This is a genomic window from Cytobacillus spongiae (genome assembly GCF_021390075.1).
Window position 1 is genome coordinate 519,042 of the sequence record NZ_CP089998.1, and the last position, 170,837, is coordinate 689,878.

The 170,837-nt window shown below is 40.7% G+C and carries 191 protein-coding genes, 3 pseudogenes, 3 riboswitches and 3 other annotated features (1 of these 200 only partly in view); of the genes and pseudogenes, 55 read left to right on the top strand and 139 right to left on the bottom strand.

Features of this window, described 5'->3' with window-relative positions; translation table 11 throughout:
- The 11 genes from proC to LS684_RS23190 form a co-directional block, all read right to left on the bottom strand.
- On the bottom strand, positions 1–17 hold the start of the coding sequence (gene proC / locus LS684_RS23140) for a pyrroline-5-carboxylate reductase (protein WP_169215057.1). The gene continues 829 nt to the left of window position 1, outside the view; only the first 17 of its 846 coding nucleotides appear in the window; it begins with the start codon at positions 15–17; its stop codon lies off the left edge, out of view.
- Positions 18–507: 490 nt separating this feature from the next.
- Entirely contained in the window at positions 508–1,446 is a 939-nt protein-coding gene (locus LS684_RS23145; protein WP_169215058.1) for an LCP family protein, read from the bottom strand.
- 169 nt (positions 1,447–1,615) lie between these two features.
- The gene (locus tag LS684_RS23150; RefSeq protein WP_169215059.1) at positions 1,616–2,338 is read right to left on the bottom strand and encodes an ATP-binding protein; all 723 of its coding nucleotides are present in this window, start codon (positions 2,336–2,338) and stop codon (positions 1,616–1,618) included.
- Complete coding sequence (locus LS684_RS23155; protein WP_169215060.1) at positions 2,335–2,820, bottom strand: ECF transporter S component; 486 nt, start codon at positions 2,818–2,820, stop codon at positions 2,335–2,337. Before LS684_RS23155 ends, LS684_RS23150 begins: the two co-directional genes overlap by 4 nt.
- A complete protein-coding gene (locus tag LS684_RS23160; protein ID WP_233812018.1) occupies positions 2,810–3,400 on the bottom strand; it encodes a cob(I)yrinic acid a,c-diamide adenosyltransferase in 591 nt (196 codons plus the stop codon). Before LS684_RS23160 ends, LS684_RS23155 begins: the two co-directional genes overlap by 11 nt.
- Before the next feature lie 14 nt (positions 3,401–3,414).
- Positions 3,415–3,852, bottom strand: a complete 438-nt coding sequence (locus LS684_RS23165) for a bifunctional adenosylcobinamide kinase/adenosylcobinamide-phosphate guanylyltransferase (RefSeq protein ID WP_225003320.1) — start codon at positions 3,850–3,852, stop codon at positions 3,415–3,417.
- Positions 3,853–3,961: 109 nt separating this feature from the next.
- A complete protein-coding gene (locus LS684_RS23170; protein ID WP_169215063.1) occupies positions 3,962–4,750 on the bottom strand; it encodes an adenosylcobinamide-GDP ribazoletransferase in 789 nt (262 codons plus the stop codon).
- Entirely contained in the window at positions 4,741–5,313 is a 573-nt protein-coding gene (locus LS684_RS23175) for a bifunctional adenosylcobinamide kinase/adenosylcobinamide-phosphate guanylyltransferase (protein ID WP_233812019.1), read from the bottom strand. Before LS684_RS23175 ends, LS684_RS23170 begins: the two co-directional genes overlap by 10 nt.
- A gap of 18 nt (positions 5,314–5,331) precedes the next feature.
- Positions 5,332–6,801, bottom strand: coding sequence for an adenosylcobinamide amidohydrolase (locus LS684_RS23180; RefSeq protein ID WP_233812020.1), 1,470 nt, complete (start codon positions 6,799–6,801; stop codon positions 5,332–5,334).
- The gene (locus LS684_RS23185; RefSeq protein WP_233812021.1) at positions 6,798–7,856 is read right to left on the bottom strand and encodes a FecCD family ABC transporter permease; all 1,059 of its coding nucleotides are present in this window, start codon (positions 7,854–7,856) and stop codon (positions 6,798–6,800) included. Before LS684_RS23185 ends, LS684_RS23180 begins: the two co-directional genes overlap by 4 nt.
- Complete coding sequence (locus LS684_RS23190) at positions 7,819–8,784, bottom strand: ABC transporter substrate-binding protein (RefSeq protein WP_169215067.1); 966 nt, start codon at positions 8,782–8,784, stop codon at positions 7,819–7,821. The genes LS684_RS23185 and LS684_RS23190 overlap by 38 nt, the downstream gene beginning before the upstream one ends.
- A gap of 136 nt (positions 8,785–8,920) precedes the next feature.
- Positions 8,921–9,119: riboswitch (cobalamin riboswitch) on the bottom strand.
- Between the two features lie 395 nt (positions 9,120–9,514).
- Between LS684_RS23190 and msrA the strand changes: the two genes are divergently transcribed.
- Both msrA and LS684_RS23200 read left to right on the top strand, forming a co-directional pair.
- A complete protein-coding gene (msrA, locus tag LS684_RS23195) occupies positions 9,515–10,030 on the top strand; it encodes a peptide-methionine (S)-S-oxide reductase MsrA (RefSeq protein ID WP_233812151.1) in 516 nt (171 codons plus the stop codon).
- A gap of 97 nt (positions 10,031–10,127) precedes the next feature.
- Complete coding sequence (locus tag LS684_RS23200; RefSeq protein WP_169215068.1) at positions 10,128–10,280, top strand: hypothetical protein; 153 nt, start codon at positions 10,128–10,130, stop codon at positions 10,278–10,280.
- A 47-nt stretch (positions 10,281–10,327) separates the two neighbouring features.
- On the opposite strand, the gene LS684_RS23205 is transcribed toward LS684_RS23200, so the two are convergent.
- On the bottom strand, positions 10,328–11,833 hold the full coding sequence (locus tag LS684_RS23205; RefSeq protein ID WP_233812022.1) for a phytoene desaturase family protein: 1,506 nt from the start codon (positions 11,831–11,833) through the stop codon (positions 10,328–10,330).
- Positions 11,834–12,054: 221 nt separating this feature from the next.
- Here LS684_RS23205 and LS684_RS23210 point away from each other — a divergent pair, with 221 nt between their 5' ends.
- On the top strand, positions 12,055–13,170 hold the full coding sequence (locus tag LS684_RS23210; protein WP_233812023.1) for a glycosyltransferase family 2 protein: 1,116 nt from the start codon (positions 12,055–12,057) through the stop codon (positions 13,168–13,170).
- Positions 13,171–13,391: 221 nt separating this feature from the next.
- Entirely contained in the window at positions 13,392–13,667 is a 276-nt protein-coding gene (locus tag LS684_RS24375) for a glycosyl-4,4'-diaponeurosporenoate acyltransferase CrtO family protein (protein WP_432418853.1), read from the top strand.
- 115 nt (positions 13,668–13,782) lie between these two features.
- Here the strand turns inward: LS684_RS24375 and LS684_RS23215 are convergent, their stop codons facing one another.
- Positions 13,783–14,829 carry a C45 family autoproteolytic acyltransferase/hydrolase gene (locus tag LS684_RS23215; protein ID WP_233812024.1) on the bottom strand — a complete coding sequence of 349 codons (1,047 nt, stop codon included), beginning with the start codon at positions 14,827–14,829 and terminating at the stop codon, positions 13,783–13,785.
- 240 nt (positions 14,830–15,069) lie between these two features.
- Here LS684_RS23215 and LS684_RS23220 point away from each other — a divergent pair, with 240 nt between their 5' ends.
- Positions 15,070–16,275: an MFS transporter gene (locus LS684_RS23220; protein WP_233812025.1), complete on the top strand. Its 1,206-nt coding sequence runs from the start codon at positions 15,070–15,072 to the stop codon at positions 16,273–16,275.
- 74 nt (positions 16,276–16,349) lie between these two features.
- Here LS684_RS23220 and LS684_RS23225 read toward each other — a convergent pair whose 3' ends face one another.
- Positions 16,350–17,207, bottom strand: coding sequence for a CvfB family protein (locus tag LS684_RS23225; RefSeq protein WP_169215073.1), 858 nt, complete (start codon positions 17,205–17,207; stop codon positions 16,350–16,352).
- A gap of 213 nt (positions 17,208–17,420) precedes the next feature.
- A riboswitch (purine riboswitch) is annotated at positions 17,421–17,521 on the top strand.
- A 74-nt stretch (positions 17,522–17,595) separates the two neighbouring features.
- On the opposite strand from LS684_RS23225, the gene LS684_RS23230 reads away from it, so the two are divergent.
- Positions 17,596–18,888, top strand: a complete 1,293-nt coding sequence (locus LS684_RS23230) for an NCS2 family permease (RefSeq protein ID WP_233812026.1) — start codon at positions 17,596–17,598, stop codon at positions 18,886–18,888.
- Between the two features lie 149 nt (positions 18,889–19,037).
- Here LS684_RS23230 and LS684_RS23235 read toward each other — a convergent pair whose 3' ends face one another.
- From LS684_RS23235 to LS684_RS23250, 4 genes are all read right to left on the bottom strand, one after another.
- A complete protein-coding gene (locus LS684_RS23235; RefSeq protein ID WP_169215075.1) occupies positions 19,038–19,571 on the bottom strand; it encodes a YhcN/YlaJ family sporulation lipoprotein in 534 nt (177 codons plus the stop codon).
- Positions 19,572–20,109: 538 nt separating this feature from the next.
- Complete coding sequence (locus LS684_RS23240) at positions 20,110–22,041, bottom strand: endonuclease MutS2 (protein WP_233812027.1); 1,932 nt, start codon at positions 22,039–22,041, stop codon at positions 20,110–20,112.
- A gap of 414 nt (positions 22,042–22,455) precedes the next feature.
- The gene (locus tag LS684_RS23245) at positions 22,456–22,884 is read right to left on the bottom strand and encodes a DUF4395 domain-containing protein (RefSeq protein ID WP_233812028.1); all 429 of its coding nucleotides are present in this window, start codon (positions 22,882–22,884) and stop codon (positions 22,456–22,458) included.
- A gap of 116 nt (positions 22,885–23,000) precedes the next feature.
- A complete protein-coding gene (locus tag LS684_RS23250) occupies positions 23,001–23,189 on the bottom strand; it encodes a YkvA family protein (protein ID WP_432418845.1) in 189 nt (62 codons plus the stop codon).
- A 268-nt stretch (positions 23,190–23,457) separates the two neighbouring features.
- On the opposite strand from LS684_RS23250, the gene LS684_RS23255 reads away from it, so the two are divergent.
- Positions 23,458–25,059 (top strand): ABC-F family ATP-binding cassette domain-containing protein, encoded by a 1,602-nt coding sequence (locus LS684_RS23255; protein ID WP_225003334.1) that lies wholly within the window; start codon positions 23,458–23,460, stop codon positions 25,057–25,059.
- Between the two features lie 63 nt (positions 25,060–25,122).
- On the opposite strand, the gene recQ is transcribed toward LS684_RS23255, so the two are convergent.
- From recQ to LS684_RS23270, 4 genes are all read right to left on the bottom strand, one after another.
- Positions 25,123–27,249: a DNA helicase RecQ gene (gene recQ / locus LS684_RS23260; RefSeq protein WP_233812030.1), complete on the bottom strand. Its 2,127-nt coding sequence runs from the start codon at positions 27,247–27,249 to the stop codon at positions 25,123–25,125.
- Positions 27,250–27,476: 227 nt separating this feature from the next.
- A complete protein-coding gene (locus tag LS684_RS24185) occupies positions 27,477–27,608 on the bottom strand; it encodes a hypothetical protein (protein ID WP_267930451.1) in 132 nt (43 codons plus the stop codon).
- Positions 27,609–27,740: 132 nt separating this feature from the next.
- Positions 27,741–27,956, bottom strand: coding sequence for a cold-inducible protein YdjO-related protein (locus tag LS684_RS23265; protein ID WP_034758928.1), 216 nt, complete (start codon positions 27,954–27,956; stop codon positions 27,741–27,743).
- Positions 27,957–28,177: 221 nt separating this feature from the next.
- Positions 28,178–28,309 (bottom strand): YuzL family protein, encoded by a 132-nt coding sequence (locus tag LS684_RS23270; RefSeq protein ID WP_169215081.1) that lies wholly within the window; start codon positions 28,307–28,309, stop codon positions 28,178–28,180.
- 156 nt (positions 28,310–28,465) lie between these two features.
- Between LS684_RS23270 and LS684_RS23275 the strand changes: the two genes are divergently transcribed.
- From LS684_RS23275 to LS684_RS23285, 3 genes are read left to right on the top strand one after another with little or no spacing between them, the layout of a single operon-like run.
- Positions 28,466–29,980: a spore germination protein gene (locus tag LS684_RS23275; protein ID WP_233812031.1), complete on the top strand. Its 1,515-nt coding sequence runs from the start codon at positions 28,466–28,468 to the stop codon at positions 29,978–29,980.
- 11 nt (positions 29,981–29,991) lie between these two features.
- Positions 29,992–31,095: a GerAB/ArcD/ProY family transporter gene (locus tag LS684_RS23280; protein ID WP_169215082.1), complete on the top strand. Its 1,104-nt coding sequence runs from the start codon at positions 29,992–29,994 to the stop codon at positions 31,093–31,095.
- 4 nt (positions 31,096–31,099) lie between these two features.
- A complete protein-coding gene (locus tag LS684_RS23285) occupies positions 31,100–32,233 on the top strand; it encodes a Ger(x)C family spore germination protein (RefSeq protein ID WP_225003339.1) in 1,134 nt (377 codons plus the stop codon).
- Between the two features lie 34 nt (positions 32,234–32,267).
- On the opposite strand, the gene LS684_RS23290 is transcribed toward LS684_RS23285, so the two are convergent.
- Positions 32,268–32,615, bottom strand: coding sequence for a DUF1033 family protein (locus LS684_RS23290; protein WP_233812032.1), 348 nt, complete (start codon positions 32,613–32,615; stop codon positions 32,268–32,270).
- Between the two features lie 171 nt (positions 32,616–32,786).
- Between LS684_RS23290 and LS684_RS23295 the strand changes: the two genes are divergently transcribed.
- Positions 32,787–33,242 carry a cupredoxin domain-containing protein gene (locus LS684_RS23295; protein WP_233812033.1) on the top strand — a complete coding sequence of 152 codons (456 nt, stop codon included), beginning with the start codon at positions 32,787–32,789 and terminating at the stop codon, positions 33,240–33,242.
- Between the two features lie 79 nt (positions 33,243–33,321).
- Here LS684_RS23295 and LS684_RS23300 read toward each other — a convergent pair whose 3' ends face one another.
- Complete coding sequence (locus LS684_RS23300; RefSeq protein WP_233812034.1) at positions 33,322–33,684, bottom strand: fluoride efflux transporter FluC; 363 nt, start codon at positions 33,682–33,684, stop codon at positions 33,322–33,324.
- Positions 33,674–34,051: a fluoride efflux transporter FluC gene (locus LS684_RS23305; protein ID WP_233812035.1), complete on the bottom strand. Its 378-nt coding sequence runs from the start codon at positions 34,049–34,051 to the stop codon at positions 33,674–33,676. Before LS684_RS23305 ends, LS684_RS23300 begins: the two co-directional genes overlap by 11 nt.
- 462 nt (positions 34,052–34,513) lie before the next feature.
- On the opposite strand from LS684_RS23305, the gene LS684_RS24250 reads away from it, so the two are divergent.
- The 3 genes and pseudogenes from LS684_RS24250 (at position 34,514) to LS684_RS24260 (ending at position 35,275) form a co-directional block, all read left to right on the top strand.
- Positions 34,514–34,807, top strand: a complete 294-nt coding sequence (locus LS684_RS24250) for a YidC/Oxa1 family membrane protein insertase (protein ID WP_349293153.1) — start codon at positions 34,514–34,516, stop codon at positions 34,805–34,807.
- Positions 34,808–34,857: 50 nt separating this feature from the next.
- Positions 34,858–34,920 (top strand): annotated as a pseudogene (locus LS684_RS24255) (hypothetical protein); the annotation flags it as partial.
- 67 nt (positions 34,921–34,987) lie between these two features.
- A complete protein-coding gene (locus tag LS684_RS24260; protein WP_349293154.1) occupies positions 34,988–35,275 on the top strand; it encodes a YidC/Oxa1 family membrane protein insertase in 288 nt (95 codons plus the stop codon).
- 29 nt (positions 35,276–35,304) lie between these two features.
- Here the strand turns inward: LS684_RS24260 and LS684_RS23315 are convergent, their stop codons facing one another.
- Entirely contained in the window at positions 35,305–36,483 is a 1,179-nt protein-coding gene (locus LS684_RS23315; protein ID WP_233812036.1) for a D-alanyl-D-alanine carboxypeptidase family protein, read from the bottom strand.
- A 253-nt stretch (positions 36,484–36,736) separates the two neighbouring features.
- On the opposite strand from LS684_RS23315, the gene LS684_RS23320 reads away from it, so the two are divergent.
- On the top strand, positions 36,737–37,366 hold the full coding sequence (locus LS684_RS23320) for a 5-bromo-4-chloroindolyl phosphate hydrolysis family protein (RefSeq protein ID WP_225003347.1): 630 nt from the start codon (positions 36,737–36,739) through the stop codon (positions 37,364–37,366).
- Between the two features lie 12 nt (positions 37,367–37,378).
- Positions 37,379–38,524: a toxic anion resistance protein gene (locus LS684_RS23325; protein WP_225003348.1), complete on the top strand. Its 1,146-nt coding sequence runs from the start codon at positions 37,379–37,381 to the stop codon at positions 38,522–38,524.
- A gap of 371 nt (positions 38,525–38,895) precedes the next feature.
- Here LS684_RS23325 and LS684_RS24190 read toward each other — a convergent pair whose 3' ends face one another.
- From LS684_RS24190 to LS684_RS23350, 6 genes are all read right to left on the bottom strand, one after another.
- Positions 38,896–39,030: a hypothetical protein gene (locus LS684_RS24190; protein WP_263627428.1), complete on the bottom strand. Its 135-nt coding sequence runs from the start codon at positions 39,028–39,030 to the stop codon at positions 38,896–38,898.
- Between the two features lie 163 nt (positions 39,031–39,193).
- Positions 39,194–41,113: a vWA domain-containing protein gene (locus tag LS684_RS23330; RefSeq protein ID WP_233812037.1), complete on the bottom strand. Its 1,920-nt coding sequence runs from the start codon at positions 41,111–41,113 to the stop codon at positions 39,194–39,196.
- A gap of 10 nt (positions 41,114–41,123) precedes the next feature.
- Positions 41,124–42,005 carry an ATP-binding protein gene (locus tag LS684_RS23335; protein ID WP_233812038.1) on the bottom strand — a complete coding sequence of 294 codons (882 nt, stop codon included), beginning with the start codon at positions 42,003–42,005 and terminating at the stop codon, positions 41,124–41,126.
- A 169-nt stretch (positions 42,006–42,174) separates the two neighbouring features.
- Positions 42,175–42,660 (bottom strand): GNAT family N-acetyltransferase, encoded by a 486-nt coding sequence (locus LS684_RS23340; protein WP_267930453.1) that lies wholly within the window; start codon positions 42,658–42,660, stop codon positions 42,175–42,177.
- Positions 42,661–42,696: 36 nt separating this feature from the next.
- Complete coding sequence (locus tag LS684_RS23345) at positions 42,697–43,080, bottom strand: hypothetical protein (RefSeq protein ID WP_233812040.1); 384 nt, start codon at positions 43,078–43,080, stop codon at positions 42,697–42,699.
- 91 nt (positions 43,081–43,171) lie between these two features.
- Positions 43,172–43,375, bottom strand: coding sequence for a DUF6501 family protein (locus tag LS684_RS23350; protein ID WP_233812041.1), 204 nt, complete (start codon positions 43,373–43,375; stop codon positions 43,172–43,174).
- 240 nt (positions 43,376–43,615) lie between these two features.
- Between LS684_RS23350 and LS684_RS23355 the strand changes: the two genes are divergently transcribed.
- Complete coding sequence (locus LS684_RS23355; RefSeq protein WP_225003353.1) at positions 43,616–43,954, top strand: hypothetical protein; 339 nt, start codon at positions 43,616–43,618, stop codon at positions 43,952–43,954.
- Between the two features lie 30 nt (positions 43,955–43,984).
- On the opposite strand, the gene LS684_RS23360 is transcribed toward LS684_RS23355, so the two are convergent.
- From LS684_RS23360 to LS684_RS23375, 4 genes and pseudogenes are all read right to left on the bottom strand, one after another.
- On the bottom strand, positions 43,985–44,611 hold the full coding sequence (locus tag LS684_RS23360; RefSeq protein WP_225003354.1) for a DedA family protein: 627 nt from the start codon (positions 44,609–44,611) through the stop codon (positions 43,985–43,987).
- A 151-nt stretch (positions 44,612–44,762) separates the two neighbouring features.
- Positions 44,763–45,587 (bottom strand): GNAT family N-acetyltransferase, encoded by an 825-nt coding sequence (locus LS684_RS23365; protein WP_169215099.1) that lies wholly within the window; start codon positions 45,585–45,587, stop codon positions 44,763–44,765.
- Positions 45,588–46,466: a gamma-glutamylcyclotransferase family protein gene (locus LS684_RS23370; RefSeq protein WP_233812042.1), complete on the bottom strand. Its 879-nt coding sequence runs from the start codon at positions 46,464–46,466 to the stop codon at positions 45,588–45,590.
- A 192-nt stretch (positions 46,467–46,658) separates the two neighbouring features.
- Positions 46,659–48,297 (bottom strand): annotated as a pseudogene (locus tag LS684_RS23375) (AMP-binding protein).
- A gap of 503 nt (positions 48,298–48,800) precedes the next feature.
- On the opposite strand from LS684_RS23375, the gene sda reads away from it, so the two are divergent.
- Positions 48,801–48,935 carry a sporulation histidine kinase inhibitor Sda gene (sda, locus tag LS684_RS23380; protein ID WP_044336757.1) on the top strand — a complete coding sequence of 45 codons (135 nt, stop codon included), beginning with the start codon at positions 48,801–48,803 and terminating at the stop codon, positions 48,933–48,935.
- Positions 48,936–49,042: 107 nt separating this feature from the next.
- On the opposite strand, the gene LS684_RS23385 is transcribed toward sda, so the two are convergent.
- The 3 genes from LS684_RS23385 to LS684_RS23395 form a co-directional block, all read right to left on the bottom strand.
- A complete protein-coding gene (locus tag LS684_RS23385; protein ID WP_169215101.1) occupies positions 49,043–49,180 on the bottom strand; it encodes a hypothetical protein in 138 nt (45 codons plus the stop codon).
- Positions 49,181–49,351: 171 nt separating this feature from the next.
- Positions 49,352–50,587, bottom strand: coding sequence for a 2-oxoglutarate dehydrogenase complex dihydrolipoyllysine-residue succinyltransferase (odhB, locus tag LS684_RS23390; protein ID WP_169215102.1), 1,236 nt, complete (start codon positions 50,585–50,587; stop codon positions 49,352–49,354).
- Between the two features lie 19 nt (positions 50,588–50,606).
- Entirely contained in the window at positions 50,607–53,453 is a 2,847-nt protein-coding gene (locus LS684_RS23395) for a 2-oxoglutarate dehydrogenase E1 component (protein ID WP_233812043.1), read from the bottom strand.
- A 573-nt stretch (positions 53,454–54,026) separates the two neighbouring features.
- On the opposite strand from LS684_RS23395, the gene LS684_RS23400 reads away from it, so the two are divergent.
- Entirely contained in the window at positions 54,027–54,539 is a 513-nt protein-coding gene (locus tag LS684_RS23400) for an Hsp20/alpha crystallin family protein (RefSeq protein WP_169215104.1), read from the top strand.
- 29 nt (positions 54,540–54,568) lie between these two features.
- Here LS684_RS23400 and LS684_RS23405 read toward each other — a convergent pair whose 3' ends face one another.
- Positions 54,569–55,975 carry a sensor histidine kinase gene (locus LS684_RS23405; protein WP_233812044.1) on the bottom strand — a complete coding sequence of 469 codons (1,407 nt, stop codon included), beginning with the start codon at positions 55,973–55,975 and terminating at the stop codon, positions 54,569–54,571.
- Positions 55,972–56,646, bottom strand: a complete 675-nt coding sequence (locus LS684_RS23410) for a response regulator transcription factor (protein ID WP_169215105.1) — start codon at positions 56,644–56,646, stop codon at positions 55,972–55,974. Before LS684_RS23410 ends, LS684_RS23405 begins: the two co-directional genes overlap by 4 nt.
- 334 nt (positions 56,647–56,980) lie before the next feature.
- Here LS684_RS23410 and LS684_RS23415 point away from each other — a divergent pair, with 334 nt between their 5' ends.
- From LS684_RS23415 to LS684_RS23440, 6 genes are all read left to right on the top strand, one after another.
- Positions 56,981–58,204, top strand: a complete 1,224-nt coding sequence (locus LS684_RS23415; RefSeq protein WP_233812045.1) for an MFS transporter — start codon at positions 56,981–56,983, stop codon at positions 58,202–58,204.
- Positions 58,205–58,376: 172 nt separating this feature from the next.
- Complete coding sequence (locus LS684_RS23420; RefSeq protein ID WP_233812046.1) at positions 58,377–58,562, top strand: hypothetical protein; 186 nt, start codon at positions 58,377–58,379, stop codon at positions 58,560–58,562.
- A gap of 329 nt (positions 58,563–58,891) precedes the next feature.
- Entirely contained in the window at positions 58,892–59,620 is a 729-nt protein-coding gene (locus tag LS684_RS23425; protein ID WP_233812047.1) for a LamB/YcsF family protein, read from the top strand.
- Between the two features lie 79 nt (positions 59,621–59,699).
- Complete coding sequence (locus tag LS684_RS23430; RefSeq protein ID WP_225003362.1) at positions 59,700–60,002, top strand: hypothetical protein; 303 nt, start codon at positions 59,700–59,702, stop codon at positions 60,000–60,002.
- 5 nt (positions 60,003–60,007) lie between these two features.
- Positions 60,008–60,517 carry a 2'-5' RNA ligase family protein gene (locus LS684_RS23435; RefSeq protein WP_225003363.1) on the top strand — a complete coding sequence of 170 codons (510 nt, stop codon included), beginning with the start codon at positions 60,008–60,010 and terminating at the stop codon, positions 60,515–60,517.
- Positions 60,518–60,603: 86 nt separating this feature from the next.
- Positions 60,604–61,011, top strand: a complete 408-nt coding sequence (locus LS684_RS23440) for a secondary thiamine-phosphate synthase enzyme YjbQ (protein ID WP_233812048.1) — start codon at positions 60,604–60,606, stop codon at positions 61,009–61,011.
- Between the two features lie 44 nt (positions 61,012–61,055).
- On the opposite strand, the gene LS684_RS23445 is transcribed toward LS684_RS23440, so the two are convergent.
- Both LS684_RS23445 and LS684_RS23450 read right to left on the bottom strand, forming a co-directional pair.
- Complete coding sequence (locus LS684_RS23445; protein WP_349293155.1) at positions 61,056–61,451, bottom strand: thiol-disulfide oxidoreductase DCC family protein; 396 nt, start codon at positions 61,449–61,451, stop codon at positions 61,056–61,058.
- Between the two features lie 59 nt (positions 61,452–61,510).
- The gene (locus LS684_RS23450) at positions 61,511–62,089 is read right to left on the bottom strand and encodes a histidine phosphatase family protein (protein ID WP_233812049.1); all 579 of its coding nucleotides are present in this window, start codon (positions 62,087–62,089) and stop codon (positions 61,511–61,513) included.
- A 154-nt stretch (positions 62,090–62,243) separates the two neighbouring features.
- Here LS684_RS23450 and LS684_RS23455 point away from each other — a divergent pair, with 154 nt between their 5' ends.
- Positions 62,244–63,098 (top strand): STAS domain-containing protein, encoded by an 855-nt coding sequence (locus LS684_RS23455; RefSeq protein WP_225003366.1) that lies wholly within the window; start codon positions 62,244–62,246, stop codon positions 63,096–63,098.
- A gap of 44 nt (positions 63,099–63,142) precedes the next feature.
- Here LS684_RS23455 and LS684_RS23460 read toward each other — a convergent pair whose 3' ends face one another.
- A complete protein-coding gene (locus LS684_RS23460; protein ID WP_169215113.1) occupies positions 63,143–63,631 on the bottom strand; it encodes a hypothetical protein in 489 nt (162 codons plus the stop codon).
- The gene (locus tag LS684_RS23465; protein WP_233812050.1) at positions 63,615–64,100 is read right to left on the bottom strand and encodes a hypothetical protein; all 486 of its coding nucleotides are present in this window, start codon (positions 64,098–64,100) and stop codon (positions 63,615–63,617) included. Before LS684_RS23465 ends, LS684_RS23460 begins: the two co-directional genes overlap by 17 nt.
- A gap of 139 nt (positions 64,101–64,239) precedes the next feature.
- On the opposite strand from LS684_RS23465, the gene LS684_RS23470 reads away from it, so the two are divergent.
- Together LS684_RS23470 and LS684_RS23475 are read left to right on the top strand one after the other, a co-directional pair.
- The gene (locus tag LS684_RS23470; RefSeq protein ID WP_225003368.1) at positions 64,240–64,437 is read left to right on the top strand and encodes a hypothetical protein; all 198 of its coding nucleotides are present in this window, start codon (positions 64,240–64,242) and stop codon (positions 64,435–64,437) included.
- A gap of 593 nt (positions 64,438–65,030) precedes the next feature.
- Complete coding sequence (locus LS684_RS23475; protein ID WP_233812051.1) at positions 65,031–65,225, top strand: hypothetical protein; 195 nt, start codon at positions 65,031–65,033, stop codon at positions 65,223–65,225.
- A 111-nt stretch (positions 65,226–65,336) separates the two neighbouring features.
- On the opposite strand, the gene LS684_RS23480 is transcribed toward LS684_RS23475, so the two are convergent.
- The 5 genes from LS684_RS23480 to LS684_RS23500 are packed head-to-tail and all read right to left on the bottom strand — an operon-like array spanning position 65,337 to position 67,506.
- Complete coding sequence (locus LS684_RS23480) at positions 65,337–65,834, bottom strand: ribonuclease FAU-1 family protein (RefSeq protein ID WP_233812052.1); 498 nt, start codon at positions 65,832–65,834, stop codon at positions 65,337–65,339.
- Positions 65,835–65,872: 38 nt separating this feature from the next.
- Positions 65,873–66,346: an NUDIX hydrolase gene (locus tag LS684_RS23485; RefSeq protein ID WP_233812053.1), complete on the bottom strand. Its 474-nt coding sequence runs from the start codon at positions 66,344–66,346 to the stop codon at positions 65,873–65,875.
- 50 nt (positions 66,347–66,396) lie between these two features.
- Positions 66,397–66,741 carry a VOC family protein gene (locus LS684_RS23490; RefSeq protein ID WP_233812054.1) on the bottom strand — a complete coding sequence of 115 codons (345 nt, stop codon included), beginning with the start codon at positions 66,739–66,741 and terminating at the stop codon, positions 66,397–66,399.
- A 19-nt stretch (positions 66,742–66,760) separates the two neighbouring features.
- Positions 66,761–67,126, bottom strand: a complete 366-nt coding sequence (locus LS684_RS23495) for an aminoacyl-tRNA hydrolase (protein WP_233812055.1) — start codon at positions 67,124–67,126, stop codon at positions 66,761–66,763.
- Between the two features lie 50 nt (positions 67,127–67,176).
- Positions 67,177–67,506 (bottom strand): hypothetical protein, encoded by a 330-nt coding sequence (locus LS684_RS23500; RefSeq protein ID WP_233812056.1) that lies wholly within the window; start codon positions 67,504–67,506, stop codon positions 67,177–67,179.
- Between the two features lie 172 nt (positions 67,507–67,678).
- On the opposite strand from LS684_RS23500, the gene LS684_RS23505 reads away from it, so the two are divergent.
- The 3 genes from LS684_RS23505 to LS684_RS23515 are packed head-to-tail and all read left to right on the top strand — an operon-like array spanning position 67,679 to position 68,938.
- A complete protein-coding gene (locus LS684_RS23505) occupies positions 67,679–68,275 on the top strand; it encodes a TetR/AcrR family transcriptional regulator (protein ID WP_233812057.1) in 597 nt (198 codons plus the stop codon).
- A 4-nt stretch (positions 68,276–68,279) separates the two neighbouring features.
- Positions 68,280–68,624, top strand: a complete 345-nt coding sequence (locus tag LS684_RS23510; protein WP_169215123.1) for a DMT family transporter — start codon at positions 68,280–68,282, stop codon at positions 68,622–68,624.
- The gene (locus LS684_RS23515) at positions 68,624–68,938 is read left to right on the top strand and encodes a DMT family transporter (RefSeq protein ID WP_225003376.1); all 315 of its coding nucleotides are present in this window, start codon (positions 68,624–68,626) and stop codon (positions 68,936–68,938) included. The genes LS684_RS23510 and LS684_RS23515 overlap by 1 nt, the downstream gene beginning before the upstream one ends.
- A 97-nt stretch (positions 68,939–69,035) precedes the next feature.
- Here the strand turns inward: LS684_RS23515 and LS684_RS23520 are convergent, their stop codons facing one another.
- Positions 69,036–69,818, bottom strand: coding sequence for a nucleotidyltransferase domain-containing protein (locus LS684_RS23520; protein WP_169215125.1), 783 nt, complete (start codon positions 69,816–69,818; stop codon positions 69,036–69,038).
- Between the two features lie 98 nt (positions 69,819–69,916).
- Here LS684_RS23520 and LS684_RS23525 point away from each other — a divergent pair, with 98 nt between their 5' ends.
- A complete protein-coding gene (locus LS684_RS23525) occupies positions 69,917–71,011 on the top strand; it encodes an AI-2E family transporter (RefSeq protein WP_233812058.1) in 1,095 nt (364 codons plus the stop codon).
- 103 nt (positions 71,012–71,114) lie between these two features.
- On the opposite strand, the gene LS684_RS23530 is transcribed toward LS684_RS23525, so the two are convergent.
- The 4 genes from LS684_RS23530 to LS684_RS23545 form a co-directional block, all read right to left on the bottom strand.
- The gene (locus LS684_RS23530; RefSeq protein ID WP_233812059.1) at positions 71,115–71,561 is read right to left on the bottom strand and encodes a GNAT family N-acetyltransferase; all 447 of its coding nucleotides are present in this window, start codon (positions 71,559–71,561) and stop codon (positions 71,115–71,117) included.
- 107 nt (positions 71,562–71,668) lie between these two features.
- Positions 71,669–71,938: a hypothetical protein gene (locus tag LS684_RS23535; protein ID WP_169215128.1), complete on the bottom strand. Its 270-nt coding sequence runs from the start codon at positions 71,936–71,938 to the stop codon at positions 71,669–71,671.
- A gap of 84 nt (positions 71,939–72,022) precedes the next feature.
- Positions 72,023–72,718, bottom strand: coding sequence for a Type 1 glutamine amidotransferase-like domain-containing protein (locus tag LS684_RS23540; protein WP_233812060.1), 696 nt, complete (start codon positions 72,716–72,718; stop codon positions 72,023–72,025).
- Positions 72,719–72,960: 242 nt separating this feature from the next.
- Positions 72,961–74,469: a glycine betaine uptake BCCT transporter gene (locus tag LS684_RS23545; protein ID WP_432418846.1), complete on the bottom strand. Its 1,509-nt coding sequence runs from the start codon at positions 74,467–74,469 to the stop codon at positions 72,961–72,963.
- A 269-nt stretch (positions 74,470–74,738) separates the two neighbouring features.
- Here LS684_RS23545 and LS684_RS24195 point away from each other — a divergent pair, with 269 nt between their 5' ends.
- Positions 74,739–74,867 carry a hypothetical protein gene (locus tag LS684_RS24195; protein ID WP_267930456.1) on the top strand — a complete coding sequence of 43 codons (129 nt, stop codon included), beginning with the start codon at positions 74,739–74,741 and terminating at the stop codon, positions 74,865–74,867.
- Between the two features lie 433 nt (positions 74,868–75,300).
- On the opposite strand, the gene cspD is transcribed toward LS684_RS24195, so the two are convergent.
- The 3 genes from cspD to mscL form a co-directional block, all read right to left on the bottom strand.
- Complete coding sequence (gene cspD / locus LS684_RS23550) at positions 75,301–75,498, bottom strand: cold-shock protein CspD (protein WP_032088076.1); 198 nt, start codon at positions 75,496–75,498, stop codon at positions 75,301–75,303.
- A gap of 184 nt (positions 75,499–75,682) precedes the next feature.
- On the bottom strand, positions 75,683–76,237 hold the full coding sequence (locus tag LS684_RS23555) for a DinB family protein (protein ID WP_233812061.1): 555 nt from the start codon (positions 76,235–76,237) through the stop codon (positions 75,683–75,685).
- Positions 76,238–76,316: 79 nt separating this feature from the next.
- Entirely contained in the window at positions 76,317–76,700 is a 384-nt protein-coding gene (gene mscL, locus LS684_RS23560) for a large conductance mechanosensitive channel protein MscL (protein ID WP_169215130.1), read from the bottom strand.
- A gap of 221 nt (positions 76,701–76,921) precedes the next feature.
- On the opposite strand from mscL, the gene LS684_RS23565 reads away from it, so the two are divergent.
- Together LS684_RS23565 and LS684_RS23570 are read left to right on the top strand one after the other, a co-directional pair.
- Entirely contained in the window at positions 76,922–77,524 is a 603-nt protein-coding gene (locus tag LS684_RS23565) for a hypothetical protein (protein ID WP_233812062.1), read from the top strand.
- Entirely contained in the window at positions 77,481–77,729 is a 249-nt protein-coding gene (locus LS684_RS23570) for a DUF2164 domain-containing protein (RefSeq protein ID WP_169215132.1), read from the top strand. The genes LS684_RS23565 and LS684_RS23570 overlap by 44 nt, the downstream gene beginning before the upstream one ends.
- A gap of 36 nt (positions 77,730–77,765) precedes the next feature.
- On the opposite strand, the gene LS684_RS23575 is transcribed toward LS684_RS23570, so the two are convergent.
- From LS684_RS23575 to LS684_RS23585, 3 genes are all read right to left on the bottom strand, one after another.
- Positions 77,766–78,215, bottom strand: a complete 450-nt coding sequence (locus LS684_RS23575; RefSeq protein ID WP_169215133.1) for a hypothetical protein — start codon at positions 78,213–78,215, stop codon at positions 77,766–77,768.
- 904 nt (positions 78,216–79,119) lie between these two features.
- Positions 79,120–79,737, bottom strand: coding sequence for an NUDIX hydrolase (locus tag LS684_RS23580; protein ID WP_169215134.1), 618 nt, complete (start codon positions 79,735–79,737; stop codon positions 79,120–79,122).
- Positions 79,738–79,915: 178 nt separating this feature from the next.
- Complete coding sequence (locus tag LS684_RS23585; RefSeq protein WP_267930459.1) at positions 79,916–80,896, bottom strand: cation diffusion facilitator family transporter; 981 nt, start codon at positions 80,894–80,896, stop codon at positions 79,916–79,918.
- A 157-nt stretch (positions 80,897–81,053) separates the two neighbouring features.
- On the opposite strand from LS684_RS23585, the gene LS684_RS23590 reads away from it, so the two are divergent.
- Together LS684_RS23590 and LS684_RS23595 are read left to right on the top strand one after the other, a co-directional pair.
- The gene (locus LS684_RS23590; RefSeq protein WP_233812063.1) at positions 81,054–82,115 is read left to right on the top strand and encodes a DUF3900 domain-containing protein; all 1,062 of its coding nucleotides are present in this window, start codon (positions 81,054–81,056) and stop codon (positions 82,113–82,115) included.
- 153 nt (positions 82,116–82,268) lie between these two features.
- Entirely contained in the window at positions 82,269–83,093 is an 825-nt protein-coding gene (locus tag LS684_RS23595; RefSeq protein WP_233812064.1) for a GNAT family N-acetyltransferase, read from the top strand.
- A 48-nt stretch (positions 83,094–83,141) separates the two neighbouring features.
- Here LS684_RS23595 and LS684_RS23600 read toward each other — a convergent pair whose 3' ends face one another.
- The gene (locus LS684_RS23600; RefSeq protein ID WP_169215137.1) at positions 83,142–83,630 is read right to left on the bottom strand and encodes a metallophosphoesterase family protein; all 489 of its coding nucleotides are present in this window, start codon (positions 83,628–83,630) and stop codon (positions 83,142–83,144) included.
- A gap of 19 nt (positions 83,631–83,649) precedes the next feature.
- On the bottom strand, positions 83,650–85,284 hold the full coding sequence (gene metG, locus LS684_RS23605; RefSeq protein WP_233812065.1) for a methionine--tRNA ligase: 1,635 nt from the start codon (positions 85,282–85,284) through the stop codon (positions 83,650–83,652).
- Between the two features lie 56 nt (positions 85,285–85,340).
- Positions 85,341–85,604: a binding site (T-box leader), on the bottom strand.
- A gap of 132 nt (positions 85,605–85,736) precedes the next feature.
- On the opposite strand from metG, the gene LS684_RS23610 reads away from it, so the two are divergent.
- Positions 85,737–86,333, top strand: a complete 597-nt coding sequence (locus LS684_RS23610) for a class I SAM-dependent DNA methyltransferase (protein ID WP_233812066.1) — start codon at positions 85,737–85,739, stop codon at positions 86,331–86,333.
- A gap of 65 nt (positions 86,334–86,398) precedes the next feature.
- Here LS684_RS23610 and LS684_RS23615 read toward each other — a convergent pair whose 3' ends face one another.
- The 14 genes from LS684_RS23615 to LS684_RS23680 all read right to left on the bottom strand — a co-directional run bounded on the left by LS684_RS23615 (position 86,399) and on the right by LS684_RS23680 (position 99,497).
- Positions 86,399–86,764 (bottom strand): VOC family protein, encoded by a 366-nt coding sequence (locus LS684_RS23615; protein ID WP_233812067.1) that lies wholly within the window; start codon positions 86,762–86,764, stop codon positions 86,399–86,401.
- 12 nt (positions 86,765–86,776) lie between these two features.
- Positions 86,777–87,781, bottom strand: coding sequence for a S66 family peptidase (locus LS684_RS23620; RefSeq protein WP_233812068.1), 1,005 nt, complete (start codon positions 87,779–87,781; stop codon positions 86,777–86,779).
- A 135-nt stretch (positions 87,782–87,916) separates the two neighbouring features.
- Positions 87,917–88,054: a hypothetical protein gene (locus tag LS684_RS23625; RefSeq protein ID WP_169215142.1), complete on the bottom strand. Its 138-nt coding sequence runs from the start codon at positions 88,052–88,054 to the stop codon at positions 87,917–87,919.
- Positions 88,055–88,196: 142 nt separating this feature from the next.
- A complete protein-coding gene (gene trpA / locus LS684_RS23630) occupies positions 88,197–88,988 on the bottom strand; it encodes a tryptophan synthase subunit alpha (protein ID WP_233812069.1) in 792 nt (263 codons plus the stop codon).
- Positions 88,981–90,183: a tryptophan synthase subunit beta gene (gene trpB / locus LS684_RS23635; protein WP_225003389.1), complete on the bottom strand. Its 1,203-nt coding sequence runs from the start codon at positions 90,181–90,183 to the stop codon at positions 88,981–88,983. The genes trpA and trpB overlap by 8 nt, the downstream gene beginning before the upstream one ends.
- Before the next feature lie 31 nt (positions 90,184–90,214).
- A complete protein-coding gene (locus LS684_RS23640) occupies positions 90,215–90,820 on the bottom strand; it encodes a phosphoribosylanthranilate isomerase (protein ID WP_233812070.1) in 606 nt (201 codons plus the stop codon).
- Positions 90,817–91,605 (bottom strand): indole-3-glycerol phosphate synthase TrpC, encoded by a 789-nt coding sequence (gene trpC, locus LS684_RS23645; RefSeq protein WP_169215146.1) that lies wholly within the window; start codon positions 91,603–91,605, stop codon positions 90,817–90,819. The genes LS684_RS23640 and trpC overlap by 4 nt, the downstream gene beginning before the upstream one ends.
- Positions 91,606–92,631: an anthranilate phosphoribosyltransferase gene (gene trpD / locus LS684_RS23650; RefSeq protein ID WP_233812071.1), complete on the bottom strand. Its 1,026-nt coding sequence runs from the start codon at positions 92,629–92,631 to the stop codon at positions 91,606–91,608.
- Positions 92,603–93,214 carry an anthranilate synthase component II gene (locus LS684_RS23655; RefSeq protein WP_169215148.1) on the bottom strand — a complete coding sequence of 204 codons (612 nt, stop codon included), beginning with the start codon at positions 93,212–93,214 and terminating at the stop codon, positions 92,603–92,605. Before LS684_RS23655 ends, trpD begins: the two co-directional genes overlap by 29 nt.
- A complete protein-coding gene (gene trpE / locus LS684_RS23660; protein ID WP_225003393.1) occupies positions 93,211–94,605 on the bottom strand; it encodes an anthranilate synthase component I in 1,395 nt (464 codons plus the stop codon). Before trpE ends, LS684_RS23655 begins: the two co-directional genes overlap by 4 nt.
- Positions 94,606–94,680: 75 nt before the next feature.
- Positions 94,681–94,930: a binding site (T-box leader), on the bottom strand.
- A 47-nt stretch (positions 94,931–94,977) separates the two neighbouring features.
- Positions 94,978–95,222, bottom strand: a binding site (T-box leader).
- Between the two features lie 91 nt (positions 95,223–95,313).
- Positions 95,314–96,192: a GNAT family N-acetyltransferase gene (locus LS684_RS23665; RefSeq protein ID WP_233812072.1), complete on the bottom strand. Its 879-nt coding sequence runs from the start codon at positions 96,190–96,192 to the stop codon at positions 95,314–95,316.
- A gap of 26 nt (positions 96,193–96,218) precedes the next feature.
- Positions 96,219–97,715, bottom strand: a complete 1,497-nt coding sequence (locus LS684_RS23670; protein WP_233812073.1) for a phytoene desaturase family protein — start codon at positions 97,713–97,715, stop codon at positions 96,219–96,221.
- Positions 97,716–97,789: 74 nt separating this feature from the next.
- On the bottom strand, positions 97,790–99,232 hold the full coding sequence (gene panF / locus LS684_RS23675) for a sodium/pantothenate symporter (RefSeq protein ID WP_233812074.1): 1,443 nt from the start codon (positions 99,230–99,232) through the stop codon (positions 97,790–97,792).
- The gene (locus LS684_RS23680) at positions 99,225–99,497 is read right to left on the bottom strand and encodes a YhdT family protein (protein ID WP_233812075.1); all 273 of its coding nucleotides are present in this window, start codon (positions 99,495–99,497) and stop codon (positions 99,225–99,227) included. Before LS684_RS23680 ends, panF begins: the two co-directional genes overlap by 8 nt.
- A 355-nt stretch (positions 99,498–99,852) precedes the next feature.
- On the opposite strand from LS684_RS23680, the gene LS684_RS23685 reads away from it, so the two are divergent.
- The gene (locus tag LS684_RS23685) at positions 99,853–100,431 is read left to right on the top strand and encodes a hypothetical protein (RefSeq protein ID WP_233812076.1); all 579 of its coding nucleotides are present in this window, start codon (positions 99,853–99,855) and stop codon (positions 100,429–100,431) included.
- Between the two features lie 72 nt (positions 100,432–100,503).
- Here LS684_RS23685 and LS684_RS23690 read toward each other — a convergent pair whose 3' ends face one another.
- From LS684_RS23690 to LS684_RS23710, 7 genes and pseudogenes are all read right to left on the bottom strand, one after another.
- Positions 100,504–100,755: a hypothetical protein gene (locus LS684_RS23690; protein WP_169215155.1), complete on the bottom strand. Its 252-nt coding sequence runs from the start codon at positions 100,753–100,755 to the stop codon at positions 100,504–100,506.
- A 21-nt stretch (positions 100,756–100,776) separates the two neighbouring features.
- Entirely contained in the window at positions 100,777–101,175 is a 399-nt protein-coding gene (locus LS684_RS23695; protein ID WP_233812077.1) for a YxiF family protein, read from the bottom strand.
- The gene (locus tag LS684_RS23700; protein WP_233812078.1) at positions 101,141–101,560 is read right to left on the bottom strand and encodes an HNH/endonuclease VII fold putative polymorphic toxin; all 420 of its coding nucleotides are present in this window, start codon (positions 101,558–101,560) and stop codon (positions 101,141–101,143) included. Before LS684_RS23700 ends, LS684_RS23695 begins: the two co-directional genes overlap by 35 nt.
- Positions 101,523–102,179 carry an RHS repeat-associated core domain-containing protein gene (locus LS684_RS24380; RefSeq protein WP_489886022.1) on the bottom strand — a complete coding sequence of 219 codons (657 nt, stop codon included), beginning with the start codon at positions 102,177–102,179 and terminating at the stop codon, positions 101,523–101,525. Before LS684_RS24380 ends, LS684_RS23700 begins: the two co-directional genes overlap by 38 nt.
- Positions 102,180–102,435: 256 nt before the next feature.
- Positions 102,436–102,573, bottom strand: a pseudogene (locus LS684_RS24385) (YxiF family protein); the annotation flags it as partial.
- A gap of 20 nt (positions 102,574–102,593) precedes the next feature.
- A complete protein-coding gene (locus tag LS684_RS23705) occupies positions 102,594–102,983 on the bottom strand; it encodes an SMI1/KNR4 family protein (RefSeq protein ID WP_233812079.1) in 390 nt (129 codons plus the stop codon).
- Between the two features lie 320 nt (positions 102,984–103,303).
- Positions 103,304–103,924: a hypothetical protein gene (locus LS684_RS23710; protein WP_233812080.1), complete on the bottom strand. Its 621-nt coding sequence runs from the start codon at positions 103,922–103,924 to the stop codon at positions 103,304–103,306.
- Between the two features lie 187 nt (positions 103,925–104,111).
- Here LS684_RS23710 and LS684_RS23715 point away from each other — a divergent pair, with 187 nt between their 5' ends.
- A complete protein-coding gene (locus LS684_RS23715; protein WP_233812081.1) occupies positions 104,112–104,678 on the top strand; it encodes a TetR/AcrR family transcriptional regulator in 567 nt (188 codons plus the stop codon).
- 11 nt (positions 104,679–104,689) lie between these two features.
- Entirely contained in the window at positions 104,690–105,760 is a 1,071-nt protein-coding gene (locus LS684_RS23720) for a DUF418 domain-containing protein (protein ID WP_233812082.1), read from the top strand.
- Between the two features lie 153 nt (positions 105,761–105,913).
- Here LS684_RS23720 and LS684_RS23725 read toward each other — a convergent pair whose 3' ends face one another.
- Entirely contained in the window at positions 105,914–106,981 is a 1,068-nt protein-coding gene (locus LS684_RS23725) for a cysteine peptidase family C39 domain-containing protein (protein WP_233812083.1), read from the bottom strand.
- Positions 106,982–107,472: 491 nt separating this feature from the next.
- Here LS684_RS23725 and LS684_RS23730 point away from each other — a divergent pair, with 491 nt between their 5' ends.
- Positions 107,473–107,952 carry a hypothetical protein gene (locus LS684_RS23730; RefSeq protein WP_233812084.1) on the top strand — a complete coding sequence of 160 codons (480 nt, stop codon included), beginning with the start codon at positions 107,473–107,475 and terminating at the stop codon, positions 107,950–107,952.
- 117 nt (positions 107,953–108,069) lie between these two features.
- On the top strand, positions 108,070–108,441 hold the full coding sequence (locus LS684_RS23735) for a hypothetical protein (RefSeq protein ID WP_233812085.1): 372 nt from the start codon (positions 108,070–108,072) through the stop codon (positions 108,439–108,441).
- Positions 108,442–108,551: 110 nt separating this feature from the next.
- Here the strand turns inward: LS684_RS23735 and LS684_RS23740 are convergent, their stop codons facing one another.
- Positions 108,552–109,202: a phosphatase PAP2 family protein gene (locus LS684_RS23740; RefSeq protein WP_233812086.1), complete on the bottom strand. Its 651-nt coding sequence runs from the start codon at positions 109,200–109,202 to the stop codon at positions 108,552–108,554.
- A 33-nt stretch (positions 109,203–109,235) separates the two neighbouring features.
- Positions 109,236–110,063, bottom strand: coding sequence for a non-homologous end joining protein Ku (gene ku, locus LS684_RS23745; RefSeq protein WP_169215165.1), 828 nt, complete (start codon positions 110,061–110,063; stop codon positions 109,236–109,238).
- Between the two features lie 135 nt (positions 110,064–110,198).
- On the opposite strand from ku, the gene LS684_RS23750 reads away from it, so the two are divergent.
- Positions 110,199–112,058: a DNA ligase D gene (locus LS684_RS23750; protein WP_233812087.1), complete on the top strand. Its 1,860-nt coding sequence runs from the start codon at positions 110,199–110,201 to the stop codon at positions 112,056–112,058.
- Positions 112,059–112,088: 30 nt separating this feature from the next.
- Here LS684_RS23750 and dapF read toward each other — a convergent pair whose 3' ends face one another.
- The gene (gene dapF, locus LS684_RS23755) at positions 112,089–113,084 is read right to left on the bottom strand and encodes a diaminopimelate epimerase (RefSeq protein WP_233812088.1); all 996 of its coding nucleotides are present in this window, start codon (positions 113,082–113,084) and stop codon (positions 112,089–112,091) included.
- Positions 113,085–113,269: 185 nt separating this feature from the next.
- On the opposite strand from dapF, the gene LS684_RS23760 reads away from it, so the two are divergent.
- The gene (locus tag LS684_RS23760; RefSeq protein ID WP_169215168.1) at positions 113,270–113,566 is read left to right on the top strand and encodes a hypothetical protein; all 297 of its coding nucleotides are present in this window, start codon (positions 113,270–113,272) and stop codon (positions 113,564–113,566) included.
- On the opposite strand, the gene LS684_RS23765 is transcribed toward LS684_RS23760, so the two are convergent.
- The 13 genes from LS684_RS23765 to LS684_RS23825 form a co-directional block, all read right to left on the bottom strand.
- Positions 113,567–114,814: an EAL and HDOD domain-containing protein gene (locus tag LS684_RS23765; protein ID WP_233812089.1), complete on the bottom strand. Its 1,248-nt coding sequence runs from the start codon at positions 114,812–114,814 to the stop codon at positions 113,567–113,569. It lies immediately after the preceding gene.
- 180 nt (positions 114,815–114,994) lie between these two features.
- Positions 114,995–116,284, bottom strand: a complete 1,290-nt coding sequence (locus LS684_RS23770) for an NCS2 family permease (RefSeq protein ID WP_233812090.1) — start codon at positions 116,282–116,284, stop codon at positions 114,995–114,997.
- Between the two features lie 171 nt (positions 116,285–116,455).
- The gene (ribH, locus tag LS684_RS23775) at positions 116,456–116,926 is read right to left on the bottom strand and encodes a 6,7-dimethyl-8-ribityllumazine synthase (RefSeq protein WP_169215171.1); all 471 of its coding nucleotides are present in this window, start codon (positions 116,924–116,926) and stop codon (positions 116,456–116,458) included.
- A gap of 26 nt (positions 116,927–116,952) precedes the next feature.
- On the bottom strand, positions 116,953–118,146 hold the full coding sequence (locus tag LS684_RS23780) for a bifunctional 3,4-dihydroxy-2-butanone-4-phosphate synthase/GTP cyclohydrolase II (protein ID WP_233812091.1): 1,194 nt from the start codon (positions 118,144–118,146) through the stop codon (positions 116,953–116,955).
- 17 nt (positions 118,147–118,163) lie between these two features.
- Positions 118,164–118,820: a riboflavin synthase gene (ribE, locus tag LS684_RS23785; protein ID WP_233812092.1), complete on the bottom strand. Its 657-nt coding sequence runs from the start codon at positions 118,818–118,820 to the stop codon at positions 118,164–118,166.
- A gap of 14 nt (positions 118,821–118,834) precedes the next feature.
- Positions 118,835–119,926 carry a bifunctional diaminohydroxyphosphoribosylaminopyrimidine deaminase/5-amino-6-(5-phosphoribosylamino)uracil reductase RibD gene (gene ribD / locus LS684_RS23790; RefSeq protein WP_432418855.1) on the bottom strand — a complete coding sequence of 364 codons (1,092 nt, stop codon included), beginning with the start codon at positions 119,924–119,926 and terminating at the stop codon, positions 118,835–118,837.
- 168 nt (positions 119,927–120,094) lie between these two features.
- Positions 120,095–120,238: riboswitch (FMN riboswitch) on the bottom strand.
- Positions 120,239–120,370: 132 nt separating this feature from the next.
- The gene (locus LS684_RS23795) at positions 120,371–120,730 is read right to left on the bottom strand and encodes a four-helix bundle copper-binding protein (protein ID WP_349293156.1); all 360 of its coding nucleotides are present in this window, start codon (positions 120,728–120,730) and stop codon (positions 120,371–120,373) included.
- Between the two features lie 17 nt (positions 120,731–120,747).
- Complete coding sequence (locus LS684_RS23800; protein WP_233812094.1) at positions 120,748–121,443, bottom strand: hypothetical protein; 696 nt, start codon at positions 121,441–121,443, stop codon at positions 120,748–120,750.
- A gap of 110 nt (positions 121,444–121,553) precedes the next feature.
- Positions 121,554–122,423: a patatin-like phospholipase family protein gene (locus LS684_RS23805; protein WP_233812154.1), complete on the bottom strand. Its 870-nt coding sequence runs from the start codon at positions 122,421–122,423 to the stop codon at positions 121,554–121,556.
- 294 nt (positions 122,424–122,717) lie between these two features.
- Complete coding sequence (locus LS684_RS23810) at positions 122,718–123,494, bottom strand: ABC transporter permease (protein WP_233812095.1); 777 nt, start codon at positions 123,492–123,494, stop codon at positions 122,718–122,720.
- Positions 123,491–124,393 (bottom strand): ABC transporter ATP-binding protein, encoded by a 903-nt coding sequence (locus tag LS684_RS23815; protein WP_233812096.1) that lies wholly within the window; start codon positions 124,391–124,393, stop codon positions 123,491–123,493. The genes LS684_RS23810 and LS684_RS23815 overlap by 4 nt, the downstream gene beginning before the upstream one ends.
- A complete protein-coding gene (locus LS684_RS23820) occupies positions 124,390–124,605 on the bottom strand; it encodes a PLD nuclease N-terminal domain-containing protein (RefSeq protein ID WP_169215177.1) in 216 nt (71 codons plus the stop codon). Before LS684_RS23820 ends, LS684_RS23815 begins: the two co-directional genes overlap by 4 nt.
- A gap of 368 nt (positions 124,606–124,973) precedes the next feature.
- Complete coding sequence (locus LS684_RS23825) at positions 124,974–125,297, bottom strand: DUF4870 domain-containing protein (RefSeq protein WP_169215178.1); 324 nt, start codon at positions 125,295–125,297, stop codon at positions 124,974–124,976.
- 238 nt (positions 125,298–125,535) lie between these two features.
- On the opposite strand from LS684_RS23825, the gene LS684_RS23830 reads away from it, so the two are divergent.
- The 4 genes from LS684_RS23830 to LS684_RS23845 all read left to right on the top strand — a co-directional run bounded on the left by LS684_RS23830 (position 125,536) and on the right by LS684_RS23845 (position 128,958).
- On the top strand, positions 125,536–126,315 hold the full coding sequence (locus LS684_RS23830; RefSeq protein WP_233812097.1) for an undecaprenyl-diphosphate phosphatase: 780 nt from the start codon (positions 125,536–125,538) through the stop codon (positions 126,313–126,315).
- 10 nt (positions 126,316–126,325) lie between these two features.
- The gene (gene uptA / locus LS684_RS23835; protein WP_169215179.1) at positions 126,326–126,925 is read left to right on the top strand and encodes an undecaprenyl phosphate transporter UptA; all 600 of its coding nucleotides are present in this window, start codon (positions 126,326–126,328) and stop codon (positions 126,923–126,925) included.
- A gap of 63 nt (positions 126,926–126,988) precedes the next feature.
- A complete protein-coding gene (locus LS684_RS23840) occupies positions 126,989–128,119 on the top strand; it encodes an amidohydrolase (protein WP_233812098.1) in 1,131 nt (376 codons plus the stop codon).
- Positions 128,120–128,400: 281 nt separating this feature from the next.
- On the top strand, positions 128,401–128,958 hold the full coding sequence (locus LS684_RS23845; RefSeq protein ID WP_169215181.1) for a GNAT family N-acetyltransferase: 558 nt from the start codon (positions 128,401–128,403) through the stop codon (positions 128,956–128,958).
- A gap of 108 nt (positions 128,959–129,066) precedes the next feature.
- Here LS684_RS23845 and LS684_RS23850 read toward each other — a convergent pair whose 3' ends face one another.
- The 6 genes from LS684_RS23850 to LS684_RS23875 form a co-directional block, all read right to left on the bottom strand.
- Complete coding sequence (locus LS684_RS23850) at positions 129,067–129,237, bottom strand: YflJ family protein (protein WP_349293157.1); 171 nt, start codon at positions 129,235–129,237, stop codon at positions 129,067–129,069.
- A gap of 38 nt (positions 129,238–129,275) precedes the next feature.
- Positions 129,276–130,346, bottom strand: coding sequence for an undecaprenyldiphospho-muramoylpentapeptide beta-N-acetylglucosaminyltransferase (gene murG, locus LS684_RS23855; RefSeq protein WP_233812099.1), 1,071 nt, complete (start codon positions 130,344–130,346; stop codon positions 129,276–129,278).
- A gap of 113 nt (positions 130,347–130,459) precedes the next feature.
- On the bottom strand, positions 130,460–131,935 hold the full coding sequence (locus LS684_RS23860) for a phytoene desaturase family protein (protein ID WP_233812100.1): 1,476 nt from the start codon (positions 131,933–131,935) through the stop codon (positions 130,460–130,462).
- Positions 131,932–133,026, bottom strand: coding sequence for a glycosyltransferase family 2 protein (locus LS684_RS23865; RefSeq protein ID WP_233812101.1), 1,095 nt, complete (start codon positions 133,024–133,026; stop codon positions 131,932–131,934). The genes LS684_RS23860 and LS684_RS23865 overlap by 4 nt, the downstream gene beginning before the upstream one ends.
- A 7-nt stretch (positions 133,027–133,033) precedes the next feature.
- A complete protein-coding gene (locus LS684_RS23870) occupies positions 133,034–133,756 on the bottom strand; it encodes a lysophospholipid acyltransferase family protein (RefSeq protein WP_233812102.1) in 723 nt (240 codons plus the stop codon).
- The gene (locus LS684_RS23875) at positions 133,753–134,520 is read right to left on the bottom strand and encodes a carotenoid biosynthesis protein (RefSeq protein ID WP_233812103.1); all 768 of its coding nucleotides are present in this window, start codon (positions 134,518–134,520) and stop codon (positions 133,753–133,755) included. Before LS684_RS23875 ends, LS684_RS23870 begins: the two co-directional genes overlap by 4 nt.
- A gap of 142 nt (positions 134,521–134,662) precedes the next feature.
- Between LS684_RS23875 and LS684_RS23880 the strand changes: the two genes are divergently transcribed.
- The gene (locus LS684_RS23880; protein ID WP_225003423.1) at positions 134,663–136,030 is read left to right on the top strand and encodes an MATE family efflux transporter; all 1,368 of its coding nucleotides are present in this window, start codon (positions 134,663–134,665) and stop codon (positions 136,028–136,030) included.
- Positions 136,031–136,087: 57 nt separating this feature from the next.
- On the opposite strand, the gene LS684_RS23885 is transcribed toward LS684_RS23880, so the two are convergent.
- The 4 genes from LS684_RS23885 to LS684_RS23900 all read right to left on the bottom strand — a co-directional run bounded on the left by LS684_RS23885 (position 136,088) and on the right by LS684_RS23900 (position 139,167).
- Positions 136,088–136,861 carry an SDR family oxidoreductase gene (locus LS684_RS23885; protein WP_169215189.1) on the bottom strand — a complete coding sequence of 258 codons (774 nt, stop codon included), beginning with the start codon at positions 136,859–136,861 and terminating at the stop codon, positions 136,088–136,090.
- Positions 136,862–137,216: 355 nt separating this feature from the next.
- Positions 137,217–138,035, bottom strand: coding sequence for a CAP domain-containing protein (locus tag LS684_RS23890; RefSeq protein ID WP_233812104.1), 819 nt, complete (start codon positions 138,033–138,035; stop codon positions 137,217–137,219).
- 319 nt (positions 138,036–138,354) lie between these two features.
- Positions 138,355–138,714: a rhodanese-like domain-containing protein gene (locus LS684_RS23895; RefSeq protein WP_225003426.1), complete on the bottom strand. Its 360-nt coding sequence runs from the start codon at positions 138,712–138,714 to the stop codon at positions 138,355–138,357.
- A gap of 177 nt (positions 138,715–138,891) precedes the next feature.
- Positions 138,892–139,167 (bottom strand): hypothetical protein, encoded by a 276-nt coding sequence (locus LS684_RS23900; protein ID WP_169215195.1) that lies wholly within the window; start codon positions 139,165–139,167, stop codon positions 138,892–138,894.
- Positions 139,168–139,237: 70 nt separating this feature from the next.
- Between LS684_RS23900 and LS684_RS23905 the strand changes: the two genes are divergently transcribed.
- Positions 139,238–139,486, top strand: a complete 249-nt coding sequence (locus LS684_RS23905) for a DNA alkylation repair protein (protein ID WP_169215196.1) — start codon at positions 139,238–139,240, stop codon at positions 139,484–139,486.
- A 73-nt stretch (positions 139,487–139,559) separates the two neighbouring features.
- Here the strand turns inward: LS684_RS23905 and LS684_RS23910 are convergent, their stop codons facing one another.
- The 4 genes from LS684_RS23910 to LS684_RS23925 all read right to left on the bottom strand — a co-directional run bounded on the left by LS684_RS23910 (position 139,560) and on the right by LS684_RS23925 (position 143,412).
- Positions 139,560–141,179: an MDR family MFS transporter gene (locus LS684_RS23910; protein ID WP_233812105.1), complete on the bottom strand. Its 1,620-nt coding sequence runs from the start codon at positions 141,177–141,179 to the stop codon at positions 139,560–139,562.
- 113 nt (positions 141,180–141,292) lie between these two features.
- Complete coding sequence (locus LS684_RS23915) at positions 141,293–141,718, bottom strand: MarR family winged helix-turn-helix transcriptional regulator (RefSeq protein ID WP_233812106.1); 426 nt, start codon at positions 141,716–141,718, stop codon at positions 141,293–141,295.
- A gap of 85 nt (positions 141,719–141,803) precedes the next feature.
- Positions 141,804–142,160, bottom strand: coding sequence for a DUF2085 domain-containing protein (locus LS684_RS23920; protein ID WP_169215199.1), 357 nt, complete (start codon positions 142,158–142,160; stop codon positions 141,804–141,806).
- Positions 142,161–142,491: 331 nt separating this feature from the next.
- The gene (locus LS684_RS23925) at positions 142,492–143,412 is read right to left on the bottom strand and encodes a CobW family GTP-binding protein (protein ID WP_233812107.1); all 921 of its coding nucleotides are present in this window, start codon (positions 143,410–143,412) and stop codon (positions 142,492–142,494) included.
- A gap of 275 nt (positions 143,413–143,687) precedes the next feature.
- Between LS684_RS23925 and LS684_RS23930 the strand changes: the two genes are divergently transcribed.
- Positions 143,688–144,413: an AlbA family DNA-binding domain-containing protein gene (locus tag LS684_RS23930; protein ID WP_169215201.1), complete on the top strand. Its 726-nt coding sequence runs from the start codon at positions 143,688–143,690 to the stop codon at positions 144,411–144,413.
- Position 144,414: 1 nt separating this feature from the next.
- Here the strand turns inward: LS684_RS23930 and LS684_RS23935 are convergent, their stop codons facing one another.
- The 10 genes from LS684_RS23935 to deoD form a co-directional block, all read right to left on the bottom strand.
- Positions 144,415–145,350 carry an LCP family protein gene (locus LS684_RS23935; protein ID WP_233812108.1) on the bottom strand — a complete coding sequence of 312 codons (936 nt, stop codon included), beginning with the start codon at positions 145,348–145,350 and terminating at the stop codon, positions 144,415–144,417.
- A 115-nt stretch (positions 145,351–145,465) separates the two neighbouring features.
- Positions 145,466–146,926 carry a lmo1851 family serine protease gene (locus tag LS684_RS23940; protein ID WP_489886023.1) on the bottom strand — a complete coding sequence of 487 codons (1,461 nt, stop codon included), beginning with the start codon at positions 146,924–146,926 and terminating at the stop codon, positions 145,466–145,468.
- A gap of 108 nt (positions 146,927–147,034) precedes the next feature.
- Complete coding sequence (locus tag LS684_RS23945) at positions 147,035–147,622, bottom strand: YitT family protein (RefSeq protein ID WP_233812109.1); 588 nt, start codon at positions 147,620–147,622, stop codon at positions 147,035–147,037.
- 78 nt (positions 147,623–147,700) lie between these two features.
- Entirely contained in the window at positions 147,701–148,807 is a 1,107-nt protein-coding gene (locus LS684_RS23950; RefSeq protein WP_233812110.1) for a GerAB/ArcD/ProY family transporter, read from the bottom strand.
- Positions 148,808–148,840: 33 nt separating this feature from the next.
- Positions 148,841–149,950, bottom strand: coding sequence for a GerAB/ArcD/ProY family transporter (locus LS684_RS23955; RefSeq protein ID WP_233812111.1), 1,110 nt, complete (start codon positions 149,948–149,950; stop codon positions 148,841–148,843).
- 12 nt (positions 149,951–149,962) lie between these two features.
- A complete protein-coding gene (locus LS684_RS23960; RefSeq protein WP_169215206.1) occupies positions 149,963–150,190 on the bottom strand; it encodes a hypothetical protein in 228 nt (75 codons plus the stop codon).
- Between the two features lie 12 nt (positions 150,191–150,202).
- A complete protein-coding gene (locus LS684_RS23965) occupies positions 150,203–151,396 on the bottom strand; it encodes a Ger(x)C family spore germination protein (protein WP_233812112.1) in 1,194 nt (397 codons plus the stop codon).
- 23 nt (positions 151,397–151,419) lie between these two features.
- Entirely contained in the window at positions 151,420–153,015 is a 1,596-nt protein-coding gene (locus tag LS684_RS23970; protein ID WP_233812113.1) for a spore germination protein, read from the bottom strand.
- 154 nt (positions 153,016–153,169) lie between these two features.
- Entirely contained in the window at positions 153,170–154,036 is an 867-nt protein-coding gene (locus LS684_RS23975) for a M15 family metallopeptidase (protein WP_233812114.1), read from the bottom strand.
- 147 nt (positions 154,037–154,183) lie between these two features.
- Positions 154,184–154,888, bottom strand: coding sequence for a purine-nucleoside phosphorylase (gene deoD / locus LS684_RS23980; protein WP_169215210.1), 705 nt, complete (start codon positions 154,886–154,888; stop codon positions 154,184–154,186).
- A gap of 270 nt (positions 154,889–155,158) precedes the next feature.
- Between deoD and LS684_RS23985 the strand changes: the two genes are divergently transcribed.
- The gene (locus LS684_RS23985; RefSeq protein ID WP_169215211.1) at positions 155,159–155,302 is read left to right on the top strand and encodes a hypothetical protein; all 144 of its coding nucleotides are present in this window, start codon (positions 155,159–155,161) and stop codon (positions 155,300–155,302) included.
- Between the two features lie 62 nt (positions 155,303–155,364).
- Here LS684_RS23985 and LS684_RS23990 read toward each other — a convergent pair whose 3' ends face one another.
- The 3 genes from LS684_RS23990 to LS684_RS24000 all read right to left on the bottom strand — a co-directional run bounded on the left by LS684_RS23990 (position 155,365) and on the right by LS684_RS24000 (position 157,373).
- Positions 155,365–155,685, bottom strand: a complete 321-nt coding sequence (locus tag LS684_RS23990) for a YodL domain-containing protein (protein WP_233812115.1) — start codon at positions 155,683–155,685, stop codon at positions 155,365–155,367.
- Positions 155,686–155,781: 96 nt separating this feature from the next.
- On the bottom strand, positions 155,782–156,552 hold the full coding sequence (locus LS684_RS23995; protein ID WP_225003819.1) for a sporulation protein: 771 nt from the start codon (positions 156,550–156,552) through the stop codon (positions 155,782–155,784).
- 17 nt (positions 156,553–156,569) lie between these two features.
- Entirely contained in the window at positions 156,570–157,373 is an 804-nt protein-coding gene (locus LS684_RS24000; protein ID WP_225003433.1) for a serine/threonine protein kinase, read from the bottom strand.
- Positions 157,374–157,663: 290 nt separating this feature from the next.
- Here LS684_RS24000 and LS684_RS24005 point away from each other — a divergent pair, with 290 nt between their 5' ends.
- Positions 157,664–158,752 (top strand): DUF2515 family protein, encoded by a 1,089-nt coding sequence (locus LS684_RS24005; RefSeq protein WP_233812116.1) that lies wholly within the window; start codon positions 157,664–157,666, stop codon positions 158,750–158,752.
- A gap of 104 nt (positions 158,753–158,856) precedes the next feature.
- Here LS684_RS24005 and LS684_RS24010 read toward each other — a convergent pair whose 3' ends face one another.
- From LS684_RS24010 to LS684_RS24055, 10 genes are all read right to left on the bottom strand, one after another.
- On the bottom strand, positions 158,857–159,033 hold the full coding sequence (locus tag LS684_RS24010; protein WP_169215216.1) for a YozD family protein: 177 nt from the start codon (positions 159,031–159,033) through the stop codon (positions 158,857–158,859).
- A 278-nt stretch (positions 159,034–159,311) separates the two neighbouring features.
- Positions 159,312–159,971 (bottom strand): hypothetical protein, encoded by a 660-nt coding sequence (locus tag LS684_RS24015; RefSeq protein WP_169215218.1) that lies wholly within the window; start codon positions 159,969–159,971, stop codon positions 159,312–159,314.
- A 146-nt stretch (positions 159,972–160,117) separates the two neighbouring features.
- On the bottom strand, positions 160,118–160,342 hold the full coding sequence (locus LS684_RS24020) for a YozE family protein (RefSeq protein WP_169215219.1): 225 nt from the start codon (positions 160,340–160,342) through the stop codon (positions 160,118–160,120).
- Positions 160,343–160,450: 108 nt separating this feature from the next.
- Positions 160,451–160,741 carry a YokU family protein gene (locus LS684_RS24025; RefSeq protein WP_233812117.1) on the bottom strand — a complete coding sequence of 97 codons (291 nt, stop codon included), beginning with the start codon at positions 160,739–160,741 and terminating at the stop codon, positions 160,451–160,453.
- Positions 160,734–162,161, bottom strand: coding sequence for a lysine 2,3-aminomutase (kamA, locus tag LS684_RS24030; protein ID WP_233812118.1), 1,428 nt, complete (start codon positions 162,159–162,161; stop codon positions 160,734–160,736). The genes LS684_RS24025 and kamA overlap by 8 nt, the downstream gene beginning before the upstream one ends.
- 154 nt (positions 162,162–162,315) lie before the next feature.
- Complete coding sequence (gene ablB / locus LS684_RS24035) at positions 162,316–163,149, bottom strand: putative beta-lysine N-acetyltransferase (protein ID WP_169215222.1); 834 nt, start codon at positions 163,147–163,149, stop codon at positions 162,316–162,318.
- A 179-nt stretch (positions 163,150–163,328) separates the two neighbouring features.
- Positions 163,329–164,594, bottom strand: a complete 1,266-nt coding sequence (locus LS684_RS24040) for a peptidase (protein WP_169215223.1) — start codon at positions 164,592–164,594, stop codon at positions 163,329–163,331.
- 11 nt (positions 164,595–164,605) lie between these two features.
- The gene (locus tag LS684_RS24045) at positions 164,606–165,268 is read right to left on the bottom strand and encodes a 3-oxoacid CoA-transferase subunit B (RefSeq protein WP_169215224.1); all 663 of its coding nucleotides are present in this window, start codon (positions 165,266–165,268) and stop codon (positions 164,606–164,608) included.
- Positions 165,247–165,945 (bottom strand): 3-oxoacid CoA-transferase subunit A, encoded by a 699-nt coding sequence (locus LS684_RS24050; RefSeq protein WP_169215225.1) that lies wholly within the window; start codon positions 165,943–165,945, stop codon positions 165,247–165,249. The genes LS684_RS24045 and LS684_RS24050 overlap by 22 nt, the downstream gene beginning before the upstream one ends.
- Positions 165,946–165,947: 2 nt before the next feature.
- A complete protein-coding gene (locus tag LS684_RS24055; RefSeq protein ID WP_169215226.1) occupies positions 165,948–167,255 on the bottom strand; it encodes an aspartate aminotransferase family protein in 1,308 nt (435 codons plus the stop codon).
- Positions 167,256–167,602: 347 nt separating this feature from the next.
- Here LS684_RS24055 and LS684_RS24060 point away from each other — a divergent pair, with 347 nt between their 5' ends.
- Positions 167,603–169,387: a methyl-accepting chemotaxis protein gene (locus LS684_RS24060; protein ID WP_233812119.1), complete on the top strand. Its 1,785-nt coding sequence runs from the start codon at positions 167,603–167,605 to the stop codon at positions 169,385–169,387.
- Positions 169,388–169,445: 58 nt separating this feature from the next.
- On the opposite strand, the gene LS684_RS24065 is transcribed toward LS684_RS24060, so the two are convergent.
- Positions 169,446–170,773, bottom strand: a protein-coding gene (locus tag LS684_RS24065; RefSeq protein ID WP_233812120.1) for an IS3 family transposase whose coding sequence is annotated in 2 segments (ribosomal slippage) — positions 169,446–170,401 and positions 170,401–170,773 — 1,329 coding nt in all. Because the reading frame shifts where the segments join, the coding sequence is not laid out codon by codon here.
- Positions 170,774–170,837 lie beyond the last annotated feature (64 nt).

The window sequence follows — 170,837 nt, forward strand, 5'->3', positions numbered from 1 at the left end:
GTTTTATCTTTTAACAATCAAATCCACTCCCAATCCATCTAGATAATCTTATGAACATCACTTTTACCTTTTTGTTTTTAATCGTTCATTCATTAATAAGTTTCATATTTTTCATATTAATATAAAGGGTTTAACTACATGTGTGTCGATCTTTAATCCTGTGTCAAAAACCTTTGTTTGACATGCGTTTTGTTCACAACGCTTATAATCGTAACATGCTGGTAAATGATATCAAGGGCAATAAAGGAAGTAGTAAGGAATCAGGCGAAATAGATAGTGGAAGCGCTATCATTGCTATTTATGTTATTCAGATTCCTTCTTAAGGCTCTAGATTGGCTGAGAAAGCCTATAATCAGAATTTTTACATTTGAACCACGGATGTCCCCACACCGGATATCTTTCAGAAATCCAGTGTCACTAAGGGGGAACAGTTGCCCATGTTCCATCATAAAAAAAGTCCGACAAGCATTCGCTGCTTGTCGGACTCTTACTCTTTATGCAATGAAATCATTCGGAACTCTTACCATTCAGAAAATCGTTTAAAACCTGGATGTTTTCCTCAAAGTCAATCTCAAGGACGGAACCCACTCCGCTGTAGCTGTTAAATCCGTATGACCCTTCCACCGGGACAGTGAGCTTGTCCATATCACTGCTATTACTCAACAGGATATCTTTCGCAAGGGATATTTGATCAAACTTACTCATGTTGGTCTGGATATAGGGTTGAATGGAGCCCGCCATTTTAGGAAGCTTCGTGACTCCTCCAATGGATAATACTTCATCTTTAAGAGCATTTATGACCTTTTGCTGTCTTTCAACACGTCCAAAGTCTCCCTGAGCGTCAGCACGGAAGCGTGCATAACCTAACAGCTCCTTACCATTTAAGTTTTGAACACCAGGCTGAAGGGAAACACCGATGTTTTCTGACATGGCCTTCTCCACATCCATCTCTATCCCTTCAGGTGCAAGAACATCTACGGATTGTTCAAAGCCTTTGAAATCCACAACCATAAAATATTGAATATCTATATCAAAGTTTTGTTTGATTGTCTTTCTAAGCAGTTCGGGTCCACCAAGATAAAAAGCTGTATTAAGCTTATAATTTTGATATCCAGGTATCTCTACATATATATCTCTCATAAAAGAAACAAGTTTGGTTTCATTTGTTTTAGGATCTATTTGTGCAAGCATCATCGTGTCTGTTCTGGATTTCTCCTCGCCTCTGCTATCGACACCCAGTAATAATACGTTGACCTTTCCATTTTTATCCTTCACACCGTTGAATGTATATTCTTGTTGAAGCTGGTCGTCTCCAGCCATTTTATATCCGCTATAAAATTGATACGCAGAATATCCAAGCAAACTTAAAATGAGTAACAATAATACCAAAATCACTTTTTTTCCGCGTTTTTTCTTTTTCGCTTTGCGATTTATACGTGAATCCATTCTTTCACCTTCTTTTATGACATTCATGAATCAATGATGATAGCGAAATGGTACTCTATCCGAATAAAATTGACAATCACAGAATCTTGGATATACTGACACATTTCTCCATCCTATTTGAACATTCATTTTATCACAATTATCCATAAAAGTATTGATTTGTTCTTATTTAATATGGCAAATGAAGTGGATGGAAAAATGGGATGGCGAACTTTTTCACATCTATCTCATCTTCTTTGTTGTACGAAATGATAAAGGAAGTAGCCGGGCCGCCGGATTTGTCTAAATTAAGCGAGGAAGTGATGTCCTCCCTCCTTACAGGTTTCTCTATTAATAGAGAAAGCTCTCGAAAAACTCCCTTAGAGCCAACAGGAAGAATATCTATGACGGAAGAGTGATGAACACACCTCATAAATAAGGAAAGTGGAGCAACTGACGTATGTTGCATTATTACCTCATCTCCTACAAGAGGTGTTCCGATCAGTGCATATGCCAGATCTGCTGCCGTTGGGAAGGAATGCCGAAGCTTTTTTCTCTTTCCGATACATGTAATGCCAATAGCTGATTGATGAAGGATCATATTCGACTCTGAGCTCCCGGTAATAGGGATGCCATCCAAGCCCAATTCCATCAAGCCTTTTTTCACACCTCTCGTATACTCTTCCCAAGCATCCTCACTAGTAAAGTTCAATAGTTGAACAGCCTGCAACTGTGCGCCCACAGACAGACATTCCATGACAGCCACCCGGAAGCAATAATATCCTACAGTTTCAGGATCGGCAGTGACACCATCTGCCTCTTTCATACCAATCCCACCACTGCAGTCAGACGCGAGAATCAACTCTTCTTCGTCTGAGATCGAGAGAGGAATGACATCGCGATGCTGAATCATATGCTGGCCTCTGTTGGAACCCTCTTCACAAGAGGGGGATATAGAAAATGGGCGAGGGTCAGGTTAATAAAGGATGCTACTAATAAAGATGGGACGATTGTATAATAAAATGATGGGCTCAGTATAAAGACGAAAGGAATCCCTGCCACTACACCATTCCCTATTAAAAACAGTGTGGCAGCAAGTATTCGTCTCCCGGTTGAAAAAACAATACCAAATAGCCAGACAAATATTCCTATTTCAATCCCTATCAACAGATGAAAGGGCCCCAATGGGAAACCAGCATATAAGCTTGACAGAAGGTGTCCCCCCACTGCTACGATTGCCCCCCATCTTCCATTGTATAGGGAGGCAATCAATAGTGCAGGCATACTATCCAGAGCGACCGTACCGATCACAGCTGGGAACTTCACCATTCCACCAATTGCGGAAAACGCCATGAACAACGAAAGCAGCAGTAGAATCTTAAGGTTACTCTTCATTCTTCTTCTGCACTTTACGTGATGTAAAGACGGCACCGCTTCGAATGTATTCCACGTCCTTTACATGACTGCGATGATTGATCACACGTGCCAACGCAAAAAAGTAATCGGATAGTCTATTGATATATTGTAATGTCACAACCGGAAATTCCCCGTCCATTTTTGCAAGAGTAACCATTTTTCTCTCTGCCCTTCTTGTAATCGTCCTTGCTATGTGAATACTAGATGAAGCTTTCACACCTCCAGGTAGGATGAACCTTTCAAGGGGTGGCGCTTCATTCGTAAAACGATCAATTTTCTCTTCCAATACCTGGACCGATCGGGATTGTAATTTAAGTTGTCTGTGTTTAGAAATGTTAGATAGATCCCCACCACAGTCGAATAACTCATGCTGTATCGACTCCAGATCCTCTACAATATCCTGAAAGTGCTCTTCACCCAGTTCTGACATAGCCTGCCCGACAAATGCATTGACTTCATCCAATGTTCCATATGCTTCAACCCGTATATCATCTTTGTCTACTCTTCCACCGATTAAACTCGTTTGACCTTTATCACCAGTTCTTGTGTAAAGCTGCATAGTAACCTTCTCCTTTATCCTTTAAGTGGTGTTGCCAGGCCGTACCAAACCGCCCATACCTGTTGACACATCGCCGCAAGGTCTTGATATACCCACCCTGTCATATCTCTCCAACCCCTGGAGAACTTATCCATGGGAACGATTCCTTTCCCGATTTCAGAACCTATCCAGATTATTTTCCTCTCATAATGTTCTTCTTCCCATCGACTTAATGAATCCAGCATCATTGAAAAAGATTGTCTAAAGTCTGGCTCGTTCATTAACAGCGATGACCGAACACCATATTCAAGCCCCTCAATCACTATGAAAGGTTTGGATACATTCCATTCATTCAATTGATGAATGTTTCCCTCAAACAAAGAGAGCCAGGTTGTATCCGCTTTCGAAAGATTGAAATGCGTTTTCACCCACCTGCTCTTTCCATTAAATGAGCCTCCTGTAACAAAGTACACATTTGATTCCTCCAATCCCTATCTGTCCTCTGTACCAATTCATACCATCCATCGAGCTCAAGCTCCCATTTCCTCCAAAAGTTCTGTGAACACCCTTGGGAGCCAAGGATTAATAAGCAGAGAATGCATGAAACCAGAGAATCATCCATAAAACCGATTCCACTCCCTCTACGCTTCCTCCGATTGTATCCCCGTTCATCCCCCCAAACCATTTGAGAGACTTAGTGTAGGATAGCCAGAATACTACTAGAGTCACAACAGTGAATAATGCATAATAATAGACAGCTCCTAACAAAAAGCTGCCAATCCCAGCCAGCACCAAGGCACCAATCACCCAGCTTAAATCCATCACCTTCAAGTTCTTGCTGAAATGATACCCCATCCCTGCATTCCGGGCCGGGGGGATCAAAACAAGAATCGCAGCCATCATTATGCGGCTAAAGAATGGGATCAATACCAGGATGATACTAAAGGTTAAAGCAGAATCGGTATGGAGGACAGTTTCATATATAAATAAGAATCGTGAGGAAAGCAGCACCACCACTGACAAAACACCAAAAGCTCCCACACGGGGATCCTTCATGATGTCCAAACGCTTCTCCCTGTCACGATAGGAAAAAAGAGCATCACTCGCATCCATATAACCATCAAGATGGATACCTCCAGTTAATACGATTGGCAGGACCCATATGAAAAAAGATAATCCCAACGTGGTCATCTGTGTATAGGAATGGAGTATGCTATATCCTCCCAAGAGAATGACACCTACAAATAATCCTAAAAGGGGAAACGTCCGCACCATCCACTTGTACTCCCTATTCCCCATTCTCATTTCTCTTCGGATCGGTACAATCGTGAAAAATTGAAGGTTCAAGAAAAAACTTTTCATCAACAGCATGGGATGCCCACCCCCTCACTTGAAGTGACCTTCTTCACAACAGGAATCCCTGAGGTCATTTCAATTGCAACAGATGCATTGCACACCAACCTTCTATGTAAAGAACCAAGGTGTTTCTGAAATAATAGAGTGCTCGAATCCATGGGAAGATCATAAACTAATTCGTTACTGACAAGAAGCAAGACATCGACTCTATTTTGTAAATGAAGGATAGATTGATAGATTTTATCTTCAATCTCCTGTTCCGTTTGATTCCCATTGACATAAATCTCATTTGTCAGAAGGGTCGTGAGGCAGTCGAGGAGGACAACAGATTGTCGCGGGATTAGAGCTATGATATTCTCAATGGATTCTGGGCATTCGATCGTCATCCATTCTCCACCGGACTCTTTCCTATCCTGTTGGTGTTTGATGATCCTTTGTTTCATCTCGGGATCTGTGTTCACCCCACACGCAAGGTAAATCAATGAACGTCTTTTCTTTTTCTGCTTGATCGCCCAATTTTCAGCAAATGAGCTTTTACCGCTTCTGACCCCTCCGGAAATAAAATAAAGGGTCCCCATCTTCATTCCCCCTCTCCATCATTCCCTCATGTGATCCCAATACCGTTTGACGGCTTTTTTCGTTACCTCATACACCCCACGTCCTATTAACTTCCCTATTGGTGTAATCGACCCGGCAAATGGTTCAAGCTCCCCATTTTGACTGGAAGCTATCAGGATGCTATCAGTGGGAGTGCCTGTTGCTAACTGTCCAGTCCTTCTGTCCTTCACGTTCATATCATGAAGTGCCCTCACTTTAGCTTCTGTTGAGGTTACAAGGGCTTCTATATAAGCTTCATCTGACAGGTTGCCGTTGATAAACACCCATGTATTGATCGTGCCCGGTTTAAAACCGGTCTCATACCGATAACTTGTTGACACATCAATGGCATTCCCCACACCTGCCGTGACGACGACGAAAACAGATTTCCCGTTCCCTTCAAATTGGTCGAATACCACATGATGTAATGGAAGGGCGGTCATCATTCCAATACAGAAAGAAGGGTCAAGGCCTTCATTCGAAATGAACCTTTTCATGTCCTTTTGATAATCTGAGCAATCATAATCCCCGGGGACTCTTCGATTAATGAAGTTCTTGTACCAGCCAATTCCAGCCCCGATGATTCCAGAAGACATACATTTGAGAGGTAGGGGAGAAGCAAAATGAATATACTCTTCACTCACTTCGAGAAGACTCTCATTTAACGTAAGGGCTCCTACATCTCTATCTCCTTTTTCCGGGACAATGACCATTTGAGGTTTTGCAACCAGTGGATGAGCCTGCTTTTGGACCTTGGTATGATACACTCCTTCAATATGTTCCTCCTTCAGGACCTCTTCGGGGTGATGGAGAAGTCTTGTTTTTCCTTTCTCTAGGAGAAGCAGTCGATCACAGTAAAGACTAGCTAGATTTAAATCATGAAAGATAGCAATGACAGTCAGTTTTTCTTCTACCGTTTGTTGTTTGATCAAATCCAGCAGGGATTTCTGATAGGCAAGATCCAGGTGATTTGTAGGTTCATCTAGCAACAGGACCTGAGGTTCCTGAGCAAGGGCCTGGGCAAGGAATACCCGCTGCCGTTCCCCTCCAGACAGCTCATGGAGGTACCTGTGCTGAAAAGAAGCAATGCCAGTTTGCTCCATCACCTTCTCAACGATTTCGGTATCCCTTTCAGTCATCCCCTTTAAAAACCCTTTCTGGTGTGCATAACGCCCCAGCATCACAGTCTCCCTCACTTCATATGAGAAGGTTTCCGTCGAAATCTGGGGAAGTACCGCAACATGTGTGGCTAATTCTCTTGAAGAGTAATGATGAAGTTGTTTTCCTTTTAACGTGATGTTTCCTTCCAATAAGGGTAGAAGTCCTGTCATCGCTTTTAACAGTGTGGTCTTTCCACTCCCGTTAGGACCGAGGATTCCAAAGAATTCTCCCTTGTCTATGTGAAAGTTCATGTCCTCTACAATTTTCTTTTCGCTGTATCCTACTGAGACACCTTTGACATCCATCATGATGTAAGACCTCTTTTCTTTAATAGGATATAGGCAAACATAGGAGCGCCAATCAAAGATGTTATCACGCCGATAGGAAGTTCTGTCGGCGCAATAATGGTTCTTGAGATAAGATCTGCCAGCACCAGAAACCCACCTCCTATAATGATCGACAAGGGAAGTAAATGCCGATGATCATGACCTGCGATTCTTCTAAGAAAATGAGGGATCACAAGACCCACGAATCCAATGGTCCCTGAAACGGCAACCGCAGCTCCGGTCAGGATGCTTCCAGCGATCAATATGATGAGCTTCCTCTTATGTACAGATATCCCGATATGGTGTGCCTGTTCTTCTCCGAAGCTCATGCCATTCAATTCTTTACCGTTAAAGATCAATAAGATTACTCCCATGATGAAAAAGGGGAATATAATCGCTATATAGTCCCACCCTCTCATCGAAACGCTTCCGAGCAGCCAGCCGATGATTTGCCTTAACTCTTCTCCTGTCAGGGCGATCATTAAGGAAATGAGGGATCCTAAGAATGAACTGAATATGATTCCCGTCAAGATGATGGTTTCGACTTTCATGGTCCTCTCCACTTTTTGTGCAAACCATAAAACAATAAACACAGTGATAATTGAACAGACAATACTGAAAAAGGGAAGTGTAAACTTCCCAATGAACGGAATGCTCCAATTAAAGAACAATGTAATAACAGCCCCTACAGATGCTCCTGAAGATACTCCCAATGTATATGGATCTGCCAATGGATTTCGCAAAAGGCCTTGGAAAGAGGCACCGGCGATGGCCAGTGAACTTCCAACCAGTAGTGCGAGTATCACCCGGGGCAATCTGATAGAATATACAATGTTTGTATACATTGGATCGATTTCATCAGGTAATCTGAAACCGATCCATTTTGCTCCAAGGATCAACAATATATCCTTGGCAGGTACAGAAATAGTACCTATGGATATACCAGCAAGGATTGCCATCAATAAGAACACTATAGCCAGTCCGTATGTTATCCATATTTTATTCTGCAAATAACTCCGGATAGATCGACTTTGCAACTTCCTCTACTCCTTCAACCAATCTCGGACCAGTACGTGTGACCAGGTCTGAATGTACGTCACGTACTTCATCATTCTTAACTGCATTCACATCTTTCCATCCTTCCCGGTTCATCACTTGTTCTTTAGGGTTTTCGCTATAATATCCGTAGGTTGTGATAATGGTGTCCGGATTAGATGCAATGACTGCTTCCTGATTCACCTGTACCCATCCTTCCTGGTCACTCATTACATTTTCAGCATTCACAAGTGTAAGCATTTGATCAATGAATGTATTCTTTCCAGTCGAATAGATGTCCGGTGCAGGGGAAACTTCCACATACACACGTTTCTTTTCCGTTACTTTACTTGTCTCATCCTTTATGGATTCAAGGTCCGTTTGCATGCGGGAAATGATGGATTCTGCTTCCTCTTTCTTCCCAACGAGAACCCCAATGTTTTCCATCGTGGTATATACTTCCTCAAAGCTAGTGGCATCTTGGACAATATATACTGTCACACCGGCATTTCGGAGCTGATCTAACCCCTCTTCTGCCGAGATAGCGGTGGATTCATGAGCAAGAACCAAGTCCGGATCTAGACTGATGATTTTTTCCACATTAAACTCCATCCCACCGATTTTCTCTTTATCAGCTGCTTCCTCGGGATAATTATCGAAATCCGATACTCCTACAATTTCCTCGTTTAAACCGAGCTCGAATAGTATTTCTGTATTACTCGGGATCAATGACACAATATGCTTAGGTTGCTCCTCAAGCGTCACTTTATTATCAAGGGCGTCATTTAGTGAAATGGGAAAATCAGATTGTTCCTTACTGACCTCTTCATTCTCTTTTTCTTTTTTTACATTTTCACTTTCGGCTCCGCAACCTGATAGGATCCCAAAAGTAAGTAAGAGTGCGAATATGACTTTGATCGAGTGTTTCATGCTTTTTCTCCTCCTGTGACGATACGTTTAGTCAGACAAAAAACATCTCCAGCGGGGCCAGAGATGTTGTGTAAGATGCATAGATATGATTCATTTTGTCAAACATGCACATTACACCTTTCTATCCGCGTAGATTTGGTGCGAAAGACATTAGGCAGGTCTCCTGGCTCATGGTCATTGTTTGCTGCACCTTCCCATACCCTTTGGTACAGTGGCATTCACACAGCTCACTTCCATTTACAGTGGCGGGACCGCGTTGGAATTACACCAACTTCCCTTTTAAGAAGCTAAAACTTTCTTTGAACTTCAGCTTCACCTAATCTCATATCGTATGTAATTGTTCCGTTCACATGAATTATACACAAGTTCGGTTGGTTAGTGAATTCCTTTTTTGAAAAATTTGTTGAATGATAGGTAGGTTTGAGCCTGCATGCTTAATATATCAATTGTGTGTAAAAAATAGTGAACGGCAATGAGATGGTACCGAGTTATCCCCCTTGAAAGTACGACCTTCCCCTAAGCTGAGGGGGCTTGTTCGAATTCAATGCACATTCTAGTGGACAAAGAAATGGAGACACTTTGTTTAAAACAGCATGATATAACATAATGGTTATAAGAGCCGAACTAAAAGATTGTCGCCTCTTCACTTTCATGATAGAATCTTTCTCATGCTATTGCTTTACTACTTTAGAGCGACATATGATGGGGGTTTTTGTAAATGAGTGATAAGATTGAGATCGCCACTTTTGCCGGAGGTTGTTTTTGGTGTATGGTAAAACCATTTGATGAATTGCCGGGTATTGTGGATGTGGTATCCGGTTATTCAGGGGGTCATCTTGAAGATCCGACCTATGAAGAGATTAAAGCTGGTCACAGCGGACATTATGAAGTTGTTCAAATCACCTTCGATCCCTCTCTCTTCCCATATGAAAGATTATTGGAACTGTATTGGCCTCAAATTGATCCAACAGATGATGGAGGTCAATTCCATGACCGGGGTGATCAATATCGCACAGCTATTTTCTACCATAACGAACGTCAAAAGAAAGAAGCGGAGATGACGAAGAAACAAATAGAGGAAAGTGGCCGATTTAAAAAACCGATTGTCACCCAAATCCTGCCTGCATCTACATTCTATCCCGCTGAAGACTATCATCAAAAATTCTATAAAAAGAATCCAGCTGAATATAAAGAAGACCGGGTTAAATCAGGGCGTGACGAATTTATAGAAGATCATTGGCAATAAACAGTAGACAGGTGGATGATGACAAATTTCGGTGTATGTCCGGAGAATGAAATGAGTTTCTTTCGCCAAACTAATTGGCAGGAAGGAGTTTTTAGATATGAAGAAACAAGACGATTTCAGAGAAGATAAAGAGACCGTCATAGGGATTGAAGGTCCAGGAAAAGTAGTGAATTTCTTTGATCCTTACCCGGATAAAGAGGATGCAAAGGTGAATAATTCTGATTCTGTAAATGCACAATTGAAGGAATGAGATGAAAAGCCGGAGGGAAGGCAGCCAAGCCACCCCTCCGGCTTTTTTTATCCAATATAACGATTGACCTTCACCTGTTCGTCTATAATCAATTCTGCCGTCAGTTGTCCTGAGAGCGTTACCATCGGAACACCTCCACCTGGATGTGTCGACCCTCCCACGAAATACATATTTGAAAGCACTCTGCTTTTATTCGGGATTTTAAATCCTCCATTCAGCTTTCGGTCCGTTACTGTACCGTAGATTGATCCACCGTTAGAACCATACAGGTTTTGAAGGTCATTCGGGGTGAATGAATATTCGTATTCAATATGGTTCCGTAAGTTGGTCACTCCCATTTTCTCCAGCTTCTCAAGCACTTTAAGTCGGTAGGACTCTTTATATTGGGACCAGTCCTCTCCCTCTTTCAATGGTGGAACGTGAGTCAGCACAAAAAGGTTTTCTTTTCCTTCTGGAGCCTGCGTCTGATCCGACTTAGATGAAATACCTATATAGATTGTTGGGTCATCCGCCAATTTATTTTCATCGAATATCTGCCTGAACTCTTTACGGGGATCCTCACTGAAGAAGAAATTATGATGTGCCAGGTGGTCATATTTCCGATCAACACCCAGAAGTAAAACAAGACCTGACACAGTAGGCGCATACTTACTTAACTCATCTACTTCCTTCTGGGAGGAATGATGATCCCCAAGAAGAGATTTGTAGCAAGGAATGGCTTCTAAATTCGATACGACGATGTCGGCCTTAAGCTCCTCTCCTATTTTCGTACGGACTCCCTCAGCACGGCTTCCAGATGTAAGGATATCTTCCACTTCACAATTCAAGTGGACCTCTACACCCAACTCCTCCAATACTTTCGCCATTGCCTCGGCAATCTTGTACATTCCTCCTTTAACATAATGAACCCCAAGGCCTAACTGTACATGTGTAAGCTGTGACATGATGGCGGGTGCATGGTATGGGGAAGACCCTACGTACATGATTAAGAAATTAAATAATTGCTGCCAGTACTTATCTTTGATGAATTTGCGATTGGCAGCATCCATTGATTTCATGGGATCCATCTGCAATAATTCCTTTACAGGATGCATGGTTCGTAAATCCTGCAGGCCGTTTATGCTCTTTTTGTAAAAGCTTTTCATTGTCAGCTCATACATTTTACTGCAATAACTTAAATAATTAAATAGGTTTCCGGCATCCTCTGGTGATGTCTTTTTCATTTCCTCCAGCATGGTTGGAAGGTCCGAAGAAACATCAAGTTCTTTCCCGTCATGAAAAAATGTTCGCCAGCCCGGCTCAACCCTTACGATATCAATATAATCATTCAGATCGCGATTGGCATGTGCAAAAACTTTCTCCAATACCCAAGGCATCGTAAGAATGGAGGGGCCTGTATCGAACGAATAGCCCTTTTCCCCTCTTTTATTTAATTTCCCGCCGAGTCTCTCACCTTTTTCCAAAATGGTCACATTATATCCTTCAGACGACAGACGGATAGCAGTCGACATACCGCCCAGACCGCCACCCACGATTAACACTTTCTTTTTCATTTCTATTTCCTCCTTACGAGAACGATCGTCTTGACTAGATTGAAACCCTGATTCAGCTTTTCATTGTGCCCATTTTTAGAAAGTTTCAAAACCACGTATTTCCTGATCAATCAAAGAAGTCTCTGCATGAAAACCCTGCACCATCTCACAATACGTATTACCCATCCCTAAAATGGTTAAGATGTTGATAAAAATCGATCTTAAATAGAAGGTGAAGCAAAATGTATGTTTGGTTAGGAACAATCTTATTTACGGCATTCCTATTCTTCCGGATTCCATTGGTCAATAAGGCGATCCATGTAAGAAATAGCTTTCTAGTAAAAAAATGCTCCATCATCATCCCTGCCAGGAATGAAGAAGGAACGATCGGAAAGCTGCTGTCAAGCATTGAAAATCAATTCATTCAGCCACTAGAAGTGATTGTTGTGAATGATGGATCAAAGGATCGGACAAGGGAAATAAGTGAAGAATTCGGAGCGATCGTCATTGATTCTCCCCCTCTCCCCATGGGATGGAAAGGGAAGTCTTGGGCTTGTTGGAATGGAGCTAAGGCTTCAAAAGGTGAATTCCTGCTGTTCGTAGATTGTGATACATGGTTTGAGAAGGCAGGGCTGTTGAGGATATGCGAAACTTATAAACGCCAACATTGTCAAGGTGTGCTAAGCATTCATCCTTATCACAAGATGAACAGCGGTTATGAAACCCTTTCTATGATCTTTCACTTCATCGTTTTCGCATCCACAAACGTTACCCATCTTCTTGCAGGATTGTTTAAGCCTGCAGGAGGGTTTGGTCAGTGCTTCCTTTGTTCAAAAGATGTCTACAGGAGGATCGGTGGACACGAAGCCATCAAAAGCGACATGGTGGAGCATTTTTCCTTATGCCGACGTGCAAAGGCATGTGGGGAATCCGTAGAAGCTGTGAGTGGGCAGCGAGCCATCTCCATGAGAATGTATGAGAACGGGTTGGCTGAGGTATTCCATGGATGGTCAAAAAGCTTCGCTTCAGGTGCAAGATCAACGAATCTTTTATTATTGACCGTTATTTCTATATGGATTGCCTTTCTCATTTCATTTATCATTCAGTCTCCTGATATGATCGCAGGAAACCCATATCGTTATATGCTTGAATACTCATTAGTGAGTCTTTATTTATATGTCATTGTAAGTAGAATAGGGAACTTCACTCTTTTGGACACGCTCTTATTTCCTATCCACCTTTTATTTTTTATTATGGTTTTTTTACACTCTGTTTGGAATACGTTTTTTACTAAACAGACGAAGTGGAAGGATCGGTATGTTTTTGTAGAGAAAGGCAAGGACGAAAAGATGAAATGATTATTTTCGTTAATATGCTCGCGTGGGTAGGGATCCACCTTTTGGTTTCTTTCATAACGTCCAGACTGACTCCGAATCAAGTTTGGAAGATTTCCCCTATACTTCACCCTTATAAGCTTGGAAGGGAAAGCGGGATATACAGGGTTTTAAAAATCAAAAAGTGGAAAAAGAAACTGCCTGATGCAGGAGAATGATTTCAAGGCGGGGTAAGAAAAAATGAAATTAATCTCTCATCTCAACAGGGGCGTGTTACCTTACTTCTCGAGTTGAACCGTGCAGAACTTTCTCATTGGCTGCAGATGATACCCTCCCCCATATTCTTTTTATTAAATGAGGGAGTCGTGTCATGGTCAATGCTTCTATATGGCATTTTATTCAACCTCCCCCTTATCCTTGTACAACGCTACAACCGACTAAGGATCACTCGGTTAATGCTGCAGTGCCAGCCTATTGTTGAAACAAGCATAACAGGGTATTCGAACTCACATCACATTTAATCATTTTATAAATAATGAATATATTGATAATAATTTGAACACTTTATGAATAAGAACCGAGGAAGTCCTCCACGATAAAATGCCATAGAATTCTTGATTTGCTCGGTTCCTTTTATCACTCTTTCTCTTCCGTGAATACAAAGGGTTGATCCGTCATAAATCTGCCCACTATCTTTTTAATCCTTAAAGGCTTCCCTGAGATCCAATCACTAAAATCCATGAACACTCCTTCAGAGCTCTCCCCAAAGCCGATCAAGCATTGAAGGGTATCTGTATGAAAGACACATGTATGAATGGTTCCGGCCCATGAATCGTACCCCCGTTTAAATATCGGACTGTCCCCATGATTGAATAAAGTTAATGCTTCCCTCATGTTCAGTCCCGTTCCCTGCTTGGAACGCAGCCTGTCCAATCTCTTTTCCGAATCATTTAGATAACGACGATTGTCTCGTCTCATGTGATTCATCTGGAAATGATTCGTACAGCTTAACGCTGTATGATGGTATATTCCAACCCCTCTGGGAGATGCCTCTACAACAGCAGCCTTGCCGGATCGATCATACAATGAGTAATTGAAGCAGTGGCGATGAGGAAGGTTCTGCAATACTTCTATAGCTTCTTCTGTGTTTTCACAAGTGTCAAGAAGAATTCTTGCGATTGTTGTACATATCAATCCTTTTCCTGGGTTGAGACGGTTAACGAAATGAAAACCAACTGCCAACCCTTTTTCATTCAGTCCGTCAAGCCGGCCTATCCCTCTGCCTGAGAACCCTAAGGATGCAAACCCGCCAGAAGGCTGAACAAGCAGAAGTCTGCCTTCGTAAGTCTTCGGATGGTAATCATAATTTCTCACATAGATACCATTACTCGCTAAAGATGAGCACCCTGATTCGCCCCAGTCTTGTTGAAACCCCGAATATTCATGAACAGTATCTTCTATGGACCATTGTAAACCACAAGCCAACCCTTCCAATTCATCCCACAAACCAGGTGAGTAACGACGGATCAATGACTCCGCTTCTCCTACATCCACTTTGTATTGATGCAAAGACCTCTTGCGACGCTTTAAATGATGAGAATACAGGGGAGATTCCCTTAATTCCCTTCCCAACTGCAATCCAACCTCATAATAACTTCCTCTTGCCTGTAAAACGTCTAACAAAACTTTCTACGTATACACCTCTCTTCATTATGTAGAATGATGTCGAACATTTCCCCATAATGATTCCTTAGACTTATGCTAAACTTAAGCCATCAAACACAAGGAGGAAATACCATGCAAAAAACATTCAAAACGTTCTTATTATTTCAAGAAGGAGTGAACGTTCAGGATTTCTAGAATATGAAACGACGCTCCTTCTTCCGGGTATTTATCAACATTTTCAGGAAGTAGGAGACATTTATGAACAAACATACACTTGCATCCCATAATATCAGGATGTTATTTTGGATTTCGTTTTTCGGTACGATGAGTTTTCTTCAACCAGTCTTGACTTTGTTTTATTTTGAAAGGGGATTAAGTTCTTCCCAAATCCTGATCGTGCTTATGTTTTGGAGTGGAGCTGTTTTGATTGGAGAACTTCCAACAGGTATGTTTGCTGACCGTTACGGTGCAAAGCATTCCTTTTTAGTTGGTTCCGTCCTTAAGATCTTCAGTATTTCCCTGCTTTTATTTGCATATGAACCATGGGTGTTTTATTTGTACAGTTTTATTAATGGATTCAGCGTGACTTTTTATTCAGGAGCAGATGAAGCACTTATCTACGACTCATTAAAGGAAACCAATGAAGAAAACCGGATGGACGGTGCCATGGGGAAAATACAATCTGCTACCTTTTTCAGTATGCTGATTGCTGTGATCTTTGGGTCATATTTGGCTAAAGACCTGGCTGACAGCCAGTTTAATCTGCTGATCGGACTTGGCCTGATGTTCCATCTAATAGAGGTGGTCTTCGCTCTTAATATCAAGCAGCCTTCAATGGATTCTTTCAAAAAAGAAAATCCTTTTTCTCAAGTTAAAAGCGGGCTGAAGGTAATTCGGCAGGCACCGGAACTTTTGCTGATGTTTCTGAACGTAACATTGGTCTTCATACCCGCAGGAGCTGTTTACCAATACTTCGACCAGCCTTTGATGAAGGATGCAGGGTTGCCCGTTTATTTAATCGGTGTTTTTTATGCCCTTTCGGCAGTCGTGGGTTTTCTTGTATCGAACTCCATTGGATGGATGACCGGAAAGATATCCAGGGTAAAGCTTATGACCATATCGGGTTTTTTAGCCGTAACAGGGTTACTTTTATCAGCTGTGTTCACTTCATCATTATGGATTGTTTTGGGTTCCTTTTTCGTATTAAGGCTTGTTCGTGCGATCCGTTACCCGGTATATTCTCAATTAAGCAACGAATACATCCCATCAGGCATCAGGGCGACAACCATTTCCCTGCTATCCATTGTCGATTCAGCATTGGATCTTATCGTATTCGGCTTTTTATCAGCAGTTGCTGTAACCGGTTACTCTTCTGTATTGATCGGGTGTGCTTTCATTGCTATTATTGGAACACTCATGCCCATTAGACCTGTAAAGATCAAGGGAAAACAAAACGGAATGTAGCATAGTTAAAAGAGTGCTGACCCCTTGGTCAGCACTCTTTTATGTCTTTTACACTTTTGGAAAAGACAGGACGTTTACTTCTTTAAATAAGTCCATCCTTCTTCCTGGTATACACGATTTTCTTTCATAAGCTTACCGAGTGCTCGTTTGAATGAAGCTTTGCTCATGTTAAACCGATCCTTTATATCATCAGGCTGGCTCTTGTCCCAAAAAGGGATAGCCCCGTTTCTTTCTTCCAAATAGTCAAGGATTACATCTGCATCGTCTTGCATTTTATCCTGTTTTAATGGCAGGAAGGATACATTCAAATTTCCATCATCCTTCACATCGATCACTCTGCCTTCAACAAGTTCACCCAATCGGGGTTCTTCTTTACGTTCATTTTCGTGAACGAAGCACCGATATCCTTGTTCAGACAGGAAAAATGTTCCAACTCTCAATAATCGATAGACTCTTCCCTTCACTTTGGCCTTCATCATTTCCTTTGAAGCCCTTCTGGATACCTGTTCAATAATATTCTCGGTTGCCAGACGCCCGTATAAGCGGTCCTGTTTATCCCTATTCAAAGTTAAAAACAGCTGATCACCCGGGTTTGGCCATAGTTCCATAAACTTAGGAAGATCATCTGCCGATACTAAAATATCCTTTGGGAGGCCGATGTTTACGAAAACCCCCAAATCTTCCCGCTTATCCACTACCTCAGCCCATCCGTAAGCACCCACCTGGACTTTAGGAATCCGCATCGTCGCTGTTAGGCGAACATCCTTATCATGATAAAGAAATACTTTCACAGTACTTCCTTCGTGAATTTCTTCTGTTATTTCAGAATGATGCAGCAATACACGATCTATTTCATTCGTCAGAAAGAAACCGTACGGTACTTCATGATCAACGAATAAATCCACTACCGTTCCCGGTTTTAAAGAAGACATTATTCTGGTTCCTCCTATTTCATTAAGTATTAACTTAGTCATCTCTCTACTCAACATTTGTATTCACTAAATATAGCTTTTTTTCATGATAATGTATAGTCCATAGAACGATTTTTATAATAAACCATCAATTTAGAAAATAATGAATACACGAACATTTGCAGGTCCCATTGACCGAATGATAGCAACTTGTTATGATGCTTCTAATTCAATTATAGCAAAATGCATACACCTTGTATAAGTTCAAGAATATGGCTTGAACGTTTCTACCAGCTACCTTAAATGGCTTGTCTACAAGATAAAGTAAGATGATTATTTTATCCTGTGGATAACGCTCTGGTTAATTTGGACCGGGGCGTTTTTATTTTTATCATCGGAGGGTTTTTATATGAAAACATTCTTTCAGTTTGACGAAAGGGAAACGACTTATAGAAAAGAAACGTTAGCAGGTATAACAACCTTCCTTTCTATGGCTTATATCCTTGTTGTAAATCCAATTATCCTTAGTCAGGCAGGTATGGATAAAGGTGCTCTGTTTACAGCAACGGCACTGTCTGCCATTGTCGGGTCGCTTTTAATAGGAATTCTCGCAAATTTCCCTATAGGAATAGCACCCAGCATGGGGTTGAATTCATTCTTCACCTTTTCAGTATGTATCGGAATGGGTGTGCCATGGGAAAATGCACTGACGGGAGTCTTTGTAGCAGGGGTCATCTTTATGATATTAAGTATCATGAAAATAAGGGAAAAAATCATCAACGTCATTCCTCAGGATTTAAAATATGCCATCGCAGGGGGAATCGGGTTCTTCGTAGCGTTTATCGGGTTTAAAAATGCCGGGCTCGTTGTATCGAATCCAGAAACGTTCGTATCGATGGGGAACGTGGCTTCTCCCGGTACCCTCCTTGCAGTGTTCGGTTTTGTGATCACTTTAATGATGCTTGTCAGAGGGGTCAGGGGTGGTATATTCTATGGGATGGTCGCAACTACCATTTTGGGCATGCTCACGGGAAACATTGATGTGCCCCAATCGATCATAGGAAAGGTGCCAAGCCTTGAACCTACATTTGGAGTGGTTTTCACTCATTTAGGTGATATCTTTACCCTGGAAATAATAGCCGTTATTTTCACATTCTTATTTGTAGCATTCTTTGATACGGCAGGGGCTTTAATCGCTGTTGCCAGTCAGGCAGGCATCATGAGGAATAACAAGATACCCAATGCTGGAAGGGCCTTATTAGCGGATTCTGCTTCAGGAGTCGCAGGTGCAATCTTCGGGACATCCACTACGGCCTCCTTCGTCGAATCATCTGCAGGTGTGGCTGTTGGCGGAAGAACTGGATTTACTTCCATTGTGATCGCATTCTGCTTCTCTATTGCTCTGTTCTTCTCACCAGTATTATCTGTGATCACCCCAGAGGTTACGGCACCGGCTTTAATTATTGTAGGTGCATTAATGGCAACAGAAGTGAGGCATATTAACTGGAGCCGTCTTGAAATTGTCATCCCTTCATTTGTCACCATCATTATGATGCCTTTAACATTCAGTGTTGCTACAGGTATTGCCTTAGGCTTCGTCCTTTATCCATTGGCGATGATCTCCTTGAAGAAATGGAAACATGTACATCCAATCATGTACTTTCTGTGTGCATTATTCATCGGTTACTTTGCTTTCTCTTAAGCAGGGAACCATCATTTATATAAAACGAGAAAGTGAAGACCTCATTTAATAGTCTTCACTCTCTTTTTTATCTATCCACAATAATAAATAACTCCTGTAAAGACTCTCATTTGACTAGAGATAAGCCGAAACAATGTCCGGCTTTTTCTTTATTCTCTGTCTGGAAATACTCTTTGCAGCATTTCTGCAAATTCTTCTCCAAGACCCTCAACCGGTTTTCCGTTTTCCGCTTTGTTTGCATAGTCCCTCATACGGTCTGTGAAATCAGGATTTGTTGAAATATAAACATTATTTATATTCCTGTTTTGACTTTTCACTTGATCGGAGATTTTTTTCTCCAATGCATTTGAAACGTTACCATTCATTCCTTCTTCAAGGACTGCCGCTACATACGCGTTTTGATTTGTTGTCAGCACATAGGCACGTCTTACCTCTTTAAGACTGGCCACTTTATTCGCCTCTTTTTCTGCCAGTGAATAATCTTCTCTCATATTCCCATCATTGATATACTCCCGGTGATTTACATAATCCCGATTTGCCTGATTGTTTTTGTAATTAACCTTTTCTAAATTCCGGTTATTCATTTCTTGTCCTGCTTCATTCATATCATTTCCCATACCGCAACCCGTAACAAGACTGAAAAACATGAATCCCAAAATTGAAATCAACAGAGATTTTTTCATATTGACTACCTCCTATATGTTATTCAATTTTACTTTCCCCAAAGCACATTCATCCTATACAAAGGCCGACCGTATAAACGTTTATTTCACTCCTCATAAAGGATATGATGTCTTTGGTTGGAAGCAGATGGATGATTACGCTCATGAGGACTCCTTATACGTTGAACAGGGGACCACTTGTCATGTTTCTGTCTTCTTTTGTTGGTTGTAGAAATGGATAAAGAGGCTGGGTCAAAACTAAAAAACTCAGAACAATATCAATGAAGCCTCTTTATACCGCCATTCCCTGCATGACTCCGTTTTCCGCGGTTAGCCCGAGAGCCTCCGGGTAGGAAAGCGAGGGGCTTAGACGCTGGACAGGCCTCACATAAGCTTCCCGCAGGAGTCTACGTCTTGCACTCCAATCAACCGCTGAATAAAATTGAAAGCTTAGGTATATTTCGATAAGTATAAAACCCGAACTACATTGCCTTTATTCAGGCAATGTAGTTCGGGTTTCGTTTAGACATACATCCTTTTGTCCCAGCCTCTTTCGTGTTCAATCTTCATGATCGATGGTTAAACCTTCAACAAAACGCTTACCCATCAGCTTATCTTTTTTCCGGTTTTCTTTACTGTTGAAGATAATATCAAAGTCATAACCTTCAGGGTATAAATCTTGAGCGGAAACATAAAGGGTTAGCCGTTTATGGTTGATGGTTTTTTTCTCACCCTTGATCTGGACCATGTAATCTCCCCTCTCATTCGGTCCTTCATACACGATCCCGAATTCCCCGCTGCTTGACACCTTCACATTATCTCCTTTGTTAAATAGCGGACTGGCATTTTCTCTTTGTGGCGTTTTGCTCCGGACCCTGTTTTTATACTTGTTAACGATGACTTGCATATCCATTTCCTTTTTCTCATGATAGTCCAATTCACCTAGATCATAGTTCTTCTTTTCCCTATAGGTGATTTCATGGGCACTTTCAATGATTTGAGGATGCATCCCAAGTTTTAATGCAATGGCAAAAGCTTGACTCTCGCCTCCTTCACCCACTAAGAGCCTATACGTTGGCTGTAATGTATCAATATTGAATTCCATGCTTCCGTTCAAGAAGCCTTCATGTTCTTCTGCGAAATGCTTTAATTCACTGTAATGTGTTGTGGCCAGTATAGTGGCTCCTTTTTCATACAATTGATACAATATGGCCGTTGCCAATCCCATGCCTTCAAGAGGATCCGTACCAGAACCCAGCTCATCCAACAGAACGAGCGTTCGGTCATTTGTTTCCTTTAATAGATCGATGATGTTTTTGATATGGGAACTGAATGTACTTAAATTCTGCTGAAGGCTTTGACCATCTCCGATATCTAACAAGATCTTCTCATAGATACTGATTTCACTCCCGGCACTCGCCGGAATATGAAGGCCGCATTGGGTCATTAGAGTGAGAAGTCCTACGGTTTTAATCGTTACCGTTTTTCCACCCGTATTAGGCCCCGTTATCACAAGGGCATGAAAGTCCTCCCCCATTCTGATGGATAATGGTACTGCCTGGTTTCCGAGCAGGGGGTGTACTGCCTCTTTAAGATAGATCTTATGGTCTTCATTTACTATGGCACCTACGGCATCCATAGACCGACTATACTTTGCTTTTGCAAATAATACATCGTAATGGATCATCGTTTCAATTGCCAATTTTAATTGAGGCTCGTACTGCTGAACCAACCCTGTCAAAGTCCACAATATGTTCTCCACTTCACGTTCTTCATCTAATTTATAGTAAAGAAGCTGGTCTTGCTGAATGCTTAATTCCTCAGGTTCAATATAGAAAGTAGAACCCGAAGCAGATGCATCCAATTCGGCTCCTTTCACTTTTCCCTTGTATTCTTTTTTGACTGGGAGAACATATCTGCCGTTTCTCTGGCTGACAATCGATTCTTGAAGATACGATTTATACTTGGAAGACTTTACGATTGATTGAATCTTATCCTTTAATCGTTCTTCTTGAATACCCATTTGCTTTCTGATCCTTACTAACTCTTTTGTGGCATAATCGTCCACTCTTCCATTGCGTATACAGCGATTGATCTCCTCCCCCACTTCCGGGATATTTTCAATAGAATATACATAGGAAGATACCCTTGGTGCAACCCACTCTTTATCTTCCATAAATCTTTTCAGTTTCTTACATGCATCAAGGAAATAATAGAGACTTGTAAGCTGATCCGGCCTCAAAGGCACACCGTTATTTAAATTTGCCACAATGTTTTCGACACCTTCCAATGCATGAATCGGGATACTGGCACTTTTCTCAAGAATTCTTACAGCTTCTGTTACTTCATCCAAACGCATTTCAATCTGTCGTTTGTTAGTGGATGGGAGTAGGTTCATTAGTTCCTTTTTCCCTTCTACTGTAAGGGCAAACTGTGATATGTCTTCTTTCACCTTGTTAAATTCTAATGTTAGATACGTCTTTTCGTTCAATGTTTTCTCCTCCATATACAAAAATAGGCCACAACGAACAATGTCCATTGTGGCCTTTCTTCACTCGTATACCAGACCTGACGGGGGCTGTGTGATGACGAAAAACGTGTGTCGTCCAACTTTCAGGAACGACAACACAGATTTTCTAATTTGTGCACAAAAAAGAGCTGTGCACAAAGACACAGCTCTCCTAATAAAGGTATGAGTATGCTATGACCATTGTTCTTAACTACATTTTGGGGGCATAATGAAATAAGCCTATCCAATAGCCTGTTAAAAGACTACCGCCTGCAAAATGTCCGTATTCATTTCACGGTTAGTTAAGAACGACACCTAACATATAACATACTCCTCTAATATACAGTATTTAAATTCATATCCAGTTTACGACGAATGGAACTCAATGTCAATAGGCTATTGAAGCGACCTGTTATATTGGAACTTTTTCCATTGAAATCGTAAAAAGCAGCCGATACAGAAGCCGGCAAGAGCGACGGATGCTGCCAGAAATACCATTCCTGAGAATAAATAAAAACCTGTTTCCCAACCAAACAAAGCACTCATGACCGCTGCTCCAAGACAGATCACGGCAATAACATTGTTAAACTGCTGCTGATCAGCATCTTCTGGAGGATAAGATGACCATTCTTTTGTTAAGAAATATTTTCCTATCTTCATAACGGGATTGAAGCGAAAAAGAAGCCCTGAGAGTCCTATTACGAAGGGAAAAAGCAAGAATAATTCAGATTGAAATAACCACGAAATGGAAACCGATAAAACGATAAACCATTGGTTCATTTGAACAAGGGGTCTTGGTATTGTATTGATTAAAGCTCTACCCATTTTAATCCAAACCTTTCAGATTGGAATTAGTGTATTTATAGTGTAGTGGATTCAAAAGAAAAAATCAAAAGAAAAAACCGAAAACCCAGGCCCATTTTTGGCTGTTTTCGGTTTGCTTATTTGAATTTCGTTAGTCCGTATTTATTTTGTAACTCTAAAGGAGCCATCTTCACCATTAGCTGGAGGATGAAGGTGAATACCGCCAAATCGTCAACAATCCCAAAAAAGAGAAAGACATCGGGAATCAGATCAAGTGGCAGCCATATGTAGAAACCAACCAGCCCGACAGCGAGAATCTTCTTCACCAGTGAAACCTCTCCTGAACGAAAAAAATCAACCAAAAAAGGAAACGACTTTCGAAAATTCATGAGAAACTTCATCCGTTTCAAAAACCTCTTCATTCTTCCTCATCACCCTTCATTTTTTATAACGTTACCATAGCAATTCATAAAATGGAAAGGCCTTCACTTATCACCCAGGGTATATTTGAGTCTGTTCCTGCTAACACTCTATCTTTTTAGCCTCCTTGCATGTTATAATCTTTTAGATTGAGTATTAGGAGGGTTATTATACATGATTCAAGTATCAGATGTAAGCTTACGTTTCGGTGATAGAAAACTATTCGAAGACGTGAATATAAAGTTTACTCCAGGGAATTGCTATGGCCTAATCGGAGCAAACGGTGCAGGTAAATCTACATTCTTAAAAATTCTTTCAGGTGAAATCGAAGCTCAGACCGGCCATGTATCAATGGGTTCAGGCGAGCGTCTTGCTGTATTGAAGCAGGATCATTTCGAATATGAAGAATATGAAGTCTTAAAAGTAGTCATTATGGGGCATTCCCGTTTATATGAAGTCATGCAGGAGAAAGACGCCATCTACATGAAAGAGGACTTCTCTGATGAAGACGGTATGAGAGCTGCTGAATTAGAAGGCGAATTTGCCGAATTGAACGGGTGGGAAGCTGAATCGGAAGCTGCCATTCTTTTAAAAGGGTTAGGGATCAATGAAGAGCTTCACGGTAAGCAAATGTCCGAACTGACGGGTGGAGAAAAAGTAAAAGTATTATTAGCTCAAGCACTTTTCGGCAAACCGGATGTCCTGTTACTGGATGAGCCTACAAACCACTTGGACATTCAAGCGATCCAATGGCTGGAAGACTTCCTGATCAACTTTGAGAACACAGTCATCGTCGTATCCCATGACCGTCACTTCTTAAACAAAGTGTGTACACACATTGCCGACCTTGACTTTGGAAAGATCCAAATCTATGTTGGAAACTACGATTTCTGGTACGAGTCCAGTCAATTAGCTCTTAAAATGGCTCAGGATCAGAATAAAAAGAAGGAAGAAAAAATCAAGGAACTTCAAGCATTCGTTGCGAGATTTAGCGCAAATGCATCGAAGTCAAAACAGGCTACTTCCCGTAAAAAATCGTTGGAAAAAATCACATTGGATGATATCAAACCAAGTTCACGCCGCTATCCTTATGTACAGTTCAAACCAGAGCGTGAGATCGGCAACGATGTACTGCGCGTAGAAGGTCTTTCGAAAACGATCGATGGAGTGAAGGTTCTGAACAATGTGAGCTTCATTTTGAACAAGGACGATAAAATCGCGCTGGTCGGTGTAAATGAGATTGCTAAAACGACTTTATTCAAGATCCTTGCAGGGGAAATGGAACCAGATAGTGGTTCATTTAAATGGGGAGTCACTACCACTCAAGCTTATTTCCCTAATGATAACTCCAAGTACTTTGAAGGAAACGAGCCTTCTCTAGTGGAATGGCTGCGTCAGTACTCACCTGAGGATGAGAGCGAAACATTCCTTCGAGGTTTCTTGGGCCGGATGTTATTCTCTGGAGAAGAAGTATTGAAGAAGCCGAGTGTCCTTTCCGGAGGAGAAAAAGTTCGCTGTATGTTATCGAAAATGATGCTGAGCGGTTCAAATGTTCTTCTATTGGATGAACCGACGAACCACTTGGATCTCGAATCCATTACGGCATTGAATAACGGTTTGATTAACTTCAAAGGTGCCATGATTTTCGCTTCTCATGACCATCAATTCATTCAAACCATTGCAAACCGCATTATCGAGATTACGGAAGATGGTTTAATCGATAAAGAAACGACGTACGATGAATTCTTGGAAATGAAGGCAGCAATGAAAGCTTAATATATTAAAAAATGCAGATGCTCAATTGGCATCTGCGTTTTTTATCTCTTATTTCAAGACAGGTCAATCCTGCCCATTTTTAGCCAAAAACCCTTTAATCTGAAAATAACTTATTTCGTTCGGCAGCTCTTCTTTAATGGGCTTTAAAAGCTCGGAGCCCACTTTTGAAACCGCTGATTCGATAAGGGATTCCTCCGTTTCTGAGAACAGGATTGACCAGTCATTCATGACGCCTTCCTGAAAGGCACGGATAAGATGATTTTCAATCGTCAACGTGCTCATTCCACGCTCTTTCGCAATGCTCTTTATATCCATATGATCTTTGAACATCTCATAGCTGATCATGTAGGAGGCTTTGTCAGAATGATTGGTCTTTCGAGGCTTGGATGGCTTGACCACCTCTACAGCAGGTTCAGGATGATCTTTCAAAAAAGCTGAAATTTCATGTAGAAACAGATCTCCATACCGGGTCAGCTTGTTTTCCCCTACCCCACTGACAGACAAGAATTCATCCGGGTTCTTTGGCAACTTCACACACATGTCCTGTAAAGACTTATCGGAGAAAATAACGAAAGGTGGAACTCCTTCTGACTCAGCGATGGATTTACGCAGGTTTCGCAACGACTGAAACAAACCATCTTCTTTGGAAATGATGGCCGAAACTGTCGGCTGGACTTTTCTTGAAACCTTCCTGTCTCCCATTAATACCTCTTTGCCTTTTAACGAAACCTTAAGTATGGGAAAGCTGCCCCCCTCGACTTGAATGACTCCTTCTGAGATCAAATAATCAATAAACAGTCCGACTTCCTTCTGGGACTTCTCCTTCATTAATCCATATGTGGAAAGTCGATGGAACCCCCAATCCAGGATCTTTTTATTCTTTGACCCTGTAAGGACACCACTGATGAGTGACGTTCCGAATCTTTCATTCATCCGCAACATACATGACAGTACCATTTGTGACTCTCTTGTTACATCCTCTGAATCTCTTTCATCCAAACAATTACTGCAATGGCCGCACTCTATATCTGTATGTTCACCAAAATAAGCTAAGATGTAATTCTGTAAGCATGCTTCAGTGTGTACGAAGTCGACCATGTCCCTAAGCTTCTGCATTTCATTATCATGCAATTCCTGATTGACAATATTCTGATCGATAATATAACGCTGGGTCTGGATATCCTGAGGGGAGAATAGAAGTATACATTCGCTGTCCACTCCATCACGACCAGCCCTGCCTGCTTCTTGATAATACCCTTCCATATTTTTTGGAATTTGATAATGAATGACAAAGCGTACATTTGATTTATTGATCCCCATACCAAATGCATTGGTTGCCACCATGATGGAGATCGTATCATTCAGGAATGCTTCCTGCTGCTCCTGTCTTAATGTGTCAGACATCCCGCCATGATATTTACCTACGGAGAACCCTTTCTTCTCCAAGAATAGATAGAGATTCTCAACTTCCTTACGAGTGGCACAGTAAATAATCCCGGAATGCTGATGGTTCTTTTGAACATATTTTTCTACCCAACGCTTCCGGTCTTCCCCTTTTACCACCTGAAAAAAAAGGTTTGTCCGCTGAAACCCAGTTAATACTTTGAATTGATCCGGAATGTGTAAGTGATGTAGAATATCTGCTTGCACTTGGGGGGTGGCAGTTGCGGTAAGAGCAAGGATGGTTGGGTTTGAATGCAATTGTTTCACTGCTTGGTATATCCCTAAATAGCTCGGTCTGAAATCATGACCCCACTGGGATAAACAATGGGCTTCATCAACTGCGACAAGGGGGATCGGCAAGGTGTTGAGGAAACGGATAAATCCAAAAGATTCCAATCTTTCAGGTGCAATGTAAACAAGCTTATACCCACCTAAAGAGATTTTTTCCATCCTTTCCTCTACTTCATTGGAAGAAAGGGTACTATTGATATATGTAGCTGGAATTCCTTGATGTATTAATGAATCCACCTGATCTTTCATAAGGGAAATGAGTGGAGAAATTACTAGGGTCACTCCATCGAGCATCAAAGAGGGGATTTGATAACACAGGGACTTCCCACCGCCTGTAGGCATGATCCCCACTGTGTTTTTCCCATCTAATATATATTCAATGATGCTTGCCTGACCATCCCTGAATTCATCATAACCGAAGTATTGCTTTAAGACCTGTTTTGCTTCTGCAATCACATTCTTACCTCCAAAATCATACTTATTCCTACATTGTATTAAAGAACAGGAGACATGCCAAGAGGAAGGATGTAAGTTTTCATCCATATTCCCTTTAGCAGCTGATTTCTTATTTACTCAGGTTCATACCAATATGATTGTACCGAGTCCGTACCTCATCAGGATTGGGAGTCACTTCAAAAAAAGATCGTACACCTGTGATCATATGTGTACGATCTTTCATCAAGTCAGAACCACTTGACTGGTTTATCTTCTTTATTCACTTCAACAGGCTTTGCCAGTTTCCAAAAGCTATCCCATACAGTATCTTTCCCCTCTGTGGAAGTGTTTTTGGTTTCTTTTTCTTTCTTATTGGACATGGTGCTCCCTCCTTTAATACATACATACAATACATACTATTCAAAAGTAAAAAAAGAGTTAAATATCAATAGCCTGTAGAACGGTAGAAACATAAAAAAGAACCAATCAGCTGATTGGTTCTTTACAATCCATTAGGATGATTTCATGGTTGGATGGGGATTGTCAACCACTTGCAGTACTTTAGTGGAAGTCACCATATCTTCTTTACAAAGTGGACACTTAGGTGTATCTTCACTTTTGAAGTTATCTCTCATCCAGCCTTTACAATCTTCAGCGGAACAAGCCCAAATCTTTGTTTCCTCTGTTTTGATTTCTTCCTCGACTTGATTTCTACGACCAAAAGCCATTGAACGTCCTCCTTTTAGGTAAGTAGGATTTCCTTGCTATGCTTTCTAACAGGAAAAAATAATGATTGTGGTTAATGATTCGGCAGATAGTATGTGGACATTTATGTGTAGCCAGATTAATGGGAACCATATCTACGATTATTTCCATTATACCATACTTCACTCGAATTTAATATACGAACTCCTAAGTAAAGGAAATATTCAGCTTATGTAATGAAGTCCTATTTCTTCGTTCTGCTCCTGGAAGACTCAACCTTTACTCCCCCCGGTAATTCACGATTCGTGACACCTTGTCCTTCCACTTGAGAGGAACCTAATACAGCCTTTGACGGATCTTTTTTCTTTTTACTCATTTTCTTCACCTCCATCACTACCTTCCCCCACAAGTTAACCTTTTATGTATGAATGAAATCTATTTCCTTATAAATGAAAAGTACAACGACAAGTGAGTAATTAATGATTTGGTGGGAAGCCTAAATGGTAAATCGAGATTTAGGGTGTTGAGTTGTGTGTTTAGACGAAAAAATGTGAAGAAAGAGATAGATGAAGGATATCCCCACAGCTTTGATATCGAAACGTTTCATCAAGAGATACTCTCCTTGGTTAGCAACAGCGAGGATTTAGTCGTAAGAACCATTAGCATTGATGATGTGAGGATTGCAGTCGTGTATTTTGACGATTTAATCAATACAGCCTATATGCAGGATAGTCTGATCAAACCACTGGAGGAGCTTTCAGGTGAGATTGACTACCACTCTATCCACAATTCGATTCATATCGCAAAAATTACGGTTACCAATCAGATAAACGATGTCGTGAATAATCTTGTGAACGGAACTGCTTATGTCTTTAAGGAAAATGACACCTACGGTATTTTAGCTGATGTTGCAGACAAAGGTACAAGAGGTTTGGAAAAGGCAGAAACAGAATCCCTTGTGTTCGGTCCTAAAATAGCATTTACAGAATCCATCACGAAGAATTTGAACCTGATCCGTTCAAATATCAACGATCCTAAATTGTGTGTAGAAACTTTTACAATTGGAAAAAGAACAAAGAAAAAAGTTCAGATGATCTATATCAAGGATATTGCAGAGGAAGAAAACGTCAATAATTTCAGACAGCGCATCACGGATCTTGAAATTGACAGTATTATTGATTCGACTGTGCTTGCCCAAATGATTGAAGACAACTCTTTTACATTCTTCCCTCAATTGATGACATCAGAGTTGCCAGACCGGTGTACCCTCTCTCTCCTTCACGGGAAGATTTGCTTACTGGTTGACAGAAGTCCTACAGCGATTATCGGTCCCTCCACCTTCATAAATTTCTTCGAATCGACGGAAGATATTTACATGAGATGGAATATGGGGACATTTCTAAGATTGATCCGGTTCATTGCGATTTTTTTTTCTATCCTTCTTACTCCCGCTTATGTAGCGGTGTTAACGTATCATTATGAAGTGATACCATCCGCTCTCTTGATTTCCCTCGGGCAGTCAAGATCCAACGTTCCTTTTCCGCCTGTCTTTGAAGCTCTTCTTTTCGAATTTATAATAGAGCTTTTAAGAGAGGCAGGGGCAAGATTGCCCACTAAGGTTGGGCAGACGATGGGGATAGTCGGAGGGATCGTCATCGGACAGGCATCGGTTCAAGCTGGTTTCACTAGTAACATCTTAATCATTATCATTTCCATTTCAGCACTGGGATCTTTTACGGCCCCAAGCTATACGATTGGAACTGCTGTAAGAATCATCCGGTTTCCCATCATCATCATGGCAGGCTTATATGGTGGGGTCGGGATTATGTTTTGCTTTTGCTTTATCCTCCTTCATTTGCTGAAAGTGACGACTTTGGGAAGACCTTATTTGTCACCGATATACCCTTTTAGGTTCGCAGACTTTAAGTATAGTTTATTCCGCCTGCCTTATCAGTACTTAGTCAAGAGGCCCGTTACGAATCATCCAGTAGATCAGGGGAGAATCCCTGAAAAGAAAGCAAAGCAAAAGAAAGACGTTGATCAGTAAGGATGAAGTGAATGGATATTAATCTTAATCCGAATAGGCAGTTAATGGTGAATGCTTTTTTAGTCATGTTTATTTTACATTCTGCTCAGACAGGTGTAGGAATTGCAGGCTTACCACGTGTGATCTTCGCTGAAGCGAATCGGGATGCTTGGATCTCCATTATCATTGCTGGAATGGTTGTGTCAATAGTCGTCACAATCATGGTGAAAATGCTTGAAACCTATAATAGCGCTGATCTTTACGGCATCCATATGGATCTTTATGGAAAATGGGTCAGTAAAGCTTTCAATAGCCTCTATATAGGTTACTACCTTTGTGTCACCTATGTCATTCTGATGAATTATATTGAAATGGTCCAAGCGTGGATATTCCCCAAAATGCCAACATGGCTTTTAATGGGGTTGTTGATTTTTTTAATGGTCTATGGGGTATTAGGTGGCGTACGGGTCGTTGTCGGGGTTTCTTTCCTTGGTGTCATCTTCTCATTCTGGCTTTTGTTCATGTTTTATACCCCTGTGAAACACATAGACATTACACACATCCTACCTGTGTGGACCTCTTCTTATAAGGAAATTATGATGGGGGTATATAAATCCAGTTTTACTCTTGTTGGATTTGAACTCTTATTATTCATCTATCCTTATATTAAGGAAAAAGAAAAGGTTTTGAAATATTCCTTGATAGGTGTCGGGTATTCCACTTTATTTTTTACATTCGTAACTGTTATTAGTATCGGATTTTTCTCGGAAGACGCCCTGGAAAAGACCATTTGGCCCGTACTTTCCATGTTCAAAATAGTAAGGATCCCAAACCTCGAACGTTTTGAATTTATTGCGGTATCCTTTTGGATGCTCGTCATCCTACCAAACATCTGTTTATATTTCTGGGCGTGTTCACGAGGGATGAAGAGGGTTTTCAATTTCTCCCAAAAGAAGGCCATTTACATCTTTGCCATTCTTCTTTGGATATTATCACTCTTTGTAAGCGACCGTCTCACCATGAATACCATTACGGATAAAGTCGGAACCATCAGTTTTATTCTCTCATTTGTGTATCCTTGTTTCTTGTTTCTCCTCGTTAAACTTAAATACTTTGTAAAAAGAAAAAAGGTGTGAATCTATGAATAGATTATTCCTCCTCCTTATCATTTCAACATTGCTTCTCAGCAGTTGTGTAGAGAATAAATATCTTGAGAAGCTTGGTTTGATAACAGCTGTCGGGTATGACGAGGGTAATGGTGAAAAGATCAAAGGAACATTGGTCCTATACCAGTTTAACCCTGCAATGGATGATGTGGAAAAGATTCTTACCAGCTCAGCCAAGACCACCAAAGGTATACTATTATCTCAAAATTTGGAGACGGATCATACGTTGGTTTCAGGTCAACTCAGGATTGCCGTTTACGGACGTGAGCTTGCGGAGAATGGAATAGCTCCTTTGGTTGATACATTGGTGAGGGATTCATCGATTGGGAATATGGTATATTTGGCTATCGCTGATACTTCGGCAGAAGAGATCCTTTCCTTTCCTATGGAAGAAAAGACATCCAACATGGGAACGTACCTTTATAACTTAGTCCGGCAAAACGTCGAATCAGAGCTGCTCGTTACTCCTACCCTCCAAGAATTCATCACAGATTATGGCAGTGTAGGGAAAGATCCCATCCTCCCTTTATTTAAGGCATCTGACGGCAAGGTTGGTGTTGAGGGCTTTGCTTTATTCAAAGAAGATAAGTTCATAAAGGAACTGGATAAAGACAAAATCTTCTATATCCGTTCGCTTATGGAAGACTTTAAAGCAGGTACGATTGAGATTGAATTGCCACTTGAAAAATTTAAGCCTTTTTTAACCAACTCTCATTCCGGGGAGGAAGAAGAAAGTGTTTACATCATGATTGATAGTATCAAATCATTTTACAAGATAAAAGACAAAGCCAAGGATATTCCTGAATTTAACGTAGAGCTGAATATGAAAGCACGATTGCTTGAAATGTCTGAGGAAATGAACCTATCAGATCCGAAAACCCTGAGATTCCTGGAAAAAGAAATCGGCCAATATATCGAAGATAGAATGAAAGAAACAATTAAGATGCTTCAATCAGAAGGAACAGATCCTATAGGATTCGGGATGGTGTACAAAAGTAAGAGGGGACACGAGAAAATAAGCAGGGAAAAGTGGAAAGACATTTACAAACAGGCCTCTTTCAACGTTAAAGTAAAGAATACAATCATTCGTACTGGGGTCATTGATTAAATTGAAAAGGGTCTAACTGTGGTTAGACCCCTTTCTAGACCCATTCAATTTGTGCGCCAATTTTCTTGAGATCCAGTTCGTCCATATCCATTGGACGATCATTCTCAAAAATAATCAATCCATGATACACCTGTAAATCATCATCACAAGCTTCACAAAAGAATATTTCTTCAGGGTTCCAAAACGCAATGGCATTCAATCTTTTGGCCTTTGAATTGGGATATAATGCACTAAGACGCTTTACTTCCGCCTGATACTTTTTCATAGCTTCATCCTTCGAATGATATGTCCATTCATGAACGATATCTTTTTGCCAGCCTTCAAAAAACCACCAAGGCTCTGCATCACTTTTTGTTGTCATCACTCGCCAGGAAACTTTCAATGCTTCACCCTCCTTAAATCCATGACCAAATTGTACATAAAATCCCACAGAAAGAAAACTATTTGATACATGCTTTTAAAGATCATGAGCAAGTTTTCCCCTGTACAAGCATAGGCTTAATTAGAAAATGATTAACGTTTGCTTGTACACATGACTTAGGGGGGGATCCAATTGAATTTTATCGTATTAAGAAAAGGTCCGATCATTGCTATACTGGTAACGATTATGGTCATAACAGTCGGGACGATATGGGCTTTGAACTCTAATAATTCTTATCCTACTGTTTCAATTTCAGAAAGTGCGGGCGAGAAACAAGTCTTCCAGCTCGTCACCGGAGAATTCAAGTCAGAAACCGTTTCCGGAAAAGAGCTGGAAGCCTATCGATGGGACCCAGGGACGATTGTAGTCGAGAAAGACATCCCGGTGGAATTGAGGATCTACGGGGTGAATGGGATGGAACATCCCTTTTATATTGAAGGTACGGATATTAAAGGAATGGTGAAAAAAGGAGAAGAAACCGTAATAAACGTCACGTTCTCAAAAGAAGGGACCTATAGACTGATTTGTGAGACTCATGAAACCATAGATCGTAATGGACCTATGATTGCCTATATTGTGGTTGACTGACAATGTTGAATATATGATGGGATCTAAAGCGCTTCCGTTGGCTCTGCTTTAGATCCCTTTTGAAAGGTGCAATGGATGATCACTTAAATACAAGACCAATCATATAGCCTGCCACCCCAAATCCCAATCCAATGATATAACTGCCAAAGAAATAGATAAGGCCCCATTTGAGATTGTCTTGAAGAAGCTTTAATGTTTCCCAATTAAAGGTGGAAAAGGTGGTAAAAGATCCACAAAAACCGACTCCTAAAAAGAACATTGTGTCCTCCCCGGAACCATTACCGATCAATAACCCTAATAACATGGATCCCAATGCATTGATAAATAAGGTTGCCTTTGGAAAACTGGACGTGCTCCAATTTTTAATGGCATTGGCCATCAGGAAGCGTCCAATGGCCCCTAAACTGCCTCCGAATGCAATTAGAATTAGATTAACCCCCATGCACAAGCCCCCCTCTCTTCCTGCCAATCAAAATTCCAATCCAAGCAAATAGAAGGCCCCCCATGGAAGTGAAGGCAAAATATATGAGGAAAGAAACCCATTGTTTTTCGATCAAAAAGGCCAATAACTCAATGCTCAGCGTGGAGAAAGTTGTAAAAGAGCCCAAAAACCCAGTAGCTATTAATAAATATGCTTTTTCATTTTTTGCGGACCATTTGGAATAAAAATATGCCAACAGAAAACTTCCCAGAAGATTCGCTGTCAGTGTTGCAAAAGGGAAACCACTTTCAATGGTCAGGAAGTAACTGACACTCCATCTGGATACACTCCCCATTGTTCCTCCAATTCCGACTAAAAAGTATCTCATTTTGGACATCATCCCAATTTCCTCAGATATTTTTTGAAACCTTTTGCCTATGAAACCGTATGTAAAGCTAACTGCATCATTGTATGGGTAAGCTGTATAATTGAACTGATTTATATGTATAAAACGTAAATAAAGGAGCCGCAACCATTGACATTTATCATTATACAAGACTTGATGGACTTTTTCTTAAGTCCGTTGCATTTAAGTCTTGTACTCTTATTCTTTATCACGTTCATATGGCATCGCTTCCCTCCTGCATTTCAGCTTTCTGCACAACCTTATGATCACAATGCTGAAGGAACCGTTCCTTTAACGTTGTCTGTTTCAGCGATCAACATTATACCTAACGTAATCAGATTTACTACATGTATGAAATTACAATTTTATCCTGACGATAATGATGATGAAACCTCTTCTGAAAGTTTGTGAATAAGAAGCAAATTAACAGAGGAGGAATCATCATTGAAGAACATTTCATTCATTTTAATCTTCGTACTATTGACATTATCAGGATGCCAAAGCGCTACAGCTGATGGAGCATTCTTTCATGACTATCTCGTACACCCGTTTTCATTCCTCATCCATGAAATAGGTACCTATTTGGATGGTAACTTTGGGCTTGCTATCATGATCATCACCCTTCTGATTCGAATCGTTCTTTTCCCCTTCATGCTTAAAACGTATAAGGCACAGCAGGAAATGAGAGGCAAAATGGCTAATCTGAAGCCTGAGATGGGTGAAATTAACAAAAAATGAAAGAAGCCAAAACGAAAGACGAACAGATGCACCTGCAGCATGAGATGATGATGGTTTACCGGAAACACGAAGTAAACCCTCTTAGTACGGGCTTTCTCCCTTTCTTGTTTCAAACCCCGATTCTGATAGGGTTATACTACGCGATCCGGTCTTCATCTGAAATAGCAAGCCACTCTTTTTTTGTGGTTTCATCTAGGGCAGCCCGATTTTTCCATGGCCGTGATCGCCGGATTGGTGTATTTAGTTCAAGCAAGGACTGCACTGATGACTATTCCCGCAGATCAGGTGACTCAAATGAAAGGAATAAGTTATCTTTCACCCATAATGATCTTCATCTTTTCATTTAATGCACCATCTGCCTTACCTCTCTATTGGACGGTCGGAGGGGCGTTCCTTATCTTACAAACGGTGATAGGTAAGAATCTTTACCATCAACCAAAAGGATTGAAAAAGCAAGAAAGCCAATAAAACAGGGCCTCTTTGGCCCTTTTTTATCGTTATTTATTGAATGACCCTATTCGAAAGATGGAAATCCCTGCGATGAAAAGAAGGATCAGATAAATAAAGAACGGATAAAACAATTGTTGTTGATTTAACTCCCATTTGTTAAAGAATCCAGTACTTTCCCGAGAGGCAATTGACTCTTCCTGCTTTACAGAAGAGTTCTTCTCAGGAATCAGTCTGGCTGTATCCATTATTACTTGATCTTCATTATACAGCGTCAACACCCCATCGCTGTCGAGTTTCTCAGTGAACTTTCCATTCTCAGGCTGAGTATATTGAAAATCCTCAGAAACCTTAAAAGAAGCCCCCTCAAATTGAAAGATCGTATCCTTTGGAATATAGCTTCGGATGAAGTTATTTAGTCCATAATCAAGTAGTTTCGTTGTATCTGAATAGATTGCTGTTTTAGTCTGGGCCTTCATCGTAACAACTACAATAGAAAGATCCTTATTCTCAGCGGAAGTCACCAGAGTATGTTTGGATTCATCAACAAATCCATTCTTCCCGCCGGTCACTTGCGGATAAGGAAGTTCTCCTTTCACCATTTTGTGATGATTGTAAAGAGTGGTATTCCATCCTTCAGTAGACCAATCAATGGACTTCAAACTAAATAATCTTTTAAAATCATTGTTGTTCAAGGCATAGCTTGTAATCAATCCCATGTCATACGCTGTGGTAAAATGATTTTTGCCGAACAATCCATGAGGATTCTCAAAATGTGTATCTTTCACCCCCACCCGTTCCTCCAAATACTTGTTTAATTTTTCTGCAAACGTCTGGACGGAACCCTCAGTATGTTCAGCAATGGCCACTGCGGCATCATTCCCCGAGTTGACCATCAATCCTTGCAGCAGCTGCTCCAGGGACACTCTTTCCCCTGCTTCCAGATAAACAGTGGATCCCTCTGCATTACTTGCTTTCTCGCTTATTTCAACCTGATCATTCAGGTTCCCATGCTCTATGGCATAAATCGCTGTCGCAATTTTTGTAATGCTTGCAGGATTCATTCGTTTAGTCGAATTTTTTGAATACAACACACTCTTTGTTTTAGAATCTATGATAATAGCTGAATCGCTAAATAAATTTTCTGGTTTTTTTACATTACTTTCCTGCGCTGTTACCGTGGAAGCAGAATAGAGGAACAGTACCAGCACAACGAACCATTTTTTCATATATCCACACACCTGTCTTGTCATTGTACTAACCCATTCTACCAAAAAATCATTTCTTTTAATCAAGAATGTGAGAAATGTTAAGAAATTGAAAGAATGATGTAAATTCCTGACATACTCCTTTCGCCCATAGATGTAGCGAATATTTCCATTTGGCCCTGAATTACATTAGAATAAAAGCAGACAATATGAAACCTATTGTCATGGTAAATCGTACTTAATGGTAAGCATCTTTATTAAGGGGTAGATGAACATGAATACATTTCTTCAGTTTTCAGTAAGATCGGTCATCTCTTTCATTGTTGGGACGAGTAGCTTTATCCCCTACTTACTCCTATTTGATATAGGATTTCCACTTACATTTTTATCAAGTCTTGGGACCGGTATTCTGGTCTTCTTCATCACCAAGGGTATTCAGAAGAGATGGTGGCTTAATAAAAATGGACTTTCCTCACAGGAATTTCGCTATATAAACAAGAATTTAAAAGAAGCCAAAGAAAAAGTAAAACGGCTCCAGAAGCAACAGTTAAAAGTCCGATCACTCGGTGCCTTCAAGCAGATCCTTGAACTGAACCGTTTGAGCAGAAGAATTTATCAATTAGTGAAGAAAGAACCGAAACGATTCTTTTCCGCGGAATCCTTCTTCTTCTACCATCTGGATTCCGTTGTTGAAATATCTGAAAAATATACCTTCCTTGCTGCTCAACCAGGTAAAAATAAAGAAGCTTTCTTATCTCTTCAACAAACCCGGACGACCTTGGACGACCTCACAGTTTCATTGGAAAAAGATTTACAAAATGTTCTAGCAAACGATATGGATACTTTACAATTTGAACTAAACTTTGCCAATCAACACTTGTCGAATAAAAAAGACTTAAAATAGATTTTAGGAGGTATGAATATGGAGCAACGAAATGAACAATCAGAACTGGATATGCTGATTTCCAATCCATTTGGGGAGGAAGTCCCCCTTGTCAAAGACCAAACAAAGTCTCCTTTATTACTTGACCGCTTACCCAAAGAGCAACAAGAAAAAGCCAGGCATCTCGCTGAGCAGATTGATTACAAAGACTATGAGGCCATATTAAAGTACGGTACTGCCGCACAGTCTCAGCTTTCCACTTTCTCACACTCCATGCTTGAACATGTTCAAAAAAGAGACATCGGTCCGATAGGTGATGTGTTAAGTGATTTAATGAAGAAGCTCGAGCAAATGAATCCTGATGAACTAAATACGAAACAAAGAGGCGTGTTTAAAAGGTTCTTCCGTAAAGTCTCTTCATCTTTACAAGAAGTTTTATCAAAGTATCAAAAAATCGGTTCTCAAATTGATCGAATATCAGTCAGACTGGAACATTCGAAGAAAACATTGCTCGATGACAATCGTCTACTGGAAACCTTATATGAAAAAAACAGGGACTATTTTCAAGCCCTTAATATGTACATTGCCGCAGCTGAAATCAAACGGGATGAAATTCAGCATACCCTTCTTCCATCATTGCGTAAAAAAGCAGAGGAAACGGATGATGAGCTGGTTTACCAGGAAGTAAATGACACGATGCAATTTCTTGATCGCTTGGATAAGCGTATCCATGATTTGAAATTAAGCCGTCAAATGACGATCCAATCAGCACCGCAAATCCGTTTGATTCAGAATACCAATCAGGCACTTGCCGAAAAGATTCAGGCCTCTGTGCTCACAGCTATTCCCTTGTGGAAAAATCAGATTGCCATCGCTCTCACCCTACTGAATCAACAGAAGGCTGTAGCTGCACAAAAACAAGTATCACGTACCACTAATGATCTTCTATTGAAGAATTCAGAAATGCTAAAGACGAACAGCATCGAAACGGCAAAGGAAAATGAACGGGGAATCATAGATATTGAAACATTAAAGAAAACCCAGGAAAATCTTATTTCCACCATCGAGGAAACATTGGCTATTCAAGCTGAAGGCAGACAGAAGAGACAGCAGGCCGAACAGGAGATGGTCACGATGGAAAACGACCTCAAGCAAAAACTGATTGAGATCAGGAAGTAACAGATGAATGGAATGATACAGGAATTACATCGAGGTCTCAAACTTCTTTAAGAAGTAAAAAGCTAACGGCCATTAAAGGCTCGTTAGCTTCTTTTATTGTTGTATGTTGAGTTCTCTACATCAGCTTATGAGCGATTAAGAAATGCCTCTTTTCGTAAACATTGTTGATTGACACATTTAGCTACATCACTACGAATTTTTCAAGATGGAGAGGCTCAGCCGAACACCAGCTGAAAGCGGGGCAGTTCCCCTTACCCTTCAGCCCCTACTAACTGAAAGAATAGTGCAGAGATGATGGTAAATGCAACAATAGCCGGGAAAAGAGTGTAAAAAAAAATATGTCCCATTTCGGACATGAAACATATGAATCATTACAGATTTTTTAACCAGTGCGAAAAATATTTCTTCTTATAGGCTTTCTCTCTCTTCCACCCATATTGATTCAGATTGTGATTAAGTCTATGGTATTCATCAATGACGACATTCATATCAGAAAGATTGTTCATCTTCCACAACTCCTTTCATTCTGGTACTTTCAGTATATTCCAGTTAAAAGGAATCTGGATGGGATGGATGATTGATTCTGACTCATCCTAAAGTCTGATTTGTATTCATCCTCACATAAAAAACCGACTGCATGTATAACAAGCAGTCGGTTTCACATCTCATCTAGATACTTTTGTACAAAAGCTTTCTCAATAAAGGAAATAACACTTCAGGAAGTTCTTCTACATCTGAAACAAGGATACTGAAATTCCCGTAAATATTCTGAATGGTTTTTCTTTGTCCCTCATCAATTTCACCGTTGGCTAAAAAGACGTTGATGACTTCTATCCCCTGTTTTCTTGCGTCTAATACGGCTTCATGAGTATCAACAATCCCATTTTGTTCATAATCCATTGCTGCAGGCTCACCATCTGAAAAGACAAGAAGGAATTTCTGTTTTTCGGTCCGTTTAAGAATTCTTTCTGTCATTAAACGGATAGCAAATCCATCCCTGTTATCTTCTTCTGGCTGGAGCTGCATGATCTCTGAACCACTTCCAGGCTTCAGAGACGAGTTAAAATTCAGCACAGGATTCATATAATTTGGTTGACTGGTCTTGGTAGCTTTGTTCGTATCTTCCCAGAAACCTACAACTTCATGTGGAACCCGGACAGATTTTAATGATTCATGAAATAACGTAATGCCAAGCTTCGTTTGATCCATTTTATCGTACATGGAACCTGAACAGTCTACCAATAGTGAAAAAACAGCGTCAATTTCAGAAGACGGATTGTGCTTTTTATAAAACAGTCTTGGATTATCGTCTGTTATAAAACGTAATAACTTTTTGTTCAGTCTGCCAAAGTGCAAATCAGTTCGAGGCTGAATTCTCTTGTGTTCCAATGTCTTTTCGATCATTTTTTGAAGTTTCTTTTGATAAGGAGCGATTAAACTCTTATTATGATTGTACCCATTCTTCTCGTCTATGGTTGGGACGGAAGGAGTCAGGAAATGAGGGACGGCAAACTTATTATCTTTACCAAGGGCACTTTCACCACTTCCAAGATTCTCTTTCTCCCGCTCCTGTGCTTTGACATTTTGGTACTGCTCCTGCTCCGTCTCCTGGGCCGACCCCTGTACCATAGCCATCGCCTGGTCACCATCGTCACCTTCACGTACACCTTCCCCCATCAGGTCCGATTGAGAGCCTTGATCAAGATCAAATTGTAGAAAGGATTCTCCTTTGTCGCTCGTTTCTCTGTGCCAGGTACGGAATTCTTCATCCATCACTTCTTCTTCTCCTGTACTCTCTTCTTCCAGCACATCTGTATTCTGAAGGGGATCTTTTCTCTTTAAATCTTCGAAGGTATCAGGAGAAGGCCCCTCCATATGATACACATCTTCCGGTAAGTGGAAGTATTCATTTAACATATCTCTTCTAACGATTTCATCTACTACTTCCACCATTTCAAAGCACACCTTCCCCACATCTTCCGTCGAGCGGGTTTCGAATAAGCGTGTTACTTGCCGATGAAGAAAAGGCATAGCCAAATCGATATCTTCATTTATCCCGACTGGTTCAACCATTGGGGATTGTGCATGAAGCAGAAGGAATAAGGAATTGAATAGTGCATCTGTAAAAACACTTTTCGTTAAGTTTACTGTAAGCTGTGCTTCAAAGTGCTGACGATATAATTCCCGTCTTATTTCAAAAGACTTCGTAGTTCCTGGACGCTTGGATTTGCAAATTTCTTCCAAGCGAATTTCTTCCCCGATGACAAATAACTGTTTGGCAAATCGAGGAACAGAAGTTGATTTCACCTTATTGATATAATCGATTACCTCTTCCTTTGAGGTTTCATGGAGATTACCAACCGTCCTTAAATAGATATCACTTTTTAAGCCGTGTACTTCTTCCTCTTTTTTTCGATGATCCCAGAAATGACTGACATATACCGTTGATTTCTTATAATCAAGATAAGAAAACGGTCCATATTTCAAAGTCATATCTGCATCTTTGGAAAGGGTTTTTGTTAGATCGGTCATTTCCATCACAAGAAAAGAATCTATGGTTTCATCATTGAATTGAATAAATCGATGCATTACATGTCCCTCATTCAAATAAGGTTTCTGCTATATTCTGAATAGCTGCTTTTTCTCTTTCATCTTCCAATTTATCAACAATCCCCCGTTGTATAGCCCTTTTTGCCGGTAGGTAAACTGCAAGGTCACAAGCATCTAAAAGAGCCCGGATGGAAGCCGCCTCCTCTGAAATCTGGCCGTTTTTGACTTGGACCAATAAATCTGATGACAGGTCTACAAATTGGGTGATGAGCTTTGAATCAGAGAGCTTGCTTTGACTTTGAATGACACTCTTTAATGTTTCCCCTTCAATGTAAGGTACATCAATGACCACAAACCGGTTTTTTAACGCTTCATTTAATGGTACAGTTCCTACATATCCTTCATTGATGGCGGCAACTACGCCGAATGTAGGTGAAGCTTTTATGATTTCCCCTGTAAATGGGTTGGTGATGCTTCTACGGTAATCCAACACCCCATTTAATATCGGCAGGGTCTCAGGCTTGGCCATATTAATTTCATCAATATAAAGTAGATGGCCATTTTTCATCGCCTGAATGACAGGACCCTCGATGAATTCAATGGTGGTTTTCCCATCTTTTTCGCTGATTGTTTTATACCCCAACAATGCTTCTGCATCCAAATCAACCGAACAATTAATGCTGTGCATCGGTTGTGAGAAGATGGATGACAGGGTATCGGACAGCTTCGTTTTACCTGAACCTGTTGGTCCTTTCAGGAGAAGATTTTTACCCATGGAGAGGGAGATGATACTATCTTCGATAATATGGTCTTCACTTGCCGTATATCCGCCTTCTCCAATTAAAGAGGAGTGGGCAGTTGAAGAGAATAACTGTCTTCTTTCGTTTATTGTCTGAGTTACCGTTTCTGGTAATATACGTTCAACATTCATGTTTTGACATCCTTTCCATTTCACATATAAGACATTCTACATGTAAAAACCCTTACACTGCAAAGGCTCTGTTTGTTTTATGCTGGTAAACTTGCCTTTTGGCTTTATCTAAGCCTACAATAATCTAAAAAATTTAAAAAACACCCTCTATAGGGGTGTTTCTCGAATTCTATACCTCTAAATCATATCTTGTAAAGCCGCGATTCACGTACATGCCTGCTTTTTGATATACGATGGTTGCATCAGTATAGCTGTCACTGTCGACAAGGAGGGCCACGGAAACCATTCCCTCCCCTTTTAACGTTGAGAAAGAATGATACAGCAAATCATGTGCAAGTCCTTTACGACGCCATTCTTTACGTACCCCCAAATGGGTGATTTCTCCTAGTTTTGTTTCAGCATTAACTGTGCAAAAGGCAAAACCAACAAGTTCCTTCTCTTCTTTTAATACAAACCAGAGGTCTGGATTGAAGGAAGAGCGGAGAAAGCGCTTCATAAAGTCCTCCAGGCTTGAAGGATGATAATCAAAATGATCTGAGAATACTTCTTCAAATACCTCATGGAGACTCACAGTCTCAGTATCTGGATTGAATCTGGTTATACGGTAAGAAGAAGAGGATGATACAATCGGTAGATCTTTTAAATCTTTTTTCATTTCAAACCAATAGCGGGTGGGTAAAAAACCGAATTCCTAATACGATGCTTTCTCTTCCTTGATATTCGCAGAGAGTATAATGGTTTTTGAGTCTGAAATCGTTTTTTTCTTCCTCCTTGCAGAAATAAGAAGCTCTGCTACCATTTCTCCTATATACATCTTCATTTGTGTATTAGGAAGAGCGAGAATTAAAGAGGGTAACCGGTGATCTTTTTCGGTCAGAATGGAGACAGCCACTAATTGCCCCTTTTGCCAAAGCCCTGTTCGATCACCTTCAGGGAGTGACTCTATCATCTCTTGAATCTCGCATTCACTCGTTTGAATCTCTCCATATACCTTCGTTTCATAAAGATTGAAGAGTCGGATGATCGGTGACCGGTCTTCCAATGAAAGGGTTCGCTTCTTTAATGAATGATTCATTCTTTTCTCCCCATTTCATTTATATTGGAAATCTCCATTAAAAAAGCTGATTTCTTCACGTTTTGCTAAAGAAATCAGCTCCATGAAAGACTTACACTTCTTCAAAGTATTCTTTGTAGAAGCCTCCCATTTTCCCACTTTCATCAACGACGAAGTAATATTCTTCAGACTCGTTTTTCACTTCGTATTCTTTCCCGATGGTTAAGACATTTGCAACTGTATATTTCTTTGCATCTGTATGTACACATCTTACTTTTTTTCCAGTAGTGCTTTCCGTCCAAGTTTGATGGATCAAGACAATACCCTCCTCTATGTAAGTACTATGCTAATAGTATATTCTTACACAGCTATAAGTTCAACTACAAACTGAACACATGTAATCATGAACCCTATATCAAACGGATTGTCATTGTAGTATTCATCAAGTATTCCTCTTTTCCCATGATTTTTGATGATTATTATTCTGAATCCTGCCTCTTTTTATATAGAAATATGGTATATTATAGTAGGAATTTGATAGAGAGGTTCGATTATTGTGAGACATGGATTTAAAAAAATAGGCTTGTTCGTCATCATGATCCTATTCATTTATATGAGCACCCATAGGCCAAGCGAAGATCAGTTTTACTCATGGCTTCTGAATGAGTATAAGATTGATTGTCAGGGATCGATGACGTGTACGAAGAAACTAGGAAATGATTCTTCTTCCATTCTGATAGAAACTGGCTCAAATATTAAAAACGGGTATTTGTTATTTAACACAGTAGGAAAAATATACGAGGATCAGAATGGCTCTAGGACAACCATTAAAGCAATGGGGGTTTTGGGGAACTATTTTACGATTATGAAAGAAGATCGGGACAAAAAAGACTGATTAAGAAGTTGGACTCCTTGATCAGCCTTTTTATTTTCGGTATCGTACTTTTTTCCATTTAGAGATATAAGAGGTCTTTTTTAACGTGAACACAACACTGTATCCTATTATAACGAGGAATAAGATGGAGAAAAAAATCCCTGCTTTCACGCTCATTTCTTCCAGGAGTCCTTGTAAACCACTTGGAAAATAACGTCCAATCTGAAAATATACAAGTGCCCATACTAGAGACGATGGAATCGCATATAGAAGGAATTTAATGAAAGAAATACCTTTTGACGCTCCTGCAATGTAAGGCATAAATAATCGTATACCTGGAATGAAATAGCTGAACGATATTGCAAATGGTCCATACTTATTTATCCAATACTCACCATTGTCAATGAGTTTCCTTGATTTATCACCTTTCACAAATCGTGAGATGATTTTTGTCCCAAAATAACTGCCGTTCAAAAAGCCAAAGATTCCATAAGAAATCAACCCGCTATACATGAAGAAAAAAGAGGTATACGGATTAAAATGCCTCCACTCAGATAGATACCCTGCGAGAGCTGCAGCCAATTCGTTAGGTACCGGTAAACCCAAAAATACAATCCAGCTGAAAAGGAACATGGCTATATATCCAAACTGATCCACTAATTCCAGTAAAGTCTCCACCTGCCACCACCTCATTTCATCAAAAGCGTCTAAATATTCATCATTCCTCTACGGCATCAAGAAATGTCTACCCATTTCTTGTACATGTGCTCCTCAAGCCCTTTCAACAAGATGTCTCTCTAATGCTATGAAAAGGTTTCTCTTTAAGGGGCTACGCTTTTTTATCCACTACCCAATATTGATAGGTTGAAAACAATTGGAAGCCAAGTCTCTTCAGAATGGGTGCAGAGTGACCGATTCTGGCCTGGCAGGTGACGAGGCGACACTGGGATTCATAAGCCATTGTCAGTCGATGGGACACCAGTGAAGAATAGATCCCCTTATTCCTTTCTTCGGGAAGTACACCGCCGCCATTGAGGTAAAGGACATTGCCATCAGTGCTGAAGCGATAATTAGCATATCCCACGGGACGCCCTTCTTTATTATATGCCAGAGTGAAGCCGCCATCAGTCCCCCATCGACTGATGAAATCTTTTCTTTGCTTAAAGATAACCGGCCATTCGGACTCTTCGTATCCCCAGATCGAGGAGCTGACTTTCACAAGATCATTTATGTGCTCGTCATCTTTAACCGTAATGACTGTGTGGTTCAAGGGACGTACTGTATATTCACGAACCACATCAAATACAAGTCCCTCGTACCGTTCTTCCACAACACCGAAATGGGATAGCAGGAAATCCTCTTCCCCTTTGATAAGCGGTTCTCTTATCCATAGACTGTATGGGGACTCTCCATAGAAATCCTCAATCACCTTCCACTTTTCTTGGAGATCATCCGTATTCTTCGCAATGAATTGAGGAACCTTATTGGCAAACACATTCTTCAATTGATTATTCTTTATCGCCACGATCCCGTCACGGTGTAAACTGTCCACTTCAATCGGGATCAAACGGTCAGGGTAATCCCAATGATGGGATTCTATTGCATTCAATACTGTTTTATCCTTTGCCTTCATGACATCCCCCGGATAGATCATTTATTTGTCCATGATAAGTAGGTTCTTCACCTGCTCATTTGTCATTCCGATTGTTAATAATTGTTGCTGCAACTTTGCATGATAAGATGAGCTTACATGGGGGTGACTCCCTCGAAGAATTTCTTTAGCGTAATGTTCAGGGGGGCACGTTTCCTCAAACTTATCCTTCACGATAAATGTTAAAACGTCCTTATGATGCGTTCCACCAATCTGGATATCTATGAAAGCTACTCTGTACCATCCTGGAGCCACCCCTTCTCTTGTAAACAAGTATTCTACTGCTTGTTGGGGTATATTATATACTACCCCTTCTGTTATCCCGCCATCTTCAATGATATCCCCCCTGCCCCCATCATCAACTTTGAATAGGTACTTCATGGAGTATCCCTCTAACACTCCTGCACCCAGGCAGTCTTTGAAATGGTGGTCCACTTTGGCTGTTTTAAAACGCTCATCATCCATACAAGATCCATACGCAAAGTAAAGGACCCTCTCAGGCTGATCATTCAGAAACCGATGTACTTTCCAATCTCCAGAAGGAATTTCTTCCTTAAACAATTCTTCGTTTTCGGAATAATACACATAAGCTTCTTGAGTTCCTTTGTCTGTGTTGACCCTTTTCAGCTTTCGAGAATAAAGGTTCACATCACGTTCTTCAATGAAATCCTCCAGTTCATCTAAATCTGCCAGAATATCAGTGTCAATAGAATATACTTCGCCATATGTGATCCCCATGCCTTCTTTGAGTGCCGGATATCCTCTTTTTGTATCAAAGAGAACACCGTCCACCCAAGCCTGTTCACGTTCCAGGGTTGCGCCCTTTAGTACAAAATGATTCTTTTCGTGCTTTCTTAATGTTCCATAAACAAAAACGTACACCGATTTTCCCCTCTCGTTGTTTACATAATGATATTACTGTTCAGTTCGCAAAAGCTTCTTTTCTATAGTTTACCAAATAATCTCTGAAATTTCAGTTTTATCTTACTCTTATTGTACTCTTTATCCAACGTAAAAAGGACACTCCCTTTTCTTCAGGAATGTCCTCCTTAAACAGGAAACGCTTTCAATCTCTTAGTGACTTTTAGGCAGAGCTGCATCCTTCGCCTGTTCTTTCAGACGGAATTTCTGAATTTTCCCTGAAGCAGTCATAGGGTAAGAGTCAGTAAACTCTATATACCTTGGAATTTTATGTCGTGATATTTTCCCTGTGCAATATTCTTTGATTTCATTGGGTGTAGCGGTTTGACCTTCCTTTAATATGATCCAAGCCATCACTTCTTCACCATATACCTCATCAGGAATGCCAATCACCTGAACATCTAACACTTTTGGATGGGAATATAGAAATTCCTCAATCTCTCTCGGATAAATATTTTCACCGCCCCGAATGATCATATCTTTTAATCTGCCAGTAATTCTGCAATAGCCATGTTCATCCATGACGGCTAAATCTCCAGTATGAAGCCAGCCCTCATCGTCTATGGCCAATTTTGTAGCCTCTTCATTCTTATAATACCCTTTCATGACGAGGTATCCCCGGGTACAAAGTTCCCCTTGAACTCCATTTGGAACTTCCCTGCTGGATCCTGGTTCCACAATCTTCACTTCCACATTTGGCAAAGCTTTACCCACTGTTTCAACCTTCAACTCGATTGGATCATGGGTACGCGTCTGAGTTATAACCGGTGAAGATTCTGTCTGTCCGTAGGCAATGGTGATTTCACCTGCACCCATCTTATCCATTACCCCTTTCATCACTTCGATTGGGCAGTTACTCCCTGCCATAATCCCCGTTCGCAAACGTGACAGGTCATATCGTTCAAAGTCTGGAAGATTCAACTCTGATATGAACATGGTAGGTACCCCGTGAAGAGCTGTACATTCTTCATCCTGTACAGTTTGAAGGACTTTCTCAGGGTCGAATTCCTGTAACGGCACCATTGTAGCCCCAACTGAAACACATGCGAAATTTCCCAGCACACATCCGAAGCAATGGAAGAATGGAACAGGGATACATAATCGGTCTTCCTTCGTCAACCTCATACATTGCGCAATATTATAGCCATTGTTTACGATATTGGAGTGAGTAAGCATGACGCCCTTGGGAAACCCGGTCGTACCGGATGTGTATTGCATATTGATAACATCATCAGGTGAAAGGCTCGCGAGCCTTTCCTCCAATTCACGTTCAGGAACTTCCTGCCCTCTATCCATAATATCCTGCCAGCTATATGTACCGGGATAAGATCTCTCCCCTAATACAATGACATTTTTCAAAAAAGGGAGCTTCGAGCTCTTCAACTCTCCGGGTTTGGACGTTCGCAATTCAGGACAAATGTCATAAAGCATATCAATATACGATGCCCCCCCTGAATCCTTCCATCAAGATAATGGTCTGGCTGTCTGATTGTTTTAAAAGGTACTCCAATTCAGCGGTCCGATAATTAGTGTTAACGGTTACAAGCACTGCCCCCATTTTCCCTGTAGAAAATTGGCTGACCAGCCATTCAGGTGTGTTAGATGCCCAAATTGCGATATGATCTCCTTTATGAATACCAAGCTTCATGAACCCCTTTGCAGCTTGTCTACACAGTTGGTTAAATTCATGATAAGACCATCTTAACCCCCTGTCAGCATAAACGACTGCATCGACATCAGGTTGAATTCGAGCCTTTTCTTCAAGTAAGTCCCCTACAGTAGCATGTAAAATATCCGACAAATGAATATCCCCCTTTATCTTCAAGTATTGCTGGAACCATTCAGTTTATGGAATCAAAGAGGTAAAATTTCAGTTCCTTATGCGTGTAATATTATCACAAAAATTAAAATTTTCAAACTAATTCCAGACGCATCTTTCCTCCATCATCGTAGATGTTTTATCCTTCACGAATGGTGGAAGGGGATATGACAAGCCTTATTCCTTATGTAAATTGAAACATTGTTTAGTATATAGGATCAGGAGGCACGCAAAAAAGTCTTTAAAAGAACAGAAAACAGCGGACATAATGCAACAGTTTTCAACAAAATCATTTGCATCCAAACTTATATATATAGACAATAAATGGACTTTCTAAACCTATTTCAACAAATTCCCTAAAAATAATACTTTAGAAGTAATTTGTGAAAAAACCCTTTTCAAATGTATAGTTTCTATGTAGAATAAATAGAAAATATAGAAAATTCTATATTTCAAACAATCCTAGGAGGTTGGTCATGAAAATCTTAAGTAATGAACAGTTGGTGGCAGCTTATCGGGATGCTGAGAAACAAGGGAATGATCAAGACTGGATTTTGCTTCTTAAGAAAGAAATTCGTAACCGTGGATTGAAACCTTTTAGGAAATCGTAAATGGAAATGTAAACAGAATTTGAACCTAAATCTAAATCTCACCCCCCCCGAGATGAAATTTTTACGACAGACTCACTTTTATCTGAGTCTGTCTTTTTTCATGAATCTTACTCCCATTTTGAGCGCTTTTTATAATTAGACCCATGGTATTCCTCAATTTGTTTTAATTGCTCGTTATCTAATATCCCGATTTTATGAAACAGATATGAGTATTGAATCACTTTTTTTGAATTGAAATTCTTCATCTTTATCCCCCTTTCTTCTGTATGTCCGAAAGTTTCCTTAAGTAAACTTTATTTTCTTTATACATATTTTATTCTCTTAGTAAAAAAACGTGAAAAAAAAAGCTGATTCACAAACCAGAAGGTTTATGTGAACCAGCCAAACATTCATCTTTTTTTATTCAATCAGGACCATTACCCTTCGAGAAGTAAATCTTCTGGATTTTCAAGTAAATCTTTAACCATTGCAAGGAAGCCGACTGCCTCTTTTCCATCGATGATTCTATGATCATATGATAAGGCAATGTACATCATCGGACGATTTTCCATTGTATCTTTATCAATGGCTACTGGGCGAAGCTGGATTTTATGCATTCCCAAAATACCCACTTGAGGACCGTTTAAGATTGGTGTCGACAATAATGAACCGAATACTCCTCCATTCGTGATTGTAAATGAACCACCTTGGAGATCTCCTAGTGACAGCTTATTGTTTCTTGCTTTGGTAGCAAGTTCAACAATCTCTCCTTCGATTTCGGCAAAGTTTTTACGTTCACAATCTCTTACAACAGGTACCACAAGTCCATCATCAGTAGATACTGCTACCCCAACGTCATAGAATTTCTTGAGAACAATCTCATCCCCATCGATTTCTGCATTCACATACGGGAATTTTTTAAGGGCTGCTACAACTGCTTTGGTAAAGAAACTCATAAATCCAAGTCTAACATCGTGATCATCAAAGAATTTATCCTTTTTACGCTTACGCAACTCCATTACTTTACTCATATCGATTTCATTAAATGTTGTAAGCATGGCAGCGGTCTGTTGAACCTCAACTAAACGCTTTGCAATCGTTTGACGACGGCGGGACATTTTTTCACGTACCACTGGCTTTCCATCATCTTTCTTAGCAGGAGCTTTCTTCTCTTCAGAAGAAGGTTTTGAAGGAGCATCAGCAGGCTTATGGCTATAAGCTTCAATATCCTGTTTACGAACACGTCCAAGTGGATCAGTCGGTACATCAGACAGATCGATGCCTTTTTCACGTGCCAGCTTACGTGCAGCAGGGCTGGCGATGGGACGATTCTTTTTGTCTTCCTTGGCTGGGGCAGCCTGAGTCGGCTTTTCGTCCTTCTCTTCTTGCTTAGGAGCGCTTGATTCGTCCTTCTCTTCAGTAGTGGAAGACGGCGCACCCCCTGCACCTACAATTGCAATAACCTGCCCAACTTCGACAGTATCGCCTTCATCGGCTTTTAGTTCTTGAATCGTACCTGCCTCTTCTGAAATCACTTCAACATTTACTTTGTCCGTTTCAAGCTCAACGATGTATTCACCTTTCTCAACATAATCCCCTGGTTGTTTCAACCATTGAGCAATTGTACCTTCTGTAATTGACTCTGCTAATTCTGGAACTTTTATTTCTGCCACTGTGATGTCCTCCTCTTTCTTATCGGGTTAACGCTTCTTTAATAATGCGTGATTGTTCTTTTTTGTGTACGGTTGGTTCACCTTCAGATGGACTTGAACGTCTGCGACGACCGACGTAGTGTACTTCTACACCCTCTGGTGCAATGGCACGCAGTCTTGATTCTGCAAATGTCCATGCCCCCATATTCTTAGGTTCCTCCTGAACCCAAACCATTTCTTTTAAGTTTGGATACCTTTCAAGAATGGTTGATATATCACCTTTAGGGAAAGGATAAATTTCTTCTACTCTAAGAATGTGTAACCAATCTTTATCATCAACATCCTGCAGCTTTTCTTCCAAGTCGATGGCTATTTTCCCACTGCATAATACAACCCGTTCCACTGAATCATGGTTTTCTCCAAGACCCTTTTGCTCCAAGACTGAATGGAATTCTCCATTGGCCAGATCTTCGGCGGTTACAGCTGCAAATTGATTACGGAGCAGGCTTTTAGGCGTCATGATGACCAGGGGTCTCACTTCGTCTTTTTGCAGAATGGCTGCCTGACGTCTTAGGATATGGAAGTATTGACCGGCTGTAGAACAGTTGGCAACCGTCCAGTTATATTCTCCCCCCAATTGAAGGAAACGTTCTAAGCGGGCACTGGAATGCTCTGGCCCTTGCCCTTCGTATCCGTGGGGCAACAGCATGACCAGACCCGTTTTTTGGCCCCATTTAGCACGGCCGGCTGATATAAACTGATCGAACATCACCTGTGCCATATTGGAGAAATCCCCAAACTGCGCTTCCCATAGAACCAGCGTCTCAGGAGCAAATACATTGTATCCATACTCATACCCAACAACGGCCGTTTCCGTTAGAGGACTGTTTAGAACAACAAACGAAGCATGACTGTCTTTCAGGTTGTGAAGAGGGATGTATTCCTCACCCGATTTTTCATCATGAAGAACGAGGTGACGTTGAGCAAATGTCCCACGCTCTGAATCCTGACCGGTCAAACGAATCGGGGTCCCGTCTTTCAGGATGGAGGCAAACGCCAACGTTTCAGCATGAGCCCAGTCAATTTTCCCTTTCCCTTCAAATACCTGGCTGCGACGCTGCAAAATACGCTCTAATTTCTTGAATACATTAAAGCCGTCAGGCCATTGAAGAAGTTCTGCATTTAACCCCTCCAGCTTATTAAAATCAACACCGGTTTTAATGTTCGGTAAACCATTTGCTACATACTCAGGCGGAGCAAGAACAGTATCGGGATCATCGTCTTTAGCCGGGACTTTATCGTAGGCAGCTTTTAATTCCTTTTCGATATCTGCATCCATTTTTTCCACTTCAGCTTCAGTGACGATTCCTTCTGAAATTAATCTTTCAGCATAGAGATTCTTAACATTTGGATGATTCTGAATGACAGAGTACATTAATGGATTTGTTACCATCGGCTCATCCATTTCGTTGTGTCCAAAGCGGCGGTAACCGATTAGATCAATGACAAAGTCTTTTCCGAATGTTTTACGATATTCATAGGCAAGCACCGCAGCTGCAAGACAAGCTTCTGGATCATCTGCATTGACATGGACAATCGGAACCTCAAAACCTTTGGCAGTATCAGATGCATATTTGGTAGACCTTGAATCACGGCTCTCCGTTGTGAATCCAATCATGTTATTTGCAATCAAGTGGATGGATCCACCTGTGTTATATCCGCGCAATTGACTCATGTTTAATGTTTCAGCTACAACACCTTGTCCAGGGAATGCAGCGTCTCCATGTATCATGATCGCATAAGAGGATTCAGGTGATTGCTCAGGGTAACCCCGATCTTCACGAACTTCTTGGGCAGCACGTGTATAACCGGCAACAATCGGACTGACAACCTCTAAGTGGCTTGGGTTGTTAGCCAGCGTCACCCGTGCCCTTGCAGTCGATGACTGAAGCGGTGAGATTTCCCGATCAGCACCTAAATGATACTTCACATCACCTGTCCACCCGAATGTAATGCCGATCGACCCTTCGGAAGGAATCAAATCCTTGCTTGGTGCATGCTGAAACTCTGCAAAGATCATTTCATATGGTTTACCGATGACATGCGCCAGTACGTTTAGACGTCCACGGTGTGCCATCCCAATATTAACTGTTTTAGCACCTGATTCTACTGAGTAACGAACCATTTCGTCCAGTAGGGGGACCATGGAATCAAGTCCTTCTATAGAGAAACGCTTCTGACCTACAAAGGTACGATGTATATACTTTTCAAATCCATCCACTTCGGCAAGCCGTTTTAGTAACGACAGCTTTTTTTCCTTAGAAAGCGGTGTGAAATAGGACTCGGATTCAATCTTTTCCCTTAGCCAATTCTTTTCTTCAAGCTCATGGACATGGGCGTATTCGAAAGCAAGCTTTTTAGTATAAACCTGTCTTAGATGATTGATTGCCTGTAAACCATCCTTGATGTGGGAAGGTGCATTCGGACATAGGAAATCGACAGGAATCTGCTTTAAATCATCCTCGGATAAATTGAATTCGGATAGTTCAATCCTTCTCGTGTCCTTATTCCTGTCATTAAGGGGATTGATGTCCGCAGCTAAATGACCATATGTACGAATATTATCTGCCAGTTTGACAGCAGCTACCACTTTGCTCAATGCAGTCGGCTGAGCAGGTAAAGTAAATGATGTATCCCCGTGCTGAGCGCTTGCGATTACTTGTACGTCTTCAGCTGTAGGTGGGCCCCATTGTTCGAATAATTCCTTCAATTCAGGATCTACATCCGTTGGATCCTCAAGGAATTGTTCATACACCTCCATAACATAGCCTAAATTAGGTCCGTAAAACGATTGCCACGGTTCCCCTTTTGCCGATTGCTTTTTCATTGTGAAAAACCTCCAACTATTTTGCCAGTTAGTATAATTTGGGTATCATGTATTCTTACATGTCTAAAACAGAATTTCATTATGCAAGAATAGTAATTTTTAACACATTAAAACGCTTACAAGGACATTTTATCACTGTGCAGTAGTAAGATAAAGTCTTTATGACAAATTTCTTAAAATTTTGTTTTCCGCTGATGGCATAGGAATATTACTTATATTCCCATAATAAATTACAAGAAAACCACTTTTTTTGATCGACTATTCTGAAATAATATTTTATTAAGCGCTTTCTCATTCACCTTCTTATCTCCTGTCATAAGGGTGCTTTTTTCATAAACCATCTTACTACTGTTACTAAAAAAAACCAAATATTTTTTGTTATTTTTCTTCATTTTTTATAAATTATAAGATTGTCAGAATGATAGAGGAAGACTGCGTGATGGACGAAAGTCCGCTCCTTTTAAATATTTATCCATCCTTCCTTTACCCCCAATATGAACTTTTCGCCTATATCCTGCATAGAATGTAACGTCAAAGCGGTTGTTAAATAGAGATGAAAGTGAGGTGGTTCACATGTTCCCGTGGAGTTTATTCCCTTTCAATAAAGACATGAAAGATCAATTGAATCAAATGAATCCGAAAGAAATGGATTCCTATATTCAAGGAATGATGAAGAAAATGTTTCCCGGTGGCTGGGAGAGTATGATGAATCCCAATGATATGATGAGCGGGGCACAGCCTTTTATGAACCCTGCCGGCAATCAGGGGGGGAATTCCAAAAGAGGTCAGCCAACTCCTTCCTCATCTTCAATACCCGCGAACGTTTTTGAGTCTTTTGAGGATATTTATATCCGGTTTCAAGTTCCCGATGAAGAGTGGATGAAGAAATTAAAAATATTCCATACATCTAATCAGGCCATTATTGAGAATATACCGGAAAGTGGAGAAAGACAGATCATCACTCTCCCTTGCCTGGTAAAGAAGAAGGGTGCTGTAGCTCAATACAAAGATGGAATACTGGAGCTGAAAATACCAAAAAACATTGATATGCAATATACCGAAATAGACGTCTCTGATAAATATTGAGACGTCTTTTAAGCTGGAAAAATGGTTTATTAAGTGGACTTTAGAGAAATTTGTATGATGGTTCCTACAGGTTGGTTTCTTAAGGCCGTTATTTCACCGTCATATTTCTGAATCAGCTTTGATGCGATGGCAAGGCCCAGGCCATACCCGCCATTTTCTCGACTTCTTGCCTTATCAACTCGGTAGAAACGATCAAATATCTTCGGTAAGTCTTCGTTGGGAATACCTATCCCTTCGTCTTTTACCTCGATCACCACTTCCCCTTCATGTTCCATTAGTTTCACTTCGATCTTTGAATGCTTTTCTGAATACTTAACAGCATTATCCAGCAGGATGATCAAGATTTGTTCAAGATGCCTGGGCAATACGAAGACAGACGCTTCATGGTCCAACTCATCCAAACAAGAAAATTCATGTTCTTGATGAAGGAATTGAAAGTCTCGAATCACCTTATCGACAACATTCTGAGCATGGGCCTGAGCGTTCTGAAAGTCAAATTTTTCTCTGTCCGCTCTTGATAATTCCAACAATTCTGAAATGAGGCGTTTGACTCTTTCAAGCTCTTCTAATGACACTTGTAAAGACTCCTCTAGTATTGTGGGATCCTTTTTACCCCATCTGTTCAATAGTGCAAGGTGCCCTTCTAATACCTGGATAGGCGTTCGTAATTCGTGTGAGGCATCCTCGACAAATTGCTGCTGCTGCTGAAACGACTTCTCAATTTGACTCATCATCTTATTGAAGATCTGTGATAGTTCACTGATTTCATCATGGGCCTTCACAATCTCTACTCTTTCATGAAATCCTTTTCTTTCGATGGATCTCATAGTCTCAGAAAGGCTGTTCAAGGGACGGACGAAACTTCTGGCCATGGAATATCCGATAACAGCACTGATTAAAAGGGCTAATATCCCAGTGATGGTCATCATCCAAAAAAGGTTTTGCATGATATTCTCGTATCGATTCAATGGCTGGATCATTTCCACATACCCATTGAATTGACTTGATCGGATAGGAGATCTCCCAATCAGCATCTGCTTACCCTCAGACTCAAGCAGTAGAACAGACTTCTCTCTGACAGGTTGAAATGATACATAAAAGGCTGAATCGTTTTCTCCCCTTATTTCCAGGACTTGATTACCCTGCCGGTCTAAAATACGTATCGTCTGGTCCTTTTCAGCTATTTGTTTCATCAAGTCCCTGCTATCATAAATGTCCTGGAGCAGTATATTCGGCCCTCTCTGTTTAAAGAAAACGGTGATTTCATCCAAGACCCGGCCAAAATTATTTTCTTCTTCATCAATCATCCACTTGCTGATGGCATGATATTGAAAAAAGCTGAATAAGGAAAAGGCAAGGAATATGGCAGAACCTGCTGCTAACGCCCACTTTACTTTCAGGGAAGTGGGCTTAAAACGATTGAAGATTGTTTTCATGTCCTCATCACATATCCCGTACCACGTATCGTTTGGATATAGCTCTCCTCATCAGGAGAATCAATTTTGTTCCGAAGATATCTCACATAAACATCCACTACATTCGTTTCCACCTCTGTATCATATCCCCACACTTTATTAAGAAGGACTTCACGTGTCAAAACGATATTTTGATTTTCCAAAAAGGCAAGTAAAAGGTCATATTCCCTTTTGGTCACTTCGATTTCATGTTCAAATTTAAATACTTGACGTGACTCCTTATGAACGGTGATATCTCGGTAATGATAGGTGGTTGAACCTGCTCCCTCACTCTTCCCCCGTCTGAATAAAGCCCTCAACCTTGCCAACAATTCTTCAATGGCAAATGGCTTTACAATGTAATCATCTGCGCCGCTGTCTAATCCTGATACACGGTCCATTACACTATCCCTTGCTGTAATCATGACGATGGGGACGGTTTTCACTTGGCGGATCCTCCTGCAAACCTCAAGACCGTTTAACTTTGGCAGCATAAGATCCAGTAGGATGATATCCCAGTCTTCAGTTAAAGCTTTCTCAAGTCCCCCCCTGCCATCATAGGCAAGAGCTACTTCATACCCTTCGTATTTAAGTTCCAGTTCAATAAACCTGGATAGATTTTTTTCATCTTCTATGACGAGTATCCGTTTCACAAACATCACCTGCTTCAAAGCTTAGTACGTATTATTTTAATTTACTTTTATCGAAAATAAAATCATTAAAGGCTTGAAAGAGTTCAATGCCCTGATATGACAGTACATCAACTTAACGGCCGTATAACAAAAAAATAGGAATAATCCGAATCCACATGATTCATACCCCCTTTTATTTTCGTCCATCATCATTAAAATCAAATGAGAAGCGGGTAATATTTCAGTTAGAGACATCAGTTTACATAATAATTTTATAATAAATTAAAGTGGAGGTATGAAAATGATGGTCTTGAAGAAAATAAGATCTGTATAAATGAAAATGAGGTGCAAGTAGATGGGAAGCGAAAAAAAATTAGATATATTGGCCTTATCCTCTATTCCTTTAGTAATGACTCTGGGGAATTCGATGTTGATCCCTGTTCTTCCCCAATTGGAAAAAAAGCTTGCCATTACGGGTTTTCAATCAAGCTTGATCATAACCGTGTATTCCATTTTTGCTATTCTCTGTATTCCCATTGCCGGTTACTTATCCGATCGTTTCGGAAGAAAAAAAGTTCTGATCCCCAGTCTGATCATTGCAGGAATGGGAGGTCTCATCTGTGGATTCGCTTCCATTTACGGTACAAACGCCTACGTTTTCATCATTATAGGAAGGGTTGTTCAAGGAATTGGTGCAGCTGGAGCCTTCCCGGTTGTCATCCCAACGGTAGGTGACCTGTATGAAAATGATGATGAAATCACCAAAGGTTTAGGCTTAATAGAGACATCCAATACGTTCGGTAAAGTATTGAGCCCTGTACTTGGTGCATTATTTGCAGCCTGGATATGGTTCATTCCATTCTTCTCTATCCCCGTATTTTCACTCCTGTCCATTTTACTGATTGTCTTGCTTGTAAAGGTACCTATCAGACAAAAAGAAGGAGAAGCCAAACAGACCATTAAGGAATTTGTTCATGAAGTGGGAGTGATCCTTAGAAGGGAAAAGAAATGGATATTCGGAATTTTTATAATTGGAATCGTATCCATGTTCACATTATTCGGCTTCTTATATTATTTATCGACCCGTTTAGAACAAGCTTATGGAATGGATGGTGTGATGAAAGGTTTATATTTGGCCATCCCTCTTCTTTTTTTATGCCTGACCTCTTATATTACTGGGAAAGTGATTGGAAAAGGGAAAGACAAGATGAAATGGGTCATCGTATTTGCATCCCTTTTGAGTTCAGTGGCTTTCATTCCGCTGATTTTCACAGAAGGCAAATGGATGATCTTAATCATATTTTCAGTTGCCGGTATCGGAATGGGTGCAGCCCTTCCATGTTTGGATGCATTGATAACAGAAGGGATAGAAAAAGAACACCGCGGTACCATTACCTCCATCTACAGTTCAATGAGATTTACAGGTGTCGCTGCAGGTCCTCCGTTAGTGGCGTTAATTGAACCTTTTCATACTTTTATCACATTCATTGTCCTCAGTATACTATCTAGTCTCGTAGGGATGCTTTTCATTAAAGTGCAGGGAAATACCCCACAGGTGATATCCACTAAGAAGGCTTAACGAAATCATCTCGAAAAAAACCGGAGCTGTAAATATGCTCCGGTTTTTACTTTTACCGGTATTCCTTATAAAAGAAAACATTTTTTTGATTCAGCCAGGTTTCATTCGATTCATAATGTGGTAGATATATCCATAAACTTGTTAGGGACCGTAATCGTAAGGGGGAAAATGCATGAATTGGTTAATCATTTCGGTATCTCTTTTTATACTTTTCATCCTAATTGAAGAAATTATATATTTCTATTTACGAACAAGAGTGATTCACTACCACCCTAAGAAGGAGAAAGAGATGGTAAGCGATGGCAGGATAAAAATTTGGTACCATAAGGTAAAACACAAGCTCACCCATTCACAATAGAATTAGTACATAGAATAAGAGGCAGAGACACCCTTCTGCCTCTTTCAGCATTGCTACCTTGTCACTTAAACAGGAGACGATTTCCTCCCCCCCTAGAAAAGGTACATGTTCTATGATGCCTCCCCTACCTCATACCTTTACTTTATAAAAATCAGGAACGATTTGATTACCTCTAAACATGAATAGATGATAAGAATCAATATCTGATTGGAAAAAGAGGTTTTATCTCTGTCAGCCAGTCAGGAAAAGCATCCAAATGAGATGTATGATATGATGAATAAGAATTCTGAATGTTACAATTCATTTCATATGGATGAAAGGATGGAACAATGAAAATCGATTTAAACTGTGACTTAGGAGAAAGCTTTGGTACATATACGATTGGAAAAGATGAAGAAATGATGAAATTCGTTTCCTCTGTTAATATTGCCTGCGGATATCATGCAGGAGACCCACTGGTTATGAAGAGAACGGTCACGCATGCACTGGAGAATAATGTAAAGATAGGTGCTCACCCGGGTTTGCCCGACCTGCAAGGGTTTGGCAGAAGGATAATGAAAGTATCCCCCGAAGAAGCTTATGCCCTAGTACAATATCAAATAGGAGCCCTTCTCGGTTTTACAAAGGCACAGGGAGGAAGTTTATCCCACGTAAAGCCCCATGGAGCACTTTATAATATGGCAGCAAAGGACCCCGTCCTCGCTGGATCGATTGCTAGAGCCGTATATGACCTTGATCCCGGGCTGACCTTATTCGGACTGTCTCAAAGTGAGCTGACTAAAGCTGGAGAAGAGATCGGATTGAAGGTTGCACATGAAGTATTCGCTGATCGAACCTATCAATCGGATGGTTCCCTCACCCCCCGTTCCCATGCCAATGCAGTTCTTCATGATGAGCAGGAGGTAGAAGAGCAGGTGTTACGAATGGTGGACAAACAGGAAGTGGTCACTGCTGATGGGGAGGTAATCTCAATTAAAGCGGACACAATCTGTCTCCATGGAGACAATACTGCTGCTTTGAACCTCGCTAAACGATTATATTCAACTTTACGTGAATAAGCGCTGTCTTCAGCCTTATTCACGTGCAGGACCAGGTTATAGAAATAATCCATCGTTCAGAAGATAGGAGTAATCTCAAATGAATAAGACTTTACTACTAGAAGGATTCCGCTGGATGTTCCTCTTGCTCGTTGCCTGCGTTATTATTCTATATGGTTATCAGCGGTTCATTTTACACTCAAGCATTGAATCGGCGCTACATAAAGTTTCTCCCGATGCCATCATCATTGGCATCATTCAAACTCATATTACAAATAATCAAGAGAAAGTGTATGAAGCTTTATACAAAACGACTGATGGAAAATGCTTCAGAGCTTCATTTGACCGAGAAAAACACACGTTCTTAAGAAAACAAGAAGCCACGTGTGGATCAAAGGAGTAAAATCGATGAAACGAGCCATTCATATCTTCCCCGAAATTGAATCAGAAGAAATACAAAGGATCAGAAAGGTCCACGATCCCTTATGGGATAAAATCCCACCTCATATTACACTCGTTTTCCCATTTACTTCTAACATACCCCAGAGTCAGATCATTTCACACGTATGCAACGTAGCTTCTGAGATGAATCCCTTTCCTCTTGTATTAAAGGAAATCACAGGGGCATCCGACGAATATTTATTTCTTAATGTTAAAAAAGGAAATGACTCGATCATCCATTTACACGATCAACTATATAAGGGATTGCTGCATCCTTTCCGAAACCAGTTCAATACTTACACCCCTCATATTACTGTAGGGCGGATTGGTATAATGGAAGAATTCCACAGGGCTGTAAGAGAGTATGAGAAATGGTCTGATTGCTTTCACACAGACGTAACAGAAATCGTAATAGAGGAAATCGATGAACGGGAAGTTTCAAGGGTGATCAGTGTGATCCCCCTTGAAAGTCAGTAAGCGATCATGAATGAAAACTATTAGTTTTAGAAAGACGATTAAGAGGAATAGGAAGGAAAAAGCCAAACACAGAAAGGACTGTAACCATGATTACTACACTTACGTTTGATACGAAAAAACGGGATGAAATGATTGACATTACCTCATATATACAAGACATTATAACCAATGCGGGTATCAAAGAGGGTATGGTGGTCGTTCAATCCTTACATACCACAGCCGGGATCACGGTGAATGAAAACGCGGATCCAGATGTTCAAACGGATGTTCTACGGCGATTGGATGAGTTATACCCCTGGGAACATACTCTGGACCTTCATGGAGAAGGCAACACAGCTGCCCATTTAAAAACAAGTACAGTTGGCCACTCCCAAACAATCATCGTGACGAATGGAGTACTTCTTTTGGGGACCTGGCAAGGCATTTACCTCTGTGAATTTGATGGTCCCCGGTCAAGAAGAAAAGTATCCGTAAAAACAATCCAAAGTGAATAAAATAAAAAGACTTGAGGAAATCCATTTTCCATCAAGTCTTTTTGTTATAAAAAGCGGTCTTTACTATCTGGCGGTGGCACCATACATGATTCTTGCCTGCCGAACCATCTATATCTGTTCTTGGCCACCCATCTGTAACCCTTATCTCGTACTATTTTCGGGATGATCATCCCAACACGGAACATCCTCCAGGGCCACTTTAATTGGGAGCATACCTTTAAAGCAGCTGTTGATTCGACATAAGCTTTAGTTCCGTCTATCAACACAATGCTGTCTGTGTTTCTCGAAATGCCATGTTCCTTAATTAATTGTTTCCCAATTTCACTTTGTAAAGAGGCAAATTTAAATATACCTTCAGGGTCCCTGTCGATAATAAAGCGTACACTGCTGTTGCAGAAATTACAAACACCATCAAACAATATGACAGCCAAACCAATCACACCAATCTTTTCTCATTTCATTTATAATTATAGTAGAATCTGTAAAAGTAGTTCCAGCTTTATGCATGCTCCGATAAATGACCAACTTCATTATAGGAATGTACGGACCAACGGTTATTCTTGAAATGCAAATGGCTGAGACACCCGTTAAACAGCTTCAAGTGCTCCGATTTCTTGTCCTTTTCAAGAAACTCTTTTAAGATTGCACTGATGACTGCACCGTGAGCCACCACAAGTACCTTCTTGTCAGGAAACTGAAGCTGTATCTCCCTCAATCCTCCCTGCACCCTATCTACCAGTTCATTGTATGTTTCCATTTCAGGGAAGATAAAGGCCGGATAATTCTTTTCTCTTTCTTCACGGGACAAGCCCTCTCCTAAACCAAAAAAGCGTTCCTTGAATTGATCCATTAAAACAATGTCCAGGTCCAAGGCTTCATTGATAATATCCGCTGTTTTACTTGCTCTCATCAATGAAGTGGTTATGAGTACATCCCATTTTTCCATTTTTAAGTATTCTCTGCATTCTTCTGCTTGCAATTTCCCGTTTTCATTTAATGGTATGTCTGTTTGACCTTGTAATTTCCCATGAAGATTCCAATTTGTTTGCCCGTGTCTTACTAAACATAGATGTGTCACTTCAATTACTCCTTCTTTTTAACATAAACAGTAATGACCGTACTTCGTATAGGTATAATTCTACAGTTTTCTATGTTATACTATACTACCATTAAAAGAGATTATTGCGAAAGTTCAAATAAATCATCTGTAAATAAAGGAGCTGGCTGAAAAGATGGAAGATGAATTACTATATTTAGGACAAGAGATTATTTCTCATAAATCTGAAATCACTCATATGGTCTACGAAAATCAAGGACTGCGGTATTCAGAACAGATTAAATTCTCAGGAATGACGATGGAAGAAGTGTCAGAGCGGCGGAATGAATTAATTCATACCCTTGGAGAATCACTATATGAAGATCGAAATGATTCTCTTATTAAAATAAATGAATGGTCACAGAAAGTTGGAAAAGCCGTCATTGAACACGGTATATCCCTGAATGAGGTCTTAAAAATCTTATCCAAGTACCGTACAGCGATTTGGGAATTTTTCAGCGAACAAATTAAAGACAATAAAATATCGGCCTCCCTCATGCTACAAGCCAACAATAGAATCAATCCCTTACTGGATGAGATTACATACATGTTCAATGAATTGGCTATAAAGCAGCAAAATGATCAGCTGGCCCTTATTCATACGGCTATGGATGAACTCTCCGCCCCGATTGTCCCTATTGCTGACAAGGTTGCAATATTACCTCTAATAGGTGAAATAGACACCCACAGAGCAAGCTCTGTAATGGAAACCGCTTTAAAGAGAAGTTCAGAATTACAGTTAGACCATTTATTCATAGATATATCCGGTGTGGCCATTATGGACACGATGGTTTCACATAATATCTATCAGATCATCCATGCATTAAAAATGATGGGTGTTCAATCCGTATTGACAGGTATTCGCCCTGAAGTGGCCCATACCCTTGGAAATCTGGGGATTACCTTCGATGATTTGAAAACAAGTGCAACTTTAAAGCTGGCACTCGAAGATATTGGATTTACTCAGGATAATGCACTCCTTCCCAACTAACAAAAAACCAGTAGCCTCTTGGCCACTGGTTTTTTTCCATTCCTTCAGTTACTTTTCTTCACTTTATGATGAAATAGAAGTTGGATACTCTGAACCGCCATATAAATAGGTATGGACCAATACATTTCATACCCTTTCTCAAAGTGAAAAATACCGATTTTTAATGTGATCCACTCCATCAGTATTGAAAAGGCTGTCCAGATTAAGATATATGCAAGATTCATGATTCCCTTGATATTCAACTTCTTATAGATATAAATAAAAAAATAACTGTAAGGCCCATACATGATATAGCTTATAAAATCGATGGCCTGGTAGCTTGAACGATCATTCACGTCATAATAATCCCAAGGTGGGATACTGATTGTATGATCATAAAACATCCCAATCGCTATTCCATAAATGAAGTAACTTAATCCTTCGAGAAATGAAAATATTTTTGGGGTGATCCATATTAATAAAAGGAGGGTCATGAGACTAATGATTATAAACCACTCGTTTAAGTCAAAAGACCTCTCATAAATTCTGTCCACCCTTTTTAACCTCCTTTTTCTGCAGTGCATACAGCGCTTTTCCCAGCCCAATTGAAATAATCAAATAAACACTGTTCATGATAACGGTATTTAATAGACTCCACTGGGGATAATCTATTGTTTTAAAATGCAGATGAAGAAGATCTAAACTGGTGATAAAAAATAATAAGCTAATGAAGAGAATGGATTTATGAATTACTGAGTCAGAATTCAAATACCTGTTAACCATAACCACTCCAACCAAGGGCAATATGCATTCACGGTTAATGAGTAAGCTGATGAATTGGGTGACGTCCCTTGAAGCTCTAATCCATTCTAGCTTATTGGTCATTACGGTAAGGTAATTCGTTGAAATAATCGATAACACCATGAACTGTATAGAATTTGTGGTGAAAGAAAGCTTTTTATCCATAAACAGAACAATGTAGATAAGGACGATAAATATGGTAATGAAAAAAGGGAGTGACATCGATTTCTCCTTTATCTTTTCTCTCTATTCTTGCCTTAATCTCATCAATGCATAACCACGATATCCCACGCAGACAGTTTGTATGTTTGAATTTATTATTCAGGGGAAAATGGATAAGAAAAATGGAGGAGGCATTTCGATGAAACATGAATCTATCAATCCACAGTATGCTGAAGACGAAATTAAGGAAGTGTTTCTGGATGGTTTACAACGCGACTTTTCACGAGAGGAAGAAGTGTTGATCTCACGTTGGACACAATCTTTCAATAAAAGCGAACGAGCCACAATTATTAACCTTCTTAAAGAGTTACTCAACAAACATAAAAGACATGACTAGATTTCAATCAGTGGCAGGAGACGACTGAATAAATCAGGAGTTCCCTGCCACTATAAGAAAAGGCAAGCCCTTATTCGAGGGCTTGCCTTTTCTCCTTATATAGTTAGTTTTCCTTATAGATCACTCGTCAAATCCAGAAGCTTATCAATATCGACGCAATAGATTGGGCGTTTAATATCCTCTTGTCCAAGTTCCGTGGTATCTTCTAGTACATCATCAATATTCATACCTTTAAATACCTCCCAAGTTGTCTATTCATTCAGAATGTCAAAAGGTCATATACATTCTTATCATAGAATACGAATGAAAGCTATCACTCATGGGGGTACTTTATCATTTTATTATAATTGAGCTCTATTCGTATATAAAGGTAGTTTTCCTTAGAACGATGCTTCCCTTTCTCTAGAAAGTGCCGGATTTCTTCCTTTTGAACCATACAGTGATTGGCTACATACTTAACCGAATATTTCCAAAAGAGTGTAACATCCTAATCAGAAAGTTGAATTAAATCTAAGGGTGTGGTATGGTTAAACGAATATGGGACTGCTTGAAACATCAAGTAGTAGAATACCTCTCTCCTTGAAGGAGGCATTATGATGAAACGATTTTCCATGCTTCACGTACCACGGGATAATAGGCATAGAGGACGTCCAGCTGTTACCGTTCACGTGCTCCCTGTTCATAATGAATTTTTTGCAATAGGGAAATCATCAAAAAGGAATGGGAAAGCAGCAAACAACAACGAAAAACTAGCCGCATATTATGCGTATCTTGATACATTGAAATAAAGGACTTATGATTAAGCTGATCACTTGAGATAGTGAATCAGCTTTTTTTGTATCCCTGTCTTTAAATGGCGAATCACATCTTTCCCTTTTTCAAACAGGACCACCTTACACCTAAACTGATGAACGGAAGAAGGCTAAATGTTCCCTGGTCAATTGCTCCAAGTTCAGCTTTTTTTGTTCAATACGTTGAACGAGTCGTTCACATTCCGTATTAGCGAGCAAGTAGTCCACCTTCGAAATAAATTCATTTTTATAAGCGTCCTGCAATTCGTCCAAATCTTTTGTAATCATATTTCCATCAGGCAAAACGATGATGTCCAAATATAAATCATCCATCCATGGTCCTCTTATGGCATCATATCCATTTTCTTTGGTGATATCAATATACCATTGGATAACAGCTTGTTCCTTGTTCAGCATAGCAGTAATGGAATAGTGGCACTGATCAGGAAAGAATTGCAGCCATGAGAATCCATCATTCGCAATACATATGGAAATATTTTCATATCTTGCATAAAGGGGATGAGAGACCTTTTTGAATGTAACAAGGGAAAGATAGCCATTCCGTTCTCCTGAAGATGTATATTGAATGGAGACTTCTTTTTCCAATATACGAGACCATCCCTCCCGTGTCCCGTATTTCCGCTTTAACAATGTCCTTCCCCTGATGGGAAATGTTTCTTATAGTCATGAATCATTCTCTTGTGGCTACTAACCATTGATTCTGGTAAACCCTCAAGATCATAGAATCTTAACTGTATGGATTCAGTCCTTTCCGCTTTCATTTCCCCTTTAAATTCATTTGTAGAATACACTGTGGTGACAACGTAAAATTCGTCCCCATTTTCAGCTTGTATGTACTGATCCTTTCCAGAATATACGTTGAACAAGTGCAATGAACCTAATTCCAGATTCGTTTCCTCTTTCACCTCTCTTTTCGCTGTCTCTTCAGTTGATTCCCCTAATTCCATCAATCCACCGGGCAGACCCCATGAACCACTTGGAAATCTCCGTTGCTGAAGGAGAACCTGATGCATTTCATTAAACACCAATACGACAGACCCTACAAAAATAAGAGGGCGCGTTCCAACCATCTCTCTTAATTCTTCTATGTATCCCACAGCTCCATCTCCTACCTTCATTTATCTCTTATCACGAATCTGGGTTTGATTTAGAAATTCATATATTGGCAAGCCTCAAATCCATTTCCATCTAAATCCCAAAATTCAAAGAAGCTCACCTCACCATCCTCTTCTATCTCTCCCACGTTCACACCTTTCTCTACAAGCTTTAAGCGTGTCTCTTCCAACGCATCAGAAAAAAGAATCGGCTTAATGGATGAGGGACGGACCTTTCCCTCTTGAATCGTAAGTTTGGTACTTGCTTGACCTATTTGAAACACAATATATTGACCAGAGTCAAAAACCTGCTCAAACTCCAATACCTCTGTATACCATTGAACGGACTTCTTTAAATCGTCTACTATAATATGAACTGTATCCACTTTAGAAAACAATGGAATCCCTCCTTTTCATTTAGTCTTTTAAAAGAGTCAGGTGCCCTATAAGCTCATTCGCTTCATGCTTTTCCATTGGCGGAAGCGCTACCACTGTCAGGGATCCTGCTTTAATTTCAGTTAGCCCGCTGTCATGAATGCTGAAGTATCCTTTCTTCTCCAGTTTCTCCAGCTCTTCCGCTTTACCCTTCAGGACAATCTTTTTCATCCCCGTCTGCACCCATTCTACGAAGTCAGTTTGACGATTAAGAAAAGGTGAATCCGATGACATCATAGTCAACGTAGTAAGCGTAGCAGCATGTGCCACTTGTGCTGCCGTTTTACCTTTTGACATGTTAATATCCTTGTTAACGATATAATATTGTACGAGATCACGACTGTTCATTCATTTCTCCCCCTTTTTCATTTATTAACGTATCTTCCCATTGAAACAGATCACTTTCTTCTCAGTTTTGCATATTCGTTATCAACTGTAATGATCCTGACCTTCTCTCCTACATTGAAATCCAAATACTGGTCACAATCCACCTTGTACGTTCGCCCGTTGTCAAATCTCATAGAACATGAAGGATACCTGTTCTTTTCATCGATGACCTCTCCTGTCTTTATCCCTGTTGAACCTTTATTCCCATTTACCGGAAAGTACTTTTCCTCAATCAATACCCATTCTTTCTGGCTAATAACCACTATCTTCAGAACAAAGAGTCCCATCAATAAAACAAGCAGGATTCCCAGTATCATTACTTTAACACGTACGTTCACCATTTGGATCATTTTCCTTTCATATAAGATCAACAAATGATTATATGAAGGAATTCTCCCATTCATTCGAAAACACTACAGAAATGGATAAATCATCCAGCTTGCATTTGGATAGGAAAAAGGACTACAATAAGACTACCTACCGTTAGTTAGTTAGGAAGGAAGTGAAGTCAATATGAAATCGGACAACAAACAACTCATTAAAGCGGCAGCATTAGATTTATTCGGCCAGCAAGGATATGAGGATACCTCCTTGCAGGAAATTGCCACCGCTGTCGGCATAAAAAAGCCTTCCATTTACAATCATTTCAAAAGCAAAGAGGATTTATTTGTGGAAGTGCTTGAAGATTTAAACGTGTCTGAAGTAAAGGCATATCGCAGCGTTCAGGAGAATATGGATCCCGAAGAACCGCTAACGAATATACGTACACTTTTTGACCTGTTTTGTCACAGATTAATGACGACTAAGGAAGCATTATTATGGAAAAGAGTAACATTCTTTCCGCCTGAAATGTTTAAAGAACTTATCCAAGAGCATTTCATCTATTTTGAAGAGGTGACGTCTTCGATTTTGGTATCCATCTATAGAGAAGGAATGAACCAAAATCTATTTCATGACATTGAGGAAGAAGAATTTGTTGCCTCATTTTTATGTTTAGTTGATGGTGTTTTTTTAGAGCATCATTATTACACAGAGGAAATATTTCAACGACGAATTGAATCGGCTTGGAAGGTATATGAACTGGGGATTTCAAGTCGTAAAGGAGAGTAGCATCATGGGTTGGATTTACGTCATTATAGGCGGGGTTTTGGAGATTGGCTGGGCAACCGGTTTATCTCTTTCAGAGGGTTTTACTAAACCCGGCCCAAGCATCATCACATCGGTTCTTATTTTGATCAGTTTTTATTTTTTCTCTAATTCCATGAAATTATTGCCCATTGGTACTGCTTATGCCGTCTTTACAGGCATTGGTGCCGCTGGAACAGCTGTTGTGGGTATGGTGTTTCTGAATGAAGGATTTAGCCTGTTGAAGGTTGTTTTTATCTCACTGCTCATCTTTGGTGTAATTGGTCTGAAGATGAGTGACAAAGAGGAAAATGATGCAGGGAGGTCATACTAATGGGATGGATGTTACTGATTTTGGCAGGATTCTCTGAAGTAGTCATGGTCACATTCATGAAGCTGTCGGAAGGATTCAAAAAGCTTGTCCCTTCCCTTCTAAGCTTTCTTGCAGGTGCATTGAGCTTTTATTTATTGTCACTTTCTCTCCTTGATATCCCTGTGAGTACAGGATATGGGATATGGACCGGGATCGGATCTGCTGGTGCTGTTATGATTGGAATGATATTCTTCAAGGAAACAAAAGACATTAAGAGAGTGTTTTTTATCTTCTGTATCATTGGTAGTATCATTGGCTTAAAGATCGTTTCATGATTATTTTCTTAGAATGGCCAGCCTTTCTTAAAGGGTGGCCATTCTACTGATGATGAAAGAAAATAGATTCATTTTCTTATTAACCCCATTTGTTGGGCTACCACTCCGGCTTCGCACCACCCCATACCTCTTTCAACATGCTAAAAAATGTTTGATTTAGTTCATCCCATAAATCGGCTTCATTTATGATCAGTCCTTCTACGAGTTCCTCCATCTTTACTACATCATGATGGATACTGACTTCCAGATTCTTCATGAAAGAATCTGATACCTTTCTTTCTTCCACTCTTGATGTGATGAGGAAGATAAGCGTGTCCTTTGTCTCTCCATTAATGGGAAGATGTTCAAGCATCCTGAAGATCTCGTTAGGTGGAAAGGTACGGTACTTTATGATCCATTGATAAGAAAGCCACGGCCTGATGATGGTCATCCATTCTTTAGGAATGGCCGCCCCGTCTTTCGAACGCTTCTCGAAATTGCGTTTAGTCATGTGAAAGTAATGAATGATGCATCGGTCCGGGGAAAATGCAATATCCCTCATTTTCCGTATTTTCTCTATGGACGAATGCTCCCAATATATATTTTCTGGTGTAAGCCACTCCAATAAAGAAGGATTTGACTTACGGAGAAGTTTAAGTGCTTTTTTCAGATCCCATCCACTACATTCAAGGCCTTGATGAGTGCATGTTTCAATCACGTCACTGGTCTCTTGGAGATTCAGATATGCCTTTACTTCCCGAATATAAATGAACCTCACATCAAAGTCACTCCGGTCTGTGTGATACCCCCATGCCCGACTACCAGCTTCAACGGCGTATAAAACCTTCACTTTTTCCTCTTCTTCAATGCGTTTAAGCTCTTCCATAATCCTATTCTTCACAAACATTTCCCCTTTTTCTGTACATAGTAGTAGGGTTTACGTCTCTGTTTTTGATATACTTAATCACACAAACTAGTCGATAGGTAGAGGTGAATGGGTTGTCCAAGAAAAAGATGTATTCATGGAGTTTACAAATTCTGATTATACTTACCATTATTTATGTATCAACAAAGATATCATTTTTATTCGAGCCAATTGTTGTATTTGCTTCAACGTTATTTTTTCCAATTATCATTTCAGGTTTTTTGTACTTTTTATTAAATCCAATCGTCAATCTTCTTGAAAAAGCAAGACTGCCGAGGACCATCGCCATCATCGTGCTTTATGCTGCCATCATCGGTGTAATGGTGCTGGTTATAGGAAATATCGCCCCTGTGCTTACAAGACAAATCACTGGGTTGTTCAACGAGTTGCCTGAGTATGCACGTCAAACAAGGAATTTTATCGAATACTTATCTCAAACTGAGCAGTTCAAATGGATGATGAGTCAAGATTATGTATCCCTTAAAGATGTGGAAAATCAGTTGGTTGATTTCGCCAATACACTCCCAGATAATATTACAACCGCCTTAAAAGGATTATTAAGTGTTTTGACCAGTATTACCATTTTGATTGTGACTGTCCCATTCTTACTATTCTTCATGTTCAAGGACGGTCATAAATTCCCTAAGGCCCTTTCGAAGTTTCTGCCATCTGAGTACCGTAAGGAAGGAATCAACACGTTAAAGGATACAAGTGATACCCTGGCTGCCTATATACAGGGGCAATTAACGGTAGCCTCATTTGTAGGGACACTAACGTTTATAGGGTATTTGATCATTGGATTACCCTATGCATTGGTCATGGCTCTGATTGGTGCCGTTACTAATATCATTCCTTTTATAGGACCTTTTATCGGTGCTGCACCGGCAATCATCGTTGCATTGTTTGATTCACCTACCAAAGCCATACTCGTTGTGGTAGTTGTCACAATTGCCCAGCAAATTGAAGGAAACCTTCTCTCCCCTCTTATTCTAGGGAAACGATTGGACACACATCCAGCCACCATCATCATTTTATTACTTGTAGCAGGGAACCTGGCCGGTATATTGGGAATGATTCTGGCCGTGCCATTTTACGCAGTGACAAAAACCGTTGTGTTAAATTTGGTGAAATTCATTAGACTGAGAAGATCTACCATTCAGAACGATTGAGGAAAGAAAAAAGACAACCGGCTATATCCGGTTGTCTTATTAGTGCGAAAGATTGCAGGCAATATCAAGCTGTAAATAGAGGATTCATCATCTTCCCCGTCATTTATATATGTTTATACATTATCACATGCGGTCCGATGGGCTCTATTTCAAATATGTCCCCCATTTGGTTTAAACCCAGCTTTTCATAGTAAGGACCCGCCGAGATCCTGGCATTACACCACCACAAGTCACAGCCTCTTTCTTTTAGGATACCTTCGCTGTATTCGATAAGTTGCTTTCCAATGCCTTTTCCTCTGTATTCGGGTAAAGTGGCCATCCCTCTTAAGCGGTAAGCCCTTTTCCCTTTCAATCCATTCTGTGATTCCTGATAAAAAGAGCCGACACTGACCAACTCATGTTCATCAAAAGCTCCGATATGAAAGGAACTTAGGTCTAAATCTCCTTCATACTGACATTCCTCCAACGATTGAGCCGGTCTTAAGATCTGTTGTCGGATTCTGTATGTATCCCCCGCTGATATCAATTGAAACCGTATCATTTTTTCCATCCCCCATCATTTTTAACTCTCTCACCATCCAGTATCAGCATACCAGCTAGAGGAGGTGAATAAAAAAGAAGCACTTCCATTTTAATATGGAATATGCTTCTCGAGTGTCACTTTTTGTTAAATAATTTATCGGATGCATTTTTCACTGCCTTGCTTGCAGTATCTACTGTTTTTCCTACTACTTTGTTCCCTGTATTGCTGACATTCTTGACAAAATCAGCAGAGGTGTCGGACACTTTCCCAACCAATCCCCCTTTACCGCTAACATTCTTGATTATATCATTAGCGGTGTCTGCAGTTTTATTCACAAGTTCGCTGGCTTGTTTTGACGTCTTCTTTACTAATTCACTCGGTGTGTTTCGTTTATCTTGCCTCATGATGCTCTCCTCCCTTTAAAAAGACTCATCACTATACCTATGTATAGGAACTAAGGAGTATGCAGTTTCAACAAAATCAATTCCTTATCCAAGATATTCTTTAGGTAAAACCTTTTCATGGATCCCCTCAGCTCTCTTCTCAACCCAATAGGCAGAAGCGTGCTTTCTGGAAGACACTACTTTATAAAGCCTATCATTTATAAAGTGTAACGCTGCCCCGTCATCCACACCATATCCTGCTTGCAACTTTTCTTGATGAATAAATGAATGATAAAGGGGGCGGCGGTTTTCTTCCCCATCATAGTGGGGGGAGTGACTACCCTTTATGAAGCCCATGCCGTTAATGGTTTCCAGACCTTCACCATAGGAATCCGTGATGCCTTCTTCAAACCAGCAGATTGACCCTGCACTCAACCCTGCCATTGTGATCCCCATTTCCCAGGCTTGTCTCAGGATCGCATCCACCCCCCACTCTCTCCATAGGGCGAGCATACTCTTGGTATTCCCTCCCCCAACATAAATAATATCTTTATCCAGAATGAAACCTGCTAAGTCTTTTGTTGGTAATTTGAAAAGTGATAAATGGGAAGTCTCACAAGGAAGTGTACTAAAGGAGTTGTAAAAACGCTCTATATATCCATCTGCATCTCCACTGGCAGTAGGTAAAAAACAAATCTTCGGCCTTGATCCCCCAGCCTGATTCAGTATGTATTGATCGAGAAGGAGATTTTCTGGTTCCATGGAAAATCCGCCCCCTCCCATTGCTATGATCTGCTTCATATCTTTCTTCTCCTTAGTTCAAACTATTTGCTACATACATCGTACCAGAATTGTGTAAGAGGAAGTTGATTTCCTTCAATCTTTTACGATTAGAAAAGAATATACACTACATCATCTTTAACAAAAAACAGCAGATCTCATCCCTGCTGAATGAGCTGCTGTTTCTTCCTTCACTGATTTAGACCCTTGAGTGAAACCATTTATTTATTATGAAGGGTCCCATTTATCCGTAATTCAAGCCATCATTTCTTTATATCAGCTGTTCTGTTCCTTTTTTTCTCTCTTATTTCTCTTTGGAATGAAAGAACCAGCCCATAGGTCATAACAAATAAGATGATCCCTAAAGGTAATGCAGTGATGATGGTGGCCGCCTGCAATCCGCTTACCCCGCCAGTTCCCATCAGGATCGCCGCAATGGCAGCTAATACAATTCCCCAACTGAACTTTACAAAGAAGGGAGGATTCAGGCTTCCATTCGACGTTTGCATCCCTAACACAAATGTAGCCGAGTCAGCGGAGGTGACAAAGAAGGTGATGATCAGGAATAAGGAAATAATGGAAAGCATAACACTTAAAGGCAATTGGTCGTATACGTAAAATAAAGCTGTTTCTAAGCTTTGACCGGCTACATCTACACCTTGCACAAAATCAAAATACAATCCTGTACCGCCAAAAACCCCAAACCAGAGAGCGCAGACGAAGGTAGGCACAAGAATGACGGCAATGATGAATTCCCTCACCGTTCTTCCTCTTGAAACCCTTGCTATAAAGGTACCTACAAATGGTGTCCACGAGATCCACCATGCCCAATAAAAAATTGTCCAATCCTTTACCCACTGATTATCCTCAACATTAAACGGTGAAAATCTAAGCCCCATGCTGGGAAGGTTCTGAATATAACTCCCAAAGGTGGTCAGAAACAGCTCCAGTACAAATTGGGTTGGACCTAATATGAGAAAGAGGACGAATAATACTACCGCCAACACCATATTGGCATTACTTAAATATTTAATTCCCTTCGATAACCCTGTAGACGCAGAGGTGATAAACAACACCGTTGCAATTCCAATAATGATGAGCTGTACTTGAAAGTTAATCGGGGTTCCCATTAGATAATTCAGTCCACTGTTGATCTGCTGTGAACCGATTCCCAGTGAAATCGCTACACCGAAAATCGTTGCAAATACTGCAATGATGTCTACAATATACCCAATTGGCCCATTGACCCTGTCCCCTATGACAGGATATAAAGTAGCGCTCATTAGTCCAGACATGTCTTTCCTGAATTTATAATAGGCAAGGGCCAAGGCGACAACGGCGTATATCGCCCATGCGTGGAATCCCCAATGAAGATATGTATAGCGCAGACCGACTTGAGCCGATGCAATGGTACCGGCTTCTCCAAATGGAGGACTTGCATAATGAGAAACCGGCTCTGAAACTCCATAGAACAGAAGTCCGATCCCCATTCCCGCGCTGAATAACATGGCAAACCATGTCAGTGTGGAATACTCTGGTTTGTCAGCGTCTTTTCCTAAGCGGATCTTACCATATTTGCTAAAAGCAAAAAAGATGGCGATTAGAAAAAAGAATGTGGCTGAGAACTGATAAAACCAGCCAAATTTGTCCAGTAACACTCCTTGAGTATTGGACATAATTTCAAGCATGGACTTAGGGAAAATAACACCCCAAGCCACAAAGATTATGCCCATGGTAATGGCAATCCAAAACATCGGTCTAAAATTCTTCAACTGGCTTCCTCCTTAAAACATTGTGATCGCTTCCATATACAAGTAGATGTATGTAAAGAAAATAAATGCATGGACTTATTCATACCCCACCTTCTATCACTTTAAACTAGTAAGTAATTGGAAAGGGACGGGACCTCCATCGTATAAAACAGAATGATGGCCACCAACTTTTCAAGAAAATAAACGAATACATTTACTTCTCACTCTAACATTTAATATGTATCTATTTTTCATTTCCGGGCACATTATAGTAGACGGAGGTGATAAAAATGGCAAACAACAATAAACAACAGAAGAACCAGCAGCAACAAAAAAATGAAGCAGAATTTGCTCAAGAGCAAAACGCTGCTGAAAGAGCAAGAAAAGCAGCTAGACAACAAAACCAACAAAACAAATAATCACATAGCATAAAAAATGAATACTTAAAAAGAGACTAGTCTTTTGACTAGTCTCTTTCCATTAGGTTCGCTCGTTTTTTTTAAGCGGCTTATAGGCTATAAAAATGGCTATGACTGCAGAAGTAACATTGATCAGTGTTCCAATTATCGGAGAGCCCTGATACCCACTTTCTTCATACATATAAGTCAAAATCACGCCGGTGATAATGGACAGGATAATATTGCTTACGATAAATACTCCTATAAACATAAAAAATTTCTTAGCATGAATCCACAAAATATTTCAGCACTCCAGTATTAGATAAATGATATAGGTGTAGAGTAACAGAACTGTAGTTGAAAAACCAGAAAGAGTTTCCTCTGCCTCCACAGTGAGACGCAAAAAAACAGAGTACGTCAGATGACGTACTCTGTTTGAACATTCATTATTGAATTACTTTTGAACGTTAGCAGCTTGTGGTCCACGAGCGCCTTCAACGATTTCAAATGTAACGTCTTGACCTTCTTCTAATGATTTGTATCCTTCACCTTGGATAGCAGAGAAGTGAACAAACACATCGTCTTGACCTTCAACTTCGATAAAACCGAAACCTTTTTCAGCGTTAAACCATTTAACTTTACCTTGTAACATAAAACAAGTACCTCCTAGTGCAGTTGCACGTAAAAATATTTATATTCCTGCTCTGATTAAGATTCAAGACGAATGTCCTTCAATCATGCATATTAACCGAACAAAAATAACTATCTTTACTATAACAGATTCAAATACAGAACTCAAGAAATAAATGGGGCTATTTGTAAAATGCAACACCGATTTATTCTACACTGGTTGATAGTAGTTCCTTTGTATATAGTTTCTTTATCATTCGTATTTGTCCCCTATGATTGATCTCATCTTCAAATACATGAAACCATTTAAAAAAGTTATTGCCTTTTTTTCCATTCCACCAATCACTTTCTTCATAAAGCCTGGATTCATCAAATTGCTTGAAATACTCAACCGTTCTCTCTCTTGTGACTTTTAAATTCTCAAGATAATATTCAAGCTTTTTCCCTTTAATCTTCTCTGCTGCCTGGCCACCCAGGCTTAATGCAGGTTCCAAAGATTCAGCGTATTCCTCGATTTCACCGTCACTTACATTCTCAAACGTCAATGCCTGATAAATCTTTTCTACGGCATCGAAATGAGCAAGAAGCATCCCGATAGAATTAGCTTCATCGTGGCAGCGATAATCAAGTAAATCAACCCCTGCCCCTTCCACTTCGTTCAATGAGGTGAACCTGACATAATCCATCATGGAAAGAAGCAAAGCGAAATCTTTGTTCATCCCATCTTTTTCTTTAATCAAATAAATTGATTCCTTATCCATCGTTATACTCCCCCTTATCTATCATGTTATATTGGATAAATAACGGGAATATCCTTTATTATTTTTTTCAAATGAACCATTATTTGGTGGTTTGATTGAATGTTTTCAACAGATCCCGTATCTCTCTGAGCAACTCCTCTTTCTGATCAACCTTCACCTCTGCCTTCACTTCTTCTTTTCGCTCCATGCGCTTATACAGTCTTACTATAAAGAAAATGACAAAGGCTATAAGAAAGAAATCGACTACGTTTTGCAGGAATACACCATAGGTAATGGCCGCTTCTCCAACCTTAAGCTTTAAATTCGTCAAACTAATACCGCCAAGCAAAATACCAAGAAAGGGCATGACTATATCATCAACCAGGGATTTGACAATTTTTCCAAAGGCGGCTCCAATAATCACCGCAACGGCAAGGTCAATGACATTCCCTTTAACGGCAAACTTTTTAAATTCCTGCCACATACTCATTCTCCTTTTACTGTTAAGTTTCTTGTAAGCTTTTAGTTTTTCACCGTTATCCATTTTTATTTGATCATTTTCGGTTCTATTTGATAGACAAAGGAATTGATGATGGCCGTTTCCCTCGAAGATTCTCAAATCGACACATTCCAATCAGGAAACGGACACACCCATATATCATCAAGAGGAGCTTCTTTGATACAATTTTCCAGAGGAGGGATAAGATGATTTGGATATGGCTTGGTCTCATACTATATGCACTGTTTCTGGCACCTAGTGAAGGCTTTTCGACTGACCCCATCATACGACAGTTGGTGACAGGGGATGTTGATGCGGTTGATCCTCTTGTGGTAACCGTGTTCTATTTTCTCGGCCTTTTTCCATTATTGTTCGCATCATTGCTGTTAGGATCATTCATTTTAGGAGCTTTCAGCCTTCTTCCGTATTTTTTCTTAAGAAAGACTGGTACCGTCCCATCTCAAAGTGCTCCTTCTCTGTTTCATAAAACATTACGTTCCAACGTTTTCAACATTCTCCTTATCCTGATGGCCGTTGCGTCACTCTCTTTTCTTCTTGGTGGATTTTCATTGAGTGATTATGGGATCGCGTTTCGAGATTCAAAGCTTGTAAGTGTTATGACTGCCGATTTTTTAGTTCTTGTCTGGCTCTCATCCTATACGATGAAACACATTTATGGAGTCAAACATTTTAACTTTTTAAGCTTCATTCCTGTCATAGGGCCGGTTATGTTACGATGGAAGAAACAGAATGGGAGGAATAGCAATGTATACAAAGATACCGAAAGAACAGAAAGACACGATGATTGAACGAATCCAGACGTTTCACTATGAACAGACCGGGGATGAGATCGGGGATTTAGGTGCTGAAAATTGGTTTGACTTTTTCATGAAAGAAATCGGCCCCTTCCTTTATAATCAGGGGGTAGAGGATTCCAAAAGTGTATTAATGGATAAAATGCTTCTTCTTGAAGATGATTTGTATGCTTTAAAGAGACCCGTCCATAACCGATAGCCTTCATACACACAAAGGAGTAGGGACCCTGTCTCCCTACTCCTTTGAAACGCTATGCAGAACCTCTTCATCGATTCTGCCAGCATCATTTATTATTTCGATGGTGACCGCTTTTTCTTCTTTGTTTTTTATTTCATTTACCAATTTGTCAATCTCTTCAGGCTTTTTTATGTCGATCGTTTTCCGGACTTCAATGGTTTCCGAGGCTTCCCCCTGTTTATGACTTTTAAATTCCCCGTCAACATACACCAAATCGGTTCCAAGGGCATTCCTGACCGTTTTCCCTTCCAGGTAGAAACGCACCTGAAATGGAGTGTCCGGTTCAAGCTGCTTGTCTGTAAGTGATCCTTGAAATGTCACGGTATTTGTCTTTTCATCGATGGTCACTCCACCGTCTACGACCATATCAGCAGCATTCCTGTTGCATGCGCTCAACAGCACGGTCATGAGTATACCCGCTATGATGATGATTTTTGTTCCTTTCACAAAGATGTCCTCCTTATATGTAAGTGCTCTCTTATCTTATCAAATGTTCTATAAGAAGCGCCAGAACAATTGATTTCTCCTCCATTGTCATGGAATAGTAACAGAAACGATGGGAGTTGATTGTCATAGAAAGAACCAAGGGAGAATCGAGGTGGATAATGGATGTTGAAGATGTAAAGAAACGAAGAGAAGGGATGCTTGCTGCCGCTCTCATGAACTCTCAATAGGAATATAAAAATCACTTGGCGGCTGGATCAACGTTTCCATGTCACTCTTATTCGAATGAAACATACGAAGAGCAACTTACATTAAGACATATAAAATCCATCTGTAAGTCGTTTTGACCTGACCACCAACCGCTAACGGAATACGATCATTTTATGAATTTTAATAGTTGTATTGTAGGTTCGGAGCATCCAGTTGACATGAATAAGCTTGACAATCTGGCGGCATGAGGAAGTTACTAAGAAGCAAATAAAAGAATTGTGATTCACTGCTTTTTGAGATGCTTATTGCAGACAGCCTTAAGTATAAACATCTTTTCCTGGACACTTAACATTCTCCAGCATTTTGCCCGAATAATCATGGTTACTTCCCCTCTCCTTTTCATTATTCCTTTTTGCTTACTATTCTTTACCTCCTAATGAATCATGACAAACACTTCAATTTGCTACAATTTCACAAATAAAAATACTTTCTCCGACAAGTTCAACTATCGAAAAAAGTATGAATTCAAAAGTAATGTCAATTCGTATAGGTAAATGTAGAATTTCTTTTCCATCATAGGGATAAAAAAATGTGCAGCTATGTTTATAAAGGCTGTATCCGAAAACGATTTTAGAGAGAGGAAGGGGTGACTTCAGCCCCAGGGTCAAGCTTCCTGTCACAATACTTTAGAATTTGATTACGAGAGTAGATCAACAAAATGATGAAGTACCCTTGCAGTAAGCCCCCAAATCACCTTGTCTTCATAGTAGTAAAAGTGTTCTTTAATGTGCCTCGCTTGCCAGTTATAATTTTCTCCGCCTGGGATTTGCCCGAAAGGAAAGCCTTCTTCAGGTTCCATATTAAATTTAATCGAATGCACATCGGGTCCACTCTCCTGAAAGAAGGATAATGGAACCGTAAATATTTTTTCCACCTCGGATGGATTTGGTCTTAAGTCTTTTATAGGAACATTTAGTTTGCCTGCGAACGGATAGATGATTGTCCCAAACGGAGATACGATATAATCAAGTGGGTGCACTTCGGATATAACGTCTGGATGAATACCCAGTTCTTCAGTTGTCTCACGAATGGCAGCACTTTTCTCGTCAGAATCTTTCCGGTCGATACGTCCTCCCGGAAAACATATTTCCCCGGGCTGTCTTCTCATATTCAGGGAACGGACCTCGAACAAAACATGAGTTTCTTCATTGACCTCAATCAAAGGCAGTAATATGGCGTATTCTGTGAACGATTCACTCCCAAGCACCTTGGGTGATCTGTCTTTGAAACGCTTCAGGATGTTATTGATGTCCATTTTATCCCCCCTCCAAGATAATCTATTCTATGATTTTCTTTATTATAGTATGAACAGGTTTCAAGACCAAGTGATACGTTCTCCTGCTTAACTGATGGATATACCTGCTGGTAAAACCCATTCCCTGGCACCACCAAGCCATAAAACAACCTGCCGGGGAATCCCGGCAGGTTGTTCACTAATGACGTTCTGGTATACTTCCTTTCCACTCCTGATTCCCATGATCCTCAAGGATTCCAAGCGTTACGTCTGCAATATCCGGGTCTTTCATCAATTTATCCTGTATGGAAAACTTAATATCATCCGCTTCTGAAAGTGGTAATCCCTTTTTTAGTTCAAGGTAAGATTCAACATGATAATACCGGCCTTCCTGAGTGATTCTCAGCTTAAAGATGTCGATTACGGCTTCATGTTCAAATATCACGCTTGCTATACGGTCCTCCACTTCTTTAGGTGCTGCCACTCCTATGAGACCGATCATATTGTCATATCCTACCCTGAAAGCCACCCCCACCATGAGGAAACCTATGACGATAGTGACGATTCCATCCAATAGCTGAAAGGTGGAAAAATAGGATACCAATACAGCAATTAATGCCAGGGCAGCTCCTGTCACCGCGACCAAATCTTCATAAAACACCAGTCTTGTCGGTGGTGATGCACGCTTCACATGTTTAAAAGCATTCGAGAAAATGTGTAAACCTGTGCTTTCCGCTCTTGCTTCCTGTCCGATTTCTTTCATTACTTTAATGAGAATGGCTCCATCGATCAGGATATTCAATAACAATATAGACACATTCAGCCAGATTCCCTTCACATCTGCCGGATGTTTTACTAAATGAAGCCCTTCCCGTATCGTTTCATATGCCATAATCGAAACGACAATAACAGCAACCATACAAAAAAGGTTAATGACTCTTCCGAATCCTGTTGGAAACTTCTCAGTTGGCTTTTTTTCAGCCAGGACGCTTCCAACAAACACAAAACCCTGATTTACTGCATCAGCCAAAGAATGCATCGCCGAGGCAAACATTGCCCCACTCCCGCTTATGAAATAGGCTGCTCCCTTTGCAATGGCAAGTATTCCGTTTCCCACCATAGCAAAAAGAGATGACTTGTTCCCTTTCTTTACTAAAGATAAAAATGAATCATTCCTCACATCTCACACCACCTAAATGTATTCACACCATTAGTATCTCACTTGAATGGACTTTCATTACTCGATTGACGAACCTTTTAAGCTTTTCTATACTGAACAATGAGTATATAGAGGAACATCTAAAGATACGAATATTATAAGGTCAGGAGATTGATACATGGATTTTACTATTCAGAACCTTTCCTTCTATTTAATCCAAATTGAAGGAAAAGGCGAAGAAGCCGATAAACGGCATAAGCATTTTCAAACGTTAAGCGGGACAGAGTATGAAGAAAGTCCCCTCAAAAACTTCCTTGATGGCGAATTGACCAAAATCGTGAAACGAAAAGTAGATCGTCATTCAAAGTCAGAATCTGCCCCGACCAAGATTGGACGGTTCATAGTGGAGCCTGGACATGAGCTGACTTCGAATCCGAACTTTAATTTATTTCACCGCACACGATATGCTGAGAACAAAGAAGTCTTTCGGGAGGCATGTGATCAAGTCGTTCAGATGTACCTGGAAGCAAGTGCAATCCGAGGTGGTGCATTCCTCGTTGCAACTGCCAAGTTAACGAAGTTTTTTGATGATCCGTTTGTGTTTATCATGAAATGTGACTTCGAACCGAAGGTAGCGACTATCACCGACGAAGCGACATTGATACATAACGTGGAAATGGCCATCACGACAAAAAACATGAAATCCATTCAATACCCATATATGCCGGAAGAAGGGATGATGGATTCAGCCGAAATCAAAATCCACCAAGCTTCACATGCGAGGTACTTTGAAGATTTCTTAAAATGGGTGGAATATGAAAAGTCCATGCCTGAAATCGTTAAATCCCAAGTTTACGGAATGGTAAAGGAACATATTTCTGAAACATACGCCGAAGAAAGCGATGAACGGGTTGAATTTGAAGAAGCAGTGGAAGAATGGGCAATCAGTCCAAAGCGTGAGCTTCAGGAAAGGTTCACAACTGAACAAGTGGTGGAAGCCACCTCCCAAATCGTCGAACAGTCACCTGAAGTCGAACTGAAGGTGAAACTTGATCATGTCTCCGTTAAAGCCCTTCTTTCCGACTTTGGTGACAGCATTCACCTGGCGAAAGTGAACGGAAGGTATGTATTGATGATTGAAAGTGAGTCGGTCATGTTTGAAAAAGGATTTTCCCCATTGGAATTTTTAAAGCCTGACGAGCTCCATGAGGTGATACAGCGAATACAGGAAAAGGATTAAGAGGTCATGCATGGGTGCATGACCCCAATTATTCTTTCTAGAAATCCATTCAAGGATATGGAAAATTTCGAAAGTTTCTATTGTCTAATCAATGTAAGTCCCATAAAATCAAATAAGGAAACACACTACATTTCTACTAATTGGGGATGACTTATGCTTACTTCAAAAAAGCTTGAAGACATTAAGATCTTACAGGGAATTTGCGAAAAACATGATCAAATCAATTTAAAACTCAATTGGGATATGCTTAATAACCGAACAGACAGCCTTGATGATTTCTTTCATTATCATGAAAATCAACTGGTTGGATTTTTAGGGCTGTATGGGTTTGGGGAAACGTATGAATTGTGTGGTATGGTTCATCCGGATTTCCGTGGAAAATCTTTATTTCCAGCTTTATTCGAAGAAGCCATCTTGTCCCTTAAATCCCGACCGGTTCAAAAGCTTTTGCTTAATTCTCCAGGCACCTCCACTTCAGGAAAAGCGTTATTAGAGAAAATGAAAGCTGTCTATGATTTCACGGAATTTGAAATGAAGTGGAAAAAATCACAACTGATGACAACCAGTAGTGATGTTCAGTTGCGAACTGCTTCTGAGAAGGATATAGGGACGATCATTGATCTTGATGAAAAGTGCTTTCAAGTAGTTAGGTCTGACGCTGAATCCTACACAAGGAGACTGCTTGAAGAATCAGGTGAAGGCAATATGATGATCGATCATCGAAATGAAACAGTAGGAAAAATCAGAGTAGAGCGAACAAACGGCCAAAGCTTCATCTACGGATTTGCCATTCTTCCATCCTATCAAGGAAGAGGCATAGGCAGGAATGCCCTGTCTCAAGTTGTCTTGAAGGAGTCCAAGTATACCAATGACATTTTCCTTGATGTAGTAGCAAATAACAGTCACGCACTGAAACTTTATGAGTCCAGCGGTTTCCAAACCTTTTATAGTCAGGATTACTACCGATTCCCTTTATAAGATGTGAATCCGCACCCAGGCCTGACGGATGCGGATTTCTTTCATTGTTCATACATAGAATTTATGCTCTATTTTCCACGAATCCCCAATTGTCAGGATTCCATGTGAGAAGTAAGGGAGTTTGCGCTTATCTGTAGGAGATCCGGGATTAAACAGGAAAATCCCATTCTGATAACGGGAAAACGGGATATGGGAATGACCGAAGATAATCACACCTACATCATCGTGCTGAAACGTTTCTAATGCTCTTTTCTCTGTCGTTTTCCCCGCCCCGTCTCCATGCACCAAACCGATCTTCAGCCCTTTTTTCTCAATGATCATTTTTTGTGGAAGCAGTTCCTTAAGATCCGGATGATCTACGTTCCCGGCTACGGCGATCAGTTCACCGAAATCCTTCAACTGTTGATATATTTCTATCGTTTGAAAATCTCCGGCATGAATGATCAAATCACTTTTCAAGAGATCGATCCTCAGTTCCTCCGGGAGTCCTCTGCTTTTTTTAGGTAGATGGGTATCGGCTGTGACAACGATCTTCATGTCATTCTCCTTTTAGATTTCATTGAGACCCTTTAATCAATCGATTTCGTTCAATTTCAATTTGATCAGGGTCTATCCTGCTGAACAATGGGGCTCTCGCATCAATCGTAATATCCAAAGGCAGCTCAAAGGGTTTCCAATGGGAATCCCCCAGTATGCCAAGCTGTTCTGTTAATTTTGAAGAAGTGAAGGGTAAAAATGGCTGTATGAGATTCCTGAGATTACATATGACGTACAGAAATTCTTCAAGTATGACCTTTCCTCCCTCCCGATTCTCCTTTATAACATTCCACGGTTCCTGTTCATCAAAACGCTTATTAGACCATCGAATGAATTCAAAAATCTCTTCTAATCCCTTTCGGACATATCCTCTTTCAATGTATTGACCTGCTGACTGGAATATATTCGCTGTCTTGCTTTCTACTTCCTTCGATACATACGAAAGGGTTAGATCCCCACCAAATTCTTTTTCATAGAATTTTAACGTACGCTGCACAAGATTCCCCAAAGCTCCTAGAAGTTCACTGTTATGACTATAGATGAATTCTCTCCAGGAAAAATCCGCATCCCTTTTTTCCGGTGCATTGATTGTAAGATAATAACGAATTGAATCTGGATGATAGTTCCCCAGCAGGTCATTGACCCATACCGCCCAATTTCGGCTCGTTGAAATCTTCTTCTTCTCAAGGGTCAAGTACTCATTCGACAGAATATAGTCCGGGGGATTTCTTTCCCCGATGCCCATGAGGATTGCCGGCCAGATAATACTGTGAAAAGGGATATTATCCTTACCGTGAACATAATAGGATGTGGTGGATTCCTGCCAGAAATCCCTCCAGTCACGCTGATGCTTTTCTGCCCACTTCTTCGAAGCAGTTATATATCCACTTACCGCTTCTATCCATACGTATATCTTCTTATCTTTAAACCCGTCGATGGGCACGGCCACTCCATTTTCTAAATCCCTGGTCACAGGTCGGTCATGCAACCCCTCATCTACATAACGCCCCGTAAGCTGAAGAGCATTATCCCTCCATCTGCTGCTGCTTTCCTCCAAATAATTCTGTAGGGGTTCTTGAAAATTTGAAAGTGCAAAATATAAATGAACGGTCGTTTTTAGTACAGGCTCATGACCACACAGGGTACAGCTTTTAGTTCCTAATTCTGTGGGGTCCAGTACGGTTGAACAATGGTCACATTGATCCCCCCTCGCTCTTTCCCCACAGACAGGACATGTGCCTTCCACAAACCGATCAGGCAAGAAACGCCGATCGTGTTCACAATAGGTTTGTTCCACTTCTTTTTCATAAAGCAATCCCCTTTGATATAGAGTCGTAAAGATGCTTTGAACTTCCTGATGATGGTGGGTGTCATCCGTTCTTGTATACTCATCAAAACTAAAGCCTAAACCATGGAAACACCTGAGAAACTCTTCATGATATCGATCAGCAATTCCCTCTATACCAGTTCCTTCCAATCTTGCCCGAATACCGATTGGTGTCCCGTTGCAATCACTCCCTGATACATAAAGGACATCCTCACCCTTCAAACGGTAATACCTTGCAATGATGTCCCCCGGTAACAGTGCCGAGATATGCCCCAAATGTAATGAGCCATTTGCATATGGCCATGCACCGCCTATCAAAATCGTCATGTCTTTTCCTCCTTCAAACATTATAAAAAACCCCTCGTCTCAGATATCAATCGACATCTAAGGACGAGGGGTTTAACTCGTGGTACCACCTTAGTTTATAGCTTGCTCACACAAAACTATCTCAGCAAGTACGGAGTATTTCATACTCTTATACCGTGACAATGATAACGGATGCCCACACCCGTCCTACCCTACACCAAAGTGGTTCGAATAGAATGCTCAGAGATCATCTTCCATAACGTGTCACCCTGCTTCTTTTCAGCTCCCGAAGCTCTCTGATAGGGGACACCCTTACGTACTCTTCTCTTCAACGCCAATAATATTTAAGTATATTATGCCATTTTTTCTACATTTTGCAACAGAATGTTTACGTTTGACGTGATTGAATTGGTGGAAAGAGGAATATACATGATTTTTTTTGAATACAAAAGATTGGAAAAGAGGTGACACCCGTGTTTTCCCTCCAAAAGCAGTTCAAACGCCCGAATGGAGTACTCGGCTGGTTTGTCGGAAAAATAATGGAAGTTGATAACCGCAAAATAAATAATTGGTCCATCAGGCAATTATCTCTACAAGACGGGGACCGTGTCCTTGAAGTCGGGTATGGACCAGGATATTGTATACATCACATATGCAGACGTTTCCCTCGAACTTCTGTGGATGGGGTGGATATATCTGAAACGATGAAGGATACTGCATGGAATAAAAATGCTACCTTCATCGAAAAAGGGAGAGCCCGCCTATTCGTCCATGATATCAGTCATTTCCGGATAAACGACGCCAAGTATGACCGTATCTTCTCCGTCAATAACTATCCATTGTGGAATAATCAGAAAAAATCGCTGTCACATCTATACGACATGCTGAAAACAGGCGGCATCCTGGTCATTACTGTTCAACCAAGAGGTGAAGAAGAGAGGGACAGCAGGGCGATACAATATGGGGAAAGGATTTCGGACGCCCTTCATGAAGCGGGCTTCAAAGACATTACACTTTCCTATAAGAAAGTAAGGCCAGCATTAACGGTCTGTGTAAAATGCGTAAAATAAGGAATAAAAAACCTCCTGAAGAAAACAGCCCTCAGGAGGTTTCATGTATTTCTGTTAGCCTTCTTCTACCCTGTACAAATCATCAGTAAATTCCCATTGATATCCCTGAAGTTGAAATAAGAAAAATCAACAAATGTAGTGAGTTCCGACTCTATTCTTACTCCTTTTTCTTGAAAGCTTTTTCTTACTTCCTCAATTTGTCCCGTATGAAAATTACATAGAGGGACGCTGGAAGCAGATGACGTATATCCCTTCTCTTCTTCAAGAGTAAGAGATGTTTCACCCATCTGGAAAGTATACACCGGCAGCTTATCGATGTATTGATATTGCTCCGGATCCTTTTCAAATCCGAGCACCTCCCCATACCAATCTACAGACTCTTTCAGGTTTGCGACCGGGATGAAAACCGTATTCAGTTTTCTTTCAATCAAGTGAACTCCCCCTCAAGATACCGGATTTTCTTTCAGGCGAAAATCGATTTGTTTTTCATTTACTGTTATTTCTGCCTGTATTCCGTTTGGCAGAACGAACATGGGGTCCGTGTGGCCGAAGTCAAGGTCTGTGACGACAGGAATTTCGTATCCTTCCGTGACACGGGATAAGATCTCAGCTAGTTGATTTTCTTTAAAACCCACATGATCATGAAACCTTCCAACGACTAGCCCATTGATTTCCGCCAAAACCCCCATATGTCTTAATTGGGTTAAGTAGCGGTCGATGGATGACGGGGTTTCATCCGGATCATCTTCAATACATAATATGGATCCCTTCCATTCAGGAAAGTATTCGGTCCCTGCCAGAAGGAGCATGGTTCCCATATTGGCAGCGATAATCTTCCCTTCCGCTTTGCCTGCTTTTACAACCCGTGGCCCTTCATTGCTTACTTTCTCCCTCAATCGATCATCTTCTTCATCCCACCATAAATGTTCCATTACATAATCGGAAGAAGAGTCATATTTCGCCCTTTCACCTTTTACGAACGTTTGAAAGAAATGGTCCCTCGTATACGTCAATAACCCGCCAAACTCGCCAAATTGGGGAAGGACAGCCGGTCCCAGATAAGTGGTAAGTCCTGTCTTCTTATAGATAGCTAGATGAAGAGCCGTTATATCACTGTATCCTAAAAAGATCTTCGGATTTTGTTCAATCAGTCCGAAGTCAAGATGTTCCAGGAGCTGGTGAGAACAGGTTCCTCCTATGGTAGTGATGATGGCTTTTACTTCTTTATCCTTAAATAAATCATGAAGATCGTCCACTCTTTCATCGATGGTACCTGCCATATATTCTTGTAATTTTAATGTGTTTGGCGCCACTTTCACATTGAAGCCCAATCTCTTAAGTTCTTCCATTCCCCGCTTCAGCCTCTTTGGGCAATGAGCTGCCACAGGAGAAGACGGGGAACAAATGCCAATGGTGTCACCCATCGTTAATCTAGGTGGTATCGTCATCCTTTTGACCTCACTATCGAATATGTCTTGTATTGTCAGATTAATAGAAATAGTCGGTATATACAAGGTTTTTATTCTTTTATGTACCGTTCTATAAATGAAAAAGCCAGCCCTATAAGGGCTGGCTGTCATGGATTATTCCTCTGTACCGCTTTCTTCTTCCATGTTTTCTTCCGTTTCCGTTCCTGTGTCTTCCTCGGAGTCGCCGCTGCATCCGGCTGCAAATGTCACTACTGATAGAGCTGTCATCAACATTAATAACCATTTTTTCATTTTAAATAGCCTCCTGTTATGATGCTTTGTTCAACTACACCTTTATCATACTGACTTTCAGAAGAAAAAGAAGACTATTTACCTTTTTTTAACACTCCTTTAGAATCTGTTAATCCAGCTTTTACAAATATCTCTGCCATCTTCACGAATGAAGCGCAGAAGATTTTGTTGCATCGATTAATTCTTTGATGGCATTTAACTTCCCAAGCTGTATCAGTTCGATGATTTTGCTTCCAACGACAACGCCATCACAGCTCGCACTCATTTTCTTCACATGTTCCGGTGTTGATATTCCGAAGCCCGCAAGTACCGGGACGGGGCTGTTTTCTTTCAGCCTGGTCAAGTGATCTGAAACGGTGTCTTCAAATCCTTCTCTCGTTCCGGTAATACCGTTGATTGTAACCGCATAAAGGAACCCTTCTGTCACGGAAGCCAACTTCCGGATTCTTTCTATTGGACTCGTCAGTGTTGCCAATTGTATGATGGCGATCTCATTTTCATTTGCCGGCTGTTTCACTAAATCATGATGTTCAAGTGGCAGGTCAGGAATGATCACACCGTCCACCCCTGCAACAGCACAATCCTGAAAGAATCGTTCTACCCCATATTGATAAACAGGATTTACGTAAGTCATGAATAGTATTGGAATCCCTATTTCTGCTCTCCTTTTCTTCAGCAGGTTAAAAACGTTTTGAAGTGACGTTCCTTTTTCCAGGGCACGTTTTCCTGCCTGCTGGATAATCGGACCATCGGCTACGGGATCTGAAAAAGGGATCCCCACTTCAATCGCAGTCGCACCGGCATCTTCGAGCATTTTGAGAGTTGAAATTAAGGACTCAATCCCTCCATCTCCAGCCATCACATAAGGGATGAACAATTTATTTCCAGTTTCCATTTCTCCTTGAAGCTTGTTATCTAGAAATGATTTACCCATGTTGACTACCTCCCAGTAACTCCTTTACTTGCTCTACATCTTTATCCCCTCTGCCGGACAGACAAATCACCACTGATTCTTCACTCTCCATGGTTGCCGCTAGTTTCACTGCATACGCTACGGCATGGGAACTTTCCAGTGCAGGTATAATCCCCTCCGTCTGGGATAATTGCTTAAAGGCAGCCAGCGCCTGCACGTCAGAAACAGCTGTATATTGAACTCTGTCAATCTCCTTTAAATAGCTGTGTTCCGGTCCAACGCCCGGGTAATCGAGGCCTGCTGATATGGAATGTGCTTCTTGTATCTGCCCTTCCTCATTTTGCAGCAAATACATCATGCTTCCATGAAGGATACCGACAGACCCTTTCGTTAATGTGGCTGCATGTTGATCGGTTTCAACCCCGCTTCCTGCTGCTTCCACACCGTATAAATCCACTTCTTTATCTTCTAAAAAGGGGTGGAACATGCCGATTGCGTTACTTCCACCGCCAACACAGGCTACAATGGCCTTTGGCAGACGCTGTTCCTTTTCAATAAATTGACGCTTCGTTTCTTTCCCTATGACACTTTGAAAATCCCGAACCATCTTTGGAAACGGATGGGGCCCCAATACGGACCCCATGATATAATGAGTGTCTTCGACATTTGCCACCCAATATCGCAAGGCTTCATTGACTGCGTCTTTTAATGTGGCGCTTCCCTGTGTCACACTTACGACTTTCGCACCTAGAAGTTCCATTCGAAAAACATTTAACTTCTGTCTCTTGATATCTTCCTCCCCCATGAAAATGACGCAATCAAGGTTTAAAAGTGCGCATACGGTAGCGGTGGCGACACCGTGCTGTCCAGCTCCTGTTTCAGCGACGATTTTTCTTTTACCCATGCGTTCTGCCAGGAGTGCCTGGCCGATTGTATTGTTTATCTTGTGGGCTCCCGTATGATTTAGATCTTCACGCTTTAAATAGATTTTTGCTCCTCCCACCTGTCTGCTTAGATTTTCAGCCAGGTAGAGTGGATTTTCCCTTCCCACATAATCTTTTAAATAGTTTTGAAACTTCTCTTGGAATTCTTGGTCCTGTACCGCTTCATCATAAGCCGTTTCCAATTCCTGAACGGCCTTCATCAAGGATTCGGGGACGAACCTTCCTCCAAATTGTCCAAATAACCCTTTTTGATCTGGTTGTGCGTAAATCATTTACATTCCTCCATTCAGTTCAATTAAGACCTTACAAACTCTTCGCTTCCCGGATGAAAGATTGAATCTTTTTCCGATCCTTTCTTCCCTCCGTCTCTACTCCGCTTGAAACATCGACCATATAGGGACGGACCTTCGTAATGGCTTCCCTGACATTCTCCGCTGTAAGCCCTCCTGCAAGGATCATCTGTTGATGGTAGGTCGAAGCATCGGCATAACTCCAGTCGAACGTCGTCCCATTGCCTCCCCGGTATGGTCCATTTCCACTATCCAACAGAATCAATCCACCACCAAAGTGTCCAACTCCCACTAAATCTTCTTTTTCCTTTACTCCAATCGCTTTGATATAGGGAAGACCGAGATCATGACAAAAATCTGCCGATTCATCTCCATGGAGCTGAACATAATCCAGATTCACGTCCCTATAGATTTCTTCGAGGAACTCTTTCGTTTCATTTACAAACACGCCTATTTTCATCACTTCAGATGGGAGTCCAGCACATATATGCGCTGCAGATTCTACATCAATTTTCCTTTTACTTTCTGCGAACACAAACCCCAGTGCATCAGCGCCGGCTTCAAGTGCCCAGCGAGCTTCCATTTCGTTTCTGATTCCACATATTTTCACTTTTGTCATTTCGCCACACCTTTACTTACTTGAAGAGACTTCAGTTTAGCAGCTGGATCGTGACTTCTCATTAAGGTTTCACCCACTAGAACACCGTTAGCCCCTGCATTTACTGCCCTTGTGCAATCATCCTCATTCCTTATGCCACTCTCACTGATGAAGACGACATCCTTCCCCTTGATCATTGTTCCGAGTTCTTCAGTGGCGTGAAGATCTACTTCGAAGGTCTTGAGGTTACGGTTATTCACACCAATCATGTTTGCACCCAACTCAATCGCTGCCTTCATTTCTTCTGCATGATGAACCTCCACTAACACTTCCAGATCACATGTTGCAGCATATGAATATAATTCTCGCAGTCTTTCATTCTCTAAAGCCGCTACGATCAAAAGGATGACATTTGCCCCGGCGTCCTTTGCACGGTCGATCTGTATTTCATCAATGATAAAGTCTTTACACAGAATAGGGAGACTGACGGCTCTGCGAACATTTGCCAGATCTTCCATGCTCCCTTTAAAGAATTGAGAATCGGTCAACACTGAAATGGCACAGGCTCCGGCTTCTTCATATTTCCTTGCCTGAACAACAGGATCCACTTCTGTTCGTATATCTCCTTTTGATGGAGATGCCCGCTTTATTTCGGCAATGACCTGCAGTCTTGATGCCGCCTTCAGGGTTTGGAATAATGATGGAGGTGGTACACTTCCATGTTGGTAGGATGCATATCCTTCATTCTTTAACTGTGTCACTTCCTTTTTCTTCACTTCAATGATCGTTTCCAGAATGGTAGACAATTAAATCACCTGCTTTCTTCGTTGTCGGCTGAAATGAACCACGGATTGATAGGTTTCATTGGCCCGGCCGCTTTCGATGCTTTCTCTTGCAAGCTTCACACCTTCTGTAAAGGTGGAGGCTTTCCCATGTGCATAGAGGGCAATTCCTGCATTGAGGAGGACTGTATCGGTATAGGCCCCAGGTTTTCCTTCTAATACTTCCTGTAGAATTCTGGCATTCTCTCTGGCATCCCCGCCTCTAATCTCATCCATTGAATAATGTGGTAGTCCTACATCTTCTCCTGTCAGAGTGAGTGAAGTCAGTTCACCATTCTCAAGGAGAACAAGGTGATTTTCCCCAGCTAAAGAGGCTTCATCCATGTAATCGGCCCCGTTCAGTACAATCGCGCGCTTTCTGCCCAATTCATGTAATACTCTGGCCACCGTTTCCAATTTATCTCTTCTGAAAACCCCCACCAGCTGCGTCTCCAGGTGGACCGGATTGGTCAGGGGGCCAATCAAATTAAAGATAGTTGGAATCTTCATTTCCTTTCTTATGTTCATCACCCTTTTCAATCCTGAATGAACGAATGGAGCATATAAAAAGGCTATATTGGATTCATTCAGCAGCTTTTCAATTTCATGGGACTGGAAATCGAGGGAGATCCCTAAATGTTCCAATACATCCGCACTTCCTGTTTTACTTGATATACTTCTGTTCCCATGTTTCGCTACCTTTACTCCTGCGCCGGCAAGGACAAATGCGCTTGTTGTACTGATATTAAAGCTCTGAGATCCATCCCCTCCTGTGCCGCAGTTATCCATTACATCCGGCATGGTGCTCATAACCGGCATTGCTTTCTCCCTCAATACTTCCACGAGAGCCGTCATTTCATCAACCGTTTCCCCTTTCATTTTCAGAAGGGTTAGGAAACAGGCAATCTGACTCTCTGTCGTCTCTTCAAGGAAGACTTCCTGAACTGCTCTTCTCATCTCATCTCTTTCTAAGGAATGACCGCTAGATAGCTTTTGTAGATATGGTTTCACGGTTATTCTCCTTTCTCATCTCATTTATAAAGTTCTGAATGATTTTCTTCCCTGTCTTCGTCCCGATGGATTCCGGGTGGAACTGGACCCCGAATAATGGATGCTTCATATGCTTGATCGCCATGATTTCTCCATCATCCATGGCCATGGCCACAGTCTCTAAAGGTGGAGGCAGCGTCCCTTTCTTAATCACCAGGGAGTGATATCTCATGACCTCCAAAGGCTGAGGCAGATAATCGAATAATCCTCCTCCACTGTGTTTGATCAGGGAAGTTTTACCATGCATGACTTTGCCGGCTATTTCGATTGTTGCACCGAATACCGTTCCAATTGCCTGATGACCCAAACATACCCCGAGAATCGGCACACTAGCGTGAAGATTCTGTATAATCGGGATACAGACCCCCGAATTTTCCGGCTTCCCCGGACCTGGAGATAAAATGATCCCCGACGGGTTCAATTTCTTGATCTCTTCCAAAGTAATTTCATCATTTCGTTTCACGAGGACGTCTTCACCAAGTTCTTCAATATATTGATACAGGTTATACGTAAAGGAATCATAGTTATCGATAAGAAGAATCATCCCGTCACCTCCAGTAATGATTTTGCTTTATTCATCGTTTCCTCATACTCGCTGGCTGGATCTGAATCATAAACAATCCCGGCACCTGCTTGAACATATGCTGTTTTATCTTTAAGGACCATCGTCCGGATTGCAAGGGCAAAATCCAGATTCCCATTCACCCCGATATAGCCGACGGCTCCCGAGTATACTCCCCGCTTTCTGATTTCCAACTCATTGATGATTTGCATCGCCCTGATCTTCGGCGCCCCGCTGACAGTACCTGCCGGCAGACAGCTTGTTAATGCCTCAAGTGGGGTAACATCCTCTTTCAATACGCCTTTTACCTCTGAAACGATGTGCATAACATATTTATATCTTTCTATCGTTAAATATTTGGAAAGGGAAATGGAGCCGATCTCACATACCCTGCCTAAGTCATTCCTCCCCAGGTCCACCAGCATCCGGTGTTCAGCAATCTCTTTCTCGTCTGTAAGTAATTCCCTCTCAAGCTCCACATCTTCTTGTTGTGTTTTCCCTCTAGGCCGTGTTCCGGCGATAGGGTTTGTCGTGATCTCCCTCCCCTGAATTTTCAACAGGCTTTCGGGTGATGCACCCAACACGACATACTCTTCGAAATCGATAAAGAACATATAGGGTGATGGATTTGATTTTCTTAAAGACCTGTAAAATAAGAAGGGATCATCAGAAAAGGCGGCCTGCAGTCGCTGGGACAGTACGACCTGGAATATCTCTCCTTCCCGGATCGATTTTTTTGCTGTCTCTACTTTCTTCATGAATTCACTTTTCGACGTTTGAGAATGAAATGAAAGCCGACTGAGTTTTTCTTTATGACTTTCTAAGTACACACTGGAAAGCTCCTTTTCCACTTCTAGTACCTTTCCATCAAGGCATTCCTTCGTTTCTTCTGTCCAATCATTCATGGCGACAATAAAGACTTTGTGCTCAAGATGATCGAAAACGATGACTTTCTCATAAAACATTAAATGTATGTCCGGCATCCCCAATTCGTCCTGTGGGGTTATCCCGATTTCCTCATATAGCCTGATCACGTCATATCCAAGATACCCGATTCCCCCACCGGCAAAAGGGAACGGGACATCCTTCAGATCGTGGTAAGGAATAAGTCCCTGTATGATTTCAATGGGATCTCCCTCTATTATTTCTCTTTCAGTTGTCGAGTTTTTTTGTAAATGAACGGTATTTCCATACGCTCTGCATTCAAGAAATGGATCACTTCCCACAAAGGAATACCTCCCGGATTGTTCATGCTTCAATGAACTTTCCAATAAAAATTTCTTTTTACCCTTTAATGATTGAAAAAGGGATATGGGTGTAAAGATATCTCCGTTTAATTCTTTCACTACATAATTCACTGCTAGCTGATTCATCGTGTCCAATCCTCCAGTTTACTATTTACAATAAAAAAATAAAAAAAAGTCCCCTATGAACAGAAAAACCTGTTCATAGAGGACGATGCTGACCGCGGTGCCACCTCTTGTTGGGATGCACAAACGACATCCCCTCTTGTTTCAAGTACGGGGCGTTTTTACCCGATACTCTATCCCTTTAACGGCGGAATTCCGTACAGCCCTACTGTTATTCAGACCGTCTCTCATAAGTCCATTCCAGACAAGCTATCATGCCAAGGTCTCACCATCCCCGGCTCTCTGTCATGCATCACTTGAATGTACTCCTCTTACTCTACGATTTATCAGTATTTAGTTATAAAAAAAAGAGCATCTCAAATCCATTTACATCATGTAAAGGACGAGATACCCGTGGTGCCACCTTTGTTGACTGCCTAAACAGTCCACTCAATCGTATCGAAGCTATAGCTTGAATACGCGTCTTTTGTAACGATAAGACATTCGCCAAAGCCTACTCTCCATGATTTCGGTTTGGAAGCTCGGAAGTCCATTCCCTAAGATCGTTCACACTGGTTCGCACCAACCACCAGCTCTCTTTAGTGTCGATCAAAGGTACTCCTCTTCGTCAAAGCCGTTCGCTCATTTAATTAATTGTCTATTATACTAATCCCTTTCATCTCTAATGTCAACTGTTTATATAACTTATTATTCACTGTTTCATGAAGCGGTTCATGCAATCGATATCATCAAGGAATCACAAACGGGCTTGTAACCGATTTCTTTATAGATCTTGTTGGAAGTGGGATTATCAAGGTCCGTATAGAGGGTGCAGAAAGAATAATCCTTGAGTAATAACCGGCTCAATTCCGCTACAACAGAAGAAGCATACCCCTTTTTCCTTTGATTTAGGGGGGTGTATACAAAGTTTACCGTTATGCCATTTTCCGTTCTTCTTGCTCCCCTTGCCATGGAGACCGGTTCTCCATTCACTTGCCAAAAATACACATAGGATTCATTTTCAATCATATCCCCCGCCCTCTCCAAGGCCTCATCATAACTCATGGGAAGAACTTCGGTATCCTGGACAAACCCATAGATCCACCGGGCAAGGATTTGTTCATGCCCCTTCTGTACCGGCACCAAATCACCTTCACTCATTGGAATATCATTCACTTCATTCAATTGATAGACACGCTGATTCATCTTTACCTCAAAACGATCTCCGGTAACATGACACCATGCATGTGTTAAATGAAGTGCAGTTTCTTTTTCTGCAACAAAACCGGGAAACGTTACTCCATTCGCTTCACAAAAACCTTGAAGCTGTTCGACAATTCCCTGAATATCCTCTTTTCCCACCTTAAGTGTACTGACAAGATAATGAGGAGGCGTCATAATAAATGATCCCACCACCGAGTGACTCTCATCTTCCACTAACAGAAGCAATGGATCTTTGTAGTTATCACTCAATATCATACTGTTCAATAATCCAAGTGGCAGGTTATTGGCTGCTTCATTTTCCATGAGCAGCGTATAGACCCTCTCTTTAAAAGTGGCTGCGTCCCTATACTTTGTCAGTTTAAACATTTCATCACCCCATTTCTTCATTCGACCTGCACCGGTGAAAAACCTGCTTAAGCCGGCAAAGTTCTTCCGGTAATGGAATTAAATACATGGTAGGCACTGACCGATACGCCAATGGTTCCCGCACCTGGAAAGACCGAGTCGCCGCACATCCAGATGTTCTTCAAGGAAGTCCTATGGGAAAGACTATTAAATAGGGCATGGTCGATGGTTTGGGGAAATCCCCCGACCATGCCTCCAGGCCGGCCTGTAAATCGTTCCCAGGCTTTCGGTGCCCCGGGATACACTTCCACCATACCATTCCTAATCGAAGGAAGGACCGTCTCTATGGAACGAACCATCTTTTCCTGAAGTCTTTCTTTATAAGAGTCATATTTTTCTTTGGTGCTCCATTTTTCCAATTTTGTATGGGTTGATACGGTTAGGGTACGAAACCTTTCAGGAGCACGCTTCCTGTCATTTTGATGGGATAATGAAAGGAAAAGGTGGTCCCCCTCTGTCATATTTCCATTTTTACTGGTGCAAATTTGTGAGTACAATGGAAAATGTTCTGGTATTGATTCTTCTTTAAGTAACATGTAGAGGGACATGGTTCCCCATAATGCTTCATTCTCTTTGCCTTCTAAATACACTGCTAGTTTTTGTCTATAGTGTGAAGGAAACAGACCTTTCAAGGATTGAACAGGAATATTGCATATAACATGGTCTGCACGGTATTCACTTCCTCTATGGTCAACGACTACCCACTTATGATCCTGAGGGTCACAATTAATACCAACTACCTTTCTGCCTAAAATCGGCTTAGCTCCAAAAGTTTCTGAGGCCCTAACAAGAGTGTGGGCAATTTGAAACAGCCCGCCTTCGAGGTAATAGGCTCCTTCGTGATAAATATCCAGAGCTAGGCACCCGAGGATTGATGAACACTGATCGCTGGTTGTTTGCATACTATCAATAAGCTGGCCGTCAATAAAATGCTTAAAGGAAGGGTGGTCGTGAAGCTTACATTTCTCCAATAAGTCGATCATGGTCTGTTGAAGTCGAGGAAGAAGTCTAATGGATCCAGGTCGTAAGCTAAGGATGAGCCCCTTCCATTCTCCTATGGTTTTAGGCGGAAGGGCCGGAAGGGAAATCATAAGCTTTCTGATTTCTTTCGCTACCTTGTATACTTCTGAATAAAATCGCGTCAGATTATCTGAGATTTCAGGGAAGACTTTCATCAATTCATGGACATGTTCTTTCCTATTTCGGTGAAAGCTCAGGGTTTTGTCCGGAAGATGAATATCCATGACCCTTTCAAGCAATTGAGAATGAGGGGGTTCTACCTCCAAATAGTTAAAAATCCGGTTATGGAGCCCCCCATTTTCAAAGCCCATGCCAAGAGTCGCCCCTACAGGAAATAAGGCTTTCCCTCTTTGGAATTTACCTGCGCATCCTCCCCATTCCCTGGAAGCTTCTAACACCAGTACATCATAATCTGCCTTCCCAAGAAGGGCAGCAGCTGTGAGTCCGCCAATTCCTCCACCAATGATGACAACTGATTTCTTCATAGTCTCATTCATCCTTTTCTTGATACTACCATCCAATGTACTTTATTATCTTCACAATGACAAAGATGGATGGGTTAACCCCATCCATCTTGTCGAGATTGTTGTTGAGTTGATAATGAAACCAGTACATACATGCAAAAGGAAATGATGACCGGAAATATGACTGTGTGCATGTCCAGATAATTAGGTGCGAAACTGTGAAACAGGACGTACGATAGAAGTCCTGAAATCATTGAAGCCATGGCGCCATGTGCGTTCCCTTTTCTCCAATATAAACCAAGTACAATAGGCCAAATGAATACTGCTTCAAGACCACCGAATGAAAACAGATTCAGCCAAATAATTAATTCAGGTGGGCTTAACGCCATTAAGAAAACAAGCACCCCCGTTACACCGGTCACCCAGAAGCTTATCGTTTTGACCTGTTTCTCTTTCGCCTCTTTGTTGATGAAATTCATATACACATCTTTCACGATGGCCGAGGATACGATCAATAATAAGGAGTCGACAGTTGACATGATGGCGGCCATGGGTGCAGCCAGGACGATTCCGGCAAGCCATGGTGGAAGAACGTCTAATGCAAGAAGGGGCATGACCTTATCAGCCACTTCGATCCCGGGTATCACCGCTCTTGCCATCACCCCTATTAAATGCATTCCGAGCATGATTGAACCGACTACAATCGTGCCGATTATTAATGCCCTGTGCAGGGACTTCGAACTTTTATAGCTCATGGCCCTTACTGCCACTTGAGGTAAACCGACAACGCCAACCCCCACAAGAACCCAGAATGAAGAAATATACCTGGCGCTCAATTCTCCATCCGGTCCATATGGCGTCAACAGATTAGGATTTTCTGCTTGCAATTCCAACATGATTTTTTCCATGCCACCGCCTGCAATGATGGTGGCTACCAATAAAATGATGGTCCCCCCAAGCATGACCACCCCTTGGACGGCATCAGTGATCGCTACAGCCCGAAAGCCCCCGATGATAACGTAAACAAGAACGGCAACAGCGAACAGGAAAAGGGCACTCTCATAGGATAAACCTGTTAATGATTCAATGAGCCGTGCTCCCCCCACCCATTGAGCTATCATAGCTGAGAATAAAAATAGGATAATGCTTACGGCTGACAGTATCGTGATTTTACCGCTCCCATACCTGCCCTGCAAGTAATCGATAAGGGTGACAGCCTTGTATTTACGGGCCATTATCGCAAACTTTTTTCCAAGGATGAGAAGGACAAAGTAACCCGTTACAACCTGTGACATGGCTAATAGAACCCATGATAAACCATATGTATATGCTGCTCCCGGACCTCCGATGAAACTGCTTGCACTTCCATAAGTGGCAATCATGGTCATAGCCAAAATAAATCCACCAAGCTGGCGGCTTCCCAAGAAATATTCCTGAACGAAGGATTCGGCCCTGCTTACTTTTCTTGCCGTAAATATCCCCACTAGAAAGATCAAGACTAAAAAAGCAAATAAGGGAATCAATGCCATACTATTCATGATCTTCCTCCTCATCAAAAGGAATATCGGTAAGCAGGTACTTTACGACAATCATCACGATAAAGACCATAAGAATAAAACCAACTATGCAGCTATAGAAAAACCATGAGGGCATACCTAGAATCCAATCATAATCTGAAACCGCCTGCCCCCCCATTCCAAATGCAAAACCATACCACCATAAAAAGTTTATAAGAACGAGTGCGATCCCAATAAGTGCCTCAAACCGGGCAACCTTGAACCGTTTATCTTCTTGATGATTCACTTACTCTGCTCCTTCCTTTACACATACATTCTTTAACAATTTACGACAAGGGGCAATCAATTGCAATCATAAAAGGAGAGAAGCCCAAGTTACTGACTTGGGCTTCTCTCCTTTGTATATGATTAAAGGGGGTTTTTCATAAACCATTCTCTCTATTGAAAGAGGGGGAACTCTTTTGTTTAAATGAGAATGATTTTCAATATCATTGTAATTTCTCCGCTGCTAAAAGTCAAGAAAAAACTTATCACTTAGAAAGGAAATATTTGGTGTTCTCCAATGTGAATTATGGTAAAATTCTAAATTGAACCACAATGATGTTCACACCATATAGAGAAAGAATCGAGGGAGATATTAGTTGAGAGCGAAATTGAAGGCATTTGGTATTCCATTACTGTTAATCGTTCTGTTAATCGGGGCACTTTTTTTCCACCAGCTGCTGCAAGTCAAAAAACAGCCCCATTCAGATTGGAGCAGGTCCATGCCGTTAAATTATACCTCTGAGGAGCGACCTGTTTCATTCCTTGGTGAAGAAGCTTTATTCTTAGCAAGTAATGGGAAAATTACCGGATTTTCTTTGGAGGATCCAATGGGTTCCAGCAAGGGATCGACACTGGAAACAAGTGTAACGCGAGGGTATCCTTTTTGGACAGACGGCAATATGGTCATTCATTTCAAAGAAGGTCAGATCATTTCTACACAGAAAAAAGAAGAAACCGTACTAGCAGAGGAAGCAACTGATATCAGCACAACAAAGAATACTATCTACTATTGGAATAACGACAGGTTATTCTCTCTTGACCCTGATGATTTATCAGTGACAGAGGTTTACCGTTTTTCAGGAGACATTCTCCAAGCATATATCGGTGATACCGGCAGTGCCATTATACAAGTAAGGATAGATGACGGTCATGCCCACCTCTTTTACCTGACTTAATCTTATACTTGTTCCATTATTTTTAGTTGTCATTACTCGTTTGGCGTCAGAATAGACGACATTGGTCACGCTTCATCGTAGATCATAGTGATAGAAGAAATATTGATTCTTGTAGTTTCCATCAAAGCGCTTAGATGCGACAATATCAACGGCAGGATTCAATACGTTCTCTGTGGTTTTCTGATGATTCTCATCCGTTGTATACAAGACGGCATCCTCATCATACACATAGTTCGTGATGATCCCATTTGTATCCCGCTGAACACGTTGTCCGTCTCCATTAATATAAATTAAAGTAAAAAACCTTGAAAGACATTTAGCCAATCAAGGTTCTCATATTTCTCCTTATGATAGTCCCCAAACACTTAACTCATAAAAATATTCCGTTCGTTCAACAGACAAACCAAAATTAAAATTTTCCGCAACTAGGATAAAATCTCCATATCCAATTGAAAACTTTGTTAACTCAATGATTTCGTTTAAGTGACTAAATACTTCATTAACATAAACCAACACTGCTTCTATTTCGTTTTCTCTAAAAAACAATAGTCTTCCTTGTTTTGGTGTTTCTTCGATATTATCAACAATATCATTTAACAATTGTATTGATTTTTTAATATGTTCTTTATAGCTATTTCCTTGCAATTGAATCTTATTTTCCTTTGTGTTAAGTAATGAAAACACATTCTTACAAAATAAATCGTTATCTTCAATATCTAAAAATGGTTCCTCTGTAAGATTCATGAAGTTTATTTCTTTCAACAAATTCTTCCGGGGAATGTCCAGGATACTGATTATATCTTCCTTTTTCCAATGGGCTTCCCTTTAAATCATCAGCGCCATGAAAATGAGGACCTCTCCCGAATTTATCCTCTCGGTGCTCTATGATATATTTTTTCATACCATCTATTTCAAATTCATATACTCTTCTATTCTCAGTTGTTCCATCATAAACATTGACAGGTTTCTTGTGCTGAGTAGAGTTAGGTATTCCCGCCCTTCTCTTGGCATCCCTGAATGCTCCATTTTTTGTTAATACCTTATCAATTTCATCCGTACCCTTAAGAAACTTACTAGAGGTCCGCCCAGCCTTAATCCCATTCTTTAGGATACTTCCACCTGGTAACACCGCAACCCCACTTAATGCTGCGTTTTGATAATCTCCATCCGCAAGATAGATCAGCGCATTCACCCCATCGGATACAGCTCCCAATGGACCGGGGACGTTTCCTGCCAGATCTAGGCCATTCTGAACCCACCCAATTTTTCATGGATCTCCGTTTGGAAGAGGATCCTGACGATTTCGCCTGTACCTTTGCTTTCGCTCTCTGGGCGGACGGTTTACTCTGTTTATGGCTACTTGGCGTACTTCGGTAACTAGTACTTGGTTGACTCGGTGCGGCAATGTATTTACCTGTTGGCAAGATCTTATTCCCATCAGGATCTACATGATAATGGCCTGTCGGATCCACAAAGTTAATCGGGTTATTGCTGGTGTAGGTATACAAATGCTGCGTCCATGGATCGAATACGTTCCCAGAATACGTGTCTTGGGAGATAAATCGTCCCGTGTCCGAACTGTAATAACGGGAATTCATATAATGAAGGCCCGTTGAGGTATCCTGCACGGTTCCGGTAAACTTCACATCGTTTTGGAACGTTTTATCGCCCACTTCTTTGATGTTTCCAAAGTCATCATAATCGTATCCTTTGACTCGTTTGGCGTCAGAATCAACGACATTGGTCACACTTCCTCGTAGATCATAGTGATAGAAGAAGTATTGATTCTTGTAGTTTCCATCAAAACGCTTGATGCGACAATATCTCCGGCAGGATTTAATACATTCTCTGTGGTTTTCTGATGATTCTCATCAGTTGTATATTGGTTCGCATCATCATACGTATTATTCGTCGTTGTCTCACTCAAATATCAGCTGATTTAGTATAAATTAAAGTAAAAAACCTTGAAAGACATTTAGCCAATCAAGGTTCTCATATTTTTCCTTATGATAGTCCCCAAATACTTAACTCATAAAAATATTCCGTTCGTTCAACACACAAACCAAAATTAAAATTTTCCGCAACTAGGATAAAATCTTCATATCCAACTGAAAACTTTGTTAACTCAATAATTTCGTTTAAGTTACTAAATACTCAATACCTTACTTCAACAAACCAGTGAAATCTTGAAAACTATTCGCAATATAAAAAATAGCTTCATGTCTATCTTCATACGCTAAATCATAACTAATATATACAATTGAGGGTTCATAATTCCTTCCTTTATTGTAATAAAAACAAATATAATCATCATATTCAGTAATAGCGAAAGGGATTAAATCATCCAAGAGCATATTCTTATTTCTTCCGTATACATTTAGTAAATAATTTTCATCCTCTTCATTTTCTAAAGAACAATATTCTCTAATTCTCACGATTTCTTTATCATCAGGCAGAAACAGCTGGTTATACTTATTCAGCTTCTTGTGATAATTATTTACATATTCAACTGGAAGCTTTATATTTAATTGCTCTTCAACTCTTTCATACATACTTTCAGACCCCCAATTTATTTTCGTCTAAAATAAGGAAATTGCGAGTGTCTACTAGGATTATTAAGGTTTATAAATACTCTGTGTTGTCCTGTTGGAGTATCAGGAGTACTGATGTTAAAATCATATTTTTTTGTATTTTCATTCACGCCAGATTCTAGAGAAAACTCTCTAATTGTTATATCATGTTTGTCTAAGAATTTCCCTAGTTTTGATATGATTCTACTCTTTCCCCCCCCTTTACTTAAAGATACTTCTAGTTTAATGTAGTTAAAAGCAAATAACTAAGCACTAGGAAGCTTTATTTTAAACAAAATCCTTTACGTTACAATACGTCCAAATGTCTTTTCCGTTAAATGAGTGGTATTTGATGAAATGGAAATACATCTCAGAGAGTTTTTATCGTTAGGATTAAAAGAAAATACATGCAATTCACATTTAATTTCCATGTCTCCCCAAGCGATAAAAAGTTGGTCATTCAATCGAATTCCGACTCCCTGGTTGATCTGCTTTTCTCCCAAATACCAACTTAATGAATAGGTATCTATCTCTTTATGGATGTAAACATCCAAAGTGACCGAATCTTCTTCAGGTGCAAAATACCTGACAGTATATTTACCTTCAAGCTGTGGACTCCTATCACTTTTAATGGCTATACCTGAACCCAAGTAAGAATCGTTGATAGTAGTCCATAGTGCCGCCAACGAACGCTGATCACCAATTGGTGTATAGATACATACTCCTATAATTGGTTGCTCTATCAAGTTCGAACAACTATTGAAAGTAGCCATTACAAGATGATTCCCTAGATCCGTCCCAACCCCATGTTTCATTTCAAGATAATCCTTCTTGTTTTTTAAATTACAGCGATAAGATTCCCCTTGTTTATTAATTGTAAGTGTGATGTCAGAACTCTCAAACGTTCCACTAAATACGGTCATTGTTCTCTCCCTTGTAACTAATTTATACAACCATACCATTCAATATATGTTTGAAATATCCTTCTTTTCATTGGTGAGAGACAAAAACCCACCATTGAAAAATTATAAAAAATGAAGATATTGACAATTTTATATTAGCAAGCTATTATTTACCTACCAGTAAGTAAATAACGAAAGGACGTCCATTATGTCAGAAAAATATACAAATATTCTCAATACTTCCTATCGGCTATTTGCTGAGAAAGGATTCGATCAAACAAGCATGTCTCTTATTGCGAAAGAAATAGGGATAACGAAGCCCGCCATTTATTATTATTTCAGCTCAAAGGAAAAACTCATTCAAACACTATTTGATTACATCATTGAAGAAATAAAATTCACCAACTTTTTCAATCATCAGGAATACACGAGAGAGAACTTCCTGACCAAGCTCACAGAAGATGGTGTGAGCATGATGAACAAACAACTCCAAGATCCCTATTACAACAAGATCATGAACGAGTATTATGTGTTGAGCACTCGGAATTCTTATTACGCTCAGGCACTAAAGAAGGTATTAGATGAATTCCTGAATGGATTCGTGGCTCTCTTACAATTAGCACGTGATTATGAATTACTTTCGGGGCTTGAGATTCAAACGAAGGCGGAATTTTTGACCATCATAGTGGACGGATTAGACAAGTATTCAAACGAAGAGTATTCCTTTAATCCTACTGCAATTTGGGCTTTCTCTGTAAAAAGTATTTTTCAATGAGGTGAATGGAAATGGAGGAATCAGCAAAACGAATCATTGGCTTCGATATGGCTCGTGCCTTAGCCATATTAGGAATGGTGATCGTCAATTATAAGATATCAATGAATGCAGAAGAAAATGGGCCGGAATGGTTAAAGACCATGACTGGTTTACTTGAAGGCCGTGCATCGGCCATTTTCGTGATACTTGCAGGAATCGGTATATCTTTGATGACTAAGAAAGCACGGATGAGTGGTACTCCCTCTAAGAAATATCGGAAGATGATATGGAGACGTTCATTGTTTTTATTCGTTCTCGGGATGATTCTGTTTCTCATGCACTGGAGCGCTGACATCCTTCATTATTATGCCTTTTATATGTTCATTGCTTACTTCTTCATTGTGGCGTCCTCCAGACAATTAATTATCGCCGCAGTTGGGATCGTTCTGACCTCACAGATTTCTCAACTTCTTTTAAACTATGAATATGGTTGGGATACGACGTTTAAATACTACGAGACGTTTTGGACTTGGAAAGGATTCATCAGTAACCTGTTCTTTAACGGGTACCACCCCATTTTCCCCTGGGTTGCCTTTCTGTTGTTTGGAATGTGGTTGGGAAGGGTCAATGTTCAAAACTCTACACATCGGAAAAAAATGATGTCTATATCACTCATAGCGTTTCTCTTAACAGAAGCTGCTTCCTATACTCTTATCAAACTGTCTGAACCGGCAGTGGGACTTGAGATTGCGTATTATTTATTCGATACGAAACCGATGCCTCCGACCCTGCTATATATGATCTCCAGCACAAGTACTGCGATCATCGTAATCCTTCTATGTGTTATGATTTCTGAAAAATGGAGAGAAACAGCCGTCATTCAAGCATTTGTGTACACGGGCCAGCTTGCCCTTACCCTCTATATTGCACATTTTCTCGTCCTGGCTGTTTTCTTTATGTTTGGAGGACTGGCAGAGAACACCTTACCACTCGCTGTAACCACTGCGTTGATATTCTTTCTATTTTCTACAGTCATTTCAACTTGGTGGAGAAAAAGTTTTAAGAGGGGACCTATTGAAGCAATGATGAGAAAAGTAAGTTGATAAGACAATTATCTCTTTTAAAGTAAGGAAAAGTGTGACTTTGAGCTCGTTACTTTAGATTATAGAGATATTATTATTGATAAATCTCCCGGATAATAGATGTACTTATAAGGAGGAAAAAAATCCCGTTACTTTAAGGGCAACAGGATATGTTCATATTTTTACGAAATTGGAGACTTCGGAATATGGTAATAAACTTAAAATCTTCTTGAAACCAGAAAATGGGTGATGTCGTATAAAGTTGTTGTCGCTTTTATTCAGAAGTGAATAGGGTGACATGACGCCATGGAATAGTACAAAATCACACTTGAGTCCATTAAGGATCGAGTGAAAAAAGGCCGAATCATATGATTGTTGGATTTGACTTATACTCTGAAATCTAGATAATATTTCTCCCGTTTCAAAGTTGGATAAGGTTTTCTGTGGAATCTTGATTATATGTTTCAGAAAAGATTCTGACAGTTTATCACTAAGAGATCTTGCGGCCCTGGCGTTAAGAATATTCTTAATAAGAAGCAACCCTGTTTGAAAGACATAAAATATGAGTAAACTAATTATAAGTGCTGTGAAATTTATATCACTAGCTTGAAAATTATCGTTAGTTGGTTGTTTTAAGATGTAGTTATCAATGACAATTTTATAGATCCACGCACCTATAAATGAAATTAAAGAAATAAGTATTGATAATAAAATTGCAGTAATAAATAGGCTTTTTGCTTTATATAATATCTTTAAGTATCTATGATAATTTTCAAAAGGTTTTTTATCTCCTAAACCTTGACTATTCAGAGTACTATCTTGCTCAAAACAAATTACAATCCCTGTCCACTGTGCGACAAATTCTTCAGTAGATAACGTTAAATTTCCATCTTTAGGATCGAACACTTTAATTTTACCCTTATGTATTTTTTTCACCACTAAGTAATGACCGCCTAGATCTTTTCTATCGACGTGCACAATCATTGGGTATTTAAATTGTTTTTGTTGAACTTGTTCTTCTAGTTCCTCATAATCCCCCTCATAGGCTTCGGCACCTACTCCATATTTTTTCGCTACTTCAATAATAGATAAGACATTTGCACCATTTTTATCATAAGACATCTCATTTCTAAGAATACTGATAGAAGTTTTTCTATTATAAAAATGTAGAATAGTTGCCAAAGAGGCTGCTCCGCAATCTTCCTGATTATACTGGTAAAACCCTTTAATCTTTCTATACATTTCAGCAACACTCCTTATATATTTATAAGATGATCCATCTCGATTGAAATTTTCTCTTTAGTAGTAGAAGTAATGACACATAGCTTGTACTTTTCCAATATTTTACGTAAGGAGGTATAACAGAAATTCAGAAATTCTTCTTCATAGTAATCTAAGGTTTTAAAATTATTAAGACATCACTACCTTTTAATAAGGTTTCGACAAGTTTTAATTTCCATTTCTCCATGATATCAAGTTTTAATCTTTGAATTCTTTTTTCATAAAACCCAAATTCTTCCAATAAACTATAAACTAGTTCAAGATAATCTAGAAATTCCACATTTCCCAAATACAAATTCTGAAAGTTATTTGTAACATACTTCAAATAATTTATAACTTTTATATTTTCTAATAGAACATTTCCTTCTAATATTATGGTTATCATATTACTGCGATAAGCACTCGGATCTAACTTCCTTTTGTTTACATCCCCCAATAGAATTCATGAGTCCATGCAGGTAGTCAAGAATCCATTTGCCATTGTGAAAACCGAAACCAATCATCATATGAATGAATTATCTTATACCATACTGAACAATACATTAACACTCCTCAATAACGAAGAGCTGCTTGCACAGGGGACGTTGTTTTATAAGATTTTCAAACTCGAGGCACCTGTTGATGAGTTAGGAACATCCATTTTGAAGCTTGTAAAAATGGAGTTTATAAATGAAATCGCCGGGAGCAAACTTCAAAGCCCAAGGTCTGCACAATTCGTTACACTTGAAGGCGAAGAATCCATACTCTTCACAGCTGAAGGGCACCGTGTCGGAGATGATAACGCCATAAGTCTATATAAGGCATCTTTTGCAGATTCCACTCAATTAAAGGCTGTACCTGTCAGCACCACAAAGTATTTTTCATATCTTCCCCTTCAACTCACGGATAAAAGAATCGCCTGGTTGGATTATGATGGTGACAGATATGAATGATTCGGGGCTTTACAGGAAGCATCCGCTATCTCGAAGAGTACTGAATGGTCAGAGCGTAGTGTAAAAGAAGCTGTTAACAATGCCATTCTAATGCTGTTCAGCAGTTTAATAACCATTTTGGTTTCGTTTTATTGGGTTCTGCCATCCCTTTTCATACTCATCCTCCTCTATATGTTTAAACCGAACATATTTGAAAAGGAAGGAATCAATTGGGTTGAATTCGCCTGCATCATTGTATTTTTAGTCATGCCTATCACCTTCATTACGATAGCCATGGGAGATTACTATTACTCCTCTGCTCCTGGTTACCTAATATTTTCTGGAAGTGAATATGTACTATTAATCGTTATCAGCGTCATTTCTTCCTTCCTCTGGAAAATGGGGAGAGATCCTGACTGGGGCACATTTGGAGGCGTATTTTATTTCATCGGCATTTACATCCTTCTTTATGCAGCTTCTATCGGACCTTACATATTTAAATTATTTTAACGTATTGAATAAAGGAGAGAAAACGCTCGTTCATTTAGTACCGACCCCCGAAAGTTAGAGTGAAAAACTAACTTTTGGGGGTGTTTTTTTTGCTATTACTCCACTATGTCCTAGTTTCTTCTTTTATAAAAATATGCATAGATGACAATGCAAAGCGTCAACCATGCTCCTCCGGCAGTGAAACCGCCCAATATGTCACTTGGATAGTGCACCCCTAAATACACTCTGCTTATCCCAATGAGAAAGACCATCACACCGACCACTAGGACACTTCCCCACTTATAACGTTTATAGTCCAACGCACGGAACAATATGAACGCCAGGGTCCCATAGAAAATAAAAGAGCTCATGGAATGACCGCTTGGGAAACTATAGCCCCCTTGTTCGATAAGGGCCTCGATATCCGGGCGCTCCCTTTTAAAGATCCATTTCAAGAGCCAATTAAATCCAGCTCCAGTAGTAATGGTTATGACTACAAAGAAAGCAAGGGGGTATTTCTTTAAAATTAATAGAATGGCAACGACGATGATGGTGAAAATGGAAATCCCCATCACCCCTCCCAAAAAGGTGATCGATGTCATAAAAGTCGTTAGACTAGGGGAAATACTCCCCCTCACAATCTCAAATACACCATTATCAAATTGTTCAATTTCATTTTCCTGCAATTCATCGACAATGCTTACAAATCCCCATGTAAATGCGAACAGGCAAGCGAGAGCGAATCCAATAAATACTCCTTGCTTAATTTGTTTCTCCTCCAAAACGAGTCCCTCTCTTTACACACGACTTTCGATCTATTGGGCTTTTTTCTTTGAAGTCGCTTTCTTTTTCGTGGTCTTGGCCTTATTGGGCTTTGACGAATCAATCGAAGCTTGAAGTGCGGCCATTAAGTCTGTCACATTCTCTTTAGGCTCTTTTTCTTTGGCTGTGACGATCTTTTCCCCGGTCTGCTTAGATTCGATTAATTGACTTAAGCGTTCACGATACAGGTCTTTATATTTCTGTGGTTGAAAATCCGTAGTCAGTTGTTCAATTAACATCGTAGCTGTTTCGAGTTCTTTATCTGTTATCTCATCTTCTTCAGGGACGTTTGGAACATCCCCTGTGCCTCTGACTTCATCTGGATAGTGAATGGTCTCCATTACGAGGGTATTTTCATACACTCTGACAATCGATAACTGTTCCTTCGACCTCATGGTGATTTTGGCAATCCCTACCTTCCCAGATTCCTGAAGAGCCTTTCTTAACAAGGAATAGGCTTTCTTCCCACCATCATTTGGTGAAACATAATAAGTCCGTTCAAAGAAAATCGGATCGATTTCTTCCATTTTTATGAAGTCTACAATCTCTACTGCTTTGTCACCGTTCTCTTCCTTCAGTTCCTTTAATTCCTCTTCTTGAAGTACGACAAATTTACCTTTGGTCACTTCATATCCTTTCACGATGTCATGATGGTCTATTTCTTTTTCACATGCAGGACACACTTTCTCATATTTAATCGGTGTATGGCATTCTTTATGAAGTGATCGGAGCTTAATATCCCGATCTTCAGTGGCCGAATGAAGTTTGATGGGGATGTTCACCAAGCCGAAACTAATAGAGCCTTTCCAAATCGTATGCATATATAAATACCCTCCCTCACATAAACTAATCACTTATCTTTAGCATTTAGTTGTCAAACACTCTTCATCCCCTAAAACATCTGGAAATAAATCCATTCATATGTGGTCACACTAGTAGAAAAAAGGGGTACAGTCATGAAACCTATGCTTCCTACTCTACACGAAGTACTTCCTGACAATGGGGATTGGCTTTATGAAGTGAAATATGATGGATTTCGAGGGATTCTTTCCATTCTTTCTCATGAGCGTATAAGCCTTCAAAGTCGCAACGGCAAGGAATTGCTTCCACACTTTCCGGAAATTGACGAACAGATCAAATCTTTACTGAAAGGAACGAACCTCCCTGTCCCTATCGTACTTGATGGTGAGGTTACTTTATTACGTTCAGCCAACAGCAGTGAATTTTTTGAATTGCAAGTAAGGGGAAGAATGCGTAAAGAAGAGAAAATCAATGATGCAGCAGCACGAAGACCAGTTACGTTCCTCGCCTTTGATTTACTCCAATACATGGATCATACGTTGGTGGACGAGCCTTACTATATGAGAAAAGAAAAGCTAAAAGAATTATTCACCCTTCTTCAAATGCCTCTGGAACCATCCCCTGATCTTCCATTTTCCCTGCAGATGGTTCCGTGTTACGAAGATAAGGGGGAACTATGGAAATTAGTAGAGAATGAAGAGGGTGAAGGTGTTGTCGCGAAGCGCAAGATGAGTAAGTGGGAAAAAGGAAAACGAAGTACGAATTGGATAAAAAGAAAAAATTGGAAAAAATGCAAGTGTTTTATCACTTCTCTTGATGAAAATAATGATTACTTTCATATTGGGGTATATGAAAAAGATGCCATACGTCCTATTGGTTCATTTCACTTTGGGCTTTCCCCAGAAGAAAAAAAAACGTTGAAAGCATCAATCAAAATGAATTTTACAAGCAAAGAAAACTCCATGTATTTCATTGATCCAGCGATCACTGTGGAAATAGTGTATCTAAATTGGTATGATGATCAACTCCGTGAACCTCATTTTCACCAATTTCTGTTTTCCACTTCCCCTGAAGCCTGCACTTTTGAGCAATTCATGATGGATGAAGGGTCCCTTCCCAATGATGTAGAAATCACTCATTCAAACAAAAAATTGTTTAAAAAAGTGTCGATGACCAAGCTTGACTATATTCGTTATCTTCGCAAAATGTCAGTGGTTTTCCTGCCATTTTTAAAGGATCGCCCCTTAACGTGTATTCGTTTTCCCCACGGGATATTTGGTGAGTTCTTTTACCAAAAAAACACACCTGATTATGCTCCTTCATTTGTTGAGACGTTTCAATTGGAAGGAATTCATTATACCCTATGCAACAATCTTAAAACCCTCATTTGGCTTGGAAATCAATTGGCGTTAGAATTTCACATTCCCTCGCAAAAAGCGGAAGAGGAATACGTCAATGAAGTAGTCTTCGACCTTGATCCACCAAGCAGAGATCAATTTGGTCTTGCTGTTAAAGCTGCCGGCATGATGAAAGGACTATTCGACCGGTTGGGCCTGCACAGTTTTGTCAAAACCTCAGGGAACAAAGGGCTTCAGGTATATATCCCTCTTCCAATCGGCTATACATGGAAGGAAACGGGCTTGTTCACTGAATTTATAGCTCGTTACCTTGTTACCAATAACCCTGATGACTTTACAATCGAACGATTAAAGAAGAATCGGGGAGGAAAGCTGTACGTGGACTATATTCAGCACGGAGAAGGCAAGACCATCATTGCTCCTTATTCTTTAAGAGGAAATGAGGAGGCTTTAGTTGCCACACCTCTTTGGTGGTACGAAGTGAATGACGACCTTCATCCAGAACAGTTCACCATCGAAGTAGTGATGCGAAGGTTCAGGGAAATGGGTTGTCCATTTACGGGTTACAATACAGTGAAAGAGCTTCAGCCTTTTGAACAAGTGATTCACTTTCTAAAGAACTCAGACCATGAAAAAGAGGGCCTCCCAAAAGAGTAACTTTGGGAGACCCTCTCACTTTCAAATATGTCACGCACTCATAAATACTTTATTATCTACAATCGTCTTGGCATGGTTTTGAAGAAGTTCATATGCACCTTCTTCAGTAAAGTCCTGCCTGGAAACCTCACGATAGTTTTCAGGATGGGAGATGGATAGTTCGATTTGGGCTTGATAAAGATACGTTGCATTCCCGATCAATTCCATATTGTATTTTCCATCGCTTAATTGGTTCACGATGACTCTTACTTTCCCACCATTATTATATACATCAATCTCTTTACCAAACTCGTTCTGATTGAGTAAGCATGTAACCAGACTCGAAGCAGACATAGCCGTTCCACAGGCATTTGTAAACCCTACCCCTCTTTCAAAGGTCCGAACGTATATCGCCCCTTTATCTAATGGATGAACAAAACTCACGTTTACTCCATCTGGAAACAGATTATTGGGTCCATTGACAGTTTCAGCAATCATTTTCTGTTCGTTTGAAAGAATCTTTTCCGTACTGACAACGCTGATAAGATGTGGATTGGGAACTGCGAGGGCAGTAAACGTCAATCGATCTGAAATTTCCGGGATAGTTTCATCCACCAACGACACACGATCCAGATTCATCGGCAGTTTATCCAATTCAAAATAGACAGGAGAAATCTCCACATTATATGTCGGGATATTTTCATAAATAGGTTTTTGGGCAGAGACACGCAGATCCGCTTTCATCGTCTGTATCACAATCGATGTTTTATCCAAAAGCTCGCACACATAGCGTCCTACACAACGAAGGCCGTTCCCGCACATGGATGCTTCTGATCCGTCAGCATTGAATACCCTCATTTGTGCGTCACAATGTTCACTGGACAGCACGAATAGTATTCCATCTGCTCCAATACCCGAATGTCGGTCACATAATGAAAGGGCCAGATTTTGTCTTGCTTCTTCAGTAAATTCGTATCCATTGGTCATTTCATCAATAAGAATAAAGTCATTTCCGGAGCCATGACATTTAATCAGATTCAAGTTCATCGTGAATCCCTCCACGCTAATTTACTAGTAAACTATTCTTAATATTCTTAGCTTGCCACAAACAAGCTCTTTTCGCAATCCTCCCACACAATATTTTGATTATTTATCGCACATGTTCGTCTTTCATACAACTTTAAAGTTGTATTATCCCTTCCGTTCAGAGACAATGGAAGAGGTGATGATTCATGAAAGAAGACATACACTTCCGTTTTCAAGTTCATAAGGTGGAAGAATCGGGTGACGAATATCAATCGAGGGATGTTACTGTACTCGCCCGTATCCTGAACGAAAAAAAAGACCTCTTGTATGAAGGTCTCTTCCGCGTACGATTCAATCAAATCGGTATTTACCCTTCCCCTGCTGATGTAGCCAGGCAAATAACAACCAAACATGTGCAGCGATTACTTATCGTTGAGTTGAAACGATATATTAAGCCCCAAAGGAGATACCTGACTCCAGGTGAATATAAACCGGTCTGGTAATTAACTCATCTCTTCTACTTCATGATGTAAGAGACCTTCTGTCCACTCGCAAGAAGCTTGATAGCTCTCTACCACATCACTTTTGGAGAGGTTCAGCTCTTCCAATTTCCTCTCAATCAGTGTCCAATCAGCCTGTTCAAATGCCACAACCAGATCAAGGATGTCTTTTAAGTCATTGGACGATCCCGTTAAGGCCTGGCATATATCATCATTCAATGGCAGATCATTGAGGATCACTTCGATAGGCATAGACAATATCGTTTCCATTAATGAAAACATACCTGTAAGGAAAAAGCTCGACTTCATTGATGGACGTTTGTACTTCATTGCCAATAACTCACACATCTTAGCTCTCGTCAAACATAACGTAATCACTTCATTCTCCAATTTCTTCTTTTTCCCTATCCGTTCCCTGACAGCGAGGACGTATATCCATCTCTTGATTTCAAGAAGTCCCAGGAGAACAATCGCCTGACGAATGGAATGAATTTTATGTTTAGGTCGGTATGAAGGTGAATTGATTAACTTTAGGAGCTTATAGGATAAAGAGAGATCCTGTTCGATCAATTGACTTATCACTTCAATGCTTGGTTCCGTCATTTCCAGGCTTTGAATGATCGAATAATAAGAATGAAAATATGTCGGAACATCACTGGTAGCAATGATTTTAGGTTTACTAAAGAAGTAACCTTGAAAGAAATGGTATCCATTCCTTAATGCTTCCTCATACTGTTCAGGGGTCTCCACCTTCTCTGCCAATAGTTGGTATCCCAATAAACCGGACAGAGTTTGGAGATTTCCCCGCTCGGTCTCGGTTGTATGAAGGAAATCAACCTTCACATAGTCAGCTAGCTTCATCAGTTTAAAGTAGTTCGGATCCGATTCATTCATGACAAAATCATCCAAAGCGATCTTATACCCCAATTCCTTCAATTCGACACAGACGGAGAGAATCTCAGGACTTGGAATGACCTTTTCAAGTATTTCCACAACTATTTCTCTTGGGTTGAAATAGGTAGGAACCCTCAGTTCCAGAAGATTTTCAGTGAAATTAATAAAGCAGGGCTTGCCTGCAGACAAACTTTCAAGGCCTATGTTTAAGTAACTATTAATAATGACATCCGCCGTTGCCTCATCACCATCGATATTAGGAAATATATTTATCTCATTGTTTCTGTAAAGTAATTCATAGGCAACTGTTTCACCATTTCTGTTGAAAATCGGCTGTCTTGCTACAAATACTTTCATCCCACTCACCCCTGCTGTTCCTGACGGAAAATAGTTCAAAAGTTTCAATAATTAGTATAATAATATCAACAAACATGTAGAAAGTCCACGTATTATGGACTTCCTTATAAGACAAAAAAACTCAAGCAGAGATGTCATCAGTCGATCTGATGAACATCTTCACTTGAGCTCTTTACTGCTTTAATGTATTGAATGAACAAAGAAGTTCATAAGGAACAAAGCCGCAATAATATATAGGGGTATAGATACTTCTCTCGCTTTACCCGTAGCCAATTTCAAAATTGGATACAAAATAAAGCCGATGGCAATTCCGTCTGCGATACTGTACGTGAACGGAATCATCGCTATGATGAAGATGGCAGGAAACGCCTCTGTTACATCACGTAAGTCCATATGTCGTATATTCTGAATCATCAAGCCGCCGATGATGATGAGGATCGGGGCGATGGCATGGTCCGGAATCCACTTAAGATATGGGATAAACAGCACTGAGCCCAAAAACAATACTCCAGTAGTCAGTGATGTTAATCCCGTGCGTCCACCTGCTGTCATAGCTGCAGCACTTTCCACCGTGGACACGGTCGGACTTGTTCCGAAGAATCCAGATGTAAAGGCAGAAAAAGCATTCGCTTGAAACGCTTTAGAGTATTTATGAGGCTGGTCGACCATATCCGTATGTCCATGTATGAGTCCTATATTCTCAAATACCAGGACCATGGTTACTGAAAAGACTGCGATCCAGAATGGAATGTCCAAAATGGCTCCAAAGGATATTTGACCGAATACCTGACTGTATTCACTCAAATGGAAGGAACCGGATTGAACGGATGGTTCAATGCCAAAGATGAATCCCAGTATGGTCCCAAAAGCAATGCTCCATAAAAATTGACCCTTTACATTACGGATGAAAAGAAAAATCGTCACCAGAAATGTCAGCACCGTTGCCAACACCTTTAATTCCCCAAAGTCACCTATCATGATAATGGCACTCTCTCCTCTCTGGATGAGACCGCCTTTCTCAAGACCGATGAACATTAAAAACATCCCTAACCCCACCGTGATGGCTTCCTTTAATGTTTTGGGAATGGCTTCGGATAATACTTTAGATAGCTTTGTAAATGCAATGATCATAAAGAGTATTCCTGAGATCACCACCACAGCCAGAGCCTCTTGCCAAGTCAATCCTGAAGATTTTACCAGAGTGAATGTAAACATCGCATTGATCCCCATACCTGGAACCAGAAGAATTGGTGCATTCGCCCAAAAGGCCATGACCAAACACCCAACGAAGGAAGCAAGTATGGTCGCCATGACCGCTCCTTCAAATGGAATTCCAGCTTCAGAAAGGATCAAAGCATTTACAGCGATAATATAGACAATCGTAAAATATCCGATTGCTCCGGCCACCATCTCCTGCTTCATCGAAGTACCATGATTCTTTAACTGAAAAATACCTCCACGTGCTTTCATATAATCTTCCTATAAAACTGCCCTCTCCCTACCCGCTCCTCCAATTGAAGGGGAGCCACAAGATACTATTCTAGCAAAAAGGCGAATGTTTGCCAATATCAATTTGATGGAAGGAAACATGTTCTCTGTACGAAGAAACCATCCCCATAAGGAGAATTGGCTACCGTGGTCCTATTGATCAATTTCACGGATGAGGTTGGCCATTTCGATGGCTGAAACGGCTGCTTCCCATCCTTTGTTTCCTGCTTTTGTTCCGGCTCGTTCGATCGCCTGTTCAATGGTGTCGGTTGTCAGCACACCGAATATGACAGGGACATCTTCCTGCAGGCTGAGATTGGCAACCCCTTTTGCTACCTCGCCGCTTACGTATTCAAAATGAGCGGTTGCTCCGCGTATGACGGTTCCCAATGTCACCACTGCATCATATTTCCCTGAACGTGCCAGCTTTTTTGCAATCATTGGGATTTCGAATGCACCCGGAACCCAAGTCACAGTTACATTCCCTTCTTCAACCCCATGGCGTTTTAACGCATCCTCTGCTCCACCCAATAGCTTTGATGTAATAAACTCATTAAAACGTGAAACGACAATCGCAACTTTCAATCCAGAACCTACCAAATTACCTTCATAAACTGTTTTCATTGTATATTCCTCCTACTAATGTTGAATTAAAATTTCAGCAAGTGACCCAATTTAACGTGCTTTGTTTTTAAATACTTTTCATTTTCAAATTTGGTTGGCAATTGAATCGGCACACGATCGGCAATTTCCAAACCATATCCGTTGATTCCGGCAATCTTCCTGGGATTATTGGTGAGTAACTGGATCCTTTTGATCCTTAAATTCCTTAATATTTGAGCACCGATTCCATATTCCCTTAAATCAGCCCCAAATCCCAGTTTATGATTTGCTTCCACCGTATCATAGCCCTGTTCCTGCAGCTTATATGCTTTAAGCTTATTAATTAATCCGATACCCCGGCCTTCCTGCCTCATATAGAGGAGGACTCCTTTTCCTTCTTCTTCAATTTGAGTCAGTGCCGTGGCAAGTTGCGGTCCGCAATCACAACGGTTCGAACCGAATACATCCCCCGTCAGGCATTCTGAATGAACCCGTACGAGCACATCTTCATCCTCGGACCATTCCCCTTTTACAAGAGCGATATGTTCTTTTCCTGTGAGTGTTTCTGTATAGGCAACCGCTTTGAAGTTTCCGAATTCGGTTGGAAGTTCAATTTCAACTTCCCTTGTCACGAGCTTTTCCTTTTTCCTTCTGTATCGTATCAGGTCCTCGATTGAGATGATCTTCAAGTCCCATTTTTCTGCTAAAAGCATTAATTCAGGCACTCTCGCCATCGTACCGTCTTCATTCATGATTTCACAGATGACCCCAGATGGCTGTGCACCTGACAGAACAGCTAAATCAATGGCTGCTTCTGTGTGCCCTGCCCGTTTCAATACTCCGCCTTTTTTGGCAACAAGGGGAAATACATGACCGGGTCTCTTGAAGTCTTCAGGTAGTGATGAAGGGTTGAGTAATTCCTTTATCGTGGCCGATCGTTCGAATGCACTGATGCCCGTAGTGGCAGATTTATGATCTACTGAAATCGTAAAGGCCGTCCCATGAGGATCTGTATTGGACATGGTCATGGGTGAAAGCTTTAATTTCTGTGCGAGCTCCTCCGTTATTGGGGCACAGATTAACCCTCTCCCCTCTTTTGCCATGAAATTGATGACTTCAGGGGTGGCTTTATCAGAAAGGGCAACAAAGTCTCCTTCATTCTCACGGTTTTCATCATCAACCACGATAACGACTTTTCCTGCCTGGAGATCTTCCAGGGCTTCTTCAATCTTATTGAACATGGGGTCATCCCTCCCTATTAGTCAGCAAACCCATTTTGTGATAAAAATTCATAACTGAGGCTGTTTGAATTACTTTTTGACTGCTCCTTTGCTTCGTAGAACCGGTGAAAATATTTCGCCATTACGTCACATTCAATGTTGACGGAGTCCCCCACTTTCTTACTGCCAAGAACCGTATCTCCACGGGTCTGGGGAATTAACGAAATCGTAATGGAATGATGTTTCACATCAAACACGGTCAGTGAAGTGCCGTCTATGGCGACAGAGCCTTTCATGATAAATAAATGAATCTGTTCCTCGGGTATGGCAATGTCCATGTACCAGGCATTTTCAACCTTTTCTATCCTCAGGATCTTACCTATCCCATCTACATGACCGTTAACGAAATGACCTCCGAAACGACCGTTTGCGGCCATAGCTCTCTCGAGGTTTACTTTGGATCCATACGAAAGGGTTTTAAGCGTCGTACCTTCAAAGGTTTCGGGCATGACGTCCACTTGGAATTGCCTTGAATTGAATGAAGTGACCGTGAGACAGACACCATTCACACTGATGCTGTCTCCGATATGAACATCTTCCAAAATACTGCTTGCTGCTATCGTTAGTTCCATAGAAGAGGAAGATTTTTTCATGCGCTCAATAGAGCCTATCTCTTCAATTATTCCAGTAAACATCCTTTTCCCCCCTTTCAAACTGATTTTTGTGGGAATGCAACGATTTTAATGTCCTGCCCTACACGATCAATGCTCTTGATCTCCATCTTCATTCCATCTGCAATGGTCGGGTATCCTTCTCCTCCAAAACTGGTGTAAGCGGACTTTCCTCCGACAATCTTGGGAGACATGTACATAATCAACTCCTGAAACGCACCTTCCATTAAGAAAGAGGAATGAATCGTTGACCCGCCTTCTACATAAAGGGAGAGAATATTTCTTTCACCGAGTTCTTTTAAAACCGTGTGAATGTCAACCCTTTCATTTGAAGTGCTGATGATTTCACATCCCTTTTCTACAAAAGGCCGCCTTTGATCTTCATTGACGGTATTACCCGTAAATATGATTGTCTTACTCTCCTGATCTTCCACTACATGAGAGTGCAGGGGTGTACGTAAAAATGTATCCAATATAACTCGAATGGGGTTTTTTCCACCTTGGGGCAGACGGGTGGTAAGGTGTGGGTTATCTTTCATGATGGTATTGACTCCAACCAATATCGCGTCATGCCGGTGACGATCATGGTGGACGTCCGTTCTTGAAGTTTCTGAAGTGATCCATTTGCTATCCCCTGTGTCAGAGGCGGTTTTCCCGTCCAGGGTAACAGCCGTCTTGAGGGTAACAAAAGGTGTGCCGTGTTGTATGAAGTGAAAAAAATGCTTGTTTAATTCGAGGGCTTCAAGCTCAAGCTCCCCAATCATCACTTCAATGCCTGCGTCTCTCAGTTGCTGAATTCCCCTTCCTGCTACCAAGGGATTAGGATCCGTGCAGGCTATATGGACCCGTTTCACTCCACTCGAGATCAGAAGCTTCGTGCAGGGAGGTGTTTTCCCGTAGTGGGAACACGGTTCCAAGGTGACATATACGTCACTTTCCTTCGCCTTCTCTCCTGCAGCTCTGATGGCATGAACTTCTGCGTGTCCTTCACCTGCCTTGAGGTGTGCACCCATACCAACGACTTCTCCGTCCTTCACCACAACCGCTCCAACAGCAGGGTTGGGTGAGGTTTGGCCATTGGTTGCCTTTGCCAGCGAGAGGGCGAGCTTCATATAAGGTGAATGGTTCAACATATTACCTCCCTTCTCACAACACTATTATTCTAAAATAAAAAACCCCAAGTATTTTTACTCGGGGGCAATTTGGCATGACTAAATAGAGCATTTACAGAACTCGATTTGGAAATAAAATCCACAGCAAAATAATGGACTTTCCCTATCTGAATCATGTAAACACTACCGTTCCTTCTCCCATCCAGACTATCACTGTCGGCTTTGGAGTTTCACCAAATCCACCGTCTAATTTTCATTAGCCGGGTCACGGACTGAGAGCATTCGCTCATCACCGCCGGTAGGGAATTTCACCCTGCCCCGAAGGAAACCTATTCGATTATCATTATTCTATCATAGTTTATACAATAAAATCATGTGAGGAGTGCTAAATAAATTATTTTGTTCTAATTTTAATACAACGATAAAAAAGAATGCCCCCATATACAGAAGCATCCCTTTTCTTCATGCCAGCAGCTTCCTGCACTCTTCTGCACAATCAAAACAGGCCTTGGCACAGTCCTGACAATGTTCCTGGCCATGGGACCTGCATTCTGTGCCACACTCATCACATATTTCTGCACAGATGGCCAAAAATGAATGAACAAATTTACTGCTCCGCTGCATGAGATTTATGGTATATGTGCATATATCTGCACATTCACGGTCAAGCTCTATGCAAGGCATCATTTCCCTTTCTCCCTTAAGTGATGCATGATAACATATGTTACATGCCTCCACACACTTTTGTAATGCAGCTATGCAAGGTTTGTATGCAGCATTCATCTTCTCACCTCCATATTCATTCTTTAATAGCTTGTCCATGAACGGGAAAAGGATGTCTATGCCGTCAAAAAATAATCGCTGTCCACAAACCAAAGAAAGATCAGAAGCCAGTCCATTTCCTCACTATATGTCTCATAAAACGAAACATAGCTGTGGTGATAATCGAACAATTGCTGAACCGTTTGAGGAAGATATCCCTTATGCAGTGATAAAAAATTTTTTTTATTATAATTCAAGATCCATCTCTTATTGGCTTTATACATGATGATCGTATCACCCTCGTCACTCTGCCATTCAATAGCTGTAGAACTTTGATATTTCAATCGAAAAATCTTTCCCTTTTGCCCATGATCGATTTTTAACGTTCTGCTCCATTTATAAAATACCAGAGGCTGTTTATGTTTTCGGTGGAAAAGGTAGTGCTTTGGTTTGTTAATCAAAGAAGTTCTCTGAATGAAGTATTCCGACCATCCATTCGTTTTTAAGTAGTAAGATCCTTCTGTCGTCTGCACACCGACTAATGCATGCTCTGACACTGGTATCGTTTCATAGAACAACCGTGTTGCTTTCTTTATTTCCTTCTTCAGGCAATAAGAAAGGTAAAGGTTTGAACAGGCAGGTATAAAGATTAACAAGGGAAAATAATATAATTGTTGAGTCACAACAAGCATTCCAGTTCCTATTAGAAAATACATGGTACTTCGATAAAGCAGCGTATATTGTTCATTTTTGTAGATTTGATAAAGGTTCATAGGATGCTCGTCCTTTCAAGGAATCTCTATCATATGTATGTGAAAATTACTAAAGTAGAACTGGAGAAAGAAATAAAGCCACCGGATATTTCCTATCCGGTGGCTTTATTTTAAGAGTGGACTGGAGAATTGTTATTCCATTCCACCATCTTCTTCACTTTGGCTTCTGCATCCTGATAGCCTCGCCAGTATAACTCGTCCAGCTTTTTTGGATTCTTTTCAATCCGGCTCACTTTAAGGGGGTGTTGAGGTTGAATGATCAGGACCTCCCCTTTCATTTCTTTCGCTTCTAAATCCTTGATTGTTTGATTGTAACGTAAGTACCGGTTCATCATCGTTTTATGTAATTCAGGATACTGGGAATACTTTCTTTTTACAAGAAATGAAAATCGAGAGGGCTTTTTATAATAGCCTCTGTTTCTCGTCAGGATCACTACATTTCTCTTAAATCCATCCCGTTCTGCTCGTTCAATTGGGACAGGGTCGCTGATCCCACCATCGAGAAGGTGATTGGATTCATATTCAACGACTGGTGCGACAAATGGTAGGGAACTTGACGCCCTGATAATGGTGAGAAGCTCTTTACCATAGTCTTTACGTGAGTAATACCTCGCCTCCCCCGTATGACAATCTGTTACCCCTACAACAAATTCTGTGGAATTTGAGTGAAAGGCCTCATAATCGAAGGGGACAAGCTTATTGGGAATTTCATCGAACACATAATCCATTCCAAATAATTCACCCGTTTTCCAGTAATTTCTCCAGGAAAGATAATGAGGGTCACGGATGAAATCGACATTCACCTTTTTATTGCGGCCATTCTGCTTTGATAAAAACGATGCTGCATTACATGCTCCGGCAGACACACCGATTACATACGGAAATTCAATCCCGTTTTCCAAAAAATATTCCAAAGCCCCGGCTGTGTAGATTCCTCTCATTCCTCCACCTTCTAGAACGAGGCCAGTGTTTTGAATCATCATTTATATACCTCCCCTTCAGCTAGAAGAATTTACTTGGGTAGATCCACTGCCCCTTTTTTATCATCTTTATCATAACCCATTCTATAATGGGATGAGCCTGTGGTCATACACCTGGATTCCTTTCAGAACGTTTTGAGCTTATTGAATCAGTCATTCACTTTATCTTTATGGTTTCTTTCTTACTTCCTCGAAGTTCCACTCCTTCTATTACCTTTATTCGACATAAAGCATTCCAATCCTTTTCAGGAATTCGAGGTCCGTCCCCCATGAAAGAAAAGCTGACCTTTATAGTCAGCTCAATTCTTTTCTCCGAAAGAGATATGGTGTAATGAAGAGGATCGACAGGCTAAGGAGGATTGTGAGGACGATGGAGCCTGTCAAGTGATCGGGCCATGTGTTGTGTAGGATAATCTCATTTACATAGTTGGAAAGCTGACCGGGGGACCACTTGAACCTCTCCCTTAAATATCCTGAAACAACGGTCAGGAAAATAGATAGAGAGATTGTGAAAAACGCTGCAATCCCCGGTGTTTTCACTAAACTGCTAAAGAAAACAACCACTGTTAAAATAAAAGTCAGCCATAAACCGTACACCAAGAAACCTTCCATGAATGCAGTGAACGAAATCCCGTCAAATAATAGATGAATATAATACCAACTTGAAATCATGCCTAGTCCATAGGAAATCCAGACAAGGACCACTACTGCAAACCACTTCGAATAAATGTAAGCAACGTATGAGACTGGTTTGACAAGAACCATAACAGCGTTACCGCTCTTCCTCTCCCCTGCGATCACCCCCATAAAACCAAATGCAATCAATAGGATGCCGAACGTGTTAAACTGGCTGATCGTCGACACGAACACTTCTTCTGATGAAGGCGTCGGAATCTCTATGACCGTTCCTTCAGGCAGGTCCCCTACTGATTGAAGAATATCAGGCAGATAATAGGCCGTTAAAGGTTCTGTTAATCCCAATAATATGAATACAATGGGCATCCAAATCAATTTATAATTTCTTGTTAGTTCAAGCCATTCTTTCCTGAATAATACCCAGCCGGTTTTCATTTTCTCATCACCTCCATGAACAGATCTTCAAGGCTCTGTTCACTGGTTTCGAATTTAGTCACTCCCCAGCGATATTCCGAGATCAAAGAGAATAATCTTGCTCTATCCCTTTCCAGATCACGTACTTCCAAGGAAAGTCGATTTCCTTCAGTTGTAAGACGGACGATCCATTCGAACTTTTCCAAAAGCGGTACATACTGTTCGCATTCCCCGTTAAAATATACATTCAACCTTGGTGTCTGCCGTCTTGCTTTCACCTCATCAAGAGAACCTTGTTCGATCAGCACTCCTTCGTGCAGAAATAACACGTCCTCACACACCTGTTCTGCATCATTTAAGATATGGGTGGAGAACAGGATGGTCATCTTATGCTTCAACTCCTTTAACAGCTCCAGCACTTCTCTTCTTCCGAAAGGATCCAATGCGGACACAGGTTCATCCAGGATCAAAAGGGCAGGTTGATGAATGAGAGCTTGCGCGATCCCTAAACGCTGCTTCATTCCACCGGAATATTGACCGATTCTTCGATGTTTCCCTTCTACCAAACCCACCAGGCTTAAAAGCTCTTCACTCCGCAGTCGAGAGTCTTTTCTGGTCATTCCAGCGATTTCACCGGAAAACTGGAGGTATTCTTCCCCCGACATCCATTCAAAAAAGGATGGATATTGGGGAAGGTAACCGATTATTTCCCTGATATCCACGGCAGATTCATCTGTTGAGATCGAACCGTTAGTCGGTGTGACCAACCCTGCAAGCATATTCAGTGTAGTGGTTTTCCCAGCGCCATTTGGCCCTATGAGTGCTACGCAGCGGCCTTTCTTCAGATCGAACGAAAGGTTCTTGACGGCATGCTTATCCTTATACTTCTTTTCTATAGAATCTACCTCCAATACGTTCATCCATTTTGTCTCCTTCCAAAGATGAAATACACCACCGGACCGATGATATTGATCAACAGGATAATGAGGACCCATAACCATTTCGGTCCATTTGTTTCTTTAATGCGGATGAGATCAACCAACGCTGTCACCATGAGAATGAGTTGGATGAGGATGACAGGAGCTACGATCCCCCAATTTATGGATTGTAAAGCTTCTTGTATTTCGTTCATGTTCCATTCCTCCTTTTACTTTCACTGATAAGACGGAGAAAGATGAAATTCGTTCATACATTTCTCAAAAAGTTTCATTTCATAAAAAGCTCTTTTCACATAGTTTTTTGCTTATTCACATAAGCTCTGCAAGGCTTTGTGAATGAATATATGCCGTATGATAGGTTTGTAGCATCTGAGTAAATGAACCATGTTAATAAAGAGGAATGCAATCTCCATTCCCCTTAAATTCAGGTTGTTTACTAATCTTTTGTTGTGAATTTTTTCCCACACTTGCTCAGAAACTTGATTATCGCTGCCGGAAGGCAACAATGTGTACGAAAAGAGCCTAATAAAAAAACCCACAGCTAACCGTGGGTTCTCATTTCTTATTTAAGTAATCGAAAGACCGTTGGAATTTTATAATGTTCTCCTTCGTAGGCTTTGATCGCTCCAAGGATCGTAAAAATCAGAGCAAGGACTCCGACGATAGGCGCCAGAACGAATCCAATCAACACCACCATCAAAATGGTACTTACCAAACCATAGACAGCGTAAGAGATGAGAAAGTTGAAATACTCCTTTCCATGGAAGTCAACAAATTCCGACTCTTCTTTTTTCATCAGCCAGATGATCAATGGTCCAATGAATGCTGTGAAGAAGCTTAAAATATAAATAAGTGCAGCCATCATTTTTTCATCTTTTGTAGGCATATGCGGTTTCCTCCTTTTCACCTTTCACCCTCTTCCGGGCAAGCGGCAAATGTTTTATTCCTCCTCTATATTTACGTACATGAAGCATGAAAGTTTCATTAAATCTCCTATTTCTATTGAAACGCTCAAAAAGATATTCATCAATATGGGGACATTCTTCATGAAATGCGAATGAAAGGAATATATGTGTAGAAGAGAAGTTTGTCCTATGTGGACTTTCAGAAAGGTAGTGGTGGATTTGACTAAAATTGAAGCCTTTATTTTGGGAATCATTCAAGGTTTAACCGAGTTCCTTCCCATTTCAAGCACAGGACATCTCTATCTTGGGAGACTCACCTTTGGACTGGAGGAAGCCGGGCTGTTCCTGGATACTATGCTTCATATCGGAACATTGATCGCTGTTCTGGTTGTGTACCAGAAGGAACTTCTCTACATAGTGAGACACCCATTTAGCAGACTTTCTTTGATACTCATCATCGGGACGATCCCGGCTGTAGTGGTCGGTTTATTGTTCGAAGACTTTTTTGATTCTATTTCGAAGTCAGGTTCCACCATCGGATGGGAGTTCCTTGCAACCGGATGTATCATGTTTGTGGCAGACGGGGTGAAGAATGGCTATAAAAAACTCGATGATCTCTCTTACACAGACGCGGTTGTGATAGGGAGTTTCCAGGCTGCAGCGATTTTCCCTGCATTATCAAGATCCGGATTAACCATCGCGGCAGGTTTATTCAGGAAACTGGACAGGGAAACGGCAGCTTATTTCTCCTTTCTTCTTTCTACACCTGCCATACTGGGTGGGATTATACTCCAAGGAAAGGAAATGTTTGGAGGACATGTTGAAGCGGTATCCTTCACGAGTTTAGCCATTGGAACAATCAGTGCAGCGTTGTTCGGCTATTTCGCTATCGTCTCAATGGTCAATTTTCTTAAAAAGCACTCCCTGAAGATGTTTTCCTATTATGTCTGGGCATTAGGCTTCTTGATTCTTTTACTTCAATATTCTGGAGTCATGTAGGAGGAAAATGATGAATCACGAATGGATTTTACACATCCTTACCCTATTAACAGAACTTGGATATATCGGAATAGCCGTGGCTCTCATGGTGGAAGTGATCCCCAGTGAACTTGTCTTAAGTTATGCTGGATATATGGTGAGTGCAGGGAAAATTTCCTTTATCGGCGCATTTCTAAGCGGTGTCATCGGAGGGACTCTTGCACAATTATTTCTGTACTGGCTTGGTTATTATGGGGGCCGCCCGTTTTTTGAAAAATACGGGAAATACCTTCTTATTCATCAGAAGCATTTGACTTCTTCTGAGAAATGGTTTAAAAAACATGGTACCATCGTCATATTCACCGCAAGGTTCATTCCTGTCGTCCGTCATGCCATCAGTATCCCGGCAGGCATCAGCCGGATGCCCCTTCCTGTATTCACCCTTTATACCTTTGCTGCCATGCTTCCGTGGACATTATTATTCATGGTCATCGGTATGGAACTGGGGACACATTGGAAACATATCGAAGTGATAGGCATCCGCTATATTAAGCCCTTGAGTTTGATAGCGGTGTTTGCAACCTTCGTATATCTGATTTTTTCCAATTGGAGAAACAAAAGGAAGGATTAGCTTCATTTTTCCCTGGATTTTGTTTAAAATTAGGAAAGAACAATGTCCATGAAAGGAAGAACCATGAATTCCATATTATTAAAGAATGCAACCATTTATCCCATTACATCAAAACCCATTCATAACGGTTCCATACTCATAAAAGACGGCAAAATCAAACAGATCAACACACAAAGTGAAGATTATTATCCAGACGCTGCAGTCTATGATTGCCAAGGGAAATTTCTTTTGCCCGGCTTCATCGATTCCCATACCCACTTAGGTTTATATGATGAGGGAACAGGTTGGGCAGGGAATGATGCCAATGAAACCATCGAACCTATGACACCCCATATCAGGGCATTTGATGGCGTATATCCTTTAGACCCAGGTTTTAAGGATGCCTTGAAATATGGTGTCACCACCGTTAACGTCATGCCGGGAAGCGCAAATGTCATAGGTGGACAGACAGCTGTTATCAAGACTCATGGCACTACGATTCGATCGATGTTAATTAAAGAGATCTCCGGACTTAAAATTGCTCTCGGGGAGAATCCAAAGCGTATTCATAGTACAGGAAACAATGATAGCATAACCAGGATGGGTATAATGGGGATGCTCAGAGAAGCCTTTTTTCAAGCTAAATATTGCGATCAACCGGAAGAACTCAGGGTCGCACCTTTAGTATCTGCCTTAAAACGTGTAATCCCGGTCCGTATCCACGCACACCGTGCAGATGATATCCTGTCTGCAGTAAGGTTTGCGGATGAATTCAACTTGGATTTAAGAATCGAGCATTGTACAGAAGGACATCTCATTTCAGACGAATTGCAAGGAAGACACTTAAAGGTTTCTGTCGGTCCAACCTTTACGAGAAGGTCGAAGGTCGAACTGAAGAACAAAAGCTGGATCACTTATCAAAAACTGACGGAAGCCGGTGTCGAAGTTTCTATCACCACAGATCACCCCTATACACCTATACAATATCTAAATATGTGTGCCGCCATCTCGGTCCGCGAAGGATTGGATGAATATAAAGCTCTTGAAGGCATCACGATCCTCCCTGCCAGAAACCTTGGTGTATCTGACCGTATCGGAAGTATCGAGGTAAACAAGGATGCGGATCTGGTGCTTTGGAGCCACCATCCATTCCACTTTATGGCCAAGCCTGTCCTAACGATGGTGAACGGAGAAATCGCATATCAAAATGTGTAGAAATTTGTTAAAAATTTTCATCAAAATTTAGCATTTTACCTATTTCCTTTTTGAGATATTTCGTATATGATACAGATGGATAATCTATTTCCAATAACATTGTTCTTAAATGCGGTCATTTATATAGAGTGAATGCAATGAAGGGAAGGCAAAAGGTGCGCCACCAGTTTCTTGACTGGTCTTAGTGGGTTCGATTCCCACCCCGAAATTTTTTAGTTAACTTTTAAAAATTTCGAGGGTGGGATCGTACGCAAGTAGACTGCCCTCTAGGAGGGTCTACTATGATCAAGAAACGTGAATTACATGAGTGTCATGAGTTATATGACCTTATGGTGCACCCGGATGTCTTTCCTTTTGTGCGTCAGAAAGCTCATTCTTATGATGAGCTCTTATTCTTAACGAAACAAACGATTGAAGCAGAGGAACGTGGGGAGCTCATTTCCCGTACCATCTTGGACGAATGGGGAAATCCGATCGGCACGATCAATCTATTCGATATTCAGGAAAACGCAGGGTTTCTGGGAACCTGGATCGGCAAACCGTATCATGGAAAAGGCTATAATCAGCCAGCGAAGGATGCATTTTTCTCAGAGCTTTTCTTTGAACTTGGTATGGAGACGATCTTCATGCGAATCCGTAAAGTGAATACCCGCTCCCAAAAAGCTGCCGAGAAACTTCCTTATGTAATAAAGGCGAACGAATCAAGAAAATCTCTTTATGCACAATTAAATGCTCAAGATGAAGTGTACGATCTGTATGAAATCCCGAAAGACCTCTATACACTTTATCTATATCAACTTCAACAATTCCCGGAAGAAGAGCAGGCTATGGAAGCTTAAACATAACGATCTCCCAAAGAGGAGATCGTTTTTTGTGTTAAGGGTTTGGTAACAAATAAGCTGCCGGTAGTCAGCCTCAAAGCACTGACTACCGGCAGCTAAAAATGATTACTTATTTCTATCTACCATTTGGAAATATAGATTCCTGACTACATAGGTCTTATAGTTTTCCAATTTTCTTTTATCTTGTGGATGATAGTTGATTCCCATCTTCTTAAGCTCCCGGAGATACCATCCTTTTGAAAATTGATAAGCCATTTTCCTTCTCCCCTTCACCATTTATATACTATATGCCACGAGGGGAATTCAATGACTCATTATCTTGACATGGAAGAAAGTTCTTCATACATGTCTTGGATGGTATAGGCTTTTTGGCCTTTATCCATGTTGTGGATCATGGTTTCTTTGTTTTCCTGCAATTCTTTGACCTTCTTGAGGAAAGTCTCTTCATTCAGTTCTTCTTCTTCAAGTTTTAAAGCATATCCATTTTTGACAAAACTGTTGGCATTAAGGATCTGATCTCCACGGCTCGCTTCTCGTGAAAGTGGGATCAGTAACATTGGCTTTTTCAATGCAAGGAATTCAAAGATTGAATTCGATCCTGCACGAGAGATCACATAATCAGTCATGGCTAAATAGTGAGGGAGCTCTCCTTTAATGAATTCATATTGTCGATAGCCTTTCTGGGTGTAGGCTTCATCGATATTCCCTTTCCCGCAGATGTGTATAATCTGGAATCGGGATAACAGTTCAGTAAGATTACCCCTTACCGCCTCGTTGACCTTTCTCGCACCAAGGCTTCCCCCCATGATCATCAAGACAGGCTTTTCTTCGTAATACCCTGTCAGTCTCTTCCCTTCACTTTCATCTCCAGAGAACAGTTCCTCACGAATGATGGCTCCTGCACATAAAGATTTGTCAGCGGGCAGGGAGTGGACGGTTTCAGGGAACGTCGTAAAAATTCTGGTGGCAAAAGGGACCGCCAATTTGTTAGCGAGGCCGGGTGTCACATCGGACTCATGAATCGCAACAGGAACCTTTGCCAATTTAGCAGCCATAACAACGGGAACGGAAACAAATCCACCCTTGGAGAAAATGATATCCGGCTTCGTCTTTCGGATGACGGTCAATGCGTCTACTACACCTTTCATGACACGAAATGGATCTGAAAAGTTTTTCCAAGAAAAATAGCGTCGGAGCTTTCCGCTAGAAATGCTTTCATACGGAATATGGGGAAATTGTTCTGTGATCATTTCCTTTTCGATTCCGTCCTCCGATCCTATATACGTTATCTCCCATCCTTCTTTCTCAAAGTGTGGGATCAGTGCTGTGTTAACCGTGACGTGACCTGCCGATCCACCGCCTGTAAATACTATACGTTTACTCATATGTACAAACTCCTAACTCTTTTCTTCTCATCATTATACACTTTATCAAATATGTCCTGAACATAGAACTACGAAAATTTGACAATAACGTTATTTATTATAATGAATCATTTTCACTGCTCTACAATCCCATCTCTTTCCAGAATATAAGCCGCGACATTTCTTCCGCTGATTGTCACCATAGGGGACCCTCCACCAGGATGGGTAGTCCCCCCAACATAAAAAAGGTGTTCAATATCTTTACTGACATTGGAAGGACGAAGAAAGGCCTCGGTCATCCGGTGTGAAGCCAGGCCATAAAGGGACCCTTTATAGGCAGAAAATTTCCGTTTGATCGTATCTGGCGTAAAGACTCTCTCCACTTCCAATTGTTGACGTATCGAGAGCCCTTTTTCTTCTAAGGTTTGATAAATCTTTTCTTTGTACTCCAGGGCATCTTCTTCAGACAGCTTAACGGCCGGGGCATTCACAAGAATGAACAGATTGCTACCTTTTGAAACGCTCCGATCTGACGCAGCTGAATGACTGATATAGATTGTTGGATCATTAGGCAGCTGTTTTTTACTGAAAATCTCTTTAAATTCCCTTTCATAATCCTTTGTGAAATATACTTGATGATGATGTACGGATTCCTGAAAGGTCTTTAATCCTGCCAAAATCACAAACGCGGAGATGGAAGGTACATAAGAATCCAATTTTCTGTCAGGATGGCTTGGTCTATCCTTCTCCTTGATCAGGTCTTTAGTAGCCGTGATAAAATCACCATTGACAATCACATCATGGGCAAATAACCTTTCTCCTTCTCCGGTCACAACACCCACTGCCCTTTTCCCATTCACTACGATTTCCTTCACCTTTTCCCCCAAATGGACAGTACCACCCAATTCCTTAAAAAACTGATAGAAACCCTCCGCTATCTTCGTGTTTCCCCCGTTCGTATAATACACCCCTTCTTCCATTTCAAGGTGACCTATCAACGAAAAGGTCGCAGGGCAGGAAAATGGAGAGGATCCAATATACGTTGCATAACGATTGAACACCTTCAACACATCCTCATCCCTAAAAAACCTGCGGTGAAAATGAGCCATCTTTTCAAAGGGACGGACCTTAATAAAGCTTGCGGTTAACTGAGGTGCAAGATAATCCCTCCATGAACCAAAGACCCTGTAGAAAAAACCGTTCTCAGCCAGTTTGTACAGCTTTCCTACTTCCTTTAAGTACTCTTTGTAATGAGCTGCGCCATAAGGATCGAATTTTTCAAGTTCTTTCCTCATTTCCATGGGATCCGCTGATTGATACAGTACCTTTCCATTGTGAAAGACATTTTTAGTATGTCGGACCAATCTTTCAAACTGAAAATACTTGGAGGCGTCCCCTCCAGCATCATTGATAACTGATTGAAACACTTCAGGCATCGTGATGGTATTGGGTCCAAAATCAAAGGAATATCCGTCTATTTCAACCGGCATCATCTTTCCACCTGGGTGGAGGTTTTCATCAAAGATCGTGACATGATACCCTTTACTTTGAAGTGAGATCCCTGCAGCTAAACCTCCTAATCCGCAGCCAACGATAATGACTTTTTTCATGAATAAGTCCTTCCTTTCCAGACATATCCCTGCTTCTTCAATCCCCTTAGCATGGATGCCCACATTATGATGATAAAACATATTGCAGCAAAGGGCATGACAAGAAAATGCCACTTGGCTTGATTCGAGACAAGATCAATCATGAATGTTTGCAACCATATAGCCAGAAGTGGAACCAAATATCTCCAATCCCCTGACAATAACCCGTAAACGGCCAAAGGAAGGGGCAGTATGTAAAAGATAGAATAAAATAGAGAAAGCACTGCAACTGACAATGGGTTTCTACCTAAACCAATATAAATGTTCTTCAAGAAACCTGACCATACTTCCTTATTTGAATTATACATATGGCATGTTACGTCATGGGTATTGTTGACAATGGTCACTTTCCTGCCCTTTTCTTTCAATCTCCTCGCAATATGAACATCTTCCAATAGTGAAGATTTCACTCCTTCATGACCACCACACTCATCATAGGCTTCCTTCTTAAAGAACATGAACGCACCGTGAGCCGCCGTGAATGCTTTTTTCGTTGTATGGTTGGCGACGGCAAGCGGGAGATGAAAATATACCAGGAAATGTTGAAAAGGAACCAGCAGTTTACTGAGTAAAGTAGGTATGGGGAATTGCGGAAAACCCGTTACAAGTCCTGCATTGTAGCGGTTCATCTGGAATAATACTTTCTCAATGATGGAAGGTGACACCCTGACATCTGCATCCAGGAATAAATAATATGTACCCTTTGCATGCTCACTAAGCTCCTTGCATGCATGGACTTTTCCTACCCACCCCTTAGGAAGGGGCTTTCCGTTGACAACGGTGAAACGCTCATCCCCATTTATTTGTTCCGAGAGAAGTTCAGACGTTCGATCCGTCGAACCATCATCCAGTATGATGAATTCGATCGGTAAATAGGTAATCTTCTTTAAGCTCCCGATTAATCCTCTGACATTCCTTTCTTCATTCCTCATGGGAACGAGTACAGAAACAAGTTCACTTGATGATTCTTTACGTGAAAGTCTCGGCAGAAAGCAAAGGTTGATGAACGTAATCAGGACAAAGACGATCGTGATCAGGATATAATAATTCATTGACCTTTCACCCCTGCTTCCTTCTTTTCCAAAAGCTAAGCCATTCGCTGTTGGTGGGAAATCCTTTAAGCAGCAAATGATAGGCTGAAATGTCTCCATGAATGATATCGGATTTTATGTTTTCGAGCCTATTTTCCATCACTGTCCTTAAATAGTCTGTAAGGACTTTTCTTGAATGTTGCCGAGTTGCATCGACTGCTGTTTCACTTATCTGGATAAATAATTCAGGTCTTTGATCATGCCGAAAGGTGTAGTAAAACGTGACCATCGTAATCTTAATTTCTGGATTACGTTCGATTAAGAAACCCGGCCCGCTCATAAATGAAAGGGGCCTTTTCTCAAGATGTTCTTCCCTTCCCTGGGGGAAAATCCATACGGTCTTTTTCTCTTGCAGACACTTTTCAGCATATTTTAAGGATTTCACTAGGTCTTTTGGCAATTCAGGGTTAACAGAGAATGCCCCTATTTTACGAAAGAATGGGAAATCCTCCATTCCTTGTTCACTCATCATGGCATAGCTGTCTTCTTTGATTACCTTGTCATTCAAATAAAAGACCATCAATCCATCCCACCAACTCGAATGATTCGCAAGTACCAAATGTCCTGAAGAGGCATTTCCTTCCTTCCTTTGATCATCGATCCATATACGATAAAAATGTTTTTTGAGCTGATAAGTAAGATAATGAGAAAGAATGTGTTGAAATCCCGGGCTTTTTCTAGGTTCAATCATACTACTTTCTCCAATCGTTTTCTTAGAATGAGAGAGGCCCCATAAAATGCGGATGTAACCATGACGGCGATCCATAACCCTTCTACCATGGCCGTCACTATAAACATCAGGATGACCAGGACATAAAGCAGCCTCATCCGCTCGCTCCATTTGACAGGTACATCAACGTGTTTCAATAAGAAGTAAAGGAAAAATTGAATGAAGAATGAAACAAAAAACCAGCCTAAAAAATTCTGAGTCGGAATATCATAATACACTCCATCCTGATCCCATATCCAATACTGTCTTCCTTTAAACGCGACAGGATCGATAATCAAGTCCATCGTCACCGCTAAAAGAGAGGTCACCGCACTATACTTCAAGGCACCCATAAACGTCTTTGGCCCTTTAAGGAGAAATTCATAATGGGCCATACTTGTGAATATCACCATTACCCAGGCAAAGCCAATCGTGACCGGCACTCCAAACAGTTGAAAACCAAAGTCCTTCTCATAATGATAGGACCCGAAGATCAGACCATAATGAACGCCTAGCGACTCTGCAACAATCGTCAGGAGCATGATACATAAAGCAACCACCAGTCCAAACCTTCCCTTGAATTTCTTCACTGCATAAAGAATAGCCAAAAAACCAGCCAGATATAAAAAAACGGCATTTGCCCATTGAAGGGCCGGAGGAAGCAAGTCTAGAGAAACGAGGATGATCCCAACGCCGTACCATATTAAAAAAATAATCCAAATCAAATCCTGCCACTGTTTAATCATTCTTTTCCTCCCTAAGAAATCATTGGTTTAATAAGTGTAAACCATTTCAATGCATATTGACTCTCTTCTACTCAAAAATATGGTACAGTATGATAGTGAATTTATCATACATTTAAGGACGCTATTCAAAGGAGTTCATTCCATGAGAGAAACGAATACGATAAGAGACAAAATAAAACAATTATTGATTATTCTCATCCCCATTCTCATCACTCAGCTGGGAATGTTTGCGATGAACTTTTTTGACACCATCATGTCAGGAAGATATTCTCCAATTGATCTTGCTGGAGTCGCCATAGGTTCTTCTCTTTGGGTACCGGTGTTTACAGGATTGAGCGGCATTCTTCTCGCTGTCACCCCTATCGTTGCTCAATTAATTGGAGGAGGCAACCGTAAGGATGTTCCTCAAACTGTACTTCAAGGTGTGTATGCTGCCATAGCTTTATCACTTGCCATCATGGCTGCCGGAGCACTTGTTCTTGATCCCATTTTAAATGGAATGAATATAGAAACCGGGGTACGTTCCGTAGCCAGGGATTATCTGATCGCCCTTTCATTTGGGATGGTCCCGTTATTCATCTATAATGTTTTGAGATCGTTTATTGATGCCCTTGGTATGACACGGGTCACGATGATCATTACATTGCTTTCCCTTCCCATAAACGTACTGTTTAATTATTTGCTGATATTTGGAAAATTTGGTTTCCCTGAACTTGGAGGAGTGGGTGCGGGGTATGCCTCAGCCATCACCTATTGGACCATCACACTCATTGCCTTTTGGGTGGTACATACTAAAGCTCCCTTTAATGAATTCTCAGTATTTAAAACCCTTTATAAACCCAACCTCTTCAAGTGGAAGGAGCTCTTTTTAATCGGTGTACCCATCGGCTTATCGATTTTCTTTGAAGTGAGCATTTTTTCTGCCGTCACCCTGTTAATGAGCAACTATGATACAGTAGTAATCGCAGCTCATCAGGCAGCAATCAATTTTGCATCTTTTCTATATATGATCCCACTCAGCATTTCCATGGCTTTAACCATTGTAGTAGGGTTCGAGGTAGGGGCGAAACGCCTCCGGGATGCTAAAATCTACAGTTGGATGGGTGTTAGTTTCGCCTTGCTGTTGGCAGTTATGTATGGTGTGATACTGCTTGTGTTTCGATCAGAAATTTCATATTTATACTCGGATGATCCATACGTTTTGGAATTGACGGCTCATTTCTTATTATACGCCGTGTTCTTTCAGCTGTCGGATGCTATACAAGCTCCAGTGCAGGGGGCTCTCAGAGGATACAAGGATGTTAACATCACCTTTATGATGGCACTTGTCTCCTACTGGGTGATTGGCTTGCCCCTGGGGTATGCACTGGCAAATTATACTGCCTTTGGTCCTTATGGTTATTGGCTGGGATTGACATCAGGCCTCACTGCAGGAGCCATAACGTTGTCAGCAAGGTTAGTGTCCATACAAAAGAAGTTTCGAAAACAATATCACTTTAAAAGTGAATAAACCCATTTTGAAACCAACAGACACGGCTGATCTTTGCTGCCGTGTCTGTTGATCAATTCACTGATGAAATATCTTCCCTAGAACATCCTTACCTCCTGTTACGGGGATAATGGAGCCGGTGATAAAATCGGAATCTTCTTTACTAAGGAAAAATATGATCCGCGAAAGGTCTTCCCCTGTGCCAGGACGGCCTACCGGGGTTGAGTCATCATGGTATTCCTTTGCTCTGTGGATCTGTTCTTCCTTCCACTCCCCTACAATATCCCCCGGACATACCATATTGGCTGTAATGCCACTTGGAGCTTCTTCTATCGATATGGTTTTCGTAAAGGATGCGAGGCCCGCCTTTGCTGCAGCGAAAGCAGAACGATAGATCCAGCCTGGAGCTGTTTCAACCCGGTCATATCCAAACGTAATGATTCTACCCCATTTCTTTTCCCGCATTTTAGGGATGATCAGCCTGGATAAATAAAAGACGCTATTTAAATTTCCGTTTACTATGTAATTCCATTCCTCAGGGGTATAGTCAGCAAATGACTTCCGTTCTTTTATGTAAGGGCCGGCATTATGAATTAAAATATCTACACTTCCGACTACATTCCAGATCTCTTTCACCATTCGTTCGCATTCTTCAGGTACAGAGATATCACCTTTAATCGCTATTATATGATTGTTATATTTATCCTGTAATTGAGATACAAGATCTCTAACAAATACATCGTCCTGCCTGTAGTTCATGATCACGGTATAGCCCTGACTTGAAAATTCCTCCACAGTCCGTCGGCCGATCCCCCTGGATCCTCCTGTTATAAGTACAACTTTTTCCTTCATAAGGCTCACTCCACGTACGCGTTATACTTCAATAGTAAGAAGGATTATGCTGAATTGCAAATGTAAGCTCTTAAATGGGACATTTCAGAATGAAAAAGTCGTACTTCAAGACGGTTATCCCCCAGTGCCCAGGTACAACCTTTCATCCATTTTTGGAATATGCATCGATCACCAACTATATAAGGTTGTACGTCTGAGGAGATGAACGTTCCTACACCATGAGAACGAAAGAATTCATGCTCTACCATCATCCTCCGTATATCTCCATGTTAATCGTTAACACTAAGCTTATGTAACATCAATAAAAAATAACCAGCCCCTCAATATGAGAGACTGGTGTTATGAAGATGCATGATTATTTTCCGATGAATTGCTGAGTCCAATAGTTACCGTTTTCTACATAACCCACTCCGATGTGAGTGAAGTTAGAGCTTAAGATATTTTTACGGTGACCATCACTATTCATCCACGCTTGTACTACTTCTTCTGGAGTAGTCTGACCCATAGCAATGTTTTCACCGGCAGAATTATATTGAATGCCGAACTGCTTCATCATATCAAATGGTGAACCATATGTCGGGCTATCGTGAGAAAAGTAGTTATTCGCCTGCATGTCACGAGATTTTTCACGGGCAACCTTGCTTAGCTCAGGATCTACTTTAAGAGCTGGAAGACCTTGCTTTGCACGCTCTTGGTTTGTTAACTCGACTACTTTTTGCTCGTATTGACTCAATTGACCTGCTTCTTCACTTGCCTGCTGCTGCTTCTGCTCATTTGCTGCAGGCGCAGGAGCTGGTGCTGGAGCCTCTCGTTTTGGTGCTTCTTTCTGTTCAGGAGCAGGAGCTTCTGCTTTAGGTGCTTCCTTCTGTTCAGGAGCAGGGGCTTCTGCTTTAGGTGCTCCATTAGCTGGCGCAGGAGCGGCCTGGCCTTGAGGTACATGCCCTTTTAACAGCTCTTGAATATTGATGTTCTTGCCATCAATTTGATATTTTGCTAGAGTATCCTGTACAAATTTATTTAAATCTTCTTGATTACCACTATATATAAATGCGTTCACTTGATGTGCAACCTTATCTGTCGGGAATGGTGCTGCAGCGTCAGCTTTACCTCCCGCAAACGGTGCTGCTAATAGAGTGAATGCTGTTGCAGTTGAAATAATCATTTTCTTGTTCATAAAAATGAATTCCTCCTTAGTGAATGTGTTTTTCCCTGTTGCACATTCATCATACCACCCTATTTTTGTTACATTTACGGGAAAAGTTGGGAAAGAGGAATCAATTGTTCTGTTTTGAAAACCAATTTCACTATAGCACAATAGTAATCACTGATTCTAGTAGGATGAATGGGACTTTACCATTGATTAACTTTCATTTCCAACGTTAGAATAATTAGTTTTGAAGACTAATAATTACCTGTATATCAATATTGACAACATTTTAAAGACCCTCATTTTGTAACGGATGTTACAGTAACATTTCACGAAGACTGTAATTTTATCCTAATGATAGGTATTCGTTACATTTTTTGTCAGATTCAATCATTAAATATCCTTCTACATTAAATCCATGACGGATTAGTTGCCTGACTCCTACATTACATTCAATTGGATTGCTCCCCATTACCAAGATGGGACCATCAGGGATATCATGTGAATGCCTTTTAATATATCCACATGGAATTGCCACGATGTTAGGGCAGTTTCCCCTAGATGAATCTTGATAATCCCTCACATCCACAATGACATGACGGGAAGATACCTCGGGGGAAGTCCACTGCTTTATTCTTACAGGAAAATAACGATAGTACATCATATAAGATAGGACACTAAATATAAGTAAGCTTATCAATAGCATACCTGCATCATCCTTTACACTAATCTAGAAATCATTATATACATACACAGGTATATAAGGAAGGAAAATGCTCAAATGGTTACGATAGATAATTCAACCATAAGAACGTCGTCATGACTCTTTACTGCTGCCATCCATTCTATGTACGTTTATGTAAGATGTGATGTCAACCTGCCCTTATTCTACCCCTCTCTCGATCATATCAATATGTATTTGTACCAATGCCACTTTCTCATCATTAGTCAGTTCCGATTCAATGATTCTCTTCGTAGCGGATAAATATTTTTCAGTTTTTGATTTACGAACTCTTGGATGACTGTTGCCGTCAAGTAATTCATATAAAACGGTTTCCTTGAGGATTTCTTCTGAAGTAGAACCGTCCGTTTCTAATAACCTGTTCTTCCAAACCTTCCTGTAGGCCTCTAATAATTCATCGAATGATTGTGATCTCATGTCCCAACTACCTTTACATAAAAAGTTTAATTCCAAAGCATACTATTAAAAAAGAGGAAAGGTGATGTTCATGTCTACACCCTATCGCTGTCCAAGCTGCAAGACGAATCGTACCCGATTTAACATTATACAACAAGTATCTCAGAGTGTGAAACTTGATCCAGCCTCGGGAGAAGTAGTTCAAAATTATGAAGAAGGGCAACTCGAACCGTTTCATCTCGCATACAATGGGCCGGAGTTAAAAGTTCAATGTGCCGCTTGCGGACTGGTGGAAGATGAAATGACATTTAAAAAATTCGGAGAAAGTTCGGTGCAATGAATTGAAGGGTAAAAGAGTGGCTCGAAATTCGAGACAGCACTTTTACCCTTCTTTTTATTTAAGTGGGAATCAATCAATGATTGGACGCTTCTTTAAGCGATGAATCTTTTTCTTCATCGGCTATGTCTTTATTCGACATTCTTAAAGGGATTTCGTTCATAAAGAACGTTAAAACCAATCCAAGGAGAAGGATGATCGCTCCAATAAAGAAGACATTGGTCAGAGCAAAACTTAATGACTCCCTGACACCGTCCAATATCGAGGAGTAAACCCCCTGATATTCAGGTGGTAAGGTTGATTGCAGTTCTTTCAACTTTTCACTGTTCATAATGTTTTGAGGATCCTGGAGTTGTTTGAATACTTCACTGGTTTCGGGAGTCATGTGTAATGGTAAATCCTTCACCTCAGCCATTTTCTCCGTCATTCTGGATGACATGGATGTATTCATCACTGTACCCATGATAGCCACACCAATCGTTCCTCCAATCTGCCTGAATAATTGAGTGGCAGCAGTGGACACACCGAGGAATTTATGTTGGACTGCGTTTTGAACGGTTAAGGTAAACACAGGGAAACTCAATCCAAGACCAGTCCCTACAATGATGATGTTTACAAGAGCTGTTGAATTGGTGGTATTGGAATCCATAAAAGATAAGAGGATCATTCCAATACTCATGACCAATAATCCTATAAGGGCAAGGAACTTATATTTGCCTGTCTTTGTGATCATCTGACCACCTACTGTACTTGCTATCACCATACTTAATGTCATCGGCATCATTACCAAGCCTGACTTTGTTGCAGATGTCCCCATGACTCCTTGAATAAAGAACGGCATATACATGATGGCTCCAAACATTCCTGCTCCCAGAATAAAGCCGATGATATTAGATAATGTAAACACCTTATTTTTAAATAAATGAAGAGGCAGAACTGGATTACTTGCTTTCGTTTCCGTAATGATAAATAACACAAATGAGATTATCGTCGCTGACAGTAACCCTATAATCGGCAGGGAAACCCATTCATACTCATTTCCTCCCCACGTAAATGCCAATAGTAACGGGATAATGGTCAAAGTAAGCATAATCGAACCTAGATAGTCCACTTTCAGCCCTTTATTTGGCGTCTGTGAAGGGAACATCTTATAAATCATACCAAAAGCAATGAATCCTACAGGAAGGAAAACCCAGAATACCCAGTGCCAATCTGCATTATCAACGATCCAGCCGCCCAAGGTCGGGCCAAATACACTCGCAAGGCCGAATACACTGCTCATTAACCCTTGCCACTTGCCCCGCTCCCTTGGAGAGAACAGGTCGCCTACGGCCGTAAATGCGGTAGACATGATCATCCCGGCCCCAAATCCCTGAATACCCCTGAATATGATTAATTGAAAAATGGAAGAGGAAAGACCATTCAAGAATGAACCAACCATAAAGACACCAATTCCAAGAAGAATAAACGGCTTTCTTCCATACATATCAGATAATTTCCCCACCAGGATGGCAGTGACCGAACTCGTTAACATGAAAATTGTAAATACCCAACTATAATAATCAATTCCACCTATTTCTGAAATGATCCTTGGTAAGGCAGTTCCTACAATCGTTTGATTTAATGCAGCGAATAACATAGCTGACATGATGGCTATCATAATCATTACTTTTTTTCGTTGTTCTAAATGCTCCATATATTATGCCTCCCTTAATATTGAATTTATGAATAGTTAACCTACTTAAGTAAATGGACAAAATGGAGGGGGCGACCGTCTGGTCAACCCCATGTGCAAGATACATCTTTACATTATTTACGATTGGATGAATGCAATAATTTCTCAAACAGTTCAATTAAGTGCTGTATTTCTCCTTTATCAAACGTTTGAAATAATTCCTGGAAATATTGAGACTTCTTATCCTCACATTGAACCAGGACTTCAATGCCTTGAGGGGTAAGGGCCAACTCTACCACTCTACGATCTTCGTTCGATCTTTGTCTCGTAATATAGCGCTTCTCTACTAAGGTATCTGTAATGGATGTAATGTGGCTTGCCGATACTTCCATACGTTTAGAAATTTCGGAGGATTTCAATGCTCCATTTTCCCTGATGAGTTGAAGGACTCTAAATTCTCCATTGGAAATGAACTCCCCAAAGATGGTTCGAATATCAGATCGCATCATTCTAAATACGGACCTAAATAAGCCCTCTAACTCGAACAATTCTTTTCCCACTAAAAAACGACCTTTCTTAAACTCAATAAATAATTCACTAAGTTAACTTTTTTAATTTTATCTTTTTTCTTCCCGGGTGTCAATGTTATGAGCCCGTCATCATCATGATAACCTTTACTCCCAACCTGGAAGAAACAATGATAAAAACCGATAATCCTGTTCCACACAACATTCCAGTAAGCAAACGTAAAAGATTCGTACTTTTTCTCCATTTCCAAAGCTGAGTGAATCCGTCCACTAAAAGTGGTATGATCAAAAGCCCTCCGTAAATCAAATGATTGAAAACCAACCCTGGGCAGAACATCCAAATGATCGGTGCACCTAAAAGCATTCCTATGAGGATGCCCATACACCTGAAACATAGGGGGAATTGCACCCCCCTTACGAATAGTGAACGTTCAGGCAATCTGTGACATGGCATAAAGTTCAGGATTTCTTTCATTCCGTTTTCCTCCTACGGGGAGCAGTCAGGGGTGCAGTCACAATTAGGTGAATCACAATCCAACCGTTTCATCACAGGTGGTGAAGGTAGACAATCCGGTGAATACATGCCACAGTCCCAACAATCATAAGACCTATCCTTTTTATGCTTTTTCCTTTCATAGTACACAACGGTTGTCAAAAACATGACAACACTGAGTGCAATCAACCCGATAAAGATCATGAATTGCAGTTTAGACTCATAAATACTCAACCCATAAATTCCACTGATAAGAAAAATAAGTTCAATACTAAACAAAAGAAAAACCATAAACGTTTCTCCCCATATACCGTTATTCGATTATGTCTATTTCTTCTAATGAACGTATTAATTCTGACTTATGTAAATTTTCTCCTATTATGACAAAATTGGTTGGATAATTCATATCCCCTGGCATGAAAAGGGGCATACCATATGAATATTGAAACAGGGTTGGATATTTGCGTCCCTGCAATGGAACATAACCCTTCATTCTGTATATGCCGTCCGGCTGATTTTGGAGCCATTCTTCAAATACCTCACCATTAACCGTTCCCCTAAAGGTATATATCACTGCCTGTAAGGATAATTGTTCACCGATGGATGCTTTCTCATATGAATCGAACGAGCTTTCAACTGACAATGCGAATAAATCTTTCAATGCTACCTTAGAGTAGTTGGTTAAATATACCTTTGCATGTTGGTTGATTTGTTGGAGTTCATAAGAGAATCTCCCCTGTTCCATTTCTGTTAGCAAATCCATTTTATTCGCGACAATATATTGAGCGTGACGTATTTGTTCTCTCATCAAATGGAGAACCGCCGGGCTGAATTGATCCCGGTTTTTCCATTGTAATCCATCCACTACCGTGACAATTCCCTTAAATTCAAATTGATTGGCAAACAGGGGCGATAGAATGGAATCGACAACTTCAACAGGATGAGCTGCTCCAGTCGTCTCTATCACTAATACATCAAAATCTTCGTTCATAAGTAACTCTTGAAGCTGGGATTCAAGCTTCTCTGAAATGGTGCAGCATATACACCCGTCAAGCAACTCCCTTAATGCCGTATCTTCCTCGACTTCATCACTATCTATGGATACATTGCCTAATTCGTTCATTAAAACTGCCGGTTTTCTATCTTGTTCTTTTAAAGCACGCAGAAAACTTTTCAATAACGTCGTTTTACCACTACCAAGAAATCCGGAAAGTATGTAAACATCTTTTTTCATGGTATCTTCCTTTCTATAGATCTATACATAGTTTATTAGAAAGTGGGTATGAACACAATGAATGAAAGTTCCAAACCATAATATAGCATAGAACACCAGTAAGAAAAGAAGCAACCTTTACGTGATTTCTTATCTTTACATGCATAGAATGAAATAAACAGGAACAGAATGTGTTGTCCTTATCAAAAATGTATCGATCCTGTATTCGAACATCGATCAAAAGTGTCCATTCCGAGAAATCATTCACCGCGAACACGCTAAAGGTGGGGTTGCCAATGTACTATGAGAAGATTGTTCCGATTAAATTGAGAGACTTCTTGAAAAATCCTTCTCATGAAACGTTGAAGGATTTGTTATTTCATAATACTGGTGAAACGGATTACGTGGATTTTAAATCAGATTGGATTGAATTCACAAAGATGGCTAAGCATATCTTGGCGATCTCCAATACAGGTGGTGGATGCATTATTGTAGGTGTAATGCAGGATGACGATGGGTCATTGGACTTGAAGGGATTGTCGGATGAGGAATTTTTGGATAAGGCAGACGTTGATAATAAGCTTCAACACCTGCTTCCCAAATCTCTTCGCTATAGAACGGAAGATTTCATTTTTCCTAAAGGTCTGCATCCCTTGTTGGAATTAAAACGTTTTCAGGTTCTGATCATCGATTATGACCCTCGTTACGTCCCTTACACATCCATTGTGACAAGAGGTGAACTGCGCTATGGAGCCATCTATGCGAGGCAGGGAACAAAGACGGTCGAAGCCACACACGACAAATTGGTGGATGTCATTCTTCGAAAGGTCCAGTCTGGAGGATCTGACAGCGATGAACGTACATTAAAAGAGCACCTTGAACACCTAAAAGTTCTTCATCATGAACATAGTCATGCGGAAGACCGTAAGTACAAGAACTATTTACATGATTTGATTATAAGAAAAATGAAGAAGATCGAGTCTTATCTGGACCTTGATTCTTCTGAGTTCCACTCATGGTAATTCACTCAACGGACTTAAGGAAGTGTTCGATGGCTTCTTGATTTTTCGTTTCATCCATGTCTAGTACGAGACCAGCGTGAACGGTGGAAAGATCCGTAAAGCTTCCTTCAATGGGAATACGCAGTGTATTTACTTTTTGTAAAGGATTCATCATGAATGATAAGCCATACTTAATCACTTCACTGATAGGGGTAGAGGTTTCAACGTTCTTGAAGCCTTCTCTCATTAAGGAAATTGCGGTTGTAATCCCTTCGCCGGACTCCATCTGATCCTTCAGACTTTTTTCTGCCAATGCCATAATTTCCTGCTGTCGCTCCACTCTGCCGAAGTCACTCTCAATATCCCCCCTAAACCTCACGTATTGTAATATTTCCTCTCCTTTTAATTGTTGTCTACCGGAATCCTTTGACCATTTCCAATGTTTAATCATCGGTTCAGTTATTGTGACTTCTACTCCATTAGGAAAGACAAGATCCATAACATTGATAAAATGATTGAAGTCTACTTTGATGGAATGCTGAACATCTATATTGAAATTCTCACGTATCGTTTCAGCCAGAAGCTCTTCCCCACCCCATGAATAGGCATGATTAATTTTACTCTTATGGTATCCCGGTATGTTCACGTAAGTATCCCTCATGATGGACACGACTTTCATGACAGATGATTGCGGAGTATATTGAGCAACCATCAGAACATCCGCACGGGCAGGTTCGTTTTCCCTCTGATCCGATCCAATTAACAGTACGTTAACCGGTGCTTTATTTTCATCTGGAAGCAAAGGAAAAAAGGGTTCATCTTTTTCATTTGATAAAAGCTTTTCTGTTGACGTGCCTTGTCTGTTTGTCTGTTGTCTCCAATCTTGAAAGAAAGGTGAACAACTCACAATAAAGACGACAGAAAATAGTAATGCCATGGGAAGCACCGTTTTTTTCATAAAGATCACCTCATATATACTCTCATTGTCGGTAAAGCTTCACGATTCTATACGAGTAATAACAATCCAATAAAAAAAGACCCCAGGCAGCATCACCTGAGATCTTCCAATGCTCTTAGTTTTTTTTGTTCAATTCCTCAATGGCTTTCTTCACTTGAGGATCGTTTTCTTTCAGTTTGTCACGTAGATTAGACATGAGCTTTAAGGTCGTCTCTGCATTTAACGTTCCGGTAACGTCTAATTCATTCTTTTCCTGGAACTGCTTAACCGCTTTTGTCGTCTCTTCATCATAATATCCATCTACATTTCCTGGATTCAAATCAAGGGCATTGAGCATTTGTTCTGCTGTTTTCACTTGATCTGATAGGTCTGATTCCTTAAGTTCCTCATCAGGATTGATATAAGGAAGCTGTGCATATTCCGGCATCTTCACTTCAATATCCGGTGTGATCCCCTTTTCATGAATCCAATTGCCTTCAGGAGTCAACCATTTGGCAGTTGTAAATTTCATATTGGAGCCATCCTTGAAGTTTTCTGCTGTTTGCACCGTTCCTTTACCAAAGGACTTTGTGCCTACAAGAGGAATATCATTTGATTCATTCACAGCCGCTGCCAAGATTTCTGCAGCACTTGCGCTACCTCCATCAATCAGAACGGCTGTTGGAATGTCTATCTTCTGCCCGGATTCTGAAATATATTTTTCCACTTTCCCATTGCTGTCTTCCACTTGGAATAATACTTCGCCTTCAGGTACAAACAAGTTGGAAATTTTAACAGCTTGATCAAGTAATCCACCTGGATTTTGTCTTAAATCAAGAACCAGTTTCTTCATGCCTTTATCGTTCATATCATTTAAAGCTTCGGTTAATTCTTTATAGGTATTTTCCGAGAAGCTTGTAATTTGGATTTCAGCAACGCCATTCTCTTTCATTTCTGCATACACGGTTTCAATCGGTATTTCATCCCTTGTGATGGTCACTTGCATGGGCTTTTCCTGACCTGGCCGCTGGATGGTCAGAGTAACCTTTGTCCCTTTTTCACCGCGTATCAGAAGAACTGCATCGGTTACGGACATTCCTTGAATACTCTTGTCATCCACTTTCGTGATCTTATCATTCGGCTGTAAACCGGCTTTCTCAGCAGGAGAGCCTTTAATTGGAGACACGATGGATATATATCCTTCTTTCTCCTGGATTTCAGCTCCTATTCCTTCAAATGAAGAAGAGATGCTTTCCTGGAATTTCTTTGCTTCTTCTACATCCATATAATCAGAATAAGGATCGCCAACACTATCCAGCATTCCATTAATAGCACCGTTCACCAAGGTGTCCTGGTCAAGATCCTTATAGTAATTTTCATTTAACTTGTCATAAGCTTCATACAGTTTCTGAAACTCTGAACGTTCTGGTACCCCTACATTTACTGCTTTTTCATCTCCAAAAGCAAGTGCAAATGTTGTAATTCCAGCAGTTGCAAACACCAGGAAGAAAAGAAGCATAACAAATTTGAATTTTTTAATTTTTATAAAGCTCGTTTGATTTTCTTGTTCCGTGTGATCTTGTTCCAAAGCTTCCACCACTTTCGTTGCTATGTTCCATTTGCGAATTTCCGTTTAGAATATCATGAATCGTCATTATGAGCAATCTTGTGCCCATAGCTTCTTTATTCTATCAGCTTTTCCATATTAACGAAAGGAAAATCCGCTGTCATGATTATGATGTGTCAATAGTGTTGTAAAAAAACCTACTGTACTGACAGCCAATAATGAATACAAAAACGATTCGACTCCTATCACCGGCCAGCCTACCATTAACACAAGGCCATCAATGACAAAGATGATTTTTCCCACGTTCATCTTTACACTCCTGCCGATCAGCTGTGCCAATAAGTCCGTGCCACCCGTCGCAGAATTCCCCCTTAACATCATACCGATGCCTATACCTACAAAGGCACCTCCGCACAATGCGCTGCCCATGGGTGGAAGGATGAAGGCATCTTTCCATTGATAAATAACATCGATCATCAAAGATGATAACCATAGGCCATGAATACTATTATAAAACAGTCTTCTATCCATAAAAAACGCTAACATATAGAGAGGAATGCTTAAAATGATCATTGTCAGGCCTGGCTTGAACCCGAACCAATAATGTGAAATGAGTCCTATCCCTATCATTCCCCCATCCAGAAAATGATGGGGCACAAAAAATATATTGATGCCTATCCCTACCAAAACACTGCCCAACACAATGATACCGAAATCTCTCCCCATACCTTTCCCCCATTTACAGTAGCTTGGACACCCTCTATTACTGTTGTATGAGTGGATGGTGTAAATCATTATTGATTTTCACTGAACGTCTAAACTTCCTTGTTTATATGCCTTCTTTGAATGGAAAAAAAGAAGCAATAGGGGGAATAGGAAACCTATAATCATTTTGTAAATTAACGCGACCTGGATGAATTGTTGAAAAAAAGCAGTATTGGGGTAGATGATGATGGAAAAATACCAAGTGATGCCACCAAGTGGAAAGACACTCAGTTTAACACTTCTAAACTTGAAAAGGTGGGTTAATGACAAACAGGTAACATAGTAGCAGAGAAGCAGCTTGATGAATAAACTGATGATCCAGACAGCAGCAATGATCACTTCTACTCTTTCAAATATGTTCGCCACATTTATCTTCTGGGCTAATAAAAAGGTGGGATAAATATAATGTGATGATAAATCATGTCCGAATACACCAATGATCAATACCGTAATGATAATAAGGATAGCCCCTCCTACAGCCCCTCCTTTCAACAGGGATTTAAGAGCATGATCCCTTTCGTTCACATGGGGAAGAATCATCATGAATATAACCATTTCCAAGTACGGTAATGAAAAAATGGACAATGAACTCTTCAATATGGGTTTCACGCCGGAACGGGCAACGGGCTCCAGATGATGCCAATCCACTTCAGGGATGATAAACATAAAGAAAATCAAACATAAGATGATGAACGTAGGGTATAAGGTTTCTGTCGTTCTTGCTATCACCTCCAACCCCTGCCTGGCACCGTAAAGGATGGGAATAAGAAATAACAGATGAATGTATTCCTTCGGGGTCACCTTCAATACGGATTCTGCTAAAAAATCCCCGAGATTACTCAAGACCTGGGCACTCAATAAGAAAAAATACAAAAAATAGATAGTGTTCACTATTTTACCCGCAACTGGCCCAAGTACATCGTCATGAATTTGAAACATATTTTTGTAGGAGTGTTTCTTCGAAATGATATAGTAAAGAACGAATAAAAACATCCCTGCCGCTGTTCCAATTAATCCCGATATCCACCCATCATTCTGTGCCTTAATCAGTGCAGGCGGGATCAATAAAATCGTACTGCCAATGGCATACATCAGGGTCAATAGATAAAGTTGATAAGGTGTAATTCTGATCATATCTGATTTCAACTCCAGCCCCTCCTATACCAGGCATACATTTCATTAAGCTGATTGTTTAGAATGAAGTTTTTTCTTTATTTTCAAGGAAAATAGGCCCAACAGAGGGATAAACAGACCGAACAACAGGGTGTAAGAGAGGATGACTTCATTTACAAACATGGTAAAAAAAGCAATATCAGGGTAGATCGTCACAGAAAAATATAAGATCGGAACAAGTAACGGAAAGATCAAAACGGTATGGTTTTTCACGTGTAAGATTTCTCCTAATCCGTACACAGTAGAATAAAAACAAATCAGAACCTTAAAAAATAAACTCATGATCCATACAGCCGCTGCCACCACCTCCACTCTCTGCAAAAAGTCTGCGATGTTTATTTTTTTGGCCAACACATAGGTTGGATAAGGCAGATGGGAGGAAAAAGAATATCCCAACACCAATATAATAAGGAATGTCAATGAAATCAGAATGATACCTCCTGCTAGTCCTCCGACTAAAAAGGATTTCCCAATCTTCGTTTGTTCCACTACATAGGTTGAAATCAATATTAGTGCAAACATTTCCATATAAGGAACTGTGATGGTAGACAATGCCCCTTTTACGACAGGCTTCATTCCTTCTCCCAAAATGGGTTCTAAATTAACCAATTGCCCTTCCGGTATTAAAAAAATCACCAGGAATACTAAAAGTATGATGAACGTGGGATATATCACTTCAGCAGAACGGGCAATTACTTCAATCCCCTGCTTCACTCCATATGCCACCGGGATCAAAAAGAGCATATGGATATACATTTTAGGTGTCTCAACCATAATCTGAGTGACCATGAAATCCCCTAAGTTACTTAATACTTCACAGGTCAGAAAAAAGAGAAAAAGAAAATAAAAAATGGAAATCATCCTGCCTACGAGTGTCCCAAATGCCTTTTCCAGGATAGAGAACCAAGAGAGACCAGGATTGAGTTTAATTAAAGAAACATATATATAGATAACCGATAAACCAAGTGCAACACCGATGATTCCTGATATCCAGCCATCCTGCAGACTTGCGTTAATCAAAGCCGGCGGGGTTAACAGGATTGAACTTCCTATCGCGAAAAACAAAACCAGCAGCTGGAATTGTCGAGAGGATATTTTTTCTACTTGGTTATCCATGTTTCATACTCCTTATTTAAACAGTTTATTGATCCAATCTGTTACGGGCTTAAAGACGAATATGATGGCCTCCAGTGGGTTGGGTACCTCTATATGAAAAGCTTCTGCTACAAATAAACTTATCCCAAACAGGATAATTGATACATACACCGCCAATTCTTTCCTGGATTTCTTAAGGTGTGGAAAATCAACGAAGAACATAATGAAGGAAACGGATAGTATGATTAAGACGTTTACCACTGGATTCACCTCCTAGTCCTCAAGGGCCTCACCTAACGTTCCTGTATTATGAATCTTTGCTTTAACGTTTACTTTTGAACGGATGTCAGGGAATAATTCATCCCACTCATCTTGATGCTTCTTCCAATATGATGGCTCTTTGCGGTGGAGAGCGCTCCCAAATCCTATGATATCGGAATGAAACTCTTTTTGAGACACTTTGATACTGTCTTCAACGGACGATTTGATGTTGTCTGCCAGTTGATTTTGTATGTTTTCCAACACTTGTAAATCGGACGGATTTAATTTACATTCCACATCGACAAGATTGCCCTCGACTTCAATCTCACTCAGAATGACCGGGGATTTCTTATCGATCCTTGCTGTGAGTTTACTATCCGTCCGGATGATTTCCACCGTCAGCTTCCCTTCATGACTACCTGGGCAATTCAAGACTTCTGTGCTGCTTATAATATTCCCTTGTGAATAATTGTATCCTTTACTCTGTTTCTCATTAAACCACCCGACCAATTGATCGTCTTTGAATACGGCTAAATTATCCAGGATCACTTTCGTTTCAGGAATGGAAGATTCAATATTCCCTGAAGTTCTCCCCACTTGAGGATCACCTTCCAATATAACTCCTGTAATGGCTAGTTCTTTCCCTTTGGTACTTAAGTCCTCCAGCATTTCATCAAATTTATAGGCGGTCACGCTTCCATAATGCTCATTGGACGAAGTAATCATTGATTTTAACGAAAGAGCCGGGATAGGTTCTATGTATGTTAAAATAGACAATACGTCTTTGGCACTTTGATTCTTGGAAACGACAACATAGAAATCATTTCTTAATTCGTGATCCCTTATCAGAGGATCAAGGAGACTTTTCAAACCTTCCTTTACCAATTCCTCATCAAGGACCAATAATTGAACGTGTGCAAAGTATACTTTTCTAGGGGTTAATTTCGTCAGTTTCCTCCATGCCTCGAATAACGTTTCCCCTTCGGCAGAAGTGGATCTTACTGTGGCTCCAACGGCTCCTTTTTTCGTAGCCTGTGAAGAAGTAGTAGGGTTTATCAACTGAACGGTAAAGGAATAGCCATTGTCTGTTTTATCCACTCCGATTGCCAGTGCTATGACCAACTCGTTAAGTTCCCTTCGATTCCAGCAACCTGTAAGCAGGATGATGGCAAGAAAAACAACGGCAACCTTTTTTACATGCTTCACCTGCTTACTTCCTCCTTTCACCATTAATTTTTTTGAAATTTATTCTTCGATTGCTGCCTTGTCAAATTTGCTTGATTGATTAACCTGGGACGTGTCGTTAACCACTTTAATGGCAAATGGAAAATGGCATCTTTTTGATCCGTTTTATTATATGGAGCAATTGGCGTCATATAGGGGACACCAAATGATCTTAAGCTGCATAAATGGATGACTAACAAAAACAATCCTACCGTCACCCCGTACAACCCAAACGAAGCAGCCAATATCATAAAGGCAAACCTTAATCCCCTAACCGCGATGGCCAGATTATAAGCTGGAAAGACGAAGGTGGATATGGCTGTAATAGACACCACGATGACCATGGCAGGGGTGACAAACCCGGCTTCTACTGCAGCCTGACCGATAACGAGGGCACCGACAATGGAAATGGCCTGCCCTACTGCCTTTGGCATCCGTATCCCGGCTTCCCTTAAGATTTCAAAAGTCAACTCCATAATCAAAGCTTCCACGAACGCAGGAAAGGGCACTCCTTCCCTTTGGGCAGCCAGGGTAATCATTAATGGTGTCGGTATCAATTCCTGGTGAAACGTTTTAATCGCGATGAACATGGATGGACTTAGCAGTGCCAGAAAGAAGGCTACATATCGGAGCATCCTCATGAGACCGAAGTCCGACCGCTGATAGTAGTCCTCTGATGATTGAAGGAATTGCGGAAACACCACTGGTACTAGAAGGACAAAAGGAGTTCCATCCACTAAGATGGCGACCCTCCCTTCGATCATCCCTGCTGCAACCACGTCGGGCCGCTCTGAGTTAAAAATGGTTGGAAATGGTGAGATGGTGCTGTCCTGGATCAATTCTTCAATGTATGCACTCTCAAGAATACTGTCAATATCGATTTCATCTATTCTCCGCCGCACTTCATCCACAATGGTCTGATTTACGATCCCATTGATGTACATAATGTTTATTTCTGTCTTCGTGTATCTTCCTACAGTCTTCGATTCTAGTCTCACATTCTCATTTTTTATTTTTCTTCTGATCAATGTACTATTCGTCCGAATGTCCTCTGTAAACCCTTCCTGGGGTCCTCTTACAACACTTTGTGTCTGTGGCTCCCCGACGTTCCGTTTAGTCGGATCCTTCGTCTTGGCGATGATTGATTGGTTATACCCTTGGATAAAAATAGCCGTTTCTCCTGAGAGAACATTGGAAAACACTTCCTCAAATAAGTCCGTTTGGGTAATATCCCCAATTGTCAAACTTGTATCAGAGATACTTGAAATCAGGGCACCAGGGTCTTCAATCACCTTCGTAGTACCAAACCAGTCCAACAGTGACTTGATCACGCTGTCTTGTACCTGCTGTGATCCTGCTAATCCCTCCATATATACAATGACCATTGAAACATCCGGATGTGGATGAAGCTTCCGGGTTACAAGATCTGCACTCTCTCCAAATACTTCTTTCAGGTAAGAGATATTGATATCCAGGTTTGTCTGAATTTCTTTATATTCGGGGCCGCTCAGATTATCAATGGTTTCAACAGGCTCATCTCTTATATATCGCGGATTCTTTTTTTGTCTCTTCTTTTTAGGAATAATTTTTATTGGTGTCATTAGTCTGTACCACCTTAAAATCCAGCCTTTAATCATAATGTCTGCAAATTCCTGCCAATTATTCACACCCTTTACCAAATGCTTCTACTGTTGCACCATATAAAAACATGTCTACTAATAGAAAATGACCGGAAGGATAATCTTCCGGCCACTTTCATATTTCTTTGACGTTTTTAAAGTATTCTTCCAAAGTCCAGTCATTTTTTTTGATTACGTTTGCAGCTTCCTGCCCTACATATCGGAAATGCCATGGTTCGTACTGATATTGTGTTACTTCCACTTTATCTTCAGGGTATCGGAGGATGAATCCGTACTCATGGGCATTCTCTTCAAGCCATTTCCCTTCTTTTGTATCTCCGAATTCAATGTTCACTTGAAAATCATTGCTTTTGCTTGAAATGTCGATTGCCAAACCAGATTGATGTTCACTTTGTCCTGGTGGGGCAACAGCCATGACTGCTTTTTCTTCCCCGAATTGTGAGATCTCTCTTTCCAGTAACATTTCCTGGTATTCGTAGGAACGATAACCGGAAATCGCTGTTAGATAAACCTCATCGGCTTCTGCATCAGCAAATAGCCGTTCAAGCTGTTGGGCAGCTTCTTTCCTAAGATATGCCTTTTCAATTTCCTGATTTCCGAAAACAAAAGGTACGTTGGGGCGTGTTAAGTCATCGGGCTTATAGTCGCCAAAAGCATATTCCTTATTGACAAGTGCTAATAGGTTATCTGGATTTTGAATGACCTGTTTCCCATCGACCAGTTTTACCTCATTAAAATATTGAGATTCTAATTGAAGTTCAGGAGGAGCAGATTCCTCACTTGTCTCCGCATCTTTCGATTCATCAGAATGTTGATTCGCATCTTCTGTATGTTCGGAAGGTTGCTGATTTGAATCATTATTCTTTCCTGACATTTCTTCTTTCTGTTTTTCACCAAACAAATCTTGTGACCACTCCTGTATAGACCCACAACCAGTTAGAATAAGCAGGGCAGCAGCAGTAACCAAGATGATTTTCTTCATATTCTCACCCAGTTTCTCATTATTGTTCTTTTGACATTTTATCACGTTTAAAGATCCATGTATGCAGGATAAACATCACAATAAAAAAACTGCTTATAACCGTTCAGTTGATAAGCAGTTTTTTTATTGTCATGCTTTCTAATCCATTTATTCGTTGATAGCCGCTTCTAAAGCCACCTCGATCATTTCGTTGAACGTTGATTGACGTTCTTCTGAAGTTGTTTCCTCTCCAGTTAAAATATGATCACTTACTGTAAGGACAGAAAGGGCATTACGTCCGTATTTAGCCGCTAGCGTATAAAGGGCAGATGTTTCCATTTCAATTGCCAGTATACCGTATTGAGCCCATTTTTCATGATCAGCATTGTCATTATAGAACATATCTGCTGTAAATACATTACCTACCTTTAAATTTAGACCTTTTTCCACACCGGCGTCATAGGCACGTTTAAGCAGATCAAAATTAGCCGTTGGTGCATAATCGATTCCATTGAAGGTCAAACGGTTCATTTGTGAATCGGTTGATGAGGTCATGGCAAGAATGACATCCCGAACTTTCACATCTTTTTGGATGGCACCACAAGTACCCACCCTGATCAAGTTCTTTACGTTATAGCTTTGCATTAGTTCGTTAATATAAATCGAAATGGAAGGAACACCCATCCCTGTTCCCTGAACAGAGATTCTTTTTCCTTTGTATGTTCCTGTATACCCAAACATATTTCGGACTTCGTTATAGCATGTTGGATTTTCAAGAAATGTTTCGGCAATATACTTTGCTCTAAGTGGATCCCCTGGTAATAGAACCGTTTCTGCTATTTCGTTTTCTTTTGCATTAATATGTATACTCATTTTTCTTTTCCTCCTAACAAGAGTGTTGAAACACCATTGTAATCCTTTTTCATTTCTTATGCAACGCTTGAAAATGGAAGGATAGGAAGCGCTGTCACAGGTCAAACTAATTTCAGAAGGAGTGATTATGATGTCCAAAGAGAAAATGAGTAAAAAATTGAAACAGGCTGTGCAGCACGCAAATGAAACAAATCCTTCTAGACGGACGGGAACACAACCTAACTCTTCGAGGACTGAAAGACTTAAATCATAACGGGGAGGAAGATTGATATGGGTAAAAAACACAGGAACCGGGTCAATGCTCCAAAGAAGAATAATCATATTCCAAAAGAAGCTCTGGATGCTGAACACAATGCGAACGGCAAGGAACATTCAGCCCTGAAACGGAAAAACGGTCCAGGCAATCACTTATAAGATAAAAAATAAAGGAAAGAATCCCTTTTGGAGATTCTTTCCTTTTCAGCTTGGTTACAGCCTTAGTGAATCACAATCCGATTCACCCTTTTCCACCCGTTTGACTGAAGGCGATAATAATAGTGGCCTCTCCGTCCTTCATCGATAAAGATAATATCACGTGTCGCCATATATCTGCCTTGAAAATCTTTAGGCATTAAATCCGGGACATTAAACATTCTGAATGTCTCATACAAAGCTTCTTGATGATTATTTGCCTCCATGGAGATACGATAAACCTCTTCATAACCTTTATCCTCTCCATAATTAGGCGTTTGGAAAATGGTCACGTCATAAGTCGATCTCAAAAGCTTAGGACGAATGATTTTTTCAAGTAAAGGCATGAGTACCCCTCCGTCATTATGTTGTACTCATACTATTACACATCCACCTTGTCGAATCCTTCAAAGAAAGATAGGATTCTTTGTCGAATCGGCTGATTAAGCGAATCGATTAATCACTTCCTGAAGTTTAGATGAAAGGTGGGGGATATCAGAACGTCGAATCGACAGCTTCACCATGGATTCGTCCATTTCAAGCGCCTCGGCTAAAAAGCCCCCTAATCCTCTTGCCCGTCGATCCACTTCCAGAAGCAGATCCACGTGCTCTTCAGATTGATTCATAAACACCAATTCAAGTTCATCCAACTTCCGCTGATACTGACCATCGACAGGAACAAATTCGAATTCCTGGATGAATGGATAGCGGCCTCTGTACCGGCGTGGTGCTTCTTCACATTCCACTTTACGAATTCTGAAGCCCAGTTCCTGAACAGATGTTAGGACCGCATTTGTCAGTTCATTCGGGACAATTTCAATATAGTCCTTGTCTTTAGGGTCGACTGCATTTTTGATATCCAGCCCGGTGGCTACCCAAACCCTTGTGTTACCGTACGTAATTGGGGTTTCAAATGGTAAGGTAAAGGTAAAGGGAAACTCTTTCTTTTCATTCTCCTTGATGGTAAATGGCTCAGAAATTTGCACTTTTTGAATAGGTGCGTAATCTGTGTACTTCTTGTCATCCGATTCCCTGATATATGTAGTATAGAGAGTTAAATAAATGGAATCAATGTTCTGCTCGGCACTTCCCCCAGTAATTTCAACTATACCTTTTACTGATTCCCCTGCATGATAACTTGATCTTTCTAACTTCGTATCTACCGTTGCCGCTCCGATACCAATCGAAGCAAACACTTTGTTAAAAAATGACATCATTTCTTCCTCCTCGATTAACTTTCTTGGATAGACTGCAGAACTTTGGATAATTCCACCAGAATTTCTCCTGCATCACTGAATGCAGTGTCAATTTGCAGAAGCCTTCTGATCATCGCCCTGGTATCAGGATGAATGTCCAATTCTTCCTCCCAGCTTTTCTCCTTTTTCGCCACTGGTTCATACGATGAATACAGCAGGAATAAAAGGAAATGGCCAAGTGCATAGAAATCACTCTGTGGCGACAGCTCCCTCATATAATCCCTATGCATATTCGACTTTCTTTTAGTTGAGTGACGGATCACACCAGCTAGCCCGAAGTCTATGACATGAAGCGTCCCTTCATGCATCAGAATATTTGGAATCCTCAGGTCTCGATGAACATAACCATTTTCATGGATCCATTCTACCAGGGTGACTAATTGAATACCTAGCTTAACTGATTCTTCCTCCGAATACGTTTTTCCTTCTTTAAAAATCAACTCTTCAAATGTTTGACCTTTCATTCTTTCCATTATGAAATAAGGGGTATTTCTATACTTTCCAGATGTATATACGGTGGGAAACTGATGATGAGATAAAGTTGCCAGTGCATTCATTTCATTTTGAACATATTGGACGTGATTGGAAAATAACTTTTTGTAAGGGCGTATTCTTTTCAAAATAGCTTCTTTGCTGTTAGATGGATCGCTAACAGAGTATGTGGTGCCATAGCTTCCCCTTCCAACTAAACGTACTATGTGATAGCCTTCAATGATTTCACCCGGTTTCCACGTTTGTTCGAAACCATCAATCAGCCTGCGCAAAAGAGCATGCACCATCTCTCAATCCACCTCAGCCCTAACTGCTAAAAAAGCTGGAGAAGAAGCTTTTACTTTTATGCTTCTTATAATGATGATGTCCAAAATGTTTATGCTTTGGGTTTCTATACTTTTTCCAGGCATCACTCGAGCTGTATCGGCCATGATACTTGGAACTTAACAAATGTTTCAATAATTTTCTTAACATAACCAAACCTCCCAATAGATATCATCCTCACTCCTAAGACTATATACGTTTTGGTTAGAAAATAGTTTCATATACAAAAAAATTCATAAAGGAGAGGGACCACTTGACCTTCTCATCCATTGGAAGCATGTTAAAGTTATTCAAAATCGGGAGCAACGAAGAAACGATACCTCTCCTTACACAGGAATCCATAGATGTGCTTTACGATCACTCAATCGGGGATCCTTCTCCCGTCATCTATCTTCCTCATGATCTTACACTCTATGAATCCATAGAGACAAAAGTAAGGAGTGCTAATCTTAATAACATGACTCGAACCACATGTTACCTGGATTTCTTTAAGCGAAACCCTGAAATCCCCTGGTCTTTTCTTGCTCATATGGTCTCAAGAAATGCAGGTTATCTTATGACGGACCTCCGTAGTAACCTGCTTTCACAGATCCTGAGTAAAAACGAACAAAAAGCGTTATTTTCCTTTCTCGACCTTTGTAATGCAGCTATTTTTCAGGATGCTTATCCTCAATTATTACTGTATGAACAGTGGAAAAAAACCGGGAATTCCTCCTTCCACCTCTTAAGAAAATTCAACATTTCCCAATTCATGACCGGTATTTGGAAGGATTATCTTACATCAGGAAATAAACGGGCTTTAACCGTAGGACTGATTATGAACGAACAGCATATGATTCAAAGGAGAATCGTATCAAATCAAAAAAACATGGGAATAGAAAAATGGCTTTTTTTATTCCAGGATCGCTTACAATTCACTTCTATTCTTTTTCCATATGGAAAGCGCTCCCCCTGCTCTCTTGCAGGTCTTTCAGTATCTCACTTTGAACAGGTTAAATCCAGAATCCAGTTGGGAAAGAAACTGTACAGTATTTTATTTCACGAGAAAGTCTTTCCAACTGCATACTCATTTGCCTTAAAACATCCTCATAGCGGATCAAGAGAAGATTATTGGCCACATATTTATTCAAGTGAAAATAAAAACAAACGGCTGTATAGCCCCACACTCAGATCCGTTTGGGATGATGCGCACCCTTATTCAATCTCTCCAGCTGACTGGTTTACAGATCAGTCAATTGATGTAATGGAACCTCTGCTGACACTCTTCATACCCGGCGAATATTCCATGACCAAAAAGTGGAGAATGTTAACCTCCATTCTCATGAACTTAAAAAGGGATTGACTCAAAATGAAGTGCCTCACACGTTTTACACAATCTGTAAAACACGGATGACACTCAAGAGTCAATCCCCTATGCCAAGTTCCTATAATATAGGTCAAAAGATCCTAGACATCCTCTTCCCATTCTTCATCAATGATACATTTGGCAATCAAATACTCGAATGTGATATCCGCTATTTCTTCCAGCTCATCTTCTGATGGTATATACCCTCTTTGAATGAGTTCTTTCATGAAGAACTCTGCAATTTCCTCAGTGTCGATAAAGACTTCTATCTCCCGCATGTGATCGCCCCCTTTGATTCTCAATTTATGACAGCAATCCTACAGTTATGCTTGAAGAAAAAAGTTTTCATAAGAGATGAAGGACAAGCATACACTTTATCATCAAAGATAGAGGAGAGATATCATGTTAAACGCATTCACTCAAAAGACAAGAACCATCATAAAAGAATTAGAAAATGGTGAGGGATGGATCGTTTCTTCGATGCAATGGATACTCCGGATCGTACTGCTTACTTTCTTAATCATAAGTGTCCCTGTTTTCCTGTATATCATGTGGCTTATTCCTTCTCTTTAACGATGGATTGGGAATTAGTGTGCTTTTTTAATTGCTCAAGCACATAATCCATCTTATTCTTATATTTTGTATCCTGAAAAAGCAAATACAGCGCTTTGTAATCATTATAATGATCAAGAAGCTGATCAATCCAGCTTGGTTTAGGGGACGTTGATGAATGAAGCAATTTTGTCTTGCCTTCTTTTTTTTGTGGAAATACAAATCCATATTTTTTGATAAAGGCTTCTGCCTGCTCTTCATCTGCAACTAATGTGATTTCTTCTTCGTCTGCTTCCAGCCACTCGCCATCTGTGATTCTCATTAACTCATAAATGACATCTTCCCAGGCATCATCTTTATAGCGCCAAATTTCCGTCCTGAAGCCTACCACTTTAAAGAGATCCTCATCATATCCCTTGACCATGACAAGATCTCCAAATAGAAATTTATATTCTATATCTATTTGTTCCTGTTCAAAAATGTATCCTTCATAAGAATCAAGCAATTCTAATGCCTTCTCCTTGAATAGTCCTTCACTTTCGTTTACCTCATATAAAAACTCCCCGTCGAGTTTTTTTATATCAGTAATTTTACCGACTGTACCATAAATCGTTACGACTACTGTTTCCCCAACTCTAAATTTAGGCTCTTTTCGTTTCTTCATTCTCCCCTCACCCTTAATCGCCTTTTTTATATGATATGCAATTACAACCATATCGGTATACACGATTGCATCACTCTTTTTCTAAGGAGAAAAAAAGACCGACATAGTGAGAACATATGTCAGTCCGGTAGATAGAGATATTTAGTCTATTCTTTTTCATCTAATAGATACTGCTCCCATGCAAGGTCGAAAATGGACATACTTTCAAGATAATAGCCATTCATTTCAAGATAAGAACTGACCTCATGATAAGCTTGAGATTGTTTAGGAAAGCTATGGTCATCATAAGCTGAATTGGCAAATCGGGTTAATTCATCCCTGGCAGTCGGCTGCCTGTATTTCATTAAATAATGATAAAAGGATTTTTTCATATTTTCCACCTATCCCTGTCTTTTCTTTTCTAAAAGGATAGCGGAAGAAGGTGAATTCGTAAAGTTTTTGCTTCTAATAGAAGATTCTCAATCATGAAACATCCTGGACTAGAATCGAAAGTAATTTTTTTTCAATAATCGAGGATGGTCCATTAATTTTGTATAGGTGATTACTTTGTCGATCGATTTGGTATCAATCAACATGAGTTGATCCTCAATTTCGTTGATGACCGCCTCTTCTTGATATTCCATTCCGCAATGGCTGCAGGAAACGCTTGGGACGCCTGTGATCTGAATCGCTCGTGAGCCATCGGGAAGTTCCCAAAATACGTTGGATTGACTATCATTGGCCGTCTTTTCTTCACACCAGTCGCATCGTTTCAATGAGGATTTACCCATTGGACTTTTCTTCCTTGTCTTCATTCTTATCCTGCTTCATTTTCGACAGCATCGCTTTGTGCTTCTTTTCCTTAAGCTGATCCCTTTTGCCTCTGAAGTCTTTAAGGGAATTATGCTCAGGGTTTTCCTCATATTCTCTTCTTCGCTCCAACCGTTTTAATCCACTAGGTGTAAGAGAAGAATGCGTTTGGTTCATCAAACCTGCGATCCCAATGGCAGGTTCTTTGATTTCCTCATCGTGGTACACTTCTTTAAAGTAGTCATCTGCCCTTCCTGGCACGTATTCTTCTGGTTCCGGATAAGTGGAGATAACTCCTTCGAAATTTCGGACTACGACTTTTGAAGCACTTTGGGAAATGAGATAATTTGGTTGCAAGGAAATTTTCCCTCCACCTCCGGGTGCATCCAGCACGAAAGTCGGGACTGCATAGCCTGATGTATGTCCCCGTAACCCTTCAATAATTTCTAAGCCTTTGGAAACGGGTGCCCGGAAATGTCCGATCCCTTCTGATAAGTCGCATTGATAAATATAGTATGGACGTACACGAATCTTGACAAGATCGTGCATGAGCTTTTTCATGATTCCCACACTGTCATTTATACCGGCAAGAATAACCGCTTGATTCCCTACCGGAACCCCTGCATCTACGAGCATCTCACACGCTTTCTTGGATTCTTCGGTGATTTCGATGGATGTATTAAAGTGAGTATTCAACCAAACCGGATGATATTTCTTTAGTATTTGACACAGATTCTCTGTAATCCGTTGGGGAAACACGACAGGTGCTCTCGTGCCAATCCGGATGATTTCAACATGTGGGATTTCTCTTAAGTTCTTTAAGATGTACTCGAGAATTTGATCATTTATCAAAAGGCCATCTCCCCCAGAGAGAAGGACGTCCCTTACACTTGGTGTCTCCCTGATATATTCAATGGCTGCATCGAGCTGCTTCTTTGGTACACCCATTCCGATTTGTCCTGAAAACCTTCTTCTCGTACAGTAACGGCAATACATCGAGCATTGATTGGTTACAAGAAACAATACCCTGTCCGGATATCTGTGAGTCAGCCCTGGAACAGGAGAATCTTCATCTTCATGTAAAGGATCCTCCAAGTCATATTTCGTTTTATGAATTTCCTGACCTATAGGAACAGATTGCATCCGAATAGGGCAGCGGGGGTCTTCCTCGTTCATTAACCATGCATAATAAGGGGTGATATTAAGCGGGATGGTCTTAGTTGAAATCCTGACACCTTCTTCTTCTTCGGGAGTCAGGTTCACCACTTTCTTTAAGTCATCAAGGGTTCTGATGGTATTTGTGAGCTGCCATAACCAATTATTCCATTGCTTATCTGTTACGTCTTTCCATAGTTCAATTTCTTTCCAATCTCTTTTTGGTTTATAGAGATTCATTTTCATTTTCTCCACCCACTTTACAAAAATATCTTTCAATCAGAATCCATTATTGAAGCTAATAAAACGCTGTAGATCCAGGAAAGGAAAACAAATAAACTTCTTTTGAACTAATGGATTTTAATCAGTATGGATTACTGGGGAACAGGATAATCAATACTTACACTTCACTCAAATCTTTTTGCCAAATGTTCATGTCTTCCATTTTGTCAAAGATGATGCAGTTATTCGCCAATCTTCCCCCGTACCGATACCCAAGCTGCTGAAAAACGGCATTCATCCCAAAAGAAAGTGCCCTGGCTATCGTATAAGCACAGTAGATATTCCGCTCCTGCAATTCAGCTTCTAACTTTCGTATAAGGTGCTTCATATACCCTCCCTTGCGATGGGAAGTACGTGTAGCACAGTCTGTGAGTTCTGCATTTTTCCAGGTTGATGACACTTCGGCTGAAGCTGCGCTGATTATTCGGCCATTCTCTTCGATGTATACAAAGATTGTCCCACTCTCCATTGACTGTTTTACATATTCAGGATTGTGTAATGGAACAGGATAAAGCTTAAACACTTCCCGATACAGATCGGCTAACTGAGAAACATGCTCCTCAGTCGCAACAGAAATTGGTTTGGAACACGGCACCTCGTGACTTTCAAGTGCCTGAACGGTTTGGAGAATGACATCCTCATCCCTCCAATATGAGCTGTTCCTTCTTTCATTTGTTAAAAAATTACTCAAGAAAAGAACTCTATCTCCGTCAAAATACCCTTTTACTCCCCCTTCCAGGATGAAGCCCCTTTCCAAAAAAAAGAGAGATTGATCCCATTTTGACTTAATGATCACCTTTTCATAAAGATTCGATCCTGTTTGTCTCTTAATATACTCCCATAACAACCCTGCATTTCCCCTAAACTCATCCACCCGCAGACGCCTGTTGTATTCATCTTTATAAACAACAGCTTCAAGCTTTGGTTGTTTGATATATTCGTAAGTTTGCATTCAAATAAGCCCCTTTTTAACCAACATATGAAGCGTGAAGCTCAGTTATGAAACATAGAAGGATAAAAAAGGAACAACCCCCTGTCTTTCATTCAATGAGTTGTAATTGAGATAGATAGTATGAAGAGGGTACGTTTCCTTGAAGCCCACCATTTATATCCTTACCCATAAAAAGATAATCATTTCTTTTTATTGCACCAATCCAGAATGAATAAGGAAAGAATTTCAGCAGTTTGGTAGATTCTGTCCAATTCAATATATTCGTCTTTGTCATGAGCTACTTCTGTAGTACCTGGACCAAATACGATTACCGGGATATCTCCACCTTTGGAAAGAATACCGCCATCCGTTCCCCATGGCGAGGCTTCAACTATTGGAGTGGTCCGCAACACTTGTTTCATATAATGGCTGAGGCTTTTAACTAATTCATGATCGCATGGAAGGTCTCCAGGCTGCCATCTTCCACCAAACCATTCGATTTCCACTGGATGATGTTCAAACCATGGATCCACCTTGTTCAGGTTTGAAATGACCGCTTCCACTTCCTTTTCCACTTCAGGCATCGTTTCCCACGGCCCAACCCCTACCCTCCCTTCAATGACAGCCAGGTCAGGGACTGAAGATGGCCATTTTCCGCTTTCAATCCTTCCGATGTTTATTGGTAACGGAATGGGTATACTGCTATACAAAGGGTCCTCCACTTTCCCATTCCTTGAGGATTCTAAATGTTGTAGAGCGTGAATGACAGTGTAAGCTTTATCTATCGCATTTACTCCTTCATACCTTGTTCCTCCATGGGCCGGTTTCCCTTTTACTTTTATGCGGAACCACATGGACCCCTGCTGCTTAGGAAAAAGCTTCATATTGGTTGGTTCGGGGATAATGGCAGCGTCAGCTTTATACCCTCTCAATAAGGCCGCAAGGGTTCCGGTTCCGCCACTTTCCTCTTCAATGACGCTTTCAAAGATGATGTCACCTTTAAGGGGGACATTCAATTCCTTTATCACTTCAAGTGCAAGCAGTAAAGCAACCGATCCCCCCTTCATATCCGTTGATCCTCTTCCATAAAGCTTTCCGTCTTGGATCACTCCACTGTATGGGTCATAGGTCCATCCTTCCCTTTCACCTTCAGGTACCACATCGATATGTCCATTTAATAGGAGACTCCTGCCTCCTCCGCTGCCTTTTAAGACACCCACTACATTTGGGTTACCTTTGAAATGATCACGGTCACAACGATAGAAAGGATGATCTTTCACTTCCTCTTCTTCCACTTCCCAAATATCCAACTCCAGGCCAAGTTTCCGGCACTTCTCGATGACAATCGCCTGGGCTTTGGATTCATTTCCCCTTACACTGTCTTCCTGGACTAATCTTTGCAGGAGCTTGATGGTACTTTTCTTTTTCGCTTCTATTAATTCCTTGATAAGACGGTGATATTCCATAGTGGTTCCCCCTAATCTATATATTTGATAGCAGGGCTCAGGAAATATGAAGCTTCTGTTGTCTCTTCTATGTCCTGAAGAGTATATGGATTAAAGATCTCTCTTAGTATTAATCGACCATCTTCAATGGTAAAAACAGCCCTGTCTGTAATGATCATAGAAACACATGCTCTTGCCGTTAATGGAAGGGTACATTCCCTTACGATTTTACTTCCCCCTTTTTTATCTAAATGAGTCATGAGCACGATGACTTTCTCCGCCTTGGACGCAAGTTCGGTAGCACCCCCCATACCAGGAACTTTTTTTCCTGGTATGATCCAATTGGCAAGATCACCCTTTTCACTGACTTGCAGAGACCCAAGAATCGTTAGATCGACCTTTCCTCGTCGAATCATGGCAAATGCGATGGAGCTGTCTGTATAGCTCCCTCCCTTCACCAATGAAACCGGAAACCCTCCTGCATTGCACAGGTTCTCGTCCTCACACCCTTTACCTGGTGCAGGTCCTATCCCAATAATCCCGTTTTCCGATTGAAAGATAACAGGAAACCCAGGGGAAAGATGATTCGGAACTAGGGAAGGTATTCCAATTCCTAAATTGACAATCATATGTTCTTTCACTTCCATAGCTGCCCGCTTTGCTAATTTATCCTTCACTCCGTTTCCCATGCCCATTTCCAGTCGACTCCTTTAGACAATACAATATGATCTACAAAGACTCCCGACGTTACGATTTCCTCAGGATTCAATTCCCCTGCTTCCACAATTTCTTCGGCTTCTACAATTGTAATATCTGCCGCCATAGCCACAAGTGGATTCGTATTCCTGGCACTTTTGTCATAAATCAGGTTTCCGAATGTGTCAGCCTTTTTGGCATAAACGATCCCTACTTCTGCAACCAGTGCTTCTTCATATAAATAGCGGCAGCCTCCTATCTCCAGTAAGACTTTTCCTTTATTTAGATAGGGATCATCCACACCTATTTCGGTTACAATCCCCTTCAATCCGACTCCACCTGAACGAATCCTCTCAGCCAATATTCCTTGAGGAGAGAATTCAACCTCAAGTTTCCCTTCACTCATTAACCGTCCAGCAATGGGGTTCGAACCTATGTGAGAAGCAATCACTTTCTTTACTCTGTTTGCTGCCACAAGCTGTCCGATGCCGATATGGGGAAAACCAGTATCGTTTCCAATCAAGGTGATATCCTTCGTACCCCAATCCAATAAATGCTTACAGATTGTTGGCGGGGAACCCACTCCTCCAAATCCGCCAAACATCAGGGTCATGTGATCGAAGAAAAAATGTTTTATGCTTTCATAGCTGCTTGTTTTATTGTGAAGACGGGACATATTTAATTCTCCTTCCCATTTTCAAGTACCAGTTGAAAGGTTCTTCTAAGTCTTTTAACCATTTCTTCAAGTTCCCTTTTCGAACTGTTCAATGGGGGGGCAACCATAATAGCAGATCCTTTCCTCCCGTCAATGCCGGCAGCCGCGGGGTATAATAATATCCCGCTTTCAACCCCTGCTTGAACAACGGACGATGTAAATGCTGCTCCAAGGGATGTAAACTCTATTCCTAACAGCAGCCCCCTGCCTCTTACATCCTGAATAAATGAAAATTCCGTTTTTAATTTTTCAATGAGATTTTTCAGGTACGTTCCTTTAGAATGGACACCTTCAATCATCTTCTCAGAATCAATCAGTTTAAGAACAGCAAGTGCCGCTGTTGCCGACATAGGATTTCCACTGAATGTATGGCCGCTCATGATCATTTTAGATCCATTCTCGATTGGCTCCATAATGTTGTCAGCTATAAGGGTGGCAGCAATGGGAGCATATCCTGCGCTAAGACCTTTACCAATCGCTACAATGTCGGCTTTCACCCCCCACTGATCTAACGCTAAAAAGGTCCCTGTCCTTCCACATCCGGTCATGACTTCATCTGAAATAAACAAAATCTCATGTTCTTCACAAATCGATTTTATCCGCTCATAGTATCCTCTTGGAGGGGTAATGGCGCCTCCTGCTGCACCGATGATCGGCTCTGCCATAAAAGCAGCGATATTATCTGCCCCTATTCTCATAATCATCGTTTCTAATTGGGATGCGCAGACAAGATTACATGATGGATACGTTTTTCCAAAAGGACAGTGAGAACAATAAGGAGGTTCTATTGTAGGCCAGTCTCCAAGATAAGAATCAAAGCGTTCCCTGCGGGCTGGATGACCTGAGGCGGATAATGCACCGAAAGTAATACCGTGGTAGCTGAGCCATCTGGATAATATCTTTCTTTTCATCGGTCTTCCTTGTTCCTGCCAGTGTTGAATAGCTATCTTGATGGCCGTCTCAACAGCTTCAGATCCGCTATTTACAAAGAAACTCCATGGATAGCCTGTCTTCTCATGAAGAAACGTTGCTAAATCCTCAGCTGGCTGATTACTGAATTGAGAACGATACACGAAAGCAACCTTATTTCCTTGACTTACAATGGACTGAAGAATTTCTTCCATGCCATGTCCTACATTGGCCGTTACTGCTCCTGAACAAGCATCGATATACTCCCGTCCATCAGTATCGTACAAATAAACACCTTTTCCGTAATCTATGGTCGGATAGTGTTCCCCAATCAATGGTTTTATTAAATGCGAATGAGGCATAATCCCCCTCCTGAAAGAATCAGATTCGTACTCTCTTTCGATTCGATCATCTCGTTGCTCATAAAGAGTTCCCTATCACTATTCATATGTATGAAAAGCACAATCTTTCTTTTCTTTTTTTCTTTATGATAAAGAATCATTCGAAAGTATTCTTAGATGAAGCTTATACCGATATAGAACGACTGTATTTCAGTCGTTAACAAGATATCATTGATTGAAATATAATAAGATTCTCAAAAATTCGACAGAAAATGTACAAAGTGACTAGATATATTAGGTCGATATGTATAAAATAATGGTAAGTTCATCCTTTGATGCTACTTTTTGCTTATCTTCAGGAGGGGGAAATGGTGAAAAAGACAAAAGAAAAACAGACAAAAAGAATAAAGAGTAAGAAAGAGAGTAACAGAAAAGGTATAGGTCTCTTTACTTACTTTCGTACAATCCGGGGTAAAGTCATCCTGTCATTCGGATTATTGACCATCGTCCTATTAATCCTCGCCTCTACTTCTTACTTCAATATGATGAAGCTGGAAAAAGAGATCAACACGTTGATTACATACGATATGCAGGTTGATACGAAGGTAAAGGATTTATCCAAGGTATTGAATGAAATTGAAATTGGTGAACAGGGGTTTGTCATTACTGGGGCTACAGGCTTTTTAGCACCCTATCAAAATGGAAAAAGGTCCGTTGAAAATCATATAGAAGAGTTGAATACCTTATTACAGGGTAATCAGGAGCAACTTGATAAACTAGATAAAATCGAGGCACAATATGGTTTTTGGATTCAATTTGTCGACCGTGTCATCGATACAAGGAAGGATAAAGGGCTTGAAAAGGCTGCCACTCTTGTTGAGTCCGGTACAGGTAAGAAATATCTTGACGGAATCCGTTCATATGTAGATATGATTGTAATCGACCAGGAAAAAGATCTAAATGATCGAATCGATTCATTAAATCAGCAAGTTTATTTATCTAAAATCATAACGATTGGCTTATCAGCATTTGCCGTCATTTTAGCTGTTTTCTTCGGGATCATTTTATCTCATACAATCAAGACAAATACCAAGAAGATCAGCCGATCTATTCTGGAAATTGCGAACGCAGGCGGGGATTTGACAAAACGGATCCATGTAAAATCAAAGGACGAGCTTGCAGATTTGGCAGCTGATACGAATCAACTTATTGCTGGAATTGCAATCCTTGTTAAACAAGTTTCAGAAATGGCCGAGAATGTTTCAGCCAGCAGCCAGGAACTTTTGGCTTCCGCTGAAGAAACGTCCCGGACCATTACATCCATTGCAGAAACATCTACCGAAATTGCAGCGGGCAGCGATCAAACCACCAGCCGGATGTCAGAGTCATTGAGTAAAATGAACAGTCTTGAAGAAGCCGCACGTTTCTTATTTGATCAGGCAGAGCTCGTTAAGGTAACTGCTCATGATATGAGAGTGGTTGCTGAAAAAGGCGGAAAAACCGTTCAAGCCTCTTCGTCAAAAATGCTGAGCATAGAAGAAACCATGTCAAATACAAGTGAAACGGTCGAAGCGTTAGGTCAGCGATCATCTCAAATCACAACGATCATCGGAACCATCACTGACATCGCTGAACAAACCAATCTTCTTGCTTTGAATGCTGCTATTGAAGCAGCACGGGCCGGGGAGCATGGAAGAGGGTTTGCCGTAGTAGCTGATGAGGTCAGGAAACTGGCCGAACAGTCCCGACAAGCAGCAAAAGGTGTAACCGAAATTGTACACAGCATTCAAGAAGAAGTTGATGTCATCATAAAGCAGAACTCTGATGGAGTAAAAGAAGTCATCGCAGGTGTAGAAATCACAAACGAAACAAACACCTCACTTGAAGATATTCTTAACCAAACCACAAAAACAACCGTTGTAGTGGAAGAAATGGTTGGTCATATTCAGGAGACTCTTAATCTCAGCCAGGAAGTCGCCACTTCGTTTGCCCTAGTCAATGAAATTGCCGAAGCTACCGCTTCAAATACAGAAACCACCGCTGCTGCATCCGAAGAAGGCTCCGCTGCCATGGAACAAGTGACAGCCAGTGCTTCAGAGCTTTCACAACAAGCAGAGAAATTAAAGGAACTGATTTCTAGTTTTAAAATTTAATGCAAAAAGAGCCGTCACTGAACTGTAACCTATAATATGGACAGTTTATTAAAAGGGCCTATGCTGTTAGTAAATGACCTCGGTATTGAACCGGGGTCATTTTATTTAATTCCCATTGATACCTTCTATGGTTATAACGTTGGATAAAGGTATCTACTTTCTCTTTCAATTCATTCAAATTCCTACATGCTTTGTGATTTACATGATCTTTAAAATGGCCAAAGAATGACTCCATCGGAGCGTTATCCCAACAGTTCCCCTTTCTCGACATGGATTGTTGAAGTCCAGCTTCCTTTACTTTCTGTTGAAAAAAGGGATGAGTGTAGTGAAAACCCTGATCCGAATGAATGAGGGACCTAGGGTGGAAACCATTTTGAGCGACTTTGAGCTTTTCTAAGGTACGATAAACCAAGTCCATTCCAAGCGACGTGGAAACATGGTGAGCTACAATTTCATTTGTTGTGCTATCTTTTACGCAAGAAAGATAAGCTTTTTGACCCTTACCATAATAAATATAGGTAATGTCTGTTAAGAATACGAGGCCAGGCTTTTCCTGTTTGAATTCACGGTTGAGTAGGTTTGGACACGTCCGGTGCTCCTGGGTTGCTTTCATCATTCGCTTATAGGGATTAGCTCTTCTAATTTTCGTCACAAGGTGAAACTTTCTCATTAACCTTCTGATTTTTTTATGATTCATGATGACATCGTAATCATTCTCTAAAAACATTTTGATTTGAAGGGCTCCTACTTTTTCATCTTCACGTTGAAAGATAGACCGAATCAATGTGACATCTTGTTCATCTTTCGCATTTTTCCATTCTCTTTTAGCCTTACACTTTAACCAGGCATAATAACCACTTCGGCTCACCCCGATATAAGTGCACAAATAGGAGACCGCGTTCTTTAATGCATACTTGTTTATCACGTGCTCGATGAGCACGTAGACCTCTTGTGGAGCTATTTTTTCTTCTTCAACGCCTGCCTTTCGAGTTCTTCTAGCTTTTTTAAGAATTCATTTTCAGCCTCTAAATAGTTGATCCGTGCTTCGGCTTTCTTAAGCTTTTCTTCAGTTGAAAGCTCTCGTTTTGAAGGTCGTCCTTGGCTTCCCTTGCCTCTTCGTTCCCCTTCTAATCCTGCTTTTCCATACATCTCAAAGGTTTTACGCCATCTTCTTAACGAGCGTTTTGGTTGATCTTTGCCAATAACTGCGACATCAAATCCATGTTCTTCAAAAATTTGGCTAGGAAACTTTCCTTTCTGATATTCTTCGATGGCGATCTGTTTAAATGAAGGTTGATAGCTGATAGTACGGGCAGATACACGTAACACATTTGGGTTATTCTCAAGCTGCTTCATTTCCATTTCTGTGAATATACGATTACTCATTCGCTCACTCCGTTCACTGTCTTTGTTTCATTATAAACGGGTTTTATTTCTACAAACAGAAAGA

What these genes read in the sequence shown, in the direction of transcription:
- LS684_RS23315 (WP_233812036.1), bottom strand. Translation starts at nt 36,483, where the DNA reads ATGAAAAAATGGTTCGTTGTGCTGGTACTGTTCCTCTATTCTGCTTCC.
- LS684_RS23930 (WP_169215201.1), top strand. Translation starts at nt 143,688, where the DNA reads ATGTACTATGAGAAGATTGTTCCGATTAAATTGAGAGACTTCTTGAAA.
- LS684_RS23345 (WP_233812040.1), bottom strand. Translation starts at nt 43,080, where the DNA reads ATGAATCATTCATTAAAGAAGCGAACCCTTTCATTGGAAGACCGGTCA.
- LS684_RS24060 (WP_233812119.1), top strand. Translation starts at nt 167,603, where the DNA reads ATGGTGAAAAAGACAAAAGAAAAACAGACAAAAAGAATAAAGAGTAAG.
- LS684_RS23625 (WP_169215142.1), bottom strand. Translation starts at nt 88,054, where the DNA reads ATGAAAAAATGGTTATTAATGTTGATGACAGCTCTATCAGTAGTGACA.
- LS684_RS23145 (WP_169215058.1), bottom strand. Translation starts at nt 1,446, where the DNA reads ATGGATTCACGTATAAATCGCAAAGCGAAAAAGAAAAAACGCGGAAAA.
- trpA (WP_233812069.1), bottom strand. Translation starts at nt 88,988, where the DNA reads ATGGGTAAATCATTTCTAGATAACAAGCTTCAAGGAGAAATGGAAACT.
- LS684_RS23945 (WP_233812109.1), bottom strand. Translation starts at nt 147,622, where the DNA reads ATGGGGAGAGATTTCGGTATCATTGTGTTGGGCAGTGTTTTGGTAGGG.
- LS684_RS23845 (WP_169215181.1), top strand. Translation starts at nt 128,401, where the DNA reads ATGATCAAGAAACGTGAATTACATGAGTGTCATGAGTTATATGACCTT.
- kamA (WP_233812118.1), bottom strand. Translation starts at nt 162,161, where the DNA reads ATGAAAATGAATCTCTATAAACCAAAAAGAGATTGGAAAGAAATTGAA.
- LS684_RS23670 (WP_233812073.1), bottom strand. Translation starts at nt 97,715, where the DNA reads ATGAAGAAATCAGTTGTCATCATTGGTGGAGGAATTGGCGGACTCACA.
- LS684_RS23555 (WP_233812061.1), bottom strand. Translation starts at nt 76,237, where the DNA reads ATGGATAAGGAATCAATTTATTTGATTAAAGAAAAAGATGGGATGAAC.
- LS684_RS23180 (WP_233812020.1), bottom strand. Translation starts at nt 6,801, where the DNA reads ATGATGGATGTCAAAGGTGTCTCAGTAGGATACAGCGAAAAGAAAATT.
- LS684_RS23440 (WP_233812048.1), top strand. Translation starts at nt 60,604, where the DNA reads ATGATTACTACACTTACGTTTGATACGAAAAAACGGGATGAAATGATT.
- LS684_RS23365 (WP_169215099.1), bottom strand. Translation starts at nt 45,587, where the DNA reads ATGATCTATCCGGGGGATGTCATGAAGGCAAAGGATAAAACAGTATTG.
- ablB (WP_169215222.1), bottom strand. Translation starts at nt 163,149, where the DNA reads ATGCAAACTTACGAATATATCAAACAACCAAAGCTTGAAGCTGTTGTT.
- LS684_RS23955 (WP_233812111.1), bottom strand. Translation starts at nt 149,950, where the DNA reads ATGGATAACCAAGTAGAAAAAATATCCTCTCGACAATTCCAGCTGCTG.
- LS684_RS23770 (WP_233812090.1), bottom strand. Translation starts at nt 116,284, where the DNA reads ATGAAAGCACGTGGAGGTATTTTTCAGTTAAAGAATCATGGTACTTCG.
- ribE (WP_233812092.1), bottom strand. Translation starts at nt 118,820, where the DNA reads ATGTTTACTGGAATAATTGAAGAGATAGGCTCTATTGAGCGCATGAAA.
- LS684_RS23170 (WP_169215063.1), bottom strand. Translation starts at nt 4,750, where the DNA reads ATGCTGTTGATGAAAAGTTTTTTCTTGAACCTTCAATTTTTCACGATT.
- LS684_RS23540 (WP_233812060.1), bottom strand. Translation starts at nt 72,718, where the DNA reads ATGAAGCAGATCATAGCAATGGGAGGGGGCGGATTTTCCATGGAACCA.
- LS684_RS23235 (WP_169215075.1), bottom strand. Translation starts at nt 19,571, where the DNA reads ATGAAAAAATCTCTGTTGATTTCAATTTTGGGATTCATGTTTTTCAGT.
- LS684_RS24020 (WP_169215219.1), bottom strand. Translation starts at nt 160,342, where the DNA reads ATGAAAAAATCCTTTTATCATTATTTAATGAAATACAGGCAGCCGACT.
- LS684_RS23425 (WP_233812047.1), top strand. Translation starts at nt 58,892, where the DNA reads ATGAAAATCGATTTAAACTGTGACTTAGGAGAAAGCTTTGGTACATAT.
- LS684_RS23190 (WP_169215067.1), bottom strand. Translation starts at nt 8,784, where the DNA reads ATGAAACACTCGATCAAAGTCATATTCGCACTCTTACTTACTTTTGGG.
- LS684_RS23150 (WP_169215059.1), bottom strand. Translation starts at nt 2,338, where the DNA reads ATGATTCAGCATCGCGATGTCATTCCTCTCTCGATCTCAGACGAAGAA.
- LS684_RS23335 (WP_233812038.1), bottom strand. Translation starts at nt 42,005, where the DNA reads ATGAATGTTGAACGTATATTACCAGAAACGGTAACTCAGACAATAAAC.
- LS684_RS23385 (WP_169215101.1), bottom strand. Translation starts at nt 49,180, where the DNA reads ATGAAGAATTTCAATTCAAAAAAAGTGATTCAATACTCATATCTGTTT.
- LS684_RS24040 (WP_169215223.1), bottom strand. Translation starts at nt 164,594, where the DNA reads ATGGAATATCACCGTCTTATCAAGGAATTAATAGAAGCGAAAAAGAAA.
- LS684_RS24015 (WP_169215218.1), bottom strand. Translation starts at nt 159,971, where the DNA reads ATGAAGAAACGAAAAGAGCCTAAATTTAGAGTTGGGGAAACAGTAGTC.
- LS684_RS23530 (WP_233812059.1), bottom strand. Translation starts at nt 71,561, where the DNA reads ATGGAAAAAATGATACGGTTTCAATTGATATCAGCGGGGGATACATAC.
- LS684_RS23895 (WP_225003426.1), bottom strand. Translation starts at nt 138,714, where the DNA reads ATGCTATTGATAAGCTTACTTATATTTAGTGTCCTATCTTATATGATG.
- LS684_RS24190 (WP_263627428.1), bottom strand. Translation starts at nt 39,030, where the DNA reads ATGAACAATCTTTCTGATATGAATGTCGTCATTGATGAATACCATAGA.
- cspD (WP_032088076.1), bottom strand. Translation starts at nt 75,498, where the DNA reads ATGTTACAAGGTAAAGTTAAATGGTTTAACGCTGAAAAAGGTTTCGGT.
- LS684_RS23825 (WP_169215178.1), bottom strand. Translation starts at nt 125,297, where the DNA reads ATGCCTACAAAAGATGAAAAAATGATGGCTGCACTTATTTATATTTTA.
- LS684_RS23820 (WP_169215177.1), bottom strand. Translation starts at nt 124,605, where the DNA reads ATGAACGAAATACAAGAAGCTTTACAATCCATAAATTGGGGGATCGTA.
- LS684_RS23910 (WP_233812105.1), bottom strand. Translation starts at nt 141,179, where the DNA reads ATGGAGCATTTAGAACAACGAAAAAAAGTAATGATTATGATAGCCATC.
- LS684_RS24195 (WP_267930456.1), top strand. Translation starts at nt 74,739, where the DNA reads ATGGCAAACAACAATAAACAACAGAAGAACCAGCAGCAACAAAAAAAT.
- uptA (WP_169215179.1), top strand. Translation starts at nt 126,326, where the DNA reads ATGAATCACGAATGGATTTTACACATCCTTACCCTATTAACAGAACTT.
- LS684_RS24000 (WP_225003433.1), bottom strand. Translation starts at nt 157,373, where the DNA reads ATGGTGCATGCTCTTTTGCGCAGGCTGATTGATGGTTTCGAACAAACG.
- trpE (WP_225003393.1), bottom strand. Translation starts at nt 94,605, where the DNA reads ATGAATCAGCTAGCAGTGAATTATGTAGTGAAAGAATTAAACGGAGAT.
- LS684_RS23225 (WP_169215073.1), bottom strand. Translation starts at nt 17,207, where the DNA reads ATGTCTTCTTTAAAACCGGGAACGGTAGTGGATTTATTCGTTGATCAT.
- LS684_RS23885 (WP_169215189.1), bottom strand. Translation starts at nt 136,861, where the DNA reads ATGAAGGAAAAAGTTGTACTTATAACAGGAGGATCCAGGGGGATCGGC.
- LS684_RS23465 (WP_233812050.1), bottom strand. Translation starts at nt 64,100, where the DNA reads ATGTCACTCCCTTTTTTCATTACCATATTTATCGTCCTTATCTACATT.
- LS684_RS24010 (WP_169215216.1), bottom strand. Translation starts at nt 159,033, where the DNA reads ATGCGGGAGATAGAAGTCTTTATCGACACTGAGGAAATTGCAGAGTTC.
- LS684_RS23715 (WP_233812081.1), top strand. Translation starts at nt 104,112, where the DNA reads ATGTCAGAAAAATATACAAATATTCTCAATACTTCCTATCGGCTATTT.
- LS684_RS23200 (WP_169215068.1), top strand. Translation starts at nt 10,128, where the DNA reads ATGAAGAAACAAGACGATTTCAGAGAAGATAAAGAGACCGTCATAGGG.
- LS684_RS23515 (WP_225003376.1), top strand. Translation starts at nt 68,624, where the DNA reads ATGGGATGGATGTTACTGATTTTGGCAGGATTCTCTGAAGTAGTCATG.
- LS684_RS23730 (WP_233812084.1), top strand. Translation starts at nt 107,473, where the DNA reads ATGCAGGTAGTCAAGAATCCATTTGCCATTGTGAAAACCGAAACCAAT.
- LS684_RS23760 (WP_169215168.1), top strand. Translation starts at nt 113,270, where the DNA reads ATGAAAGAAGACATACACTTCCGTTTTCAAGTTCATAAGGTGGAAGAA.
- LS684_RS23320 (WP_225003347.1), top strand. Translation starts at nt 36,737, where the DNA reads ATGAATACATTTCTTCAGTTTTCAGTAAGATCGGTCATCTCTTTCATT.
- LS684_RS24045 (WP_169215224.1), bottom strand. Translation starts at nt 165,268, where the DNA reads ATGGGCATGGGAAACGGAGTGAAGGATAAATTAGCAAAGCGGGCAGCT.
- ribH (WP_169215171.1), bottom strand. Translation starts at nt 116,926, where the DNA reads ATGAAAACAGTTTATGAAGGTAATTTGGTAGGTTCTGGATTGAAAGTT.
- LS684_RS23640 (WP_233812070.1), bottom strand. Translation starts at nt 90,820, where the DNA reads ATGACAAAAGTGAAAATATGTGGAATCAGAAACGAAATGGAAGCTCGC.
- LS684_RS23325 (WP_225003348.1), top strand. Translation starts at nt 37,379, where the DNA reads ATGAATATGGAGCAACGAAATGAACAATCAGAACTGGATATGCTGATT.
- LS684_RS23850 (WP_349293157.1), bottom strand. Translation starts at nt 129,237, where the DNA reads ATGGTGAAGGGGAGAAGGAAAATGGCTTATCAATTTTCAAAAGGATGG.
- LS684_RS23805 (WP_233812154.1), bottom strand. Translation starts at nt 122,423, where the DNA reads ATGATTCAAAACACTGGCCTCGTTCTAGAAGGTGGAGGAATGAGAGGA.
- LS684_RS23985 (WP_169215211.1), top strand. Translation starts at nt 155,159, where the DNA reads ATGGGTAAAAAACACAGGAACCGGGTCAATGCTCCAAAGAAGAATAAT.
- ku (WP_169215165.1), bottom strand. Translation starts at nt 110,063, where the DNA reads ATGCATACGATTTGGAAAGGCTCTATTAGTTTCGGCTTGGTGAACATC.
- LS684_RS23430 (WP_225003362.1), top strand. Translation starts at nt 59,700, where the DNA reads ATGAATAAGACTTTACTACTAGAAGGATTCCGCTGGATGTTCCTCTTG.
- murG (WP_233812099.1), bottom strand. Translation starts at nt 130,346, where the DNA reads ATGAGTAAACGTATAGTATTTACAGGCGGTGGATCGGCAGGTCACGTC.
- LS684_RS23155 (WP_169215060.1), bottom strand. Translation starts at nt 2,820, where the DNA reads ATGAAGAGTAACCTTAAGATTCTACTGCTGCTTTCGTTGTTCATGGCG.
- LS684_RS23720 (WP_233812082.1), top strand. Translation starts at nt 104,690, where the DNA reads ATGGAGGAATCAGCAAAACGAATCATTGGCTTCGATATGGCTCGTGCC.
- LS684_RS23455 (WP_225003366.1), top strand. Translation starts at nt 62,244, where the DNA reads ATGGAAGATGAATTACTATATTTAGGACAAGAGATTATTTCTCATAAA.
- LS684_RS23875 (WP_233812103.1), bottom strand. Translation starts at nt 134,520, where the DNA reads ATGATTAAACAGTGGCAGGATTTGATTTGGATTATTTTTTTAATATGG.
- LS684_RS23590 (WP_233812063.1), top strand. Translation starts at nt 81,054, where the DNA reads ATGGATTTTACTATTCAGAACCTTTCCTTCTATTTAATCCAAATTGAA.
- LS684_RS23470 (WP_225003368.1), top strand. Translation starts at nt 64,240, where the DNA reads ATGAAACATGAATCTATCAATCCACAGTATGCTGAAGACGAAATTAAG.
- LS684_RS23285 (WP_225003339.1), top strand. Translation starts at nt 31,100, where the DNA reads ATGAATAGATTATTCCTCCTCCTTATCATTTCAACATTGCTTCTCAGC.
- LS684_RS24055 (WP_169215226.1), bottom strand. Translation starts at nt 167,255, where the DNA reads ATGCCTCATTCGCATTTAATAAAACCATTGATTGGGGAACACTATCCG.
- LS684_RS23570 (WP_169215132.1), top strand. Translation starts at nt 77,481, where the DNA reads ATGTATACAAAGATACCGAAAGAACAGAAAGACACGATGATTGAACGA.
- LS684_RS23975 (WP_233812114.1), bottom strand. Translation starts at nt 154,036, where the DNA reads ATGAAGAAAATCATCTTGGTTACTGCTGCTGCCCTGCTTATTCTAACT.
- LS684_RS23750 (WP_233812087.1), top strand. Translation starts at nt 110,199, where the DNA reads ATGAAACCTATGCTTCCTACTCTACACGAAGTACTTCCTGACAATGGG.
- LS684_RS23620 (WP_233812068.1), bottom strand. Translation starts at nt 87,781, where the DNA reads ATGACGATACCACCTAGATTAACGATGGGTGACACCATTGGCATTTGT.
- LS684_RS23535 (WP_169215128.1), bottom strand. Translation starts at nt 71,938, where the DNA reads ATGAGGCAAGATAAACGAAACACACCGAGTGAATTAGTAAAGAAGACG.
- LS684_RS23160 (WP_233812018.1), bottom strand. Translation starts at nt 3,400, where the DNA reads ATGCAGCTTTACACAAGAACTGGTGATAAAGGTCAAACGAGTTTAATC.
- LS684_RS23725 (WP_233812083.1), bottom strand. Translation starts at nt 106,981, where the DNA reads ATGTATAGAAAGATTAAAGGGTTTTACCAGTATAATCAGGAAGATTGC.
- LS684_RS23655 (WP_169215148.1), bottom strand. Translation starts at nt 93,214, where the DNA reads ATGATTCTTCTTATCGATAACTATGATTCCTTTACGTATAACCTGTAT.
- LS684_RS23415 (WP_233812045.1), top strand. Translation starts at nt 56,981, where the DNA reads ATGGGAAGCGAAAAAAAATTAGATATATTGGCCTTATCCTCTATTCCT.
- dapF (WP_233812088.1), bottom strand. Translation starts at nt 113,084, where the DNA reads ATGAACTTGAATCTGATTAAATGTCATGGCTCCGGAAATGACTTTATT.
- LS684_RS23815 (WP_233812096.1), bottom strand. Translation starts at nt 124,393, where the DNA reads ATGAACGTATTGGAGGTAGATTCTATAGAAAAGAAGTATAAGGATAAG.
- LS684_RS23765 (WP_233812089.1), bottom strand. Translation starts at nt 114,814, where the DNA reads ATGAAAGTATTTGTAGCAAGACAGCCGATTTTCAACAGAAATGGTGAA.
- LS684_RS23860 (WP_233812100.1), bottom strand. Translation starts at nt 131,935, where the DNA reads ATGAAAAAAGTCATTATCGTTGGCTGCGGATTAGGAGGTTTAGCTGCA.
- LS684_RS23565 (WP_233812062.1), top strand. Translation starts at nt 76,922, where the DNA reads ATGATTTGGATATGGCTTGGTCTCATACTATATGCACTGTTTCTGGCA.
- LS684_RS23280 (WP_169215082.1), top strand. Translation starts at nt 29,992, where the DNA reads ATGGATATTAATCTTAATCCGAATAGGCAGTTAATGGTGAATGCTTTT.
- LS684_RS23510 (WP_169215123.1), top strand. Translation starts at nt 68,280, where the DNA reads ATGGGTTGGATTTACGTCATTATAGGCGGGGTTTTGGAGATTGGCTGG.
- LS684_RS23220 (WP_233812025.1), top strand. Translation starts at nt 15,070, where the DNA reads ATGAACAAACATACACTTGCATCCCATAATATCAGGATGTTATTTTGG.
- deoD (WP_169215210.1), bottom strand. Translation starts at nt 154,888, where the DNA reads ATGAGTATACATATTAATGCAAAAGAAAACGAAATAGCAGAAACGGTT.
- sda (WP_044336757.1), top strand. Translation starts at nt 48,801, where the DNA reads ATGAAAATCTTAAGTAATGAACAGTTGGTGGCAGCTTATCGGGATGCT.
- LS684_RS23935 (WP_233812108.1), bottom strand. Translation starts at nt 145,350, where the DNA reads ATGAAAAAAACGGTGCTTCCCATGGCATTACTATTTTCTGTCGTCTTT.
- LS684_RS23595 (WP_233812064.1), top strand. Translation starts at nt 82,269, where the DNA reads ATGCTTACTTCAAAAAAGCTTGAAGACATTAAGATCTTACAGGGAATT.
- LS684_RS23175 (WP_233812019.1), bottom strand. Translation starts at nt 5,313, where the DNA reads ATGGGGACCCTTTATTTTATTTCCGGAGGGGTCAGAAGCGGTAAAAGC.
- metG (WP_233812065.1), bottom strand. Translation starts at nt 85,284, where the DNA reads ATGACGATTTTGATAGGCGGTGCATGGCCATATGCAAATGGCTCATTA.
- LS684_RS23710 (WP_233812080.1), bottom strand. Translation starts at nt 103,924, where the DNA reads ATGACCGTATTTAGTGGAACGTTTGAGAGTTCTGACATCACACTTACA.
- LS684_RS23925 (WP_233812107.1), bottom strand. Translation starts at nt 143,412, where the DNA reads ATGAAAAAAGATGTTTACATACTTTCCGGATTTCTTGGTAGTGGTAAA.
- panF (WP_233812074.1), bottom strand. Translation starts at nt 99,232, where the DNA reads ATGAATAGTATGGCATTGATTCCCTTATTTGCTTTTTTAGTCTTGATC.
- LS684_RS23420 (WP_233812046.1), top strand. Translation starts at nt 58,377, where the DNA reads ATGAATTGGTTAATCATTTCGGTATCTCTTTTTATACTTTTCATCCTA.
- LS684_RS23880 (WP_225003423.1), top strand. Translation starts at nt 134,663, where the DNA reads ATGAGAGAAACGAATACGATAAGAGACAAAATAAAACAATTATTGATT.
- LS684_RS23330 (WP_233812037.1), bottom strand. Translation starts at nt 41,113, where the DNA reads ATGCATCGATTTATTCAATTCAATGATGAAACCATAGATTCTTTTCTT.
- LS684_RS23800 (WP_233812094.1), bottom strand. Translation starts at nt 121,443, where the DNA reads ATGAACCTTTATCAAATCTACAAAAATGAACAATATACGCTGCTTTAT.
- LS684_RS23495 (WP_233812055.1), bottom strand. Translation starts at nt 67,126, where the DNA reads ATGAACAGTCGTGATCTCGTACAATATTATATCGTTAACAAGGATATT.
- LS684_RS23810 (WP_233812095.1), bottom strand. Translation starts at nt 123,494, where the DNA reads ATGAAAACCGGCTGGGTATTATTCAGGAAAGAATGGCTTGAACTAACA.
- LS684_RS23395 (WP_233812043.1), bottom strand. Translation starts at nt 53,453, where the DNA reads ATGAAAAAGCAATCGGCAAAAGGGGAACCGTGGCAATCGTTTTACGGA.
- LS684_RS23970 (WP_233812113.1), bottom strand. Translation starts at nt 153,015, where the DNA reads ATGACACCAATAAAAATTATTCCTAAAAAGAAGAGACAAAAAAAGAAT.
- LS684_RS23995 (WP_225003819.1), bottom strand. Translation starts at nt 156,552, where the DNA reads ATGTCATTTTTTAACAAAGTGTTTGCTTCGATTGGTATCGGAGCGGCA.
- LS684_RS24025 (WP_233812117.1), bottom strand. Translation starts at nt 160,741, where the DNA reads ATGGGTAAATCCTCATTGAAACGATGCGACTGGTGTGAAGAAAAGACG.
- LS684_RS23905 (WP_169215196.1), top strand. Translation starts at nt 139,238, where the DNA reads ATGTCTACACCCTATCGCTGTCCAAGCTGCAAGACGAATCGTACCCGA.
- LS684_RS23795 (WP_349293156.1), bottom strand. Translation starts at nt 120,730, where the DNA reads ATGGACAAGCTATTAAAGAATGAATATGGAGGTGAGAAGATGAATGCT.
- LS684_RS23695 (WP_233812077.1), bottom strand. Translation starts at nt 101,175, where the DNA reads ATGAATCTTACAGAGGAACCATTTTTAGATATTGAAGATAACGATTTA.
- LS684_RS23920 (WP_169215199.1), bottom strand. Translation starts at nt 142,160, where the DNA reads ATGAAAGAAATCCTGAACTTTATGCCATGTCACAGATTGCCTGAACGT.
- trpB (WP_225003389.1), bottom strand. Translation starts at nt 90,183, where the DNA reads ATGATTTACGCACAACCAGATCAAAAAGGGTTATTTGGACAATTTGGA.
- LS684_RS23780 (WP_233812091.1), bottom strand. Translation starts at nt 118,146, where the DNA reads ATGTTCAATAAGATTGAAGAAGCCCTGGAAGATCTCCAGGCAGGAAAA.
- LS684_RS23340 (WP_267930453.1), bottom strand. Translation starts at nt 42,660, where the DNA reads ATGAAAAAAGATTTAAAAGATCTACCGATTGTATCATCCTCTTCTTCT.
- LS684_RS23300 (WP_233812034.1), bottom strand. Translation starts at nt 33,684, where the DNA reads ATGGGGGTTAATCTAATTCTAATTGCATTCGGAGGCAGTTTAGGGGCC.
- LS684_RS23870 (WP_233812102.1), bottom strand. Translation starts at nt 133,756, where the DNA reads ATGATTGAACCTAGAAAAAGCCCGGGATTTCAACACATTCTTTCTCAT.
- LS684_RS23435 (WP_225003363.1), top strand. Translation starts at nt 60,008, where the DNA reads ATGAAACGAGCCATTCATATCTTCCCCGAAATTGAATCAGAAGAAATA.
- LS684_RS23400 (WP_169215104.1), top strand. Translation starts at nt 54,027, where the DNA reads ATGTTCCCGTGGAGTTTATTCCCTTTCAATAAAGACATGAAAGATCAA.
- LS684_RS23840 (WP_233812098.1), top strand. Translation starts at nt 126,989, where the DNA reads ATGAATTCCATATTATTAAAGAATGCAACCATTTATCCCATTACATCA.
- LS684_RS23990 (WP_233812115.1), bottom strand. Translation starts at nt 155,685, where the DNA reads ATGCCTTTACTTGAAAAAATCATTCGTCCTAAGCTTTTGAGATCGACT.
- LS684_RS23405 (WP_233812044.1), bottom strand. Translation starts at nt 55,975, where the DNA reads ATGAAAACAATCTTCAATCGTTTTAAGCCCACTTCCCTGAAAGTAAAG.
- LS684_RS23600 (WP_169215137.1), bottom strand. Translation starts at nt 83,630, where the DNA reads ATGAAGATCGTTGTCACAGCCGATACCCATCTACCTAAAAAAAGCAGA.
- LS684_RS23500 (WP_233812056.1), bottom strand. Translation starts at nt 67,506, where the DNA reads ATGGTGAACGTACGTGTTAAAGTAATGATACTGGGAATCCTGCTTGTT.
- LS684_RS23900 (WP_169215195.1), bottom strand. Translation starts at nt 139,167, where the DNA reads ATGAGATCACAATCATTCGATGAATTATTAGAGGCCTACAGGAAGGTT.
- LS684_RS23210 (WP_233812023.1), top strand. Translation starts at nt 12,055, where the DNA reads ATGTATGTTTGGTTAGGAACAATCTTATTTACGGCATTCCTATTCTTC.
- LS684_RS23705 (WP_233812079.1), bottom strand. Translation starts at nt 102,983, where the DNA reads ATGTATGAAAGAGTTGAAGAGCAATTAAATATAAAGCTTCCAGTTGAA.
- LS684_RS23265 (WP_034758928.1), bottom strand. Translation starts at nt 27,956, where the DNA reads ATGGCTTTTGGTCGTAGAAATCAAGTCGAGGAAGAAATCAAAACAGAG.
- LS684_RS23580 (WP_169215134.1), bottom strand. Translation starts at nt 79,737, where the DNA reads ATGGACATCAATAACATCCTGAAGCGTTTCAAAGACAGATCACCCAAG.
- mscL (WP_169215130.1), bottom strand. Translation starts at nt 76,700, where the DNA reads ATGTGGCAGGAATTTAAAAAGTTTGCCGTTAAAGGGAATGTCATTGAC.
- LS684_RS23245 (WP_233812028.1), bottom strand. Translation starts at nt 22,884, where the DNA reads ATGGGTAGAGCTTTAATCAATACAATACCAAGACCCCTTGTTCAAATG.
- LS684_RS24185 (WP_267930451.1), bottom strand. Translation starts at nt 27,608, where the DNA reads ATGTCCAATAAGAAAGAAAAAGAAACCAAAAACACTTCCACAGAGGGG.
- LS684_RS23205 (WP_233812022.1), bottom strand. Translation starts at nt 11,833, where the DNA reads ATGAAAAAGAAAGTGTTAATCGTGGGTGGCGGTCTGGGCGGTATGTCG.
- LS684_RS23865 (WP_233812101.1), bottom strand. Translation starts at nt 133,026, where the DNA reads ATGAATTATTATATCCTGATCACGATCGTCTTTGTCCTGATTACGTTC.
- LS684_RS23475 (WP_233812051.1), top strand. Translation starts at nt 65,031, where the DNA reads ATGATGAAACGATTTTCCATGCTTCACGTACCACGGGATAATAGGCAT.
- LS684_RS23665 (WP_233812072.1), bottom strand. Translation starts at nt 96,192, where the DNA reads ATGAAGAAATGGGGTGATGAAATGTTTAAACTGACAAAGTATAGGGAC.
- LS684_RS23230 (WP_233812026.1), top strand. Translation starts at nt 17,596, where the DNA reads ATGAAAACATTCTTTCAGTTTGACGAAAGGGAAACGACTTATAGAAAA.
- LS684_RS23890 (WP_233812104.1), bottom strand. Translation starts at nt 138,035, where the DNA reads ATGAACAAGAAAATGATTATTTCAACTGCAACAGCATTCACTCTATTA.
- LS684_RS23305 (WP_233812035.1), bottom strand. Translation starts at nt 34,051, where the DNA reads ATGAGATACTTTTTAGTCGGAATTGGAGGAACAATGGGGAGTGTATCC.
- LS684_RS23255 (WP_225003334.1), top strand. Translation starts at nt 23,458, where the DNA reads ATGATTCAAGTATCAGATGTAAGCTTACGTTTCGGTGATAGAAAACTA.
- LS684_RS23270 (WP_169215081.1), bottom strand. Translation starts at nt 28,309, where the DNA reads ATGAGTAAAAAGAAAAAAGATCCGTCAAAGGCTGTATTAGGTTCCTCT.
- LS684_RS24050 (WP_169215225.1), bottom strand. Translation starts at nt 165,945, where the DNA reads ATGTCCCGTCTTCACAATAAAACAAGCAGCTATGAAAGCATAAAACAT.
- LS684_RS23505 (WP_233812057.1), top strand. Translation starts at nt 67,679, where the DNA reads ATGAAATCGGACAACAAACAACTCATTAAAGCGGCAGCATTAGATTTA.